Annotated in this window: 218 protein-coding genes and 2 tRNA genes (2 of these 220 running past the window's edge); 143 read left to right on the top strand and 77 right to left on the bottom strand. The window is 66.2% G+C overall.

Annotated elements, in window-relative coordinates:
* Positions 1-660: the 3' portion of a lipid A biosynthesis acyltransferase gene (locus tag ACAM55_RS19425; protein WP_369653107.1), read on the top strand. It extends 225 nt beyond the left edge of the window; 660 of the gene's 885 nt are visible here — the last part of the coding sequence; its start codon lies beyond the left edge, outside the window; its stop codon occupies positions 658-660.
* A 19-nt stretch (positions 661-679) separates the two neighbouring features.
* On the opposite strand, the gene ACAM55_RS19420 is transcribed toward ACAM55_RS19425, so the two are convergent.
* Together ACAM55_RS19420 and yihA are read right to left on the bottom strand one after the other, a co-directional pair.
* A complete protein-coding gene (locus tag ACAM55_RS19420; protein ID WP_369653106.1) occupies positions 680-1,591 on the bottom strand; it encodes an alpha/beta fold hydrolase in 912 nt (303 codons plus the stop codon).
* Between the two features lie 79 nt (positions 1,592-1,670).
* Complete coding sequence (yihA, locus tag ACAM55_RS19415) at positions 1,671-2,420, bottom strand: ribosome biogenesis GTP-binding protein YihA/YsxC (protein ID WP_369653105.1); 750 nt, start codon at positions 2,418-2,420, stop codon at positions 1,671-1,673.
* Positions 2,421-2,490: 70 nt separating this feature from the next.
* Here yihA and ACAM55_RS19410 point away from each other — a divergent pair, with 70 nt between their 5' ends.
* The 5 genes from ACAM55_RS19410 (at position 2,491) to ACAM55_RS19390 (ending at position 8,577) form a co-directional block, all read left to right on the top strand.
* The gene (locus tag ACAM55_RS19410; RefSeq protein WP_369653104.1) at positions 2,491-3,159 is read left to right on the top strand and encodes a cytochrome c; all 669 of its coding nucleotides are present in this window, start codon (positions 2,491-2,493) and stop codon (positions 3,157-3,159) included.
* A gap of 123 nt (positions 3,160-3,282) precedes the next feature.
* Positions 3,283-5,451, top strand: coding sequence for a cytochrome c biogenesis protein ResB (locus ACAM55_RS19405; RefSeq protein ID WP_369653103.1), 2,169 nt, complete (start codon positions 3,283-3,285; stop codon positions 5,449-5,451).
* Positions 5,448-6,764: a c-type cytochrome biogenesis protein CcsB gene (gene ccsB / locus ACAM55_RS19400; protein ID WP_369653102.1), complete on the top strand. Its 1,317-nt coding sequence runs from the start codon at positions 5,448-5,450 to the stop codon at positions 6,762-6,764. The genes ACAM55_RS19405 and ccsB overlap by 4 nt, the downstream gene beginning before the upstream one ends.
* A gap of 117 nt (positions 6,765-6,881) precedes the next feature.
* Positions 6,882-7,892 (top strand): protein-methionine-sulfoxide reductase catalytic subunit MsrP, encoded by a 1,011-nt coding sequence (msrP, locus tag ACAM55_RS19395; RefSeq protein WP_369653101.1) that lies wholly within the window; start codon positions 6,882-6,884, stop codon positions 7,890-7,892.
* 28 nt (positions 7,893-7,920) lie between these two features.
* On the top strand, positions 7,921-8,577 hold the full coding sequence (locus ACAM55_RS19390) for a sulfite oxidase heme-binding subunit YedZ (protein WP_369653100.1): 657 nt from the start codon (positions 7,921-7,923) through the stop codon (positions 8,575-8,577).
* Positions 8,578-8,587: 10 nt separating this feature from the next.
* On the opposite strand, the gene lysA is transcribed toward ACAM55_RS19390, so the two are convergent.
* Complete coding sequence (lysA, locus tag ACAM55_RS19385) at positions 8,588-9,865, bottom strand: diaminopimelate decarboxylase (RefSeq protein ID WP_369653099.1); 1,278 nt, start codon at positions 9,863-9,865, stop codon at positions 8,588-8,590.
* Positions 9,862-10,122 (bottom strand): lipoprotein, encoded by a 261-nt coding sequence (locus ACAM55_RS19380; RefSeq protein ID WP_369653098.1) that lies wholly within the window; start codon positions 10,120-10,122, stop codon positions 9,862-9,864. Before ACAM55_RS19380 ends, lysA begins: the two co-directional genes overlap by 4 nt.
* A 36-nt stretch (positions 10,123-10,158) precedes the next feature.
* Between ACAM55_RS19380 and cyaY the strand changes: the two genes are divergently transcribed.
* The gene (cyaY, locus tag ACAM55_RS19375; RefSeq protein WP_369653097.1) at positions 10,159-10,491 is read left to right on the top strand and encodes an iron donor protein CyaY; all 333 of its coding nucleotides are present in this window, start codon (positions 10,159-10,161) and stop codon (positions 10,489-10,491) included.
* A gap of 10 nt (positions 10,492-10,501) precedes the next feature.
* Here the strand turns inward: cyaY and ACAM55_RS19370 are convergent, their stop codons facing one another.
* A complete protein-coding gene (locus ACAM55_RS19370) occupies positions 10,502-12,910 on the bottom strand; it encodes a penicillin-binding protein 1A (protein ID WP_369653096.1) in 2,409 nt (802 codons plus the stop codon).
* Positions 12,911-13,148: 238 nt separating this feature from the next.
* Between ACAM55_RS19370 and ACAM55_RS19365 the strand changes: the two genes are divergently transcribed.
* The 32 genes from ACAM55_RS19365 (at position 13,149) to hisA (ending at position 45,171) form a co-directional block, all read left to right on the top strand.
* Positions 13,149-14,228, top strand: a complete 1,080-nt coding sequence (locus ACAM55_RS19365; RefSeq protein ID WP_093019897.1) for a pilus assembly protein PilM — start codon at positions 13,149-13,151, stop codon at positions 14,226-14,228.
* Positions 14,225-14,845 carry a PilN domain-containing protein gene (locus ACAM55_RS19360; RefSeq protein WP_369653095.1) on the top strand — a complete coding sequence of 207 codons (621 nt, stop codon included), beginning with the start codon at positions 14,225-14,227 and terminating at the stop codon, positions 14,843-14,845. Before ACAM55_RS19365 ends, ACAM55_RS19360 begins: the two co-directional genes overlap by 4 nt.
* 7 nt (positions 14,846-14,852) lie before the next feature.
* Positions 14,853-15,533 carry a type 4a pilus biogenesis protein PilO gene (locus tag ACAM55_RS19355; protein WP_369653094.1) on the top strand — a complete coding sequence of 227 codons (681 nt, stop codon included), beginning with the start codon at positions 14,853-14,855 and terminating at the stop codon, positions 15,531-15,533.
* The gene (locus tag ACAM55_RS19350; RefSeq protein WP_093019903.1) at positions 15,530-16,075 is read left to right on the top strand and encodes a pilus assembly protein PilP; all 546 of its coding nucleotides are present in this window, start codon (positions 15,530-15,532) and stop codon (positions 16,073-16,075) included. The genes ACAM55_RS19355 and ACAM55_RS19350 overlap by 4 nt, the downstream gene beginning before the upstream one ends.
* Positions 16,072-18,216 carry a type IV pilus secretin PilQ gene (gene pilQ / locus ACAM55_RS19345; protein ID WP_369653093.1) on the top strand — a complete coding sequence of 715 codons (2,145 nt, stop codon included), beginning with the start codon at positions 16,072-16,074 and terminating at the stop codon, positions 18,214-18,216. Before ACAM55_RS19350 ends, pilQ begins: the two co-directional genes overlap by 4 nt.
* Before the next feature lie 23 nt (positions 18,217-18,239).
* Positions 18,240-18,788 (top strand): shikimate kinase, encoded by a 549-nt coding sequence (locus ACAM55_RS19340; protein ID WP_369653092.1) that lies wholly within the window; start codon positions 18,240-18,242, stop codon positions 18,786-18,788.
* Between the two features lie 33 nt (positions 18,789-18,821).
* Complete coding sequence (gene aroB, locus ACAM55_RS19335) at positions 18,822-19,934, top strand: 3-dehydroquinate synthase (RefSeq protein WP_369653091.1); 1,113 nt, start codon at positions 18,822-18,824, stop codon at positions 19,932-19,934.
* A gap of 22 nt (positions 19,935-19,956) precedes the next feature.
* On the top strand, positions 19,957-21,087 hold the full coding sequence (locus tag ACAM55_RS19330) for a deoxyguanosinetriphosphate triphosphohydrolase (protein ID WP_369653090.1): 1,131 nt from the start codon (positions 19,957-19,959) through the stop codon (positions 21,085-21,087).
* 58 nt (positions 21,088-21,145) lie between these two features.
* Complete coding sequence (locus tag ACAM55_RS19325) at positions 21,146-22,411, top strand: CynX/NimT family MFS transporter (RefSeq protein WP_369653089.1); 1,266 nt, start codon at positions 21,146-21,148, stop codon at positions 22,409-22,411.
* Positions 22,408-22,983, top strand: coding sequence for a DUF1415 domain-containing protein (locus ACAM55_RS19320; RefSeq protein WP_369653088.1), 576 nt, complete (start codon positions 22,408-22,410; stop codon positions 22,981-22,983). Before ACAM55_RS19325 ends, ACAM55_RS19320 begins: the two co-directional genes overlap by 4 nt.
* Positions 22,980-23,861: an SAM-dependent methyltransferase gene (locus tag ACAM55_RS19315; protein WP_369653087.1), complete on the top strand. Its 882-nt coding sequence runs from the start codon at positions 22,980-22,982 to the stop codon at positions 23,859-23,861. The genes ACAM55_RS19320 and ACAM55_RS19315 overlap by 4 nt, the downstream gene beginning before the upstream one ends.
* A 33-nt stretch (positions 23,862-23,894) precedes the next feature.
* A complete protein-coding gene (locus tag ACAM55_RS19310; RefSeq protein WP_369653086.1) occupies positions 23,895-24,590 on the top strand; it encodes a transposase in 696 nt (231 codons plus the stop codon).
* 183 nt (positions 24,591-24,773) lie between these two features.
* Entirely contained in the window at positions 24,774-29,540 is a 4,767-nt protein-coding gene (locus ACAM55_RS19305) for a glutamate synthase-related protein (RefSeq protein WP_369653085.1), read from the top strand.
* Between the two features lie 37 nt (positions 29,541-29,577).
* Positions 29,578-31,056, top strand: a complete 1,479-nt coding sequence (locus ACAM55_RS19300) for a glutamate synthase subunit beta (protein ID WP_369653084.1) — start codon at positions 29,578-29,580, stop codon at positions 31,054-31,056.
* A gap of 191 nt (positions 31,057-31,247) precedes the next feature.
* Positions 31,248-32,105 (top strand): ABC transporter ATP-binding protein, encoded by an 858-nt coding sequence (locus tag ACAM55_RS19295; protein ID WP_369653083.1) that lies wholly within the window; start codon positions 31,248-31,250, stop codon positions 32,103-32,105.
* An 82-nt stretch (positions 32,106-32,187) separates the two neighbouring features.
* The gene (mlaE, locus tag ACAM55_RS19290) at positions 32,188-32,970 is read left to right on the top strand and encodes a lipid asymmetry maintenance ABC transporter permease subunit MlaE (protein ID WP_369653082.1); all 783 of its coding nucleotides are present in this window, start codon (positions 32,188-32,190) and stop codon (positions 32,968-32,970) included.
* A 37-nt stretch (positions 32,971-33,007) separates the two neighbouring features.
* Positions 33,008-33,505 (top strand): outer membrane lipid asymmetry maintenance protein MlaD, encoded by a 498-nt coding sequence (mlaD, locus tag ACAM55_RS19285; RefSeq protein ID WP_369653081.1) that lies wholly within the window; start codon positions 33,008-33,010, stop codon positions 33,503-33,505.
* On the top strand, positions 33,502-34,248 hold the full coding sequence (locus ACAM55_RS19280; protein ID WP_369653080.1) for a VacJ family lipoprotein: 747 nt from the start codon (positions 33,502-33,504) through the stop codon (positions 34,246-34,248). Before mlaD ends, ACAM55_RS19280 begins: the two co-directional genes overlap by 4 nt.
* Before the next feature lie 178 nt (positions 34,249-34,426).
* Complete coding sequence (locus ACAM55_RS19275; protein ID WP_369653079.1) at positions 34,427-35,086, top strand: phospholipid-binding protein MlaC; 660 nt, start codon at positions 34,427-34,429, stop codon at positions 35,084-35,086.
* Between the two features lie 4 nt (positions 35,087-35,090).
* Entirely contained in the window at positions 35,091-35,363 is a 273-nt protein-coding gene (locus ACAM55_RS19270; RefSeq protein ID WP_093019937.1) for a lipid asymmetry maintenance protein MlaB, read from the top strand.
* Positions 35,364-35,449: 86 nt separating this feature from the next.
* Complete coding sequence (locus tag ACAM55_RS19265; RefSeq protein ID WP_369653078.1) at positions 35,450-36,397, top strand: ABC transporter ATP-binding protein; 948 nt, start codon at positions 35,450-35,452, stop codon at positions 36,395-36,397.
* The gene (locus ACAM55_RS19260; RefSeq protein WP_369653077.1) at positions 36,394-37,158 is read left to right on the top strand and encodes an ABC transporter permease; all 765 of its coding nucleotides are present in this window, start codon (positions 36,394-36,396) and stop codon (positions 37,156-37,158) included. The genes ACAM55_RS19265 and ACAM55_RS19260 overlap by 4 nt, the downstream gene beginning before the upstream one ends.
* Positions 37,159-37,176: 18 nt before the next feature.
* A complete protein-coding gene (locus tag ACAM55_RS19255; protein ID WP_369653076.1) occupies positions 37,177-37,422 on the top strand; it encodes a BolA family protein in 246 nt (81 codons plus the stop codon).
* A 42-nt stretch (positions 37,423-37,464) separates the two neighbouring features.
* Complete coding sequence (gene murA, locus ACAM55_RS19250) at positions 37,465-38,754, top strand: UDP-N-acetylglucosamine 1-carboxyvinyltransferase (RefSeq protein WP_369653075.1); 1,290 nt, start codon at positions 37,465-37,467, stop codon at positions 38,752-38,754.
* A complete protein-coding gene (gene hisG / locus ACAM55_RS19245; protein WP_369653074.1) occupies positions 38,751-39,401 on the top strand; it encodes an ATP phosphoribosyltransferase in 651 nt (216 codons plus the stop codon). The genes murA and hisG overlap by 4 nt, the downstream gene beginning before the upstream one ends.
* Positions 39,402-39,419: 18 nt before the next feature.
* Positions 39,420-40,742: a histidinol dehydrogenase gene (gene hisD, locus ACAM55_RS19240; protein ID WP_369653073.1), complete on the top strand. Its 1,323-nt coding sequence runs from the start codon at positions 39,420-39,422 to the stop codon at positions 40,740-40,742.
* Between the two features lie 37 nt (positions 40,743-40,779).
* Positions 40,780-41,604 carry a hypothetical protein gene (locus tag ACAM55_RS19235; RefSeq protein WP_369653072.1) on the top strand — a complete coding sequence of 275 codons (825 nt, stop codon included), beginning with the start codon at positions 40,780-40,782 and terminating at the stop codon, positions 41,602-41,604.
* Between the two features lie 4 nt (positions 41,605-41,608).
* The gene (locus ACAM55_RS19230; RefSeq protein ID WP_369653071.1) at positions 41,609-41,983 is read left to right on the top strand and encodes a hypothetical protein; all 375 of its coding nucleotides are present in this window, start codon (positions 41,609-41,611) and stop codon (positions 41,981-41,983) included.
* Complete coding sequence (hisC, locus tag ACAM55_RS19225) at positions 41,980-43,068, top strand: histidinol-phosphate transaminase (RefSeq protein ID WP_369653070.1); 1,089 nt, start codon at positions 41,980-41,982, stop codon at positions 43,066-43,068. Before ACAM55_RS19230 ends, hisC begins: the two co-directional genes overlap by 4 nt.
* A complete protein-coding gene (hisB, locus tag ACAM55_RS19220) occupies positions 43,065-43,688 on the top strand; it encodes an imidazoleglycerol-phosphate dehydratase HisB (RefSeq protein WP_369653069.1) in 624 nt (207 codons plus the stop codon). The genes hisC and hisB overlap by 4 nt, the downstream gene beginning before the upstream one ends.
* Before the next feature lie 19 nt (positions 43,689-43,707).
* Entirely contained in the window at positions 43,708-44,364 is a 657-nt protein-coding gene (hisH, locus tag ACAM55_RS19215) for an imidazole glycerol phosphate synthase subunit HisH (RefSeq protein ID WP_369653068.1), read from the top strand.
* A 63-nt stretch (positions 44,365-44,427) separates the two neighbouring features.
* Positions 44,428-45,171, top strand: a complete 744-nt coding sequence (gene hisA / locus ACAM55_RS19210) for a 1-(5-phosphoribosyl)-5-[(5-phosphoribosylamino)methylideneamino]imidazole-4-carboxamide isomerase (RefSeq protein ID WP_369653067.1) — start codon at positions 44,428-44,430, stop codon at positions 45,169-45,171.
* A 22-nt stretch (positions 45,172-45,193) separates the two neighbouring features.
* Here hisA and ACAM55_RS19205 read toward each other — a convergent pair whose 3' ends face one another.
* A complete protein-coding gene (locus tag ACAM55_RS19205; protein WP_369653066.1) occupies positions 45,194-46,117 on the bottom strand; it encodes an amino acid ABC transporter substrate-binding protein in 924 nt (307 codons plus the stop codon).
* A gap of 8 nt (positions 46,118-46,125) precedes the next feature.
* Complete coding sequence (locus tag ACAM55_RS19200) at positions 46,126-47,433, bottom strand: dicarboxylate/amino acid:cation symporter (RefSeq protein ID WP_369653065.1); 1,308 nt, start codon at positions 47,431-47,433, stop codon at positions 46,126-46,128.
* A 189-nt stretch (positions 47,434-47,622) separates the two neighbouring features.
* On the opposite strand from ACAM55_RS19200, the gene ACAM55_RS19195 reads away from it, so the two are divergent.
* The 9 genes from ACAM55_RS19195 (at position 47,623) to tatC (ending at position 52,492) form a co-directional block, all read left to right on the top strand.
* Positions 47,623-48,459 (top strand): D-hexose-6-phosphate mutarotase, encoded by an 837-nt coding sequence (locus ACAM55_RS19195; RefSeq protein WP_369653064.1) that lies wholly within the window; start codon positions 47,623-47,625, stop codon positions 48,457-48,459.
* 27 nt (positions 48,460-48,486) lie between these two features.
* The gene (hisF, locus tag ACAM55_RS19190) at positions 48,487-49,272 is read left to right on the top strand and encodes an imidazole glycerol phosphate synthase subunit HisF (RefSeq protein ID WP_369653063.1); all 786 of its coding nucleotides are present in this window, start codon (positions 48,487-48,489) and stop codon (positions 49,270-49,272) included.
* A 31-nt stretch (positions 49,273-49,303) separates the two neighbouring features.
* Positions 49,304-49,693, top strand: coding sequence for a phosphoribosyl-AMP cyclohydrolase (gene hisI / locus ACAM55_RS19185; protein ID WP_369653062.1), 390 nt, complete (start codon positions 49,304-49,306; stop codon positions 49,691-49,693).
* On the top strand, positions 49,690-50,070 hold the full coding sequence (locus ACAM55_RS19180; protein WP_369653061.1) for a phosphoribosyl-ATP diphosphatase: 381 nt from the start codon (positions 49,690-49,692) through the stop codon (positions 50,068-50,070). The genes hisI and ACAM55_RS19180 overlap by 4 nt, the downstream gene beginning before the upstream one ends.
* 11 nt (positions 50,071-50,081) lie before the next feature.
* Positions 50,082-50,471, top strand: coding sequence for a DUF4870 family protein (locus ACAM55_RS19175; protein WP_369653060.1), 390 nt, complete (start codon positions 50,082-50,084; stop codon positions 50,469-50,471).
* Positions 50,461-50,820, top strand: a complete 360-nt coding sequence (locus ACAM55_RS19170) for a histidine triad nucleotide-binding protein (protein ID WP_369653059.1) — start codon at positions 50,461-50,463, stop codon at positions 50,818-50,820. Before ACAM55_RS19175 ends, ACAM55_RS19170 begins: the two co-directional genes overlap by 11 nt.
* 62 nt (positions 50,821-50,882) lie before the next feature.
* Positions 50,883-51,131, top strand: a complete 249-nt coding sequence (tatA, locus tag ACAM55_RS19165; RefSeq protein WP_047783588.1) for a Sec-independent protein translocase subunit TatA — start codon at positions 50,883-50,885, stop codon at positions 51,129-51,131.
* Between the two features lie 13 nt (positions 51,132-51,144).
* A complete protein-coding gene (tatB, locus tag ACAM55_RS19160; protein ID WP_307638773.1) occupies positions 51,145-51,603 on the top strand; it encodes a Sec-independent protein translocase protein TatB in 459 nt (152 codons plus the stop codon).
* 79 nt (positions 51,604-51,682) lie between these two features.
* Complete coding sequence (gene tatC / locus ACAM55_RS19155) at positions 51,683-52,492, top strand: twin-arginine translocase subunit TatC (RefSeq protein ID WP_369653058.1); 810 nt, start codon at positions 51,683-51,685, stop codon at positions 52,490-52,492.
* 4 nt (positions 52,493-52,496) lie between these two features.
* On the opposite strand, the gene ACAM55_RS19150 is transcribed toward tatC, so the two are convergent.
* Positions 52,497-53,657, bottom strand: coding sequence for a Do family serine endopeptidase (locus tag ACAM55_RS19150; protein ID WP_369653057.1), 1,161 nt, complete (start codon positions 53,655-53,657; stop codon positions 52,497-52,499).
* A 282-nt stretch (positions 53,658-53,939) separates the two neighbouring features.
* Here ACAM55_RS19150 and ACAM55_RS19145 point away from each other — a divergent pair, with 282 nt between their 5' ends.
* The 3 genes from ACAM55_RS19145 to pdxA are packed head-to-tail and all read left to right on the top strand — an operon-like array spanning position 53,940 to position 57,114.
* Positions 53,940-55,283, top strand: a complete 1,344-nt coding sequence (locus tag ACAM55_RS19145) for an MFS transporter (RefSeq protein WP_369653056.1) — start codon at positions 53,940-53,942, stop codon at positions 55,281-55,283.
* Positions 55,280-56,053, top strand: a complete 774-nt coding sequence (locus ACAM55_RS19140; protein ID WP_369653055.1) for a Nif3-like dinuclear metal center hexameric protein — start codon at positions 55,280-55,282, stop codon at positions 56,051-56,053. Before ACAM55_RS19145 ends, ACAM55_RS19140 begins: the two co-directional genes overlap by 4 nt.
* The gene (gene pdxA / locus ACAM55_RS19135) at positions 56,050-57,114 is read left to right on the top strand and encodes a 4-hydroxythreonine-4-phosphate dehydrogenase PdxA (RefSeq protein WP_369653054.1); all 1,065 of its coding nucleotides are present in this window, start codon (positions 56,050-56,052) and stop codon (positions 57,112-57,114) included. The genes ACAM55_RS19140 and pdxA overlap by 4 nt, the downstream gene beginning before the upstream one ends.
* A 10-nt stretch (positions 57,115-57,124) precedes the next feature.
* Here the strand turns inward: pdxA and mscL are convergent, their stop codons facing one another.
* Positions 57,125-57,556 (bottom strand): large conductance mechanosensitive channel protein MscL, encoded by a 432-nt coding sequence (gene mscL / locus ACAM55_RS19130; RefSeq protein ID WP_369653053.1) that lies wholly within the window; start codon positions 57,554-57,556, stop codon positions 57,125-57,127.
* Positions 57,557-57,741: 185 nt separating this feature from the next.
* Between mscL and ACAM55_RS19125 the strand changes: the two genes are divergently transcribed.
* The 9 genes from ACAM55_RS19125 to ACAM55_RS19085 all read left to right on the top strand — a co-directional run bounded on the left by ACAM55_RS19125 (position 57,742) and on the right by ACAM55_RS19085 (position 68,472).
* Positions 57,742-58,386: a phosphatase PAP2 family protein gene (locus ACAM55_RS19125; RefSeq protein ID WP_369653052.1), complete on the top strand. Its 645-nt coding sequence runs from the start codon at positions 57,742-57,744 to the stop codon at positions 58,384-58,386.
* Between the two features lie 418 nt (positions 58,387-58,804).
* A complete protein-coding gene (locus ACAM55_RS19120) occupies positions 58,805-59,968 on the top strand; it encodes a polysaccharide biosynthesis/export family protein (protein WP_369653051.1) in 1,164 nt (387 codons plus the stop codon).
* Positions 59,965-60,420 carry a low molecular weight protein-tyrosine-phosphatase gene (locus tag ACAM55_RS19115; protein WP_369653050.1) on the top strand — a complete coding sequence of 152 codons (456 nt, stop codon included), beginning with the start codon at positions 59,965-59,967 and terminating at the stop codon, positions 60,418-60,420. Before ACAM55_RS19120 ends, ACAM55_RS19115 begins: the two co-directional genes overlap by 4 nt.
* The gene (locus ACAM55_RS19110) at positions 60,417-62,669 is read left to right on the top strand and encodes a polysaccharide biosynthesis tyrosine autokinase (RefSeq protein ID WP_369653049.1); all 2,253 of its coding nucleotides are present in this window, start codon (positions 60,417-60,419) and stop codon (positions 62,667-62,669) included. Before ACAM55_RS19115 ends, ACAM55_RS19110 begins: the two co-directional genes overlap by 4 nt.
* A gap of 341 nt (positions 62,670-63,010) precedes the next feature.
* Complete coding sequence (locus tag ACAM55_RS19105; protein ID WP_369653048.1) at positions 63,011-63,724, top strand: sugar transferase; 714 nt, start codon at positions 63,011-63,013, stop codon at positions 63,722-63,724.
* A gap of 13 nt (positions 63,725-63,737) precedes the next feature.
* Complete coding sequence (locus ACAM55_RS19100; RefSeq protein WP_369653047.1) at positions 63,738-64,886, top strand: polysaccharide pyruvyl transferase family protein; 1,149 nt, start codon at positions 63,738-63,740, stop codon at positions 64,884-64,886.
* A gap of 11 nt (positions 64,887-64,897) precedes the next feature.
* Positions 64,898-65,965 carry a glycosyltransferase gene (locus ACAM55_RS19095; RefSeq protein ID WP_369653046.1) on the top strand — a complete coding sequence of 356 codons (1,068 nt, stop codon included), beginning with the start codon at positions 64,898-64,900 and terminating at the stop codon, positions 65,963-65,965.
* Positions 65,965-67,242 (top strand): hypothetical protein, encoded by a 1,278-nt coding sequence (locus ACAM55_RS19090; RefSeq protein ID WP_369653045.1) that lies wholly within the window; start codon positions 65,965-65,967, stop codon positions 67,240-67,242. The genes ACAM55_RS19095 and ACAM55_RS19090 overlap by 1 nt, the downstream gene beginning before the upstream one ends.
* A 3-nt stretch (positions 67,243-67,245) precedes the next feature.
* Positions 67,246-68,472 carry a lipopolysaccharide biosynthesis protein gene (locus ACAM55_RS19085; protein ID WP_369653044.1) on the top strand — a complete coding sequence of 409 codons (1,227 nt, stop codon included), beginning with the start codon at positions 67,246-67,248 and terminating at the stop codon, positions 68,470-68,472.
* 67 nt (positions 68,473-68,539) lie between these two features.
* On the opposite strand, the gene ACAM55_RS19080 is transcribed toward ACAM55_RS19085, so the two are convergent.
* The 3 genes from ACAM55_RS19080 to ACAM55_RS19070 all read right to left on the bottom strand — a co-directional run bounded on the left by ACAM55_RS19080 (position 68,540) and on the right by ACAM55_RS19070 (position 72,686).
* On the bottom strand, positions 68,540-71,632 hold the full coding sequence (locus ACAM55_RS19080) for a YjbH domain-containing protein (protein ID WP_369653043.1): 3,093 nt from the start codon (positions 71,630-71,632) through the stop codon (positions 68,540-68,542).
* Positions 71,629-72,249, bottom strand: coding sequence for a YjbF family lipoprotein (locus ACAM55_RS19075; protein ID WP_369653042.1), 621 nt, complete (start codon positions 72,247-72,249; stop codon positions 71,629-71,631). Before ACAM55_RS19075 ends, ACAM55_RS19080 begins: the two co-directional genes overlap by 4 nt.
* A gap of 134 nt (positions 72,250-72,383) precedes the next feature.
* The gene (locus tag ACAM55_RS19070) at positions 72,384-72,686 is read right to left on the bottom strand and encodes a hypothetical protein (protein WP_093020004.1); all 303 of its coding nucleotides are present in this window, start codon (positions 72,684-72,686) and stop codon (positions 72,384-72,386) included.
* A gap of 282 nt (positions 72,687-72,968) precedes the next feature.
* Here ACAM55_RS19070 and petA point away from each other — a divergent pair, with 282 nt between their 5' ends.
* The 6 genes from petA (at position 72,969) to ACAM55_RS19040 (ending at position 77,416) form a co-directional block, all read left to right on the top strand.
* Entirely contained in the window at positions 72,969-73,586 is a 618-nt protein-coding gene (gene petA, locus ACAM55_RS19065) for a ubiquinol-cytochrome c reductase iron-sulfur subunit (protein WP_369653041.1), read from the top strand.
* Positions 73,587-73,600: 14 nt separating this feature from the next.
* Complete coding sequence (locus ACAM55_RS19060) at positions 73,601-75,037, top strand: cytochrome bc complex cytochrome b subunit (RefSeq protein ID WP_369653040.1); 1,437 nt, start codon at positions 73,601-73,603, stop codon at positions 75,035-75,037.
* Between the two features lie 29 nt (positions 75,038-75,066).
* Positions 75,067-75,840: a cytochrome c1 gene (locus ACAM55_RS19055; protein WP_369653039.1), complete on the top strand. Its 774-nt coding sequence runs from the start codon at positions 75,067-75,069 to the stop codon at positions 75,838-75,840.
* A 95-nt stretch (positions 75,841-75,935) separates the two neighbouring features.
* Positions 75,936-76,547: a glutathione S-transferase N-terminal domain-containing protein gene (locus tag ACAM55_RS19050; RefSeq protein WP_028260168.1), complete on the top strand. Its 612-nt coding sequence runs from the start codon at positions 75,936-75,938 to the stop codon at positions 76,545-76,547.
* A gap of 140 nt (positions 76,548-76,687) precedes the next feature.
* Entirely contained in the window at positions 76,688-77,272 is a 585-nt protein-coding gene (locus ACAM55_RS19045; protein WP_369653038.1) for a ClpXP protease specificity-enhancing factor, read from the top strand.
* Between the two features lie 68 nt (positions 77,273-77,340).
* A tRNA-Thr gene (locus ACAM55_RS19040) sits at positions 77,341-77,416 on the top strand.
* A 15-nt stretch (positions 77,417-77,431) separates the two neighbouring features.
* On the opposite strand, the gene ACAM55_RS19035 is transcribed toward ACAM55_RS19040, so the two are convergent.
* Positions 77,432-77,830, bottom strand: coding sequence for a hypothetical protein (locus ACAM55_RS19035; protein ID WP_369653037.1), 399 nt, complete (start codon positions 77,828-77,830; stop codon positions 77,432-77,434).
* Positions 77,831-77,985: 155 nt separating this feature from the next.
* On the opposite strand from ACAM55_RS19035, the gene ACAM55_RS19030 reads away from it, so the two are divergent.
* Entirely contained in the window at positions 77,986-78,810 is an 825-nt protein-coding gene (locus ACAM55_RS19030; protein WP_369653036.1) for a YoaK family protein, read from the top strand.
* Positions 78,811-78,834: 24 nt separating this feature from the next.
* On the opposite strand, the gene ACAM55_RS19025 is transcribed toward ACAM55_RS19030, so the two are convergent.
* Positions 78,835-79,848 carry an SDR family oxidoreductase gene (locus ACAM55_RS19025; RefSeq protein WP_369653035.1) on the bottom strand — a complete coding sequence of 338 codons (1,014 nt, stop codon included), beginning with the start codon at positions 79,846-79,848 and terminating at the stop codon, positions 78,835-78,837.
* Here ACAM55_RS19025 and ACAM55_RS19020 point away from each other — a divergent pair.
* Complete coding sequence (locus ACAM55_RS19020) at positions 79,835-80,632, top strand: DUF1003 domain-containing protein (RefSeq protein WP_369653034.1); 798 nt, start codon at positions 79,835-79,837, stop codon at positions 80,630-80,632. The genes ACAM55_RS19025 and ACAM55_RS19020 overlap by 14 nt on opposite strands.
* 13 nt (positions 80,633-80,645) lie before the next feature.
* Here the strand turns inward: ACAM55_RS19020 and recJ are convergent, their stop codons facing one another.
* Both recJ and ACAM55_RS19010 read right to left on the bottom strand, forming a co-directional pair.
* Positions 80,646-82,370 (bottom strand): single-stranded-DNA-specific exonuclease RecJ, encoded by a 1,725-nt coding sequence (recJ, locus tag ACAM55_RS19015; protein WP_369653033.1) that lies wholly within the window; start codon positions 82,368-82,370, stop codon positions 80,646-80,648.
* Positions 82,367-83,335, bottom strand: a complete 969-nt coding sequence (locus ACAM55_RS19010; protein ID WP_369653032.1) for a hypothetical protein — start codon at positions 83,333-83,335, stop codon at positions 82,367-82,369. The genes recJ and ACAM55_RS19010 overlap by 4 nt, the downstream gene beginning before the upstream one ends.
* Before the next feature lie 134 nt (positions 83,336-83,469).
* Between ACAM55_RS19010 and ACAM55_RS19005 the strand changes: the two genes are divergently transcribed.
* The 3 genes from ACAM55_RS19005 to ACAM55_RS18995 all read left to right on the top strand — a co-directional run bounded on the left by ACAM55_RS19005 (position 83,470) and on the right by ACAM55_RS18995 (position 86,114).
* Positions 83,470-84,726 carry a lipoprotein-releasing ABC transporter permease subunit gene (locus ACAM55_RS19005; RefSeq protein WP_369653031.1) on the top strand — a complete coding sequence of 419 codons (1,257 nt, stop codon included), beginning with the start codon at positions 83,470-83,472 and terminating at the stop codon, positions 84,724-84,726.
* Positions 84,719-85,426, top strand: coding sequence for a lipoprotein-releasing ABC transporter ATP-binding protein LolD (gene lolD, locus ACAM55_RS19000; protein ID WP_369653030.1), 708 nt, complete (start codon positions 84,719-84,721; stop codon positions 85,424-85,426). The genes ACAM55_RS19005 and lolD overlap by 8 nt, the downstream gene beginning before the upstream one ends.
* 94 nt (positions 85,427-85,520) lie before the next feature.
* Positions 85,521-86,114 carry an ATP-dependent Clp protease proteolytic subunit gene (locus ACAM55_RS18995; protein ID WP_369653029.1) on the top strand — a complete coding sequence of 198 codons (594 nt, stop codon included), beginning with the start codon at positions 85,521-85,523 and terminating at the stop codon, positions 86,112-86,114.
* 1 nt (position 86,115) lies between these two features.
* On the opposite strand, the gene ACAM55_RS18990 is transcribed toward ACAM55_RS18995, so the two are convergent.
* Positions 86,116-86,502 (bottom strand): RidA family protein, encoded by a 387-nt coding sequence (locus ACAM55_RS18990; RefSeq protein WP_369653028.1) that lies wholly within the window; start codon positions 86,500-86,502, stop codon positions 86,116-86,118.
* A 174-nt stretch (positions 86,503-86,676) separates the two neighbouring features.
* Between ACAM55_RS18990 and ACAM55_RS18985 the strand changes: the two genes are divergently transcribed.
* The 9 genes from ACAM55_RS18985 to ACAM55_RS18945 all read left to right on the top strand — a co-directional run bounded on the left by ACAM55_RS18985 (position 86,677) and on the right by ACAM55_RS18945 (position 96,595).
* On the top strand, positions 86,677-88,266 hold the full coding sequence (locus tag ACAM55_RS18985) for an ABC transporter substrate-binding protein (protein ID WP_369653027.1): 1,590 nt from the start codon (positions 86,677-86,679) through the stop codon (positions 88,264-88,266).
* A gap of 30 nt (positions 88,267-88,296) precedes the next feature.
* Positions 88,297-89,238: an ABC transporter permease gene (locus ACAM55_RS18980; RefSeq protein ID WP_369653026.1), complete on the top strand. Its 942-nt coding sequence runs from the start codon at positions 88,297-88,299 to the stop codon at positions 89,236-89,238.
* 6 nt (positions 89,239-89,244) lie between these two features.
* On the top strand, positions 89,245-90,084 hold the full coding sequence (locus tag ACAM55_RS18975; RefSeq protein ID WP_319441075.1) for an ABC transporter permease: 840 nt from the start codon (positions 89,245-89,247) through the stop codon (positions 90,082-90,084).
* On the top strand, positions 90,084-91,121 hold the full coding sequence (locus ACAM55_RS18970; protein WP_369653025.1) for an ABC transporter ATP-binding protein: 1,038 nt from the start codon (positions 90,084-90,086) through the stop codon (positions 91,119-91,121). Before ACAM55_RS18975 ends, ACAM55_RS18970 begins: the two co-directional genes overlap by 1 nt.
* Before the next feature lie 139 nt (positions 91,122-91,260).
* The gene (locus ACAM55_RS18965; protein ID WP_369653024.1) at positions 91,261-92,238 is read left to right on the top strand and encodes an ABC transporter ATP-binding protein; all 978 of its coding nucleotides are present in this window, start codon (positions 91,261-91,263) and stop codon (positions 92,236-92,238) included.
* 2 nt (positions 92,239-92,240) lie between these two features.
* On the top strand, positions 92,241-93,554 hold the full coding sequence (locus tag ACAM55_RS18960; RefSeq protein WP_369656426.1) for an amino acid deaminase: 1,314 nt from the start codon (positions 92,241-92,243) through the stop codon (positions 93,552-93,554).
* Between the two features lie 10 nt (positions 93,555-93,564).
* On the top strand, positions 93,565-94,476 hold the full coding sequence (locus ACAM55_RS18955) for a MurR/RpiR family transcriptional regulator (RefSeq protein WP_369653023.1): 912 nt from the start codon (positions 93,565-93,567) through the stop codon (positions 94,474-94,476).
* A complete protein-coding gene (locus ACAM55_RS18950; RefSeq protein ID WP_369653022.1) occupies positions 94,473-95,948 on the top strand; it encodes an amidohydrolase family protein in 1,476 nt (491 codons plus the stop codon). Before ACAM55_RS18955 ends, ACAM55_RS18950 begins: the two co-directional genes overlap by 4 nt.
* A gap of 38 nt (positions 95,949-95,986) precedes the next feature.
* Positions 95,987-96,595, top strand: a complete 609-nt coding sequence (locus ACAM55_RS18945) for a flavin reductase family protein (protein ID WP_369653021.1) — start codon at positions 95,987-95,989, stop codon at positions 96,593-96,595.
* A 29-nt stretch (positions 96,596-96,624) separates the two neighbouring features.
* Here the strand turns inward: ACAM55_RS18945 and ACAM55_RS18940 are convergent, their stop codons facing one another.
* The 15 genes from ACAM55_RS18940 to ACAM55_RS18870 form a co-directional block, all read right to left on the bottom strand.
* Positions 96,625-97,428 (bottom strand): lysostaphin resistance A-like protein, encoded by an 804-nt coding sequence (locus tag ACAM55_RS18940; RefSeq protein ID WP_369653020.1) that lies wholly within the window; start codon positions 97,426-97,428, stop codon positions 96,625-96,627.
* 93 nt (positions 97,429-97,521) lie between these two features.
* Positions 97,522-98,082, bottom strand: a complete 561-nt coding sequence (locus ACAM55_RS18935) for an isoprenylcysteine carboxylmethyltransferase family protein (protein WP_369653019.1) — start codon at positions 98,080-98,082, stop codon at positions 97,522-97,524.
* Positions 98,083-98,112: 30 nt separating this feature from the next.
* On the bottom strand, positions 98,113-100,167 hold the full coding sequence (paaZ, locus tag ACAM55_RS18930) for a phenylacetic acid degradation bifunctional protein PaaZ (RefSeq protein ID WP_369653018.1): 2,055 nt from the start codon (positions 100,165-100,167) through the stop codon (positions 98,113-98,115).
* Between the two features lie 109 nt (positions 100,168-100,276).
* Positions 100,277-101,008: an ABC transporter ATP-binding protein gene (locus ACAM55_RS18925; RefSeq protein WP_369653017.1), complete on the bottom strand. Its 732-nt coding sequence runs from the start codon at positions 101,006-101,008 to the stop codon at positions 100,277-100,279.
* Positions 101,005-102,909, bottom strand: coding sequence for an ATP-binding cassette domain-containing protein (locus ACAM55_RS18920; protein WP_369653016.1), 1,905 nt, complete (start codon positions 102,907-102,909; stop codon positions 101,005-101,007). The genes ACAM55_RS18925 and ACAM55_RS18920 overlap by 4 nt, the downstream gene beginning before the upstream one ends.
* Positions 102,906-103,934, bottom strand: coding sequence for a branched-chain amino acid ABC transporter permease (locus ACAM55_RS18915; protein WP_369653015.1), 1,029 nt, complete (start codon positions 103,932-103,934; stop codon positions 102,906-102,908). Before ACAM55_RS18915 ends, ACAM55_RS18920 begins: the two co-directional genes overlap by 4 nt.
* 109 nt (positions 103,935-104,043) lie before the next feature.
* Positions 104,044-105,189, bottom strand: a complete 1,146-nt coding sequence (locus ACAM55_RS18910; protein ID WP_369653014.1) for an ABC transporter substrate-binding protein — start codon at positions 105,187-105,189, stop codon at positions 104,044-104,046.
* A 36-nt stretch (positions 105,190-105,225) separates the two neighbouring features.
* Complete coding sequence (paaE, locus tag ACAM55_RS18905) at positions 105,226-106,320, bottom strand: 1,2-phenylacetyl-CoA epoxidase subunit PaaE (RefSeq protein WP_369653013.1); 1,095 nt, start codon at positions 106,318-106,320, stop codon at positions 105,226-105,228.
* Between the two features lie 3 nt (positions 106,321-106,323).
* The gene (gene paaD / locus ACAM55_RS18900) at positions 106,324-106,854 is read right to left on the bottom strand and encodes a 1,2-phenylacetyl-CoA epoxidase subunit PaaD (RefSeq protein WP_369653012.1); all 531 of its coding nucleotides are present in this window, start codon (positions 106,852-106,854) and stop codon (positions 106,324-106,326) included.
* On the bottom strand, positions 106,848-107,630 hold the full coding sequence (gene paaC / locus ACAM55_RS18895; RefSeq protein WP_369653011.1) for a 1,2-phenylacetyl-CoA epoxidase subunit PaaC: 783 nt from the start codon (positions 107,628-107,630) through the stop codon (positions 106,848-106,850). Before paaC ends, paaD begins: the two co-directional genes overlap by 7 nt.
* 10 nt (positions 107,631-107,640) lie before the next feature.
* Positions 107,641-107,937, bottom strand: a complete 297-nt coding sequence (gene paaB, locus ACAM55_RS18890) for a 1,2-phenylacetyl-CoA epoxidase subunit PaaB (protein ID WP_369653010.1) — start codon at positions 107,935-107,937, stop codon at positions 107,641-107,643.
* Positions 107,934-108,947, bottom strand: coding sequence for a 1,2-phenylacetyl-CoA epoxidase subunit PaaA (gene paaA, locus ACAM55_RS18885; RefSeq protein ID WP_369653009.1), 1,014 nt, complete (start codon positions 108,945-108,947; stop codon positions 107,934-107,936). The genes paaB and paaA overlap by 4 nt, the downstream gene beginning before the upstream one ends.
* A gap of 40 nt (positions 108,948-108,987) precedes the next feature.
* The gene (gene paaK, locus ACAM55_RS18880; protein WP_369653008.1) at positions 108,988-110,304 is read right to left on the bottom strand and encodes a phenylacetate--CoA ligase PaaK; all 1,317 of its coding nucleotides are present in this window, start codon (positions 110,302-110,304) and stop codon (positions 108,988-108,990) included.
* 12 nt (positions 110,305-110,316) lie between these two features.
* On the bottom strand, positions 110,317-110,760 hold the full coding sequence (gene paaI, locus ACAM55_RS18875) for a hydroxyphenylacetyl-CoA thioesterase PaaI (RefSeq protein ID WP_369653007.1): 444 nt from the start codon (positions 110,758-110,760) through the stop codon (positions 110,317-110,319).
* A 3-nt stretch (positions 110,761-110,763) separates the two neighbouring features.
* Entirely contained in the window at positions 110,764-111,567 is an 804-nt protein-coding gene (locus tag ACAM55_RS18870) for an enoyl-CoA hydratase-related protein (RefSeq protein ID WP_369653006.1), read from the bottom strand.
* Positions 111,568-111,716: 149 nt separating this feature from the next.
* Between ACAM55_RS18870 and ACAM55_RS18865 the strand changes: the two genes are divergently transcribed.
* Together ACAM55_RS18865 and ACAM55_RS18860 are read left to right on the top strand one after the other, a co-directional pair.
* A complete protein-coding gene (locus tag ACAM55_RS18865) occupies positions 111,717-112,319 on the top strand; it encodes a phenylacetic acid degradation protein PaaY (RefSeq protein WP_369653005.1) in 603 nt (200 codons plus the stop codon).
* A gap of 65 nt (positions 112,320-112,384) precedes the next feature.
* Positions 112,385-113,044 carry a TetR/AcrR family transcriptional regulator gene (locus tag ACAM55_RS18860; protein WP_369653004.1) on the top strand — a complete coding sequence of 220 codons (660 nt, stop codon included), beginning with the start codon at positions 112,385-112,387 and terminating at the stop codon, positions 113,042-113,044.
* On the opposite strand, the gene ACAM55_RS18855 is transcribed toward ACAM55_RS18860, so the two are convergent.
* The 4 genes from ACAM55_RS18855 to ACAM55_RS18840 all read right to left on the bottom strand — a co-directional run bounded on the left by ACAM55_RS18855 (position 113,028) and on the right by ACAM55_RS18840 (position 117,124).
* Positions 113,028-114,065, bottom strand: coding sequence for a VWA domain-containing protein (locus ACAM55_RS18855; RefSeq protein WP_369653003.1), 1,038 nt, complete (start codon positions 114,063-114,065; stop codon positions 113,028-113,030). The genes ACAM55_RS18860 and ACAM55_RS18855 overlap by 17 nt on opposite strands.
* A complete protein-coding gene (locus tag ACAM55_RS18850; protein ID WP_369653002.1) occupies positions 114,062-115,051 on the bottom strand; it encodes a DUF58 domain-containing protein in 990 nt (329 codons plus the stop codon). Before ACAM55_RS18850 ends, ACAM55_RS18855 begins: the two co-directional genes overlap by 4 nt.
* Positions 115,032-116,045, bottom strand: a complete 1,014-nt coding sequence (locus ACAM55_RS18845) for an AAA family ATPase (RefSeq protein ID WP_369653001.1) — start codon at positions 116,043-116,045, stop codon at positions 115,032-115,034. The genes ACAM55_RS18850 and ACAM55_RS18845 overlap by 20 nt, the downstream gene beginning before the upstream one ends.
* Positions 116,046-116,107: 62 nt before the next feature.
* Positions 116,108-117,124 (bottom strand): S1C family serine protease, encoded by a 1,017-nt coding sequence (locus ACAM55_RS18840; RefSeq protein WP_369653000.1) that lies wholly within the window; start codon positions 117,122-117,124, stop codon positions 116,108-116,110.
* 91 nt (positions 117,125-117,215) lie between these two features.
* On the opposite strand from ACAM55_RS18840, the gene ACAM55_RS18835 reads away from it, so the two are divergent.
* The 7 genes from ACAM55_RS18835 (at position 117,216) to ACAM55_RS18805 (ending at position 123,914) form a co-directional block, all read left to right on the top strand.
* Positions 117,216-118,076 carry a TatD family hydrolase gene (locus ACAM55_RS18835; RefSeq protein ID WP_369652999.1) on the top strand — a complete coding sequence of 287 codons (861 nt, stop codon included), beginning with the start codon at positions 117,216-117,218 and terminating at the stop codon, positions 118,074-118,076.
* A gap of 130 nt (positions 118,077-118,206) precedes the next feature.
* Positions 118,207-118,599 (top strand): hypothetical protein, encoded by a 393-nt coding sequence (locus ACAM55_RS18830; protein WP_369652998.1) that lies wholly within the window; start codon positions 118,207-118,209, stop codon positions 118,597-118,599.
* A 77-nt stretch (positions 118,600-118,676) separates the two neighbouring features.
* Positions 118,677-119,204: a DNA-deoxyinosine glycosylase gene (locus ACAM55_RS18825; protein WP_369652997.1), complete on the top strand. Its 528-nt coding sequence runs from the start codon at positions 118,677-118,679 to the stop codon at positions 119,202-119,204.
* Complete coding sequence (locus ACAM55_RS18820) at positions 119,204-119,986, top strand: spermidine synthase (RefSeq protein ID WP_369652996.1); 783 nt, start codon at positions 119,204-119,206, stop codon at positions 119,984-119,986. Before ACAM55_RS18825 ends, ACAM55_RS18820 begins: the two co-directional genes overlap by 1 nt.
* The gene (locus tag ACAM55_RS18815) at positions 119,983-121,779 is read left to right on the top strand and encodes a GspE/PulE family protein (protein ID WP_369652995.1); all 1,797 of its coding nucleotides are present in this window, start codon (positions 119,983-119,985) and stop codon (positions 121,777-121,779) included. The genes ACAM55_RS18820 and ACAM55_RS18815 overlap by 4 nt, the downstream gene beginning before the upstream one ends.
* A 119-nt stretch (positions 121,780-121,898) precedes the next feature.
* The gene (locus ACAM55_RS18810) at positions 121,899-122,387 is read left to right on the top strand and encodes a tripartite tricarboxylate transporter TctB family protein (protein WP_369652994.1); all 489 of its coding nucleotides are present in this window, start codon (positions 121,899-121,901) and stop codon (positions 122,385-122,387) included.
* A gap of 12 nt (positions 122,388-122,399) precedes the next feature.
* Positions 122,400-123,914 carry a tripartite tricarboxylate transporter permease gene (locus ACAM55_RS18805; RefSeq protein ID WP_369652993.1) on the top strand — a complete coding sequence of 505 codons (1,515 nt, stop codon included), beginning with the start codon at positions 122,400-122,402 and terminating at the stop codon, positions 123,912-123,914.
* 52 nt (positions 123,915-123,966) lie between these two features.
* Here the strand turns inward: ACAM55_RS18805 and ACAM55_RS18800 are convergent, their stop codons facing one another.
* The gene (locus ACAM55_RS18800; RefSeq protein ID WP_369652992.1) at positions 123,967-124,893 is read right to left on the bottom strand and encodes a LysR family transcriptional regulator; all 927 of its coding nucleotides are present in this window, start codon (positions 124,891-124,893) and stop codon (positions 123,967-123,969) included.
* Between the two features lie 94 nt (positions 124,894-124,987).
* On the opposite strand from ACAM55_RS18800, the gene ACAM55_RS18795 reads away from it, so the two are divergent.
* Genes ACAM55_RS18795 through ACAM55_RS18780 form a run of 4 tightly spaced genes read left to right on the top strand, consistent with a single transcriptional unit; the run spans position 124,988 to position 129,379 of the window.
* Positions 124,988-125,962 carry a Bug family tripartite tricarboxylate transporter substrate binding protein gene (locus ACAM55_RS18795; RefSeq protein WP_369652991.1) on the top strand — a complete coding sequence of 325 codons (975 nt, stop codon included), beginning with the start codon at positions 124,988-124,990 and terminating at the stop codon, positions 125,960-125,962.
* 12 nt (positions 125,963-125,974) lie between these two features.
* Positions 125,975-127,588, top strand: a complete 1,614-nt coding sequence (locus ACAM55_RS18790) for a gamma-glutamyltransferase family protein (RefSeq protein WP_369652990.1) — start codon at positions 125,975-125,977, stop codon at positions 127,586-127,588.
* Between the two features lie 21 nt (positions 127,589-127,609).
* Positions 127,610-128,557, top strand: a complete 948-nt coding sequence (locus ACAM55_RS18785; RefSeq protein ID WP_369652989.1) for a DMT family transporter — start codon at positions 127,610-127,612, stop codon at positions 128,555-128,557.
* 27 nt (positions 128,558-128,584) lie between these two features.
* Entirely contained in the window at positions 128,585-129,379 is a 795-nt protein-coding gene (locus tag ACAM55_RS18780) for an SDR family oxidoreductase (RefSeq protein ID WP_369652988.1), read from the top strand.
* Between the two features lie 116 nt (positions 129,380-129,495).
* On the opposite strand, the gene ACAM55_RS18775 is transcribed toward ACAM55_RS18780, so the two are convergent.
* Positions 129,496-130,395, bottom strand: a complete 900-nt coding sequence (locus ACAM55_RS18775) for a DMT family transporter (RefSeq protein ID WP_369652987.1) — start codon at positions 130,393-130,395, stop codon at positions 129,496-129,498.
* A gap of 103 nt (positions 130,396-130,498) precedes the next feature.
* Between ACAM55_RS18775 and ACAM55_RS18770 the strand changes: the two genes are divergently transcribed.
* Together ACAM55_RS18770 and ACAM55_RS18765 are read left to right on the top strand one after the other, a co-directional pair.
* Positions 130,499-131,482: a quinone oxidoreductase gene (locus ACAM55_RS18770; RefSeq protein ID WP_369656425.1), complete on the top strand. Its 984-nt coding sequence runs from the start codon at positions 130,499-130,501 to the stop codon at positions 131,480-131,482.
* A gap of 123 nt (positions 131,483-131,605) precedes the next feature.
* Positions 131,606-132,013: a response regulator transcription factor gene (locus ACAM55_RS18765; RefSeq protein ID WP_369652986.1), complete on the top strand. Its 408-nt coding sequence runs from the start codon at positions 131,606-131,608 to the stop codon at positions 132,011-132,013.
* A gap of 43 nt (positions 132,014-132,056) precedes the next feature.
* On the opposite strand, the gene ACAM55_RS18760 is transcribed toward ACAM55_RS18765, so the two are convergent.
* The 10 genes from ACAM55_RS18760 to ACAM55_RS18715 form a co-directional block, all read right to left on the bottom strand.
* Complete coding sequence (locus ACAM55_RS18760) at positions 132,057-133,718, bottom strand: Na/Pi cotransporter family protein (RefSeq protein WP_369652985.1); 1,662 nt, start codon at positions 133,716-133,718, stop codon at positions 132,057-132,059.
* Positions 133,719-133,782: 64 nt separating this feature from the next.
* Complete coding sequence (locus ACAM55_RS18755; protein WP_369652984.1) at positions 133,783-134,637, bottom strand: phosphodiesterase; 855 nt, start codon at positions 134,635-134,637, stop codon at positions 133,783-133,785.
* Positions 134,634-135,695: an ABC transporter ATP-binding protein gene (locus ACAM55_RS18750; protein WP_369652983.1), complete on the bottom strand. Its 1,062-nt coding sequence runs from the start codon at positions 135,693-135,695 to the stop codon at positions 134,634-134,636. The genes ACAM55_RS18755 and ACAM55_RS18750 overlap by 4 nt, the downstream gene beginning before the upstream one ends.
* Positions 135,685-136,485, bottom strand: a complete 801-nt coding sequence (locus ACAM55_RS18745; RefSeq protein ID WP_369652982.1) for an ABC transporter permease — start codon at positions 136,483-136,485, stop codon at positions 135,685-135,687. Before ACAM55_RS18745 ends, ACAM55_RS18750 begins: the two co-directional genes overlap by 11 nt.
* A gap of 12 nt (positions 136,486-136,497) precedes the next feature.
* Complete coding sequence (locus ACAM55_RS18740) at positions 136,498-137,325, bottom strand: ABC transporter permease (protein ID WP_369652981.1); 828 nt, start codon at positions 137,323-137,325, stop codon at positions 136,498-136,500.
* Between the two features lie 10 nt (positions 137,326-137,335).
* On the bottom strand, positions 137,336-138,328 hold the full coding sequence (locus tag ACAM55_RS18735) for an ABC transporter substrate-binding protein (RefSeq protein ID WP_369656424.1): 993 nt from the start codon (positions 138,326-138,328) through the stop codon (positions 137,336-137,338).
* A gap of 76 nt (positions 138,329-138,404) precedes the next feature.
* On the bottom strand, positions 138,405-139,403 hold the full coding sequence (locus ACAM55_RS18730; protein WP_369652980.1) for a LacI family DNA-binding transcriptional regulator: 999 nt from the start codon (positions 139,401-139,403) through the stop codon (positions 138,405-138,407).
* A gap of 168 nt (positions 139,404-139,571) precedes the next feature.
* Complete coding sequence (gene lspA / locus ACAM55_RS18725) at positions 139,572-140,084, bottom strand: signal peptidase II (RefSeq protein ID WP_369652979.1); 513 nt, start codon at positions 140,082-140,084, stop codon at positions 139,572-139,574.
* Positions 140,084-142,933, bottom strand: a complete 2,850-nt coding sequence (gene ileS / locus ACAM55_RS18720) for an isoleucine--tRNA ligase (RefSeq protein WP_369652978.1) — start codon at positions 142,931-142,933, stop codon at positions 140,084-140,086. Before ileS ends, lspA begins: the two co-directional genes overlap by 1 nt.
* Positions 142,934-143,054: 121 nt before the next feature.
* Positions 143,055-144,092 carry a bifunctional riboflavin kinase/FAD synthetase gene (locus ACAM55_RS18715; RefSeq protein WP_369652977.1) on the bottom strand — a complete coding sequence of 346 codons (1,038 nt, stop codon included), beginning with the start codon at positions 144,090-144,092 and terminating at the stop codon, positions 143,055-143,057.
* 166 nt (positions 144,093-144,258) lie between these two features.
* Between ACAM55_RS18715 and ACAM55_RS18710 the strand changes: the two genes are divergently transcribed.
* The gene (locus tag ACAM55_RS18710; protein WP_258504542.1) at positions 144,259-144,819 is read left to right on the top strand and encodes an HNH endonuclease; all 561 of its coding nucleotides are present in this window, start codon (positions 144,259-144,261) and stop codon (positions 144,817-144,819) included.
* A gap of 113 nt (positions 144,820-144,932) precedes the next feature.
* Here the strand turns inward: ACAM55_RS18710 and ACAM55_RS18705 are convergent, their stop codons facing one another.
* From ACAM55_RS18705 to ACAM55_RS18690, 4 genes are all read right to left on the bottom strand, one after another.
* The gene (locus tag ACAM55_RS18705; RefSeq protein WP_369652976.1) at positions 144,933-145,721 is read right to left on the bottom strand and encodes an enoyl-CoA hydratase; all 789 of its coding nucleotides are present in this window, start codon (positions 145,719-145,721) and stop codon (positions 144,933-144,935) included.
* Between the two features lie 11 nt (positions 145,722-145,732).
* Complete coding sequence (locus ACAM55_RS18700; protein ID WP_369652975.1) at positions 145,733-147,085, bottom strand: alpha/beta fold hydrolase; 1,353 nt, start codon at positions 147,083-147,085, stop codon at positions 145,733-145,735.
* Between the two features lie 82 nt (positions 147,086-147,167).
* The gene (locus ACAM55_RS18695; protein WP_369652974.1) at positions 147,168-148,283 is read right to left on the bottom strand and encodes an acyl-CoA dehydrogenase family protein; all 1,116 of its coding nucleotides are present in this window, start codon (positions 148,281-148,283) and stop codon (positions 147,168-147,170) included.
* Between the two features lie 12 nt (positions 148,284-148,295).
* Positions 148,296-149,477, bottom strand: coding sequence for an acyl-CoA dehydrogenase family protein (locus tag ACAM55_RS18690; RefSeq protein WP_369652973.1), 1,182 nt, complete (start codon positions 149,475-149,477; stop codon positions 148,296-148,298).
* A gap of 173 nt (positions 149,478-149,650) precedes the next feature.
* Here ACAM55_RS18690 and purN point away from each other — a divergent pair, with 173 nt between their 5' ends.
* Both purN and ACAM55_RS18680 read left to right on the top strand, forming a co-directional pair.
* Entirely contained in the window at positions 149,651-150,247 is a 597-nt protein-coding gene (gene purN / locus ACAM55_RS18685) for a phosphoribosylglycinamide formyltransferase (protein ID WP_369652972.1), read from the top strand.
* 35 nt (positions 150,248-150,282) lie between these two features.
* Positions 150,283-150,609 (top strand): I78 family peptidase inhibitor, encoded by a 327-nt coding sequence (locus ACAM55_RS18680; RefSeq protein WP_369652971.1) that lies wholly within the window; start codon positions 150,283-150,285, stop codon positions 150,607-150,609.
* A 38-nt stretch (positions 150,610-150,647) separates the two neighbouring features.
* Here ACAM55_RS18680 and ACAM55_RS18675 read toward each other — a convergent pair whose 3' ends face one another.
* Positions 150,648-150,881, bottom strand: coding sequence for a DUF1653 domain-containing protein (locus tag ACAM55_RS18675; protein ID WP_369652970.1), 234 nt, complete (start codon positions 150,879-150,881; stop codon positions 150,648-150,650).
* A 46-nt stretch (positions 150,882-150,927) separates the two neighbouring features.
* On the opposite strand from ACAM55_RS18675, the gene ACAM55_RS18670 reads away from it, so the two are divergent.
* The 3 genes from ACAM55_RS18670 to ACAM55_RS18660 all read left to right on the top strand — a co-directional run bounded on the left by ACAM55_RS18670 (position 150,928) and on the right by ACAM55_RS18660 (position 155,429).
* Positions 150,928-152,781 (top strand): M48 family metalloprotease, encoded by a 1,854-nt coding sequence (locus tag ACAM55_RS18670; RefSeq protein WP_369652969.1) that lies wholly within the window; start codon positions 150,928-150,930, stop codon positions 152,779-152,781.
* A gap of 28 nt (positions 152,782-152,809) precedes the next feature.
* A complete protein-coding gene (locus ACAM55_RS18665; protein ID WP_369652968.1) occupies positions 152,810-154,081 on the top strand; it encodes an RsmB/NOP family class I SAM-dependent RNA methyltransferase in 1,272 nt (423 codons plus the stop codon).
* A gap of 133 nt (positions 154,082-154,214) precedes the next feature.
* Entirely contained in the window at positions 154,215-155,429 is a 1,215-nt protein-coding gene (locus ACAM55_RS18660; protein WP_369652967.1) for a fatty acid desaturase, read from the top strand.
* Positions 155,430-155,630: 201 nt separating this feature from the next.
* On the opposite strand, the gene rpmG is transcribed toward ACAM55_RS18660, so the two are convergent.
* From rpmG to trxB, 3 genes are all read right to left on the bottom strand, one after another.
* Positions 155,631-155,804 (bottom strand): 50S ribosomal protein L33, encoded by a 174-nt coding sequence (gene rpmG, locus ACAM55_RS18655; protein ID WP_007830291.1) that lies wholly within the window; start codon positions 155,802-155,804, stop codon positions 155,631-155,633.
* Positions 155,805-155,815: 11 nt separating this feature from the next.
* A complete protein-coding gene (gene rpmB, locus ACAM55_RS18650) occupies positions 155,816-156,049 on the bottom strand; it encodes a 50S ribosomal protein L28 (RefSeq protein ID WP_007830293.1) in 234 nt (77 codons plus the stop codon).
* A gap of 171 nt (positions 156,050-156,220) precedes the next feature.
* A complete protein-coding gene (gene trxB, locus ACAM55_RS18645) occupies positions 156,221-157,180 on the bottom strand; it encodes a thioredoxin-disulfide reductase (RefSeq protein WP_369652966.1) in 960 nt (319 codons plus the stop codon).
* 185 nt (positions 157,181-157,365) lie between these two features.
* Between trxB and ACAM55_RS18640 the strand changes: the two genes are divergently transcribed.
* The 8 genes from ACAM55_RS18640 (at position 157,366) to ACAM55_RS18605 (ending at position 166,600) form a co-directional block, all read left to right on the top strand.
* Positions 157,366-158,040, top strand: a complete 675-nt coding sequence (locus ACAM55_RS18640) for a Crp/Fnr family transcriptional regulator (RefSeq protein WP_093020152.1) — start codon at positions 157,366-157,368, stop codon at positions 158,038-158,040.
* A 90-nt stretch (positions 158,041-158,130) separates the two neighbouring features.
* Positions 158,131-160,533 carry a DNA translocase FtsK gene (locus ACAM55_RS18635; RefSeq protein WP_369652965.1) on the top strand — a complete coding sequence of 801 codons (2,403 nt, stop codon included), beginning with the start codon at positions 158,131-158,133 and terminating at the stop codon, positions 160,531-160,533.
* Positions 160,534-160,684: 151 nt separating this feature from the next.
* Positions 160,685-161,317, top strand: a complete 633-nt coding sequence (gene lolA / locus ACAM55_RS18630; protein ID WP_369652964.1) for an outer membrane lipoprotein chaperone LolA — start codon at positions 160,685-160,687, stop codon at positions 161,315-161,317.
* A gap of 20 nt (positions 161,318-161,337) precedes the next feature.
* The gene (locus ACAM55_RS18625) at positions 161,338-162,630 is read left to right on the top strand and encodes a replication-associated recombination protein A (protein WP_369652963.1); all 1,293 of its coding nucleotides are present in this window, start codon (positions 161,338-161,340) and stop codon (positions 162,628-162,630) included.
* A gap of 238 nt (positions 162,631-162,868) precedes the next feature.
* Positions 162,869-163,798 (top strand): branched-chain amino acid ABC transporter permease, encoded by a 930-nt coding sequence (locus ACAM55_RS18620; RefSeq protein WP_055803923.1) that lies wholly within the window; start codon positions 162,869-162,871, stop codon positions 163,796-163,798.
* Between the two features lie 13 nt (positions 163,799-163,811).
* Complete coding sequence (locus ACAM55_RS18615) at positions 163,812-165,008, top strand: ABC transporter ATP-binding protein (RefSeq protein WP_369652962.1); 1,197 nt, start codon at positions 163,812-163,814, stop codon at positions 165,006-165,008.
* A 19-nt stretch (positions 165,009-165,027) separates the two neighbouring features.
* Entirely contained in the window at positions 165,028-165,801 is a 774-nt protein-coding gene (locus ACAM55_RS18610; protein ID WP_369652961.1) for an ABC transporter ATP-binding protein, read from the top strand.
* A gap of 91 nt (positions 165,802-165,892) precedes the next feature.
* Complete coding sequence (locus tag ACAM55_RS18605) at positions 165,893-166,600, top strand: ABC transporter ATP-binding protein (protein WP_369656423.1); 708 nt, start codon at positions 165,893-165,895, stop codon at positions 166,598-166,600.
* A gap of 10 nt (positions 166,601-166,610) precedes the next feature.
* On the opposite strand, the gene ACAM55_RS18600 is transcribed toward ACAM55_RS18605, so the two are convergent.
* Complete coding sequence (locus ACAM55_RS18600) at positions 166,611-167,585, bottom strand: Bug family tripartite tricarboxylate transporter substrate binding protein (protein ID WP_369652960.1); 975 nt, start codon at positions 167,583-167,585, stop codon at positions 166,611-166,613.
* A 37-nt stretch (positions 167,586-167,622) separates the two neighbouring features.
* Complete coding sequence (locus ACAM55_RS18595; RefSeq protein WP_369652959.1) at positions 167,623-168,687, bottom strand: CDP-6-deoxy-delta-3,4-glucoseen reductase; 1,065 nt, start codon at positions 168,685-168,687, stop codon at positions 167,623-167,625.
* 65 nt (positions 168,688-168,752) lie between these two features.
* Between ACAM55_RS18595 and ACAM55_RS18590 the strand changes: the two genes are divergently transcribed.
* Positions 168,753-169,685 (top strand): SDR family oxidoreductase, encoded by a 933-nt coding sequence (locus tag ACAM55_RS18590; RefSeq protein WP_369652958.1) that lies wholly within the window; start codon positions 168,753-168,755, stop codon positions 169,683-169,685.
* Positions 169,686-169,734: 49 nt separating this feature from the next.
* Here ACAM55_RS18590 and ACAM55_RS18585 read toward each other — a convergent pair.
* Positions 169,735-169,819, bottom strand: a tRNA-Leu gene (locus tag ACAM55_RS18585).
* A 130-nt stretch (positions 169,820-169,949) separates the two neighbouring features.
* On the opposite strand from ACAM55_RS18585, the gene cysM reads away from it, so the two are divergent.
* From cysM to ACAM55_RS18570, 3 genes are read left to right on the top strand one after another with little or no spacing between them, the layout of a single operon-like run.
* Complete coding sequence (gene cysM / locus ACAM55_RS18580; RefSeq protein WP_369652957.1) at positions 169,950-170,852, top strand: cysteine synthase CysM; 903 nt, start codon at positions 169,950-169,952, stop codon at positions 170,850-170,852.
* 15 nt (positions 170,853-170,867) lie between these two features.
* Positions 170,868-171,446: an NUDIX domain-containing protein gene (locus ACAM55_RS18575; protein ID WP_369652956.1), complete on the top strand. Its 579-nt coding sequence runs from the start codon at positions 170,868-170,870 to the stop codon at positions 171,444-171,446.
* On the top strand, positions 171,436-171,663 hold the full coding sequence (locus ACAM55_RS18570) for a sulfurtransferase TusA family protein (RefSeq protein WP_055803945.1): 228 nt from the start codon (positions 171,436-171,438) through the stop codon (positions 171,661-171,663). Before ACAM55_RS18575 ends, ACAM55_RS18570 begins: the two co-directional genes overlap by 11 nt.
* A 35-nt stretch (positions 171,664-171,698) precedes the next feature.
* On the opposite strand, the gene galU is transcribed toward ACAM55_RS18570, so the two are convergent.
* Together galU and ACAM55_RS18560 are read right to left on the bottom strand one after the other, a co-directional pair.
* Complete coding sequence (gene galU, locus ACAM55_RS18565) at positions 171,699-172,589, bottom strand: UTP--glucose-1-phosphate uridylyltransferase GalU (protein WP_369652955.1); 891 nt, start codon at positions 172,587-172,589, stop codon at positions 171,699-171,701.
* 111 nt (positions 172,590-172,700) lie between these two features.
* Positions 172,701-175,598 (bottom strand): valine--tRNA ligase, encoded by a 2,898-nt coding sequence (locus ACAM55_RS18560; RefSeq protein ID WP_369652954.1) that lies wholly within the window; start codon positions 175,596-175,598, stop codon positions 172,701-172,703.
* Positions 175,599-175,715: 117 nt separating this feature from the next.
* On the opposite strand from ACAM55_RS18560, the gene yaaA reads away from it, so the two are divergent.
* The 6 genes from yaaA to ACAM55_RS18530 all read left to right on the top strand — a co-directional run bounded on the left by yaaA (position 175,716) and on the right by ACAM55_RS18530 (position 181,127).
* Positions 175,716-176,498: a peroxide stress protein YaaA gene (gene yaaA / locus ACAM55_RS18555; RefSeq protein WP_369652953.1), complete on the top strand. Its 783-nt coding sequence runs from the start codon at positions 175,716-175,718 to the stop codon at positions 176,496-176,498.
* A gap of 1 nt (position 176,499) precedes the next feature.
* Positions 176,500-177,339: a 2OG-Fe(II) oxygenase gene (locus ACAM55_RS18550; RefSeq protein ID WP_369652952.1), complete on the top strand. Its 840-nt coding sequence runs from the start codon at positions 176,500-176,502 to the stop codon at positions 177,337-177,339.
* Positions 177,340-177,352: 13 nt separating this feature from the next.
* Positions 177,353-178,252 carry an alpha/beta fold hydrolase gene (locus tag ACAM55_RS18545; protein WP_369652951.1) on the top strand — a complete coding sequence of 300 codons (900 nt, stop codon included), beginning with the start codon at positions 177,353-177,355 and terminating at the stop codon, positions 178,250-178,252.
* The gene (gene queF / locus ACAM55_RS18540) at positions 178,249-179,124 is read left to right on the top strand and encodes an NADPH-dependent 7-cyano-7-deazaguanine reductase QueF (RefSeq protein ID WP_369652950.1); all 876 of its coding nucleotides are present in this window, start codon (positions 178,249-178,251) and stop codon (positions 179,122-179,124) included. The genes ACAM55_RS18545 and queF overlap by 4 nt, the downstream gene beginning before the upstream one ends.
* Positions 179,125-179,237: 113 nt before the next feature.
* Entirely contained in the window at positions 179,238-180,143 is a 906-nt protein-coding gene (locus ACAM55_RS18535) for an SDR family oxidoreductase (protein WP_369652949.1), read from the top strand.
* Positions 180,144-180,236: 93 nt separating this feature from the next.
* Positions 180,237-181,127, top strand: coding sequence for a LysR substrate-binding domain-containing protein (locus tag ACAM55_RS18530; protein WP_369652948.1), 891 nt, complete (start codon positions 180,237-180,239; stop codon positions 181,125-181,127).
* 21 nt (positions 181,128-181,148) lie between these two features.
* Here the strand turns inward: ACAM55_RS18530 and ACAM55_RS18525 are convergent, their stop codons facing one another.
* From ACAM55_RS18525 to ACAM55_RS18515, 3 genes are read right to left on the bottom strand one after another with little or no spacing between them, the layout of a single operon-like run.
* The gene (locus tag ACAM55_RS18525) at positions 181,149-182,510 is read right to left on the bottom strand and encodes an MmgE/PrpD family protein (protein ID WP_369652947.1); all 1,362 of its coding nucleotides are present in this window, start codon (positions 182,508-182,510) and stop codon (positions 181,149-181,151) included.
* Positions 182,511-182,524: 14 nt separating this feature from the next.
* The gene (locus tag ACAM55_RS18520; RefSeq protein ID WP_369652946.1) at positions 182,525-183,688 is read right to left on the bottom strand and encodes an acyl-CoA dehydrogenase family protein; all 1,164 of its coding nucleotides are present in this window, start codon (positions 183,686-183,688) and stop codon (positions 182,525-182,527) included.
* 6 nt (positions 183,689-183,694) lie between these two features.
* Positions 183,695-184,480: a citryl-CoA lyase gene (locus ACAM55_RS18515; RefSeq protein WP_369652945.1), complete on the bottom strand. Its 786-nt coding sequence runs from the start codon at positions 184,478-184,480 to the stop codon at positions 183,695-183,697.
* A 106-nt stretch (positions 184,481-184,586) separates the two neighbouring features.
* Here ACAM55_RS18515 and ACAM55_RS18510 point away from each other — a divergent pair, with 106 nt between their 5' ends.
* The 5 genes from ACAM55_RS18510 (at position 184,587) to ACAM55_RS18490 (ending at position 190,647) form a co-directional block, all read left to right on the top strand.
* A complete protein-coding gene (locus ACAM55_RS18510) occupies positions 184,587-186,914 on the top strand; it encodes an acyl-CoA dehydrogenase (protein WP_369652944.1) in 2,328 nt (775 codons plus the stop codon).
* A gap of 44 nt (positions 186,915-186,958) precedes the next feature.
* A complete protein-coding gene (locus ACAM55_RS18505; RefSeq protein ID WP_369652943.1) occupies positions 186,959-187,948 on the top strand; it encodes a Bug family tripartite tricarboxylate transporter substrate binding protein in 990 nt (329 codons plus the stop codon).
* Between the two features lie 3 nt (positions 187,949-187,951).
* Positions 187,952-189,448 (top strand): class I adenylate-forming enzyme family protein, encoded by a 1,497-nt coding sequence (locus ACAM55_RS18500; RefSeq protein WP_369652942.1) that lies wholly within the window; start codon positions 187,952-187,954, stop codon positions 189,446-189,448.
* A 113-nt stretch (positions 189,449-189,561) separates the two neighbouring features.
* Positions 189,562-189,741, top strand: coding sequence for a DUF3606 domain-containing protein (locus ACAM55_RS18495; RefSeq protein WP_369652941.1), 180 nt, complete (start codon positions 189,562-189,564; stop codon positions 189,739-189,741).
* 228 nt (positions 189,742-189,969) lie between these two features.
* On the top strand, positions 189,970-190,647 hold the full coding sequence (locus ACAM55_RS18490) for a hypothetical protein (protein WP_369652940.1): 678 nt from the start codon (positions 189,970-189,972) through the stop codon (positions 190,645-190,647).
* Here ACAM55_RS18490 and ACAM55_RS18485 read toward each other — a convergent pair.
* Positions 190,593-191,852, bottom strand: coding sequence for a DNA topoisomerase IB (locus tag ACAM55_RS18485; RefSeq protein ID WP_369652939.1), 1,260 nt, complete (start codon positions 191,850-191,852; stop codon positions 190,593-190,595). The genes ACAM55_RS18490 and ACAM55_RS18485 overlap by 55 nt on opposite strands.
* A gap of 119 nt (positions 191,853-191,971) precedes the next feature.
* On the opposite strand from ACAM55_RS18485, the gene ACAM55_RS18480 reads away from it, so the two are divergent.
* Positions 191,972-193,030, top strand: coding sequence for a purine nucleoside permease (locus ACAM55_RS18480; protein WP_369652938.1), 1,059 nt, complete (start codon positions 191,972-191,974; stop codon positions 193,028-193,030).
* Positions 193,031-193,036: 6 nt separating this feature from the next.
* On the opposite strand, the gene ACAM55_RS18475 is transcribed toward ACAM55_RS18480, so the two are convergent.
* Positions 193,037-193,726 carry a TIGR02117 family protein gene (locus ACAM55_RS18475; protein ID WP_369652937.1) on the bottom strand — a complete coding sequence of 230 codons (690 nt, stop codon included), beginning with the start codon at positions 193,724-193,726 and terminating at the stop codon, positions 193,037-193,039.
* A gap of 7 nt (positions 193,727-193,733) precedes the next feature.
* The gene (locus ACAM55_RS18470; RefSeq protein ID WP_369652936.1) at positions 193,734-194,984 is read right to left on the bottom strand and encodes a DNA polymerase IV; all 1,251 of its coding nucleotides are present in this window, start codon (positions 194,982-194,984) and stop codon (positions 193,734-193,736) included.
* Positions 194,985-195,092: 108 nt separating this feature from the next.
* On the opposite strand from ACAM55_RS18470, the gene ACAM55_RS18465 reads away from it, so the two are divergent.
* Complete coding sequence (locus tag ACAM55_RS18465; RefSeq protein WP_369652935.1) at positions 195,093-195,938, top strand: RNase A-like domain-containing protein; 846 nt, start codon at positions 195,093-195,095, stop codon at positions 195,936-195,938.
* A gap of 19 nt (positions 195,939-195,957) precedes the next feature.
* A complete protein-coding gene (locus ACAM55_RS18460; RefSeq protein ID WP_369652934.1) occupies positions 195,958-196,236 on the top strand; it encodes a contact-dependent growth inhibition system immunity protein in 279 nt (92 codons plus the stop codon).
* A gap of 46 nt (positions 196,237-196,282) precedes the next feature.
* On the opposite strand, the gene ACAM55_RS18455 is transcribed toward ACAM55_RS18460, so the two are convergent.
* On the bottom strand, positions 196,283-196,453 hold the full coding sequence (locus ACAM55_RS18455) for a hypothetical protein (protein ID WP_369652933.1): 171 nt from the start codon (positions 196,451-196,453) through the stop codon (positions 196,283-196,285).
* A gap of 108 nt (positions 196,454-196,561) precedes the next feature.
* Between ACAM55_RS18455 and ACAM55_RS18450 the strand changes: the two genes are divergently transcribed.
* Positions 196,562-197,125 (top strand): putative glycolipid-binding domain-containing protein, encoded by a 564-nt coding sequence (locus tag ACAM55_RS18450; RefSeq protein WP_369652932.1) that lies wholly within the window; start codon positions 196,562-196,564, stop codon positions 197,123-197,125.
* 4 nt (positions 197,126-197,129) lie between these two features.
* Here ACAM55_RS18450 and ACAM55_RS18445 read toward each other — a convergent pair whose 3' ends face one another.
* Both ACAM55_RS18445 and ACAM55_RS18440 read right to left on the bottom strand, forming a co-directional pair.
* On the bottom strand, positions 197,130-198,131 hold the full coding sequence (locus ACAM55_RS18445; protein WP_369652931.1) for a Bug family tripartite tricarboxylate transporter substrate binding protein: 1,002 nt from the start codon (positions 198,129-198,131) through the stop codon (positions 197,130-197,132).
* Positions 198,132-198,153: 22 nt separating this feature from the next.
* Positions 198,154-199,074 (bottom strand): LysR family transcriptional regulator, encoded by a 921-nt coding sequence (locus ACAM55_RS18440; RefSeq protein ID WP_369652930.1) that lies wholly within the window; start codon positions 199,072-199,074, stop codon positions 198,154-198,156.
* A gap of 145 nt (positions 199,075-199,219) precedes the next feature.
* Between ACAM55_RS18440 and ACAM55_RS18435 the strand changes: the two genes are divergently transcribed.
* Genes ACAM55_RS18435 through ACAM55_RS18425 form a run of 3 tightly spaced genes read left to right on the top strand, consistent with a single transcriptional unit; the run spans position 199,220 to position 204,294 of the window.
* Positions 199,220-201,949, top strand: coding sequence for a tannase/feruloyl esterase family alpha/beta hydrolase (locus tag ACAM55_RS18435; RefSeq protein WP_369652929.1), 2,730 nt, complete (start codon positions 199,220-199,222; stop codon positions 201,947-201,949).
* The gene (locus tag ACAM55_RS18430; RefSeq protein WP_369652928.1) at positions 201,946-203,292 is read left to right on the top strand and encodes an alpha/beta hydrolase family protein; all 1,347 of its coding nucleotides are present in this window, start codon (positions 201,946-201,948) and stop codon (positions 203,290-203,292) included. Before ACAM55_RS18435 ends, ACAM55_RS18430 begins: the two co-directional genes overlap by 4 nt.
* Positions 203,293-203,319: 27 nt before the next feature.
* A complete protein-coding gene (locus ACAM55_RS18425; RefSeq protein WP_369652927.1) occupies positions 203,320-204,294 on the top strand; it encodes a tripartite tricarboxylate transporter substrate-binding protein in 975 nt (324 codons plus the stop codon).
* A gap of 21 nt (positions 204,295-204,315) precedes the next feature.
* Here the strand turns inward: ACAM55_RS18425 and ACAM55_RS18420 are convergent, their stop codons facing one another.
* From ACAM55_RS18420 to ACAM55_RS18410, 3 genes are all read right to left on the bottom strand, one after another.
* The gene (locus tag ACAM55_RS18420; RefSeq protein WP_369652926.1) at positions 204,316-205,473 is read right to left on the bottom strand and encodes an L-lactate dehydrogenase; all 1,158 of its coding nucleotides are present in this window, start codon (positions 205,471-205,473) and stop codon (positions 204,316-204,318) included.
* Between the two features lie 144 nt (positions 205,474-205,617).
* Positions 205,618-206,502, bottom strand: a complete 885-nt coding sequence (locus ACAM55_RS18415) for a LysR substrate-binding domain-containing protein (RefSeq protein ID WP_369652925.1) — start codon at positions 206,500-206,502, stop codon at positions 205,618-205,620.
* 20 nt (positions 206,503-206,522) lie between these two features.
* Positions 206,523-207,125 carry a TetR/AcrR family transcriptional regulator gene (locus tag ACAM55_RS18410; RefSeq protein ID WP_369652924.1) on the bottom strand — a complete coding sequence of 201 codons (603 nt, stop codon included), beginning with the start codon at positions 207,123-207,125 and terminating at the stop codon, positions 206,523-206,525.
* Between the two features lie 97 nt (positions 207,126-207,222).
* Between ACAM55_RS18410 and ACAM55_RS18405 the strand changes: the two genes are divergently transcribed.
* From ACAM55_RS18405 to cynS, 7 genes are all read left to right on the top strand, one after another.
* Positions 207,223-207,645: a DUF1348 family protein gene (locus ACAM55_RS18405; protein ID WP_369652923.1), complete on the top strand. Its 423-nt coding sequence runs from the start codon at positions 207,223-207,225 to the stop codon at positions 207,643-207,645.
* Positions 207,646-207,690: 45 nt separating this feature from the next.
* On the top strand, positions 207,691-208,872 hold the full coding sequence (locus ACAM55_RS18400; protein ID WP_369652922.1) for a PAS domain S-box protein: 1,182 nt from the start codon (positions 207,691-207,693) through the stop codon (positions 208,870-208,872).
* Between the two features lie 10 nt (positions 208,873-208,882).
* Positions 208,883-209,551: a response regulator gene (locus tag ACAM55_RS18395; protein WP_369652921.1), complete on the top strand. Its 669-nt coding sequence runs from the start codon at positions 208,883-208,885 to the stop codon at positions 209,549-209,551.
* 147 nt (positions 209,552-209,698) lie between these two features.
* Positions 209,699-211,057: a CmpA/NrtA family ABC transporter substrate-binding protein gene (locus ACAM55_RS18390; RefSeq protein ID WP_369652920.1), complete on the top strand. Its 1,359-nt coding sequence runs from the start codon at positions 209,699-209,701 to the stop codon at positions 211,055-211,057.
* A 6-nt stretch (positions 211,058-211,063) separates the two neighbouring features.
* Positions 211,064-211,924 (top strand): nitrate ABC transporter permease, encoded by an 861-nt coding sequence (gene ntrB / locus ACAM55_RS18385; RefSeq protein WP_369652919.1) that lies wholly within the window; start codon positions 211,064-211,066, stop codon positions 211,922-211,924.
* A gap of 22 nt (positions 211,925-211,946) precedes the next feature.
* A complete protein-coding gene (locus tag ACAM55_RS18380) occupies positions 211,947-212,774 on the top strand; it encodes an ABC transporter ATP-binding protein (RefSeq protein ID WP_369652918.1) in 828 nt (275 codons plus the stop codon).
* 44 nt (positions 212,775-212,818) lie between these two features.
* On the top strand, positions 212,819-213,262 hold the full coding sequence (gene cynS, locus ACAM55_RS18375) for a cyanase (protein WP_093018895.1): 444 nt from the start codon (positions 212,819-212,821) through the stop codon (positions 213,260-213,262).
* A gap of 9 nt (positions 213,263-213,271) precedes the next feature.
* Here the strand turns inward: cynS and ACAM55_RS18370 are convergent, their stop codons facing one another.
* Positions 213,272-214,021 (bottom strand): SDR family oxidoreductase, encoded by a 750-nt coding sequence (locus tag ACAM55_RS18370; RefSeq protein ID WP_369652917.1) that lies wholly within the window; start codon positions 214,019-214,021, stop codon positions 213,272-213,274.
* 209 nt (positions 214,022-214,230) lie between these two features.
* On the opposite strand from ACAM55_RS18370, the gene ACAM55_RS18365 reads away from it, so the two are divergent.
* Positions 214,231-214,749, top strand: a complete 519-nt coding sequence (locus ACAM55_RS18365; protein WP_369652916.1) for a DUF4329 domain-containing protein — start codon at positions 214,231-214,233, stop codon at positions 214,747-214,749.
* 27 nt (positions 214,750-214,776) lie between these two features.
* Here the strand turns inward: ACAM55_RS18365 and ACAM55_RS18360 are convergent, their stop codons facing one another.
* Positions 214,777-215,367, bottom strand: coding sequence for an NADPH-dependent FMN reductase (locus ACAM55_RS18360; RefSeq protein ID WP_369652915.1), 591 nt, complete (start codon positions 215,365-215,367; stop codon positions 214,777-214,779).
* Between the two features lie 117 nt (positions 215,368-215,484).
* Between ACAM55_RS18360 and ACAM55_RS18355 the strand changes: the two genes are divergently transcribed.
* Positions 215,485-216,279, top strand: a complete 795-nt coding sequence (locus tag ACAM55_RS18355; protein ID WP_369652914.1) for a hypothetical protein — start codon at positions 215,485-215,487, stop codon at positions 216,277-216,279.
* A 44-nt stretch (positions 216,280-216,323) separates the two neighbouring features.
* On the opposite strand, the gene ACAM55_RS18350 is transcribed toward ACAM55_RS18355, so the two are convergent.
* A complete protein-coding gene (locus tag ACAM55_RS18350) occupies positions 216,324-217,604 on the bottom strand; it encodes a CynX/NimT family MFS transporter (protein WP_369652913.1) in 1,281 nt (426 codons plus the stop codon).
* Positions 217,601-218,290, bottom strand: coding sequence for a FadR/GntR family transcriptional regulator (locus ACAM55_RS18345; RefSeq protein WP_369652912.1), 690 nt, complete (start codon positions 218,288-218,290; stop codon positions 217,601-217,603). The genes ACAM55_RS18350 and ACAM55_RS18345 overlap by 4 nt, the downstream gene beginning before the upstream one ends.
* A 369-nt stretch (positions 218,291-218,659) precedes the next feature.
* Here ACAM55_RS18345 and ACAM55_RS18340 point away from each other — a divergent pair, with 369 nt between their 5' ends.
* From ACAM55_RS18340 to ACAM55_RS18330, 3 genes are all read left to right on the top strand, one after another.
* A complete protein-coding gene (locus ACAM55_RS18340) occupies positions 218,660-219,553 on the top strand; it encodes a LysR family transcriptional regulator (protein WP_369652911.1) in 894 nt (297 codons plus the stop codon).
* A 458-nt stretch (positions 219,554-220,011) separates the two neighbouring features.
* Positions 220,012-220,605 (top strand): hypothetical protein, encoded by a 594-nt coding sequence (locus ACAM55_RS18335; RefSeq protein WP_369652910.1) that lies wholly within the window; start codon positions 220,012-220,014, stop codon positions 220,603-220,605.
* A gap of 137 nt (positions 220,606-220,742) precedes the next feature.
* On the top strand, positions 220,743-223,102 hold the 5' portion of the coding sequence (locus tag ACAM55_RS18330; RefSeq protein ID WP_369652909.1) for a beta strand repeat-containing protein. It continues 544 nt past the right edge of the window; the window shows 2,360 of its 2,904 coding nt (coding positions 1-2,360); it begins with the start codon at positions 220,743-220,745; its stop codon lies off the right edge, out of view.

Genomic DNA, 223,102 nt, shown 5'->3' with positions numbered 1-223,102 from the left:
TGGCTGGACCGCAGCTGGCTCTGGCATGCGCCCGAAAAGGTGGTGGCCAGCCGGCTCAAGGTGGTGGGCGCGGCCCAGGAGATCGACGAGATCGCCAATGGCGACGAGCCGATGATCCTGTTCGCGCCGCATTTCTATGGCCTCGATGCCGCGGCCACGGCATTGACCATGCACACCCCGCGGCCCTCGGCCACCATCTACACGACCCAGCGCGATCCGATGGTCGACGAGTGGATTCGCGAAGGCCGCACGCGCTTCGGCAACGTGGCGGCGCTCAATCGCGTCGACGGCATCAAGCCGGTGCTCGGAGGCCTGCGCAAGGGTGGCCTCCTGTACCTGCTGCCGGACATGGACTTTGGCCGCGACCAGACCATCTTCGTGCCGTTCTATGGCGTGCAGGCCGCGACCGTGCCCTCGCTGTCGCGCTTTGCGCGGCTGGGCAAGGCCAAGGTGGTGCCGGTGGTCTCCAAGCTCACCCCGGAGGGCTACCAGATCGAAGTGCTGCCGGCCTGGCGGAACTTTCCGACGGACGACGTCGAGGCCGACACGGCGCTCATGAACCAGCGGCTGCAGGGCTACATCGACACCATGCCCTCCCAGTACTACTGGGTGCATCGCCGCTTCAAGACGCGTCCCGAAGGCGAGCCGCCCATCTACTGAGGCGGCCGGGGAGGGCGTCTCAGTTCCGCTGCAGGAAGCCTTCGATTTCGCGCGCGACGAGCTGCGGCTGCTCGTGCACGATCCAGTGGGTGGCGTTGGGCACCTTCTTGACCTCGAGCCGGGGTACGTACTCTTCCAGGCCTTCGAGCAGGCCGGGCAGCAGCGCGGCATCGTCGAGCGCCCAGAAGACGAAGGTGGGAACGTTCACGGTGAGCCGTTCGTGCGGCAGCACCGGAATGCCCTCGATGCCCTGGCCCGGCAACGGCGGCTTCATCGGCGTGACGCGATAGAGATTGCAGGCGCCCGTGAGGCCCGCACTCCAGACTTCGCGGTACTGCTGCTTCACGTCTTCCGTGAGCCAGCCGAAACCGTCGGGCCCGGCCTTCATCAAGGTGAAGAAGGGCCACATGCGCTTGAAGTCGTCGGCCGAGAGCAGGGCCTCGGCATCGGGCCTGGCGAGAAAGTTCATGTAGGCGCTGGCTTGCTGCTGCGCCGGGCTGTTGCGCAGTTCGCGCGTGAAGGTGCCGGGGTGCGGCGAATTGATGATCACCAGCCGGCCGACCTGCTCCGGAAAGGCGTTGGCATAGCCCCAGGCAAAGGCGCCGCCCCAGTCGTGTGCCACCAGCGCGGCCATGGTGCCGCTTTCGTTTTCGGTGGCCGCCAGCTGCTGGATGTCCTGGATCAGCAGGTGCGCCTTGTACGCGGCCACTTCGGTCGGCGCGCTCGATTTCTCGAAGCCGCGCAGGTTGGGCGCGACGCAGCGGTAGCCGCCGTGCTCGGGGTCGGCAAAGTATTCGAGCAGCTCGTCCCAGATGAAAGCGGCCTCCGGGAAGCCATGCAGGAACACCATCAGCTGCCGGCCGGGCGTGCCGGTTGCGCGGCAGCTCAGTGTGGTTCCGTTGGGCAGGCTGCGCTGGAACGTCTCGATCATGCTTTTGTCTCCTTCAACTTCCGTTGCTATTGTTTTGATAGTGGATCACGCAGATGAAACGGCGGCGAGCCGGTTTTCCCTAGGTGTCTTCCGGAGCCGCCGGTTCCGCCGCCTCTGCTTCTGCTTTCGTGTCTCCGGGTGGATGCGCCCAGCGCCACAGCAACTCGGCGGCTTCCCCCACGCCCTGCTTCTTGAGGGCGGAAAACAGTTTGACCTCGCCGCCGCCGGCCTGCAGTCGCGTAATGGACAGCACCTTGGCGCCTTCGCTGCGGGTGAGCTTGTCGGACTTGGTCAGGAGCACGAGGAACTTGAGCCCCTGCTCCACGCGCGGGCGGATCACGTCGAGCAGGATCTCGTCTAGCTCGGTGAGGCCGTGGCGGGGGTCGCACATCAGCACCACGCCCCGGAGGTTTTCGCGCGTCATCAGGTAGTTGCCCATGACCCGCTGCCAGCGCAGCTTGGCTTCCCTGGGAACTGCGGCATAGCCGTAGCCGGGCAGGTCGGCCAGCACGGCGTCGTCGGCCTTCTGCTTGCCGACGCCGAACAGGTTGATGTGCTGGGTGCGGCCGGGCGTCTTGGAGGCGAAGGCCAGGCGTGTCTGCTGGGTGAGCGTGTTGATTGCGGTCGACTTGCCTGCGTTCGAACGGCCGACGAAGGCGATCTCGGGCAAATCGAGCGGGGGCAGATGTTCCAGTTGCGGGGCACTGGTCAGGAAGTGTGCGGTGTGCATCCAGCCGAGCGCCGCGCGCTCGCGCTCGGCGACAAGAGGGTCCACGGCAGGGGTCGCGCGGGAAGGGGGAGCAGCGTGCTTGCGCGACGGGGAGGTCATCAATGAGCTTTCGGAACGGGCTGCCATTGTAGAATCGCGGGGTTTTGCGCCAATAAATCGAGCCCCCGATATGAAGTTGTTTGCCAATTTTCTGCTTGCAGCCCTCATGGGTGTCGCAGCCAGCGCGAGCCTTGCGGCTGACGATCATGCCGCCGCACCGGCTGCTGCACCCGCGGCGGCCAAGCCGGCCAAGCCCGATCCCGCCAAGGGCGACGCGGTGTTCAATTCGGCCGCCCAGGCCTGCGCTTCCTGCCACAACGCAGACGGCAACTCGGCCATTGCGGCAAACCCCAAGCTGGCGCAGCAACACCCCGAATACATCCTCAAGCAGCTTCAAGACTTCAAGTCCGGCAAGCGCAAGAGCCCCATCATGCAGCCCATGGCCGCCAAGCTGTCCGACGAGGACATGCGCAACATCGCCTGGTTCGTGGGCTCCAAGAAGGTCAAGACCGGCTTCTCCAAGGAGAAGGACCTGGTGGTGCTGGGCGAAAAGATCTACCGCGGCGGCATTGCCGATCGCCAGATCCCGGCCTGCGCCGGCTGCCACAGCCCCAACGGCGCCGGCATGCCCGCGCAATACCCGCGCCTGGGCGGCCAGCACGCCGAGTACACGGTGGCGCAGCTCACGGCTTTCCGAGACAATGTTCGGCTGAACAGCGCGCCCATGACCGGCGTTGCGGCCAAGCTCAACGACCGCGAAATCAAGGCTGTCGCAGACTACATCGCCGGCCTGCGCTGACACTGCCGCGCACGCCCTTCGGCGTGAACTAACCGCCGATAAAAAACCCAAACAAAGGGCGGGCCGATCCAGCTGGATGGCCCGCCCTTTTGCTTTTCACCTGTTCCCTTTATTCACCGCCCGATGTCCGTCTCCACCCATGGCCTTCGCGTCCATCGCGGCCCGCAAGCGCTTCGCGCCGCGGTGGAGCTGTTTTCGTCGATGCGGTTCGCGATTGCGCTGCTCACCGTCATCTGCATCGCATCCATCATCGGCACCGTGCTCAAGCAGCACGAGTCGATCAACAACTACATCAACCAGTTCGGTCCATTCTGGGCCGAGCTGTTCCGCGCGGCCAAGCTCGATTCGGTCTACAGCGCATGGTGGTTCCTGCTGATCCTGCTGTTCCTGGTGATCAGCACCTCGCTGTGCATTGCGCGCAACACGCCGCGCATCTTCGTGGACCTGAAGACCTTCAAGGAAGGGATTCGCGCGCAGAGCCTCAAGGCCTTTGGCCAGCGCGCCGAAAACCGTCTCGACGAGGCGCCCGCCGCTGCGGCCAACCGCATCGGCCAGCTGCTGGTCAGCGGCGGCTGGAAGGTCAAGCTCCAGCAACGCGAAGCCGCGGACGGGCAGGCCGACGCCGGCTGGATGGTTGCCGCGCGCGCGGGCGGCGCCCACAAGCTCGGCTACATCGCCGCCCACAGCGCGATCGTGCTCGTGTGCATCGGCGGCCTGCTCGACGGCGACCTGGTGGTGCGCGCCCAGACCTGGTTCAACGGCAAGAGCGTGTTCACGGGCGGCGGCATGATTGCCGACGTGCCGCCCCAGCACCGGCTGTCGCCCCGAAACCCGACCTTCCGCGGCAACATCCTGGTGCCCGAGGGCGCACAGGGCAGCGTGGCCATCCTGCAGCAATCCGACGGCGTGCTGCTGCAGGAACTGCCGTTCTCGATCGAGCTCAAGAAGTTCATCGTCGACTACTACTCGACCGGCATGCCCAAGCTCTTTGCGAGCGAGGTGGTGCTGCATGACCGCGAGACCGGCGCCCAGGTGCCGGCGCGCATCGAGGTCAATCACCCGGCCAGCTACAAGGGCGTGGAAATCTACCAATCGAGCTTCGACGACGGCGGCTCCAAGGTGAAGCTCAAGGCGGTGCCGATGGCGGCCGCTGCCAAGCCCTTCGAGGTCGAGGGCGTCATCGGCGGGCCGAGCACTGAAATTACCAACGGCTCGGAAAAGCTCACGCTCGAATATGCCGCGCTGCGGGTGATCAACGTCGAGAATTTTGCCGACGGCGGCGCCATGGGCAGCGGCGCCGACGTGCGCAAGGTCGACCTGCGCCACGACATCGAATCGCGCCTGGGCGCCGCCAACAAGACCAGCAAGCCGAAGGTGCTGCGCAACATCGGCCCGAGCATCGGCTACAAGCTGCGCGATGCGGCGGGCCAGGCGCGCGAGTATCAAAACTACATGGTGCCGGTCGACACCGGCGACGGCCAGCCGGTCTTCCTGCTCGGCATGCGCGAGAAGCCCGAGGAGCCGTTCCGCTACCTGCGCGTGCCGGCCGACGACCAGGGCTCCATGGACAGCTTCGTGCGCATGCGCACCGCGCTGGCCGATGCCGATACGCGCACCCGGGCCGTCGAACGCTACATCGCCAAGGCCGTGGACCCGAAGCGGCCCGAAATGGCCGAGCAATTGCGCGTGTCGGCAGCGCGTGCACTGGCCTTGTTTGCCGGCAGCGAGCGCGCCAAGGTCGATGCCACCACCAAGGGCGGCTGGCAGGCCATTGCGGAGTTCATGGAAGCCAACGTGCCCGAAACCGAGCGCGAACGTGCCGGCGCAGTGCTGGTGCGCATCCTGAACGACGTGCTGTTCGAAGTGCTCAACCTGAGCCGCGAGGGTGCCGGCCTGGCGGCATTGCCGAGCGACCAGAAATCGCAGGCTTTCCTGACCCAGGCGGTGCTGGCCATCAGCGACGCGTACTTCTACCCCGCGCCGGTCGCCATGATGATGACCGATTTCACCCAGGTGCAGGCCAGCGTGTTCCAGGTGGCGCGCGCGCCCGGCAAGAATGTGGTCTATCTGGGCTGCCTGTTGCTGATCGTCGGTATTTTTGCCATGCTGTACGTGCGCGAACGCCGGCTCTGGGTGTGGCTCACACCCCATGGCGCGGGCTCCGGAGACAACACCACTGCCGCCACGATGGCTTTCTCGGTCAACCGCAAGACCATGGACAGCGATCGCGAGTTCGAGCACCTCAAGCACAAGCTGCTTGCCTTGAAGAAAGAAGGACAGGCGTCACCATGAACACCACCACCCTCACGCTCCACGAAAGCTGGTTTTCGCGCCGCAACCTTTTCGACTGGGTGTTTGCGGCACTGGTGCTGGCAGGCGGCCTTTTTGCCTTTGCACGGTATGCGGGCTCGATGGACTACTACGAGAAGCCCATCCTTGCCGCCGCCATGATCTCGGTCATTGCCATCGGCTGGTTCTGGCGTCCGCTGCGGGTGCTGGCCATCGTGGTGGCCGTGGCCTCGCTGCTGGCCATCAGTTCCTACCAGGGCGACCTGGCGCGCGCCGACACGGTGTTCTGGCTCAAGTATTTCCTGTCGAGCCAGTCGGCCATCCTCTGGATGAGCGTGCTGTTCTTCATGAGCACGCTGTTCTACTGGTTCGGTTTCTTCGGCGGCAAGCAGGGCGACGCCTTCGACCTGATCGGCTCCCGCCTGGCCTGGGCCGCCATCGCCATGGCGCTGACCGGCACCATGGTGCGCTGGTACGAGAGCCATCTGCTGGGGCCGGACATCGGCCACATCCCGGTCAGCAACCTGTACGAAGTGTTCGTGCTGTTCTGCTGGCTCACGACGGCCTTCTACCTGTACTTCGAATCGCGCTACGGCACGCGCACGCTCGGCGCATTCGTCATGCTGGTGGTGAGCGCGGCGGTCGGCTTCCTGCTCTGGTACACGCTGGTGCGCAACGCGCACGAGATCCAGCCACTGGTGCCCGCGCTGCAGAGCTGGTGGATGAAGCTTCACGTGCCCGCCAACTTCATCGGCTACGGCACCTTCGCGCTCGCGGCCATGGTGGCCTTTGCCTACCTCATCAAGGAGCAGGCGCAAGAGACGCGCTGGTACAAGCTCACGCCGATCTGGCTCCTGGGCGTGGCGCTGTGCTTCGTGCCCGTGGCGTTCCGCCAGCGCGTGCAGGAGGCCGGCGGCAGCTACTGGGTGATCTATGCGGGTATTTCCGCGCTCATCGCCGCGGGCATCCTGCTCGGCCGCAAACGCATTGCCGCAAGGCTGCCCGCCAACGACGTGCTCGACGACGTGATGTACAAGTCGATCACCGTCGGTTTCGCGTTCTTCACCATTGCCACCGTGCTCGGCGCCCTGTGGGCGGCCGATGCCTGGGGCGGCTACTGGAGCTGGGACCCGAAGGAAACCTGGGCCCTGATCGTCTGGCTCAACTACGCGGCCTGGCTGCACATGCGGCTGGTCAAGGGCCTGCGCGGCACGGTGGCCGCATGGTGGGCGCTGGGCGGCCTGGCCGTGACCACCTTTGCGTTCCTGGGCGTGAACATGTTCCTGAGCGGGCTGCACAGCTACGGCACGTTGTAGCGTGGGCGGCCGGTTTTCCGCGAAGAATTGAAACCACGCGCCGCGAATGCGCGTAACCGAATCAGGGGATTCCACGAACTACCCTGAGCACAACGATTCACGCGAAAGGCCACCACCATGTCGTTCCAATCCCGCCCGCAGGGTCGCAACAGCGGTTTCATTCATCCGCTCTCGAGCGAGATCACGCCGCGCGCCGTCTACGAAGGCCGGCGAGACCTGCTGAAGCTGATGGCCGGCGGTGCGGCGGGCGCCGCGCTCGCGAGCTTTGCCGGGCGCGAGGCCTTCGCCCAGGCGACGGGCCCGCACAAGCTGGCGCTGCTTCCGGGCGCCAAGTCCGCCGTGCCGGGCGCGCAAACCATGGAAAAGCTCACCGAGTACAAGGATGCGACGAGCTACAACAACTTCTACGAATTCGGCACCGACAAGGGCGATCCGGTCAAGAACGCCGGCACGCTCAAGACCCGCCCGTGGACCGTCGAAGTCGAAGGCCTGGTCAAGAAGCCCGGCAAGTACGGCATCGAAGACCTGCTGAAGCTCAGTGCGCAGGAAGAGCGCATCTACCGCCTGCGCTGCGTCGAGGGCTGGTCCATGGTCATTCCGTGGGTGGGTTACTCGCTGGCCGAGCTCATCAAGAAGGTCGAGCCGCAGGGCAACGCCAAGTACGTGGAATTCGTGACCCTGGCCGATCCCAAGACCATGCCCTTCGTGGGCTCGCGCGTGCTCGATTGGCCGTACACCGAAGGCCTGCGCATGGACGAGGCCATGCATCCGCTCACGCTGCTGGCTTTCGGCATGTATGGCGAAGTGCTGCCCAACCAGAACGGCGCGCCGGTGCGCATCGTGGTGCCCTGGAAATACGGTTTCAAGTCGGCCAAGTCGATCGTGAAGATCCGCTTCGTCGAAAAGGAACCGGGCACGGCCTGGAACAAGGCCGCGGCCCAGGAATACGGCTTCTATTCGAACGTCAATCCGAACGTCGACCATCCGCGCTGGAGCCAGGCGACCGAGCGCCGCATCGGCGATGGCGGCGGACTTTTCGCCAAGCGCAACAAGACGCTGATGTTCAACGGCTACGAAGCCCAGGTCGGCCAGCTCTATGCGGGCATGGACCTGAAGAAGAACTACTGAGCCGGCCCCGCCGTCCGGCCTTTGCCCCATGAACAAGCTGCTCATGCACCCGGCGGCCAAGCCGGTGATCTTTATGCTGTGCCTGCTGCCGTTTGCCCGGCTCACCTACGGTGCGTTCACGGACGGGCTGGGCGCGAATCCGGCCGAGTTCCTGATTCGCGCCACCGGCGACTGGACCCTGCGCTTCATCTGCATCGTGCTGGCCGTGACGCCGCTGCGCGTGATGGCCAAGGCCAATGCGCTCGCGCGCCTTCGCCGCATGCTGGGACTGTTCGCGTATTTCTACGTGGTGGTGCACCTGCTGTGCTACAGCTGGTTCGACATGGGCTTCGAATGGGGCGACATTGCCAAGGACATCGCCAAGCGGCCGTTCATCCTGGTGGGGTTCTCGGCCTTCGTGCTGCTGACGCCGCTGGCCGCCACCTCGTTCAATCGCGCCATCAAGGCACTGGGTGCCAGGCGATGGCAGATGCTGCACAAGCTGGTCTACCTGATTTCCGGCCTTGGGCTGCTGCACTTCTTCTGGATGCGCGCCGGCAAGAACAACTTCGCCGAGGTGTTCGTCTACGCCGCGATCGTCGCGGTGCTGCTCGGGTGGCGGGTGTGGAACTACGCGAGCAAGCGCAAGCCGAAGCCGTCCGCTGGTGTGCGCGGCAACGAGAAGTCGCTGCGCAGCACCGGCTGACCGGCGCGGATCAGCCCTCGATCCGCTCGCTGCGCAACTGGTCTTCCATCGTCTCGCGGCGACGGATCAGCGTGGCGCGCTGGCCGCTCACCAGCACTTCGGCGGCCCGGCCGCGCGTGTTGTAGTTGCTGGCCATGCTCATGCAATAGGCGCCCGCCGACAACACGGCCAGCAGGTCGCCGGCGACCACATTGAGCGCACGGTCGCGGCCGATCCAGTCGCCGCTTTCGCAGACCGGGCCGACCACGTCGTAGGTCGTGGCATTGCCGGCACGGATTCGCAGCGGCACGATCTTCTGGAACGCCTGGTACATCGCGGGCCGGGGCAGGTCGTTCATTGCCGCGTCGACGATGCAGAAATTCTTGTCTTCGCCGGGCTTGGTGTAGAGCACCTCGGTCACGCACACGCCCGCGTTGCCGACCAGCGAACGGCCGGGCTCGATGACGAGCTTGCGCTGCCCGAAGCCGCGCGCATCGAGCCGTGCGAGCAGCTGATGCCAGAGCGCATCGGCCTTGGGCGGCGCTTCGCCGTTGTAGTCGATGCCCAGGCCGCCGCCGAAGTCCAGATGGTGAATGGGCACACCGGCCGCTTCGATGGCCTCGACCAGGTCGAGCACGCGGTCGCAGGCGTCCAGGTACGGCGAGGCCTCGGTGATCTGCGAGCCGATGTGGCAATCGATGCCGACCACCTCGAGTCCCGGCAGCTTCGCAGCGTGGCGATAGGCCTCGACCGCGCGGTCGTGGGCAATGCCGAACTTGTTGCCCTTGAGGCCGGTCGAGATGTAGGGGTGCGTCTTGGGATCGACGTTCGGATTGATGCGGATGCTGATGGGCGCGCGGCGCCCTTCGGCCAGCGCCACCTCGTTGAGCACGTCGAGTTCGGCTTCGCTCTCGACGTTGAAGCAGGCGATGCCGGCCGACAGCGCCTGCCGCATTTCGGCGCGGGTCTTGCCCACGCCCGAGAAGATGATCTTCGCCGGATCGGCGCCCACCGCCAGCACGCGTGCCAGTTCGCCGCCCGACACGATGTCGAAGCCGCAGCCGGCCTCGGCAAACACGCGCAGCACGCCCAGTGATGAATTTGCCTTCATCGCGTAGCAGATGAGGGCGTCGCGGCCCTCGAATCCGCGCTGATAGGCGGCCAGCGCGTCCAGCATCCATTGCTTCGAATAAACGAACAGGGGTGTGCCGTGTTCGCGCGCCAGCGCATCCAGGCGGAGGCCCTCGACGTGGAGCGAGTCGTCGCGGTGCGCGACATGCGGATGTCCGGGGAGAGAAGCGTTCGTCATTGCTTGGGCGCTCCGCTGCCGGTGGCGCCGCCGGCGGCCGGCGCCGGTGCGCTGCTGGCCGCAGCTGGCTTGGGCGCTGCGTCGGCGTCGGAGGTGGCGCGTGGCCCGCCCGGCGTGAGCAGCTGCGGCAGGGTGGCGCGCTGGGCGGCTGCCGGATCGGTTGGAAGAAAAAGCGGCCCGCGCTGACCGCAAGCAGCCAAACCGCCCGCTGCGGCAGCGAGGCAGACCATGAGCGCAGCGCGGCGGGGAGCGCTCACTAGAATTTGACGAACATTCAACATAGCGAAATTGTAATGACCGACTCCGAATACATGGACCGTGCCGAAGCCGCACTCGCCGCCATCGAGCGTGGCTGCGACCGCATCAACGACGCGACCGACGCCGATATCGACAACCAGCGCGTGGGCGGGATGATCACGATTTCATTCAAGAACGGCAGCCAGCTGATCGTGAATCTGCAGAAGCCCCTGCAGGAGATATGGCTTGCCGCGCGCTCCGGTGGGTATCACTACCGGTACGACGGCAAGGCCTGGGTCGACACCAAGACGGGTGAAGAATTCTTTGGCAACCTGTCGCGCGAAGCGAGCTTGCAGGCCGGGCAGTCGCTGGAATTTGCGGCCGCCTGAACCGCGGGCTTCAATTCCTGAACAGGTCGAGGATGCGATTGCGTTCTTCCGGCGGCGGGGGCGGACTCACCGGAACCCCGCTCAGAGACTCCGCAGGCGGCGTGGCGGCGCTGTCCACGCCCAGGCTGGCAACACCGCGGCCCGGCGCGTAGTCGTCGTAGTACCACTCGCCACCCACGCTCACGATGCCCGGCGGAGGCGTGGCCGACAGCTCGGTCACGGGCACGCCCTTGATCGCCGTCTCCATGTAGTTGATCCAGATCGGCAAGCTCAGGCCGCCGCCGGTCTCGCGGTCACCCAGGTTGCGCGGCGTGTCGTAGCCGATCCACGAGATGGCCGTCATGGTGGGCTGGAAGCCGGCGAACCAGGCGTCCAGCGAGTCGTTGGTGGTGCCGGTCTTGCCGTAGAGGTCGGTTCGCTTCAGCATGGCCTGCGCCTTGGCCGCGGTGCCGGCGCGCGTCACGGATTGCAGCAGCGTGTCCATGATGAATGCATTGCGCTGGGGAATGGCGCGGATCGTCTCGTTGAGCAGCGGCGGCTGCTTGTCGACCAAGACCTTGTCCTTGTGGTCGGTGATGCGGGTCACGAGGTACGGATTGACGCGATAGCCGCCGTTGGCGAACACCGAATAGCCCACGGCCATCTGCATCGGCGTGACCGAGCCGGCACCCAGCGCCATCGGCAGGTAGGCGGGGTGCTTGTCCTTGTCGAAGCCGAAGTTGGTGATCCAGTCTTGCGCGTAACGCGTGCCGATCGATTGCAGGATGCGGATCGACACCAGGTTCTTCGATTTCATCAGCGCGGTGCGCATCGACATCGGGCCGTCGTAGCCACCGCCATAGTTCTTGGGCTCCCAGGGCTGGCCGCCGGTGGTGCCGGCATCGAAGAAGAGGGGGCCGTCGTTGATGACCGTGGACGGCGTGAAGCCCTTTTCGAGCGCCGCCGAGTAGATGAAGGGCTTGAAGCTCGACCCCGGCTGGCGCCAGGCCTGCGTGACGTGGTTGAACTTGTTCTTGCCGAAATCGAAGCCGCCCACCAGGGCCTTGATGGCGCCATCGCGCGGGTCCATGGCGACAAACGCGCCTTCCACCTCGGGCAGCTGGGTGATTTCCCAGGTGTTCTTGGGAGTCTTGACCACGCGGATCACCGCACCGCGGCGGATCTTGATGTTGGGCGGCGCCTTGTCGGACAGGCCGGACTGGGCGGGCTTGAGGCCGTCGCCCGTGATCTGCACCGGGTCGCCATTGCCGCGCACGGCCGTGATTTCCTTGGCGTTGGCCTTGAGCACCACGGCGGCCATCACGTCGCCGTTGTCGGGATGGTCGGTCAGTGCGTCGTCCACCGCTTCGTCGAGTTCCTTGGGATCGTTGGGCAGGTCGACGAACTTCTCGGGACCACGGTAGATCTGGCGCCGCTCGTAATCCATGATGCCCCTGCGCAGCGCCTTGTACGCGGCGGCCTGGTCGGCGGCCACCAGCGAGGTGTAGACCTTGAGCCCGCGGGTGTAGGTGCTGTCGCCGTATTGCGCGTACATCAGCTGGCGCACGGTTTCGGCCACGTACTCGGCGTGCAACCGGTTCGGGTCGGCTGCGTCGCGCAGATGCAATTCTTCCTTCTTGGCCTCGGCAGCCTGCTCGGCGGTGATGAAGCCCGCGTCCTGCATGCGGTCGATCACGTAGAACTGGCGTCCGCGCGCGCGCTGCGGATTGTTGACCGGGTTGTTTGCACCCGGTGCCTTCGGGAGGCCCGCCAGCATCGCTGCCTGCGCAATGGAAAGTTCTTGCAGCGGCTTGCCGAAATACGCCTCGGAGGCGGCGGCAAAGCCATAGGCGCGATTGCCCAGGTAGATCTGGTTCAGGTAGATCTCGAAGATCTGGTCCTTGGTGAGCAGGTGCTCCAGCTTGAAGGTGAGCAGCACCTCGTAGATCTTGCGGGTCAGTGTTTTCTCGGAGCTCAGGTACACGTTGCGCGCCACCTGCATGGTGATGGTCGACGCGCCCTGGCTCTTCACGCGGTTCATGTTGGCCAGGCCCGCGCGCACCATGCCCTTGTAGTCGACACCACCATGGTCATAGAAGCGGGTGTCTTCAGCGGCCAACACCGCTTCCTTCACGAGCTTGGGGATTGCCGCGATCGGGGTTAGATTGCGGCGCTCTTCGCCGAATTCTCCAATCAGGATGCCCTCGGCGGAGAACACCCGCAGCGGCAGCTTCGGACGATAGTCCGACAGTTCCGAGATGTCAGGAAGATTGGGGTAGGCAACGGCGAGGGCAACCGCGATGACGCACAGGACCGCCAAAACGCTGGCTGCGACGATGCCGAATCCCCACACTGTGAAACGCAGCAGCCATTTCAGCCAGGCTGGTCGTGCGGGTGGAGGGGTCTTGGCTGGCCCTTTGGGGCGTGAAGTTTCTTGCATGTGGGCCCGGAGAGTCACCGCACATTATAAAAAGCCGCCCTCTTGCCGGGAGCCGAACTTAGGTGCATCGTTGCGCGCTAAACCAAAAGTTACTGAATGTGGCTTCAACGTCAGCTTTTGACAACGTTCCCCAGGTTTGCCGGCTCGGGTTGCTTGGTTGCCGCTACGCGTGCTGCTAGCATGCAACCGAACGCACTTTTTTCCAATAGTTACAAATGCAGGGGTAAAGGGACCTAACTTGGCTGCTTTCGGATCATTGTTTCGCCGTCAGAACGCTCCCATGCTCGGCTTGGACGTCAGCTCGTCCAGCGTCAAGCTGGTCGAGCTCGGCCGAGAAGCCAGCGGCAAGCTGGTTCTGGAGCGCTGCGCGATCGAACCCCTGGAACGGGGCTGGATCACTGACGGCAACGTCGAGAAGTTCGACGAAGTGGCCGAAGCCGTTCGCCGGGTGGTGCGCAAGAGCGGCACCCGCACGCGCAACGTCGCGCTCGCGCTGCCCCCTTCGGCTGTCATTACCAAGAAGATCATTCTTCCTGGTGGCATGAGCGAGCAGGAACTCGAAATCCAGGTCGAGTCCGAAGCCAATCAATACATTCCCTTTTCGCTCGACGAAGTCAGCCTCGACTTTTGCGTGACCGGACAGAGCACGGCCTCCGCCGGCGATGTCGAAGTGCTGATTGCCGCGTCGCGCAAGGAAAAGGTCCAGGATCGCGAAGGCCTGGCCGAAGCGGCCGGCTTGAAGGCGGTGATCCTCGACGTCGAGTCCTATGCCTCCCGCCTCGCGACCGCTCGCCTGATCGAGCAACTGCCGGGCAAGGGCGTCGATGCCGTCGTGGCGCTTTTCGAAGTGGGCGCCTTCACCACCAGCATGCAGGTGCTGCGCAACCAGGAGGTGCTGTACGACCGCGACCAGGCCTTCGGCGGCGCCCAGTTGACCCAGCTGATCGTGCGCCAGTATGGTTTTTCCGCCGAAGAGGCCGAAGCCAAGAAGCGCAGCGGTGATTTGCCCGACGACTACGGTTCGGGCGTTTTGAAGCCTTTCGTGGAAAGCATCGCGCAGGAAATCGCCCGCGCGCTGCAGTTCTTCTTCACCAGCACGCCTCACAACCGCGTGGACTACGTGCTGCTTGCCGGCGGATCGGCTTCGCTGCCCAGCCTGACCAGCGCCGTCACGCGCCAGACCTCGTTCGCCTGTTCGCTCGTGAACCCGTTCGATGGCATGGAACTGAGCTCCAACATCCGCGAGAAGAAGGTCCGGCGCGAGGCGCCTTCCTATCTGACTTCCTGCGGTCTGGCCATGCGGAGGTTCGTGCAGTGATTCTCATCAATCTGCTTCCGCACCGCGAGGCCGCGCGAAAGCGGCGTCGCGAGGCCTTCTACGGCACGCTCGGCGCAGCCGCGGTCCTGGGTGTCCTGGTCGCCGGCCTGGCCTTTCTCTGGTTCGAGGCGCAAATCTCGGCCCAGCAAGCCAAGAACACTTTCCTGAAGACCGAGATCACCAAGCTCGACGCCGAAATCAAGGAGATCTCGACGCTGCAGCAGGAAATTGCAGCATTGCGCGCACGCCAGCAGGCGGTCGAAGATCTTCAGGGCGACCGCAACCTGCCGGTGCATCTGCTCAACGAGCTGGTCCGCCAGCTGCCCGACGGTGTCTATCTCACCAGCATGAAGCAGGACAACCAGACCGTCACGCTGCAGGGCATGGCGCAGTCGAACGAGCGCGTGTCGGAGCTGCTGCGCAACCTGGGCAACAACAGCCCCTGGCTGGTCAAGCCCGAGCTGGTCGAAATTACTTCTGCGACGGTGAGCCTGAGCCAGCGCGATCAGCGCCGGGTGGCGAACTTCACGATGCGCATCGGCCTGAAGCGGCCGACCGACGCGCAGAAGGCCGCGGCCGACAAGGCGCTGGCCGCAGCGGCGCAAGTCAAGGGGTAGACGGATCATGGCAAGCAATCGCCCCTCCCAAAAAATCGACGTCGCCGCGGCACTGCGCGGCTTCGGCGACCAGTTTCGCAACCTGAACGCGAACGACCCGGCCAGTTGGCCGCCGGTGCCACGCTATGTCCTGTGCCTGGCGGTGACTGCGCTGGTGCTGGTCGCACTGTGGTTCGTGTGGCTGACCAATTCGAACGACGAGCTCGAGAGCGAGCGCGGCAAGGAAGTCACGCTCCGGGCCGACTACCAGAAGAAGGTGGCCTTGGCCGCCAATCTCGACCTGTTGAAGAAGCAGCGCGAACAGGTGCAGCAGTACGTGACGCTGCTCGAAAAGCAGCTCCCCAGCAAGGCGGAAATGGATGCCTTGCTGTCCGACATCAACCAGGCGGGCCTCGGGCGCAGCCTGCAGTTCGAACTGTTCCGCCCGGGACAGGTTTCGGTGAAGGACTACTACGCCGAACTGCCGATTGCCGTGCGCGTGACCGGCCGGTACCACGACATCGGCTCCTTTGCAGCCGACATTGCGAGCCTGTCGCGCATCGTGACGCTGAACAACCTCACGATCGCTCCGCAAAAAGACAAGGAAGGCACCCTGACGATGGATGCCACGGCCCGTACCTACCGCTATCTCGATGACGAGGAGCGGGCGGCCCAGAAACGCGCCGCGGCGCCAAAGGCTAAGAAATGAGGACGACCGCCAAACTCCTGTGGCTGGTCATGGCAGCCCTGGGCCTGAGCGCCTGCGCCGATTCGGAGCAGGAAGACCTGCGCCGCTGGATGGTGGAGCAGCGCGCCCAGGTGAAGCCCAACGTGCCGCCCATCACCGAGCCCAAGAAATTCACGCCCCAGGCCTACACCGAAGGGGCGGCGTTCGAGCCGTTCAACCTGCTGAAGCTGACCCAGGCGCTGCGCCGGGATTCGAACCAGCCCAGCACGTCCGAACTGATCGCCCCTGAACTGGTGCGCCGCAAGGAGGCGCTCGAAGCTTTCCCGCTCGACTCGATGGCCATGGTGGGCAGCATGAACCGAAACGGCCAGCCGGTGGCGCTGGTTCGGGTCGACAAGCTGCTCTACAAGGTGCGGGTCGGCGAGTACCTGGGGCTCAACTACGGGCGCATCACCCGTATCAACGAAACCGAAGTCGCCTTGCGTGAAATCGTGCAAGACGCCGCCGGTGAATGGATCGAACGCGTGGCGACATTGCAGCTGCAAGAGAGTGCGAAGAAATGAATCACAAAAAATCAACGATGGCACAGCGGCTGCGAGCCGCCGGGCTGGGTCTCTTGGCATTTGGCGCGTTCGCGATTGCCCATGCGCAAAACGCCATCGAAGCGGTGACCAGTTCGACGCAATCCGGCGCCGAGGTGATCCGCATCGACCTCGCACAGCCGCTCACGGCCGTGCCGACCGGTTTTGCCGTTCAGACGCCGGCGCGCATCGCGCTTGATTTCCCCGGCGTGACGAACGCCATCGGCCGCTCCGCCATCGAGGTGAACCAGGGCAACCTGCGTTCCGTCAACGTGGTCCAGGCCGGCGAGCGCAGCCGCGTGGTGCTGAACCTCAAGCAGGCAACCGCTTACAAGGCCGAGATCCAGGGCAAGTCGCTGCTGGTGATTCTCGAGCCCGTGGCCGGCACGGCGCTGGCGTCGTCCACGCCCACCGTGTTTGCGGAAAACCGCAACCGCGACACCCTGCCGCTGCGCGATGTCGACTTCCGCCTGGGCACGGACAACACCGGCCGCGTGATCGTCGATCTGCCGAACAACCAGGTGGGCGTCGATGTGCGCCAGCAGGGCAAGAACCTCGTCGTGGAGTTCACCAAGTCGACCCTGCCGGAAGGGCTTCGCCGCCGCCTCGACGTGGCCGATTTCAATACGCCGGTGCAGCTGATCACCTCGCAGCAGTCGGGCGACCGCGTGCGCATGACGATCGAGGCCAAGGGCGACTGGGAGCACAGCGCCTACCAGAGCGAGAACCAGTTCGTGGTCGAAGTCCGCGCCCGCAAGGTGGACCCGTCCAAGCTGACCCAAGGCGTTGGATACAACGGCGAGAAGCTCTCGCTGAACTTCCAGAACATCGAGATCCGTTCGCTGCTCCAGGTGATCGCCGACTTCACGAACTTCAACATCGTGACCTCCGACTCGGTCACCGGCTCGCTGACGCTGCGGCTGAAGGACGTGCCCTGGGATCAGGCGCTCGACATCATCATGCAGGCGAAGAACCTGGGCATGCGCAAGAACGGCAGCGTGCTGTGGATTGCGCCCAAGGATGAAATCAACGCCAAGGAAAAGCTCGATTTCGAGGCCAAGGCCGCGATCGAGAACCTGGAGCCGGTGCGCACCCAGTCGTTCCAGCTCAACTACACCAAGGCGATTGCGATTGCACAAGGCCTGACCGGAACCGGCGCCTCGTCGGGCGGCGGTGGCGGCTCCGGCACCACCACGCGCATCCTGAGCCCGCGCGGCAGCGTGATTGCGGAGTCGCGCACCAACCAGCTGTTCGTGTCGGATATCCCGTCGCGCCTGGCACAAGTGGCCGAATTGATCCAGAAGCTCGACATTCCGGTTCGCCAGGTGCTGATCGAAGCCCGGATCGTGGAAGCCTCCGACACCTTCGGCAAGTCGCTCGGCGTGCGGCTGGGCGGCGGCATTGCCGGCGAGCGCTTCGCCTCGTCCTCGGGGAACCGGGCCTTTGCCAACCTGGGCATGATGCCCACGGTGACCTCGGGTACCAACGGCAACACCGCCACCACCACCTGGACCAACTCCAACTTCATTAACCTGCCGTCGGGCGATGCCGGTGGTACTGGTAACTCTCCAGGCACGTTCGCGATCTCGCTCTTCAATTCGAGCTTCTCGCGCATGCTGAACCTCGAAATCTCGGCGCTGGAAGCCGACGGCAAGGGCAAGCTGGTGTCCAGCCCGCGCGTCATCACGGCCGACCAGACGAAGGCGCTGATCGAGCAGGGCGAAGAAATTCCCTACCAGCAGGCCACGTCGAGCGGTGCCACGTCGATTTCCTTCCGCAAGGCGGTCCTGAAGCTCGAAGTCACGCCGCAAATCACGCCCGAAGGCAACATCATCCTCACGCTGGACGTGAGCAAGGATGCCCGCGGCGTCAATACTTCGGCAGGTCCGGCCATCAACACCAAGCACGTGCAGACAGAAGTGCTGGTCGAGAACGGCGGCACGGTCGTCATCGGTGGTATCTTCGAACTCACCGAAACCAATGACGAATCGCGCGTGCCGGTGCTGGGTGAAGTGCCCTACCTGGGTGCACTGTTCCGCAAGCGCGAACGCGTTGCCAACAAGACCGAAATGCTCGTCTTTATCACTCCGAAGATGATTACCGACCGCAACGCCGCGCGCTGACGCGCGGGCGTAGCAGCCACCGCGTGGCGATCGCACTCGTCGGGTTGCCCGGCGCCGGAAAATCCGCAGTGGGCCGGCGCCTGGGCGTGCGCCTGGACCTTCCGTTCGTCGATACCGACCATGTCATCGAGCAGCGCATTGGCTGCTCGATCCGCGATTACTTCGACCGCGAAGGCGAAACGGCCTTCCGTGACCTCGAAGAGACCGTCATCGCCGACCTGGCCGCCCACGCCAACGGCGTGCTGGCCACGGGCGGCGGCGCGGTCCTGCGGGAGGCCAATCGCAAGCAGCTGCGGGATCACTTCCACGTGATCTACCTGCGATCCTCCCCCGAAGACCTGTTCCGGCGCCTGCGCCACGACGTCAAGCGGCCCCTTCTGCAGGTGGCCGATCCGCTCGGGCGGTTGCGCGAGTTGCACGACGCGCGCGATCCGCTCTATCGCGAGACCGCGCACGATGTGGTCGACACCGGGCGCCCGACGATCGCCATGCTGGTGAACATCATCGTGATGCAGCTCGAGCTTGCCGGCATCGTCGCGCCGGGATCCCGGCCGGAAGAGCCCACGGGCTGAGCTGGCCCGGCCGCAGCGCCTAAACTCGCTGCCATGTCATTGCCCGCACCCTCCGCACCGCCCGAACGCGTCGACATCCAGCTCGGCGAGCGCAGCTATCCCATCCTCATCGGCGCCGGCCTGCTGGACGATCCCCAAAGCTTTGCCGCGGTGCCCGCGGCCGCCAGCGCGCTGATCGTCAGCAACACCACGGTGGCGCCGCTCTACGCGAGGGCCTTGCGCACCGCGCTGGCCGGGCGCTTCCGTACGGTGCACATGCTCGAGTTGCCCGACGGCGAAGTGCACAAGAACCTGCAGACCCTCAACCTGATCTTCGATGCCCTGCTGGGCCACGGCAGCGACCGCAAGACGGTGCTTTTCGCGCTGGGCGGAGGCGTGGTGGGCGACATGACCGGCTTTGCAGCCGCCAGCTACATGCGCGGCGTGCCTTTCGTGCAGGTGCCGACCACGCTGCTGGCGCAGGTCGATTCGTCGGTGGGCGGCAAGACGGCCATCAATCACCCGCTCGGCAAGAACATGATCGGCGCGTTCTACCAGCCGCAGCTCGTGGTGTGCGACCTGGGCACGCTGCAGACCCTGCCGCCGCGGGAATTGAGCGCGGGCCTGGCCGAAGTCATCAAGTACGGCCCGATCCACGACATGGCGTTCTTCGACTGGATCGAGGCGAATGTCGATGCGCTGGTGGCCCGCGACCCGGCCGCGCTGGCCTACGCGGTCAAGCGCAGCTGCGAGATCAAGGCGCTGGTCGTGGGGCAGGACGAGCGCGAGACCGGACTGCGCGCCATCCTCAATTTCGGCCATACCTTCGGCCACGCGATCGAATCGGGCCTCGGCTACGGCGAATGGCTGCACGGCGAAGCGGTCGGCTGCGGCATGGTGATGGCGGCGCATCTGTCGCAGCGGCTCGGCGGCGTCGACGCGGCGTTTGTCCAGCGGCTCACGCGGCTGATCGAGCGGGCCGGCCTGCCGATCGTTGGCCCGGCGCTGGGCGCCGACCGGTATCTCGAATTGATGCGGGTCGACAAGAAATCCGAAGCCGGCGAGATCCGCTTCGTGGTGATCGACAAGCCGGGCTCGGCCGCGGTCAGCAGCGCGCCCGATGCGCTCGTGCGCGAAGTGCTCGCGCAGTGCTGCCGCGCGGAATGAGCGCAGCGCCAAGGGTGCAGCAATGAACCTCGCGGCCTATGCCTGCCACCCTGCGCGGTCGCGCGGGAGGCGGCATGCCGAGCCGCCGGCGCCCACGCGCGATGCCTTCCAGCGCGACCGCGACCGCATCGTGCATTCCACGGCGTTCCGGCGGCTGGTCTACAAGACCCAGGTTTTCCTGAACCACGAGGGCGACCTGTTCCGTACGCGGCTCACGCATTCGCTCGAGGTGGCGCAGCTGGGGCGCTCCATCGCGCGGGCCTTGCGGATCAACGAAGACCTGGTCGAGGCCATTGCCCTCGCGCACGATCTCGGCCATACGCCGTTCGGCCACGCCGGACAAGACACGCTCAACGCCTGCATGGAAGGCCAGGGCGGCTTCGAGCACAACCTGCAGAGCCTGCGCGTGGTCGACGCCCTGGAGCTGCGCTACCCGCAATTCGACGGGCTGAATCTGAGCTTCGAGACCCGCGAGGGCATCCTCAAGCATTGCTCGCGCGCGAATGCGGAACGCCTGGAAGCCGCCGAACCCGACGGTGTGGCCCGGCGCTTTCTGGACCGCACGCAGCCGGGGCTCGAAGCGCAGCTTTGCAACCTGGCCGACGCCATCGCCTACAACGCGCACGACATCGACGATGGCGTGCGCTCGGGGCTCATCAGCGTGGAGCAACTCGGCGAGGTGGAGCTGTTCGAGCGCTACCGCCGCGAGGCGCTGGCCGAATATCCGCATCTGGAAGGGCGGCGCGTGCTCTACGAGACGATCCGCCGCATGCTGAGCGCCCAGGTCTACGACGTGATCGACGCCACCCGCGCGGCGATCGAAACGGCGAAGCCGGCCGATGCGGACGGCGTGCGGAACTCGCCGCCGCTCGTCGCGTTCAGCGACACCATGCAGGCGCAGTCCAACGCGCTCAAGGGCTTTTTGTTCCGCAACCTCTATCGGCATCCGCAGGTGAGGCAGACCACCGAGCAGGCGCAGCAAGTGGTACGGGAGCTGTTCGAGGCCTACCTCGAACGCCCCGCCGAGATGCCCGGCTCCTATGCCGAGCGCCGCGACCGGCACCGTGCCGTGGCCGACTACATCGCCGGCATGACCGACCGTTTTGCCATGCGCGAGCACGAAAGGCTGACAGGCCGCCGGGGCATTGCATGAGCACCCGTCCGGCCGTTCCGAAGAGGGCTCCCACCGCAGCCCATCAGGAGGTACTCCAATGAGCGCGACGGCCGTGGTTTCGGCGCGCGTTCCCGCTGCTGCTTTCGCGGTGGTGCTGGGCGGCGTCAGCGCGGCGCTGCACCTGGGCAAGCTGCCGCCGGCCGTGCCGGCGCTGCAGGCTTCGCTCGGCATCGGTCTTGTCGAGGCGGGTTTTCTGCTCTCGCTGGTGCAGGTGGCGAGCATGACGCTGGGGCTCGCGGCCGGGCTGGCAGCCGACACCATCGGCTTGCGCCGCAGCATGCTGGCGGGGCTCCTGGTGTTGACGGTGGCCAGCCTGCTCGGCGGCGGCGTAGGCGCCGGCCTTTTCGGCAGTGCGCATGCGGTGCAGTGGCTGCTCATCTTGCGTGCCGTCGAAGGCATCGGCTTTCTCCTGGCGGTCATGCCGGGACCGGGGCTGATCCGCGCATTGACTCCGTCGGGCGCCGACAAGGCGGCGCTGGGCGTGTGGGGCGCGTACATGCCGCTGGGTGTGGCGCTTGCGCTGCTGCTGGGGCCGGCCTTGATCGCCTGGGGCGGATGGGGCGACTGGTGGTGGGCGCTGTCCGCCGTTTCGGCGGCCGCGGCGCTTTGGCTGTGGCTGGCTGTGCCCGCAGACGGGCTTCGTTCGCATGCGGCAAGCAGGGGCGTGCCGAGCGGATGGTCGTCGCGCCTGCGCGCCACCGTCGGCGCGCGCGCACCCTGGATGGTGGCGTCGAGCTTTGCGGTGTATTCGGCGCAGTGGATGGCCGTGATCGGTTTCCTGCCAGCCATCTATGCCGGCGCGGGCGTGCCGGCCGGCTGGAACGCGGTGCTCACCGCCATCGCGGCCGCGATGAACATTGTCGGCAACCTCGCGGGCGGCCGCTGGCTGCAGCGCGGCGTTGCGCCGGAGCGCCTGCTGCAATGGGGCTTCCTGGCGATGGCGATGGGCGGCGTGGCCGCCTTCGCGCAGGTAGGGCAGGGGGCCGACGCAATCGGCCTGTCACCGGCGCTGCGCTATGCCGCGGTCTGTGCCTTTTCGCTGGGCGGGGGCATGGTGCCCGCCACCCTGTTCCTGCTCGGGGTTCGCCTGGCGCCGGGGCCCACCACCGTTTCCACGACGGTCGGGCTCATGCAGCAGGCCTCTTCGCTGGGGCAATTCCTGGCGCCGCCCGCGGTCGCGTGGGTGGCTCACCGTGTCGGCGGTTGGCACTGGACGTGGGCGGCCACGCTGGCATGCTCACTGGCCGGAATGGCCATTGCGCGGCGCCTCGGGCGAATACGCCTGGCGGCGGAGGTGGCATGACCGGCGCGGCGACAATCGACGCCATTCAGGCCGAAGCCGATACGCGGCGCTGGCTCGAGCGCGCGGTGATCGGACTCAACCTGTGCCCGTTCGCGAAGGCGGTGCATGTGAAGGCGCAGATTCACTATGCCGTGTACCTGCCTGCCGACGACGCCGCGCTGATCGACGCGCTGCTGGCGCAGGCCGATGAACTCGCCGCGCTCGATGCCTCCGTGCGCGACACCACCTTGCTGATAGCACCCAACACCTTGGCGGATTTTCTGGACTTCAACGATTTCACGGCGCGCGCCGAACGCAAGCTCGCCCGCGCGGGCTTCGACGGCGTGTTCCAGCTCGCGAGCTTTCATCCGCACTTTCAGTTTGCGGGAACGGCGAGCGACGACATCACGAACGCGACCAACCGCGCGCCGTACCCCACGCTGCACCTGCTGCGCGAAGACAGCGTGAGCCGCGCGGTCGAGGCGTTTCCCGAGGCCGAAGCCATCTTCGAACGCAACATCGAAACGCTTGAAGCGCTGGGCCCCGCTGGCTGGGCCGCACTCGACGTCGGCCCCGGGAGTGCCCGGTCATGAATGCACAAGCGACCAAGGCCGTGAAGACCGCCAAGGCCTCCAAGGCCGAGGCCGAGCTGGCGGAGGTCCTGCGTCCGGGGCAGTCCGTCGAGTTGCTCAAGGAACTGCACATCCTCACGCGCGAGGGCCGTCTCAACCAGGACTCGCGGCGCAAGCTCAAGCAGGTCTACCACCTGTTCCAGTTCATCGAGCAATTGCTGCGCGAGCTGCCCGGTGGCGGCGCGGACGCCACGCTGGCCGACCATGGCGCGGGCAAGTCGTACCTCGGCTTCATCATCTACGACCTGTTCTTCCGGGCTCGCCAGGGCGGCCACGTCTACGGCATCGAAACGCGAAGCGAACTGGTCGAGAAGTCGCGGGCATTGGCACGGCAGCTCGGCTTCGAGCGCATGTCGTTCCTGAACCTCACGGTGGCCGAATCGGCTCAGGCGAGCGAGCTGCCGGAGCGGATCGACGTGGTCACCGCGCTGCATGCCTGCGACACCGCAACCGACGACGCCATTGCCTTCGGGCTCGCGAAGAAGGCGCGCTGCATGGTGCTGGTGCCCTGCTGCCAGGCCGAGGTGGCGGCGTGCCTGCGCGAAACCAAGGCGTTGGCCCTTTCGCGAACGCCGTTGGCCGAGCTTTGGCGCCATCCGCTGCACACCCGCGAGATCGGCAGCCAGCTTACCAACGTGCTGCGCTGCCTCTATCTCGAAGCCAATGGCTACAGCGTCACCGTCACCGAACTGGTGGGCTGGGAGCACAGCATGAAGAACGAGCTGATCCTGGCGCGCCACACCGGGCAGCGCAAAGCCGCCGCCGCGACACGGCTCGGCGAGCTCCTGTCGCAATTCGGACTCGATGCCTTGGGCGATACGCGGTTTCGCCTGTCCTGAAAACTGCAAGAGCGCGCTCGTTCGATTGACGCCATGGCCCGCCTGCCCCGCCTCACGCTCGCCGACATGCCGCACCACGTGATCCAGCGCGGCAACAACCGCCAGGTGATCTTTGTCGATCGCGCGGACCACGAGCGGCTGCTCAGCCTGCTGGCGGACGCGGCGACGCGCTTCGGCGTGGCTGTGCATGCTTACGTGCTGATGGACAACCACTTCCATTTGCTGGCAACGCCCAGCACCACCACCGGGCTGCCGCAGTTCATGCAGTCGGTGGGGCGCAGCTATGTGCGCTACTTCAACGACCGCCACGGCCGCAGCGGCACCCTGTGGGAGGGGCGCTACAGATCGACGCTGATCCAGACCGACCGCTATCTGCTGACCTGCATGGCGTACATCGATCTCAACCCCGTGCGGGCCGGCCTGGTATCCGACGCGCGCGACTTTCCGTGGTCCAGCCACGGGCACTACGCGGGGCTGCGGCACGACAAGCTGCTGACACCGCATCCGCTGTACTGGGAGCTCGGCAATACGCCCTTCGCCCGCGAAGCGGCGTATGCGGAGCTGGTGCGCGCTGGCGTGCGGCCCGCCGACCAGGGCACCCTGACCGAGGCTACTTTGCGGGGATGGGCGGCTGGCGATGCAAATTTTCTCGCGTCGCTTCAAAAATCCACCGAACGCCGCGTGGCCAAGACCAAGGCCGGGCGTCCGCCGTCGGCTCCCCGTTCCTGATCTGATTCGTCCCTTTCTCGGGTTGGTGCTCGGGGTTTCGCTACTTTTTTTGATATGTCCCTAATTTAATTCTGACTAGAAAACTCGGGATTTAATCAGAATCTGACCCCAAATAAAGTGTTTGGCATTCTTTGTGCATCGCAATATCCTTCTCATCCCTGCGAAAAACTGAAGGAGTGCGCCATGACGACGGCTGCCGAGATCGAACATCTCCAACAACACGGTCTGTATTCCGGTGCCGACGAGCACGATGCCTGCGGCGTCGGCTTCGTGGCGCACATCAAGGGCGAGAAGAGCCATGCCATCGTGCTGCAGGGCCTCAAGATCCTCGAAAACCTGGACCACCGCGGCGCAGTGGGCGCTGACAAGCTGATGGGCGACGGCGCGGGCATCCTGATCCAGCTGCCCGACCACTTGTACCGCGAAGAAATGGCCAAGCAGGGCGTCACGCTGCCGCCGCCCGGCGAATACGGCGTGGGCATGATCTTCCTGCCCAAGGAGCACGCCTCGCGCGAAGCCTGCGAGCAGGAGATGGAACGCGCCATCAAGGCCGAAGGCCAGGTGCTGCTGGGCTGGCGCGACGTGCCGGTGAACCGCGACATGCCGATGTCGCCCACCGTGCGCGCCAAGGAGCCGCTGCTGCGCCAGGTGTTCATCGGCCGCGGCAACGACGTCATCGTGCAGGACGCGCTGGAGCGCAAGCTCTACGTGATCCGCAAGACCGCCAGCGCCAACATCCAGCGCCTGAAGCTCAAGCACAGCAAGGAATACTACGTTCCGAGCATGTCGAGCCGCACCGTGGTCTACAAGGGCCTGCTGCTCGCCGACCAGGTCGGCACCTACTACCTCGACCTGCAAGACAAGCGCTGCATCTCGGCCCTCGGCCTTGTGCACCAGCGCTTCTCGACCAACACTTTTCCCGAGTGGCCGCTGGCCCACCCGTACCGCTATGTCGCCCACAACGGCGAAATCAACACGGTCAAGGGCAACTACAACTGGATGAAGGCGCGCGAGGGCGTGATGTCCTCGCCCGTGCTGGGCGCCGACCTGCAGAAGCTGTATCCGATCAGCTTTGCTGGCCAGTCCGACACCGCCACCTTCGACAACTGCCTGGAGCTGCTGACGATGGCCGGCTATCCCATCAGCCAGGCCGTGATGATGATGATTCCCGAGCCCTGGGAACAGCACGCCACCATGGATCCGCGCCGCCGCGCGTTCTATGAATACCATGCCGCCATGCTCGAGCCGTGGGACGGCCCGGCCTCCATCGTGTTCACCGACGGCCGCCAGATCGGCGCCACGCTCGACCGCAACGGCCTGCGCCCATCGCGCTACTGCGTCACCGACGACGACCTGGTCATCATGGCGTCGGAATCGGGCGTGCTGCCCGTGCCCGAGCAGAAGATCGTTCGCAAGTGGCGCCTGCAGCCCGGCAAGATGTTCCTGATCGACCTGGAGCAGGGCCGCATGATCGACGACGAGGAGGTCAAGGCCACCCTCGCCAACAGCAAGCCCTACAAGCAGTGGATCGAGAACCTGCGCATCAAGCTCGACAGCGTCAAGGCTGAGCCGGCCGCATCGACGATCAAGGCGCCCGTGAGCCAGGTGGCGCTGCTCGACCGCCAGCAGGCTTTCGGCTACACGCAGGAAGACATCAAGTTCCTGATGAGCCCGATGGCGCAGGCCGGCGAAGAGGGCATCGGCTCCATGGGCAACGACAGCCCGCTGGCCGTGCTCTCGAACAAGAACAAGCCGCTCTACAACTACTTCAAGCAGCTGTTCGCGCAAGTGACCAACCCGCCGATCGACCCGATCCGCGAGGCGATCGTGATGTCGCTGGTGTCCTTCATCGGCCCCAAGCCCAACCTGCTCGACATCAACCAGGTCAACCCGCCGATGCGGCTCGAAGTGAGCCAGCCGATCCTCGACTTTGCCGACATGGCGAAGCTGCGCGACATCGGCAAGTACACGCAGGGCAAGTTCAAGAGCTACGCGCTCGACATCACCTACCCGCTCGCCTGGGGCGACGAAGGCGTCGAGGCCAAGCTCGCCTCGCTGTGCGCCGAAGCCGTGGACGCGATCAAGGGCGGCCACAACATCCTGATCGTGAGCGACCGCGGCGTGAGCCCCACGCAGGTCGCGATTCCCGCCGTGCTGGCGCTCTCGGCCGTGCACCAGTACCTGGTGCGTGAAGGCCTGCGCACCACGGCCGGCCTGGTGGTGGAAACCGGCTCGGCGCGCGAGGTGCATCACTTCGGCGTGCTGGCCGGCTACGGCGCCGAAGCCGTGCACCCCTACCTCGCGATGGAAACGCTGGCGGCCATGCATGCCGACCTGCCGGGCGACATGAGCGCGGAGAAGGCGGTCTACAACTACGTCAAGGCCATCGGCAAGGGCCTGTCGAAGATCATGTCGAAGATGGGTGTCAGCACCTACATGAGCTATTGCGGCGCCCAGCTGTTCGAAGCCATCGGCCTCAACACCGAGACGGTGAACAAGTACTTCACCGGCACCGCCAGCCGCGTCGAGGGCATCGGCGTGTTCGAGATTGCCGAGGAAGCCATCCGCATGCACAAGGCGGCCTTCGGCGACGACCCGATCCTCTCCAACATGCTCGACGCCGGCGGTGAATACGCATGGCGCACGCGTGGCGAAGAGCACATGTGGACGCCCGACGCCATCGCCAAGCTGCAGCACAGCACGCGTTCCAACAACTGGAACACGTACAAGGAATACGCGCAGCTCATCAACGACCAGAACCGCCGCCACCTCACGCTGCGCGGCCTGTTCGAGTTCAAGATCGATCCCGCGAAGGCCATCCCGGTCGACGAGGTCGAGCCCGCGGCCGAGATCGTCAAGCGCTTCGCCACCGGCGCGATGTCGCTCGGCTCGATCAGCACCGAGGCGCACTCCACGCTCGCCATTGCCATGAACCGCATCGGCGGCAAGAGCAACACGGGCGAGGGCGGCGAAGACCCCGCGCGCTACCGCAACGAGCTCAAGGGCATTCCGATCAAGCAGGGCGACACGCTCAAGAGCGTGATCGGTGCGGCCAACGTCGAAGTCGACCTGCCGCTCAAGGACGGCGACTCGCTGCGTTCGCGCATCAAGCAGGTGGCTTCGGGCCGCTTCGGCGTCACGGCCGAATACCTGCATTCGGCCGACCAGATCCAGATCAAGATGGCCCAGGGCGCCAAGCCGGGCGAGGGCGGCCAGCTGCCCGGCGGCAAGGTCACCGAGTACATCGGCAAGCAGCGCTATGCGGTGCCGGGCGTGGGCCTGATCTCGCCGCCGCCGCACCACGACATCTATTCCATCGAAGACCTGGCGCAGCTGATTCACGACCTGAAGAACGCCGCGCCGCACGCCAGCATCAGCGTCAAGCTGGTGAGCGAAATCGGCGTGGGCACCATCGCGGCCGGCGTGGCCAAGTGCAAGAGCGACCACGTGGTGATCGCGGGCCATGACGGCGGCACGGGCGCATCGCCCTGGTCGTCCATCAAGCATGCGGGCAGCCCGTGGGAGATCGGCCTGGCCGAAACGCAGCAGACGCTGGTGCTCAACCGCCTGCGCAGCCGCATCCGCGTGCAGGCCGACGGCCAGATGAAGACCGGCCGCGACGTCGCCATCGGCGCGCTGCTGGGCGCCGACGAATTCGGCTTTGCCACCGCGCCGCTGGTGGTCGAAGGCTGCATCATGATGCGCAAGTGCCACCTCAATACCTGCCCGGTGGGCGTGGCGACGCAAGACCCGATCCTGCGCAAGAAGTTCTCAGGCAAGCCCGAGCACGTCGTCAACTACTTCTTCTTCGTGGCAGAAGAAGTGCGCCAGATCATGGCCCAGCTCGGCATCCGCAAGTTCGACGACCTCATCGGCCGCGCCGACCTGCTCGACATGCGCAAGGGCATCGAGCACTGGAAGGCTTCGGGCCTGGACTTCAGCCGCCTGTTCGCGCTGCCCATCGTGCCGGCCGACGTGCCGCGCTACCACGTCGAGAACCAGGACCATGGGCTCGAGCGTGCGCTCGACGTCAAGCTCATCGAGAAGTCGCGTCCGGCCATCGAGCGAGGCGAGAAGGTGCAGTTCATCGAAGTGGCACGCAACGTCAATCGTTCGGTGGGTGCCATGCTCTCGGGTGCGCTGACCAAGGCGCATCCGCAGGGCCTGCCCGACGATTCGATCCGCATCCAGCTCGAAGGCACGGGCGGCCAGTCGTTCGGCGCCTTCCTGGCGCGCGGCATCACGCTCTACCTGATCGGCGATGCCAACGACTACACCGGCAAGGGCCTTTCGGGCGGTCGTGTGGTGGTGCGCCCGAGCCTCGACTTCCGCGGAGAAGCCGCGCGCAACACCATCGTCGGCAATACGGCGCTGTACGGTGCGACCACTGGTGAGGCGTATCTCTGCGGCGTGGCCGGCGAACGCTTCGCGGTGCGCCTGTCGGGTGCCACGGCCGTCATCGAAGGCACCGGCGACCACGGCTGCGAATACATGACCGGCGGCACGGTCGCGGTGCTAGGCAAGACGGGCCGCAACTTTGCGGCCGGCATGAGTGGCGGCGTGGCTTTCGTCTACGACGAAGACGGCCAGTTCGCCACGCGCTGCAATCTCTCGATGGTGTCGCTCGACAAGGTGCTGACCTCCGCCGAGCAGCTGGCCAGCATGCATCGCAAGATCTGGCACGGCGGCGAAACCGACGAGGCCCAGCTCAAGAAGCTGCTCGAAGAGCACCACCGCTGGACCGGCAGCAAGCGCGCGCGCGAGCTGCTCGACAACTGGGCCGTGTCGCGCACCAAGTTCGTCAAGGTGTTCCCGAACGAATACAAGCGGGCGCTCGCGGAACTGCACGACCGCAAGGTCGAACTCACGAGCAGCGGCAACAACGCGCACGTCGGCCTGGAGCCGCACGCGCTGGCTGCGGCACCGCAAGCCACGCCGGCCGCGGCCTGAAGCCGACGACGACACAGAGAACAAAGGAAAGCACGCGATGGGAAAGATCACCGGCTTCATGGAGCATGAGCGTATCGAAGAGGGCTACAAGCCCGTCGGCGAGCGCGTCAAGCACTACAAGGAATTCGTTGTCGGCCTGACGGTCGAGCAGGCCAAGGTGCAGGGCGCACGCTGCATGGATTGCGGCACGCCGTTCTGCAACAGCGGCTGCCCGGTCAACAACATCATTCCGGACTTCAACGACCTCGTGTACCGCAACGACTGGCAGAACGCCTTCGCGGTGCTCGACTCGACCAACAACTTCCCGGAATTCACCGGCCGCATCTGCCCCGCGCCCTGCGAAGCGGCCTGCGTGCTCAACGTGAACGACGACCCGGTCGGCATCAAGTCGCTGGAACACGCGATCATCGACCGCGCCTGGGACGAAGGCTGGGTGGCGCCGCGCGTTGCCAAGCACAAGACCGGCAAGAAGGTGGCCGTGGTGGGTTCGGGCCCGGCCGGCATGGCCGCGGCACAGCAACTCGCGCGTGCCGGCCACGACGTGACGCTGTTCGAGAAGAACGACCGCATCGGCGGCCTGCTGCGCTACGGCATCCCCGACTTCAAGATGGAGAAGACGCACATCGACCGCCGCGTCGAACAGATGAAGGCCGAGGGCGTCACCTTCCGCACTGGCGTGATCGTCGGTGCCGCGAAAGACCCGCTGGGCAAGGGCTCCAAGGTGACCAATCTCGCCAAGGAAACCGTCACGCCCGAGCAATTGGACAAGGAGTTCGATGCCGTGCTGCTCACGGGCGGCGCCGAGCAGTCGCGCGACCTGCCGGTGCCGGGGCGCGACCTCGACGGCATCCACTTCGCCATGGAGTTCCTGCCGCAGCAGAACCGCGTCAATGCGGGCGACAAGGTCAAGGGCCAACTGCGCGCGGACGGCAAGCACGTCATCGTGATCGGCGGCGGCGACACGGGCTCCGACTGCGTGGGCACCAGCAACCGCCATGGCGCGGTCAGCGTCACGCAGTTCGAACTGATGCCGCAGCCACCCGAAGAAGAAAACCGTCCGCTGACCTGGCCCTACTGGCCGATCAAGCTGCGCACCAGCTCCAGCCATGAGGAAGGCTGCGAGCGCGAGTTCGCCATCTCCACCAAGGAGTTCATCGGCGAAAAGGGCAAGGTCACGGGCCTCAAGACCGTCCGCGTGGAGTGGAAGGACGGCAAGATGCAGGAAGTGGCCGGCAGCGAGCAGATCCTCAAGGCCGACCTCGTGCTGCTGGCCATGGGCTTCGTGAGCCCCGTGGCTTCCGTGCTCGAGGCTTTCGGTGTCGAGAAGGACGCACGCGGCAACGCCAAGGCCACGGTCGACTTCATCGGCGGCTACGTTACCAATGTGCCCAAGGTGTTTGCAGCGGGTGACATTCGTCGCGGTCAGTCGCTGGTGGTCTGGGCGATTCGCGAGGGGCGCCAGGCTGCGCGCTCGGTGGACGAGTTCCTGATGGGGTTCAGCGACCTGCCTCGTTGATGCACGCGAATCGCCCTTCGGGCGTTTCCATGGCGTGCAGCCGGCCGGCTGCACGGCGCGAGGGCCGCCAGGCTGCGCGCTCGGTGGATGAATTCTTGATGGGTTTTCGCGACTTACCTCGCTGAATTTTGTTTCAGTTTGGCGGAGGCCCCCCACGGCCCCGCTATCATTCGCGGAAACCGCATGCCGGGATGCCTGAGAGGGCGCCCGGCTTTTTTATTGAGATGGACCCAGCCGCACTGCCACACCCTTTTGTAGAGTTCCGCGACGTCTCGTTCGGCTACGGCGCGCGCGCGATCCTCGACCGGGTGTCGTTTGCCGTCCCGCGCGGCAAGGTCACTGCGTTGATGGGCGCCTCGGGCGGCGGCAAGACCACCGTGCTGCGGCTTGTCGGCGGGCAGCAGCGGGCGCAGCGCGGCGAGGTTCTTTTCGACGGCCGGGATGTCGGCAAACTCGACGCCGCCGGCCTGTATCTGGCGCGGCGCCGCATGGGCATGCTGTTCCAGTTCGGTGCCTTGTTCACCGACATGAGCGTGTTCGACAACGTCGCCTTTCCGCTGCGCGAGCACACGCAGCTCTCGGAAGCGCTGGTGCGGGACATCGTACTCATGAAGCTCGACGCCGTAGGTTTGCGCGGCGCGCGCGGCCTGATGCCCAGCGAAGTCTCGGGCGGCATGGCGCGGCGCGTGGCCTTGGCACGCGCCATTGCACTGGACCCCGACCTCGTCATGTACGACGAGCCGTTTGCCGGCCTGGACCCGATTTCCCTGGGCACGGCGGCACGGCTGATTCGCCAGCTGAACGACACGCTCGGGCTGACCAGCATCGTGGTGTCGCACGACCTGGAAGAAACCTTCCACATCGCCGACCACGTCATCATCCTGGCCAACGGCGGCATTGCCGCGCAGGGCACGCCCGATGAAGTGCGCGAAAGCGCCGATCCGCTGGTCCACCAGTTCGTCAATGCCCTGCCCGACGGGCCGGTGCACTTTCACTACCCCGTCGCCGGCATCGAAGAAGATTTCGGCAATGAAGGAGGGCGGTCATGAGCGCAGCGCTGGTCCGCCCCGAGCAAGCGAAGGCCCCCTCGGGGGGCGGCGAGGACATCGAGTGCCAAGCGTGGGGGCAGGCATGAGCTGGTGGAAGCCCGCCGATGCCGGTTTTGCCGTGCGCAGCAAGCTCGCCGACCTGGGCTCTGGCGCCAGGCTGTTCCTGCGCCTGCTGATACAGGGGGCACAAAGCTTGCGTCGCTTTGGACTGGTACGCGATCAGATCCATTTCCTGGGCAACTACTCGCTCGCCATCATCGCGGTGTCGGGGCTTTTCGTCGGTTTCGTGCTGGGCCTGCAGATGTACTACGCGCTGCAGCGCTACGGTTCGTCCGAGGCGTTGGGCCTGCTGGTCGCCTTGAGTCTGGTGCGTGAGCTCGGGCCGGTCGTGGCCGCCTTGCTCTTCACGGGGCGCGCTGGCACGTCCCTGACGGCGGAAATCGGACTCATGAAGGCCGGCGAGCAGCTCAGTGCCATGGAGATGATGGCGGTCGACCCGGTGCAGCGCATTCTTGCGCCGCGCTTCTGGGCCGGCGTGATCACCATGCCGCTGCTGGCGGCGGTGTTCAGCGCCATCGGCATCATGGGCGGCTACGTGGTCGGGGTGCTGATGCTGGGTGTGGACCCGGGTGCGTTCTGGGGCCAGATGCAGGGCGGTGTCGACGTGTGGCGCGATGTCGGCAACGGCGTGGTCAAGAGCATCGTGTTCGGTTTCACCGTGAGCTTCATCGCGCTGCTGCAGGGCTACGAGGCCCAGCCGACGCCCGAGGGAGTGTCGCGTGCCACCACGCGCACCGTGGTGATGGCGTCGCTCTCGGTGCTCGGGCTCGACTTCCTGTTGACCGCCATGATGTTCAGTATTTGAAGGAGCTCCGCTCCAATCGTTCTAGAGAGTGCAAACCATGCAACGTTCCAATAGCGACATCTGGGTCGGCCTGTTCGTCCTGATCGGCGGCGCGGCGCTGCTGTTCCTCGCGCTGCAGTCGGCCAACCTGCTGAGCCTGAACTTCCAGAAGACCTACAACGTCACCGCGCGCTTCGACAATATCGGCGGACTCAAGCCGCAAACCGCGGTCAAAAGCGCCGGCGTAGTGGTCGGACGTGTGGAATCCATCTCGTTTGACGACAAGTCATTTCAGGCCCGCGTCACGCTTGCATTGCAAAACCGTTACAGTTTTCCCAAGGACAGCTCGCTCAAGATCTTGACCAGTGGCTTGCTCGGCGAGCAGTACATCGGGATCGAGCCGGGCGCCGAGGAGAAGAATTTGCAAGCCGGCGACACCGTCACCGCGACCCAATCGGCCGTGGTGCTGGAAAACCTGATCAGCCAGTTCCTCTACAGCAAGGCAGCCGAAGGAAGCAGTACGCCTTCGACGCCAGGAACAGCCAACAAGAAATGAAAACAAGCCTTTTTTCGTCCATTGCTATCAAGAAAGTAGCAAACTCCGCCCGCATAGTGGGTGCTGCAGCCACTTTTGCGCTGCTTGCAGGTTGCGCGAGCGGCCCCCACGCCAATCCGGCCGACCCGTTCGAGCCCTTCAACCGCGGCGTCACGCGCTTCAACGACACGGTCGACGAAGCGGTGCTGGTGCCCGTGGCCACCGCGTACGTGCGCGTGCTGCCCTCCATGGTGCGCACCGGCGTAAGCAATTTCTTCGGCAACCTGGGCGACGTCTGGAGCTTTGCCAACAGCGTGGCCCAGCTCAAGCTGCAGAACAGTGCCGAGACCTTCATGCGGGTCAACGTGAACACCTTCTTCGGGCTGGGCGGCCTGCTCGACGTGGCCACCGAGGCCGGCATCGATCGCCACGAAGAAGATTTCGGCCAGACCCTGGGCCGCTGGGGCGTGGGCGCCGGCCCGTACGTCGTGCTGCCCATTTTTGGGCCGTCGACCCTGCGCGACACCGCTGCATTGCCGGTCGACCGTGCCGGCGGCGTGGTCTCGAACATGAACGACGTGGCCTGGCGCAATTCGCTGTCGTTCCTGGAAGCTGTCGATACACGCGCGAAGTACCTGCGCGCCGGCCGCCTGCTCGACGACGCGGCGCTCGACAAATACACCTTCACGCGCGATGCCTTCTTGCAGCACCGCCGCAACGACGTCTACGACGGCAATCCGCCTGACGACGAAGGCGGCAAGTAAAGGGCGAAAGAGCGGGTGGTGGCGGCCGGACGAAAGGCTTTTGCTTGCATCCCGTTTCAAGGCTTCACCTGCGCTTCAGGAACCCGGTCGGCGTGGAGCCCGTCGAACACGTTCTTTCCAGGAGCCGCGTCGATCCATCGCGTGTCTCTGCCGATTTCAAAAATTTAAGGGAATTGCCATGAACAACAATATCTTGCAACGACGCAGCTTTGGCCGCCTGGTACTGGCCAGCGCACTCCTTTTCGGCGCTGCCACCGCTTTCGTGCGCCCGGCCCTCGCGGCCGACGAAGCGCCTGACGCGCTGGTGAAGCGCCTGTCGACCGATGTGCTCGAAACCATCAAGGCCGACACCACCATCAAGTCAGGCGACGTCAGCAAGATCATGGTGCTGGTCGACAGCAAGATCATGCCCAACGTCAACTTCCAGCGCATGACGGCTTCCGCCGTGGGCCCGGCATGGCGCCAGGCCACGCCCGAGCAGCAAAAGAGGCTGCAGGAAGAATTCAAGACCCTGCTGGTGCGCACCTATGCCGGCGCGCTCGACCAGGTGAGCGACCAGACCGTCTCGGTCCGTCCGTTCCGCGGTTCGCCCGAGGACACCGAAGTGCTGGTGCGCACGGAGGTCAAGGGCCGCGGCGATCCGGTCCAACTCGATTACCGCCTCGAGAAGACGCCCGGCCAGGGCGGCGGCTGGAAGGTCTACAACCTCAATGTGCTGGGCGTCTGGCTGGTCGATACCTACCGCACGCAGTTCGCGCAGGAAATCAACGCCCGCGGCATCGACGGCCTGATTGCCGCGCTGGCCGCGCGCAACAAGGGCAACAACGGCAAGAGCTGATGCCATGCTGGTGCTGCCGACGAAACTCACCCACGACGATGCCCCGGCCTGCATGCGCATGCTGCAGCAGGGGCTGAAGGGGCAGACCGACACCTCCACCGTGGTGGACGCCAGCGCCCTGACGCAGTTCGACTCCTCGGCGCTGGCGGTGCTGCTGGAGTGCCGGCGCGAATCGAGCGCGCTCGGCCGCGGCTTTGCCGTGAAGGGGCTTTCCCCTCGGCTGCGCGAGCTTGCCGCCCTGTACGGCATCGCTGGCCTCTTGCCGGCCGCACCCTGAGCGGGCGGCCCCGGCGGGCGCCGCGTCAGGGCATCCCGGCGCCGCCCAGCGGCTTGTAACGCTGGCCCGTAAAATCGCCGGCTCCCATGCCCGCGATCTCATTCCAATCGGTCTCCAAGACCTACCCTCCCTCCAGACAGCAGCGGGCCCAAGGCAAGCAGGGCCTGCGCGCCGTCGACGAGGTCAGCTTCCAGATCGAGCCGGGCGAGTTCTTCGGCTTGCTGGGTCCCAATGGCGCGGGCAAGACCACGCTCATCAGCATGCTGGCAGGCCTGTCCCGTCCCACGGCCGGCGCGATCAGCGTCCACGGCTTCGACGTGCAGCGCGACTATGCCGAGGCCCGGCGCCAGCTCGGCATCGTGCCGCAGGAGCTGGTGTTCGACCCCTTCTTCAATGTGCGCGAATCGCTGCGCATCCAGTCGGGCTACTTCGGCATCAAGAACAACGAGGCCTGGATCGACGAGCTGCTGCAAAGCCTCGGCCTGGCCGACAAGGCCACGGCCAACATGCGCCAGTTGTCGGGCGGCATGAAGCGCCGCGTGCTCGTGGCGCAGGCGCTGGTCCACAAGCCGCCGGTCATCGTGCTCGACGAGCCGACCGCCGGGGTCGACGTCGAACTGCGCCAGACGCTCTGGCAGTTCGTCGCCAGGCTCAACAAGCAGGGCAGCACCGTGCTGCTCACCACCCACTACCTCGAAGAGGCCGAGGCGCTGTGCAGCCGCATCGCAATGCTCAAGCAGGGCCGCGTGATCGCGCTGGACCGCACCAGCGAACTGCTGAAATCGGCCACCAGCAACGTGTTGCGCTTCAAGACCGACGCCATGCTGCCGTGGGCCATTGCCCAGCATGCGCGCATCACCGGGCGCATCGTGCAGTTGCCGGCGCAGAACGCCCATGAAGTCGAACAATTGCTGGCCGCGATCCGCGAAGCCGGCGTCGCCGTGGAAGACGTGGAAATGCGCAAGGCCGATCTGGAAGACGTGTTCATCGACCTGATGGCGGGTGAGCAGACTCCTTTGGAGGTGGCGCGATGATGGCCGTTACTGGGTGGCGCGCGCTGCTCTACAAGGAAACGCTGCGCTTCTGGAAGGTCGGTTTCCAGACCGTCGGCGCGCCGGTGCTCACCGCGCTGCTCTACCTGATGGTGTTCGGCCACGTGCTCGAAGACCACGTGAAGGTGTACGGCACGGTTGGCTACACCGCCTTTCTGGTGCCGGGCCTGGTGATGATGAGCGTGCTGCAGAACGCCTTTGCCAACAGCTCTTCGTCGATCATCCAGAGCAAGATCATGGGCAACCTGGTGTTCGTGCTGCTGACGCCGCTGTCGCACTGGGGCTGGTTCTTCGCCTATGTCGGCTCGTCGGTCATTCGCGGGCTGGTCGTGGGGCTCGGCGTGTTCCTGGTCACCATGTTCTTTGCGATGCCGAGCTTCGTTGCGCCGCTCTGGATTCTCGTGTTCGCGCTGCTGGGCTCCGCAATGCTGGGCACGCTGGGGCTCATCGCGGGCCTCTGGGCCGAGAAATTCGACCAGATGGCGGTGTTCCAGAACTTCCTGATCATGCCCATGACCTTTCTCTCGGGCGTTTTCTATTCGATCGGTTCGCTGCCCCCGTTCTGGCAGGGCGTGAGCCACCTGAACCCCTTCTTCTACATGATCGACGGCTTCCGCTACGGCTTCTTCGGCGTGAGCGACGCCTCGCCCTGGCTCAGCCTGGGCATCGTCGGCGCCGCCTGGCTGGCCGTGAGCGCCATCGCCGTCCACTTGCTGAGAATCGGCTACAAAATCAGAGGCTGAAAGGCCCTTTCAATTCCCATGACCGCCGAAGAACTCCAGGCCTTGATCCAGTCCCACCTCCCATGCGAGCACATCTCGCTGGAGGGCGACGGCCGACACTGGTACGCCACCATCGTCTCGGCCGAATTCGAGGGCAAACGCGCCATTCAGCGCCACCAGCGGGTCTACGCCACCCTGGGTGCGAAAATGCATACCGACGAGGTGCATGCGCTCTCGATGAAAACCTACACGCCGGCCGAATGGGCGGCGATCGACGACAAGTAAGTAACTGGCGGCCGGAGCGGCCCTAAATTCGCTGGATTCCTGATGGACAAACTTCTGATTCGCGGCGGGCGCCAGCTTCGCGGCGAGGTACTCATTTCCGGCGCCAAGAACGCAGCCCTGCCGGAGCTGTGCGCCGCGCTGCTCACCGACCAGCCCGTGACGCTGCACAACGTCCCCCGCCTGCAGGACGTGTCGACCATGCTCAAGCTGGTGCGCAACATGGGCGTGACCGCCGAGCGCGACCACAACGGCACGGTGCAACTCAACGCCGGCGACCTCAACAACCCCGAGGCGCCCTACGAACTGGTGAAGACCATGCGCGCCTCGGTGCTGGCGCTGGGCCCGCTGCTGGCGCGCTTCGGCCACGCCAAGGTGTCGCTGCCGGGCGGCTGCGCCATCGGCTCGCGGCCGGTCGACCAGCACATCAAGGGCCTGCAGGCCATGGGGGCCGAGATCGTGGTGGAGCACGGCTACATGATCGCCAGCTTGCCGGCGGGCCGCACCCGGCTGAAGGGCGCGCGCATCCTGACCGACATGGTCACCGTCACGGGCACCGAGAACTTCTTGATGGCCGCCACGCTGGCCGAGGGCGAGACGCTGCTCGAAAACGCCGCGCAGGAGCCCGAGATCGTCGACCTGGCCGAAATGCTGATCCGCATGGGCGCGAAGATCGAAGGCCACGGCACCAGCCACATCCGCGTGCAGGGCGTCGAGAAATTGCACGGCTGCGAGCACGCCGTGGTGGCCGACCGCATCGAGGCCGGCACCTTCCTCTGCGCTGTTGCGGCCACGGGCGGCGACGTGTTCCTGCGCCACGCCCGCGCCGACCACATGGACGCGGTGATCGACAAGCTGCGCGACGCCGGCTGCACGGTCGCCCCTGAAGCAGGCGGCGTGCGCATCACCTCCAAGGCCCCGGCTTGCGAACACCTGAAGGCGCAGAGCTTCAGCACCACCGAATACCCCGGCTTCCCGACCGACATGCAGGCCCAGTTCATGGCCCTGAACGTGATCGCGCGCGGCGCCTCGATGGTGACCGAAACCATCTTCGAGAACCGCTTCATGCACGTGAACGAGATGGTGCGCCTGGGTGCCACGATCCACGTCGAAGGCAAGGTGGCGATGGTCGAGGGCGTGCAGCAGTTGTCCGGCGCCACCGTGATGGCCACCGACCTGCGCGCCTCGGCCAGCCTCGTCATCGCCGGGCTCGTGGCCGAAGGCGAGACGCTGGTCGACCGCATCTACCACCTGGACCGCGGCTACGACCGCATGGAAGCCAAGCTGCGCGGCCTCGGGGCCGACATCGAGCGCGTGGCCGGAGCCGCCGCATGATCACGCTTGCTCTGTCCAAAGGCCGCATCTTCGAAGAGACGATGCCCCTGCTGGCCGCCGCCGGCATCGAGGTCACCGAAGACCCCGAAAAATCGCGCAAGCTGATTCTCGCGACCACACGCCCCGATGTGCGCGTGGTGCTGGTGCGCGCCTCCGACGTGCCCACCTATGTGCAATATGGCGGAGCCGATCTCGGCGTGACCGGCTTCGACGTGCTGCTCGAGCACGGCAACCAGGGCCTGTACCAGCCGCTCGATCTGCGCATTGCGGCCTGCCGCCTCAGCGTGGCGGTGCGCGCAGATTACGACTACGCCTCGGCCGTGAAGCAGGGTTCGCGCCTCAGGGTCGCGACCAAGTACGTGGGCCTGGCGCGCGAGTTCTTCGCGAGCAAGGGCGTGCACGTCGACCTGATCAAGCTCTACGGCAGCATGGAGCTCGCACCGCTCACAGGCCTGGCCGACGCCATCGTCGATCTGGTCTCGACCGGCAACACGCTCAGGGCCAATCACCTGGTCGAGGTGGAGCGGATCATGGACATCAGCGCACGCCTCGTGGTCAACCAGGCCGCGCTCAAGCTCAAGCGCGAGCCGATCCGCCACATCATCGATGCCTTCGCCTCCGCCATTCCCGCGGCAGCCACGCCCTGAGTTTTTCACCGCAGCGCCATGACCCTGAAAGCAGCACCCGTCCGTCTCTCCACGGCTTCCGCCGGCTTCGACGCTGATTTCAAGGCGCGGCTGCATTGGTCCGCCGACGCGGACGCGGCGATCGAGAAGGTGGTGGCCGACATCCTGGCCGATGTGCAGAAGCGCGGTGACGCGGCGGTGCTGGAATACACCCATCGCTTCGATCAGTTGGGCGCCGCCACCTTGCCCGAGCTCGAACTCACGCAGGCCGAGCTGAAGGCCGCGTTCGATTCGCTGCCCGCCGCGCAGCGCGATGCGCTCGAATCTGCGGCCCGCCGCGTGCGCAGCTACCACGAGGCCCAGAAGAAGGCGAGCGGCGAGAGCTGGAGCTACCGCGATGCCGACGGCACGCTGCTCGGCCAGAAAGTCACGCCGCTCGACCGTGTCGGCATCTATGTGCCGGGCGGCAAGGCGGCCTATCCGTCGAGCGTGCTGATGAACGCGATTCCGGCACACGTTGCGGGCGTCGGCGAAATCATCATGGTCGTGCCCACGCCGAAAGGCGAGAAGAACCCGCTCGTGCTCGCTGCCGCCTACGTGGCCGGCGTGACGCGCGGCTTCACCATCGGCGGCGCGCAGGCCGTGGCCGCGCTGGCCTACGGCACCGCCACCATCCCCGCGGTGGACAAGATCACCGGCCCCGGTAACGCCTATGTCGCGGCCGCCAAGCGCCGCGTGTTCGGCACCGTCGGCATCGACATGATCGCGGGCCCGAGCGAAATCCTCGTCCTGGCCGACGGCACCACGCCGCCCGATTGGGTGGCGATGGACCTGTTCAGCCAGGCCGAGCACGACGAGCTTGCGCAGAGCATTCTGCTGTGCCCCGACGCGGCCTATATCGATCGCGTGCAGGCCGAAATCGACCGCCTGCTTCCCACCATGCCGCGCGCCGAAATCATCGCGGCCTCGCTCAATGGCCGCGGCGCGTTGATCCACACCGGGAGCATGGAAGAGGCCTGTGAGATCAGCAACCGCATCGCGCCCGAGCACCTCGAGGTCAGCAGCAGCGAGCCGCAGCGATGGGAGCCGCTGCTGCGGCATGCCGGCGCAATCTTTCTTGGCGCCTTCACCAGCGAGAGCCTGGGCGACTACTGCGCGGGCCCGAACCACGTGCTGCCGACCAGCGGCACGGCGCGCTTCTCGAGCCCGCTGGGTGTCTATGACTTCCAGAAGCGTTCGAGCCTGATCGAAGTGAGCGAAGCCGGCGCGCAGGTGCTGGGCCCCATCGCGGTGACGCTGGCCGAAGGCGAAGGCTTGCAGGCGCATGCCGAAGCGGCACGAATGCGACTGCATAAGATCTGAGACTCTACAAAAACCGCTTCGGGGAGGAGCCAGCCAGATGATTCAACATCGGTACAGGTCGCGTTTTTTCAGATTCGCCGCAGGCCTCGTTGCAGGCGCAGCCTTGCTCGCGGCCTGCAGCCAGATGCCGCAGGCGCCGCGCAACGAGTCGGCCGCCTTGTCCGCAACGCCCAGCGCCGCCGCCGCGCCCGCACCGGCACAGCTCGGCACCCAGTGGGGCGAGGGCATCGAGTCGAAGACCCGCACGGTCGTCGCCAGGCGGCTGTCCGCGCAGCCTGACGAAGTGGCCTTGCTGGGCTATAACGACGCGGCCAGCGTGCGCCGCGACGCGGGCCACAACCCCGAGCGCCGGCTCAACCTGCTGCTGGCCCAGGGCGACGTCGAATGGTCGGTGCTCGACGAGAACGACCGCCCGCTGCCGATGCAGCGCGCGCGCCGCAGCTCGGACATCTTCCGCCTCGCCGGCATCGAAGGTTCGCGCTACACGCTGCGCTTTCGCAATCTCAGCGACCGCGGCTACGAGGTGATTGCCACCGTCGACGGCCTCGACGTGCTGAGTGGCAAGCCCGGCAGCCTGCGCAATGGAGGCTATGTGCTGCGTCCCCAGCAGGTGCTCGACATCGAAGGCTTCCGCAAGAGCCAGAACGAGGTCGCGGCCTTCCGCTTCGCCGCACCGGGCCGTGCCTATGCGGCGAACACCGAAGCCGGCGACGTGCGCAACATCGGCGTGATCGGCGCCGCATTGTTCGAGCTCGAGCAGCCCGAGGCGCCGCGCCGCCCGCGCCGCGACGCCGCGTCCCCGCAGCCCAATGCTTTCCCGGCCGACGGCTCGTACGCGCCGCCGCCGCGCTATCGCAAGTGACGCCATGAGCCGTGCTGCCCTCCTGCTGCTGCTACCGCGCCTGCCGGTGCTGTTGCTCGCACTGGCGGCCGGTGCCGGTGCGCAGGCCATGAGCATCCGCGAACTGCGCATGCTCGAAGCCAACGAAAAGGATGGCAAGGCGTACGCGAGCTACTATCTCGTCGGCGTGCTCGAGGGCTTGCGCGAAGGCGTGGAAGCCTCGCAGCGCAACGGCCAGAAGCCGGTCTTCTGCATCGAAGGCCGACGTCTCGAGCCATCGATGGCTCGCTCCCTCTATCAAGCCGAGCTGACGCGCAACGCCGACACCTATGAAGCCGACATGCCGGTGCAACTGGTCATGTCCGGCGCCCTTAAAAACAGCTTCCGCTGCACCCGATGACTACTTCCTCCACCGTCCGCCCGATCGATCGCATCCGCTCCGACGTGCAGTCCATGCATGCCTATGCGGTGCAGGACGCACGCGGCTTCGTCAAGCTCGACGCCATGGAGAACCCGTTCGGCCTGCCGCCCGCGTTGCAGGTCGAGCTTGGCGCCCGGCTCGGCGCGCTGGCGCTCAACCGCTATCCGGGCGAGCGCGGCGGCGATCTGCAGCGCGCGCTGGCGGCGCACGCGCACATGCCCGAAGGCTTTGGGCTGATGCTGGGCAACGGCTCCGACGAGCTGATCTCGCTGCTGGCCATTGCCTGCGACGTGCCTGGCGCCACGGTGCTCGCGCCCGTGCCCGGTTTCGTGATGTACGCCATGAGCGCACGGCTGCAGGGCCTGCGTTTTGTTGGCGTGCCGCTTACGGCTGATTTCGAACTCGACGAAGCCGCCATGCTCGCCGCCATCGCGCGCGAGAAACCGGCCATCGTGTACCTCGCCTATCCGAACAATCCCACCGCCAACCTCTGGGACGACGCCGCCATCGAGAAGATCGTGCGGGCCCAGGGCGAGCAGGGCGGCCTGGTGGTGATCGACGAGGCCTACCAGCCCTTCGCCGCCAAGAGCTATATCGACCGCATCGCGCGGCACGGGCATGTACTCCTGATGCGCACGCTCAGCAAGCTCGGCCTGGCCGGCATCCGCCTTGGCTATCTCATGGGCCCGGCCGCGCTGATCGCCGAGATCGACAAGGTGCGCCCGCCCTACAACGTCAGCGCGCTCAACTGCGAGTGCGCGCTCTTCGCGCTCGAGCACGCCGAGGTGTTCGAGGCCCAGGCAAGGCAGATCCGCGAGGAGCGGCATCGCCTCATGATGGGCCTGGGGCGCCTTTCGGGCGTCAAGGTGTGGCCGAGCGACGCCAACATGATCCTCGTGCGCGTGCCCGATGCCGCCAAGACCTTCGAGGGTATGAAGACCCGCGGCATACTGGTGAAGAACGTTTCTAAAATGCACGAACTGCTGGCAAATTGCCTGCGCCTCACCGTCGGAACGGCCGACGAGAATGCGCGGATGCTCGCGGCACTCGAAGCCTCACTATGACCACCCCCCAAACAGCCGACACGGGCACCACCGCGCGCACCGCATCGGTCACTCGCAACACCGCCGAAACGAAGATCACCGTCAGCGTCAACCTCGACGGCACGGGCAAGGCCAAGCTCTCCACCGGCATCGGCTTTTTCGACCACATGCTCGACCAGATCGCCCGCCACGGGCTGATCGATCTGGAGATCGATTGCAAGGGTGACCTGCACATCGACGGCCACCACACCGTGGAAGACGTGGGCATCACGCTCGGCCAGGCGGTTGCCAAGGCTGTGGGCGACAAGAAGGGCATCCGCCGCTATGGGCATGCCTACGTGCCGCTCGACGAGGCGCTGAGCCGCGTCGTCATCGATTTCTCGGGCCGACCGGGCCTGGAGATGCACGTGCCGTTCACGAGCGGCATGATCGGCACCTTCGACAGCCAGCTCACCTACGAATTCTTCCAGGGCTTCGCCAACCACGCGTTCGTCACGCTGCACATCGACAACCTCAAGGGCGTCAATGCGCACCACCAGTGCGAAACGGTGTTCAAGGCTTTTGCGCGCGCGCTGCGCGGCGCGCTCGAACTCGACCCACGCTCCGTCGGCGTCATTCCCTCGACCAAGGGTTCGCTCTGAATTCCTCCAGCGAACAGCTATGAAATCTGTAGCAAATACCGTCGCGGTCGTCGACTACGGCATGGGCAATCTCCGCTCCGTCTCGCAGGCCGTGCAGCACGCGGCCGACCAGGTGGGCGTGCAGGTCTTCGTCACCTCCGACCCCGAGGTGGTCCGCAAGGCCACGCGCGTGGTGCTGCCGGGGCAGGGCGCCATGCCCGACTGCATGCGCGAACTGCGCGACTCCGGCTTGCAGGAATCGGTGCTCGAAGCCGCGGCGAACAAGCCGCTCTTCGGCGTGTGCGTGGGCATGCAGATGCTGCTGTCGCGCAGCGACGAAGGGCCGACCGACGGCCTGGGCCTCATCCCGGGTGAAGTCGTCAAGTTCGAACTGGCCGGCCGGCTGCAGCCCGATGGCAGCCGCTTCAAGGTGCCCCAGATGGGTTGGAACCAGGTGCGCCAGGCCCAGCCGCATGCCGTGTGGGCGGGCGTGCCGGACATGAGCTATTTCTATTTCGTTCACAGCTTCTATGCGCGGCCGGCCGACGCCCGGCACAGCGTGGGCGAAGCAGATTACGGCGCGAGCTTTACCGCAGCCATCGCACGCGATAACATTTTTGCCACCCAGTTCCACCCGGAGAAGAGTGCGGACCATGGGTTGCAGCTCTACCGAAATTTCCTCCACTGGAATCCCTGACCTTATTTTTTCGCCCGGGCCGAACCCTCCTCAGCCCGGTTCCCGCACTCTCGCGTCACTTCCATGCTCCTCATTCCCGCCATTGATCTCAAAGACGGCCACTGCGTTCGCCTCAAACAGGGCGACATGGACCAGTCCACCATCTTCAGCGAAGACCCCGCCGCCATGGCCCGCAAGTGGGTCGAGGCGGGCGCGCGGCGGCTGCATCTGGTCGATCTGAATGGCGCATTCGCCGGCAAGCCGCAAAACCACGCGGCCATCAAGGCGATCCTGCGCGAGGTCGGGGACGACATTCCCGTGCAGCTGGGCGGCGGCATCCGCGACCTCGACACCATCGAGCGCTACATCGACGACGGCCTGCGCTACGTGATCATCGGCACCGCCGCGGTCAAGAACCCCGGCTTCCTGAAGGACGCCTGCGTCGCCTTCGGCGGCCACATCATCGTGGGCCTCGACGCCAGGGACGGCAAGGTGGCCACCGATGGCTGGAGCAAGCTCACGGGCCACGAAGTGGCCGACCTGGGCAAGAAGTTCGAGGACTACGGCGTCGAATCGATCATCTACACCGACATCGGCCGCGACGGCATGCTGTCGGGCATCAACATCGATGCCACCGTCAAGCTCGCGCAGGCGCTGACCATTCCGGTCATCGCCTCGGGCGGCCTGTCGAACATGGCCGATATCGACCAGCTTTGCGCCGTCGAGCCCGAAGGCGTCGAAGGCGTGATCTGCGGCCGCGCCATCTATTCGGGCGACCTCGATTTCGCCGCCGCGCAGGCCCGCGCGGACGAACTCGCCGGCGTCTGAGGCTTTCCTCGGGGGAAAAGGCCTATTCGGCCGCCTTCACCGCCATCGTCTGGATGATCGCTTCCAGCTGCGCGCTCATCGGCAGGTTGATGCTCTCTCCCGTGGGCAGCTTGCGCAGGAACCAGCGCTTGTACTGGCGCTCGATCTCGCCGTCCTCGGCCAGCACCTGGAAGGTGTCGTTGATCACCTTGCGAAGCTGTGCATCCCCCTTGCGGTACATGATCCCGTAGGGGTCGTAGGAGAGATAGTCGCCGACCACTTCGTACTCGGCCTTGGCGGCGTCCCGCGCGATCAGGCCGTAGAGCAGCACGTCGTCGGTGGCGAAGGCGTCGGCCTGGCCGCTCTTCACGAGCCCGAAGGAATCGGCGTGGTCGCGCGACACCAGCAGGTTGATGCCGAGCTTGAACTTCTGCGAAAGCTCGCGCAGCGTCTTCTCGTTGGTCGTGCCGGCGGTCACCGCCACCCGCTTGCCGGCCAGGTCGCGAAATGACTTGATCGGCGACCCTTTTTTCACCAGCACCTTGGTGCCCGAGACGAAGATCGTGGGCGAAAAACTCACGCGCTTCTGCCGCTCGAGATTGTTGGTGGTCGAGCCGCATTCGAGATCGACCGCGCCGCTCTCGACCGCATCGATGCGCGAATCGGAAGTCACGGGCGACCACTTGATCGCGAGGCTCTTGTTCACCGCGTCTTCGATGGCCGTGACCAGCGCGCGGCAGAGTTCGATCGAATAGCCGATGGGTTCCTTGCGCGCGTTGAGAAAGGAAAACGGCACCGACGATTCGCGGTAGCCGATGGTGATGGCGCCGGTTTCCCGTACCTTGGCGAGGGTGCCGGTCAATGTCTCGGGGGCCTGCGGCTGTGCCCGCGCAGGCACGGCGGAAACAAGCGCGGCGGCTGCCAGCAGGCCGGCCAGGAAAACCGACAGCGTGGCCTTGGGCGTCATGCAGGGCCTCACGCGTGCGCCGGATGGGCGAGGGTGGCCGCGGCCTCGGCGTCCAGCGCCTTGGCATTGACCGCCGCGTCGCCTTCGGAGAGCAGCTCACCCTCCCACTTGGCAACCACGGCCGTGGCGATGGAGTTGCCCACCGCATTGGTGGCCGAGCGGCCCATGTCCAGGAAGGTGTCGACGCCCAGGATCAGCAGCAGGCCGGCCTCGGGAATGTCGAAGTGGTTGAGCGTGGCGGCAATCACCACCAGCGACGCCCTCGGCACGCCGGCCATGCCCTTGGAGGTGAGCATCAGGATCAGCAGCATCGTGATCTGCGTGCTGAGCGGCATGTGGATGTTGTAGGCCTGCGCGATGAACAGCACGGCAAAGGTGCAGTACATCATCGAGCCGTCGAGGTTGAACGAGTAGCCCATCGGCATCACGAAGCTCGAGATCTTGCGCTTCACGCCGAAGCGGTCGAGCGCCTGCAGGATCTTCGGGTACGCCGCTTCGGAGCTGGCGGTGGCAAACGAAAGCAGGAAGGCTTCCTTGATGAGCACCAGCAGCTTGAACACCCGCGGTCCCAAAAACGAAAAGCCCGCGAAGATCAGTACGCCCCACAGCACGAAGAGGCCCAGGTAGAAGTCGCCCATGAAAACGGCGAACTTGAGCAGGATGCCCAGGCCGTTCACTGCGACCGTGGCAGCCATGGCGGCCATCACCGCAAGCGGCGCCAGCTTCATCACGTAGCCGGTGATCTTGAGCATGGCGTGCGAGAGCTCGTCGATGGCGGCCACCAGCGTCTTGGCCTTGTCGCCGAGCGAGGCGAGCGCCACGCCGAAGAACATCGAGAACACCACGATCTGCAGGATCTCGTTGTTGGCCATGGCCTCGGCAAAAGACTTGGGCACCATGTGGCTCACGAAGTCCTTGAGCGTGAACTTCGCGGTGGCCAGGTTGGCCGAAGAGCCGATGTCCGGCAGCGGAAGCCCGAGGTTCTCGCCGGGCTTCAGGAGGTTGGCCATCACGAGGCCGATGACCAGCGAAATCAGCGAAGCGGTAAAGAACCAGCCGAGCGACTTGCCGAACACGCGGCCCACCGATTTGGCATCGCCCATGTGCGCGATGCCCACCACCAGGGTGGAGAACACCAGCGGGCCGATCAGCATCTTGATGAGACGCAGGAACACGTCCGAAATGATCGACACGTAGCCCGCGATCTGCGCCGCGGCCTTCTTGTCGGGAAAGCTCGTGAAGATCATGTAGCCGACAAGAATGCCGAGCACCATGGCAATCAGGATCCAGGCCGCGGCGGGCAGTTTCTTTCTCATGTTTGTCCCTTTGACGTATGTGTGGTTCCGGGGCGCGGGCGCATCGGCCGGCAGCCTCTTCTTGTGCGGCAGGCGAAGGGTATCCAAGAAGGTCCCTTGCGTGCAACCGGCCCGGGCGCATCGGCGATGAAACCTTAAGTGTCCAATGCCAATTCCGTGCCACGGGATTTCGCTGCCTACAATTCTCCGATGGATATCAGCTCGATCGAGTTTTGCGGGCAGCCCGCGCTTCGTGCCACCGGGGCCGACGGCAGTGCGTTCATCGTGTCGCTGCACGGGGCGCAGCTGCTTTCATGGACCACGGCCGACAGGGTGGAACGCCTCTATCTGAGCCCGCGCGCGGTGTTCGACGGGCAGGCCGCAATCCGCGGCGGCGTGCCGATTTGCTGCCCCCAGTTCAACCAGCGCGGCATGCTGCCCAAGCATGGATTCATGCGCAATCTGCCTTGGGAAAACCGGGGCGTCGACGCCGCTTCGGGCGAACTGGTCTTGCGGCTGCGCGACAACCCGGCCACCCGCAAGCTCTGGCCGCACTCTTTCGAGGCGCGCCTTCAGATCGGCATGGGCCCGGGGCGGCTGCGCACCACGCTGGCGCTGCTCAATATCGACCATGCGCCCTTCAGCTTTGCCGCGGCGCTGCACACCTATCTGCGCGTCGACGATATTGCCCAGGTGCGGCTGGAAGGCCTCCAGGGGGCCAACCGCTGGGATTCTCTGCGCGACGACCGCCACGTGGAGACGGCGCCGGCGCTGCGCTTCGATGCCGAGTTCGACAGCGTCTATGCCGCTCCCGCCAAGCCGATGCGCCTGGTGCAGCCGAGCGGCACGCTCGAGATCGCGCAAAGTGCGAGCTGCAGCGAAACCGTGGTGTGGAACCCCGGCGCGGTGCTCGGTGCGAAACTCGCCGACATGCCCGAAGATGGGTATCGGCACATGCTGTGCGTCGAGGCCGCGCGCATCGACGAGCAGGTGCTGCTCCTGCCCGGGGCGCAATGGCAGGGCTGGCAGCAGCTGCGCGTTCTCTGAATGAACTTTTCCTTACGACCGACGACCATGCTCGCAAAACGCATCATTCCCTGTCTCGACGTCACCGGCGGCCGCGTCGTCAAGGGCGTCAATTTTCTCGAGCTGAGAGATGCCGGCGACCCGGTCGAAATTGCGGCCCGTTACAACGCGCAGGGCGCCGACGAGCTCACTTTTCTCGACATCACGGCCACCAGCGACGGACGCGACCTGATCCTGCCGATCATCGAGGCGGTGGCGTCGCAGGTCTTCATTCCGTTGACGGTGGGCGGGGGCGTGCGCACCGTGGCCGACGTGCGCCGGCTGCTCAATGCCGGCGCCGACAAGACCAGCTTCAACTCCGCGGCCATCGCCGATCCGCAGGTGATCAACGACGCATCGCAGAAATACGGTTCGCAATGCATCGTGGTGGCCATCGACGCCAAGCGTCGCAGCCCCGAAGAAGCCGCCACGCGCGGCGCAGGGTGGGACGTGTACAGCCATGGCGGCCGCAAGAACACCGGCCTGGACGCCGTCGAATGGGCGACCGAGATGGTGCGCCGCGGCGCCGGTGAAATCCTGCTCACGAGCATGGACCGCGACGGCACCAAGAGCGGCTTCGACCTGGAGCTCACCCGCGCGGTAAGCGATGCCGTCAACGTGCCGGTGATCGCCTCGGGCGGCGTCGGCTGCCTCGACGACCTGGCCGACGGCATCCAGATGGGCGGCGCCGATGCGGTGCTGGCCGCCAGCATCTTCCACTACGGCGAACACACGGTCGGCGAGGCGAAAGCCCGCATGGCCGCGCGGGGAATTCCGGTGCGAATCGACTCCTGAGGGGTCTTTGGCTATCCCCGACAATATCGCGATGAATTGGCTCGATGAAGTGAAGTGGGACGCGAACGGCCTGGTGCCCGTGATCGCGCAGGAGCAGGGCAGCAACGACGTCCTGATGTTTGCCTGGATGAACCGCGAGGCGCTCGAAAAGACCGCCGAGCTGGGCCGCGCCGTGTATTTCAGCCGCTCGCGCAGCAAGCTCTGGTTCAAGGGCGAGGAATCGGGCCACGTGCAGACGGTGCACGAGATCCGCCTCGACTGCGACAACGACGTCGTGCTGCTCAAGGTCACCCAGCTCGGCCACGAGCCCGGCATTGCGTGCCACACCGGCCGCCACAGCTGCTTTTTCAGCAAATACGAGAACGGCCAATGGACCGCCGTCGAGCCGGTCTTGAAAGACCCGGAGTCGATCTACAAATGACGGCCACAGTGAACACCTCGGATGCCCTTGCACGCCTTGCCGCGGTCATCGAAAGCCGCCTGCCCGCGCGCGGCGGCGACCCCGAAAAAAGCTATGTGGCACGCCTGCTGCAAAAGGGTCCCGATGCCTTCCTCAAGAAAATCGGCGAGGAAGCCACCGAGGTGGTGATGGCCGCCAAGGACGCCGACCATGGCGGCGACCGCACGAAAATAGTGAACGAAGTGGCCGATCTGTGGTTCCACACCATGGTGGCGCTCGCCCACTACGGCTTCTCGCCCGGCGAGGTGATCGCGGAGCTCGAGCGCCGCGAGGGCACCAGCGGCATCGAGGAAAAAGCCCTGCGCAAGGCGCAGGCCCGCGAGGCATCCAACGATTGAAAGGACGTCCAATGGCCAACGACATCGTGAACGTGGAACCCGACGACTCCCTCAAGACCTGGGGCTGGGTCAGCTACATCCTGCACCTGATCGTTGCCATCGGCGCCGTCCTGCCCGGAGCACAGGCCTCGGTGGTCCTTTTGCTGGTCGCCCTGGTGATCGACTTCGTCAAGCGCGACGACGCCGCCGGGACCTGGCAGGCCACGCACTTCAGCTGGCGCATCCGGTCGGTGCTGTGGGCCGGCCTGCTGTACATAGTCACCTCGTGGCTCTGGCTGCTGTTTTTCGTGCCGGGCTGGATTGCCTGGAGCCTGATCTCGCTGTGGTTTCTCTATCGGATCGTGAAGGGCATGATCCGCATGAATGACCACCGCCCCATGGAACCCAAAGATGTCATCTGATCCGAACTGCGTCTTCTGCAAAATCATCGAAGGCAAGATCCCCTCGCGCAAGGTCTACGAAGACGACGAACTGTTCGGTTTTCACGACATCGCACCCTGGGCCCCGGTGCATTTCATGCTGGTGCCCAAGCGGCACATCGCCTCCATGGCGCAGCTCACCCCCGAGGACGCCGCGCTGATGGGCAAGATCATGACGCTGGCTCCCAAGCTCGCGCTGGAGCAGGGCTGCAGGCCCTATCCTGAAGGCGGATACCGTGTGCTGGTCAACACCGGCGCCGAAGGCGGACAGGAAGTTCACCATCTCCATGTCCATGTCATGGGCGGTCCCCGGCCCTGGCTTCGTGGCTGAACATTAGGCCAAACTGTCACATTCCGCCCGACTAAAATCGGACACATTCTTAGGAGTCTTCCATGGGTTCATTTTCAATCTGGCACTGGCTGATCGTGCTGCTCGTCGTGGTCATGATCTTCGGCACCAAGAAGCTGCGGAACATGGGTTCCGACCTTGGTGGCGCCGTGAAGGGCTTCAAGGACGGCATGAAGGACGGCAGCACCACCGATGCGCCCGCCGCTTCGTCGGCCCCTGCCGCCCAGGTGACCGGCCAACCGGCCAACAGCGACAAGTCGGCGATCGACGTCGAAGCGCGTCAGAAGTCCTGAGCGCGGGTCATAAGTGCTCGACCTTGGCATTGAGAAGCTGGCGCTGATCGGCGTCGTGGCGTTGATCGTGATCGGACCGGAAAAGCTGCCCCGCGTGGCACGCACGGTCGGTACCCTGCTGGGCAAGGCGCAGCGCTACGTGAACGACGTCAAGGCCGAAGTCAATCGCTCGATGGAGCTGGACGAACTGCGCAAGATGAAGAGCACCGTGGAGGATGCGGCGCGCGACGTCGAGCACAGCATCCAGACCGGCGCGAGCGATCTCGAGAAACAGTTTTCCGGCTCGGGCGAAACGCTTTCGGCCCTGGCCGAACCCGAGCCCTCGGTGCCGGAGTACCGGCATCCCCGCAAGAACTGGCGCCTGAAGCAGGGCGCCACCCCGCAGTGGTACAAGGCGCGCAACGGCGTGCGCACCAAGGCATTGTCGGGTGCCGCGCGGGTTGCGCGTTTCCGCCCCCACAAGATCAACTAGCGGCTTTCCCACTCCTCGCGTTCCTCGTGCGCCGCACGCCGGCCGAAGCCACGCTTTCTCCTGCTCCTTTTCCCTCCCAATGGCCGATTCCGACAACAAGAACAAAGACGCAGAAGACGAGTTGGCGGGCACCGAACAACCGTTCGTGCAGCATCTGGTCGAACTGCGCGACCGGTTGCTCTACTGTGTCTATGGCCTGGTGATCGCGGGCGTGCTGCTGGCCATCTGGCCCGGCCCGGGGGGCTTGATCGACCTGATCGCAATGCCCATCCGCGCGCACATGCCACCGGACGCCAAGCTCATCGCCATTGGCGTGTTCTCGCCGTTCTTCGTGCCGCTCAAGGTGCTCATGATGACGGCCGTGCTGCTGGCGCTGCCCTGGCTGATGTACCAGGCCTGGATGTTCATTGCGCCGGGGCTCTACAGCCACGAAAAGCGCTTTGCGCTGCCGCTGATCTTCTTCGGCAGCCTGCTGGCCTACGCAGGCATCGCCTTCGTGCAGTTCTTCGTGCTGGACAAGATGTTCAGCTTCATCCAGAAGTTCACGCCGGCCGCGGTGGCGGCCACGCCCGACATCTCCTCGTACGTCGAGGCCATTCTCTCGCTCTACATCGCGTTCGGCGTCGCCTTCCAGGTGCCCATCGTCGTGATGCTGCTGGTGCGCTTCGAAATGGTGACCATCGAGAAGCTGAAGTCCTTCCGCGGGTATTTCATCGTGGTGGCTTTCGTGGTGGCCGCGGTGCTCACGCCGCCCGACGTGGTGTCGCAGCTCGCGCTGGCAGTGCCGATGTGCCTGCTCTACGAGGTGGGCATCATCGGCGCCCGCTATTTCGCGCAGGGCGGCAAGAAGCCGGAAGAAGAAGGCGCCGATTCCTCCGCGTCTTCCTGACCGGTCATTCCTGCTGGCTGGGGATCTGCCGCGCCGGGCTCTTGGGCCTCAGGCCCGGCGTCACGTCCAGCTCCATCTTGTCGGTGCCGCGCTGCAGCGCGAAACGCGCAGTGCTGCCCGGCTTCAGGCCGGCCACGGCGGTCAGCAGGGCCTGCACGTTGTCGGTCTTCTTGTCGCCCACCGAGGTGATCACGTCGCCCGGTCGGATGCCGGCCTTGGCTGCGGGGCCGTTCTGCAGCACGCCGGTGATGATGACGCCGGCATTCGCCTTCACGCCGAAGGTCTCGGCCAGTTCCGGCGAGAGTTCATTCGGCTCTACGCCGATCCATCCGCGGCGCACCTGGCCCTCTTTCACGATGCTTTCGAGCACGATCTTGGCCATGGAAACCGGAATCGCGAAGCCGATGCCCATGCTGCCGCCCGAGCGGGAGTAAATGGCCGTATTGATGCCTTGCAGGTTGCCATTGACGTCGATCAGCGCGCCGCCCGAATTGCCGGGGTTGATGGCCGCGTCGGTCTGGATGAAGTTCTCGAAATTGTTGATGCCGAGCTGGTTGCGCCCCAGCGCCGAGACGATGCCGCTGGTGACCGTCTGGCCCACGCCGAAGGGGTTGCCGATGGCCAGCACCTGGTCGCCCACCTGGAGCTCGTCCGAGTTGCCCAGCACGATCGCGGGCAGCTTGTCCATTTCGATCTTGAGCACGGCCAGGTCGGTGTCCGGATCGGTCCCGATCACCTTGCCGCGCGTGTGGCGGCTGTCGTTGAGCGTCACCTCGATTTCGTCCGCGCCTTCGACCACGTGGTTGTTGGTGAGCACGTAGCCTTCGGCGCTCACGATCACGCCGCTGCCCAGGCCGACCTGGGGCTGGTCGCCCTGGTCGCCGAAGAAGAACCGGAACCACGGGTCGTTGCTGCGCGGATGACGCTGTGCGGCCTTGCTGGTGTTGATGCTCACCACCGCCGGCGACGCTTTCTTGGCCGCCGCGCTCAGGCTGCCGGCGACCGGCACGGACGAGGCGCCGGCCGGTGCCTCGACGATCGACACCACGCCGCCCAACGAGGTGGCGCGCCGGTTGATCCATTCGGGCTTGAGAGTCGCGACGACGAAGTAGGCCGCCAGGAGGACGGTCACGGCTTGGGCAAAGAGCAGCCAGGTGCGTTTCATGAAACTTTGAGTGAACGGGAAGGACGCGCCGCCCACGCGGCGCCACGGCCCATTGTCCCTCAACCCCAAATTCCATAAACCGCGCGACGCGGTCGAGATTGGCGAAGGATGCCAGCGCCAATAAGGGATAACCCTTAGTATTGCCGGGCGAGCCCACACGGCTCCGAGCTCCGGCCTTCCGCATTGCCTATCCGGCTCACGCGGCCAGGTGTTTCGCCGGCGCGCTGCCTTCCGCATCGATCCTTCTGCGGCCGGCGTGCGGCAACGACCTTCCTGCCAGCCATGACTTCTCACGCAATCTCCCCGGACGGCGACCAGCCGGCGCCGGCCCGCACGCTCGACGCGCGCGACTACAAGACACTGGGCCTCTCCGCGCTCGGCGGAACGCTGGAGTTCTACGACTTCGTCATCTATGTGTTCTTCGCCACGGTGCTGGGCGCGCTTTTCTTTCCCGCCGACATGCCCGACTGGCTGCGGCAGCTCCAGACTTTCGGCATCTTTGCCGCCGGCTACCTGGCCCGGCCGGTGGGTGGCATCGTCATCGCGCATTTCGGCGACCTGCTCGGGCGCAAGCGCATGTTCACGCTGTCGATCTTCCTGATGGCGGCACCCACGCTGGTCATCGGCCTCTTGCCCACCTACGCCAGCATCGGCATTGCGGCGCCGCTGTTGCTGCTGGCCATGCGCGTGCTGCAGGGCGCGGCCATCGGCGGCGAAATGCCCGGTGCGTGGGTGTTCGTCGGCGAGCACGTGCCGGCGCAGCGCTATGGTTTCGGCATCGGGGCGCTGACCTCGGGCATCACCGGCGGCATCCTGCTGGGATCGCTCGTGGCCGTGGCCATCAACCGCCACTATTCGCCGGCGGAGGTGAGCGGTTTTGCCTGGCGCATTCCCTTCGTGCTGGGCGGCGTGTTCGGCCTCGTCTCGGTGTACCTGCGCCGGTTCCTGCACGAGACCCCGGTCTTCAGGGAGCTGGCGGGCCGCAAGGCCGTGGCGCGCGAGCTGCCGCTGCGCACCGTGCTGCGCGAGCACCGCGCGGCCAGCGTCTACGTGGCGCTGCTGACCTGGGTGCTGTCGGCCGCCATCGTGGTGGTGGTGCTGTACACGCCCACCTACCTGCAGAAGGTGCACCACATTCCGGCGGCGCTGGCGCTGGAAGCCAATGCCCTCGCCACGCTGACCCTGACCATCGGCTGCGTGCTGGTCGGCTGGGCCAGCGACCGCATCGGCACGCGCGCGGTGATGCTCATCGGCTGGGGCGGGCTGTTCGCGACGGCCTACCTCTTCTACACGGGCCTGCCCGGCACGCCGGCCACGCTGTTCTGGCACTACGGCCTGGTGGGCTTGTTCGTGGGCACCATCGCCACGGTGCCTATCGCCGGCGTGCGCGCGTTCCCGGCGCCGGTGCGCTTCACCGGGCTCTCGTTCGCCTACAACATGTCGTATGCCGTGTTCGGCGGCCTGACGCCGGTGATCCTCACGGTCTGGCTGCAGCACGACACGATGGCGCCGGCGCATTACGTCGCCGTGCTGGCGGGGCTGGGATTCCTGCTGGCGCTGTGGCCACTCGCGGCACGCGGCCATGCCATGCGCAACGCAGATGGGAGCGCGACAATGTCGCGATGAGCACCACCCGCCATGAATTGCTGCATGCCTTCGACCTGCTTCTTGCGCCCTCGCGCTTCAAGGATTACGGACCGAACGGCCTGCAGGTCGAGGGCCGCACCGTGGTGCGGAAGATCGTCTCCGGCGTTACCGCGAGCCGCGCGCTGATCGAAGCCGCCATTCATGCCGAGGCCGACGCCATCTTTGTCCACCATGGCCTGTTCTGGCGCGGCCAGGACGGCTGCGTCACCGGCTGGATGAAGCAGCGCCTGGGCTTGCTGCTGGGCGACGACGTCAACCTGTTCGCGTATCACCTGCCGCTCGATGCGCACCCCGAACTGGGCAACAACGCGCAGCTCGGGCTCCAACTCGGGTTGCTGGCGCATGCCGGGTCGACCGGGCGCTTCGGCGACCAGGAACTCGGCTTTCTTGGCGCGCGCGACAACGGAGAAAGCTTTGCCAGTGCCAAGGAGCTGGCCGCCCACGCGGAAAAGGTTCTGAAGCGGCCCGTCACCCTCGTGGACACGGCGCATCGTCCCATCAGGAACATAGCGTGGTGCACCGGCGGTGCCCAAGGCTACTTCGAGGCCGCCATTGCCGCCGGTGCCGATGCCTTCATCACCGGGGAGATCTCAGAGCCGCAGGTGCACTACGCCCGCGAGATGGGGGTCGCCTTCTTGGCCTGCGGGCACCATGCCACCGAGCGCTATGGTGCGCAGGCGGTGGCCGGGCACGTGGCGGCGCAACTCGGGCTGAAGCACGAGTTCATCGACATCGACAATCCTGCATGACTGGCCAGGCTCTCAACGCTCCGATCGCCCCCATCGCCATCACGCTCGGCGATCCCGCAGGCATCGGGCCGGAAATCATTGCCAAGGCCTTCCATCAGGCGCCCGACGCAACCCGCGGCGCTTTCGTGGCGGGCGACGTGGCCACGATGCGCCGTGCATCGCAAGCCTTGGCGCTGCCCGGACGACCCGCTTGGCCGGTGGCCGAAATCGAGCAGATCGCCGAAGCGGCCGCCGTGCCGCCGGGCTGCGTCCCCGTGCTGCAGGTGGTGGCGCCACCCGGAAACATCGTGCCCGGCCGGATCAGCGACGAAGCCGGCCGCGTGGCTGGCCATTGCGTGGTCTGGGCCGCGCGGGCCGCCTTGAAGGGCGAGATCGCCGCCATCGTGACCGCGCCGCTTCACAAGGAGGCGCTGGCTGCGGCGGGTTTTCCGTATCCCGGCCATACCGAACTGCTGCAGGCCGAGGCCGCCGCGCATGCGGGCCTCGCGGTGGACGGCATGCCGGTGCGCATGATGCTGGCCAACGACGAATTGCGCACCGTGCTGGTGAGCATCCATATGTCGCTGCGCGACGCAATCACCGCGGTGAGCTTCGACAGCGTGCTGGAGACGCTGCGCATCAGCCACCGTGCCTTGCTCCGCGTGCTCGGACGGGCGCCGCGCATCGGCGTGGCCGGCCTCAATCCGCATGCGGGCGAGGGCGGGCTGTTCGGTTCCGAAGAGCGCGACATCATTGCGCCGGCCATCGAGGCTGCGCGCGCCGAGGGCATCGACGCCGATGGACCCCACGCACCAGACACCGTCTTCATGCGCGCGCGAGACAAGGCCGGGGTGCCGGGCAGCGGCGAATTCGACGTGGTGATCGCGATGTATCACGACCAGGGCCTGATCCCGGTCAAGTACCTCGGCGTGGAAAAGGGGGTGAACGTGACGCTGGGCCTGCCGCTGGTGCGCACCAGCCCCGATCACGGCACCGCGTTCGACATTGCAGGCACCGGCCGCGCCGATGCGTCGAGCCTCGTCGAGGCCCTGCGCATGGCCAGAAAGCTGGCGGGCGGCTGAGAAGAGGCGTTCAGGGCCGCTTCAGGCTGTCGCGGATCTCGCGCAGCAGGGCGATGTCCTCAGGCGGCGCCACCGGTGCCGCGGGAGCGTCCGCCTGGTGTTTGCGCAGCTTGTTGATCTGCTTGACCATCATGAAGATGATGAAGGCCAGGATGAAGAAGTTGACCGCGATGGTGATGAAGTTGCCATAGGCGAGTACCGCAACGCCAGCCTTCTTGAGATCGGCCAGATTGCTCGGCACGCCGGCCGGCACGCTGCCCAGCACCAGGTAGAGATTCGAGAAATCGAGCTTGCCGAACACCAGGCCGACGATCGGCATGATGATGTCAGTCACCAGGGAGTCGACGATCTTCCCGAAGGCCGCACCAATGATCACGCCTACTGCGAGATCGACCACGTTGCCCTTGACGGCAAATTCCTTGAACTCGCTGAAGATGCTCATGATCAATATGCTCCGGGGCCTTGGTGTTGAAGTGCCGCCAGTATGCCTGCGGAATCCGCCACTTTGAACCGTAATGCCCTTGACGGGTAATGCAAAAGATTTCTTTTCTTCGATGATCTGCTTTAATGGAGCCTGATCAATCGACGCCGGCGCACCAATAAAGGCGCGCAACCCTTTTCAAATAGATGAATAGTTTCTGGTTAATTGCCACCGGATTCGGTGACAGCGGTTTCCTGTTGCCTGCCGCATTTGGCGTTGCAATCTGGCTCGCAATCGTCCGGGGCACACGCCCGGCTGCGGTGCATTGGGTGCTGCTATTTGGCGGTTGTGGCCTTGTCGTGATGCTTTCCAAGCTCGCTTTCATGGGCTGGGGAATTGGCAGCACCCGCTTTGATTTCACTGGTTTCAGCGGGCATACCGCATTGGCGACCAGCCTCTGGCCGGTCATTTTCTGGCTCGTGGCGCTGCGCGGCGCACCATTCGTGCGCATGGCTGCCGCAATATCGGGATGGGTATGCGCCGTCTTCATCGGCGTGTCGAGACTGGCGCTCGAAGTTCACTCGACGGCCGAAGTCGTCGCGGGCGCCGCCCTCGGGACCCTGGTGAGCGCAAGCTTTCTGAGACTGCAGTGGCATCGGCACCTGCGGGTGCGAACACCTCGATGGCTCGCGCTGGGCTTGGCATTGCCGCTATTGTTTTTGATAGTGGGGCGGCCTGCACCGACACAGTACGTGCTGGAGAGGCTGGCGGTCTGGATGGCGGGCATCGAGCGTCCGTTCACGCGCGCCGACCTGCTGCAGGCCCGCGAGCCGGCCCGCGGCCCGGTCTGAGCACACAACTGTTTACAAAAGAGCAAAGCTTTTCGCAAAGCCGATCGGGCGCGGCTTTTGTAGTTTCAGCGCCACAATTCCCCGATTTGAGCTGTCAATTAATAGTTCACATCTTCAAATCGCACGGCATCGCCTCGTCTGCGCAATCAAAGCCTTCGCTCCCAATGAAAGAGGGGGTTCGGATATTGATTTTTAAGATAACCCTAAAGACTTCGGGGTTTATCCGCAAATAGACACATTTTTTGCACCTATTGCACGGAAAGTGGGCGCCGCGGCCGCAGCGACAATTCGGCTCAGCCCGTCTGCCGTTCATGCGCAGGCTTGCTTTGACGAACCGTGACAAAAAGGCTCGGCCCAAATACCGACTGGGCTCGGGCCTTGCATATGAAATCGCGGTTGCCGAAAACCAATTTGTGCAATGGGGATCAATTTGACACGCTTCGTGTACCCGATGGGGTGGGGTTTTGCCCTAATGGGCGCGTTATTGCTGCAGGGCTGCGCACCGGGCTTCAGTTCTGTGGCTGCCTATGAGGCAGACCAGAGCCTGCCGCCGGAGTTCCAGTACCTGCCGGCCGATGGCGCGCCGGACGGAGTCATCACCTCCATTTCGCCCGCGCTCATCCGTGCAATGGCAGAGGCGCAGCCGGCCTCCGTTTCGCCGGAAGTGAAGTCACTCTTCGGCGAGGCGCCGGTCTACACCATCGGACCCAGCGACGTGGTGGGCGTGATCGTCTACGACCATCCGGAGCTGCTGCCCAACGCGGGCGCGGTGATCACGCAGCAGGCCGACCCGACCGGCATCAGCGTGGCACCCGGCTTCATCGTCGGTGCGGACGGGCAGATCACCTTTCCCTATATCGGCCGCGTCAAGCTCCAGGGCCTGACCGAAATCGAGGCCTCCGACCTGATCGCGCGCCGCATTGCCGCGTACATCAAGGATCCGCAGGTGACGGTGCGCATCCAGTCCTTCAGAAGCCGGCGCGCTTTCGTCGAAGGCGAAGTGCGCACGCCCGGGCTGCAGATCTTCACCGACGTGCCGATGACGCTCGCAGAGGCCATCAGCCGCGCCGGCGGCATCACCGCCAACGGGGACCGCTCGTTCGTGACGCTCACGCGCGGCGACAAGACCACGCTCATCAACCTGCCCAACCTCCAGGAATTGGGGGCCGACGCCAGCCGCATTCCGCTGCGCAATGGCGACATGATCCAGGTGCGGCACCGCGACGAGAGCAAAGTGTTCGTGATGGGCGAAATCGCGCGGCCCTCGGCGCTGCTCATGCACAACGGACGGCTCACCCTCAACGAGGCGCTTGGCGAGGCAGGCGGCCCCAACCTGAATTCGGCCCATACGGGCCAGATCTACGTCATCCGCAACAACGGCAGGGGCTTGCCGGCCATCTTTCACCTGAACGCCAAGAATCCGGCGGCACTCGCCCTGGCCGAGCGCTTTCCGCTGCAGCCGCGAGACGTGGTCTACATCGATTCCGTGCCGCTCGTCACCTGGAACCGCCTGGCCAGCCTGATCCTGCCGGCCGCCCAGGTCATCAATGCCGGCGACGAAGTCTGGAGCCGCCACAGATGAAATCGATCCTGACAGTCTGCATCGGCAACATCTGCCGAAGCCCGATGGCCGAAGGCATCCTGGCCGCGGGCCTGCCGCACCTCCGGGTGGCGTCCGCCGGAACCGGCGCCCTCGTGGGCAAGCCCGCCGATGCCACGGCGCAGAAGCTCATGCAGGCGCGCGGCATCGACATCTCGGGCCACGTCGCGCAGCAGGTCAGCCAGATGCTGTGCCGGCAGGCCGACCTGATCCTGGTCATGGACATGGCCCAGCGCCGCTACCTCGAGTCGACCTACCCCTTCGTGCGCGGCAAGGTCTTTCGCATTGCCGAGGCCGCCAAGCAGGACGTGCCCGATCCCTACCAGGAGGACGAGGCGGCCTTCGCGCATGCCCTGTCGCTCATCGATGTGGGCGCCGGAACGTGGATCGACCGCATTCTGAAAATTACGAAACCTGAGCAGCAACCGACATGAACGCAACCCAGCAAGCCGCCCTGCCGATGCCAGCGCTGGAAGAGGAGGGCGACAAGTTCAGCCTCGTCGAGTACCTGGACATCCTGATCGACAACCGCTGGCTCATTGCCGTCGTGGTTGGCGTGATGCTTTTGCTGGGCGTGGCCTACGCCTTCTTCGGCAAGCCCATGTACGAAACCAACGTGGCCGTGCAGGTCGAGGACTCGGGCAATTCGGCAGGCAGCTTCCTGGGCGATGCCGCATCGTCGCTGCTGAGCGTGAAGACGCCGGCCGCGGGTGAAATCGAAATCATCAAGTCGCGCGCCATCCTCGGCCAGGCGGTGGAGAACACCAAGCTGTACATCAGCGCCGTGCCCCGCTATGCGCCCGTCGTGGGCAGCTGGCTTGCACGGCGTGCCACCGATCTGTCGGATCCCGGCTTCATGGGCCTTTCGGGCTACGTCACCGGGGCCGAGAAGATCATGGTTCCCCAGTTCGACGTGCCGGCGGATTTCGAGGCGAAGCCATTCACGCTGACCCTGGGGCCGGACAGCCGCTACGAGCTTGCCAACCCCGAGCTCAAGGCCCCGCTCAAGGGCACGGTGGGAACTCCGTTGCTCGCCAACCTGCCGAGCGGCAATCTGCGGCTGCTGGTGAGTTCGATCAGTGCCAAGCCCGGCGCGCAGTTCCAGCTCGCCCGCTATTCGAAGCAACTGACGCTCCTGACGCTGCAGGACAACCTCAAGGTCGTCGAGAAAGGCAAGCAGTCGGGCGTGCTCGACGTGGGCTGGAAGAGCCCGAGTCCTGAAAAGCTGACGCAGCTACTCAACGAAATCGGGCGCCTCTATGTGCGCCAGAACATCGAGCGCAAGGCGGCCGAGGCCGAAAAGACACTGGGCTTCCTCGACACGGCTCTGCCCCAGTTCAAGAAGCAGCTCGAACAGTCCGAGGACCTCTACAACCGCTACAGAAACGAGAACGGCACGGTCAGCCTGGACGACGAGGCCAAGAACGCCTTGACCCAGACGGTCGACCTGCAGTCCAAGTTGCTCGAGGCGCAGCAGAAGCGTCGCGAACTCTCTGCACGCTTCACCGACCTGCATCCCGCCATCCAGACGCTGGATACGCAGATCTCGGCCTGGAAGGGCGAAATCGCCTCGGTCGACTCGCGCATCCGGAAAATGCCGCTGCTGCAGCAGAACACCGTGCAGATGCAGCGCGACATCAAGGTCAACACCGACCTCTACGTGTCGCTCCTCAACAGCTCGCTGCAGATGCGGCTGGCCAAGGAAGGCAAGGTCGGCAACGTGCGCCTGCTCGACGAAGCCATCGTTCCCGAAGAACCCGTGTGGCCGAAGCGGCCGCTGATCATCGCCGTGGCGCTGCTCCTGGGGCTGATGGCCGGTGCCGCTGCGGCGATTGCCAGGAACGCGCTCTTCGGCGGCATCCGCAATCCGAGCGAGATCGAAATGCACACGGGACTCAACGTCTACAGCAGCATTCCACTGAGCTCCGCCCAGCGGACCATCGACAAGAACATCGAAAGCAGGGCGCCAGGCACGCACATCCTCGCGCTCCAGCATTCCGAGGACCCCGCGGTGGAAAGCTTGCGCAGCCTGCGGACCGCGCTGCAGTTCGCCATGCTGGAAGCTGCCAACAATCGCCTGCTCATTTCGGGTGCGACACCGGGGGTCGGGAAAACTTTTGTTTCCGTGAATTTCGCGGCGATCACCGCCGCGTCAGGAAAAAAGGTTCTTTTGATCGACGCCGATTTGCGCAAGGGCCGGGTTAATCAATTTTTCTCCATGTCGCGATCGTCCGGTCTGTCGGAATTGATTGCCGGCACGCTGAGCTACGAAAAAGCCGTTCGCCCCTCGGTCCTGCCCAATCTGGACGTCATCACGACCGGGATGCTTCCGCCCAATCCCGCGGAATTGCTGCTGAGCGATTCCTTCACCCAGATCCTGGAAAAACTGTCGCCGGATTACGACCTTGTGATTATCGACACCGCGCCGGTGCTCGTGGCTGCCGATACCGCTTCGGTGGCGCCGCTGGCGGGTTCTCTTCTCCTCGTCGCGCGGGCGGAAAAGACCCAACTCGGCGAATTGAACGAGAGCGTCAGGAGGTTGGCGCACGCAGGCTGCACCGCCAATGGCGTAATTTTGAATGCTATGGACTTATCCCGCAGACACGCCGGAAGCAGCAGCTATAAATACGGCGGTTACCGTTACACACATTATAAATATAAAAACAACAGGGATACCACCTAGTCCATAGGCGGTTTCTGAGAAAATTCAGTGAAATCGTGATAATTATCTCGTGATGCACTAATTCGGTGCTGCCGATTAAATGCTAATAAAAAAGGCCTACGACCAAATGCGTCATTCTTTTGTATTAGATATTTCAATCGCTCGGCCAGCGCGCTGATTTCCGCGCTGCAACCTTCAAGGCTCCATATTGCAAAGCCATTTTGGGCTTGGCATAGAGCCGACACGTGTCACTGAACCCGAAAGGGGCAAGCGCTTGCTTGTAAGACGAAAGGTGCTCCTGCAATGAGAGTTCTCAAACTACAAATCCGCTTTCGTTACAAATGTGGAAACGGGGCGTACGTATGACCAATTTCTCTCGCGAGGAGTCGATGGCGCCTCTGGGCGAAGAGGCGGGCGGCGGAATTGCGGATGAACTGGCATGGATCAAGGTTCGTCATCCGGCCATGCTGCGTGCCGGAAAAAGGGCAGTCGATATCACCGCGTCCCTGTTCTTCTTCTGCGCCTTCGGTTGGCTCTACGTGCTGATCGCCATCGGTGTATTCATCAGTTCCGGCGCACCGGTCTTGTATTCGCAGCCGCGCTTCGGGCGAGGCGGGAGGGTGTTCAAGTTCTACAAGTTCCGCTCCATGCTGCCGAACTCGGCCCAGATCCTCGAGGAGCACCTCAGGAACGATCCCGTGGCACGCCAGCAGTGGGACGACTATCAGAAGCTCGAGAACGACCCGCGCATCACCCGCTTCGGCAAGTTCATCCGCAAGACCAGCCTGGACGAACTGCCGCAGTTCTGGAATGTGCTCGTGGGCGACATGAGCCTGGTCGGGCCACGGCCCTGCATGCTCGACCAGAAGAGCCTGTATGGCGCGGACTGGTCGTTCTATTGCGCGGTGCGCCCCGGAATCACCGGCCTGTGGCAGGTCAGCGGCCGCAACCAGCTCAGCTACAAGAAGCGCGTGGCACTGGATGTCACTTACGTGGAGACGCTCTCCGTCGGCGGGGACATCGGCATCTTCATCAGAACCATCTGGGTGGTGGCCGTCGGCCACGGTTCACGGTGAAACCGGGTCAACGATGAAAAAGATCCTGATCTGCGCGGTGCCCTTCAGCGACAACCTCGGTGACGGGGTCATTGCCGCATCCCTGGCCCATATTGCCGGCCTGAAGTATCCGAAAGCCAGCGTCGAATTTCTGGACATTGCCGGCCGGGTCGGCTTCCAGGAAGAAAACCTGCGGGGCGGCGGCGCATTCGAGGTTTTTGCAAGGCTGCCGTCGCTGCTGCGGTCGCTGATTGTTTTCTTGTATTGCCTCAAGGGCTATTTTCTTGTTTGGCGAAAAAACTGGAAGGCCGCGGTCAGCGACGCCGAACTGGTGGTCATCGGCGGCGGGCAACTCTTCTGCGATGTGGCGCTCAATTTTCCGGCCAAGCTGTTTCTTTTGAGCAGGCTGCTGCGCGGCAAGCGCGTGGTGGTCGTGTCGGTGGGCGTCACGGCCAAATGGTCATTCTGGGGCCGCTACCTCGTCAAGCGCTTCATCAAGAATGCAAGACCGGTTTTCTACGCGACGCGCGACAAGGAATCGGCGCACAACCTGCACACTCACTTCCGAATTCCAAGAGGCAGCATACGGGTCGTTCCCGATCCCGCGCTTGTTTGCGCCGACGCGTTCTCGGAAGAGCTCTCGCCTGAAAAGAACTGGGATATCGGAATTTGCGTCAGCAGCCTCGATGCCCTGGTCATGAACTCCGAATACTCGAATTCCAATTCCACGGAGTCCGCGAGGTTTTTTTCGACGCTTGCCGAATCATTGCAGGCCCAAGGAAAGCGGGTGCTTTATTTCACCAATGGCGCGTCCGAAGACAACAAGGTATTGAGCGAGATTTCTTCGGGAGCGGGGGCCGTGAAATCGGGCTTTTTCGTTCCCCGGCATCCCGATGAACTCGTTTCACTGATCAGCGCCTGTTCCTGCATTGTTGCCCATCGGCTCCATGCAAACATCGTTGCCTACAGCTTGAACATTCCATCCATAGGAATGAACTGGGACAAAAAGGTTGAATCGTTCTTCGAATTGACGAAGCGGAAGCGCTACCTCTTCGATTTGTCGCCCCGCGTCGAAAAACTCGAGGCTTCGGTGCTGAGCGTGTTGAGCGAAAAGACCCCGGACCGGCAAACACTGGATTTGCTGAGAGGCGAAGTGGTTGCCGGAGTTCATGCCTTGATCTGATGGAGCGGGCCATGAAAATATTGCACATTGCCGAAACACTCAAGGGCGGGCTGGAAACCTATCTTCGGATGGTCTCCGGTTTCCAGCAAAACTCTCCGGTGATCAGCCAGGCGAAGTTCATTCTTCCCGGGCCCGTGGACTGGCTGAACTCGCAGGATACCCACGTGGTTCCCACGGCGCGCAGTCCGTTGGCCCTTGCGACGTACGCCGCCGAAGTCCGCAAGATCATCCGCAGGGAACGCCCCGCGGTGCTTCATCTGCACAGCTCGATCGCGGGCGGAGTCGTTCGGGCCATGGCGCTGCTCGGCCAGGTGCCGCAAGAGACAAAAATCGTCTATTGCTCTCATGGATGGGCGTTCGACCAGATCGGGCCTTCGTACAAGAAGTCGATCTATCGGTGGATCGAATGGCTGCTTTCGTACTGGAGCGACGCCATCATCTGCATCAGCCACCATGAGTTGCGGATTGCGGAAAAGTTTGGCATCAAGCGCTGCACGTGCATTCCGAACGGCATCACCCCAGCGGCGGCCACCCAGGAACAGGCTGCCCTTCCCAAGGCGTCGCCGCACCCCAGAAGAATCTTGTTCGTGGGCCGGCTGGACCGGCAAAAAGGCATCGATGCACTGCTCGAGTCCTATGCGCGGGTGCGGCCCGACTTCAAGCTGATCGTCGTGGGTGGCGCCGTTCGAAACGATCTTTCTCTCGCCCATTCCGAAGACATAGAGTTCAAGGGATGGCTCGAAAAGGACGAGCTCGACGCCGCCTACAGGTCTTGCGACGCGATCATCGTTCCCTCGAGATGGGAGGGCTTCGGCCTTGTCGCGGTCGAAGCCATGGCGCGGAGCAAGCCGGTGTTTGCATCGGCGGTGGGCGGCCTCGTCGATATCGTCGAAGACACCCGGAGCGGGCGGCTGTTTCCGCTCGCTCGGCTGGACGAAATGCTGCGCGAAATCGACCAGATTTCCGACCAAGACATGGTGCGGATGGGGCGGGCCGGGCGGGAGATTTTCGAAAAGAAATACACCGCCGACCGGATGAACTCCGCCATCGTCGATTTGTACAAGGAGTCGGTACTCTGATGAAGTTTTCTTCCCTTGTTCCCGTCCCGGAGCGCCTCTTCGGCCTCTTCAGGCTGTTCTGCGCTTCGGCGGCCGTTGCTGCCTTTTCGTGCGCGGCCCAGGCCCGGGGGATCAGCGAGCTGAGCACCGATTACCCGACGGCGCTGAGCGTGCAGATCGACCCGAGCGACATTTCGGACGAAGACCTGAACGAAATCAGGGCGGCGGGATTCGAGTTCGTCCGATTCGGCGTGCGGCCGCCGCTGAAGAGCGTCAACCCCGCTCAGATCGACTACTCGAAACTGATCCGACGCGTGCGCAATGCGAGGCTCGACGCCATCGTGACGCTGTTCGGAGGCAGGGAGATCTGGGGCCACGAACCAGCGGACCTCGGCGGCGGCCAAAGGGAAAAGCTGTTCGCGAACTTCGCCGCTGAATTCATGAACGCGCACACCGCTGATGTGGCGGTGTGGGAACTGTGGAACGAGCCCGACTACAAGACCTTTCTGAACCCGGCGCTTTTCTCGAGCTTCGAAACCGCGACCGCGGAGTTTTGCAGCAGCATCGCGCAACTGAAGAACCCGCCGAAGATCGTCATGGGGTTCGGCTTTGCGAAGCTTCCTTTCAACCAGGGGCAAGTTCCGCCGCAGCTCGAAAATGCCTTTGTGTCGGGGGCCAAGGCCAATTGCCTGACGGACATATCGATCCACCCTTACCGTTCGATTCCGGAAACGGCCATTGCCGACTACGGAAAGCTGCGCGCCCAGCTGGACCAGCTGCAGCTCGGCAAGGTCGGCATCGTTGCCTCCGAATGGGGCTACGCGTCGTACCTGCCGGTGCGGGACCGCAACACCCAGGCTTCGCTGATCCTGCGTGAATACCTTACCAACGTGGCCGCCGGCATCAAGCTGCTGAACCTCTACGCCTGGCGGGACCGGGGAACGTCCGTCATTTCGAGAGAAGACAACTTCGGACTCAAGTCGAAGGCCGGCGAGAAGAAGGAGGCGTTTTCGAGCCTGACCGAATTCCTCAAGATCGCCCGGACTTCGAGGAAGGTTTCGTACGACAGCAACGGGAGCCTGAACAAGCTGGTGCTGAGCCGCGGAACGACCTTGCTGCACGTGGTGTGGACGCAAAACTCCGAGCAGAACGTCCTGATTCCCGCAGCCAAGGGAAAGAAGTGCACGCGGGTCGATTTCTTCCCGCAGGTGCGCCACGGGAGCTGCGGCAATCCGGTGGAGGGCGGCGTTGCCGCCAAGGCCTCGAGCTATCCGGTCCTGTTCTCCGTTGCGGACTAGGGGATGGCGTCCGGGATTCGAAAACGCCTCGGAGGTCCGATCTATGCCGTTGCAGACCAATGCATCTATAGCGCGAGCCAGCTGCTGCTGAGCTTTGCGCTCGCACGGGCGTTGTCGCCCTCGGATTTCGGTATTGCGTCGGCGTTCCTGGCGATCGTCAGTTTCCAGTACATCCTGCATACCGCGGTGGTTCACGAGCCGCTGCTGATCAAGCGCCATTACGCCAATCGGTCCGCCGCCTGGTGGAGTTGGGCGCTCGTGCTTGCCGTCTCGTTGGCCGGTTTCCTGGTCTGGCAGTTCACGAGCTTCCCGGGGCCGCTGCGCTGGGCGGGCGTGGCGCTCATCGTGGGCTACGAAATATTCTGGATCTCCCGCAGCGTCTTGCTGGTGGGGCGTCGATACCTGGTTCTCTGCATCTCAGGTGTCTTGATCAGCATCGGATACGTGGCGGTCCTGATCGGGTTGAAGCCTGCCACGTGGACGCAGGCGCTGCTGTGGATCGCCGTGATCCAGCTGCCTTTTGCCATCTTGATTGCGAGAACCCTGAAAAGCGTGATCGCGCCGCTGCCCGCACCCGCCGATGCCGAGGCGCTCAGTGTGAAGGAAGCCGCCAGCTATGGTTGGAAGGCCAGCCTTTCGCAGCTCATGAGCTGGATCATGACGGGAGGTGCGATCTTGCTGCTGGGGTCCTCGGCAGATTCTGTACAAGGCGGCCTGCTGAAGATCTACATCACGTTCTTGCTGCCCATGCAGTACGTGCTGCTCGCGCTGGGCTACTACATCTTGCCGAAGCTGGCGGCCAGCTGGAACTCCGAGGGCCGAAGGGACGCTTTCCGTCTCTTCATCAAGTTCGTGATATTCGGCTTCATGGTGGCCGAGATCGGTGGCGTGCTGCTGGGCCTGCTCGGGCCCTACCTGGTGGTTCTGGCGTTCGGCAAGAACTACGGCGGCATGGATTTTTCGCCGTTCTTCTACGCGCCCGCGATCTTCGGCCTCACGATGTGCCTCCGGACGGGTTTCAGGGCGGCTGCGCGGCCCGGGGCTCTGCTGTGGTGCTCGATTTTCGGCGCGTTGGTCTTCGCGGCGTGCATGCTCTTGGCCAAGCCGCCCATCTCTTACATCCAGACCATCAACGCCATGACGCTTGGCTTTGCCTGCATGGCGGCCATGATGATCGGCTGGCTGTTCGTCATCATGCGCGGCCCCGGTGTCGCCGCGCAGGCTCGCTGACCGTTCTTCCAGGGCTTGCGATCGGGTGAGCATTGCGCCCGGGCAACCGGGCGCCAACGCCCACCGATCACCGTGGGCGTTCGAAGTTCAGGATGTTGTCACCCGCCTTCGGGCTGCCGCTGTCGGGCGGCTCGAACTTGTAGGCGCTCGGGTCGCGCGCGGAAGTCATTTCGTAGAGCGGGTGGATCCGTGCCAGTCGCGCACCGCCATCGCGCACCAGCGGCGCCCACGCGAAGTTGGCGGTGAACTTGTTCGAGCGCGGCAGCAGTGCGTCGAAGGGGATGGAAAGATAGATGCCCTTGTCGAAGCTGCCTTCGCCGAACTGCCTGGCCGACACATTGGTCTTGGTGACGTAAGCGCCCAGCACCACGCCGTTGTCGAAACGGCGGCTGATGTCGATGGTGACTCCCCGATCGCCTGCCAGGTACTGGCCCGCGCTGACCTTGGCCAGGACGCCGTTCCAGCCGGTGTCCCAGTAGAGGGTCGCGTGGCCGGTGTTGACCTTGTAGTCGCGCAGGCCGAAGTCCTGTTCGAAGTCGCGTTGCCGCACATGGTTGAAGTCGACGCCAATCGCCATCCGGCTGCGCCACGGGCGATAGAGCCATTCCCCGCCGACGCCCGCATACATGCTTTCGAGCGCGCCGCCGTAGACGCTGTAGTACTGGTTGTCCGTCAACCGGCCGACGTGGGTCAGCTGAAGCACTGGCATGGTCAGCCGCTTCGAGGTGACGAACTCGCGCTGATAGGTTCGCACGCGGGGCAGGTTGCTGGGCGCCGTGTACGTGAATTTGTCGAAGTTGTCGACGAGGCGCAGGTTCAGCGCGCCGTTGACCCAGGTGCTGGGTGTGAAGCGGTATTCCGCAACCGCCTGCACGCCGACCTGGAAAAGCACGAAGGAGTTGGGGCCGCCGAGAATCTGGCCGAGGCTCGGCGTGAGGCCGATGCTGAACTTCTGCACCGGCCGCTCCCATGGCGCCAGCGCCTTGTCGTCCACGGACGCGGCATCCTTGGCTGCAACCGAAGCGCCGGCGCCGCCGCCCTTCACAACGTTGAGGGCCGGCGCGTCGGCGCCGAGCGGCGGGGGCGCATAGTCGCGCTGGGTCGCTGCCCGAACTTCACTGGGCGCCTGCGCCTGGTAGTGCGCTGTCACCCATTCGTTCCGGTCGACCACTTGCGCGTGCAACGCCAGGCCTCGTTCCGAGTAGTGCAGAACAAAATTCCTGATCGAAGCGGGCGCATCGCGATGCAGCACGGCAATGATCTGTTCGACGCGGGCACTCCGATAGACCGTGGCGCTTTCGGTGATCCACACGTGCAGCATCGGGCCTTGCGGCGCAATGCGCTGAACGGTCCAATCGGTGCGGCTTTCGATATCGGCCGCGGTCGCCGCCCAACCCGGCGACGTGGCGGGGGGCGTCGGCGAAAAGCGCGGCGCCGGGGGATCCGCCGTCTTGGGCATCTGCATCGTCGCGAGGTTGGTCTGCAGCGTGAGGCCGACCATCACCTTGTTTCCGCGCTCGAAGCCGGCCGAGAACGTCACGCCGGGGGCATAGCGGTACTCCAGGCCGATATTGAAGGGCGAGCGCTGCGGCTGGTTGTTGTTGAGTGGCTCGTTCTTGTAGTCGTTGCCTTCGTACTCGAGCTTGAGCGTCAACGGGTCCCAGGGCGTGCGCCATTGCACGCCGCCAAAGAGCGCGGCGGGTCCGCGAAAGAGCCGGCCGAAGTTGGCGCCGCCCCATGTGGTCTCGCTGACGCGGGTCTTGAAACGGCTGCTCAGCGCGTTGAACGGATTGCCGATGTTTCCGCTGCTTCCCATGTAGCCCCAGCCGATGCCGAGGCTGAAATCCAGGTCGCCGTGGCGCTTGCTCGCCACCAGGTACTCGGATGAAAAGAGACCGGTGCCACCGATGTCCCGAAAGCCGAGGGCCACTTCGGGAAGGTAGGCCGACTCTTTCCACAGCCGCGCCTTGAGGTCGATGCTCTTGTCCTTGTAGCCCTGGTTGCTGAGGCCGATGCCGTAGATCCGGTTGCTGATGGACGTGTAGCGGAAACCCGCTTCCAGCCAGTCCAGCGGTTGGAACATCACGTTCAGCCGCGTGTAGGGCGAAACGTGCGTGAGGGATGTGCGCATGTCCCCCGCCTGGCCCATGCGGGCCGTGGGTGTCTGCAGCAAGCCGGTTTCGCCCCAGTCATTGCCGCTGGACTGCAGCGCGCGGTACTGCGGCGCCGCCTCGGGGCGGACCGATATGGCGGTTGGCGCGAAGGCACCGCCCGGTGCCGGTGCCACAGGGGCGGGCGGGACCTCGGCCGAGGGTGCGGCTGCGGCTTCTGCCGAAGCGGCAACGGGTGCTGCCGCCACGGGCGTTGCCGAAATCGTGTTGCCGCCTTGCGGCGACGGCCCTTGCGTGGCCAGGAACTTGATCAAGCCCTCGGAAATCGCGTTCAGGTCATCCATGCCGCGAGGCGCTGCCCAGACCCATGCACCGGGTGCCGGCTCGTCGGAGGGATGTGCGTTCCATCCCGCCACGCCCACACGGGCGATGCGGCCGTCGGGCTGCGCGACCCAGGCCCAGTCATGCTTGCCCCCGGGATCGCAGGCCGCCACGTAGTCCCATGCCGCGCGCCCCGGTTCGTGGACGACCTGGCAGAGCTGCCCGTCGGGCTGCACGACCGAAATCGTCTTCAGGACGGGCGCTGGCGCGACGAGTTGCTGGCCGGCCTTCAGCACCGGGTCTTCTTCCGGATGCGCCTCGAGCCAGCGCGGGTCGACGATGCCGAGCGCGACGCGGCCGGTCACGGGCAGGCCCTGCAGCCATTTGATCAGCTGCTGGCGCTGGCCCCGTAGTTCCGGGCGCGCGCGCCGGGTGGCGGCGTCGAGCCGCAGCAGCAGCTGGTTCTTCAGAAACTGCTGCGCCAGGCGCTCCTGAGGGATGCGCCACGCCAGCCCGGGAGCCGCGGTTTCGGCTGGCTGGCGCAGCAGCCAGGCGCTCAGCCGCTCGCCGGGACGGATGTCGGCGTCGTTGGCCGGGGTCTTGTTGTCGCCGGGGCTGCTGCCGAGAGGCTGGGCCCCGGCCGCGCAGCTCGCCGCCAGTGCGCAGGCCACCGCAGCGCGAAGGGGCCAGGGGTGTCTGCCAAAGCCACGGGGAAGCAAACTGCTCATGTACCAGCGCTCGCCGCTGCGACGGGTGCTGGGGGGGAAGGCGTCCACTGCTCGAAGCTCATACACAGGTCATTGGAAATACATTGCTCGGAATAAACGACCCGGGGCGTGCCGCCCGCCTGCGAAACGCCAAAGCGCGCGGGAGGCAAAGAGGCGCTCGAAGGGCGCGAAACGCTGCGCTCCTCGTACCAGCGCAGGGACGCAGCGGCCGTACCGGCCACGGCGGCTTGCTGCGGTGCGGCAATGGGCGTCTGCACGATGTCGTCGCGAATGCCGAAACGGTAGCCCGGCATCACGTCGCGCTCGCGCTGATAGGTCTGGGGCTGCGATGCGTTCGCAGCGTCGGCCCACGCCGGCAGCCTGGAAAAGCGCACCTCGCGCCAGTCGGTGGTGAGGCCGGTCGTTCCCACGAGGCGTCCGTCGAGCAGCCTGACGACTTCGCCGGCATTGCTGTACCAGACCTCGACGGCGCCTTCAGGGCGCTTGTCGATGTAGCCGAGAACCATATAGACCGTCTGGCTGCCGACGACTACGCGCAGGTAACGGTAATTCGGATTGAAAGTGGGCTCGGGCGCCGCGGCGCCCGAGCCATAAATATGCCGCGCCGTGGCCAGCATGGCCGAAGATCCGGAAGAACAGCCGCCAACGCCCAAAAGAAATGCTGACAAAAGACAGCATTCAATAAGTCGCGTGGCGAGACCAACGCGCGGAGCGTTCAGCGAATGCCCTCCCGGCAGGAGGGCCCGCACGATTAATTCGTGCCGGTCGTGCCCGTGCCGCCGGTACCGCTCGTGCCGCCCGTACCGCTACCGCCGCCGCTGTTGCCGCCATTGCCACTGCCGATGGCAGCTGCCAACCCGACGCTGGCTGCGATGCCGCCGGCCTGCCCGGCCGTGATGCGGCCGGACGCGGAATTGGCTGCACCCGTGGCGCTGGCGGGCTGCGGGCCGGGCGTTTGAACGGGCGGTGGATTTTGGGGTGGGTTTTGAGCCAGCGCCGAAGAAATACCCAAGGCGGCAATAAAGGCAGCGGAAACCAATGACTTAATTTTCATGGCGGATATCCTCGTAATTAGCAATTGACAGTTGGGTCAAGATTAGCAGCTGGCGAAGTGTGCCGCAACTAAGTTAGCCTTTTTTACAATCGATGTGCGTGCAATTCCTTGTGTCCAAATGTCTTGCAAATCCGAATTAATTCATTGTTCTTAATTGGTGTTTGCAGGGGGCCGAGACGGGCATTCGCACACGCTCGGACCGGCGCCGTTGAATATGCGCGCAACAGCCCGCTACAATCGCCGGTTGACCCTGCTCCAGCGAAGAAGACTTAGAGGATCCCCATGAGTGACATGACCTCCGGCTCCCCCCGGATCGACACAAGCAAGCGGACGTGGTTGATCGCATCCAGCTGTGCCGGCGTAGCGGGAGGCGTGGCCACCGCGATTCCCTTTGTGAGTACGTTCCAGCCTTCCGAGAAGGCCAAAGCCGCAGGCGCTGCGGTCGAGGTGGACATCGCAGGCCTCAAGGTCGGCGAGAAGATCACCGTCGAATGGCGCGGCAAGCCGGTGTGGATCCTCAAGCGCACGCCCGAGCAGGTTACCGAACTCGCCAAGCTGGACGGCCAGCTCGCGGATCCGCTCTCCAAGCGTCACCCCGACGAATTCACGCCCAAGTACGCGCAGAACGGGCACCGCTCGATCAAGCCCGACGTGCTGGTCGTGGTCGGCATCTGCACCCACCTCGGCTGCTCGCCGATCGACCGCTTCCAGGCCGGCCCGCAGCCCTCGCTGCCGAACGACTGGGAAGGCGGCTTCCTGTGCCCTTGCCACGGTTCCACGTTCGATCTGGCCGGCCGTGTCTTCAAGAACAAGCCCGCGCCCGACAACCTGCCTGTGCCCCCGCACATGTACCTGTCGGACACCAAGCTCCTGATCGGTGAAGACTCCAAGAAGGCCTGAGGCAGAAGAAGAACATGGCTGAATTCCACGAAATTTCCCCCAATGCGCCCACGGGCGAAAAGCTGCTCAACTGGGTCGACAACCGCTTCCCGCTGACCAAGCTCTGGAACGACCAGTGGGGCAAGTACTACGCGCCGAAGAACTTCAACTTCTGGTACATCTTCGGCTCGCTCGCGATGCTGGTCCTGGTGATCCAGATCGTGACCGGCATCTTCCTCGTGATGCACTACAAGCCCGATGCCAACCAGGCGTTCGCTTCGGTCGAGTACATCATGCGCGACGTGCCGTGGGGATGGCTCATCCGCTACATCCACTCGACGGGCGCCTCGGCGTTCTTCATCGTGGTGTACCTGCACATGTTCCGCGGCCTCATGTACGGCAGCTACCGCAAGCCCCGCGAGCTGATCTGGGTCTTCGGCTGCGCGATCTTCCTGTGCCTGATGGCCGAGGCCTTCATGGGTTACCTGCTGCCCTGGGGCCAGATGAGCTACTGGGGCGCCCAGGTGATCGTGAACCTGTTCGCCGCCATTCCCTTCGTGGGCCCTGACCTTGCGCTGCTGATCCGCGGCGACTACGTGGTGAGCGACGCCACGCTGAACCGCTTCTTCAGCTTCCACGTCATTGCCGTGCCGCTGGTGCTGCTCGGCTTGGTGGTGGCCCACCTGATCGCGTTGCACGAAGTGGGCTCCAACAACCCCGACGGCATCGAGATCAAGGCCAAGCGCGGCCCCGACGGCCATCCGCTCGACGGCATTCCTTCGCACCCGTATTACACGGTGCACGACATCTTCGGCGTGGTGGTGTTCCTCACCATCTTCTCGGCCGTGATCTTCTTCGCGCCGGAAGCGGGCGGGTACTTCCTCGAGTACAACAACTTCATTCCGGCCGATTCGCTCAAGACGCCGAACCACATCGCGCCGGTCTGGTACTTCACGCCGTTCTATTCGATGCTGCGTGCAACCACCGACGACATGGTCAACGTGTTCGCACTGATCATCGCCCTGGCCGCCGTGCTGAACTTCGTCAAGGGCAAGTCGAGCACGGCACTGAAGATTGCGCTCGTCGTGGTGGCGGCCGTGGCGATCTTCCTGCTCAAGGCCTTCGACGCCAAGTTCTGGGGCGTGCTCGTGATGGGCGGCTCGGTCATCATCCTGTTCTTCCTTCCATGGCTGGACAAGAGCGAGGTCAAGTCGATCCGCTACCGGCCGAGCTGGCACAAGTATGTCTACGGCGTCTTCGTGTTCTTCTTCCTGATCCTGGGCTACCTGGGTATCCAGGCGCCTGGCGTCTGGGGCAACCTGGTCATCGGTTCGTTCGTGCTGGACATCGCGCAGACCATTTCGCAGATCGGCACGCTTTTCTACTTCGGTTTCTTCCTGCTCATGCCGTGGTGGAGCAGCAAGGGCGAGTTCAAGACCGTGCCCGACCGCGTGACCTTCGCCGCCCACTGAAAAGCCCAAGAGAGCTTGAGAGAAACACGATGAAGAAAAGCATTTCTGGCTGGCTCGCGGTTGTGGGCCTGGCATTGGGCCTGACCTTCTCCGCAGCCGCATCGGCCGAGTCCGGCGGCCTGGCGTGGGACAAGGCGCCCAACAAGACCACCGACGTGGCCTCGCTGCAGAACGGCGCCAAGCTGTTCGTCAACTACTGCCTGAACTGCCATTCGGCAGCCTTCATGCGCTACAACCGCCTGCAGGACATCGGCATCACCGAGCAGCAGATCAAGGACAACCTTCTGTTCGCGACCGACAAGGTTGGCGAGACCATGAAGGCCAACATCGACGCGCGCCAGGCCAAGGAATGGTTCGGCACGACCCCGCCCGACCTGACGCTGGTGGCACGTTCGCGCGCCGGCCACGGCGGTACCGGTGCCGACTACCTGTACACCTACCTGCGCACCTACTACCGCGACGACACCAAGGCCACCGGCTGGAACAACCTCGTGTTCCCGAGCGTCGCCATGCCCAATCCGCTGTGGGAACTGCAAGGCGAACGCCGTCCGGTCTACACCAAGATCGTTCAGCATGGCCACGAGACCGAAGTGTTCAAGGGTTGGGAGCAAGTCACCCCCGGCACCATGACGCCGCTGCAGTTCGACACGGCGGTCGGCGACCTGGTGAGCTACCTGCAATGGATGGCCGAACCGGCGCAGAACACGCGCATCCGCATCGGCGTGTGGGTGCTGCTGTTCCTGCTCATGTCGTTGGTTTTCGTGTGGCGACTGAACGCCTCGTACTGGAAAGACGTCAAGTAGTTCCGTCCACGCCGACCGGGCGCTGTGCGCGCCCGGTCCCACAGAGTGGGTTGCCAACGCGACCCACTCTTTTTGATTTTTAGGAGTCTCTCGCCATGATGGTCTTGTATTCAGGAACGACCTGCCCCTTTTCCCACCGCTGCCGCTTCGTGTTGTTCGAGAAGGGCATGGACTTCGAAATCCGCGACGTCGATCTCTACAACAAGCCCGAAGACATCGGCGTGATGAACCCGTACGGCCAGGTGCCGATCCTGGTCGAGCGCGACCTGATCCTGTACGAATCGAACATCATCAACGAGTACATCGACGAGCGCTTCCCGCATCCGCAGCTGATGCCCGGCGACCCGGTCGATCGCGCGCGCGTACGCCTGTTCCTGCTCAATTTCGAGAAGGAACTGTTCGTGCACGTGGCCACGCTGGAGAACCGCACGGCCAAGGGCAACGAGAAGGCGCTCGAAAAGGCCCGCGCGCACATCCGTGACCGCCTGACGCAGCTCGCTCCTGTGTTCCTCAAGAACAAGTACATGCTGGGCGACAACTTCTCGATGCTCGACGTGGCCATTGCGCCGCTGCTCTGGCGCCTGGACTACTACGGCATCGACCTCAGCAAGAATGCGGCACCGCTGCTGAAGTACGCCGAGCGCATCTTCTCGCGCCCCGCGTACATCGAAGCGCTCACCCCCTCTGAAAAGGTCATGCGCAAGTAAATAGGCTCTCCCCCAGGCTTCGCGCACTTCGTGTCGCTTCTCCAACCCCCTCGCCGGGGGCAACACCAGCGGCCCGGCAAAGCCGGTTCCGCGGTGTTCTGCGAAGAGTCCGAAGCTGGCGATTGCACGGTAGAAAATTCATGATCAACGCGCTCGAGTCGTCCTCCACCCGCCCGTACCTCATCCGGGCGCTGTACGAATGGTGCACCGACAACGGGTTCACGCCCTATGTCGCGGTGCAGGTCGACGACACCGTCCAGGTGCCGCGCGAGTACGTGAAAAACGGCGAGATCGTGCTGAACATCAGCTTCGACGCGACCAGTTCGCTCAAGCTCGGCAACGATTTCATCGAGTTCAAGGCCCGCTTTGCGGGCAGTGCGCGCGAAATCGTCGTGCCCGTGGGCCGGGTGATTGCCATCTACGCGCGCGAGAACGGCCAGGGCATGGCGTTTCCGGCGCCCGTACCCACCGGCAGCAATGCCGATGGCAGCGCTGGCGCCGCATCCCCGGCTGGCGGTGCGCCGGCAGCCCAGGGGCCTGCCCGCATGCCGCTGCGCGACGCGTCGCGCGGCAGCGAGGGCGATGCCGGCAAGATCGTTCACCTCGTGACGGACGATGCGGCCGATGGCGGCAACGACATCGGCTCGCCCATCGATCCCGACGATGAGCCGCCCCGTCCACCGGCCGGAGGCGGCAGCCGGCCGTCGCTCAAGCGCGTGAAATAGGGCAACAGCAGGACGGACCGGGGGGGGCGGCCTCTGCCGCACCGCTAAAATCCGACAAGACAATTCGTGCCGCTTTAGCTCAGTTGGTAGAGCACCCGCCTTGTAAGCGGAAGGTCGTCAGTTCGATTCCGACAAGCGGCACCATCTCCCCACTGGGGATCAGCAACGGCCTTTCTTGGCCTGTCCCGGTGGGCAGTGGTATCCGCCGCCGCCATGGCCTTCGCGCTCGGCGTGGTGCGGTTGCTCCGCGCGCCGCCAGTTGCCTTCCATCCATCGCCAGCCACCGTCTGCCTGGACCCAGCGGCCTGGTGCGTACGCGTAGTCGGGCCGTGCCGCCTGCCAGTAGCCGGAGCGCCAGACGTAGGCGCGTTCGTTCCATTGCCAGTGGCCCGGCACCCAGACCTGGCCCGACCGCGGCCCCGGCATGGGCTCATAGCGGGGCGCGGGAGGTGCGACCTGGATCAGGCCGGGCACATTGATATTGACCGAGACCTGTGCCGCAGCGGGCAGGGCACACGCGGCGAGCGCGGTGGCTATCAGGAGAGCTGAGACTTTCATTTGAAACCCTTGAAGATGAGAACACGCATGTACAACGCGGGCCGGCGGAAAGTGTAATCAGAACATTCCTCAGGGCCTTGGGAAGCCAAACCGTGGTTGGTCGCGGCCGCGGCCGCTTCATCAGGTGCTAGAGTCCGAACGCACGCTGCACGCCGATGCGCCGACTACGCTTCCTGACCCACCGCCACCGCGCCCCCTCCACGAACCGGGTGCTCGGCCTGCTGCTGGCCTTCAATGCCGGCGCGGTGAACGCGGGGGGCTTCCTGGTGCTGCACATGTACACCTCGCACATGACGGGCTTCGCGTCGCAGTTTGCGGACGGGCTGGTGCTTGGCAACGCGAAGCTTCTGCTGAACGCGCTGGGCGCCATCATCGCATTCGTGTCGGGCGCGGCCGTCTGCGCAATCCTGGTGAACTGGGGCCGCCAGCATCGCTTGCGCAGCGTCTACGCGGTGCCGCTGCTGCTCGAGGCGGCACTCATGTTTCCGTTCGGCCTCATGGGCGCCATCACGCTGACCTGGTCGACGCCATTCGCCGTGCCGCTGACCGTGCTGCTGCTCTCGTTCATCATGGGCCTGCAGAACGCGGTCGGCTCCAAGACCTCCGGAGGCAGTGTCCGCACCACGCACATGACGGGCAACATCACCGACGTGGGCATGGAACTGGGCAAGCTGATCTACTGGAACAGGCATGCCACGCCGGCGCATGCCATGGTTCGGCACGACCGTCGCAGGATGCGGATGGCGGGAGGCTTGATCGGCATGTTCGTGCTGGGCGGCATCGTCGGCGCGCTCGGCTTCAGCTATATCGGCTTCGTGTGCGTGGTGCCGCTCGCGGCGTTGCTGCTCGCCATTTCGATACCGCCGCTCATGCGGGACCTGCCGCGCTCCAGGACGCTGCAGAAGCTTCTTGTCATCGTCGGTGTGAAGATGCCTGCCAGGCACCCGCCCGCGCATGCAGATTCGTCACCCGAAAGCTGAAGGCTTCCCCGGCCACTTGCGGCCTCAGATCGCGCCCACGGTGCCCGTGATCGGCAGAACGATGCCGGTGATGTAGCTGGCGCAGCTCGGTGCGGCAAGGAACACATAGGCGGGGGACAGCTCCTCCGGTTGCGCCGGCCGCTGCAGGTCGGTCTTCTTTCCGAAGTCCTTCACTTTTTCGGGTGGGCTGTCCGCAGGATTCAAGGGGGTCCACACCGGCCCCGGCGCCACCGCGTTCACGCGGATTCCCTTGGGCAGCAGGTTGCTCGCCAGCGACTTGGTGAACGCGTGGATGGCGCCCTTGGTGGTCGAGTAGTCGAGCAGGTGGCCGCTTCCTTCCAGGCCCGTGACCGATCCGGTATTGATGATCGACGCACCCTGGCGCAGGTGCGGCACCGCGGCGCGCGCCATCTGGAAGTAGCCGAAGACATTGGTCCTGAGCGTGAGTTCGAAGCGCTCGTCCGTGATGTCCTCGATCGATGCCGCGTGCAGCTGGAACGCCGCGTTGTTCACCAGGATGTCGAGCTTACCGAAGGCCTCGAGCGTCTTGTCGATCGACTCGCGGCAGAACGCCGGGTCGCCGACATCGCCCTTGATCATGAGGCAGCGCGCGCCCTCGTGCTCGACATGGCGCCGCGTTTCCTCCGCGTCCTCGTCTTCTTCCAGGTAGACGATGGCCACGTCGGCGCCTTCACGTGCGTAGAGAACCGCCACGGCACGGCCGATGCCGGAATCACCGCCCGTCACCAGCGCCGTCATGCCTTCGAGCTTACCGCTGCCCTTGTAGTCCGGCGCCTCGAACCGGGGGCGCAGCGCCATCTCCGCTTCCAGGCCCGGCTTGCTCAGGTGCTGCGCCGGCATGGGATTGACCGGCTGGGACCGCGGCGCCGCCTGTGCCGGCTGGCTGGGCTTCTTGGCGGCGGGCTTCGCGCGGTCCTTCGCGTCCTGTGCCTTCTGAACAGCTCGCTGCCGGGAGGCCGTGTGGGCTGCTCCTCGGGACTTGGCAGATTTCGCGGGTGAAGCGGTGGTCGATTTCATGGTGCGTGGACTCCTGCATGTGAGCGACCACCGTAAAACTCCGGCGCTCGGCCTGCGTAGGAATCCGTCCCGATTGCGCGCCCGCCGTGTCGCGCGATTTCCGCTTCGCTTGCAAAGGGTGACGACGCACGCCTACGCACCGGCCATTGCGGCTTGCGCATGGTTATGGCTTCCCGACTCTGGAGCACGGGCGATGCAGCCTGAAAAGGAAACGAAGGAATCCGGCAACAACCGCGGCAGCAACGGCAAGGCACACCGGCCGGGCCGCCACAAGCACCCCTCGCTCCAGGCATTGACGCACCGGAACATCGAGTCGATTCTGGAGTTGGAAGAAGAAAACCGGCGCGCCAAGCCGCTGCTCTACAGGCTGGTGTCCCGCATATCGCGCTACTGCGGAACCGTGGCCTTCCTGTGGTGGAACCTCGCCTTCTTTGCCGCATGGATCCTGCTCAACCAGTTTGTCTGGCGCATCGATCCCTATCCCTTCACCTTCCTGCTCTTTCTGGTCTCCATCGAGGCCATCGCGCTGGCGATCATGATCCTGATCAGCCAGAACATGTCAGCCGAAGAAAGCGAGCGCCGGCACCACCTGGACCTGCAGATCAACCTGCTGAACGAGCGCGAGATGACCGCATTGCTGCGCCTCGCCACCCGCATGGCGGAAAAGATGGAAGTGCCGCCGGAGTCGCATAGCGAGGTCAAGGCGCTGGCCGAGCGCACCGACCCCGGCAAGGTGCTGCACCAGATCGTGGAGGCCGAGGCCTCGCACGAGGAGCGCCGCTGAAATACCCGCGCCGCTAGGGCAGCTCGGCGCCTTCGACCAGGAAGCGCACGCGCCGCACGCCCTGCCATTCGTCGGCATCGAGCCGGAAGGCCAGCTTCACGCGCGCGGGCAGCGGATCGGTATGGCCGAACCAGATGCCGTCGACCGGCTGCCCCTGGTGCCGCAGCTTGAGCGCCAGGTGCTTCTCGCCCACCAGGCGCTGCGACACCACCTCCACTTCCTCGCTGAAGGTGGGCGGGGCGAAACCCTGGCCCCACACCTCGCGGTGCAGCGTGTCCACCAGGTCGATGCGCATGTACTCGCGGGCCAGCGGTCCGTCGGTGTCGAGGCGGCGCGTCAGGGTGGCCGCGTCGAGCCACTCGTGTGCCACTTGGGCCAGCGCCTGCTCGAACACCTCGAACTTCTCGCGCGCGACGGTGCAGCCGGCTGCCATCGCGTGGCCGCCGAAGCGCAGCAGCACGCCCGGGTGGCGCTTGGCCACCAGGTCGAGCGCGTCGCGCAGGTGAAAGCCCGGAATCGAGCGGCCGGAACCCTTGAGTTCGTGCGCCTTGCCTGGCGCACCGCTTGCGGCGAACACGAAGGCCGGGCGATGAAAGCGGTCCTTGATGCGCGAGGCCACGATGCCGACCACGCCCTCGTGAAAGTCGGCATCGAACACGCTGATGGCGGCCGGCGGCGCCTCGCCACCATCGGCGGTGGGGCCGAACAGCGATTCGGCCAGCAGCAGCGCCTGGTCGCGCATGCCGCCCTCGATGTCGCGCCGCTCGCGGTTGATGCCGTCGAGCATGCGCGCCAGTTCGTCGGCGCGTCCGGCATCGTCGGTCAGCAGGCATTCGATGCCCAGCGTCATGTCGGCCAGCCGTCCGGCCGCGTTGATGCGCGGGCCCAGCGCAAAGCCGAAGTCGAAGGTGGTGGCCACCGCGGCATTGCGTCCCGCGGCCTTGAACAGCGCCGCAATGCCCGCCGGCAGCGCGCCGGCGCGAATGCGGCGCAGGCCCTGCGCAACGAGCCGGCGGTTGTTGGCGTCGAGCTTCACCACGTCGGCCACGGTGCCCAGCGCCACCAGCGGGAGGAGCACGTCCAGCTTGGGCTGCGTGGCCGCGGTGAAGAGGCCGCGCGCGCGCAGTTCGGAGCGCAGCGCCAGCAGTACGTAGAACATCACGCCCACGCCGGCAATGCTCTTGCTCTCGAAGCCGCAGCCGGGCTGGTTGGGATTCACCAGCACGTCGGCGGCCGGCAGTTCGGGGCCGGGCAGGTGATGATCGGTCACCAGCACCTGCAGGCCGCGCGCCTTGGCGGCGGCCACGCCCTCGACGCTGGCAATGCCGTTGTCGACGGTGATCAGCATGCTGGCGCCGCTGTCCGCCACGCGCTCGGCGATGGGCGGCGTGAGGCCGTAGCCGTCGACCACGCGGTCGGGCACCAGGTAGCCCACGTTTTTTGCGCCGAGCAGGCGCAGGCCGCGCACGGCGACGGCGCAGGCGGTGGCACCGTCGCAGTCGTAGTCGGCCACGATGCACAGGCGCTTGTCGATTGCCATTGCATCGGCCAGCAGCACCGCCGCTTCGCGCGCGCCGTGCAGCGTGTCGGGCGGCAGCAGGCGCGCCAGGCCGTCGTCGAGCTCGTCCTTGGCAAGCACGCCGCGCGCTGCGAAGAGGCGCGCCAACAGGGGATGCACGCCGGCCTGCTCGAGCGCCCAGACGGTGCGGGGCGGAATCTCCCTGGCGATGATCTTCATAGCGCCTCCAGCACGCTGGGGGCGCGCGGCCGGTCGAACAGGCTTCGAGCCCAGCCCACCAGTCCGCGCTGCTGCACCGCGTAGCGCTGCGCCGCGCGGTCGCCGCACAGCGTGAGCGTGACGTCGGCACCGGCGGTGTAGTCGGCCAGCAGGCTGGCGATGGTGCCTGCATCGAGCGCCTGCCAGGCTTCGGCCCAGCCCGGGCCGTCGTCGCGCAGCGCGGCCACGCGCAGCGCTTCGCTCACGGTGGGCGGCGCGGTATCGGCCGGAGGAATGCCTGCCTGCAGCGCGCCGGTGCCGCTGAGCCAGAAAGAATTGATCGGCGGCACGCCGCGGGCGGCGCGGTCGTCGTTCACGCGCTGGGTATAGAGCAGCATCTGCATTTCGTTCTGGAGCCGGCGCAGCGGCCGCGCCGCTTCGGCCAGGGGCGACCATTGCGAAATCGGGTGGCCCACCGCGCGGTCGATGGAAGCCGTGGCCAGGCCGTCGAAGATGCGCGCGCGCGCCAGCCAGCGGCCGGGCGTGGCGGAGGGGTGCAGGGCAATGCCGTCTTCCTCGAAGAAGGGGTGGGCGGCGGCCAGCAGTGCGGCGGATTCGGCCGCGTCGATCTCGATCGCGGCCGGATCGCCCAGCACCACGTCGTCGATGCCCACCTGCCAGTTGCACAGCGAGACCAGGCCCCAGCCTTCCTTGTCGCCGGGTTCGGCGATGGTGGACTGCATGGCTTCCAGCGCGGCCCAGGGAATGCAGCCGTCGGGCGCCGAGATGCCCAGCGCCCTGGCGAGCGCCCGTTCGTGGGGCGGTGAGCGCGTGCTTTCGTCCTGCGTATCGGTCTCCACGAGCGAGAGCCGCGAGAGCAGGGCCTCGAGATTGGGCAGCCGGAGCGAAGGCAATGCCGCGCGGCATGCCGGGGAACCGCGGCCGGCAAAGGGGATCAACAGATGACGTGGGAGAGGCTCGGCCATTTCCCTATTGTCCGGGATGCTAGGATGAAACGCCCCCCGAAGCGCCTTCGGCGCCTCCCCCCACTGGGGGGCGCACCCGGCGGCCCGGCAAAGCCGGATCCGTGGGTGCACCTGGCTGGGCTCAAACTGAAAATATGCGACTTCCTTATGAACTGCAGCTCGGCTGGCGCTATACCCGCGCAGGCCGGGCGACGCGGCGCAATGGCTTCATCTCCTTCATCTCCGGCGTGTCGATGCTCGGCATCGCATTGGGAGTGGCGGCGCTGATCATCGTGCTCAGCGTGATGAACGGCTTCCAGAAAGAGGTGCGCGACCGCATGCTCGGCGTGGTGTCGCACATCGAGATCATTTCGCGCGACGGGCAAGCACTGCCCGACATCGACGCCATCACGGCGGCCGCACGCAAGAACCCCGAGGTGATCGGCGCGGCGCCCTTCATTGCCACCCAGGCGCTCATCGCGCGCGGCGAGGACATGAAAGGCACGTTGGTGCGCGGCATCGTGCCCAAGCTCGAACCCGAGGTGACCGACATCGACACCACGGCGCAAAAGGGCACGCTCGACAAGCTGGTGCCGGGCCAGTTCGGCATCGTGCTCGGCGGCGAGCTGGCGCGCTCGCTGTTCGTGCAGCCGGGCGACCAGGTCACGCTGGTGGCGCCGGGTGGGCAGGTCACGCCCGCCGGCGTGGTACCGCGGCTCAAGCAATTCACTGTGGTGGGCACCTTCGATTCGGGCCACTACGAATACGATTCCGCGCTGGCCATGATCCACGAGGAAGATGCCCAGCGCGTGTTCCGGCTCGACGGGCCCTCCGGCATCCGCATCAAGCTCAAGGACCTGAACGAGGCGCGCGAGGTGGCCGACCAGATGGCCGTCACGCTGCCGGGCCAGTTCCTGATTCGCGACTGGACGCGCCAGAACAAGACCTGGTTCGCGGCCGTGCAGGTCGAAAAACGCATGATGTTCATCATCCTCACGCTCATCGTGGCGGTGGCCGCCTTCAACCTGGTGTCCACGCTGGTCATGACCGTGACCGACAAGCGCGCGGACATCGCCATCCTGCGCACGCTGGGCAGTTCGCCCCGCAGCATCATGGGCATCTTCGTGGTGCAGGGGGCGATGGTCGGCGTGATCGGCACCGTGGCCGGGCTGCTGCTGGGGCTGGGCATTGCCTACAACATCGACGTGATCGTGCCCGCGCTCGAGCGGCTCTTTCACGCCAGCTTTCTGCCCAAGGACATCTACCTGATCAGCAAGATGCCGAGCGATCCGCAGCGCAGCGACATCATGCCGATTGCCATCATTTCCCTGGTCCTTGCTTTCCTTGCCACGCTGTACCCCAGCTGGCGCGCCAGCCGCGTCAACCCCGCCGAGGCCCTGCGCTATGAGTGAACAACAAACTACCGCCACGCCGGGCAATGGCGTGGTGCTGAAGGCGCGCGGCCTCACCAAGCGTTTTCACGAAGGGCGCATCGACCTCACCGTGCTGCACGGTGTCGACCTGGATGTGCGCGCTGGCGAAACGCTGGCCATCGTCGGCGCCTCGGGCTCCGGCAAGAGCACGCTGCTGCACCTGATGGGCGGGCTCGACGGGCCCACCGCCGGCAGGGTCGAGCTGCTCGGCAAGGACATCGCGCATGCCGACGCGGCCGAGCAGGGCCGGCTGCGCAACCAGCACCTGGGCTTCGTCTACCAGTTTCACCACCTGCTGCCCGAATTCAGCGCGCTCGACAACGTGGCGATGCCGCTCAAGATCCGGCGCATGGAACCCGCGCAGGCGGCGGCCGCGGCCACGAAGATCCTCGAGAGCGTGGGCCTGGGCGAGCGCCTGCACCACCGTCCCGCCGAGCTCTCGGGCGGCGAGCGCCAGCGCGTGGCCATTGCGCGTGCGCTGGTCACGCAGCCGGCCTGTGTGCTGGCCGACGAGCCCACGGGCAACCTCGACCGCAACACGGCCGACACCGTGTTTGCGCTGATGATCGAACTCGCGCACAAGCATCGCACGGCCTTCGTGATGGTCACGCACGACCAGGAGCTCGCCAAGCGCTGCGACCGCGTGCTCCAGCTGGTGGCGGGGCGGCTCGCTGGCTGAGTTGCCGATGCCGCTTGCCACGGTGCATGCAATGTCGCGAAACTGTCCGCCTGTCCGGCAAGATGCCGTTCAATCACAGGAGCGCTTCTTCATCATGGAAACCGACGACGACACCCTACCCGCGGCCACTGCCGAGCCGCGCAATTCCTACCTGGAAGAGAAGGCCTTCAAGTCGCGCACGCTGCTGATTTTCGGCAGCATCACCGACGCAGTGGCCGCCGACGTGACGCGCCGGCTCATCGCGCTGGATGCCGACAGCCCCGAAAAACCGATCGACATTCTCGTGAGCTCGCCCGGCGGCCACCTGGAGTCGGGCGATGCCATCCACGACATCGTGCGTTTCATCAGCGCACCGGTGAACATGATCGGCACCGGCTGGGTGGGCAGCGCCGCCACGCACCTCTACCTGGCGGCACCCCGCGAGCGGCGCGTGTGCCTGCCCAACACGCGCTTCCTGATTCACCAGCCCAGCGGCGGCGCGGGCGGGCAGGCGACCGACATCGCGATCCAGGCGCAGGAAATCATCAAGGCCCGTCAGCGCATCGCGCACGAGATCGCGCGCGAAACCGGCAAGCCGATCGACGTGGTGCTGGCCGACATCGAGCGCGACCGCTGGCTCTCGGCCGCGGAGGCGGTCGAGTACGGCCTGGTCTCGCGCATCATCCAGCGCAAGACCGAGCTGCTGTAGTCTATTTGGGCTTGTAGGCCACCACGTCGATCTCGACCTTCGCATCGACCATGAGCCGCGCCTCGGTGGTCGAGCGCGCCGGCTTGTTTTCACCGAAGTAGCTCATGTAGATGCGGTTGAAGGCACCAAAGTCGCGCGCGTCCTGCAGCCAGACGGTGCTCTTGCAGACGTCGTCGAGCGTGGCGCCGGCCAGCGCCAGCACCTTTTTCAGGTTCTCCATCACCTGGCGCGTCTGCGCCTCGATGCCGCCCACCACGATCTCGCCCTCGGAATTGGCGGGCACCTGGCCCGACACGTAGATGAAATCGCCGGCGCGCACGGCCGGGGAGAAGGGGCGGGCCTGGCGGTCAGAGGCAACGGGCGGGGCGCCGAGGTATTCGAGAGGCATTGGAGAACTCCTGAAGTGAAGAACAAAGAAGAAAAGCGAACTGCAAGTATCGATCCAATCTGAAATTCAATTTCATAAAAACCCTAAAACAAGGGTTAACACGGATGATTTGGCATGGATAGTGCTTCAAAGTGCGGGCCGAAGAGAAAATTTCTTTCACAAACCGCCTGCCCCATGAAGGAGTTCCCCATGTTCCACGCCGGTCTTGTCCAGCGCCTGCCGAAGCTGTCGAAGCGCAGCCTGCTGGGCGCTTCCCTGCTCGCAATGCTGTGTGCCGCGCTGCCTCAACAGCAAGCGCATGCCCAGGGGCCGCGCAACTTCGCCACGCTGGCGATGGTGGCCGAACCGCAGACGCTGGACCCGATGGCCTCCACGGCCGACCTCGTCGGAACCATCATGCAGCACGTGTACGAGACGCTCTACACTTTCGACGCCAAGTGGAACGTGGTGCCGATGCTGGCCGAGAGCAGCCCCAAGATCTCCGCCGACGGCAAGAGCTACGCCATCACCCTGCGCAAGGGCGTGATGCTGCACAACGGGCGCGAACTCAATGCCGACGACGTGGTGGCCAGCCTGCAGCGCTGGATGGACCAGTCGCCGCGCGGCAAGGCCGTCGGCAAGGAAATCGAGAGCCTCAAGGCCAAGGGCCCGCTGGGCGTGGAGATCGTGCTCAAGGCGCCGTATGCGCCGCTGCTTTCCCAGTTGGCGCTGCCCAGCGGCATGGCCGCCATCATGGCCAAGGATTCCATCGCTTCGCCGCTGAAGGAGTTCGTCGGCACCGGCCCCTACAAGTTCAAGGAGCGCCGCCCCGACCAGTTCGTGCTGCTCACGCGCTTCGACAAGTACGCAGCGCGCAAGGAACCGGCAAGCGGCTATGGCGGAAAGCGTGAAGCGGCCATCGAGGAGCTGCGCTTCGTGCCGGTGCCCAATGCCAGCACGCGCGTCGAAGGCGCCCTGGCCGGCCAGTACGACTTTGCCGACCTGCTGCCGGTCGAGGCCCTGCCGCGGCTCGAGAAGTCCGGCGGCAAGACGGTGCCGATCATGACGCCGTCGTTCGGTTTCCCGTACCTCGTGCTCAACACCAAGGAAGGCGTGGCCGCCAACCAGGCCCTGCGCCAGGCCATCCAGTCCGCGCTCGGCGAAGGCGAGATGCTCGCTGCCGGTTTCGGCGACACGCGCTTCTTCGTGGCCGAAGGCAACCACTTTCCCAAGGGCTCGCCGTTCTATTCGACCGCCGGCGCCACGCTCTACAACGAGCGCAACGCGTCCAAGGCCAGGGAGGCCGCGGCCAAGGCCGGCTACAAGGGCGAGCCGATCCGCGTGCTCACCAGCCGCCAGTACGACTTCCACTACAACATGTCGCTCCTGATGGCCGAGCAGCTCAAGCGCGCCGGCTTCAAGGTCGACCTGAACGTGGTCGACTGGGCCACGCTGGTGCAGCGCCGCAACGACCCCAAGCTCTGGGACATCTACGTCACCCACTCGGGCCAGTTCCCCGAGCCGATGCTCTCGCCGCCGCAGCTGGGCGACGGCGCGCCCGGCTGGTGGGATTCGCCCGCCAAGAAGTCGGCGCTGCAGGCCTTCAATGTCGAGAGCGATCCGGCCAAGCGCGGCGCGCTGTGGGGCAAGGTGCAGCAGGTGGTCTACGAAGAAGTGCCGTACATCAACGTCGGCAAGTTCAACGGCCTCTCGGCCAAGAGCCCGGCGCTGGACAACTACCAGCCCGCGACCTGGCCGTTCTTCTGGAACGCAAGGATCAAGTAAATCCCGCGGGCGCCACGGAGCCAACCACACATGTTTCGCTATCTCGCTTCCCGCGCCGCCGGCATGCTCGTCGTGCTCGCCATCGTGGCCGTGCTGGTCTTCGTGCTCACGCGCGCCGCATCGGGCGATCCGGTCTCGGTGCTGCTGGGCGACCAGGCCACCGCGGCCGACATCGCCCGTGTGCAGAAGGAATACGGCCTGGACAAGCCGCTGCCCGTGCAGTTCGGCTACTGGCTGCGCGAAGTGCTGCAGGGCAACCTCGGCACCTCGATCTTCCTGCAGCGGCCGGTCACCCAGGCGCTGTGGGAGCGCGCGGAACCCACCACGCTGCTCGCGCTGATGGCCGTGGCCATCGCAGCGCTGATCGGCGTGCCCTGCGGCATCGTCTCGGCGGTGTTCCGCGGTCGCCTGGTCGACCAGCTCTTCACCGGCATCGCGATGCTCGGCGCCAGCATCCCGAGCTTCTGGCTCGGCATCGTGCTGATCCAGATCTTCGCGGTGTCGTTCGGGTGGTTCCCGGTCTCGGGCTATGGCGCGCCCGATGCACCGTTGACCGAGCGTCTGCATTCGCTGGTGCTGCCGGCCACGGTGCTGGGCCTCTTGAACTCCGCGCTCATCATCCGCTTCACGCGCGCCTCGATGCTCGACGTGCTCGGCGAAGACTACGTGCGCACCGCGCGCTCCAAGGGCCTGAGCGAAAGCAAGGTGGTGCTCAAGCACGCGCTGCGCAATGCGCTGGTGCCCATCGTCACGGTGATCGGCCTCACGGTCGCGCTGATGATCGGCGGCGCCGTCATCACCGAGACCGTGTTCGGCCTGCCGGGTGTCGGCAATCTTGTCGTGAGCGCGGTGCTGCGGCGCGACTACCCAGTCATTCAGGGCGCACTGCTCGTGATTGCGGCGATCTACGTTCTCATCAATTTTTCGATCGACCTGCTGTACGCCGTCGTCGATCCGCGCGTGAAGGTTTGAGAAAAAATGCAGATGCCCCGAATGCTCCGCCAGCTGATGCACCGCCGCATCGTGATGGTCTCCGCGCTGGTGCTGCTGGTCATTGCAGTGCTCGCCATCGGCGCGCCGCTGTTCGCCTCCATCGACCCCAACGACACGGCCGTGCTGCAACGCCTCAAAGGGCCGAGCGCCGAACACCTGCTGGGCACCGACGAGCTCGGCCGCGACATGTATTCGCGCATCGTGCACGGTGCGCGCTATTCGCTGGCCATTGCCGCGCTCACCGCCCTCGGCGCGGTGGTCGCGGGCACGGTGCTGGGCCTGATGGCGGGCTTCTTCCGCCGGCTCGACGCGCCGCTGATGCGCGTGGTCGACGCGATGATGTCCTTCCCCGACATCCTCCTGGCCATTGCGCTGGTGGCGATCCTCGGGCCCTCGCTCATCAACACCGTGCTGGCGCTGGTGCTGGTGTACACGCCGCGCGTGGCACGAGTGGTGCGGGCCTCGACGCTGGTGGTGCGCGAGCTGCTGTTCGTGGAAGCCGTGCGCGCGCTGGGCGTGCGTACTTCGCGCATCCTGTGGCGCCACATATTGCCAAACCTGATGTCGCCCATCCTCGTGCAGGTTTCCTTCATCTTCGCCTACGCGATCCTGGCCGAAGCGGGGCTCTCGTTCCTCGGTGTCGGCGTCCCGCCCGAGATCCCGACCTGGGGCACCATGGTCGCGGGCAGCCAGCAGTACGCGCACCAGGCCTTCTGGGTAGTGCTGTTCCCGGGGCTCGCGATCATCTTCACCGCGCTGTCGCTGCAGCTGCTGGGCGACGGCGTGCGCGACCTGCTCGACCCCAAACTGAAGAAGACGCTGTGATGACAAATGCCACGAACACACCGCGTCTTCAGGTCAGCAACCTGAGCACCAGCTTCCCCACCGAGGACGGGCTGATCCGTTCGGTGGCCGACGTGAGCTTTTCGATCCAACCCGGCAAGACCACCGCGCTGGTCGGCGAGTCGGGCTCGGGCAAGTCGGTCACCAGCCTCACGCTGATGCGCCTCTTGCCCAAGACCGCGAATGCACAGGTCAGCGGCCAGGCCTCTTTCGTGACCCGCGAAGGCAAGCCGCTCGACCTGTTGCAGATCGGCGAGCGCGAGATGCGCAGCCTGCGCGGCAACCAGCTGTCGATGATCTTCCAGGAACCGATGACCAGCCTGAACCCGGTCTTCACCATCGGCGAGCAGATTGCCGAGAGCGTGCGGCTGCACAAGGGGCTGGACCGCAAGGCCGCCATGGCCCATGCGCTGCGCATGCTGGAGCTGGTCGAGATTCCGGCCGCGGCGCAGCGCATCCATGAGTATCCGCACCAGCTTTCGGGCGGCATGCGCCAGCGCGTGATGATTGCGCTGGCCATGGCCTGCGACCCGACACTCTTGATTGCCGACGAGCCCACCACCGCGCTCGACGTGACCATCCAGGCGCAGATTCTCGAACTCATGCGCCGGCTGCAGTCCGAGACCGGCATGAGTATTCTCTTCATCACCCACAACCTGGGCGTGGTCGCGCACCATGCGGACGACGTGGTGGTGCTCTATGCGGGCCGCGTGGTCGAGAGCGCGCCCGTACGGCCGCTGTTCGCGCAGCCCGAGCATCCATACACGCAGGGCCTGCTGGCCTGCCTGCCGGGCAAGGCGCGCCTGCCGGGGCAGCCCAAGCCCAAGCGGCTGTTCGCGATTCGCGGCCAGGTGTCGAGCCCGCTCGCACCGCCGCCCGGCTGCGCCTTCGAGCCGCGCTGTGACCTCGCCATTGCGGGTTGCAGCGCGGCGATCCCGCCGCTGATCGATATCCGGGAGGACCGCCAGGCACGCTGCATTCGCGTGCAACCGGACGCAACATTCGCGAGGGTGGCATGACTGGCGAAGTGCCTCTGTCTTGCCCCCTCTCCCGCATGCGGGAGAGGGCTGGGGTGAGGGTGCCTCCCGGGGCCCTCGCGCGAACCCTCATCCCCCGCCTTCTCCCGCTCGCGGGAGAAGGAGCCAATACAACATCCCCATGACCACCGCTGCTCCTCTCATCGAAGTCCGCGGACTGAAAAAATACTTCGGCAGCAGCGACCGCCCGGTGCGCGCGGTCGACGATGTGTCGTTCGCCATCCAGCCCGGCGAAACACTGGGCCTCGTGGGCGAATCGGGTTCCGGCAAGAGCACCATCGGCCGCACCGTGCTGCGCCTGGTCGAACGCACCGAGGGCCAGGTGCTCTACCGCGGCGACGACATCGGCGCGCTCTCGGGCGAGCGCATGCGCAAGCTGCGCAGCAAGCTGCAGATCATTTTCCAGGACCCGTATGCGAGCCTGAACCCGAAGATGCGCATCAGCGCGATCCTCGGCGAGGCGCTCTCCACGCACGGCCTGCACAAAGGTGCCGCGGCACGGGACAAACGCATTGCCGAGCTGCTCGAAACCGTGGGCCTGCGTGCCGAGCATGCAAGCCGCTTTCCGCACGAGTTCTCGGGCGGCCAGCGCCAGCGCATCGGGGTGGCGCGTGCGCTCGCGGTCGAGCCCGAGTTCATCGTGGCCGACGAACCGCTGTCGGCGCTCGACGTGTCGATCCAGTCGCAGGTCATCAACCTCCTGGCCGACCTGCGCGAGCGGCTCGGCCTCACCATGCTCTTCATCTCGCACGACCTCGACGTGGTCGAGTATCTGTGCGACCGCGTGGTGGTGCTGTACCTCGGCAAGGTGATGGAGGTGGCCGAGACCGACGCGCTGTTCGCGCGGCCTTCTCACCCCTACACCCAGGCGCTGCTGGCCGCGAGCCCGAAGCCCGATCCGACGCTTGCCACCGAGCGCATTGCGCTCAAGGGCGACATTCCCAGCCCGATCTCGCCGCCCTCGGGTTGCGTGTTCCGCACCCGCTGCCCGCACGCCATCGAGGCCTGCGCGCAGACGGTGCCGACGCTCGACGAGATTTCTCCCGGACACTACAGCGCTTGTATCCGCAAGGAACTGCTCTCTCAAATTGCCGCATGACCATGACCGACACCACCGCTGCCGCCGCCGACAAGGAATTCAACGACCCGCTGCTGGGCAGCAACTTCAAGGGTTACCCGCGCACCCAGCCGCCGCGCCGCCGCAGCGAGGTGGGCGCCGCGGGGTGGAACGTGCTGGCCGGCGACCTGCCGCTGCCGCTGGCCGTGCTCAAGCGCGAGGCGCTCGAGCACAATCTGGCCTGGATGCAGTCGCGCGTGCGCGAATGGGGCATCGACCTCGCGCCGCACGGCAAGACCACCATGTCGCCGCAGCTCTTCCAGCGCCAGCTCGATGCCGGCGCCTGGGGCCTGACCTTCGCCACGGTGACGCAGCTCGCCGTGGGCGTGGCGGCCGGCGCGCGCCGCACGCTCATCGCCAACCAGGTCGTCAGCGACGAAGACCTGGCGGGCATCCAGCTGCTGCTGCAGGCGCATGCCGATCTGCGCGTGGTGTTCCTGGTCGACTCGCTCGCGCAGCTCGCGCTGATCGAAGACTGGTCGAAGCGCCATCCCGAGAGCGTGCCCTTCGAGGTGATGCTCGAAATCGGCGTCGAGGGCGCGCGCACCGGCTGCCGCACGCATGAAGAGGCGGTGGCGCTCGCCACGTGCTTGCGCGCCAGCGACGCGGTCAAGCTGGTTGGCATCGAGACGTATGAAGGGCAGGGCGCTACCGGCGCCAGCGAACCCGACACCGCCTACGCCAACACGCTGATGGACCGCGTGGAAGCCATCGCGCGCCACTGCGACGTGCGGCAGCTGTTCGAGACCGACGAGGTGCTGGTCTCGGCAGGCGGTTCGGCTATCTTCGACCTGGTGGCCGGCCGCCTGAAGCCTGCCCTGGGCTCGCCGGTGCGCGGCCTGCTGCGCTCGGGATGCTATGTCACGCACGACCATGGCTTCTACAAGCGCATGGTGAGCGCGGTGCACGAGCGCCTGGGCTGCGCTTGCGGCGAGAGCCTGCGCCCCGCGATGGAAGTGTGGGCCACGGTGCAGTCGCGGCCCGAGCCCGGCCTGGCCATCCTGGCCGTGGGCAAGCGCGACATCTCATTCGACCTTTCGATGCCGGTGCCCATCGCGCGCGCCGCACGCGGCATGCTCGAAGCAGAGGCCGTGCCCGACGGCTGGAAGATCACCGCCCTCAACGACCAGCACGCCTACCTGCGCTGGGATGCCGACGAAGAGGCGCAGGCCCCGGTGGTCGGCGACCGCGTCGGCCTCGGCATTTCGCACCCCTGCACCACCTTCGACAAATGGCACTGGATGCCGGTGGTCGAAGAGAACTACCGCGTGAGCGACGCCGTCGCCATGCATTTCTGAACCCGCACCGATGACCCCCTCCCTGCTTCAGAAGATCGCAGAACTCCGCAGCAGCGCGCCCGCCACGCGGCGCGCGATTCTCGACCTGATCCTCGAAGACCCCGACCGCGCGCTCGAAGAGAGTTTCGAGCAACTGGCCGAGCGCTCGCGCAGCTCGGTGCCCACCATCATGCGCACCTGCCGCGACCTGGGCTTTGCGGGGCTGCGCGAATTCAAGCTCGCGCTTGCGCAGGAGCTGGCGCTCGGCGGCTCGCCCTTGCACCGGCGCGTGAACATCGAGGACGCGGCCGACGAGGTCGTCGGCAAGATCGCGCGCAGCGCCGCGGCCTCGGTTTCGGGCGTGCGCGGACAGCTCGACATGCAGGTGCTCGAAGGGGCAGTGGCCGCCATCGCGGCCGCGCCTCACGTGGACCTGTATGGCGCGGGCGCCACGTCCTGGTTCATGGCCAACGACCTGCAGGCGCGGCTCTTCAGGCTGGGCCTCTCGGCCAATGCCTGGGCCGACTATCACCTGCAGCAGGTGGCGGGCGCGGCGCAACGTCCGGGTGGCGTGGTCATTGCCATCTCGCACGTGGGCGGCATGCCCTCGCTGCTCGATGCCGTGGACATCGCGCGCGGACAGGGTGCCAAGGTCGTCGCGCTCACGCGGCCAGGCACCGCGCTGGCAGCCAAGGCCGACTTCCTGCTGGGTCTTTCGGTGCCCGACGATGCCGTGATGCACGTGGGCATCGACGCCTACCTGACGCACCTCACCGCCATCGAAATTCTGACGGTGCTGGTGGCCCAGCGCCGCGGCGAACCCGCGGTGCAGCGCCTGCAGCGCGCACGCGAGGCCTTTCAGCGCCATGGCATCGACGCCTCCACGCACCCGCTGCAAAGCTGGGACGGCGGCGGCATCAACACCGGAGGCCGTGCATCGTGAGCGACGCCAAAGCCATCTTGCTCGAAGCCGGCCTCGTGGTCGATGGTTCGGGCGGACCCTCATGGCCCGGCGACGTGCTGCTGCAGGGCGACCGCATCCTGGCCCTCGGCGAAGGGCTGCGCGAGCGGTTGCCCCAAGGGCTCGTGCTGGCCGATATCGACATCGTCGATTGCCGCACCAAGGTGATTGCCCCCGGCTTCATCGACGCGCACACGCACGACGACGCCATCGTGCTGCGCGACCCGCTGTGCCTGCCCAAGGTGTCGCAAGGCATCACCACGGTAGTGACGGGCAACTGCGGCATTTCGCTCGCGCCTTACCGCACGCCGCAGTCCAGGCCGCCGCTCACGCTGCTGGGCGTGGAGTCGTTCAGGCACGCCACCATGGCCGAGTACCGCGCGGCCGTCGATGCGGCGCAGCCCGCGCTCAACGTGGCGGCGCTGGTGGGCCACACCACCTTGCGCTTCGCGGCCATGGAGGCGCTCGACCGGCCCGCGAGCGGCGACGAGCTCGCGCGCATGGCGGCGCTGCTGGACAGCTGCATGGCCGAAGGCGCGCATGGCCTGTCGTCGGGGCTGTTCTATGAAGAAGCATTTGCAGCCCCGGCCGAAGAAGTGACCGCGCTCGCGCGCATCGTGGCGAAGCATGGCGGCATCTACGCCACGCACCTGCGCAGCGAAATGCAGCAGATCATCGAGGCGCTGCACGAAGCGGGCGATACGGCCTTCAGCGCCGGCGTGCCGCTCGTCATCTCGCACCACAAGTGCGCCGGCCCCGCCAACTGGGGCCGCACGAAGGAAACGCTGCCGCTGATCGAGGCGCTTGCCGAGCGGCAGAAGATCTCGATGGACGTGTACCCCTACGTGGCCGGTTCCACGGTGCTGCGCGAAGACCTGGTCGACGGCGTCATCGACGTGCTGCTGACCTGGTCCGATCCGCACCCGGAAATGACAGGACGCCTGATCTCCGACATCGCCCGCGAGTGGTGCACCACCGAGCAGGAGGCCTGCCTGCGCCTGAAGCCCGGTGGCGCTTGCTACTTCCAGATGCAGGAAGAAGACGTGGAGCGCGTCATCGCGCACCCGCTCACCATGATCGGCAGCGACGGCCTGCCGCACGACCGCCATCCGCACCCGCGCCTGTGGGGGGCTTTCCCGCGCGTGTTCGCGCGCTACTGGCGCCAGCGCCGTCTGTTCACGCTCGAGCAGGCTGTGCACAAGATGACCGGCATGACCGCGCGGAACCTGCGCATTTCCGACCGCGGCCTGCTGCGCGCGGGCGCCATGGCCGACGTGGTGGTGTTCGACCCCGAGACCATTGCCGACACCGCCACCTACGACAAGCCGCACGGCGTGAGCCTGGGCGTGGAGCGGGTGTTCGTGAACGGCGTGCTGGCCTATCGCGGCGGGCAAGGCGAGGGAGCCAGCGTGCTCGCGCGAGCTGGCCGCATGCTGACGCGCGCCGGCGCGTAGCCGGCGCAGTGCCGGCGCGCGCCGGTACGATGCGGTGCATGAACGCCATTCACCGAAAGCCCGTTCCGCTCGCCAAGGCCTACCGCCTGCTCAATCACGGCCCCACCGTTCTCGTGAGCGCCGCGCACGGCGGCCAGCGCAACATCATGGCCGCAGCCTGGGCCATGCCGCTGGACTTCGATCCGCCCAAGGTGGCGGTGGTGCTCGACAAAAGCACCTGGACGCGCACGCTGCTGGAAGGCGCGGGCACCTTCGCACTGCAGGTGCCCACGCGCGCGCAGCTCGACCTGACCGAGGCGCTGGGCAACAGCTCGGGCCGCGAGATCGTCGAGAAAGAAGGGCACGACAAGTTCGCGGCCTACGGCCTGCAGACCTTCGCGGGCGTGGCGACCGATGCGCCGCTGCTGGAAGATTGCGCGGCCTGGCTCGAATGCCGCCTCTTGCCCGAGCCGCCGATCCAGCAGCGCTACGACCTGTTTCTCGGCGAAGTGATCGCGGCGCAGGCCGATTCGCGGGTGTTCTCCGAGGGCCGCTGGCACTTCCAGGGCCACGACGATCTGCGCACGCTGCACCATGTGGCGGGCGGGCATTTCATCGTCGATGGCGAGGCCGTCGATGCGCGGCCGCTGCCGCCCGTGCAACCCTAGGTTTCTTTCGGGGGCCGGTCCCGGGCCGGTCAGGGGACAGGCCTGCGTGCCACCGGTACCACGAGCATGCGGCGCAATGCCAGCACGCCGCACGCACCGGCCAGCAAGACCAGCAGCAAGGCCCACGCCGCGTCCGCGGTCGAGGCGGATTCCGGCCAGTCGCCGATGAAGATCGTGCCGCTGTTGTAGGCCGCATGCAGCGCGATGCACGGAATGAGCGAACGGGTGCGCTCATAGAGCCAGCCAAGCACCGTGCCCATCACCAGGCCCACGACGAACTGGTAGATGTTCAGGTGCGCGGCGCCGAAGAGCAGCGCCGAGCCCAGGACGGCCTGCCACCGCGAGTAGCGCTGCAGAAAGCCCCGCAGCACGATGCCGCGGAACAGCATTTCTTCCAGCAGCGGGGCCATGAGGCACACTGCCAGCGTGGCAGCGACGCTGCCGTCGGCCATGCGGCTGAACATCGACTCCTCCCAGGCCGAGAGCGGCGCGATGAACACCAGCAGGTTGAGCACGGCCGTCATCACCACCATCAGCCCCGGCACGAGCAGCAGCACCGGCGGCACCACCAGCATCAGGGTGGCCCGCGCCGAGGCGGGCGACTCGTGAAAGAGCTCGCCGTAGGTGAGCTTCTGGTAGTGCATGACCACGGCGAATACGCAGCCGTTGCCCAGCACCGCGGACAGCACGCCGAGCTGCATGCCGTTCAGGCCCAGCCAACGGTTGGCGTCGCGCAGCGCAATGCCAATGACGAATTCGCAGAGAAACACCGCCAGGAACAGCAGCGCGGCCTGCGTGGCAGAGGGAAAAGCCGTGCTTTTCGGGGAAGGCATGGGGGTCTTCGGGCGCCGAGGGGAGAAGCGCATATTACCGTTGAGCGCCCCCGGTCGGCTCGCGGCGGCACTTCGCCACCGCACGAGCGCTCGCTACAGCACGAACGGAATGAAGCGCCGGGTACCGCGCATGTACTCGCGGTAGGCGTCGCCAAAATGGGCGATGCACTCCTGCTCGTCGCGCAGCGCCGTCAGGAACAGCAGCACCGTGGCGGCCAGCACCAGGGCCAGCGTGAGCCAGGTGAATTGCTTCAGGAAGGCGCCCCAGGCCAGCAGCATCAGCGCCGTGTACATGGGGTGTCGGATGTAGCGGAAGGCACCGGTGCTGACGATGGACGAGGTTTTTTCGAAACCGTAGAGCGCCGGGTCGTCGTTGCGCGCCTCGGTCGGTTTGCCCTGCGCCTTGAGCAGCTTCACCGCGTGGATCGGCAGCCAGATCGACAGCGCGAGGAACACGCAGGAAAGCAGCTGGGTGAACGACAGCGGATCCAGATGCCACACCGGCAGGTTCACGATGATCAGCACCAGCATGCATTCCCACGCGAAGAACCGGTAGAAGCCGTGCGAGCCCGGCCGGCGGAGCGGGCCGCGCGAGACGTACAAAAGCGCCGCGGTGCCCGCCACAAAAAGGAAGATCTGGAACCAGAGAAGCATGGCGGCCGAATTTACACGGGCCGCCCGGCTTCAGCCAGGGATGGATGGCTTCTTGGAAACAAGGGTCAGGATATCGTAGCTCGCGACGAGCTCGCCGTCCTGGTTGGTCACCTCCACGTCCCATGCCACCACGCCCTGGCCGTGGCCGCTCGGGTCCTTCTTGTTGCGGTCCGTCTTGCGCTTGCAGGTCAGCCGCGCCCGGATGGTATCGCCGATGCCCACGGGCTTGACGAAGCGCAGCGTATCGAGGCCGTAGTTGGCCAGCACCGGGCCCGGGGCGGGCGAGACGAACAGGCCGGCCGCGGCCGACAGCACGAAGTAGCCATGCGCGATGCGCTTGCCGAAAGGCGACTCCTTCGCCGCCACCTCGTCGAAATGCATGTAGAAATAATCGCCCGAGATGCCGCCGAAGGCCACGATGTCGGCCTCGCCGACGGTGCGGCGGTGCGTGAGCAGCGAGTCGCCGATCCGCAAGTCTTCGAAGTAACGGCGGAACGGATGCACCTCGCTCTCGCGCACGGCCGCGCCGCGCACGTGCTCCCCGGTAATGGCGGCCAGCATGGTGGGCGAGCCCTGCACCGCGGCGCGCTGCAAATAGTGCTTCACGGCACGCAGGCCGCCAAGCTCTTCGCCGCCGCCCGCACGGCCCGGGCCGCCGTGCTTGAGTTGCGGCAGCGGCGAGCCGTGGCCGGTCGATTCGGCGGCGGCCTCGCGGTCGAGCACCAGCAGGCGGCCATGCCATGCGGCGGCCACGGGAATGGCCCGGGCTGCAATGGCCGGGTCGCGCGTGACCAGCGTGCCGACCAGGCTGCCGCGGCCGCGTGCCGCGAGTGCGAGCGCTTCGTCGATGCCGTCATAAGGCATGAGCGTGCTGACCGGGCCGAAGGCTTCGACGTCGTGCGCGGCATCGTGCTCGAGCGGCTTGCGGCTCAGCAGCAGCGTGGGCGCGAAGAAAGCACCTTCGGCGACACCGTCGCCCACCGGCGAGAAGCCGTCGCGTTCGCCGTGGACCAGCTCGGCCCCCTGCAGCAGTGTGGCCACGCGCTCGGCCACGTCGGCCTTCTGCGCGTGCGAGGCGAGGGCGCCCATGCGCACTTCTTCGCGCGACGGGTCGCCGATGACGGTCTTGGCGAGCCGCGCCCGCAGGCGCTCGGCCACCGCGTCGAGGTGGTGGCGCGGCACGATGGCGCGGCGGATGGCGGTGCACTTCTGGCCCGCCTTGACGGTCATCTCGCGTGCCACCTCCTTCACGAAGAGATCGAACTCCTCGTCGTCGGGCGTCACGTCGGGCGCCAGGATCGCGCAGTTGAGCGAGTCGGCCTCGGCATTGAACGGGATCGACTTGCGCACCAGGTTCGGATGCACGCGCAGCCTGGCCGCGGTGTCGGCCGAGCCGGTGAAGGTGACCATGTCGGTGCCTTCGAGCCGGTCGAGCAGGTCGCCGGTGCTGCCGACGACGAGCTGCAGGCTGCCTTCGGGAAGGATGCCCGACTGCACGATGAGCCGCACCAGCGCTTCGGTGAGGTAGCTGGTGGCCGTGGCCGGCTTGCCGATGCAGGGCATGCCGGCGAGAAAACTGGGCGCGAACTTCTCGAGCAGGCCCCACACCGGGAAGTTGAATGCGTTGATGTGCACCGCCACGCCGCCGCGCGGCACCAGGATGTGCGTGCCCGCGAAGCCGCCCTTCTTGCCCAGCGGGAAGGCCGGGCCCTCGTGCACCAGGTTGCCCGAAGGCAGCTCGTTGGTGCCGATGCCGGCGTAGGCGCTCAGCGTGCCGGCACCGCCCTCGATGTCGATCCAGCTGTCGGCGCGGGTCGCGCCCGTGTGGGCAGAGATGGTGTAGAGCGTTTCCTTGTTGGCGGCGAGGTACTTGGCCAGCGCCTTCAGGCGCTCCGATCGTTGCTGGAAGTCGAGCGCCATCAGCGCGGGCAGGCCGACACGGCGCGCATGGTCGAGCGCCTCGGCGAAGTCGATGGCTTCGGCATGCGTGCTGGCCACGGCTTGCCCGTTGATGGCGCTGCGCAGTTGCTGCGCGCTTTCCTTGCCGATCCAGCGGCCGGCGATGTAGCTTTGAAGGGTGGTCATGAGGGTGTCCTTTCGCTGTCTTGGTATGGCTTCTTCCCCTTTCGGGGGAAGGCTGGGATGGGGTCCCCCACCCCGACCCTCCCCCGGAAGGGGAGGGAGAAAATCCGGGTCATTCCTTCTTTCCGATGCCCAGGTAGGTATCGATGATCCGCTGGTCGTGCATCAGTTCGCGCGCGTTGCCATCGAGCGCCACGGCGCCCATTTCGAGCACGTAGGCGCGGTCTGCCACCTGCAGCGCGGCGCGCGCGTTCTGCTCCACGAGCAGCACCGACACGCCATGGCTGCGCAACTGCGAGACCACGCGCAGCACTTCGCGCACCACCAGCGGTGCCAGGCCGAGCGAAGGTTCGTCGAGCATCAAGAGCCGCGGACGCGCCATCAGCGCGCGTCCGATGGCGAGCATCTGGCGCTCGCCGCCCGAAAGCGTCGAGGCCAGCTGCGGGCGCCGTTCGCGCAAACGCGGAAAGATCTCGAACACTTCGTCCATGCGCGCGCGCTGGTCGCGATGGCCCTTGCGCCACTGGTAGAAGCCGCCGAGCAGCAGGTTGTCTTCGACCGACATGTCGCCGAACAGCTCGCGCCGCTCGGGCACCAGCGCCACGCCGCGCGCCACCATGGTTTCGACGCCCGGGCGTGCGATGCGCTCGCCATGCAGCGCGAGGCTGCCGGTGGAGGGCAGCAGGCCCATCGCCGCGCACAGCAGCGTGGTCTTGCCGGCGCCGTTGGGGCCGATGACGGTGACGATCTCGCCTTCGTTCACATGCAGCCGCACGCTGTGCACCGCCTCGACGGTGCGGTAGGCGACGCAGAAGCCGTCGAGCTGGAGAATGGGCATGCTCATCTTGCGTCTTCCAGCAGTTCGTCGTCCGCGCCGCCCAGGTAGGCCTCGAGCACGCGCGGGTTGGCCTGCACTTCGGCCGGCGTTCCGGTCGCGATGACGGTGCCGAATTCGAGCACCGTGATGCGGTCGGCAAGGTTCATCACAAATTCCATGTCGTGTTCCACCACCAGGATGCCGAGGCCTTCGGCACGCAGCTGACTCAGCAGCACGGAGAGCGCACGCTTCTCCAGATGCCGGAGGCCCGCGGCGGGCTCGTCGAGCAGCAGCACCGAGGGCTGGCCGGCAAGGGCGCGCGCAATCTCGACCACGCGCTGCTGGCCCAGCGAGAGCGATGCGGCCGGCGTGCCGGCATGCGCGCCGAGGCCGCAGCGTTCGATCTGGCGGCGGGCTTCGGCCATCAGTGCGGCTTCCTCGGCACGGTCCAGCCGAAGCATCGCGGCAAGCCAGCCACGCTTCGCGCGCAGGTGAGCGCCCAGCGCCACGTTCTCGACCACGCTGCGCTGGCCGAGCAGGCGCACGTGCTGGAAGGTGCGCCCGAGGCCGAGCGCGGCGAAGACGCGCGAAGGCTTTGCTTTCATTGCCTGGCCCGCAAGCCGCACTTCGCCGGCGCTCGGGTCGTCCACTCCGGAGATCATGTTGAAGAAGGTGCTCTTGCCCGCGCCGTTCGGCCCGATCAGCGCGTGGATCTCGCCGGCCTTCAGCGTCATCGAGATGTCGTTGTTGGCCACCAGCCCGCCGAAGCGCTTGCTGACGCTGGTGGCCTGCAGCAAGACCTCGCCCTTGGCGGGCAGGTTGCGCTGTGCGAGCTGCGCGGTGGAGGCGGCAGGCCGCGCGGCATCGGTGGCGGCAACGGCATGCGGGCGCACCCAGCGGCCCGCGATGCGCGCCAGCGTGGGCCACAGGCCGTCCGCAAAACGCTGCAGCACGAACAGCATGAGCAGGCCGAACACGATCACTTCGAAGTTTCCGCTGCTGCCGAGCAGCGAAGGCAGCACGTCCTGCAGCTTCTCCTTCAGCAGCGTGATGAGCGCGGCGCCCAATACCGCGCCCCACAGATGACCCGCACCGCCGACCACCGCCATGAACAGCAGCTCGATGCCGATGTTCAGGTTGAAGGGCGTGGGGTTCACGAAGCGCTGCAGGTGCGCGTAGAGCCAGCCCGACACGGCCGCCAGCAGGGCCGCGAGCACGAAGAGCTTCACTCGGTGCCGGGCTGTATCCACGCCCATCGATTCGGCCATCAGCCGGCCGCCCTTCAGCGCGCGAATGGCGCGGCCCTCGCGCGAGTCGAGCAGGTTGTGCAGGGCCCAGAGCGCGAGCAGCAGCACGGCCCAGATCACGACACCGAGCGCGCGCGGCGTGGCCAGCGAAAAGCCTGCGATCACGAGCGGTGGCACGCCGGTGATGCCGGTCTGCCCGCCGAGGAAATCCATGTTGCCGAACAGGTAATACAGGCTCAGGCCCCAGGCGATCGTGCACAGCGGCAGGTAGTGGCCCTGCAGCTTGAGCGTGACTGCGCCCAGCGCCCATGCGAGCGCGAAGGTCAGCACCAGGCCGAGCAGCAGCCCGGCCCACGGCAGAAGCCCGGGCCCGACGAAGCCGCCCATCCACGCCGCCGCGGTAGGCGACGTGCAGATCCATGCGGTGGCGTAGGAGCCCATGCCGACGAAAGCGGCCTGGCCGAAGGAGGTCATGCCGCCGACGCCGGTCAGCATGACCAGGCCGGCCGCGACCAGCGCGTAGAGCCCGATGTTGCTGAGCACCGACACCGTGAACTCGGGCAGGAAGCCCCAGGCCAGCGCCATCAGGGCGACGAGCACCAGCGTGAGCTGGCGCGGCGTGGCCAGCGGCTTGCCCGCAGGAGGCAGGTGGGCGGCGATGGGATTCGACGGCGCGCTCATTCCTCGTCCTCCACATGGCGGCTGTGCAGCGAGCGCCACCACAGCACCGGGATGATCAGCGTGAAGACCAGCACCTCCTTGAACGGACTGGCCCAGAACGAAGCAAAGGCCTCGAGCTGCCCGACCAGCAGTGCGCCCGCCAGCGCCAGCGGATAGCTCGCGAGCCCGCCCACGATGGCGGCGACGAAACCTTTCAGGCCGATCAGGAAGCCGGTGTCGTAATACACCGTGGTGAGCGGCGCGATCAACAGGCCCGAGACCGCGCCGATGAGCGCCGCGAGCGCGAAGCTCAGGTCGCCCGAGAGTTCGGTGGGAATGCCCGACAGCCGCGCGCCCACGCGGTTGATGGCCGTGGCGCGCAGCGCCTTGCCGACCATCGAGCGGCCGAAGAAAAGGAACATCGCAATCACCAGCAGCAGCGTGATGCCGACGACCACCAGCGACTGCCCGCCGACCGGAATGCCGCTGATGTCGAAACGCTCTTCCGAGAATGCGGTGGTGCGGTAGCCCTCGGCGCCGAAGAAGAGCAGGCCCAGCCCCACCAGCACGCCGTGCAGCGCCACCGAGACGATCAGCAGCATCAGCACGCTGGCATCGGCCAGCGGCCGGTAGGCGAGGCGATAGAGCAACGGGCCGAGCGGCGCGATCAGCACCAGCGTGGTGACTGCCTGGGTCGCCATCGAGGTCGGCTTGAGCCCGAGCACGAGCGCGCAGGCCAGCGCCGGCAGCGCCACGCACCAGGTGAGCGCAGAGCCCCAGTCCACCACCGCGCCGCGCTTCCAGCGCCAGGCTTCCACCACCAGCACCATGGCCGCGAGCGCGACCAGCAGCCACAGCGTGGCCGGCACGCGGCCGGTCTGCAGCATGGCCATCGACAGCGCGCCGAAGGCGACGAACTCGCCCTGGGGAATGAAGATGACGCGCGTGACGGAGAACACCAGCACCAAGGCGAGCGCCATCAATCCATAGACGGCACCGTTCACGATGCCGTCCTGCCCCAGAAGCAGGGCGATCTGCAGATCCATAGAAAAACCTTCGGGCCTTGCCCGTGTGTCGAATCCGTGTCCGGCGCCTGTGTTTTCAGCCGGGCGTTGTGTTGCTCCTTCCCCCCGGAAGGGGAGGGCGCGGGACCGTTCAGGGCTGGTATTTCCAGGCGCCGTTCTCGATCTTCACCATGACACGGGCACGCTGGTCCAAGCCCAGATGGTCGTTGGCCGTCATGTTGAACACGCCGTGAGCGCCTGACACATCCTTGACCTGCTCCAGCGCATCGCGCAGCGCGGCGCGGAATTCGGGCGTGCCGGGCTGCGCCTTCTTGAGCGCGACCGGCACGGCCGACGTCATCAAGAGGCCCGCGTCCCAGGCGTGTGCGCCAAAGGTCGACACCGTGTTCTTGCCGTTCGCGCCCTCGTAGGCGGTGACGTAGGCCAGGGCCGATTTCTTCACCGGATGGCTGGCCGGCAGCTGCTCGGCCACCAGCACGGGCCCGGCCGGCAGGAAGGTGCCGTCCACGTCCTTGCCGCCAACGCGAAGGAAGTCGGCATTGGCCACGCCGTGGGTCTGGTACATCTTGCCGGCGTAGCCGCGCTCCTTCAGCGTCTTCTGCGGCAGTGCGGCCGGGGTGCCCGAACCCGCGACCAGCACCGCATCGGCCTTGGCGGCCATGATCTTCAGGGCCTGGCCGGTCACCGAGGTGTCGGTGCGCGCATAGCGTTCGTTGGCGACGATCTTGAGCTTCTTCAGTTCCGCCGCCTTGGCGAATTCCTGCGACCAGCCTTCGCCATACGCATCGGAGAAGCCGATGAAGGCCACCGTCTTCACGCCGTTCGCGGCCATGTGCTCGGCAATGGCGAGAGACATCATGATGTCGTTCTGCGGCGTCTTGAAGACCCATTGCTTCTTGGCGTCCATCGGCTCGACGATGCGGGCCGAGGCGGCGATCGAAATCATCGGCGTCTTGGCTTCGCTCGCCACGTCGATCATCGCGAGCGAGTTGGGCGTGGTGGTCGAGCCCAGCACGATGTCGACCTTGTTCTCGGCGATGAGCTTGCGCGTGTTGGCCACGGCTGCCGTGGTGTCGGAGGCGTCGTCGAGCACGATGTAGTTGATCTTCTGTCCGGCGATGGTCTTGGGCATCAGCGCGATGGTGTTCTTCTCGGGAATGCCGAGCGAGGCGGCCGGACCGGTGGCCGAGAGCGTCACGCCGACATTGATGTCGGCCCATGCGGCAACGGCGGTGGCGCACAGCGCCGCGATCAGCAAGGGCTTGAAGAATTTCATTTTGGTTTGTCTCCGGTTGAAAAATCGTTATGGGGGTCAGCGCTCGTCGAAGGACAGGATCACGCGTTCGGTGAGGGGGTGCGCCTGGCAGGTCAGCACGAAGCCTGCGGCTACTTCATTCTTGTCGAGCGCAAAGTTTCTTTCCATGCGGACTTCCCCCTCCACGAGCTTGGCGCGGCAGGTGCCGCACACGCCGGAGGTGCAAGAGAAGGGCACTTCGAGCCCGGCCGCGGAAGCCGCATCGAGGATGCTCGGCTGCCCTTCGGTGAAAGTGATCTCGCGCTGCAGGCCATCGCGCACGATGGTGATGCGCGCCTGCTTGGCGTCGCCGGGCAGGGCCTCGTGCACCACCGCGCCGACCTCGCCGGTCAATGCGGCAGAAGGCAAGGCAACGCCGAAGCGCTCGATGTGAATGCGCTCTTCGGGCACGCCCGCGGCGAGCAGCGCCGCCTCGGCTTCGTCGTTCATCTGAAACGGGCCGCAGATGTAGACATGGTCGATGCTTGCGGCCGGCACCAGCGTGTTGAGGAACTCGCCGATCTTCTCGCGGTTCATCACGCCGAAGCCCAGCGGCGAATCGGTGTGCTCGTCGGAGAACACGTGCTGCAGCTCGAGGCGCGTCATGTAGCGGTTCTTCAGGTCCTCGATCTCTTCCTTGAACATCGTGGACTGCAACTGGCGGTTGCCGTAGATCAGCGTGAAGCGGCTCCTGGGTTCGCGCGCCAGCACGGTCTTCATGATCGACAGGATCGGCGTGATGCCGCTGCCGCCCGCGATGCCGACGTGATGGCGTGCGGCAGCCGGCTCGATCGGCACGAAGAAGCGGCCTTGGGGCGCCATCACCTGCACCGTGTCGCCGGGCCGAAGGTGCGCGTTGATCCAGTTGGAGAACACGCCGTCCCGCACCTTGCGCACGCCCACGCGCAGCTCCCCGTCGTCCAGGCCGGCGCAGATCGAGTACGAGCGGCGCAGATCCTGCCCGTCGATGTCGCGGCGCAATGTGAGGTACTGGCCCTGCGTGAAGCCGAAGACTTCACGAAGCTCGGGCGGCACCTCGAACGAGACGACGACGGCCTCCGGGGTGTCGGGCTCGACAGCCTTCACGCGCAGTGGGTGGAAGAGGGTGCTCATCGCCTAGATCGGTTTGAAATGTTCGAAGGGTTCGCGGCAGGCCATGCAGCGGTAGAGCGCCTTGCATGCGGTGGAGCCGAAGGCGGACAGGCGCTCTGTGCGTTCGCTCGCGCAGCGCGGGCAGGCAATGCGTTCGCCGCCGGCGATGCGGCCGAAGAGGCGGATGGGCATCGCGGTGCCGGCGGCCGCTTCGGGGGTGAGGTGGGCGGGCGGCGCGATGCCGTAGGCCTTGAGCTTGGCGCGGCCTTCTTCGCTGATCCAGTCGCTGCTCCAGGCCGGCGCGCGGCGCAAGGTGGCGCGTGCGCGGCCAAGGCCGGCGCTCCCGATGGCGGCGAGCACGTCGTGCTCGATGGCTTCCGTCGCGGGGCAGCCCGAGTAGGTGGGCGTGAGCACGATCTCCAGCCCGTCGTCATGTTCGATCACCTCGCGCACGATGCCCAAGTCGCAGACCGACACGGCCGGCACCTCCGGATCGAGCACGGTGTGCAGCACGGCCCACGCCGCGTCGACGCGTGATGCGACCGCGTTCACCACACACCCCCGGGGTAAGAGCGCTGCAGGTGCTGCATCTCGGCCAGGATGTAGCCCATGTGTTCGGTGTGAACGCCCTGCTTGCCGGTGCTGCGGAAGGCGGTTTCCTTCGGCATCTCGAGCTCGGCGGCGTCGAGCACCAGTTGCATCTCGGCGAACCAGGGCTCGCGCAGCTCGCTCCACGCGGGGCCGAGGCCTGTTGCGCTGGCTTCTGCATCGACTGCATCGCCTTCGAACAGTTCGGGCACGTAGAGCCAGAGCTGTTTCAGCGCACGCTCGGTGCGGCGGCGCGATTCGTCGGTGCCGTCGCCGAGCCGCGCCACCCAGTCGCCCGAGTGCTGCTGGTGGTAGCGCGCTTCCTTCAAGGCCTTGCCGGCGATGGCGGCCACCTCGGCATCGCTCGATGCTGCGAGGCGTTGCCACAGCAGCTTGAGCAGCGTGGCGACCATGGTGTTGCGCACCACGGCAAAGGCGAAGTCGCCGCGCGGCAGCTCGACCAGCGTGAGGTTGAAGTAGTCGCGCTCGTCGCGCAGGTAGGCGAGCTGGTCTTCGTCGTGCTCGCGGCCAGCGCCTTCGAGCTTGCCGGCGTGCGTGAGCAGTGCGCGCGCCTGTCCGACGAGGTCGAGCGCGATGTTGGTCATCGCAATGTCTTCTTCCAGCACGGGTGCGTGGCCGCACCATTCGCCGAGGCGCTGCGCGAGCACCAGGCAGGTGTCGCCTATGCGCAGCAGGTATTGCACGGCGGGCGTGCGGTTCAGTTCGATGGATGCTTGTTGCATGGCGTGCCGCTCACATGTGATCCACGGACTTGGGCAACGAATAGAACGTCGGATGGCGATACACCTTGTCCTCCGCAGGATCGAAGAACATGTCCTTGTCGCGCGGGTCGCTGGCCACGATCTGGTCCGAGCGCACCACCCAGATGCTGCTGCCTTCCTGGCGGCGCGTGTACACGTCGCGCGCCATCTGGATCGCCATCTTCGGATCGGCCGCATGCAGGCTGCCGCAATGCTTGTGGTCGAGCCCGGCCTTGCTGCGGACGAACACTTCCCAGAGCGGCCATTCCTGTTTCGTATCGGTGGTCATGCGGCTTCCTTCGTCTGTTGCTTGTTCGCGTGGGCCATGGCGGCCTCGCGTACCCACGCGCCTTCTTCCCATGCGTCGACGCGGGCTTGCAGGCGCTCGCGGTTGCAGGGGCCGTCGCCACCGATCACGCGCCAGAACTCGCTCCAGTCGATCGCGCCGAAGTCGTGCGCCTGGCGCTCTTCATTCCATTTCAGGTCGGGGTCGGGCAAGGTCACGCCGAGGATGCGCGCCTGCTCGACGGCGGCGTCGATGAATTTCTGGCGCAGCTCGTCGTTGCTGAAGCGCTTGATGCCCCAGCGCATCGACTGCGCCGAGTTGGGCGACTGGTCGTCGGGCGGGCCGAACATCATGATCGAGGGCCACCACCAGCGGTTGACTGCGTCCTGCACCATTGCCTTCTGCGCCTCGGTGCCGTGGGTCATCATGGTCAGCAGCGCTTCATAACCCTGGCGCTGGTGAAAGCTCTCCTCGCGGCAGATGCGGATCATGGCGCGCGCATACGGCGCATACGAGCAGCGGCAGATCGGCACCTGGTTCATGATGGCCGCGCCGTCCACCAGCCAGCCGATGGTGCCCATGTCGGCCCAGGTCAGCGTGGGGTAGTTGAAGATCGAGCTGTACTTGGCCTTGCCGGTGTGCAGCGCGTCGAACATCTGGTCGCGCGAAGTGCCGAGCGTCTCGGCGGCGGCATACAGGTAGAGCCCGTGGCCGCCTTCGTCCTGCACCTTCGCCAGCAGGATGGCCTTGCGCTTGAGCGTGGGCGCGCGGCCGATCCAGTTGCCTTCGGGCAGCATGCCGACGATCTCGGAATGCGCGTGCTGGCTGATCTGCCGCACCAGCGTCTTGCGGTAGTGCTCGGGCATCCAGTCTTTCGCTTCGATGAAATCGCCGGCGTCGATGTGGGCGTCGAAACGCTCCTCGAGCCGCATTTCCTCGGCCGAGCGCACGGCTTTCTTCTTGCCGTCGTCGCCTGCGTCCTTGCCCGTGGTGTCCATGGCCTGGGTGTACATGTGCGTGTCCTTTGCAAAGAGGGTTTGAAACCGCGCCCGCTCAGCGCGGACGCGTGTCGATCACGCGGCGGGCCTTGCCGGTCTGTGTGCGTTCGATGGAATCGGGGTCGAACACGTGCACCCTGGTCGAGATGCCGACCAGCGTCTTCACGCGTTCCTGCACCCATGCGGCGATGGCCTTGCGTTCGGCTTCGTCGATGGCGGCGTTGCGGTGGTCGAGCTCGCAGTGCACCTCGACCTCGTCGAGCAGGCCGTCGCGGCGCACATGCACCTGGTAGATGCCCGACAGGCGCTCGTGCGCGAGCACGATTTCTTCCACCTGCGTGGGAAAGACATTGACGCCGCGGATGATCATCATGTCGTCGCTGCGCCCGACGATCTTGCCCATGCGCCTGAAGGCGCGCGAGGTGGGCGGCAAGAGGCGCGTGAGGTCGCGCGTGCGATAGCGCACGATGGGCATGGCCTCCTTGCTGAGCGAGGTGAAGACCAGTTCGCCTTCTTCGCCGTCGGCCTTCGGCTCGCCGGTGTCGGGGTCGATGATCTCGGGGTAGAAATGGTCTTCCCAGATCACCGGGCCGTCCTTGCTCTCGACGCATTCGCTGGCCACGCCCGGGCCCATCACTTCGGAGAGGCCGTAGATGTCGACCGCATCGATGCCGGCCTTGCCTTCGATGTCGCGGCGCATGGCTTCGGTCCACGGCTCGGCGCCGAAGATGCCGATCTTGAGCGAACTGTCTTTCGCATCGAGGCCCTGGCGCTCGAACTGCTCGATGATCACCTGCATGTAGCTGGGCGTGACCATGATGATGTCGGGCTTGAAGTCTTGTATCAGCTGGACCTGCTTCTCGGTCTGGCCACCCGACATCGGAACGACCGTGCAGCCCGCGCGCTCGGCGCCGTAATGCGCGCCGAGGCCGCCGGTGAAAAGGCCGTAGCCATAGGCCACGTGGATCATGTCGCCCGCGCGGCCGCCCGCGGCGCGGATGGAGCGCGCGACGAGGTCGGCCCAGGTGTCGATGTCCTTCAGCGTGTAGCCGACCACGGTCGGCTTGCCGGTGGTGCCCGACGACGCATGGATGCGCGCCACCTGCGTGCGCGGCACGGCGAACATGCCGAAGGGATAGTTGTCGCGCAGATCGCTCTTCACCGTGAACGGAAACTTCGACAGGTCGGCAAGCGACTTCAGGTCTTCCGGATGCACGCCCTTGGCATCGAAGGCCTTGCGGTAGTGCGGCACGTTGTCGTAGGCGCGCTGCAGCGTGGCGCGCAGGCGCCGGATCTGCAGCGCGGTGATTTCGTCGCGGCTCGCGGTTTCGATGGGCTCGAGCTCGCCGGGCGCGGGGTGTCTGGCTGTCATGGTCTTGTCTCCTCAGGCGGCAACGGCGGGGCGGCCCTTGGCGGTGTAGGAGCGGCCGCGAAACATCGCGATGCGTTCGCCGCGCTGGTTGGTTATTTCGGCGTCGTACACGCCGGTGCGGCCGGCTTTCGAAACCTCGAAGCAGCGCGCGGTGAGCACGTCGCCTTCGCGCGCCGGTGCAATGAAGTCGATCGAGAAGCCCGAGGCCACCGTGAGCTCGTCGTACGAATTGCAGGCGAAGGCAAAGGTGGAATCGGCCAGCGTGGCCATGAAGCCGCCGTGGCAGATGGCGTGGCCGTTGAGCATGTCGGTGCGCACGCGCATCTCGAGCGTGGCCTGGCCGGGTCCGACCTCGACGATGCGCATGCCGAGGCCCTTGCTCGCGTTGTCGTTCGCGAACATGCCGTCGCGGACGTACTCCGCGGTTTGCTGGGGTGAGCGGGTCGTGTCCGTCATGGCCTAGCGGTCCTTGAACATCGGCGCGCGCTTGGCGCGGAAGGCCTCGACGCCTTCGCGGTAGTCGTTGGCGTTGCCCATCTCGCGCTGGATGCGGGCTTCTTCGGCGAGCGCGGCATCGAGGTTCATGTCCTGGGCGGCGGCCATGGCCTGGCGCGTGGCGACAAGGGCGCGCGTCGGCATGCCGGCCAGCTTCAGCGCGAGCGCGGCGGCCGTCTCGGCCAGTGCCGCGTCGTCCACGCATTGCCAGATCAGGCCGATGCGCGCGGCTTCCTCGGCCGGCAGCTTGTCGCCCAGCATCGCGATGCCCAGCGCGCGCGCCGAGCCCACGAGACGCGGCAGCAGCCAGGTGCCGCCGGTGTCGGGCACGAGCCCGATCTTGGTGAAGGCCTGGATGAAGCTGGCCGAACGCGCGGCCACCACCAGGTCGCAACACAGCGCGATGTTGGCGCCCGCTCCTGCGGCGACACCATTGACGGCTGCGATCACGGGCGCCGGCATCGAGCGCAGGCGCGCCACCAGCGGGGCGTAGTAAGTGGAAATGACGTGGCCCAGGTCCTTGGGCGCGGCACCAGGCGTGGGGTCGGGCGCGACCGATGAGTCGGCCAGGTCCTGCCCGGCGCAGAAGCCACGGCCGGAGCCCGTGAGCACGAGGCAGCGCACGCTCGCGTCCTGCGCGGCGAGGTTCAGCGCAGCCATCAACTCGGCATGCAGTTCGGTCGTGAAGCTGTTGAGCGCAGAAGGGCGGTTGAGGCTCAACGTGCGGACAGGGCCGGTATCGCTGGCGAGAACTAAAGGTTCTGGCATGGGCTTGTCTCTCATCCTTGAAATGGGGTGAATCGGCCCGCAAACACTATTGACCGACCGGACGGTAGATTTTAAGATCGTCCTCCATGGCAGCACAAGCGGGTTGCGTCAGGGCAAACCCTGAGCCCGCATCCAAGGAGACCGACACAATGCCCAGCTACTCCATCGACGGCGTGATTCCCGTCGTCGACCCGACGGCCTACGTGCACCCGAGCGCTGTCCTGATAGGCGACGTGATCGTCGGCCCCGGCTGTTATGTGGGCCCCTGCGCCAGCCTGCGCGGCGACTTCGGCCGCATCGTGCTGGAAGAGGGCTCCAACGTGCAGGACCATTGCTGCATCCACGGCTTTCCCGACCAGGACACAGTGGTCGAGGTCAATGGCCACATCGGTCACGGCGCGATCCTGCACAGCTGCATCGTGCGGCGCGACGCGCTGGTGGGCATGAACGCAGTGGTGATGGACGAGGCCGAGATCGGCGAGCAGGCCATCGTCGCGGCCTGCGCCTTCGTGCCGGCCGGCATGAAGGTGCCGGCGCGCTCATTGGTGGCCGGCATTCCGGCCAAGGTGAAGAAGATGCTGAGCGACGAGGAAATTGCCTGGAAGCTCGAAGGCACGCAGACCTACCAGGCGCTGACCGTGCGCAGCCTGGCGAGCCTGCACGAGGTGGCGCCGCTGGCGCAGATGGAGCCGGGCCGTCCGCGCCTGCCCGCCACGGACGTGCGCTCGCTGATTGCGACCCGGCGCGGTTAGCCGGCGCGCTTCATGCAAGATCGAGGGTTGCCCGCAACCGCCTATCAAGGAAGAAAGAGGACCCGATGCCGCGTGGAAGATCCGCCACCTACGACGACCAGCGTGAACTGATCCTCTCGCAGGCGGCCCAGCTGTTCGCGCGCCGCGGCTATCCGGCCACCTCCATGAACCAGGTGGCCGAGGCCTGCAATCTCTCGAAGGCCACGCTCTACCACTACTACAGGGACAAGAGCAGCCTTCTGATCAGCATTGCCGAGACCCACGTCTCGCGGCTGGCCGCGCTGGTGGCCGAGGAAGAGGCCTCGACGCACACCGACGAAGAGCGGCTGCGCCGCTTCATCTACCGCATCGTCGAGGAATATGCGGGCGCGCAGGACGCGCACCGCGTGCTGACCGACGACGTGCGTTTTCTGGAAGAAGCCGACCGCGAGCGCGTGCTCGACCAGGAACGGCAGGTGGTGGCGGGCTTTGCGCGCGCGGTGTCCGCCTTGCGCCCCGGCGCTCCGAGCGACGACCTCGCGAAGCCGCTGACCATGCTGCTGTTCGGCATGATCAACTGGATGTTCACGTGGATGAAGCCCGGGGGCCGGCTCGACCATGCGTCGATTGCGCCGATCGTGGCCGACCTGTTCCTGGGCGGCATCGGCGCCGTCAAGTCGCCTGCGCCCCGCGCCGATTCTGCGCCGACGGCCAACCGGCCGGACGCGGTCAAAGAATCCGGTTGAACCAGAGCAGCGACAGCCCCGCCGACAGCAGCGTAAGAATGGCCGCGCCGAGCGCGAAGAGCGCAGAGATCTCGGTTTCCTTCTTTTCCACCGTGAGCCGCGAGCTCAGCGTTTCGTACACCTTCTTCAGGTCGGCGGCGGTGCCGGCGTAGAAGTATTCGGCCTGCGTCTTGTTGGCCACGGCCTTGAGCGTTTCCTCGTCGAGCCGCACGCGCATCGACCAGCCTTCGAAACCGATGGTCTCGCCGTCGACCGTGCCCACGCCCACCGTGTAGATGCGCACGCCGCGGTCCGCCGCGGCCTTGGCCGCGTCGAGCGGATCGACGCCGGTGGTGCGCTGGCCGTCGGTCAGCATGATGATGGCGGCCGAGGTGTAGGAGCCCGGCGCCACGGGGGTGAATTCCTTGGCCTGCTTCTCGGTCTGGTCGATGGGCGTGCCGCGCTGGCGGCTGGGTGCGCTGAACTGCGAGACGTCGATGCCCGCGTCGGGGAACAGGGTGGCGAGCGACACCACGATCGCATTGCCCGTGGCCGTGGCGCGCTGCAGCTGGAAGCTGTCGATGGCGGTGATCAGGTCGTCGTGGTTGGTGGTGGGCAACTGCGCCACCTGCGCGCTGCCCGCGAAGGCGACGATGCCCACTTTCACGTGTCGCGGCAGGTCCTTGATGAAGGTCTTGGCCGCTTCCTGGGCCGCGACCAGGCGGTTGGGCAGCACGTCGGCCGCGCGCATGCTTCCGGAAACGTCCATCGCGAGGATGATGGTCTGCTGGTTCGAAGGCAGCATCACCACGGCCATCGGCCGCGCGGCCGCCACCAGCATGGCGGCCATGGCCAGCAGGAACAGGAAGGGCGGGATGTGCCGCCGTATGCTCTGGCCGGCGCCCATGGCCTCGCGCACGATCGACAAGCTCGCATAGCGCACCGCCAGCTTTTTCTTGCGGCGGATCAGCCAGATGTAGAGCAACACCAGGAGCGGCAACGCCGCCAGCAACCAAAGGAATTGAGGCCAGAGAAAAGTCATGCTGCCACCGCCTTCACTCCGCTGATGCCGATGCGCGTGCGGCGCTTGCGCATGTCGGCAAAACGAACGATGGCTTCCACCAGGTCGTCGCTGGTCGAAAGCTCGAGCGCGTCGACGCCCGCCCTTGCGAGTGAAGCGCGCAGCGTTGCTTCGCGCTCGGCCGCCAGGCGCGCAAAGCGCTTGCGAAAGCCCGCATCATGGGTGTCGACCCAGAGCTGCTCGCCGGTTTCGGCATCGCGCAGCGGCACCAGGCCGAGGTCGGGCAGATCGAGTTCGAGCGGATCGAACAGGCGCACGGCAATGACCTCATGCCGCTGCACCAGCTGGCCGAGTGGGCGTTCCCAGCCGGGCTCGCTCAGAAAATCGGACACCACGAAGACGGTGGAGCGGCGCGGCATCAGCATGCCGGCGGACTTCAGCAGGTCGGCCAGCCGCGTCATGCCTTTTTGCGTGGGCGCGGCCTCGAACCTGTCGGCGCGGCGCTCCATGGCATGCAGCAGGTGCAGCACATGCCGGCGGCCGCTGCGTGGCGGGATCACGGCTTCAAGGTCGGTGCCGTACACCAGCGCACCGACCCGGTTGCCATGGCGCGTGAGCAGGCGCGCGAGCACGCCGACGAATCCGGCCGAGATTTCGCGCTTGGCCCTCTGGCCGGATCCGAAATCGACCGACCGGCTCAGGTCGAGCACGAACCACGCGGACATCTCGCGGTCTTCGGTGAAGACACGCACGTGGGGCGTCTGCAGCCGCGCGGTCACGTTCCAGTCGATGTGGCGCACGTCGTCGTTGTGCTGGTATTCGCGCAGGTCGGCCAGATCGAGCCCGGTGCCGCGCATCAGCGTGCGGTAGTCGCCCTGCAGCAGGCCGTCCAGGCGGCGGATCACCGTCCATTCGAGCCGGCGCAGCGCGCGGTCCGCCCCGCCGGCTTCAGCAACGAGCCGTTCGTCGTTCGCGGCCGCGGGGGCCTTACGCCACCAGCTTTTCATGTTCGAGCGGTTTGGGAGGAGCGGGGACGGCTTTCATGATCTTCTCGATCAGGCTGTCGGGCGTGAGCCCTTCGGACAAGCCTTCGTAGGAAAGCGTCACGCGATGGCGCAGCACGTCGGGCACCAGCGCCGTCATGTCTTCGGGCAGGGCATAGCTGCGGCCGCGCAGCAGTGCGAGCGCGCGTGCGCCTTCGGTGAGGCTGATGCTCGCGCGCGGGCTGGCGCCGAAGGTGATGAAGCGGCGCATGTCCTTCAGGCCGTGCTTGTCGGGCGTGCGCGTGGCGGAGACCAGCTTCACGGCGTACTGGATGAGCGAAGGGTCGACGTACACGCGCCGCGCCTCGGCCTGCAGCTCTGCGAGCTGTTCGGTGGTTGCGACCGGGCTGGCGCCCACTTGCGGGCCGATCACGCGCTGGACGATGACGAACTCTTCCTCGTCGCTCGGGTAGTCGACCAGCACCTTCATCATGAAGCGGTCGACCTGTGCCTCGGGCAGGGGATAGGTACCCTCGGTCTCGATGGGGTTCTGCGTGGCCATGACCAGAAAGGGCCGCGGCACCCGGTGCGTCTCGCCGGCAATGGTGACCTGGCGCTCCTGCATCACCTCGAGCAGCGCGCTCTGCACCTTGGCCGGTGCGCGGTTGATTTCGTCGGCCAGCAGCAGGTTGGCGAACACCGGGCCGAGCGAGGTGCTGAACTCGCCGGTCTTCTGGTTGTAGATGCGCGTACCGACCAGGTCGGCCGGCACCAGGTCGGGCGTGAACTGGATGCGCTTGAACTGGCCGCGAACGGTGTCGGCCAGCGTCTTGACGGTGAGCGTTTTCGCGAGGCCCGGCACGCCTTCGACCAGCAGGTGGCCGCCCGCGAGCATGGCGACCATCACGCGCTCAAGGAAGCGGTCCTGGCCCACCACCACCCGCTTGACCTCGTAGAGGATCTGCTCCATCAGCTCGGCCGTGGCGGAAGACGTGGAAAAGGGGGTCTCGGTGCTCATGCGATGGTCTCTCTGGATGAATGAACGATCGAAAGCTGGGGCGTGGTGCGGGGCCTGTGGGTCTAGAACGGCGGCGACCCGGCGGCCGAGGCCGCGTTTTCAATCGGCACTGCAAATCCGATGCCAATGAAGGTGCGCTGCTGTGTCGGATTGAGGATGGCGGTGACGATGCCGAGCACCTCGCCGTCCATGTTGATCAGCGGTCCGCCCGAATTGCCGGGGTTGGCCGCCGCATCGAACTGGATCAGGTTGCCAAGCTCCTGCTTGCCCTCGGGCGAGCGGAACGAGCGCTTCAGGCCCGAGACCACGCCGGCCGATACCGACGGCCCGATGCCGAACGGAAAGCCGACGGCGGCCACCTGGTCGCCGGGTTGCAGATCGGCGGTCGAGCGCATCACCGCGGGAATGAGGTCATCTGGAATCTTCTGGGCCTGCAGCACCGCGAGGTCGTTCTCGGGCTGCACGCCGGTGATGGTGGCCACCGCTTCGAGCCCGTCGGCGAACGTCACCTTGATGGTCTCGGCGCCTGCCACCACATGCAGGTTGGTGAGGATCACGCCCTTGTCGACGATGACCACCCCGGTGCCCACGCCGCGCTCGACTTCACCCGGCGGCGCGTCCGCTTCGGGCAGCTTGCCCTTGGCCAGATTGCGGCCGCGCTTCTGGATCTTGGCCTCGGGCGTGGCTTTCTCTGTGCCGTAGCCGACCACGCGTACGACGGAGGGCCGCACGATTTCGGCAGCCTTCGCGGCCGGGGAGGGCAGCGTGTGGGTCTGCAGCGTGCGCAGCACGGCCGCATCGATGTCCTTTTGCGTCAGCGCCTTGGCGCCGTGCCGGGGCCACCAGGTGGCGCCGCCGGCAGCGAGCGCGGCGCTGAGGACCACCACGAACGCAAAACTGCGACGGCCCGGCTGCCAGCCGGCCTTGGCGGGTTTTGCAGAAGGGGGGGAGTCGGGAGAACCGGGCGGCGCGCCGTTGCCTGCGGCCTCGGGCGATGGCACGGCAACCTGGCCGGCCGTGGAGTCGGCCGCTTGCGGCTGCGTGCCGGGCGAACGGCTGTACAAAGCGGGCCTGCGCATCGGGACACCTCCGGCAAGGGATGACGGGTGATCAGGGAGTCACAGTAGCACGCTTTCTTCTGCCTTGCATCCCTTCGGGCATCATCTCGCCATGGCTGCATTCGTCGATACCCACTGCCACCTCGATGCGCCCGAATTCGGTGCAGAGATGCCGGTCATCCGCGCACGGGCCGCCGGACGGGGCGTGGCACTGTGTGTCATTCCTGCCGTGGCCGTCTTCAACTTTGCCACGGTGCGCGAACTCGCGCGGATGCAGGGCGATGCGTACGCACTCGGCATCCACCCGCTGTGCACCGGCAATGCGCAAGAGTCCGACCTGGAAACACTGGACGCCGAACTCGCCGCGCGCCGGGGCGATCCCCGGCTGGTCGCGGTCGGCGAGATCGGGCTGGACTACTTCGTGGAGGGGCTGGACAGCGACAAGCAAGAGCACTTTTTTCACACTCAGTTGCAACTCGCGCGCAAATACGATTTGCCGGTGCTCATCCACGTGCGTCGCTCGGTCGACAAGGTGCTCAAGCATCTGCGGCAGACCTCGGCAGGACGGCCCTGGCGGGGCATTGCCCATGCATTCAACGGTAGCGAACAGCAGGCCAAGGCCTGCATCGACATCGGCCTGAAGCTGGGCTTCGGCGGCGCCGTGACCTTCGAGCGCGCGTTGCAGCTGCAGCGGCTGGCCGCCACGTTGCCGCTCGAATCGATCGTGATGGAAACCGATGCGCCCGACATCCAGCCCCACTGGATCTACCGCACGCAGGCACAACGCGCAGCCGGCGAACCGCAGGGCCGCAACGAACCCGGCGAACTGCCGCGGATCGCCGAAGTGGTGGCGACATTGCGCGGCATCGGAGTCGACGAATTGGCCCGGGCCACCACCCAGAACGCCGTCGAAGCCCTGCCTCGGCTCGAAAGTCTTCTCGCATTGTCGGAAGCCAGGCCGCACCGCGCGTAGGCCGATGTCCCGTCTTGCGCTTGCGCAAGCGAGGCCCGCATTTTTGCTGTCATCCTTGATGTTCGAAGTGGCGTTGCTTGTTCAGTGGCAACTCCGTCACTCCAACACTTCATCCAAAAGGAGTCTTCACATGAGCAGATCTTTCATTCGCACCGTGCCTGTTGTCCTCGCCCTCGCGCTTGCCTCCATCGGCGTTTCCGCCGTGGCGCAAACCGCGGCGCCCGCAACTGCCGAACCCACCACGACTGAAAAGGTGAAGGAAGCCGGCAAGGACGCGGTCGATGCGACCAAGAGCACGACCAAGAAGGCCGTGAACGCCACCGAGCGCGGCACCAAGAAGGCCTGGAACGCGACCAAGCGCACCACCAAGAAGGCCACCACCGCCACCAAGAAGGTGGCCGTGAAGACCGGCGACGCCGTTGAAACCGCTGGCCACAAGACGGCCGACGGCATGCGCAGCACCGGCAAGGCCATCGGCGAGAAGATCCCCGGCACCGCAGAGAACGAAGCCGCCAAGAAGTAAGTTGGCTTCGGCCTCGACGAAAGAACCCGCTTCGGCGGGTTTTTTCATGGGCGGCGACAGTGCCAAGATACCGCCCCATGAATTCACCTGTCGCACCCGACACCGCCAGCGCGGTGCTCACGGGCCTCGCACCCGTCGTCTCGCCCGCGACCGTCGTGCTGATCCTCGGCAGCTTCCCGGGCGTCCGGTCGCTCGAGCAGCAGCAGTACTATGCGCATCCGCAAAATCAGTTCTGGAAAATCTTGCAAGCCGTTTGGCCCCACCACCCGCTCCCGATGGGCGCGGACAGCTACCCCCAAAAGAAAAAATGGCTGCTCGACCGCGGCCTGGGCGTGTGGGACGTGTACGCCGCCTGCGAGCGCGAGGGCAGCCTCGACTCCGCCATTCGCGCGCCCGTGGCCAACGACATCGCGGGGCTGCACCTGCCCCGGCTGGCTGCCATTGCGCACAACGGCGGCGAGAGCTTCAAGCATGCGCGCCACACGCGCACCCTGGGCGTGCCGGTCTACCAGCTGCCTTCCACCAGCCCCGCCAACGCGTCGTGGAGCTTCGAGCGCAAGCTCGCAGCCTGGCGCGAGGTCTTTGTCGCCCACCACCTTCTTTGATGGCCACGAGCAAAACTCCCGTTCTCCCCGAAGTCAATTTTTCCGACTGGGGCGACATCCGCTACCTGCATCTCGGCACCGAATGGGTCCAGGGCTCCATGAAGCTCGATGCGCCTTTCGAAATCGAGCTCGAATACGTCCAGCGCATGATGGCCTGGCTGCTGTTCGGCGACCCCAAGAGCGTGGCAAACCGCCATGCGATGCAGCTCGGCCTCGGCGCCGCCACGCTCACCAAGTTCTGCCGCAAGACCCTGCGCATGCGCACCACCGCGGTGGAACTGAATCCGCAGGTGGTGTCGGCCTGCCGCGGCTGGTTCAAATTGCCGGCCGACGACCCGAAGCTGCGCGTGGTCATTGCCGATGCGGCGCTCGAGATCCGCAAACCCGAATGGCATGGCACGGTCGACGCCCTGCAGGTCGACCTGTACGACCACGAAGCGGCCGCGCCGGTGCTCGACAGCGAAGATTTCTACGCCGATTGCCGTGCGTTGCTCACTGAAGACGGCTGCATGACGGTCAATCTTTTCGGCCGCTCGTCGAGCTACGAGCGCAGCCTGGAGAAAATCGCCGGCGCATTCGGGGCCGATGCGGTCTGGGCCTTCAAGCCGACGCGCGAAGGCAACACGGTGGTGCTGGCACAGCGCACGCCGAGCCGCCCGAAGCGCGAAGCCCTTGCCGAGCGTGCCCAAACGATCCAGACTCGATGGGCCTTGCCCGCGCCGAAATGGCTGCGTGTCTTCAAACCGCTGAATCCCACTCTCACCCGACCGTCCGGCCCATGAGCGCTGTTCCCGCTGTTCCCGCCCCCGCCTCGAAGGCTGCCCGACACGAAGGCCCGCTCGACCTGCGCCGCCTGATCGAATGGCTCGCCACCGACGGCGTGATCTCGCCAGTGGAAGCCAAGCGCACCATCGCGCGCTGCGCCCAGGCCGAGAGCCGGCAGGCGCCCCTGGTGCGGCTGGCCAACGTGGCCATGACGCGCGAAAGCGACGGCAAGCCGCTCGATCTCGAAATGCTCACGCAGTGGCTTTCCGGTCGCGCGGGGTTGGCCTACCTGCGCATCGACCCGCTGAAGGTCGACGTGGGCAAGGTGGCCGACACCATGAGCGCGGCCTATGCCGAGCGCCACAAGGTGCTGCCGGTGCAGGTGCTGCCCAATGAGGTCGTAGTGGCCACGGCCGAACCCTTCCTGACCGACTGGATCGCCGAAGTGGAGCGCCAGTCGCGCCGCACGGTGCGCCGCGTGGTGGCCAACCCGACCGACATCCAGCGCTATACGGCCGAGTTCTTTGCGCTCGCCAAGTCGGTGCGTGCCGCGCAGAAAGCCGGCGGCAACACCGGCGGCGCGAGCTTCGAACAGCTGGTGGAACTGGGCAAGAGCACCAAGCAGCTGGACGCCAACGACCAGAGCGTGGTGCAGGTGGTCGACTGGCTCTGGCAATACGCCTTCGACCAGCGCGCGAGCGACATCCACCTGGAGCCGCGCCGCGAGCAGGGCGTGATCCGCTTCCGTATCGACGGCATCCTGCACCCGGCCTACCAGATGCCGATGGGCGTGATGAACGCGATGGTGTCGCGCATCAAGCTGCTGGGCCGCATGGACGTGGTCGAGAAGCGCCGCCCGCTCGACGGCCGCATCAAGACCCGCAACATGCGCGGCGACGAGGTCGAGATGCGCCTGTCCACCTTGCCCACCGCATTCGGCGAGAAGATGGTGATGCGGATCTTCGATCCCGACACGGCCGTGAAGGACCTCGACGCGCTCGGTTTCGCGCAGCACGACGCGCATCGTTGGGAGCAGCTCGTCACGCGACCGAATGGCATCATCCTGGTGACGGGCCCCACGGGTTCGGGCAAGACCACCACGCTGTACTCCACGCTCAAGCGCGTGGCGACCGAAGAAGTCAACGTGAGCACGGTCGAAGACCCGATCGAAATGATCGAGCCCTCGTTCAACCAGACGCAGGTGCAGCCGCAGCTCGACTTCGGCTTTACCGAAGGCCTGCGCGCGCTGATGCGGCAGGACCCCGACATCATCATGGTCGGCGAAATCCGCGACCTGGCCACGGCCGAGATGGCGGTGCAGGCCGCGCTCACCGGCCACCTGGTGTTCAGCACGCTGCACACCAACGACGCGCCCAGCGCCATCACGCGCATGATGGAACTGGGCGTGCCCTCGTACCTCATCAATGCCGTGATGCTCGGCGTGCTGGCCCAGCGGCTGGTGCGCACGCTGTGCCCCAACTGCAAGCAGCCCGATGACACGGTCACGCGCGAGAAGCTCGAGACCATCGTCAAGCCATGGCAGATCACCGGCTCGGTGCGCGCCTACAAGCCCGTGGGCTGCGTCGATTGCCGCATGACCGGCTACATGGGGCGCATGGGCCTGTACGAACTGCTGAGCATCAGCGAAGACTTCAAGGCCCAGGTCACCAAGGAGCCGAACCTCGCAGGGCTGCGCCGGCAAGCCGTGATCGACGGCATGCGGCCGCTGCGCCTGGCGGGCGCGTTGCGCGTGGCCGAAGGCGTCACCACCATCGAGGAAGTGCTGAGCGCGACCCCCCCGCTCGAGTGAGGGCCCCTGGCCCGAGCCCTGGGGGTTATCCCTAGCCTTTCGGTTAGTGGAATCCACATCGGGCTGACCACCAGCTGACTCGACAATCTCGCATCGAAATTTGTTCGAGGAGACTGTTCGTGAAAATCAAGAGTCAGAAAGACTTTTTCTCGGGCCTGATGTTTACGGTCGTAGGAACGGCGTTCGCATGGGGCGCCACCACCTACAGCGTAGGCAGCGGCGCCCGCATGGGGCCGGGTTATTTCCCGTTGATGCTGGGCATCCTGATGGCCGTCATCGGCCTGGGGATCATGTTCAGCGGCCTGACCGTTGAAACCGCCGACGGCGAAAAGATCGGCAAGTGGGCCTGGAAGCAGGTGGTGTTCATCCTGGGTGCCAACCTCGCATTCGGCATCTTGCTGGGCGGCCTGCCAAGCATCGGCGTGCCAGCCATGGGAATGATCATCGCGATCTACGCGCTCGTGATCATCTCGAGCCTCGCGGGCCACGAGTTCAAGCTGCCAAGCGTGCTGATCCTGGCCACCGTGCTGGCCATCGGCAGCTATGTGGCCTTCATCTGGGCGCTCAAGCTGCAGATCCAGGTCTGGCCGACCTTCATCACCGGTTGAGAAAGCGCGCAAATGGAATTGTTTGAACACCTCTCGATGGGTTTTGGCGTTGCCTTTACCTTCACCAACCTGCTGTACTGCCTGGTCGGCTGCATTTTGGGCACACTGATCGGCGTGCTGCCGGGCATCGGCCCGGTCGCGACCATCGCGATGCTGCTGCCGGCCACGTATGCGCTGCCGCCCGTGTCGGCGCTGATCATGCTGGCCGGCATCTACTACGGCGCGCAGTACGGCGGCTCGACCACCGCGATCCTGGTGAACCTGCCGGGCGAATCGTCCTCGGTGGTGACCGTGATCGACGGCTACCAGATGGCGCGCAAGGGCCGCGCAGGCCCCGCGCTGGCCGCGGCGGGCCTGGGCTCGTTCTTCGCGGGCTGCGTGGGCACGCTGATCCTGGCGGCCTTTGCACCGCCGCTGACCGAGCTGGCCTTCAAGTTCGGCCCGGCCGAGTATTTCTCGCTGATGATCCTGGGCCTGATCGGTGCCGTGGTGCTGGCCTCGGGCTCGCTGCTCAAGGCCATCGGAATGATCGTGCTGGGCCTCCTGATGGGCCTGGTCGGCACCGACGTGAACTCCGGCGTGGCGCGCTACAGCTTCGACATTCCGGAACTGACCGACGGCATCGGCTTCGTGGCCATTGCCATGGGCGTGTTCGGCTACGGCGAAATCATTGCCAACCTCTCGCGCCCCGATGACGAGCGCGAAGTGTTCACTGCCAAGGTTTCGGGCCTGTTTCCGACCAAGGAAGACTTCAAGCGCATGATCCCCGCCGTGCTGCGTGGCACGGCGCTGGGTTCGGCGCTCGGCATCCTGCCCGGTGGCGGCGCGCTGCTGGCGGCTTTTGCGGCCTACACGATCGAGAAGAAGACCAAGCTGCAGCCGGGCGAAGTGCCCTTCGGCAAGGGCAACATCCGCGGCGTGGCGGCTCCCGAGTCGGCCAACAACGCCGGCGCGCAGACCTCCTTCATCCCGTTGCTGACGCTGGGCATTCCGCCCAACGCCGTGATGGCGCTGATGGTGGGCGCGATGACCATCCACAACATCCAGCCGGGCCCGCAGGTGATGACCAGCAACCCCGAGCTGTTCTGGGGCCTGATCGCCTCGATGTGGCTGGGCAATGCGATGCTGATCATCCTGAACCTGCCGCTGATCGGCATGTGGATCAAGCTCTTGTCGGTGCCCTACAAGTTCCTGTTCCCGGCCATCGTGCTGTTCTGCGCCATCGGTGTGTACTCGACCAACAACAACACCTTCGACATCTGGATGGTGGGCATCTTCGGCCTGGTGGGCTACACCTTCTTCAAGCTGGGTTGCGAGCCCGCGCCGCTGCTGCTGGGCTTCATCCTCGGGCCGATGATGGAAGAGAACCTGCGCCGCTCGCTGCTGCTGTCGCGTGGCGACTGGAGCGTGTTCGTCACGCGCCCGATCTCCGCCAGCCTGCTGGCTGCCGCACTGCTGCTGCTGGTGATCGTGCTGCTGCCTGCCGTGAAATCGAAGCGCGAAGAAGCCTTCGTCGAGGTTGACTAGGCGCGCCAAGCAATAGTGAACAAAACGGCGCCTTCGGGCGCCGTTTCTTTTTTCAGGGCCTGGCGGCTCTTGGCGGTTTCATGTGCTGCCTTGCCATCGCGAGGAAAGCCATCGCCGCCGGGCTGAGGGGATGCTTGGCCAGGCGGATGGCGACCACCGGGTACTCGAGGATCGGACGCGTCACGGCCACGGCGCGCAGGTTGCCCGGCATCAACACCTCCACGTAGCGCGGCAAGAGCGCCACGCCTGCACCCGCCTGGATGAGCCCGAACGCCGTCGACAGCATCGACACGTGGTGCACCACGCGTGGATAGACGTTGGCCATGCTGGAGAGCTGGCGGCTGACGGCGCGCCACACATTGGCGTCGGGGTTGACGTGGATGAAGGGCAGCGCCTCCAGGTGCTTCGCATCGACCACCACGCGCTGCGCCAGCGGATGGTCGTCGCGCACGAACAGGGCCATGCGTTCGGAAAAGAGAGGCTCGGTTGCCAATTCCGAGTGCTTCTGCCCGATGTCGGAACCAAAGCCCAGGTCGGCTTCCTGCGAGAGGATGCGCGAGATCATCTGCTCCGCGGTGCTGTCGAGCAGCGTGGTGGCGAGCGTCGGGTGCTTCTGCGAAAAGCGGCCGAGCACCGGCGGCAGCAGGGCGCCCGCCGTGAGGTGGCCCACCGCCAGCACCACCCGCCCTTCGCGCAACTGCGACTGCGAACGGCAGGCGTCCACGGATTCATCGATGAGCCGCAGCGCACGCACAGCCGTCTCGACCATCACCTGGCCCGCGCTCGTCAAGCGGATGCGGCGGCCCCGCACCACCAGCGGCTGCCCGAGCTCTTCTTCCATGCGCTTGACGAGGTGGCTGATGGCGGGCTGGGTCAGCTGCAGGGTTTCCGCCGCGAGCGTGAAGCTGCCCGATTCGGCAACGGCCGCCAGCGCCCGCAGTTGCTGCAGCGAGATCTCTTCCGAGGCGTTTCTTGTCATAAACAGCGCTCATAGTTGAATAAGCGGAATTATCTGGCTTGATGCCCGGCGGCTGCATAGCATGCAAGCTTTCCATCGGGCCAGAATTCAGACCATGAAACGAATCCAGTTCCTTCAAGGGGTTGCCGTTGCTCTCTGCGTGGCCGCATCGACGGCCAGCCTGGCCCAGGGCTACCCGAACAAGCCGGTGCGGCTCATCGTGCCGTTCCCGGCTGCCGGCGCCACGGATCTTTTTGCGCGCACCCTCGGGCAGAAGATGAGCGAAAAGCTGGGCACCACGCTGATCGTCGACAACAAGCCGGGCGCGGGCGGTGCGATCGGGTCCGACATGGCCGCCAAGGCGCCGCCCGACGGCTACACGCTGCTGCTGGCCACCACCAGCACGCATTCGATCGGCCCCGCCATCACCAGCAAGCTGCCTTACGACACGGTGCGCGACTTCTCGCCCATTGCGCACGTGGGCGACGCGCCGAGCATCATGCTGGTGCCGGTCGACTCGCCCGCCAAGACCGTGCGCGAATGGATCGCCTACGCACAGAAGAACCCCGGCAAGCTCAACTACGCGTCGAGCGGCAACGGCACCATCGTGCAGCTCACCGCCGAGCTCTTCAAGGCGCAGGCCGGCGTGTTCGTGACGCACATTCCCTACAAGGGCACGGCGCTTGCCATTCCCGACCTGATCAGTGGCAAGGTCGATGTGCTCTTCGATTCGCTGCCCACCGGCATGCCGCACGTGCGCGATGGGCGGCTGCGCGCGCTTGGCGTGACCACGCTGAAGCGCAGCCCGCTCGCGCCCGAACTGCCTCCGATCGCCGATACGCTGCCCGGTTTCGAGTCCAACACCTGGTTCGGCTTCTATGGCCCGAAGGGATTGCCGCCGGACATCGTGGCGCGCGTCAACAAGGCCGCCAACGAGGCGCTGGCCGATCCCGAAGTGAGAGAAAAGCTCTCGCGCCTGGGCATCGAACCCGCGGCCGCCGGCACGCCCGAGCAGTTCGCGAAGATGGTGGCCGCGGACGCCGCCAAATGGAAAAAAATCATCGTCGAGCGCAAGATCAGCAACGAATAGCGAGCCACCCCAATGAACTTCGACTTCAACAATCCCTACCTTTCCACCCGCATTCCGATCTTTGCGCGCAACGTGGTGTCGACCTCGCACCCGCTCGCCTCGCAGGCGGGGCTGCGCATGCTGCAGCAAGGCGGCAACGCCGTCGATGCGGCCATTGCCACGGCGGCCGTCATGACGCTGGTCGAGCCCGTGAGCAACGGCCTTGGCAGCGATGCCTTCTGCATCCTGTGGGATGGCAAGGAACTGCATGGCCTCAACGCCTCGGGTCCTGCACCCAAGGCCTGGACGCCCGAATACTTCAGGGCCAAGTACGGCGCCGATACCGCCACGCCGCCCATGCGCGGCATCGATTCGGTGACCGTGCCAGGCGCGGTGCGCGGCTGGGTGGCGCTCTCCGATCGCTTCGGCAAGCTGCCTTTCGCCGACCTGCTGGCGCCGGCCATCGACATCGCCGAGCGCGGTTACCTGGTACCGCCGGTGGTGCAGCAGAAATGGGCGGCGGCCACGCCGGTGCTCGAATCGGTGGCGGGCTTCGCGCGGACGTTCATGCCCTGGGGCCGTGCGCCCGAGGTCGGCGAGCTGTTCCGCTTCACGGCCGCGGCGCGCGCGCTCAAGGCCATTGCCCGCACCAAGGGCGAGGCCTACTACAGCGGCGAGATTGCCGAAGCGCTGGCCAGGTTTTCGACGGAGCAGGGCGGCTCGCTCACGGTGGCCGACCTCTCGGCCTACCAGCCCGAATGGGTCAAGCCGATCTCGCGCGACTACCGCGGCCACACGCTGCACGAGATTCCGCCCAACGGGCAGGGCATTGCGGCGCTGATCGCGCTCGGCATTCTCGAGAAATTCGACATCGCGTCGCTGCCGGTCGACTCCGTCGCCTCGCAGCATTTGCAGATCGAGGCGATGAAGCTCGCCTTCGCCGACGTGTACCGCTACGTCTCGGAGCCATCGTCGATGACGGTGACCCCGGCGCAAATGCTCGATGACGCTTACCTCGCATCGCGTGCGAAACTCATCGACGTGAAAAAGGCACAGGACTTCAAGGCCGGAAACCCCGTGAAGGGCGGCACCATCTACCTCACGGCCGCCGACGAGAGCGGCATGATGGTGAGCTTCATCCAGAGCAACTACATGGGTTTCGGCTCGGGCTGCGTGGAACCCGAGTTCGGCATCAGCCTGCAGAACCGCGGTCACGGCTTCAGCCTCAAGGCCGAGAGCCCGAACGTGGTGGCACCAGGCAAGCGGCCCTTCCACACCATCATTCCGGCCTTCCTCACGAAGGACGGCCAGCCCGTGATGAGCTTCGGCGTGATGGGCGGCAACATGCAGCCGCAAGGGCACATGCAGACGCTGGTGCGCATGCTCGACTACAAGCAGAACCCGCAGGCCGCCTGCGATGCGCCGCGCTGGCGCTTCAACGCGGGGCTCGAGATCAACGTCGAGGCTGCGATGAACCCGAACACCGTGCAAGGCCTGCGCGAGCTCGGCCACCATCTCGATGTGATCGACGACTCCTACCAGGACTTCGGCGCCGGCCAGTTCATCTGGCGCGCGGGCGATCCGTCGGTGGAAGGCTACGTTGCCGCCAGCGATCCGCGCCGCGATGGCGTGGCTGCAGGCTTTTGAAGGCTACGCGATGATCGAGGGATGACCAAGTCCGCCGTACAGACCGGCTTTCCCTCTTCTGCAAGCGGCGCAAGGAGCATTGCGCCCGGCCTCGTCCTTGCCTCGCTGGGTGCGGTCGCATTCAGCGGCAAGGCCATCATCGTCAAGCTGGCCTACCGGTACGGCGTGGATGCGATCACGCTGATCATGCTGCGCATGCTGTTCGCGCTGCCCCTGTTCGCGCTCATGGCGTGGTGGGCCGGCCGCGGCAAGCCTGCGCTCACCTTCCGTGACTGGCTCGGCGTCGTCGGGCTCGGCTTCTCGGGCTATTACCTTGCGAGCTTTCTCGACTTTGCGGGGCTCGCCTACATCTCGGCCAGCTTCGAGCGGCTGATCCTTTATCTCAACCCCACGCTGGTGCTTCTGTTCGGCTGGCTCCTGTACCGGCGCCGCGCCACGCGGCCGCAGGTGCTGGGCATGATCGTGAGCTATGCCGGCGTGCTGCTGGTGTTCGGGCACGAGCTCTGGATCGGCAGCGGCGGCAAGGGCGGCGGGGCCGCAGCCTGGGGTGCGTTCCTGGTGTTCCTGAGCGCCGTGAGCTATGCGGGCTACCTCGTCTACAGCGGCGAGTTCGTCAAGCGCCTGGGGTCGCTGCGGCTCGTGGGCCTGGCCACCACCGTGGCCTGCGTGCTGTGCATCCTGCAGTTCGTGCTCGCGCGGCCGATGAGCGTTGCCATGCAGGTGGCGCCCGAGGTCATCTGGCTCTCGGTGCTCAACGCCACGCTGTGCACGGCAGTGCCTGTCCTGATGGTCATGATGGCCATCGAGCGCATCGGCCCCGCCATGGCCGCGCAAACCGGCATGATCGGGCCCTTGTCGACCATCCTCATGGGCGTGGTCATACTCGGCGAGCCGTTCACCGGGTGGATCGCGGCCGGCACGGTGCTCGTGATCGCGGGCATCTTCGTTTTCACACGCACGGGGCGCTAGCGTCCCTGCAGATCAGGAGCAACAAACATGGATCTGGGCATTGCAGGCAAGACCGCGCTGGTGTGCGGCGCGAGCAAGGGACTCGGCTACGGCTGCGCCGAAGCGCTGGTGCGCGAAGGCGTCAACGTGGTCATCGTGGCGCGAGGCGCCGAGGCACTCGAGGCGGCGGCGAAGAAGCTGGCTGCTGCGGCCGCCGGTTCGCCAACGCCGTTCGTCAAGCACGTGGCCGCCGACATCACCACCGAAGCCGGCCGCGCCGCGGTGTTCGCACTGGGCCATGACTTCGACATCGTCGTCACCAACGCCGGCGGCCCGCCACCGGGCGATTTCCGCAACTGGGACCGCGAGGCCTGGATCAAGGCCGTCGACGCCAACATGCTGACCCCCATCGAACTCATCAAGGCCACGGTCGACGGCATGGCCAAGCGCGGCTTCGGGCGCATCGTCAACATCACGTCCAGCTCGGTGAAGTCGCCGATCGACATTCTTGGGCTCTCGAACGGCGCGCGCAGCGGCCTGACCGGCTTCGTGGCCGGCGTGGCGCGCACGCCCATTGCGGCGCAGGGCGTGACCATCAACAACCTGCTGCCCGGCTCCTTCGACACCGACCGCCTCAAGGGCACGATGGCCGGTACGGCGCAGAAGTCGGGCCAGGATTTCGACACCGTGTGGGAAGCCCGCAAGAAGAACATTCCCGCCAGGCGCTTCGGCACGCCGGCCGAGTTCGGCGCCATCTGCGCCTTTCTCTGCAGCATGCAGGCCGGCTACATGACCGGGCAGAACATTTTGGCCGACGGCGGCGCCTACCCGGGCACGTATTGAGCTCGCCCTCAGGCTTCGCGCACTTCGTGTCGCTTCTCCCACCCCCTGCCGGGGGCAACGCCAGCGGCCCGGCAAAGCCGGTTCCGCGGTGTCCGCTTGAAGGGGGCGTTGTTCAATCAGCGCCGTGACGACACCACGATCCCGCCCACGATCAGCGCGAATGCCGCGCCGTGGTACCAGTGCGGCGGCTCGCGCAGGAAGGCCGCGGACAACAGCGCGGCGAACAGCGGCGTGAGGTTCATGAAGAAGCTCGCGGCCTGCGGCCCGGCATGCTGCACGCCGCTGCCCCAGCAGCGGTAGGCCAGCACCGCGGGGCCGATGCCGATGAACGCCAGCGCCGCGAACAACGGCCAGCCGGGCACGATGCGGGCGTCGGCCAGCGTCCATTCGCCGGCTGCGAACACGCCCGACCACGCGAGGCCGAACACCAGCTGTGCCATCAGGAATGCGGCCCAGTCCTGCCGCACGGCCTGCGGCTCGCGCGTGCGCGCCAGCATCCAGCTGTAGAACGCCCAGGCGATGGTGCCCAGGATCATGTAGAGGTCGCCCGGCACCAGCCGCAGCGCAAGCAGCTGCCGCCAATCGCCGCGGCTCAGCACCAGCAGCACGCCCAGCATCGAGAGCAGCGAGCCGCCGATCTCGCGTGCGCTGACGCGGGCACCGAAGAAGATGGCACCCGTTGCGAGCATCCACAGCGGCAGGCTGGAGCCCACCAGCGTGACGTTGATCGGCGTGGAGGTCTGCAGTGCCAGGTATTGAAACGCGTTGTAGCAGCCGATGCCTAGCAGCCCCAGGACGGCGTAGCGCTTCCAGTGCGCCCACAAGGGGCTGGTCGGCCGCACCACCGGCCATGCGAGCGGCAGCAGCAGCGCGAACGCAATGACCCAGCGCACGAAATTCAGCGTGAGCGGCGAGACCAGGTCGCGCACCAGCCGGCCGACCACGGCATTGCCGGCCCACAGCAGCGGCGGCACGGTGAGCAGGAAGACGGTGGAAGGCGTGAGGCGCTGCTGCATGGGCGCCGACTCTACCGGGCATTGCCCTCTGCCGCCGCGGCAAGGCCAAACGTGGCACGATGCGCTTCTTCTTTTTTCCGCGTGCCTGGAGACTGCAAAGATGATGAGCAAAGCCGTCCGTATCGACCGCCATGGCGGTCCCGAAGAACTGAAGATCGTCGACGTGGAAGTCGGCGAGCCCGGCCCGGGCGAAATACGCATCCGCCACAAGGCCGTGGGCCTGAATTTCATCGACACCTACCAGCGCAGCGGGCTCTACCCCTTCCAGCTGCCGCTGCAGCTGGGCATGGAAGCCTCGGGCGTGGTCGAGGCCGTGGGCGAAGGCGTGGCGCACCTCAAGGCCGGCGACCGCGCCGCCTATGCGAGCCAGCCGCCCGGCGCCTACAGCGAGCTGCGCGTGATGCCGGCCAAGACCGTGTGCAAGCTGCCCGACGCCATCTCCTTCGAGACCGGCGCGGCCATGATGCTCAAGGGCCTGACGACGCAATATCTGCTGAAGAAGACGCTGCCGGTGGAAGGCTTGCAGCCCGGCGACTTCATCCTGTTCCATGCGGCGGCCGGCGGCGTCGGCCTGATTGCGTGCCAGTGGGCCAAGGCGCTCGGCCTGCAGCTGATCGGCACCGCGGGCAGCGATGCCAAGTGCAGGCTCGCACTCGAATACGGCGCGGCGCATGCCATCAACTACAGCACCGAGAACTTCGCGGCCCGCGTGAAAGAGATCACCGGCGGCAAGGGCGTGAAGGTGGCGTACGACTCGGTGGGCAAGGACACCTGGGAAGGCTCCATCGACTGCCTGCGCCCGTTCGGCCTCTTGGCGGTGTTCGGCAACGGCTCGGGCCCGGTGCCGCCGATCAGCCTGGGAACGCTGGCTTCGAAGGGTTCCCTCTATGTGACGCGGCCGACGCTGTTCACGCACATTGCCACGCGCGAAAGCACGCAGGCGATGGCTGACGACCTGTTCGCGGTGGTGCAGAGCGGCGCGGTGAAGATCCCGATCGACCAACGCTATGCATTGGCCGACGTGCAGCAGGCGCACCGCGACCTGGAAGCGCGCAAGACCACCGGCTGCACCATCCTCACGCTCTGAGGCAGAGCACGGCTGGCGCGCCGGCGGCGGGCCAGCCGTGTCCTACCCGTGGTGGGGTGTCATGCCTTCGTCTTGCGAAGAGCGCACTTTGTAGCCTTCAAAAAAGTTGGGAAGGCCAGCGCCATGGACACCGTCAGAACCTTCATCGTCGAGGACAACCCCGCCATCCGCGAGGCCCTGGCCGGCACGTTGCGCGAAGTGGCCCGTGTCGATCCCGTGGGCCAGGCGGAATCGGAACTCGAGGGCATACGCTGGCTGACCGGCAACCCGTCACAATGGGATTTGGCCATCGTGGACCTGTTCCTGAAGGACGGCACGGGCTTCAGCGTGCTCGAAGCCTGCCGCAACCGCGAGCCGACGCAGAAGATGGTGGTGCTCAGCAACCACCTGACGCCCGAGACTCGCCGCAAATGCGCGCGGCTGGGCGCCGATGCGGTGTTCGACAAGGCCACCGAGATCGACGACCTGATCGACTTCTGCCTGCGCCGCCGGCAAGAGCAGTTCACGGCTTCGTCGCCTTCGACGCACTGATGGGGAGCGCACGGCGCGGGCTGCCCGTGGCCATGGGAGCGAATCAGCCCTCGATCTTGCCCAGCCGCGATTCACGCAGCCGGCTCGGCGCCAGCGCACCCGCCGTCTCCAGGATGGGATAGGCAATGGAGCAGATGTGTGAATTGATCCTCTTCAGGTCGCTGATCAGGTCGATGTGCAGCGAGCTGGTCTCGATGCTCAGCGTGGTGCGGTCGGAGAGCCGGTCGAGGTGGGTGGTGGCATAGGCCCGCTCGAGGTCGCGGAAGCGCGCCTTTTCCTGCAGCAGCTTCTGCGCATCGCGCACATTGCCGTTCAGAAAGACACTCATGCTCAGCCGCAGGTTGGCCACCAGCCGCCCGTGCAGTTCGACGATTTCGGCCATGCCGGCTTCGGAGAAATTGCGCTGCGGCTTGATCTTCTTGTCCTCGATGTCGATGATCACGCGCTCGATGATGTCGCCGATCTGCTCCATGTTGATGGTGAAGCTGATGATGTCGGTCCAGCGCCGGCTTTCTTCCTCGCCCAGCGCCTCGCGAGAGATGCGCGTCATGTAGTACTTGATGGCCGAGTAGAGCTCGTCCACCGTGTCGTCGAGCTGCCGCAGCTCCTGCGCCAGGCGCAGGTCGTTGTGGCGGATCACGTCGAGCGTGCCGATGAGCATGGTCTCCACCACGTCGGCCTGGTGCAGCGCCTCGCGCGCCGCGTTCGAGATGGCGAGCGAAGGCGTCGAGAGCGCCGACGGATCGAGGTGGTGCGGCCGCATGGAAGTGGCCGGCTGCTGCGGCACCGGCAGCATCTTCGTGACCAGCTTGGCCACCCACTGCGTGAGGCCGATGAAACCCACGCTGATGACCACGTTGAACGCCAGGTGGAACAGCACCACGCCGTGGGTCGCATTCGGCACGTGCGGCTGCACATAGCGCAGCCAGAGCCCGACGAACGGCGTGACGATGGCGACCCCCAGCGCCTTGAAAAGCAGGTTGCCCACCGTGACCTGCCGCACCGACACGGCCGACTTGGCCGTGGTCAGCACCGCCAGCAGGCCGCTGCCGAGGTTGGCGCCGAGCACGAGCCCGAGCGCGACGTCCAGCGGCACCACGTTGGAACTGGCCATGGCCGCCACCAGCAGCACGACGGCCAGGCTCGAGTACGCCACGATCGCCAGCGCGGCGCCGATGGTGATTTCGAGCAGCACGTCGCTGGTGAGCGAGGCCAGCAAGGCACGCATGGCCGGCGCGGAGAACAGGGGTTCGGTGGCTTCCACCACCAGCTGCAGCGCCAGCAGCATCAGCCCCAGGCCGATGAGCACCCGTCCCACCCGGCCCGCCATGCTGGCCGAGCGCGAAATGAACAGCACCACGCCCACGAAGATGAACATCGGCGAAAGCCAGGACAGGTCGGCCGAGAACAGCACCGCAATGAGGGCCGTGCCCACATCGGCCCCCCGCATCACCGCCAGCGCCGCCGGGAGCGTGACCAGCCCCTGCCCCACGAAGGACGAGGTCATGAGCGAGGTGGCGGTGCTCGACTGCACCAGGGCCGTGACGCCGATGCCCGAAAGCGCGGCCGTGAAGCGGTTGCGCATGCTCTGCACCAGGATCTTGCGCAGGTTGGCCCCGAACACGCGCAGCACGCCCGTGCGCACGAGGTGCGTGCCCCACACCAGCAATGCAACGGCGGCCAGCAGGTTCAGGAGGTGCTTCATGGGGAATGTTTTCTGTCCTTTTCGTTTCGGTTCGTTTCCGGCCCCATTTTCCACATGTAGGGGCTCAGTCGATCAATGTGCCGTTGTCATGGAATGGAAAAGGGCCTTCGAATGTGCCGGAAGCCGCTAAATGGGTCACCAGCCGCCCGCTGCGGGCAGACCAGGCGTGGACCCTGAAGCCGGGCGGTTCCAGCGCCCACGCCGAGGGTGCGTCAGGCGACAGGTCCAGGCAGACCTGGTGCGCCGGCGCGGGCGAGGTCGATGCGATGGTGCCGCCGAAGCGCACGTCGATGGCGCGGTGCAGGTGCCCGCAGATCACGCGTTCGACGTTGCCGTGCCGCGCGACCAGCGCTTCCAATGCCTCGGCGCCCTGCAGCAGGCCGATCTCGTCCATGTGGCCGATCAGCGTCTGGAAAGGCGGGTGGTGCATGGCGATGACGACGGGCTCGCCGCGGCAGGCGTCGAGCTGTTGTTCGAGCCAGCCCAGGCGCTCGTCGCACAGGGTGCCGTGGCTCTCGCCCGTCACGCAGGTGTCCAGCGTGAGCAGGCGCAGCGCACCCACGCGCACCGAATACTGCACGAAGCCGGCCGTGCCCACGCCCGGCGCCAGGTAGGTGTGGCCGGGAAAGCTGCGGCGCAACTGGTCGCGGTCGTCATGGTTCCCGGGCATCAGGTAGACCGGCATGGTCAGCGGTGCCAAGAGGCGCGCCAGGTGCTCGTATTCGGCGGCGCGGCCGAAGTCGCTCAGGTCGCCCGTGATGACGACGGCGTCGGGGTGCTGCGGCAGCCGGAGCACCGATTGCACCGCGCGCTCCAGGTAGGGCGCCGTGTCGATGCGGCCATAGGCCAGGCGGCCCGGCTCGCGGATGTGCAGGTCGGTCAGCTGGACCAGGAAAGTGGTGTCTTCTGTCGTCGTCATACGCTGGTCTCCTGCGACGTCATCAGGCGATCGGGCTGGATGCGCAGTCCCACAGGATCGCCGGGGCCGAAAGGCGTGTCGCGCCCCACATCGGCCACCAGCAGGGGCTGGTCCCGCAGGCGCAGTTGCAGCTGCACGCGGTCGCCGAGGAAGGTGCGGCGTTCGACCGTGGCCGCGCCCCAGTCCGGCCGCGGCGCGCTCACTTCGACGTCTTCGGGTCGGACCAGGAGCATGGCATGGCTCTGCCAGGCAGGTGGGCAAGGCAGGGAGCTACCGCCGAGTCGGACAACGCCTTGCGCGATGGCATCGGCCTCGCGTTCCAGCCGGTTGACCCGGCCCAGGAACTCCGCCACGAAGGGATGCGCCGGCGCACGGTACAGCTCTTCGCCGCGGCCGATCTGCACGATGCGCCCGGCGCTCATCACCGCCAGGCGGTCGGCAATGGCCAGTGCCTCCTGCTGGTCGTGCGTGACGTGGATGGCCGTGATGTGCAGCCGGCGCAGCAGCTCGGCAAGCTCGTCGCGCAGCGATTCCTTGAGCTTGGCATCGAGCGCGGCCAGCGGCTCGTCGAGCAGCAGCACGCGTGGGCGCACCGCCACGGCGCGCGCCAGCGCCACGCGCTGCCGCTGGCCGCCCGAAAGCTCGGCAGGGCGCTTGTTTTCGAGGCCACCCAGGCGCGTGAGGTCGACCAGCTCGCCCACGGCGCGTTTTTCTTCTTCCGGCGCCACGCCGCGGATGCGCAGGCCATAGCCGATGTTGGCCGCCACCGTCATCTGCGGAAAAAGCGCGTAGCTCTGGAACACCATGCCCACGCCGCGGTGCTCCACCGGCCGCTCGGTCACGTCCTGGCCGCCGAACACGATGCGGCTGCCTTCGTCGGGTGCTTCGAGCCCCGCGATCAGCCGCAGCAGCGTCGTCTTGCCGCAGCCCGATGGGCCGAGCAGTGCAAGCACCTCGCCGGCCTCCACGTGCAGGTCGGTCGGCTGCAGGCCGCGCGTGCCGTCGGCGTAGGTCTTGGCGCAGCGCGAGATGTCGATGGGAATGCGTTCAAGTTCCATGGCGTTTTTGCATCAGGTTGGCAAGGTACTGCAGGCCCCACAGCACCGGAAGAATGACCGCGAAAAAGACCAGCGTGTAGGCCGAACCGATCTCGATGCGCATCGAAGCGTAGCTATCGGCCAGGCCCACGGGCAAGGTGCGCGTGAGCGGCGTGTGCAGCATCCAGGTGAGGTTGAACTCGCCCACCGAAAGCGTGAACACCATCAGGCTGCCGGCCACGATGGCCGGGAAAACCGCGGGCACCAGGATGCCCATGAAGCGTTGGCGGAAGTTCGCGCCCAGCGAGCGGGCAGCCTCCTCGAGCGCGAGCAGATCGTCGCGCTGGAGCGCCGAACTCACCGTGCGAACCATGAACGGCAGCGTGAACACCATGTGGCCCACGAGAATGAAGGCGAAGCTCTGGCGGAAAGCCGTGAGCTGGCCGTAGGCGAGGATCAGCGCCAGCGCGGTCGCGAGGCCCGGCACCGCAACCGGCAGCGTCAACAACTCTTCGAAGATGTGCGCGGCCCGCGTGCGGCTGCGCGCCAGCGCGTAGGCGCAGGGCACGCCCAGCAGCACGGTGCCGATCACGCAGGCGAGCGCCAGTGCGAGCGACCAGCCGACGGTGCCGCCGTAGTTCTCCCACACCTCGCCGAGCCAGCGCAGCGTGAGTCCGCTCTTCAGGCCTGCGCTGTAGTTGTTGACCAGGCCCGCCATCACCGACAGCAGCATCGGCGCGATCATGAAGAGGCTCACCAGCACGGTCACGGCCAGCAGGAAGGGCGCCTTGGGTTGCACGTTCTTTCGCATGAAGCGTTTCCTTCAGCGGGCGACCGGGTTGGCCCCGAAGCGTCGCGCCGCGAACAGCACCAGCCAGGTCACGAGGCCCAGCGCAATCGACAGCGACGCGGCGAGCGCGAAGTTGGCGTAGTTGGTGAACTCGTTGTAGATGGTGATCGGGATCACCTCGAACTTGCTGGCCAGCGTAAAGGCGGTGCCGAACGCCCCCATCGAGGTGGCGAACAGGATCGCGCCGCAGGCGAGCGTGGTGGGCGCGAGCTCTGGCATCCACACGTCGCGCGCCACGCGCAGGCGCGAGGCGCCGAGCGAGCGCGCGGCTTCTTCGAGCTGCACGTTCATGGCCTCGGCCGCTGCCGCGTAGGTGGCGATGGCGCGCGGCAGCGAGAAGTACAGGTAGGCCAGGAACAGTCCGAGCAGGCCATACGCAAAGGTGATGCGCTCGCCGAACAGGCTGTCGCCGATGTCGGCCACCAGCCCTTGCCGTCCACCGAGCAGGATCACGAAGAAGCCGATGATCACGCCCGGAAAGGACAGCGGCAGCGTGAGCAGCGACAGCAGCATGCGCCTGCCCGTGAAGGCATGGCGCGCAAGATAGATGCCCACGGCGGCACCGAGCACCAGCGTGGCGAGCGTCACGCCCACCGACAGCGCCACGGTGTTGGCCATGCTCTGCAGGTAGCTAGAGTCGGTCAGCACCGCGAAGTAGGTGCCCCAGCCCTTGGTCGCCGGAAGCGTGAGCAGGCGCACCACGGGCAGCAGCCAGAAGGCCGCGAAGAAAGCGGCTGCGGGTGCCGCGCAGGCGAGCAGTCGCCAGCGTGGGTTCCAGGCATTGGCTGACGACGGTTTCATCGCACGCGCTTCAGCGCACTTCCTTCAGATAGCGGTCGGAGAACGCGCGCTGCGCCTCGGCCATGCGGGCGTAGTCGACGCTCTTGGCGCGCGCGTATTCGCTGGCCGGCAGGAACTGCGCCTCGATGTCCTTCGGCATTGCGCCCGCGCGCACCGGCCGCAGGTAGGCCTTGGCCCAGATCGCCTGGCCTTCGTCGGACAGCACGAAGTCGAGCACCTTCTTGCCTTCGGCTGCATGCGGCGCCTTGGCGACGAGGCTCATCACGTAGGGCACCGCCAGCGTGCCTTCGCTCGGAATGACGAAAGCGACGTTGGCCTTGTCCTTGTACTTGGCACGGTAGGCGTTGAAGTCGTAGTCGAGCAGGATCGCGATCTCGCCCGACAGCACGCGCGCGTAGGAGGTCTGCTTGGGCACGATGGGCTCGTTCTTCTGCAGTGCCTTGAAGTAGTCGATGGCCGGGCCGAAGTTGTCGAGCGTGCCGCCGCGCGCCTCGTTCACTGCCACCGCGCCGACATAGCCGACAAAGGCCGAGGCGGGGTCGAGATAGCCGATGAGGCCCTTGTACTCGGGCTTGAGCAGGTCGGCCCACGACTTCGGAATCGGCTTGCCCTTGAGCGCATCGACATTGACCATGAAGCCGAGCGTGCCGGAGTGGATGGTGAACCAGTTGCCGGCCGGGTCCTTCATGCCGTCGGGAATGTCTTTCCACGCGGCCGGCTTGTAGGGCTCGACCACGCCTTCTTTCTGCGCCTGCACCGCGAAGGTCACGCCCAGGTAGGTGACGTCGGCCACGGGGCTGGCTTTTTCGGCCACGAGCTGCGCGAGCGACTGGCCCGAGTTCTTGTTGTCGGCCGGCACGGTGACGCCGGTCCTGGCCTTGATGGCCTTGAGCTGCGTGCCCCAGTCGGCCCACTCGGTGGGGCAGTTGTAGCAGATGGCGGTCTGGGCCATGGCCGTGCTGCCGGCGGCGAGCGTGGCTGCGAGGAGGCCCAGGCGGGCCATGCGGGAAAAGCGGAAGGACTGGAAGGACAACATCATGGAAGAACTCCTTGGTTTGATGTGGCGGAAAACGAAAGGGTCAGGTTGCGGCGGCCGCGCACGATTCGCCGTCGCGGAAGAAACAGGGCAGCAGCAGGCTCGAGTCGGCCTGCAGCGCGGCACCGCCGGCCATCGCCTGGACCAGCAGCTCGACGCTGCGGCGGCCGATGTCGCTGTTGGGCTGCGCGATGGTGGTGAGCGCCGGCGTGAGGTCTTCGCCGAGCGCAATGCCGTCGAAGCCGACCACGCTGAGATCGCCCGGTACGTCGAGGCCGCTCAAGTGCGCGGCCCGGATGCTGCGGATGGCGAGCAGGTCGTTCGAGCAGACCAGCGCGGTCGGCCGGTCCCCGGCTTGCAGCAACTGCGCGAGCATGTGGCCTGCGCTTTCGACAAACGGCACTTCGATGAGCAGAGGCGCGTCGAGCCCTGCGTCGGCCATGCCTTTTTGATAGCCGCGATAGCGTTGCTGCGCTCGGTCGGATGCCGCGAGCGTGCCGCTGACCATCGCGATGCGGCGATGGCCGAGCAGCACCAGCCGCGCCACCGCATCGGCCACGGCCGCCTCGCCATCGACGGTCACGCAAGGATGATCGGGATGCCGGTTGTAGGCCAACACATAAGGCGTGCCGGCGCTGCGCAGCCGGGCGAGCGCGGCCGAAGTGGAAGGGTTGGACACCACGAGGATCAGCCCGTCGACATTGCCGGCCAGAAGCAGGTGGACCGCGCGTTCCTCTTCGGCGAGCTGGTAGCCAGTGGTGATGGGAATGATCGCGTAGCCGCCGGCGATGGCTGCGCCCGCGATGCCCTGAAGGCACTCGGCAAAGGTCGGATTCAGCAGCGTAGGAAGCACGACGCCCAATGCGCGGCTGCGCTGGGTGCGCAAGGTGCGCGCGCTGGCATTCGGCACGTAGTCGAGTTCGCGTGCCACGCGCTCCACCAGCTCACGCGTGGCGCGAGTCACCTTGTCCGGGAAATTGAAGGCCCGCGACACGGTGGCCACGGAAACTCCGGCTTTGGCTGCAACGGCTTGGATGCTCATCGTGCGGTGTCATGTAATCGATTACATTTCACCGCGGCAGTATGACCCCGCTATGACAGCCTATGAAAGTGGGGAGAAACCCTCGCGCGTGTTGGAGGCACGTCTTGCTCCCTCTCCCTCCGGGAGAGGGCTGGGGTGAGGGCCGACGGCCTCTAACGGACGACGAACCTACTTCCCGCGGCGAACCCGCCGGATCTCGTCCAGGATCAAGCAAATGGCCCCGAGCGTGATCGCGCTATCGGCCGCATTGAACGCCGGGAAGTACCAGTTGCCGGCGTGGAAGCTGAGGAAGTCCACCACGTAGCCGTGCATCATCCGGTCGATCACGTTGCCGATCGCACCGCCCAGGATGCAGGCCATCGAGAACGAAAACAGCTTCTGCCCCGCGTGCGACTTCAGCATCCAGACGATGAACACCGCAGCCGCCACGCCGATGGCCGTGAAGAACCAGCGCTGCCATCCCGAATGGTCGGCGAGGAACGAGAACGCGGCGCCCGTGTTGTGCGCGCGGACCACGTTGAAGAAGCTCGTCACGTAGGTCGCGTCACCGAGCTTGTAGTAGCCCAGGATCAGCGTCTTGGTGAACTGGTCGATGATCAGGACGATCGCCGCCAGCCCGAGCCATGGCCAGATGCTGCCGCTGCGGGAACGCGATGCCGACATGGTGCGTGCGGCCGCCATCAGGCAAAGCTCCGCGGCTCGCCGGCGCCGAACAGATTGCTGGTGCAACGCCCGCAGATCGTCGGATGCGCGGGGTCGTGGCCCACGTCCTCGCGGTAGTGCCAGCAGCGGTCGCACTTCTGCGCCGTGCTCGGCGTCACCACGGTAGACAGGGCCTCGCCCGCCGCCAGTTCGATGGCCGAGGCGATGAAGACGAACTTCAGGTCGTCGCCGAGCGTGCCCAGCAGCGCAAGGTCGTCCGCCGGTGCGCTGAGTTGCAGGTTGGCCTGCAGCGACGAGCCGACCTTGCCTTCGGCGCGCACCGCCTCGATGTCCTTGTTCACCACGTCGCGGATCTCGCGCAGGCGGCTCCACTTGGCGAGCAGCGCTTCATCGGGCGCCGCGAATTCGCTGTACGTCTGCGCGAAGATCGACTCGCCTGGCTTGGCCGTGCTCACGAACTTCCACGCCTCTTCGGCCGTGAAGCTCAGGAACGGCGCCATCCAGCGCAGCATGGCTTGCGAGATGTGCCAGAGCGCCGTCTGCGCGCTGCGGCGCGCGGGCGAGCCCGGCGCCGTCGTGTAGAGGCGGTCCTTCAGGATGTCCAGGTAGAAACCGCCCAGGTCTTCCGAGCAGTAGATCTGCAGCTTGGCCACCACCGGATGGAACTCGTACACCTTGTAGTGCGCGAGGATCTCGGCCTGGAACTGCGACGCGCGCGCGAGTGCATAGCGGTCGATCTCGAACAGCTCATCGAGCGGCACCGCATCCTTCGCGATGTCGAAGTCGCTGGTGTTCGCGAGCAGGAAGCGCAGCGTGTTGCGGATGCGGCGGTACGAGTCGACCACGCGCGCCAGGATCTTGTCGTCGCCCGCGATGTCGCCCGAATAGTCGCTCGCAGCCACCCAGAGGCGGATGATTTCCGCGCCCAGCTTGCTGCTGATCTCCTGCGGGTCGATGCCGTTCTTGAGCGACTTGCTCATCTTGATGCCCTTGGCATCCACCGTGAAGCCGTGCGTGAGCAGGCCCCGGTACGGCGCGCGGTCTTCCAGCGCGCAGGCGATCAAGAGCGACGAGTGGAACCAGCCGCGATGCTGGTCGTGGCCTTCGAGGTACAGGTCGGCTTCAGGGCCCGTCTCGTGATGCCCGTTGGGGTGCGTGCCGCGCAGCACGTGATAGAAGGTCGAGCCCGAGTCGAACCACACCTCGAGGATGTCGGTGCTCTTGGTGTAGTGCGGCGCGTCTTCGGCACCCAGAATTTCTTCGGCCGTGACGCGGCTCCAGGCCTCGATGCCGCCCTTCTCGACGATGTCGGCGGCCTGGTCGAGGATTTCCATCGTGCGCGGATGCAGCTCGCCCGAGTCCTTGTGCAGGAAGAACGGGATCGGCACGCCCCAGCTGCGCTGGCGCGAGATGCACCAGTCGGGCCGGTTGGCGATCATGTCGTGCAGCCGTGCCTTGCCGTTCTCTGGATAGAAGCTGGTTTCTTCGATGGCTTCGAGCGCGGTCTGGCGCAGCGACTTGGGCGCCTTGTCCTTGGTGAACACGCCTTCGCCTTCGTCCATGCGGATGAACCACTGCGCCGCGGCGCGGTAGATCACCGGCGTCTTGTGGCGCCAGCAGTGCGGGTAGCTGTGGGTGATGGTCTCGGTGGTGAGCAGCCGATTGGCATCGCGCAGCGCCGAGATGATGACCGGCACCGCCTTCCAGATGTTCTGCCCGCCGAAAAGCGGGAAGTCGAGCGCGTAGCTGCCGTTGCCCTGCACCGGATTCAGGATGTCGTCGTAGGCCACGCCATGGGCGATGCAGGAGTTGAAGTCGTCCACGCCGTAGGCGGGCGAGGAGTGGACCAGGCCGGTGCCGTCGGTGGCGGTGGCGTAGTCGGCCAGGTACACCGGGGACAGGCGCTTGTAGCCGGCGTCGACGTCGTACAGCGGATGCTCGAACTCCAGGCCGCCGAGCTTCTCGCCCTTGACCGTGGCCAGCACCTTGCCGTCGAGCGCATAGCGCGTCATGCACATCTCGACCAGCGAGTTGGCGAGGATCAAGAGGCCACGCTCGGTGTCGACCAGCGAGTACTCGATCTCCGGATTCAGGTTGATCGCCTGGTTGGCCGGGATGGTCCACGCGGTGGTGGTCCAGATCACGGCGAAGATGTCGCCGAGGATCGTGTGGTCGGTCTCGAAGGCCTTGAGCACCTTCTCGCGCTCGTGGGCCTTGAAGGCCACGTCGAGGGTCTGGCTCTTCTTGTCGGCGTATTCGATTTCGAACTCGGCCAGTGAGGAGCCGCAGTCGAAGCACCAGTACACCGGCTTCAGGCCGCGATAGACGAAGCCGCGCTCGATCACGCGCTTGAACGCACGCAGTTCGCCGGCTTCGTTCGCAAAATCCATCGTCTTGTAGGGATGGTCCCATTCGCCCAGCACACCCAGGCGCTGGAAGTCGAGCATCTGCTGCGCGATCTGTTCCGTGGCGTAGGCGCGGCTCTTGGCCTGCATCTCGTCGCGGCTCAGGTTGCGGCCGTACTGCTTTTCGATGGCGTTCTCGATCGGCAGGCCGTGGCAATCCCAGCCGGGCACGTAGAGCGCGTCATAGCCTTCGAGCTGGCGCGCCTTGGCGATCATGTCCTTCAGGATCTTGTTCACCGCGTGGCCCATGTGGATCTGGCCGTTGGCGTAGGGCGGGCCGTCGTGCAGGATGAACTTGGGCGCGCCGTGGCGGGCGTCGCGCAGGCGGTGGTAGCGGCCTTCGTCGTTCCATTCCTTCACCCAGCCCGGTTCGCGCTTGGGCAGGTCGCCGCGCATCGGGAAGGGGGTGTCGGGCAGGTTCAGCGTGGAACGGTAGTCGGTGGTGGAAGCAGCGTCAGACATGTTGGGGTGCGAAACAGAGGGGCTTCGACAGGCTCAGCCCGAACTGCATTGAGCGGTCGGTGCGGAAGAAAAGCCGTTCGCCCTGAGCTTGTCGAAGGGCGGCAGCACGGTGCGTGCAGGGCTAAATTCGGTCGCGCGTGGTCTGGCGATGGGTTTCGGCGTGGGTCGATGCAAAGAACGCGCGCGCGTCGCGCCCATCCTTCGCGATGCCCGCAGTCAGGGCCTCGAGGCTGGTGTAGCGCAATTCGTCGTGCAGTTTGTGCAGGAGTTCCACGCGGACGATTTTACCGTAGGCCCCTTCGGCTCCCAGATGCGAGGGCCACTCCAGGCAATGCGTCTCCAGCAACACCCGGCCCGCGTTGACGTCGTTGGCGTCCAGCGAGGGGCGCACGCCGAGGTTGGCCACGCCGGGCAGCGGCTGCTCGGCCAGGCCGTGCACCAGCACCGCGAAGATGCCGCTGGCGGCCGGCTTCCAGTGCTTGAAGCGCATGTTGAGGGTGCGAAACCCGTCGTCCTTGCCGGGGGCCGAGGCGCCCAGCGCGCGGCCGAGCTTGCGGCCATGGACCACGTGGCCCGAGATCGTGTAGGGCCGGCCGAGCAGATGCTGGGCGTCGGCCATGCGGCCCTCGGCCAGCGCATCGCGCACGGCCGAGCTGGAAACGCGCAGGCCGTGGACCTCGTAGCTGTTCATGCGCGCCACGTCGAAGCCGTGCATGTCGCCGGCCGCGTCGAGCATGGCGTAGTCGCCGGCGCGCTTGGCGCCAAAACGGAAGTCGTCGCCCACCAGCACGTAGCGCGCGCCCAGCCCGTCGATCAGCACGTTCTGGATGAATTGCTCGGGCGACTGGGAGGCCAGCCGGCCGTCGAAGGGCAGCACGATGGTCTGTGCCACGCCGCAGGCCGCGAGCTCGGTCAGCTTGTCGCGCAGCGTGCCGATGCGCGCCGGCGCCAGGTCGGGTTTCTTGGTGACGGCGGCGAAATAATCGCGCGGGTGCGGCTCGAACGTGAGCACGCTGCTCGGCAGCCCACGATGGCGCGCCTCGGTCTGCAGCAGCGCGAGCATGGCCTGGTGGCCACGGTGCACGCCGTCGAAATTGCCAATGGTGAGGGCGCAGGCCGGAGCCACGCCCGGGTGCCGGAAGCCGCGGAAAACCTGCATCGCTGAATATCTTTTTGATAGCGCCTCTCGCCCGTCGATTGGGCGAATCAGGCCGTTTTGTCACAAAGCCGGTATATTGTGACTCAGTGCGTCGCTTTAAGTGGTCTCCGGCGCGCTCCGTGTCCCTGGTCTTTCCGTGATTCTTCCCTTTTTGAGGAGGCGTGTGGTGAAGGTCTTGAAGCTGTCGGCCCAAGGGCTGCCCCAGTCATGGATATCGCTCGAACAGGCGGTCATCCACTATGCAGCGGACGAAGTCCGCTGGGAGGTGGGCGCGCAGGTGGCTGTGTTCCGTGGCGGCCACAACGCCATCACGGGCGAACAATCGCAGATTGCGATCAACAGCATCATCGGCACCAAGGGCGTGCCGCGCATCAATCCCTTCACCCAGCGTCCTGGGCTCACCAACAGCAAGCTCTTTGCGCGCGACCGCAATGTCTGCGCCTACTGCGGCGGGCATTTCCACGAAGACGAGCTCACTCGCGAGCACATCATTCCGTTCGCCCAGAAGGGCATCGACACCTGGATGAACGTGGTCACGGCCTGCAAGCCTTGCAACCACCGCAAGAGCAGCCGCACGCCCGAGCAGGCGAACATGCCGCTCCTGTACGCGCCCTATGTGCCCAGCCTCTGGGAAGATTTCATTTTGCGAAACCGCCGCATCCTGGCGGACCAGATGGAATTCCTGATGGCGCACCTGCCGCAGAGCTCGCGGCTGCACGACACGTGACGCCCCCCGAAGCGGCTCACTTCGTGTAGCCGCCTCCCCCCACTGGGGGGCGCACCCGGCGGCCGGGCGGAGCCCGTTCCGCGGGTGCACTGGCGAGGGGCCGACTTTCGGCGTCAGCGGTTCCAGGCTGGGGGGCGCTTCTCGATGAAAGCCTGAACGCCTTCGAGTGCGCTCTCGTCCATCATGTTGCAGGCCATGGTCTGGCTGGCGTCGGCCAGCGCGGCTTCGATCCCTGTTTCGAGTTGGCGGTAGAAGAGGGCCTTGCCGAGCGCGAGCGCCTTGCGCGGCTTGGCAACGATGCTGGCGACCAGCGCTTCGACGGCGGCGTCGAGTTCGCCGGACGGTGCCACCCGGTTGATCAAACCCTTCTCGCGGGCTTCCTGCGCGCTGATGAACTCACCCGTCACGAGCATCTCGAAAGCCTCCTTGCGGCCGAGGTTGCGCGACAGCGTGACGCTCGGCGTGGCGCAGAACAGCCCCACATTCACGCCGCTGACCGCAAAGCGCGCCTCGCTCGAGGCCACCGCCAGGTCGCACACCGCAACCAGCTGGCATCCCGCGGCCGTCGCGATGCCGTGCACGCGCGCAATCACGGGCACGGGAAGGCGCTGGATCGACAGCATCATGGCGCCGCAGCGTTCGAAGAGCCTCTGGTAGTAGCCGAGCGAAGGATCCGCCCGCATTTCCTTCAGGTCGTGGCCCGCGCAGAAGGCCTTTCCCGCTGCTGCGATGACGACCGCGCGCACGCTCTCGTCCGCCGCGATGTCTGCGATCGCTTGCTCGAGCGCGGCGAGCATGCCCTCCGAGAGCGCGTTGAACGAGGCCGCGCGGTTCAGCGTCAGCATGACCACGCCGCGCGCATCGCGCGCCTTCAGCACAAAAGGGGAGGCCGCATCGTTCATGGCCGTTGCCCTCAGTAAGTCAGCTCCAGCACCGTCAGGTGCTGCTGCGCGGCAGGCCAGGTCAGGCCCGTGATGCGCTCGCCGTTGAATTCACCGGTCACCGCGCGCTGGGGCTCCGCGGCGGCAATGCGCAACCTGGAGCTCGACACGCCTGAACCCTTGGGCGGCACGCCGGTCGGCGGGCTCTGGCCGTCGAAACGCATGGTGTCGCGCTGCGCGTCGAAATATCCGCGAGGGCGCGTGAAGACGACGACCGCCTGGGCATTGGCATCGGCAGGCGCGAGGCGCTCGGGGCGCAGGTTCACCGCACCGCTGCTGCGCGGAAACGCGCTGCGGTAGATGTGGGTAATGCCATAGCCCGGCGCGTTGAGAACGAACTCGTAGGACGTGTCCCCGCGCGCGCTGAAAGGCCCCCATCGGCCGTCCGCGCCGATGCTCTTGCTGTGCACGGCATTGCCGCGACGTGCACCCGTGGCGGGGTCGACGGCATAGACAGAGACCTGGCCGCCGTTCAGCGACAGGTTTTCGGCACCGATCGCGCGGCCATCGAGCACGACGTTCGTTTCGGCCGCGATCACCGTGCTGCGCGGCGGCTCGCCCGTCAGGAATTGCCATGTCGCCGCGAAGGCGGCAGGGGAGAACGAGGTCTCGCGGTGATCGACGCGCGGCAGCACGACATTGGTTGCGCCTTTGAGCGCAGGCCCGTCGAAGCCGATGTTCGTCGGCTGGCCGGGTACGCCGATCCACAGTCCGTCGGGCTGCGCGTACTTGTCGTTGTTGTCGGAGCGCAGCGTGAGCCATTTCACACCCGGTGTGACCTCGTCGCCGTTCGGCCCCTTTGGCGCATTGAGCTGCTGCATGAAACCAGAGAGCCCCGAGAACTCGTTGTTTTCGCGAAAGCCCTTCACGAGCCAGATGCCATGCGCCGGATTGCCGCCCAGCACCACGTGGCTCACCGCATCCGCGCCGCCGCCGTTCTGCACGTAGTTGCGGATGGTGTTGCCGCCGCGCGAGTTGCCGATCAGCACCACCTTGCTGGCGCCCGTGGCCTTCAGCACCTTGTCGACCTCGGCCTTCAGGAAGACGGCCGAATCGGTCGTCGAGCTGCGGCCCGGCTGTGCCACGGCATCGTCGTCGCGCGCCAGCGGGTAGGGCTGGTCGACCGCAAAGAGCCGGTCGCGCGGCCAGCCGTTCGACTCGAAGCGCCAGATCGTCGTCTGCCAGAGCGCCGCCGAATCGCCGTTGCCGTGCATGAAGACGATCGGCGGGCGTTCGGTGTACGAGGGCGAGGGAGTTGTGGCGCAGGCGGTCAGCATGGCGGTCGATGCGAGCCCGAGGGCAAGAAGGGTGCGGCGTGATGTCATGTTTTGTTCCTGGCTGGGGTTCCAAGTAAAACGCCCGCCGGCGCAAAGCGGGCGGGCGTTGGATGCTATGGGAAAAGCATCGTCAGGCGAAGACGCCGGCGGTGTCCTGCATGCGGGCCGACACTTCGCCCAGGTGGTGCAGGGTGTCTCCGAAGGTCATTTCGAGCTGCGTGAGCTTGCGGAAGTAGTGGCTGCCGATGTATTCGTCCGTCACACCGATGCCGCCGTGCAGCTGCACCGAATTTGCGGCGACATAGCGCATCGACACGCCCAGCTGGTACTTGGCGCGCGACAGGGCCTGGCGCCGCTCCTCGGCCGGCGCATTGAGCTTGAGCGTGGCGTAGTAGCTCATCGAGCGTGCGAGCTCGAGCTGCATCTTCATGTCCGCCACGCGATGGCGCAGTGCCTGGAAGGTGGAGATGGTCACGCCGAACTGCTTGCGCTGGTTCATGTAGTCGACCGTCAGGGCGAGCGTCTTGTCCATCACGCCGACCGCTTCGGCGCAGGTGGCCGCAATGCCGACGTCGACCGCGTACTCGAGTGCCGCCAGCCCGTCGGTGGTGATCAGCGCGGCGTCTGCCTTGTCGAACACCACCTCGGCCGCACGGCTGCCGTCCTGCGTGCCGTAGCCGCGAGCCTCGACACCGCTGGCGCTGCGCTCGACCAGGAAGAGGGCGATCTTGCCGTCGGCCTGCGCGGGCACGATGTAGGCATCGGCTTCGTCGCCCACGGGCACCACGCTCTTGGTGCCGCTCAGCGACCAGCCATCGCCGGCCTTCACGGCCCTGGCTTCGCACACGTCGAGCCGGTAGCGCGCCTTGCGCTCCTGGTAGGCCAGCGCCACGATCGCCTGGCCGCCGGCGATGCGCGGCAGCCAGTTGTCCTTGATGTCTTCGCCGGCATAGCCGCTGAGCACCGCGCCGGCGATCAGCGTCTGCGCGAAGGGTTCCAGCACGATGCCGCGGCCCAGTTCTTCCATCACGACCATGCCCGCCACGGGGCCCATGCCCAGGCCGCCATCGTCCTCGCCGATGTAGAGGCCGCCCAGGCCGAGTTCGGCCAGATCGTCCCAGGCCTCGCGCGAGAACCCGCCATTGGCCTCGATGCCGCGGCGGCGTTCGAAGTCATAGCCCTTGTCTACCCACTTGCGAACGGCGTCGCGCAGTTGTTCCTGATCGTCCGAGAAATTGAAATCCATGTTCTTGTCTCCTCAGCCGAGAACGGTCTGCGCAACGATGTTGCGTTGCACTTCGTTCGAGCCGCCGTAGATGGTGGTCTTGCGCATGTTGAAGAAGGTCGACGCGAGCGGCGCAAGGGCCGGATTGCCGCCGGGGAAGTCGCCTTGCCAGCCGGCTTCCATCGCTTCGCGGATGAGAGGCAGGGAATACGCGCCGCCGGCCAGCATCATCAGTTCGCTGTAGCGCTGCTGGATCTCGCTGCCGCGGATCTTGAGCAGGCCCGCGACGTCGAGCGAGTTCTTGCCCGAGGTGGCGGCCGAGAGCACGCGCAGCACCATCATCTCGAGCGCCACGATGTCGACCTCGAGCTTGGCGATCTCGTCCCGGAAGCGCGAGTCGTCGTAAACGCCTTCGCTCTTCGCGATGCGCTTCAGGCGTTCCAGCTCGCGCTTGGCGCGGTTCACGTCGGCGATGTTGGTGCGCTCATGCGAGAGCAGGTGCTTGGCGTAGGTCCAGCCCTTGTTCTCTTCGCCGATCAGGTTCTCGGCCGGCACTTCGACGTTGTCGAAGAACACCTCGTTCACTTCATGACCGCCGTCCAGCAGCTTGATGGGCCGCACCGTGACGCCGGGCGACTTCATGTCGAGCAGCAGAAAGCTGATGCCGGTCTGGGGCTTGCCCTCGTTGCTGGTGCGCACGAGGTTGAACATCCAGTCGCCGTACTGGCCGAGCGTGGTCCAGGTCTTCTGGCCGTTGACGATGTACTTGTCGCCCTTGCGCTCGGCCTTGGTCTTGACCGAGGCGAGGTCGGAGCCGGAGCCCGGTTCGCTGTAGCCCTGGCTCCACCAGACTTCGCCGCTGGCGATGCCGGGAAGAAAACGCTTCTGCTGCTCGGCATTGCCGAAAGCCATGATCACCGGCGCGACCATCACCGGGCCGAACGGAATGATGCGCGGCGCGCCGGCAAGGGCGGTTTCTTCCTCGAACAGGTGGCGCTGGATGGCGGTCCAGCCGGGGCCGCCGAATTCCGTCGGCCAGCCGTAGCCCAGCCAGCCCTTCTTGCCGAGGATCTTGGCCCAGCCTTGCAGATCGTCGCGCGTCAGTTCGAGCGCGTTGTGCACCTTGTGCGAAATCTCCTTGGGAAGGTTGTCCTTGACCCATGCGCGAATTTCTTCGCGGAACTTCTGTTCTTCGGGCGTGAAGCTCAAATCCATGCGTGCCTCGCTGTGTTGATCGGTCCACCGCCATCGCGGCGAAAAGCGGCTTGTCTCCGGGACTCCGAGTTTTAGCACGGTCGTGCTGTGAAACGGTGTCCGCGCGGCGACAAGCTTGCCGGCCGGGCCGTTTTCCGGCGCGCGAGGCGGAGCACAGATAATCCCGGCCTCCCATGAAGAACATCGTGATCCTGATCTCCGGCGGCGGCTCCAACATGGCGGCCATCGTGCGCGCCGCCGAGCGCGACCGCTGGTCCGAGCGCTTCGGCGCGCGCATTGCCGCCGTCGTCAGCAACAAGGCCGAAGCGGGAGGGCTTGCGCTCGCCAAAACGCACGGCATCGAAACCGCCGTGGTCCCGCACAGGGACTATCCGAGCCGCGAGGCCTTCGACGAGGCGCTGGCGAAGGTCGTCGATGCGCATTCGCCCGCCCTGGTGGTACTGGCGGGCTTCATGCGCATCCTGACGCCCGCCTTCGTCGGCCGTTATTCAGGCCGGCTGGTCAATATCCATCCTTCGCTGCTGCCCGCCTTTCCGGGGCTGAACACGCACCAGCGGGCCATCGACGCCGGCTGCAAGGTGGCGGGCGTCACGGTGCACCAGGTGACCACCGAACTCGACCACGGCCCCATCCTGGCGCAGGCGGTGGTGCCGGTGCTGCCGGACGACACCGCGGCCACACTGGCCGGCCGGGTGCTCGCGCAGGAGCATCAGTTGTATCCGCGCGCCATTGCGGAATGGCTTGCCGATACATCAAGTCACATACGTTAAATTTGTTTATATTCGCGGGTTTTCGGGAGCACTCATTGAAAACCCAATCGCTACTGTGCGCGGTCGCCAGCGCCGTTCTGCTGGCGGCTTGCGCCGCGCCAGCCTCCACACCCACCTCTGCACCTGCTTCCGCATCCGCCGCGGCAGCCGAGCCGGTTTACCAGTGCAATGCGGATGGCGCACGGTTCGCTGTCGGACAGCCGTTGTCGCCGCAGCTCGAAGCCGCCGCCCGCGTGCGCGCCGGCGCGGGCACGGTGCGCGCCCTGAAGCCCGGCGAAGCGGTCACGATGGAACTCAACGGCGGGCGCCTCAACCTCGACGTGGATGCGCGCGGCCGGGTGACGGACGTTCGCTGCGGCTGAAACCTGCCGCAGCTCTTGCTGTTCGAACACGCGGCCGTCTAAACCGGGGCAAAGCGCAATTGGCGAATTCCCTCGATCTCCACGGTTTCGTTGAACATCGCGGCAGGGCGAACCCAGAGCCCCTGGGCGCCATAAAGGGCACGGTAGAGGGTCATCGGTTCGAGCGTCTCGCTATGGCGCACGGTGCCCAGCACCTCGTATTCGCCGCCCTTGTAGTGGCGATAGCGGCCGGGAGGCGTCTCTGTCAGGGGTGGCAGGTCGTTGTCATTCACGGCGTTGCTTCTTTCAAACTGTGGTGTCCGGTTGGAGGAAAGACGGATGGATCGCGCTGATTTTGTTCACCTCGTCCGACTGAGCGAGCATGCCAGCGCCGACGACAGTGCGCGCTACCGGCGCAGCGTCGCGGCGTTTGCCGCGCTCGGCTATGCCTGGGTGATGGCCTGCCTGGCGCTGTCGATCGGCATCATCGCCTGGGTGGCACTGGCCGCCGGGCGCGGGCGATTCGGTTTCTCGCGCGGCTGGCTGCTGCTGTTTGCCTTGGGCCTTCTCTGGGCCACGCTGCGCGCCTTGTGGGTGCGATTGGACGAACCCGATGGCCGCGAGCTTTCCCGCGAGGATGCGCCGGCGCTGTTCGAGGCACTCGACCGCATCCGCAAGAAGATCAAGGGGCCGCCGGTCCATCGCGTCTACCTGGACGACGAGTTCAACGCCAGCATCCGGCAGGTGCCGCGCTTCGGCCTGTTTGGCGGAGCGGTCAATTCCCTCTCCATCGGCTTGCCGCTCTTGATGATGCTGGACCGGCGGCGGCTGCTGTCGGTGCTCGCGCACGAGTACGGACACTTGCGCGGCAACCACGGCAAGCTCAGTGCCTGGATCTACCGCACGCGGCTGTCGTGGCTCAAGCTGGACGCCAGCCTGCAACGCGACGAAGGCGTGATGGCGCTGGTGTCGCAGGCCTTTTTCCGCTGGTACTTTCCGCGCTTTGCGGCCCGGACCTTCGCGCTTGCCCGGCAAGACGAGTACGAAGCCGACCGCATTTCCGGTCGGCTGCTGGGCACGCCCGTGGCCGCGGCCGCGCTGACGGAAATAGCCATCAAGGGCAACTGGTACGCCAATGAATTCTGGGCATCGCACTGGGCACGTGCCGAACGCGAGCCCCAGCCGCCCGGTCCCTTCAAGGCACTGCGGGAGCTTGCCGGTACGCCACCCAGCAACGAATTCGCGCGCCAGGCCCTGCGCGAGGCCATGCGGCGCGTCAGCGACCTCGACGACACGCACCCTGTCTTGCGTGACCGGCTCGAGGCGCTTGGCCAGAAGGCTGTGGTGCCGCCATGGTCCACCGAGCCGGCGCTGAGCATGCTGGCCGACAGCGCGAAGTGGATCCAGCATTTCGACAATCAATGGCGCCGCGCCCATGCCAGCGACTGGAAGCAGCACCATGCGCACAGGGCGCGTATTCGCGAACGCATCGAACTTCTTGCCGCGCGGGGCGAGCGCAACACGCCCGACGAAATGGTCGAGTGGGCCGATTCCGAACGCCGGCTCGATCCGGCGGCGCCAGTGCGCGAGCGCTATGAACGCGTGCTGCGGGTTGCCCCCGAACATCCCGGTGCCTTGCGGGGGGTGGCCCAGATGCTGCCCACGCGAGACCGCGACGCACGCCTGGCGGTGCTCGACCGCCTGCACGGCTCCAGCGCGGCCAGCCGCTGGTGGGCTGCGAAAAACGCCGTGGCGGCGCTCGAGGATCCCGATGCAGGGGCGCACGACGAGGAAGCCCTGAAGCTGTGGCGCGGCCGGCTCAAGGAGGCGGAAGAAGCCGAGGCGCGTGCCTGGGAGGAGATCACCGAAACGCCGTTCTTCAGCCAGATCGTCCGGCATGACCTGAGCGACCATGAGTTGGGCGAACTGCGGGCCGACCTGTCGCGGTGCCTCCCGATCTCGAGGGCCTGGCTGGTGCGCAAGACCTTGCGCGAGTTTCCGTGGCGCCGGGCCTACATCGTGTTCGTAGACCTGCCCGGCATGGACGATGACGAGCGCTGGCAGCTTTGCCGGCACCTCGAGCAGACCCTGAGCCTGCCGGGGGCGGCGCTGGTTCTCTGGGCCGGTTATTCGCCGACGCTGGAGGAGATTGAACGGCAGGCTTTCGGGACGATCTGGACGCGCACGGCGTAGGGAGCCGCCCGGCTGAGACAATCGGGGCATGCACCCCAAAGCCCTGTTGGAGGCCACCGCCGATCTGGTCGGCCTTGTCCTGAAATTCGATCACCCGGCCGACCAGGTCGTTTCGCGCTTTTTCCGCGATCACCGCGAGTTCGGCCCGCGCGAGCGAGCCACGCTTGCCGAGACCGTCTATACCGTGCTGCGCAAGAAGCTCCTGTTCGACCATCTCTCGCCTTCGGGCACCGGTTCGAAAGAGCGCCGCATGGCGATCCTGGGCTTTTACGGCCCGCGCGATTTTTTGAAGAGCGCTCTCAACGACACCGAAAAGCGCTGGCTCGACAACTGCGATGCCGTCAAGCCGGAAGATCTGCTGGAGCGCCACCGCCACAACCTGCCCGAATGGCTGGTCACGCCGCTCAAGGCCCAACTGGGCGACGGTTTCTGGCCGTTGGTCGAGAGTCTGCAGCAGCCCGCTCCGCTCGACCTCCGGGTCAATGCACTGACCGACAAGCGGGCAGAAGTGAAGGCGGAGCTTGCCAAGGCCGCTATCAAATCTGAAGCAACCCCGTTTTCGCCCTGGGGCTTGCGCATCGAGGGCAAGCCGGCGCTGACCAAGCTGGATGCATTTGCGCGCGGCGCAGTCGAGGTACAGGACGAGGGCTCCCAGCTGCTCGCGCTGCTGCTGGACGCCAAGCGTGGCGAAATGGTGGTCGATTTTTGCGCCGGCGCGGGCGGCAAGACGCTGGCGATTGGCGCCACCATGCGCAATACCGGCCGGCTCTATGCCTTCGACACCTCGGCGCACCGGCTCGATGCGCTCAAGCCGCGGCTCGCGCGCAGCAAGCTCTCCAACGTCCATCCGGCTGCCATCGCGCACGAGCGCGACGATCGCATCAAGCGCCTCGCCGGCAAGATCGATCGGGTGCTGGTCGACGCGCCCTGCTCGGGCCTGGGGACGCTGCGCCGCAATCCGGACCTCAAATGGCGCCAGTCGCCCAAATCGGTCGAGGAGCTGACGGTCAAGCAAGCCGCCATCCTGCAAAGCGCGGCGCGCTTGCTGAAATCCGGCGGTCGTCTGATTTATGCCACGTGCAGTGTGCTGCCGGAAGAAAACGAGGCCATTGCCGAGGCTTTCAGCGCCGCCAACCCGGATTTCGTGCCGCAGGACGCGGCGGAACTGCTGCAGGGCCTCAAGGTGGAGGGGTTCGAGAAGCTCTGCGCCGGCGGGCCGGACGGTCGCCGTTATCTGCGGCTCTGGCCCCACCGCCACGCGACGGACGGCTTCTTTGCGGCGGTGTGGAACCGCAAATAGGCGCGGCACTCCAAACTAGGGTAAATCTGCGCTTTTATGGAAGGACAAAAGGCCTCATTTTGGCCTTGCCCCCTTAAAATCGCAGGTTAACTGAAAGGTTGCACCTTCGTGTGGCCATGGAGCACTTAATTCAATGTTGATTCCTGACTCTGCCGTTTTGAGCGCGGCCATCGACTGGCTCGGACACGGCTTGTGGGACCTCACATGGTGGCAAGTCGTGCTGTACACGCTCGTCACCACGCACATCACGATCGCCGCGGTCACGATTTTCCTGCACCGCACGCAGACGCACCGGGCCATGGATCTGGGCCCGATCCCTTCGCACTTCTTCCGTTTCTGGCTGTGGCTCGGCACCGGCATGGTGACCAAGGAATGGGTGGCCATTCACCGCAAGCACCACGCCAAGTGCGAAACCGAAGACGACCCGCACAGCCCGCAGGTCAAAGGCATCGACGAGGTCCTGTGGCGCGGCGCCGAGCTGTATCGCGCCGAGTCGAAGAACAAGGAAACGATGGATCGCTACGGCCACGGCACGCCCGATGACTGGCTCGAACGCAACCTGTACACGCGCTACAGCTGGCAAGGCGTCGGCCTGATGCTGGTCATCAACCTGGCGCTGTTCGGCGGGCTTGGCCTGACGGTCTGGGCCGTGCAGATGCTCTGGATTCCCATCACGGCGGCCGGCATCATCAATGGCATCGGCCACTACTGGGGCTATCGCAACTTCGAGGCGCCGGACGCCAGCCGCAATGTCTCGCCCTGGGGCCTGATCATCGGTGGCGAAGAGCTGCACAACAACCACCACACGTATCCCACCTCGGCCAAGTTCTCGGTCAAGAAATACGAATTCGACATCGGCTGGGTCTATATCCAGATGATGCAGAAGATTGGCTGGGCCAAGGTCAAGAAGGTGCCGCCGAAGATGCAGATGGGCGACATCCAGCCCGTGGCCAACGAGAAGACGCTCGAGGCCGTCATTGCCAACCGCTATGAAGTCATGGCCGGCTATGCGCGCGAAATGCGCCGTGTCACCAAGGCGGAGCTGGTTGCGCTCAAGACCAAGGGCGGCGACATCTCGGTGCTCAAGGCAGCCAAGAACTGGCTGCACCGCGACGACGACAAGGTGCCGGCATCGGCCCGCACGCACCTCGTGCAGGCGCGCGCCGCCCATCCGGTCATCGACAAGATGGTGACGATGCGCGAAGAACTGCGCCAGCTGTGGCTCAACACTTCGCAGTCGCGCGAGCAACTGGCGGCCGATCTGGCGGCCTGGTGCCATCGTGCGGAAGCCAGCGGCATTGCCGGCCTGCGCGAATTCTCGACCCGCCTGCGCGCAGCACGGGCCTGAGAGACTTTCAAGAATCGAGCCTCGGGGCTCCCCTGAAAAGCCGGCCTGCGGGCCGGTTTTTTTATGCCCGTGCTTTTCCTGTTCCGAGGCTGGGAAATAGAAGGATCAGCAGGATGGAGGAGAAGAGGATTGGCAGGCAACAAAAAACCCCCGCCGGGCAAGCCTGGCGGGGGGTTTTTGTTTTGGGAAACCAGCGCTGAATTACTTCAGCTTGATTTCCTTGTATTCGACGTGCTTGCGCGCCTTGGGGTCGAACTTCATGATCGACATCTTTTCAGGCATCGTCTTCTTGTTCTTGCTGGTCGTGTAGAAGTGGCCGGTACCCGCGGTGGATTCCAGCTTGATCTTTTCGCGTCCGCCTTTGCTCGTTGCCATGATTCAGCTCCTTAAGCTTGGCCGCGTGCGCGCAGGTCTGCGAGCACGGCGTCGATGCCGTTCTTGTCGATCAGGCGCAGTGCAGCGCTCGAAACACGCAGGCGAACCCAGCGGTTTTCGGTCTCGACCCAGAAACGGCGATATTGCAGGTTCGGCAGGAACCGGCGCTTGGTTTTGTTGTTGGCGTGGGAAACGTTGTTTCCGACCATCGGGCCTTTGCCCGTTACGTCGCATACGCGTGCCATGAGGACACTCTTTCTTGAACAGCTGGCACCGGCGCAACCGTGAAGATTGCAGGTGTTTTGCAGCTTGACCTCGCCAGAAACGGGTGGCGGTACCCCGGCTTGCCGAAGCCACGAGAGTGGCGCTATTTCGGCAAAGCCTCGGATTATAGCCCTTTTGGCCGCAGCCTGGTTCTAGAGCGTGCCGTCCTGCTCGAGGAAGCGCTGGGCGTCCAGCGCGGCCATGCAGCCGGTGCCCGCGCTCGTGATGGCCTGGCGGTACACGTTGTCCTGCACGTCGCCGGCGGCGAACACGCCCGGAATGCTGGTCATCGTGGCGAAGCCCTGCAGGCCGGAGCGAGTGAGGATGTAGTTGTCCTTCATCTCAAGCTGGCCCTGGAAGATGTCGGTGTTGGGGTGGTGGCCGATGGCGATGAAGCAGCCCTTGAGGTCGATCTGCTCGGTCTCGCCGTTCTGCGTGCTCTTGATCCGGATGCCCGTCACGCCCGTGTCGTCGCCCAGCACCTGGTCGAGTTCCCTGTGGAGCTTCAGCACGATCTTGCCTTCGGCGACCTTTTCGTGGAGCTTGTCGATCAGGATGGGCTCGGCGCGGAACTTGTCCCGGCGATGGACCAGCGTGACCTTGTTCGCGATGTTGGCGAGATACAGTGCTTCCTCGACGGCCGTGTTGCCGCCGCCGATCACGCACACCTCTTGCTCGCGGTAGAAGAAGCCATCGCAGGTTGCGCAGGCCGAAACGCCGCGGCCCATGAACTTCTGTTCGGAATCGAGGCCCAGGTATTTGGCGGAAGCGCCCGTGGCAATGATGAGCGAATCGCAGGTGTAGGTACCGCTGTCGCCGGTCAGCGTGAAGGGGCGCTTGCCAAGGTCGACCTTGTTGATATGGTCGAAAACGATCTGTGTCTTGAAGCGCTCGGCGTGTTCGAGAAAGCGCTGCATCAGCTCCGGGCCCTGGACGCCGTGAACATCGGCCGGCCAATTGTCAACTTCTGTTGTCGTCATCAATTGGCCGCCTTGAGCAATGCCGGTGATGAGCAAGGGTTGCAGATTTGCGCGCGCCGCATAAACAGCAGCGGTATAGCCGGCCGGGCCGGAGCCGAGGATCAAAACCTTGGCGTGTTGGGGAGCGGACATGATTGGAAAGCCTAGTATTTGCGCTGCGTCAGCGTGTACATTTTCAGGGTGGTAGCCGTTATATATGGAGTATCACCGCCCGGTTCAACGCCGGGTGCACGGTGTTTTCAATGCGCGCGATTGTAGTAATCCATCGAAAACCGAAGGTGGGGAGGGCTTGCACGTGCGGTATCAGGGATTGATAAATGTCGATGCTTTCCAATCTTGAGCTGTTGCGGCGCGTTCCGTTGTTCGCTTCGCTGACATCCTCGCAATCAGCAAGCATTGCGGATGCGATCATCAAAAAGCGCTTCAAGCGAGCGGAAGTCATTGTCGAGCAAGGCAAGAAATCCAACGCCCTCTACATCATCCTGACCGGGCGGGCGCGCGTCACGAGCGCCGACACCCGCGGCCGCGAAGTGATCCTTGCCACGCTGCACACTGGCGACTACATCGGCGAGATGAGCCTGATCGACGACGAGCCGCATTCGGCCACGGTGCGCACCGAGATCCAGTGCGACGTGCTCATGCTGGGGCGCGACGCGTTCGCACGCTGCCTCCCCGAAAACTCCTCGATGGCCTACAACATCATGCGCGGGCTCGTGCAGCGCCTGCGCCATGCCGACCGCAAGATCGAGTCGCTGGCGCTGATGGACGTCTATGGGCGCGTGGCGCGTTCGCTGCTCGAGTTCGCCATCGACGATGGTGCGGGCAATTTCAAGGTGCGCGACAAGATATCGCGCCAGGATCTCGCGAAAATGGTGGGTGCTTCGCGCGAGATGGTGAGCCGCGTGATGAAGGATCTCGAGGAGCGCGGATTCGTCCAGTCCCAGGACGACGGCTCCATGATCGTCAAGGAACGGCTCCTGTCTTTGACTTGAGCCGTCGGGGCGGGCGCTTCCAGTGGCCGCCTTTTGTTGTAGTGTTCAGGCCTCCAGCCGCCACTTCGAAGGCTGGATGCCGTGTTTTTCATGACCTATTCGCTCAATACGCTTCAATCTTCTTCCGCCGCCGAGGGGCAACCGGTGCGTATGCGCGCCATGCGCTTTGCCCACGAAATCACGCTGATCGCGGGATTTGCGGGGCTGCTGTTCTGGTTGCTGGCCATGCTGAGCTTCACGCCTTCGGACGCAGCGTGGTCCACCTCCGGTACCGGGGGCGAAATCAAGAACTGGGGCGGTCGCATCGGCGCCTGGCTGGCCGACGGCAGCTACTTCCTGGCCGGTTATTCGGTGTGGTGGTGCCTTGCGGCGGGCCTGCGTGCGTGGCTCTCCTCGCTCGCCAACTGGCTGCGCGGCGGCGAGCCTGCGCCTGCCGAGCAACCGGTGCGCGGCCGTTTCAACCGCAGTCGACTGGCGTTCTGGTTCGGCCTCGTCCTGCTGTTGTGCGCGAGCGCCGTGCTCGAGTGGTCGCGGCTGTACCGGCTCGAATCCCATCTGCCGGGCTCTGGCGGCGGCGCGCTGGGCTACCTGGTCGGCCCCGCAAGCGTGCGCTGGATGGGCTTTACCGGCTCGGCACTGTTCGCTATTGCCGCCGGGGTGATCGGCTCGGCGCTGGTGTTCCGTTTCTCGTGGACCCAGATTGCCGAGCGCATCGGCGCGCGGGCCTATTCGCTGTTCGAGTCGCGCCGCGAAAAGCGCGAGATGGCCGCCGACATCGCCTTGGGCAAGCAAGCCGCACGCGAACGCGCCGAGGCCGAGGAACCGCCGTTCTCGCATGATGCCGCTGGCGGCACCGAGCCGACGGGCCTCGACGGCGATGAAGAGTTGCGCATCGAGCCACGACCCAGGCGCCGGGCGCCGTCGCCGCCGGTGCAGATCGAGCCCGCGATGACCGAGGTGCCCAGGAGCGATCGCGTCGTCAAGGAGCGCCAGAAGCCACTCTTCAAGGAACTGCCGGACAGCAAGCTGCCGCAAGTCGACCTGCTCGACGCCGCACAGGTGCGACAGGAAACGGTGTCGGCCGACACGCTCGAGATGACCTCGCGCATGATCGAGAAAAAGCTCAAGGACTTCGGTGTCGAGGTGCGCGTGGTGCTGGCCTCGCCGGGCCCGGTGATCACGCGCTACGAAATCGAGCCGGCCACCGGCGTCAAGGGCTCGCAGATCGTCGGACTGGCCAAAGACCTTGCACGCTCGCTCTCGCTGGTGTCGATCCGCGTGGTGGAAACCATTCCGGGCAAGAACTACATGGCGCTCGAGTTGCCGAACGCCAAGCGCCAATCCATCAAGCTCAGCGAAATTCTCGGTTCGCAGGTCTACAACGAGGGCAAGTCGTTCCTGACGATGGGCCTCGGCAAGGACATCATCGGCAACCCTGTGGTGGCCGACCTCGCGAAGATGCCGCACGTGCTGGTGGCCGGTACCACCGGTTCAGGCAAGTCGGTCGGCATCAACGCAATGATTCTTTCGCTGCTCTACAAGGCCGAGGCACGCGACGTTCGCCTGCTCATGATCGACCCGAAGATGCTCGAAATGTCGGTCTACGAAGGCATTCCGCACCTGCTGGCGCCCGTGGTCACCGACATGCGCCAGGCCGCGCACGGCCTCAACTGGTGCGTGGCCGAGATGGAGCGCCGCTACAAGCTCATGAGCAAGCTGGGCGTGCGCAACCTGGCCGGCTACAACACCAAGATCGACGAAGCCAAGGCGCGCGAGGAGTTCATCTACAACCCCTTCAGCCTCACGCCCGACGATCCCGAGCCGCTCAAGCGCGAGCCGCACATCGTGGTGGTGATCGACGAGCTGGCCGACCTGATGATGGTGGTCGGCAAAAAGATCGAAGAACTCATTGCCCGTCTCGCGCAGAAGGCGCGCGCCGCCGGCATCCACCTGATCCTTGCCACGCAGCGGCCCAGCGTCGACGTGATCACGGGCCTCATCAAGGCCAACATTCCCACGCGTATTGCGTTCCAGGTGTCGAGCAAGATCGACAGCCGCACCATCCTCGACCAGATGGGCGCCGAAGCGCTGCTCGGCATGGGCGACATGCTCTACATGCCGAGCGGCACCGGCTTGCCGATTCGCGTGCACGGCGCGTTCGTGAGCGACGAGGAAGTGCACCGCGTGGTGGCGTACCTCAAGAGCCAGGGCGAGCCCGACTACATCGAAGGCGTGCTCGAAGGCGGCACGGTCGACGGCGACGGCGACATGCTGGGCGAGGGCGGCGACGCCGAGAAAGACCCGATGTACGACCAGGCGGTCGAGGTGGTGCTCAAGAACCGCAAGGCCAGTATTTCGCTCGTGCAGCGCCACCTCAAGATCGGCTACAACCGCGCGGCGCGGCTGGTCGAAGACATGGAGAAGGCAGGCCTCGTGAGTGCCATGAGCGGCAGCGGCCAGCGCGAGATCCTGGTGCCGGCGCGCGCCGAATAAGCGGCGAGAACCCACCGTCCCGGACGTTACGCGCTGACAAGCTCGTTGCAAAAGCTGCGCTAGCGTTGCAAAACTTCATCAAGCCCCGCACATGGCGCAACGCGCCGCGGGGTATGGTCACGTCAACGGCATCGCTTGCTGAGGAATCAAAATGAAAATGCGCCATTGGCTGTTGATCGGCCTTCTCTGTTCCGCCAACGCCTGGGCCGGCGGCCTCGAAAGCCTCGAGACCTTCGTGAAGACGGTCAAATCGGGCCGCGCGGAATTCACCCAGACCGTGACCGCACCGCCGCGTGAAGGGCAGCCGGGCCGCACCAAGACATCGACCGGCACCTTCGAATTCCAGCGTCCGGGCAAATTCAAGTTCGACTACCAGAAGCCGTTTGCCCAGAGCATCGTGGCCGACGGCAAGACGCTCTGGCTGTACGACGCCGACCTGAACCAGGTCACGCAGCGTGCCCAGTCGCAGGCATTGGGCTCGACGCCTGCCGCGCTGATTGCCGCGGCACCCGACCTGCGCGCGCTGCAGGCCGACTTCACGCTCGAAGCCGCGCCCGAGCGCGACGGGCTCCAGTGGGTCAAGGCCACACCCAAGAACAAGGACGGCCAATTGCAGAATGTGCAGGTCGGCTTCCAGGGCGATGCGCTGGCCGCGCTCGAGATTCTCGACAGCTTCGGCCAGCGCTCGATGCTCAAGTTCAGCAAGGTCGAAGTGAATCCGGCGCTCCCTGCCAACGTGTTCGAGTTCAAGGCGCCCGCCGGCGCCGACGTCATCAAGCAATAGCAGCAACTCGACAGGCAGGCTTGGCCAACAGTTCGCATCAACCCCTTGCCGAACGCCTGCGTCCGAAGACGCTCGGCGAGGTCATTGGCCAGCAGCACCTGCTGGGGCCGGGCATGCCGCTGCGCATCGCCTTCGAGTCGGGCCAGCCGCACTCGTGCATTCTCTGGGGGCCGCCGGGCACTGGCAAGACGACCATCGCGCGGCTGATGGCCGATGCCTTCGACGCGCAGTTTCTCAGCATCAGCGCCGTGCTCGGCGGCGTGAAGGACATCCGCGAGGCCGTGGAGCGCGCCACGGCCGCACGGGACGGCCTGGAACAGCAGCGCACCATCGTCTTCGTCGACGAGGTGCACCGGTTCAACAAGAGCCAGCAGGATGCATTCCTGCCGCACGTCGAATCGGGTCTGTTCACCTTCATCGGCGCCACCACCGAGAACCCTTCGTTCGAGGTCAACTCGGCCTTGCTTTCGCGCGCGGCGGTGTACGTGCTGCAGCCGCTCACGGAGGGCGATCTGAAGCAGATCGTCGCCAAGGCTCAGGCCATCCAGGCGGTTCCCGCCATCGAAGGCACGGCCATCGACCGGCTCGTCGCCTACGCCGACGGCGACGCGCGGCGCCTGCTCAACACGCTCGAGACACTGGCCGTGGCGGCCCGTGCCGAGAAGCTCGACAACATCGCCGACGAATGGCTGCTGCGCGTGCTCGGCGAGCGCATGCGGCGCTACGACAAGGGCGGCGAGCAGTTCTACGACACTATCAGCGCCTTGCACAAATCCGTGCGCGGCAGCGACCCCGACGCCGCGCTCTACTGGTTCGTGCGCATGCTCGATGGCGGCGCCGATCCGCGCTACATGGCACGCCGGCTGGTGCGCATGGCCAGCGAAGACATCGGTCTGGCCGATCCGCGCGCGCTTCGGCTGGCGCTCGACGCGGCCGAGGTCTATGAACGGCTCGGCACGCCAGAGGGCGAACTCGCGCTGGCCGAGTGCGTCGTCTACCTGGCCATTGCTCCCAAGTCGAACGCCGTCTACACCGCCTACAACGCAGTGCGTGCCCTCATCAAGAAGGACAGCACGCGCCCCGTGCCGATGCACCTGCGCAATGCACCGACCAAGCTCATGAAGGACCTCGACTACGGCAAGGGCTACCGGTATGCGCACGACGAGGAAGGCGGCTTTGCGGCCGGAGAGCGCTACCTGCCGGAGGGTCTCGAAGGGCAGGTCTTCTACCAGCCCGTCGAACGCGGACTCGAAATCCGCATCGCAGAAAAGCTGCGCGAACTCCGCCGGCTCAACACCCAACGCGAAGGGTGATACGTCTTTTCACAGTGCGGGCACGCCCTGCATGACTTCACTCGCATACAGCATGGCGTGAGCGGGTAAACCCCGGTGAAGGCGCACCAAATCGGCGCTGGTGGGTGCTTACAATCCCGCCCACAAATCAGCCAGCGACACATGTTGGCTGGTTTTTTGCTTATCAAGCCAAGGTGCCAAACCGGTGCCACGGTGGGTGAATGGCACCCCGCAACGGTGCAATAAATAGGAACGCGTTATGGAAATTTTGCTGCAGCAGATCATCAACGGTCTGGTCCTGGGCAGCATGTATGCCTTGATAGCCTTGGGCTACACCATGGTGTACGGCATCATCAACCTGATCAACTTTGCGCACGGCGAGGTACTGATGGTGGGGGCACTCACGAGCTGGACCATCATCGGCCTCATGAAGGAATCGATGCCCGGCACGCCCGGCTGGTTGATCCTCATCATCGCGTTGATCATTGCCTGCGTGGTGGCCGCCACGCTCAACTTCGTGATCGAGAAAGTCGCCTACCGGCCGCTTCGCAACAGCCCCAAGCTCGCGCCGCTCATCACGGCCATCGGCATGTCGATCCTGCTGCAGACGCTGGCCATGATCATCTGGAAGCCGACCAACAAGGCCTATCCCAACCTGCTGTCGACCACGCCCATCGAGGTGGGCGGCGCGGTGATCTCGCCCACGCAGGTCATGATCCTGAGCGTCACGGCCTTTTCGCTCGTGGTGCTGATGTGGCTGGTCAATTACACCAAGCTCGGCCGCGCGATGCGCGCGACCGCCGAGAACCCGCGGGTCGCGGCGCTCATGGGCATCCGGCCCGACATGGTCATCTCGGCCACCTTCATCATCGGTGCCGTGCTCGCGGCCATCGCAGGCGTCATGTACGCCTCCAACTACGGCATCGCACAGCACGCGATGGGCTTCCTGCCCGGCCTCAAGGCCTTCACCGCGGCGGTGTTCGGCGGCATCGGCAACCTGGCCGGCGCTGTGGTCGGCGGCATCCTGCTCGGGCTGATCGAAGCCATCGGCTCCGGCTACATCGGTTCGCTGACCGGCGGCGTGCTCGGCAGCAACTACAGCGACATCTTCGCGTTCATCGTGTTGATCGTCATGCTCACGCTGCGGCCCTCGGGCCTGCTCGGCGAGCGCGTGGCGGATCGGGCCTGAGGAGCAGAACACCATGAAGAACAGCAAGAACCTCGCTCTCTACGTTCTCGGCGTCGTCGCCGTGCTCGCCCTGCCGATCTTCCTGCAGAGCCAGGGCAACGCCTGGGTGCGCATCGCCGACATCGCATTGCTCTACGTGATGCTCTCGCTCGGCCTGAACATCGTCGTCGGCTACGCCGGCCTGCTCGACCTGGGCTATGTGGCCTTCTTCGCGATCGGGGCCTACCTGTTCGCGCTGATGGGCTCGTCGCACCTGTCCGAAACCTTTCCGTGGTTCAAGGCCATGTTCCCGAACGGGCTGCACACCTCGCTGCTGATCGTGGTGCCGCTGGCGCTGGTGGTGGCCGGCTGCCTCGGCGTGCTGCTCGGTGCGCCCACGCTCAAGCTGCGCGGCGACTACCTGGCCATCGTGACGCTCGGCTTCGGCGAAATCATCCGGGTGTTCCTGAACAACCTCGACCAGCCGATCAACATCACCAACGGGCCCAAGGGCATCACTGCCATCGACTCCATCAAGTTCTGGGGGCTCGACCTCGGCAAGGCATGGAAGTTCGACGGCTTCACGATCTCGTCGGTCACGCTCTACTACTACCTGTTCCTTGCGCTGGTGGTCGCGACCATCATCATCTCGCACCGCCTGCAGATGTCGCGCATCGGGCGCGCCTGGATGGCCATCCGCGAAGACGAGATCGCGGCCAAGGCCATGGGCATCAACACCCGCAACATGAAGCTCCTGGCCTTCGGCATGGGTGCCAGTTTCGGCGGCGTGTCGGGCGCGATGTTTGCGGCCTTCCAGGGCTTCGTCTCGCCCGAGTCGTTCAGCCTCATGGAGTCGGTGATGATCGTCGCCATGGTGGTGCTGGGCGGCATCGGCCACCTGCCGGGCGTGATCCTGGGCGCCGTGCTGCTGGCGGCATTGCCGGAGGTGCTGCGCTACGTGGCCGGTCCGCTGCAGGCCATGACCGACGGCCGCCTCGATGCGTCCATCCTGCGCCAGCTCTTCATCGCGCTGGCCATGATCGTCATCATGCTGGTGCGTCCGCGTGGCCTCTGGCCTTCGCCGGAGCACGGCAAGACATTGCAGCGCAAGGGGGCCGCCACCGGCGCACCGGTTGCACCCGGTTCGCTCCAGACCCATGCGCCGGGCATCGAGACGCCGGCCGACGAACTGCCGGGTGCAGCGTCGCGTCCCATGTCGATCAATCCGTGAGCCGAAGGAAGCCATCAACATGACGACAGACACCATCCTCGACGTCCGCGGAATTTCCAAGCGCTTCGGCGGCCTGCAAGCCCTTTCCGACGTCGGCATCACCATCAAGCGCGGCCAGGTCTATGGCCTGATCGGCCCCAACGGCGCCGGCAAGACCACCTTCTTCAACGTGATCACCGGGCTCTACACGCCCGACAGCGGTAGCTTCGAGCTCGCCGGCAAGCCCTACCAGCCGACGGCCGTGCATGAAGTGGCCAAGGCCGGCATCGCGCGCACCTTCCAGAACATCCGCCTGTTCTCCGAAATGACGGCGCTCGAGAACGTCATGGTGGGGCGCCACATCCGCACCCATTCGGGCGTGTTCGGCGCCATGCTGCGCACCAGTTCGTTCAAGGCCGAGGAAAAGGCCATTGCCGAGCGCGCGCAGGAACTGCTCGACTACGTGGGCATCGGCAAGTTCGCCGACTACAAGGCGCGCACGCTGTCGTACGGCGACCAGCGCCGGCTCGAAATTGCGCGCGCACTGGCCACCGACCCGCAACTCATTGCGCTCGACGAGCCCGCGGCCGGCATGAACACGACCGAGAAGGTGCTGCTGCGCGAGCTGATCGACCGCATCCGCAAGGACGACCGGACCATTCTCATCATCGAACACGACGTCAAGCTCATCATGGGCCTGTGCGATCGCGTCACCGTGCTCGACTACGGCAAGCAGATTGCCGAAGGCACGCCGTACGACGTGCAGAAGAACGAGAAGGTGATCGAGGCCTACCTCGGCACCGGAGGACACTGAAATGACCACGACGACGATGACGAGCGCAGAAGAAACAACAGCAACGGCAACTGCAACCCCGCCGAAGACCGCGGCCAATGCGACCGGCAAGATGCTGCTCAAGGTGAGCGGACTGAAGGTCGGCTACGGCGGCATCCAGGCCGTGAAGGGCGTGGACTTCGAGGTTCACGAAGGCGAACTGGTGTCGCTCATCGGCTCCAACGGCGCCGGCAAGACCACCACCATGAAGGCGATCACCGGCACGCTGCCGGCCGGCGCGGGCAGCATCGAATTCCTGGGCCGCAACATCAAGGGCCGCGGTGCATGGGACCTGGTGGGCGAGGGCCTCGTGATGGTGCCCGAAGGGCGCGGCGTCTTCACGCGCATGACCATCACCGAGAACCTGCAGATCGGCGCCTACATCCGTAAGGACAAGGCCGAGATCGCAAGCGACATGGAGCGCGTGTTCGTGACCTTCCCTCGCCTGCGCGAGCGCAAGGACCAGCTTGCGGGCACCATGTCGGGCGGCGAACAGCAGATGCTGGCCATGGGCCGTGCGCTCATGGCACGCCCCAAGGTGCTGCTGCTGGACGAGCCCACCATGGGCCTTTCGCCCATCATGTGCGACAAGATCTTCGAGGTGGTGCAGACCGTCGCCTCGCAAGGCGTGACCATCCTGCTGGTGGAGCAGAACGCCAACCGCGCACTGCAGCTGGCCGACCGCGGCTACGTGATGGAGTCCGGGCTCATCACGATGACCGGCGACGCCAAGGAACTGCTGCGCGACCCGCGCGTGCGGGCCGCGTACCTCGGCGAGTGATCCTCGAGGGTTAGTCGACCCTGGCGCCGGTCGCCTTCACGACGGCTTCGTACTTGGAGAGCTCGCTCTTCATGAACGCGCCGAACTGTTCGGGCGAACTGGCCACGGGCTCGGCCAGCAGCGTGGCAAAACGGGTCTTCGTTTCCGGGGCATTCAGTGCCGCGACGAAGGCCTGGTTCAGCTTCACGACCACGTCGTGCGGCGTGCCGGCAGGTGCCACCAGTCCCCACCAGGTGTCGATCGAAAAACCCTTGAGCGTGTCTGCCACCGGCGGCACTTCGGGCATGGCGCTGCTGCGCTGCAAGGTCGTGACGGCAATGGCCTTGAGCTTGCCCGAGCGGATGTTGGGCGCCGCGGTGGCAAGGTTGTCGAAGTTGAAATCGACCTGGCCCGAGAGCAGGGCCAGTTGCGCCGGATTGCCGCCGTTGTACGGAATGTGCAGCGCGAAGATGCCGGCCTGCTTCTTGAACAGCTCGCCCGCAAGGTGCCCGGCGCTGCCGTTGCCGCCGCTTCCGTAGTTGAGCTTGGCCGGGTTGGCCTTGGCGTAGCGGACCAGGTCGGCCACGGTGTCGATCTTCAGGCGCTGCGCCGTCTCGGCATTCATCACCAGCACGTTCGGCACGCGCACCATCTGCGTGATGGGCGCGAAGTCGCTTGCCGCGTTGAACGGCATCTTGCTGTAGAGCCACGGGTTCACCGCATGGGTGGCGGTGGCCGCGATGCCGATGGTGAGGCCGTCGGGCGCGGCCTTGGCGACGATGTCCGCGCCGATATTGCCGCCCGCGCCGGGCTTGTTGTCGATGATGACCGGGCCCAGGGTGTCCTTCACGCGTTCGGCCAGCATGCGGGCGGTAACGTCGATGGGGCCGCCCGCGGCGTAGGGCACCACGAGGCGGATCGGGCGTTGCTGCTGGGCCGCGGCCTGGCCGGTGGCAATGAGCGTGGCACTGGCGAGCAGTGCAAGAAGGAAGTGTCTCGTTTTCATTTTTTCGTTCTGTGTCCCGCGGGAATCGGATCGGAGATCAGGGAAGCGCTTTGTCGGCCTCGGTGGTGAATGCGTCGGCAAAGAACTCGTCTTCGGGCAGGCCGGCCAGCGCCACGTAGTCGTGCTTGGCCGAGTCGACCACGATCGGCGCGCCGCAGGCGTACACCTGGTGGCCGGAAAGGTCGGCAAAGTCTTCCAGCACCGCGCGGTGCACGAAGCCCGTGCGGCCGGTCCAGTTGTCTTCGGGCGTGGCATTGGAAACGACCGGCACATAGCGCAGGTTCGGCATCTCCTTCAGCTGCTCGCGCATCCAGCCGTCCATATACAGGTCTTCGGGCCGGCGACCGCCCCAGTAGACTGTGGCGGGCCGGTCGATGCGCTTGAACTTCATGTGCTCGAGCAGCGCCTTGATCGGTGCAAAGCCGGTGCCGGAGGCCAGGAAGATCATCGGCTTGGCGGAGTCCTCGCGCAGGAAGAAGCTGCCGTAGGGGCCCTCGATGCGTAGGATTTCCTTTTCCTTCATCACGCCGAACACATGGTCGGTGAACTTGCCGCCCGGCAGGTGCCGCAGGTGCAGTTCGATACCTGTGCCCGGCTCGCCCAGCGTGTGCGGCGCATTCGCCATCGAGTAGCTGCGACGCGCGCCGTCGCGCAGGATGAATTCCACGTACTGGCCCGCGTGGAACTGCAGCGGCTCGCCGGCCGGCAACTGAAGGCGCAGCTTCATCACGTCGTGCGACAGCCGCGTGAGCGCCAGCACCCGCACCGGCATCTTTCGGATCGGCAAGGCGCCGGCCTCGGTCACCTGGCGCGACTCGAGCACCACGTCGCTCTTTGCGTGGGCGCAGCAGGTCAGCACGAAGCCCGCCATCTGCTCTTCGGCGCTCAGTGCCTTGCTCTGGTGCGGGCCGAGCTCGACCTCGCCAGAGAGCTTCTTGCATTTGCAGGAGCCGCAGGCGCCGTCCTTGCAGCCATAGGGAAGGCCAATGCCCTGCCGGATGCCGGCCGCGAGAATGGTTTCGTCGCCATGCACCACGAAGTGACGCCCGCTGGGCTCGACGGTGATGGAAAAGCCCGCGTCATGCGGCGCTGCAACAGTCATCGGTATTCTTCGGCTTCTTTCAGCCTGGAGCAGAAAAGAGAAAAAAAGGGAAAGGAACCCGGATTTTGCCTTCAATCAATAGCCCTTCCGGCGCGCTGCCGGCCCGCTTCCGCCGCGAACGCCTGCTGATCGTCGGCTGCGGCGACGTCGGCCAGCGTGTGGCGCGCGACCTGCGGGGCCGCATGCAACTGGTAGCACTCACTTCGTCGAGCGACCGGGTGCCGGTCCTGCGGGAAGCCGGCATCCGCCCGCTCGTGGGCAACCTCGACGATCCGGCCACGCTGCGGCGGCTGGCCGGCGTGGCCAACCGCGTGCTGCACCTCGCCCCGCCGGCACGCGACGGCGGCGCCTCGTGGTGGCGCGACCAGCGCACCACCGCATTGGCACGCGCGCTGCGGCTGCGCTCCACGCCGCTGGCGCTCGTCTATGGCTCCACCAGCGGCGTCTACGGCGACTGCGGCGGCGCGCGGGTGAGCGAGACGCGGGCCGTGCGGCCCGACACGCCCCGCGCCCATCGCCGCGTGGATGCCGAGCGCGCGGTGCGCTGGTTCGGCCGCAGCGCGGGCGTGCGCGCGAGCATCCTGCGCATTCCGGGCATTTATGCGCCAGACCGGGAAGGCGGCACGCCGCGCCAGCGGCTTGCGCGCGGCACGCCCGTGCTGCGGCGCGAGGACGACGTGTTCACCAGCCACATCCATGCCGACGACCTTGCGCGCGCCTGCGTGGCGGCGCTGTTCCGCGGGCGGCCGCAGCGCATCGTGCATGCCTCGGACGACACCGAGCTGCGCATGGGCGACTACATCGACCTGGCGGCCGACCTCTACGGCATGCCGCGCCCGCCGCGCGTGGCGCGCGACGAAGCCCAGCGCCAACTGCCGCTGCAGCTGCTGAGTTTCATGGGTGAATCGCGCCGGCTCGACAACACGCGGCTCAAGCGCGAGTTGCGCGTGCGGCTCGCGCACCCGACGGTCCACACGGGGCTGCGCGAAGAAGGCTGAGGGCACGCCGCGCAGCTGCGGGTGCTCGAGGCAAAAAGAGGGGGAGGAGTGGTGCCCGGGGCCGGAATCGAACCGGCACACCTTTCGGTGGGGGATTTTGAGTCCCCTGCGTCTACCAATTTCACCACCCGGGCAGGGTTCTGAACGAAGCCCAAAATTATGGCACAGTGGCAACATGAATTGCCCCCACGCTCATCACTTCGTGTATTCGCTGCCCCCCGAGGGGGCGCTCAACGTCCTTTGGGCGGCCATGCGGACGTCGCCATGAATTATCCGACGATCGAAGATGCCATCGGCAAGACCCCCCTGGTGGCACTGCAACGCATCGATGCGGCCGAAAATGCCAGGCGCGGTAACGTGATCCTCGGCAAGCTGGAAGGCAACAATCCCGCGGGTTCGGTGAAAGACCGTCCCGCGCTCTCGATGATCAAGCGCGCCGAGGAGCGCGGCGAAATCAAGCCCGGCGACACGCTGATCGAAGCCACCTCGGGCAACACCGGCATCGCGCTTGCAATGGCCGCGGCCATCAAGGGATACCGCATGGTGCTGATCATGCCGGAGGACCTGTCCGTCGAGCGCGCCCAGACCATGAAGGCCTTCGGCGCCGAGCTGGTGCTCACGCCCAAGAGCGGCGGCATGGAATACGCGCGCGACCTCGCCGAACAGATGGTGGCGCAGGGCAAGGGCCGCGTGCTCGACCAGTTCGCCAACCCCGACAACCCGCGCATCCACTACGAAACCACTGGCCCCGAGATCTGGACCGACACCAAGGGCAAGATCACGCATTTCGTGAGCGCCATGGGCACCACCGGCACCATCACCGGCGTTTCGCGCTTCCTGAAGGAAAAGAACCCCGCGGTGCGCATCATCGGCGCGCAGCCGGCCGAGGGCTCGCGCATTCCGGGCATTCGCAAATGGCCGGCCGAATACCTGCCCAAGATCTACGATGCGAGCCGCGTCGATGAAGAAATCAGCGTGAGCCAGGACAACGCCGAAGAAATGTGCCGGCGCCTCGCGCGCGAAGAGGGCATCTTCGGCGGCATCTCCGCGGCCGGCGCGCTCTGGGTGGCGCTCGAGGTTGCGAAGACGGTGGAGAACGCCACCATCGTGTTCGTCGTGTGCGACCGCGGCGACCGCTATCTGTCGACCGGCGTGTTCCCCGCCTGATAGAGCCACAACCCCATGCCCCATCCCAAGTTCTGCCAGGCCTGCGCCACGCCCCTCGAATGGATCGCGCTGATGGAAGACGGCGGTCCCAAGGAGCGCCTGCGCTGCCCGTCCTGCGGCCACACGCACTGGAACAACCCCACGCCCGTGCTCGCGGCCATCGTCGAGTACCGCGGCCAGGTGCTGCTGGCACGCAATGCGGCCTGGCCCGCCAAGATGTATGCGCTGATCACCGGCTTCATGGAGGCCGGCGAAACGCCCGAGGAAGGCATTGCGCGTGAGGTCAAGGAAGAAACCAACCTCGACGTGAGCGCGGCCAAGATCGTCGGCGCGTACGACTTCCAGCGCATGAACCAGATCATCATCGCGTACCACGTGGTGGCCGATGGCGAGGTCAAGCTTTCGCCCGAGCTGGTGGACTATCGCCTGTACGACCTGCCCGACCTCAAGTGCTGGCCCGCAGGCACCGGCTATGCATTGGCCGACTGGCTGCGCACCCGGGGCCATGAGCCCGTGTTCTTCACCGCAGCCGAGAACGAAGACCGCCGCCGCGGGCTCAATCTGCCGCCCGAGGAGCCCAAGCATGGAAGTTGATCGCGAAATCGACACGCGCGGGTTGAATTGCCCGCTGCCCATTCTCAAGGCGAAGAAGTCGCTCAACGACATGGCGAGCGGACAACTGCTCAAGGTAGTGTCGACCGACCCGGGCTCGGTGCGCGATTTCCAGGCCTTTGCGCGCCAGACCGGCAACGAGCTGGTCGAACAGCAGACGATCGGCAGCGACTTCATCCATGTCTTGAAGAGGCGCTGACCAGAAAAGAAAAGGGCCCCGGCGGGGCCCTTTTTTCAGAGTTCCAGGCTCTTGAGGTATTCGCGGAACTGCGCGCCCACTTCGGGATGCGCCAGTGCAAGCTCCACTGTGGCTTGCAGAAAGCCTTCCTTGCTGCCGCAGTCGTAGCGAATGCCCTTGTAGGCATAGGCGTAGACGGATTCCTTCTTCATCAGCGCCGCGATGCCGTCGGTGAGCTGGATCTCGCCGCCTGCGCCCTTGGGCTGGTTGCGGATCTCATCGAACACGCCGGGCGTGAGGATGTAGCGGCCCGCCACGCCGAGCCGGGAGGGCGCTTTGTCTGGCGAAGGCTTCTCGACCATGCGATCGACCTTCACGAGATCGTCGCCAATGGATTCGCCTGCCACGATGCCGTAGCGCTTCACATGCTCGAGCGGCACTTCCTGCACCGCGAGCACTGAAGCACCGAGCTTGCCGAAGGCGGCTGCCATCTGCGCGAGCACAGGTTCACCGCCCACGGGGCCGACCATCAGGTCGTCGGCCAGCAGCACGGCGAAAGGCTCGTTGCCCACCAGGTGTTCGGCGCACAGCACCGCATGGCCCAGCCCCAGCATGCGCGGCTGGCGCACGTAGGAGCAGGTCATGTCGTCGGGCATGACCGAGCGCGCGATGTTGAGCAGTTCGAGCTTGCCGCTGGCCTCGAGCTGGCTCTCGAGTTCGTAGGCGGTGTCGTAGTGATCTTCGATGGCACGTTTGTTTCGGCCCGTTACGAAAATCATGTCGCGAATGCCTGCCGCGTAGGCTTCCTCAACCGCGTACTGGATGAGTGGCTTGTCGACAACCGGCAGCATTTCCTTTGGCTGCGCCTTGGTGGCGGGCAGAAAGCGGGTGCCGAAACCTGCAACAGGAAATACGGCCTTGCGGATGCGTGTCGAGGGAATGGGCATGGACAATTTGGGCGTCTGTTCGTTCAGTTGAAGAAGAAGGTTTTACAAGTCGAGAAACGGTACCGAAATACCGTCTTTTGCCATGCTAAACCCTGCCCCGATCCATGTGTGTCAGCCAAGGCGCACAAGCTGATCGCGAAGACGTTCCAGCGTTGCACTGAAATCGCTCAGGCGTTTGCGCTCCTGTTCGATGACAGCCGGTGGTGCCTTAGCTACAAAGGCTTCATTGCCGAGCTTGCCGTTCACTTTGAGGATCTCGCCTTCGATGCGAGCAATTTCCTTGCCTATGCGCGCACGCTCGGCCGCCTTGTCGATTTCCATGTGCAGGCACAGCCGTGCCGTGCCCACCACGGCCACGGGCGCCGCTTCGGCCGCTGCCGACCATGAGGCCTCGTCGTCGAAGACCTTCACTTCCTTGAGCTTGGCCAGCGCCTGCAGCACCGGTGCCGCATCGCGCAGGAACGCCGCGCCCTCGGCATCGTCGGCCACCGCATAGAGCGGCAGGCGCACCGCAGGCGACACGTTCATTTCGCCGCGCAGCGTGCGGCAGGCATCGACCAGCGCCTTCAGGCGCGCCACATGCGCTTCGGCTGCTTCGTCGATCTTTTCGGGCTGGCTCTTCGGATAGGCCGCCACCATGATCGATTCGCCCTCGCGTCCCGCGACGGGCGCCACCTTCTGCCAGAGTTCTTCCGTGATGAACGGAATCACCGGATGCGCAAGACGCAGCAGTGCCTCGAGCGTGCGGATCAGCGTGCGGCGCGTGGCGCGCTTTTGCGAATCGTCACCGGTCTGGATCTGCACCTTCGCGATCTCGAGGTACCAGTCGCAGAACTCGTCCCAGGCAAACTGGTAGATGGCGTTGGCCACGTTGTCGAGCCGGTATTCCTCGAAGCCCTTGGCCACTTCGGCCTCGACGCGCTGCAGCTGGGAGGCGATCCAGAAGTCGGCACGGCTGAACTTCAGGTAGCCATGGGCTGGTCCGCCGACCGCGCACTCTTCCTTGGTGTGCTCGCGCAGGCCGCAGTCCTGCCCTTCGCAATTCATCAGCACGAAGCGCGTGGCGTTCCAGAGCTTGTTGCAGAAGTTGCGGTAACCCTCGCAGCGCTTGCTGTCGAAGTTGATGCTGCGGCCGAGCGAGGCCAGCGACGCGAACGTGAAACGCAGCGCATCGGCACCAAAGGCCGGAATGCCTTCGGGAAATTCCTTCTGCGTGTTCTTGCGCACCGCGGGTGCGGTTTCGGGCTTGCGCAGGCCCTGCGTGCGCTTGTCGAGCAGCTCGGGCAATGCGATGCCGTCGATCAGGTCGACCGGGTCCAGCACGTTGCCTTCCGACTTGCTCATCTTCTTGCCCTGCGCATCGCGCACCAGGCCGTGGATGTACACGTCCTTGAACGGCACCTTGCCGGTGAAGTGCTTGGTCATCATGATCATCCGGGCGACCCAGAAGAAGATGATGTCGTAGCCCGTCACGAGGACCGTGGAGGGCAGGTACAGCGCGAGGTCCTGCGTCTTCTCGGGCCAGCCGAGCGAGGAGAAGGGCACCAGCGCCGACGAATACCAGGTGTCGAGCACGTCTTCGTCGCGGCGCAGCTTCTTGCCCGGCGCCTTGGCCTTCGCCTCGGCCTCGTCGTGCGCCACATACACGTTGCCTTCGTCGTCGTACCAGGCCGGGATCTGGTGGCCCCACCAGAGCTGGCGCGAGATGGTCCAGTCCTGGATGTTCTCCATCCAGTGGTTGTAGGTGTTGACCCAGTTCTCGGGCACGAAGCGCACCTCGCCGGTCTTCACCACGTCGATGGCCTTCTGCGCGATCGATTGGCCGTCGGCACCCGGCCGCGTCATGGCCACGTACCACTGGTCGGTAAGCATCGGCTCGACGATGGCGCCCGAGCGCGCGCAGCGCGGCACCATCAGCTTGTGCTTCTTCACCTCGACGAGCAGGCCGAGCGCTTCGAGGTCGGCCACGATGGCCTTGCGCGCCACGAAGCGGTCCAGCCCGCGGTATTTCTCGGGCGCGTTGTCGTCGATGGTGGCGTCGAGCGTGAGGATGCCGATCACCTCGAGCTTGTGGCGCTGGCCGACGGCGTAGTCGTTGTAGTCGTGCGCAGGCGTCACCTTGACCACGCCGGTGCCGAACTCCTTGTCGACGTAGTCGTCCGCAATGATGGGGATCAACCGGTCCACCAGCGGCAGCTTCACGCGCTGGCCGATCAGGTGCCTGTAGCGCTCGTCTTCGGGGTGAACCATCACGGCCGTGTCGCCGAGCATGGTTTCGGGCCGCGTGGTGGCCACGGTCAGCGTGCCGCTGCCGTCTTCAAGCGGATAGGCGATGTGCCAGAGCGAGCCGTCTTCCTCTTCGCTTTCCACTTCGAGGTCGCTCACCGAGGTCTTGAGCACTGGGTCCCAGTTGCCCAGGCGCTTGCCGCGGTAGATCAGGCCTTCCTCGTAGAGCGCGACAAAGGTTTGCGTCACGACCTTCGACAGGTCGTCGTCCATCGTGAAGTATTCGCGGCTCCAGTCGACCGTGTCACCCATGCGGCGCATCTGGCCGGTGATGGTGTTGCCGCTCTTTTCCTTCCATTCCCACACCTTGGCGACGAAGTTCTTGCGTGCCTCGGCCGGCGTCGGGCCCATGTCGTGGCGGCTGATCTTCTGTTCCTGCAGCTGGCGCTCCACGACGATCTGGGTGGCGATGCCCGCATGGTCGGTGCCCGGCACCCACAGCGTGTTGTCGCCCTTCATGCGGTGGTAGCGCGCGAGGCTGTCCATGATGGTCTGGTTGAATGCATGGCCCATGTGCAGCGTGCCCGTCACGTTGGGCGGCGGCAGCTGGATCGCGAACGAGTCGGCACCTTCCCTGGGCTGCTGGGTGCCGCGGAAGCCGGCCTTGGCGTAGCCGCGCTTTTCCCACTCCGGGCCCCAGTGCGCCTCGATGGCGGCGGGTTCGAACGATTTGGACAGGCTGTCCAGACCAGGTTGGGCGGAAGGGGTGGTGGATTCGCTCATGGAAGATGCAAGGAGATGCAGAACGGCGCCTTCGGGGGAGCCGTGGAGACAAGGGTGGGATAGCCAGCGATTTTACCGGGGCGGCCCCGGGGCAGCCCCACCCCACATAATTCCGGGATGCTCTTCTTGCTTTCCCCTGCGAAGTCGCTCGACTACGACACCCCCGTTCCCGCCGAAATCCCCGCCACCCAACCCCATTTCGAATCCCCGCGCGGCCCTTCGGTCGAACTGATCAAGCTGCTGCGCGAGAAGTCGCCGCAGCAGATTTCGGAGCTGATGCACCTGTCGGACAAGCTCTCCGCCCTCAACGTGGCGCGCTACCAGGCCTGGGCCGGCAAGAGCACGCCGAAAAATGCCCGCCAGGCGGCCTTTGCATTCGACGGCGACGTGTACGGCGGCCTCGATGCCCGCTCGCTCACGCCCACCCAACTGGCCTGGGCGCAGGAGCACCTGTGCATCCTGAGCGGGCTCTACGGCCTGCTGCGTCCGCTGGACCTGCTGCAGCCCTACCGGCTCGAGATGGGCACGCCGCTTGCCAATCGCCATGGCAAGGACCTGTATGCCTTCTGGGGCCCGCGCATTGCGGAACACCTCAACGAGCGCCTGGCGGCAGACCGCACGCCTGTCGTGGTCAATGTCGCCTCGCAGGAATATTTCAAGTCGGTGGACCTGAAGACGCTCAAGGCCCGCGTGGTCGAATGCGTGTTCGAGGAGTGGAAGGGCGACAAGTACAAGATCGTGAGCTTCTACGCCAAGCGCGCCCGCGGCCTGCTCGCGCGCTGGGCGGTGCTGCACAAGGCGGCCACGCCCAAGGCGCTGGAAAAATTCGATCTCGAGGGTTATGGTTTCGACGCCAAGGTGTCTAGCGCCGAAAGGCTGGTGTTCAGAAGGAAGACTTGATATGTCACAGGCGATCAGTCCCGAGCTGAGGGAATGGCTGGTGTCGCAGCTCGCGGCGGGGCATTCGGTGCCCGCGCTGCGCGCGTCGATGCGCGCAGCCGGCTGGCAGGACTCCGCTACCGATCTCGCGCTGGCTCAGCTCGAGGCCGGATTTCCCCATGTGGAAGTGGCCAAGCCGCCGCGCACCCACATGCCCGGCCCCGACCTCGAAGGCGCGCCGCTGTACATCGATGCGGGCGACCGCCGCGTGCAGGTGCTGCACACCATGCGGCATCCGCGCGTGGTGGTGTTCGGCAACCTGCTGTCGCCCGAGGAATGCGAAGGCCTGATTGCCGCGGCGCGGGTGCGGCTGGCGCGTTCGCTCACGGTCGAAACCCGCACCGGCGGCGAAGTGCTGAACGTCGACCGCACCAGCGAAGGCATGTTCTTCGAGCGCGGCGAGAACGACATCGTCGCGCGCCTGGAGCAGCGCATTGCCGCATTGCTGCGCTGGCCGGTGGAATTCGGCGAAGGCCTGCAGATCCTGCGCTATGCGCCCGGCGCGCAGTACCGTCCGCACTACGACTATTTCGATCCGGGCGAGCCCGGCACGCCCACCATCCTCAAGCGCGGCGGCCAGCGCGTGGCCACGCTCGTGATGTACCTGCAGGAGCCCGAGCAGGGCGGTGCCACCACCTTCCCCGACGTAGGCCTGGAAGTCGCGCCCGTGCGCGGCACCGGCGTGTTCTTCAGTTACGACGAGCCCGACCCCGCCACCCGCACGCTGCATGGCGGCGCGCCCGTGCTGGCGGGCGAGAAGTGGGTTGCCACCAAGTGGCTGCGCGAGCGCGAATTCAAATAGCCGCAAGGAACCGATGAAAGTCACCGCCAACGGGCTGCAGATCGAAGTCGACGACACCGGCGGCGAGGGACGGCCCGTCGTCCTGCTCATCATGGGCTTGGGCATGCAGCTGGTCGCATGGCCGAACGGCTTCGTGCGGCAACTGGTCGACGCGGGCTTTCGCGTGGTGCGCCACGACAACCGCGACATCGGCCTGAGCCAGGGCTTCGACCATGCCGGTACCGGCAACATCGTCTGGGAAACCGTTCGCCACCGCCTCGGGCTGAAGGTGCGCTCGGCCTACACCCTGCAGGACATGACGCAGGACTCGATCGGCGTGCTCGACGCGCTGGGCATCGCCAGGGCCCATATCGTCGGGGCCTCCATGGGCGGCATGATCGCCCAGCGCCTTGCCGCCAGTGCGCCGCAGCGCGTTGCCAGCCTCGTGAGCATCATGAGTTCGAGCGGCGCGCGCGGCCTGCCCGGTCCGCGCCGCGAGGTGACGGCCATGCTCATGCGCAGGCCCCTGGGCCGCAGCGAGGCCGAGCTCGTTGCGCACAGCATCAGGCTCCTGCGCCTGATCCAGAGCCCGGCGTATCCACAGACCGACGAAGAACTGGCCGAACGCCTCACCTTCAGCATGCGCCGTTCGTACCGTCCCGCCGGCCTGATGCGGCAGATGCTGGCCATCGGCGCCGATGACGATCGCCCGCAGATCCTGCCGCGCATCCAGAGCCCGACGCTGGTGCTGCACGGCGAAGCCGACGCCCTCGTGCCCATTGCCTGCGGCAAGGATTCGGCGGAGCGCATTCCGGGCGCGACGTTCATCGGCATTCCCGGCATGGGCCACGACCTGCCGCCCCAGGTCTGCACCATCCTCGCCAACCACATCGCTCCGTTCGCGCACGCCGCGGACGCCAAGGACAAGCCATGAGCCTCGACAATCACCCCGACAACCCGAACACCCCCGAGCAGTCGCAGCTGGGCCGTGCCTCGGCCTACGCCGACAAGTACGACGCCTCGCTGCTGTTTCCGATTTCGCGCGCCACCCAGCGTGAGGCCATGGGCATCACCGGCGGTGCATTGCCTTTCTTTGGTGCCGATCTCTGGACCGCCTTCGAGGTGAGCTGGCTCAACCTGCGCGGCAAGCCGCAGCTGGCCATCGCGCACTTCACCATTCCCTGCGAAACGCCCAACATCATCGAGAGCAAGTCGTTCAAGCTGTACCTCAACAGCTTCAACAGCACTGCTTTCGCGAGCCTCGATGCCGTGCGCGAGCGCCTGCGCGCCGACCTGTCCGAAGCGCTCTGGCGCGGCAGCGACCAGTCTGCCGGCATCGGCGTGAAGCTGCTGGCGCCCGACATGTTCGACCGCGAGCCGGTGCACGAACTCGACGGCCTCGACCTCGACCGGCTCGACATCGAGTGCACCCACTACCAGCCCGCGCCCGAGCTGCTGTCGAGCGACACCACCCAGCCGCCGGTGAACGAAACGCTCACCAGCCGCCTGCTCAAGAGCAATTGCCTGGTCACCGGCCAACCCGACTGGGGCAGCGTGCAGATCCGCTATAGCGGCCCGGCCATCGAGCAGGCCGGCCTCCTGGCGTACATCGTGAGCTTTCGCAACCACAACGAGTTTCACGAGCCCTGCGTCGAGCGCATGTTCACCGACATCTGGCGCCAGTGCCAGCCCAACAAGCTCGCCGTGTATGCACGCTACACACGGCGAGGCGGGCTCGACATCAACCCGTTCCGCACCAGCTGGCCGCAGGCGCTGCCGCCAAACATCCGCACCGCGCGGCAATAAAGACGGCGGGCGCTGCCGAAGCCCCTCTTCGGAAATCAGAAACTCGCAGTCCCGGCCCTGTGGCATTCTGGATCTGCCCGTGAATCGCGGGCGGATTTCCGGAGCAGGCACACATGGTTGAAGGAAAAGCGGTCGTCGTTACCGGCGCGGGCGGCGGCATCGGGCGCGACATCGCGCTGGCCATGGCCAGCCACGGCGCCCGGGTGGTGGTGAACGACATCGGCGCCGCGCTCGACGGCGCGGGCGGCTGCGCCGGCCCGGCGCAGCAGGTGGCCGACGAGATCCGCGCCGCGGGCGGCCAGGCCGTGCCCAACACCGACAGCGTGGCCGATGCAGCCAGTGCGGCGCGCATCATCGAATGCGCGGTCGAGAGCTTCGGCCGCATCGATGCCGTGGTCAACAACGCCGGCATCCTGCGCGACCGCTTCTTCCACAAGATGTCGGTCGACGAGTGGGACGCCGTGCTCAAGGTGCATCTCTACGGCGCCTACTACGTGAGCCGCGCGGCCGCGACGCACTTCAAGGAGCAGAACTCGGGCGCTCTGGTGCACATGACCTCGACCTCGGGCCTCATCGGCAACTACGGCCAGGCCAACTATGCGGCGGCCAAGCTCGGCATCGTGGCGCTCTCGAAGTCGATTGCGCTGGACATGCTCAAGTTCAACGTGCGCTCCAACTGCATCGCGCCCTTCGCGTGGAGCCGCATGATCGGCGCCATTCCCACCGACACCGACGAGCAGCGCGCCCGTGTCGACAAGATCAAGCAGATGACGCCTGCCAAGGTCGCGCCGCTCGCCGTGTACCTTGCGAGCGATGCGGCCAGCGCGGTCAACGGCCAGGTCTTCTCGGTGCGCAACAACGAGATCTCGCTCCTCAGCCAGCCGCGGCCGGTGCGCTCCATCCACCGCTCCGAAGGCTGGACCCCGCAGAGCATTGCCGAGCACGCCATGCCCGCCATGCGCGCGAGCTTCTATCCGCTGGACCGTTCGGCGGACGTGTTCAGCTGGGATCCCGTCTGAGGCCAGGCAGCTGAGGTCAAACCCTGAGAAAGGCGCAGACAACGCCATTCGCCGGACAATGCACGCTCCCTTTCTTTCTGGCGCGCTTGTCCGGTGAACCTGCACTTCGATCTGTTCGACCTGAAACTGTTCGTCTACGTGGCGGAGGCGCGCAGCCTCACGCGCGGCGCCGAAAAAGCCTGCATCTCGCTGGCGGCCGCGTCCACCCGCATCAAGCAGATGGAAGAGGCAGTGGGCGGCAAGCTCTTGCACCGCAGCGCGCAGGGCGTGAGCCTCACGGCGGCGGGGCAGGCGGTGCTCTACCACGCCAAGCGCGTGATGCAGCAGATGGAGCACCTGCGCTGCGACATGCAGGACTTCGGCAAGGGCATCAAGGGCCATGTGCGCGTGTTCGCCAACACCACCTCGATCACCGAATACCTGCCGCAGAAGCTGGCCGGCTTTCTCACCCAGCATCCGGCCGTGCAGGTGGACCTGCGTGAATACCTGAGCGAGGAAATCGTGCGCGCCGTGGCCGATGGCGAGGCCGACATCGGCATCCTGGCCGGCGACGTTCACACCGGCGAGTTCGATGCGCGCCCCTTCGGCCGCAACCAGCTCGTGCTGGTGGTGCCCGTCACCCACCACCTTGCGGGCGCGCCCTCGGTGGCCTTTGCCGACACGCTCGACGAGCAGCACGTGGGCCTGCACCACGGCAGCGCCATCCACCGCTTTCTGCAGCGCCGTGCCGAACTGGCCGGCCGCGGCTTCAACCCGCGCATCCAGGTCAGCAGCTTCGAGGCGATCTGCCTGATGATCGAGGCGGGCGTGGGCGTGGGCGTGCTGCCGGCCTCATCGGCGCAGCGGCTGTCGATGGCGATGCGCATCTCGACCGTCGCACTCAGCGATGCATGGGCCGAGCGCGAACTCAAGCTCATCGCGCGCAGCCGCGAGCAGCTGCCGGCCTCGGCGCGCGAGCTGTTCGACCACCTCATCGCGCCTTAGCTGGCGCTTGCTGCGCGGTCTTCAGGGCAGCCAGCGCTCGAGGCGCGGTGCGTCGGCCAGTTGCCAGATGCGCTGGCACAACGCCTTGGCCTCCTCGGCCGTGGCGCCTTCGCCGTAGTGCGCCAGGCGCTGCATCTTGTCCTCGATCTCGGCGCGGCTCAGGGTGTTGCCCGGGTCGCCCTTGGGTTCGTCGACGCGGCCTTGCAGCGTGCGGCCATCGCGCGTCTGCACGCTCACCTTGCCGATCCAGCGCGCGGGATAGGCCGCGTCGACCTCGGTGTCCAGTTCCATCCTCACCCTGTCGCGGAACGCGGCCACCTCGGGCGCGAGAAAGTCGCGGTCGAACTCGCCCAACCCGGCGCGCCCGTGCACCGCGATCAGGCCCAGCACCGTGCCCATCGAGAACTTGCCCTGGTGCACGGTGGCCGGCACCGTGACGCGGCCCAGCACGTCGATGGCGCCCTGGTGCACGTGCGCGGTCACGCGGGCCACGTCGCCTTGCGCGAGCTGGTGCTCGCTCATCACCTGCAGCAGCGCGTCGGCCGCGGGATGCGTGTGGCGGCAGGAGGCGTGGTACTTGAACGAGGTTTCGGCCAGTGCCCAGCGCGTGCCGAGGCGGTCGGTGAGCCGTGCCGGATCGGCATCGCTCGACATGCCCACGCCGAGCCCCTGCGCGCCTTCGAGCACTTTCGCCGCGCCCGTGAAGCCGTCCTGCGCCAGGTAGGCCGACATCAGTCCGCTCGCGGCCGCATGCGCGCAGTGCAACTGCTTGGAATCGGCCGCGTCGCGCAGGAACTCCCACACACCGGCCGACTGCGTGCCGGCCGAACCGAAGGCGTGCAGCATCTGTTGCGGCGTGAGCTTCAACAGGCAGCCCACGGCAGCGGCGGCGGCCAGCGTGCCCGCCGTTGCGGTGGTGTGGAAGGTCTTGTAGTGCGAGCGTCCGAGGAACTCGCCCACGCGGATACCGACCTCGTAGCCCGCCACCACCGCCGTCAGCAGCTGCGCTCCGCTGGCCCCGATGCTCTGCGCCACGGCCAGTGCGGGCGCGATGACCACGGCCGCGGGGTGGAACACCGAGCCGTTGTGCACGTCGTCCTGCTCCACGTAGTGCGAGGCCGCCGCATTGACCAGTGCGGCGAACACCGGCGAACTGGTGCGGCGCGAAACGAGTATTTCACTCGGCCCATCGGCGGGCCCCATCATCTGCGCGAAGCGCTCGATGCTGCGCACCGGCCGCGCCGTGCGCGCGGCGAGCACCGAGCCCAGCCAGTCGAGCATCAGGTCTTCGGTGCGGCGCAGCACGGGGGCGGGAATGTCCGCGAACTTCAGTTCGGCAGCGAAGGTGGCCAGCACCTGGCTCGGATGGTTCGAAACGGTCATGAGGTGCGGCCCCTTCAGAACGAACGCGGTAGGCCGAGCATGTGTTCGGCGACGTAGCTCAGGATGAGATTGGTCGAGATCGGTGCCACCTGGTAGAGACGCGTCTCGCGGAACTTGCGCTCGATGTCGTATTCGCACGCAAAGCCGAAGCCGCCATGGAACTGCAGGCACGCATTGGCCGCCTCCCAGCTCGCCTTGGCCGCGAGGTATTTCGCCATGTTGGCCTGCGCGCCGCAGGGCTCGCGCGCATCGAACAGGCGGCAGGCCTCATAGCGCATGAGGTTGGCGGCCTCGATCTCGATGAAGGCCTCGGCAATCGGAAACTGCACGCCCTGGTTCTGCCCGATGGGCCGGCCGAACACCACGCGCTCCTTGGTGTAGGCCGTCACCTTGTCGATGAACCAGTAGCCATCGCCGATGCACTCCGCCGCGATCAGCGTGCGCTCGGCGTTCAGTCCGTCGAGGATGTACTTGAAGCCCTGGCCTTCCACGCCGATCAGGTTCTCCGCGGGAATCTCGAGATCCTCGAAGAACAGCTCGTTGGTCTCGTGGTTCACCATGTTGAGAATGGGCCGCACCGCCATTCCCTTGCCGATGGCTTCCCGCAGGTCGACGATGAAGATCGACATGCCCTCGGACTTCTTCTTGACGTCCGCGAGCGGCGTGGTGCGCGCCAGCAGGATCATCAGGTCCGAATGCTGGATGCGCGAGATCCACACCTTCTGCCCGTTGATGACATAGCGGTCGCCCTTCTTCACGGCCGTGGTCTTGATCTTGGTGGTGTCGGTGCCGGTGCTGGGCTCGGTCACGCCCATCGACTGCAGGCGCAGTTCGCCGGTGGCGATGCGCGGCAGGTAGTTGCGCTTCTGCGCCTCGCTGCCGTGGCGCAGCAGCGTGCCCATGTTGTACATCTGGCCGTGGCAGGCGCCGGAGTTGCCGCCAGAGCGGTTGATCTCTTCCATGATCACCGAGGCCTCGGTGAGCCCGAGGCCGGAGCCGCCGTATTCCTGCGGAATGAGCGCGGCCATCCAGCCGGCCTGGGTGAGTGCATCGACGAACTCGGCGGGGTAGCCGCGGGCCTCGTCGATCTTGCGGAAGTATTCGTTCGGGAACTGCGCGCACAGGTCGCGCACGGCGTCGCGAATGTCGGGAAAGCGGGTGTCGTTGTGGCTGTTCATGAGTGCTCAATCCTGGCGCGGACCACCGGCTTCTTTCTCTGCACGTTGCCAGATCTCGATGGCCATCGGGTCGTCGATCTCCTCGAGGATGTGGCCCACGAGCGCGATGGCGCGCGCCATCACGCCGAAGCCGCGAATGATCTTCCAGGGAAAGCCGAACTCCGCGGCAATCGCGCCGATGGCGCCCGTCGCATTGATGGGCAGCGACTTGCCCGACACGCGTTCGGCCTCCTGCTGCACCGCCTGCATCAGCGCCACGTAGTGCCCCGAGAGGCCGTTCTCCTCGGCGATCTGGAACAGGCGCGGCGTGCGCGGGTCGATGGGTTTGTGCAGCGGATGACCGAGGCCCGGCACGATCTGCTTGCGCGCGCGGTGGCCGGCGACGATCTCCTGCGCCATGTCGGCGAGCGGCCGCGACGGTTTCTCGCCAAAGGGAATGGCCTCGTAGAGCATCTTCGCCGCGCCTTCGGTGCTGCCCACGAACACCGTGCCCAGCCCGCACAGGCCGGCGGCCACCGCGGCCTGCAGCGCCTCGGGCGCGCCCGCATAGGTCAGGCGCGCGGCCAGCGCGCTCGGCGTGATGCCGTGCTCGACCAGCGTGACGACGATGGCGTTGAAGGTGACCGATTCCTGCGGCGTCGGGATGCGGCCGGTGAGCTCCAGGAAGGCCATGTCGCCGAGGTTCAGGTGGCCGAGGATTTCGGAGGGCAGGTCGCGCCCGCGCACTGTGATCCTGTCGGGCGTGCTGTGGCCGAGTTCCGTGTGAAGGGATTTCTTGATCTTTGTGGTCATGCGCCGAATCTATGCCGCTCTCGCGCGAGCCGGGTCTGTGATTGCGAAACCCTCCCTTCGGCAAATGCAAATGCCGCGCCGTGGTGTGTTCTGTCACGCTGCGGCGATGGACATCGATTCACTCTTGGCAATGCGCGAAGCCGCGCTCGACTACTTTGTTCGCAGCCGTTCGATCCAGCGGCGGCGCGAGCGCACGGAGCGGCCCGACGCCGACGAGACGCAGGGCTGGAGCGCCATCGCCGAGTTGGGGTGGACCGGCATGCTGGCACCCGAATCCGCGGGCGGCCTTGGCCTGGAGCTGGCGGGTGCCGCGCACATCCTCCGGGCCGCGGGCGAGCACGTCGCGCCCGAGCCGCTGCTGGCGGTGGCCGGCCTCAGCGCGCTGCTGCTAGCGCGGCTCGGCACACCGGGCGCGCACGCGCTGCTGGTGGAACTCGTGGCGGGCCGCAGCCTGCCGGCACTGGCCTGGCAGGAGAGCGCGGGCGACCTGAGCGCGGTGCCCCTGGCCTGCGGCTGCGAGCCGCGCGCGGGGCACGCTGGCGGCGTGCTGCTGCAGGGCGAAAAGCTCATGGTGCTGCCCGGCGCGGCGGCCAGCGGCTGGCTGGTCTCGGCGCGTGGCAGCGACGACGCCGTGCTGCTGTGGGTTCCGCGCTGCACAGAAGGCGTGAGCGAAACGCTGGTGCCGCTGGTGGATGGCGGCCAGGCCGCGAACCTGCGCTTCGAGCAGGTGGCGCTGCCGGCGGATTCTGTGCTGGCCGAGGGCCCGGCTGCGCAGGACGCATTGCGCCATGCGCTCGCGGCCGGCCAGATACTGCAAGCGGCCGAGCTGCTGGGCGTGGGGCAGGCCATGCTCGCCCAGACGCTGGCCTACCTGCGCACCCGTTCGCAGTTCGGCAAGCCCATCGGCAGCTTCCAGGCGCTGCAGCACCGCTGCGTGGACATGTTCATACATCTCGAAGTGGCGCAGGCCGCGCTCGACGAGGTGTTGGCACTGTCGAGCCAGGCGCTATCCGCCGAGCGGCTCGAAGCCGAAGCCAGCCGCGTCAATGCCCGCTGCACCGCCGCGGCGCTGCAGGCCTCGCGCACGGCGGTGCAATTGCATGGCGCCATCGGCTACACGCAGGAGTGCGACCTGAGCCTGTACTACAAGCGCACGCTGTGCCTTGCGGCGTGGCTTGGCAATGTCGCAGCGCACCAGCGCCGCCATGCCGCGCTGGCTGATGGCGCGCAAGCGCGGCCGACCACCTGCGCGTGGGAGGGCGAGTTTCCGCGCAGCGCCGACTGGGCCGCGATGCCCGAAGCCGAGTTCCGGCGCATGGTGCGCGCCTTTGTGCAGCAGCGCTATCCGCAGCAGCTGCGCTACCTCTCGCACCGCGCGCGCTGGAGCGAGATCCGCGAGTGGTATCTCACGCTGTCGGGGCAAGGCTGGATCGCGCCGGCCTGGCCCCAGGCGCATGGCGGCATGGGGCTGCCGGCCGACAAGCTCATCGCATGGATCGAGGAGCTCGAGCAGTACGGTGTTGCGCGCGCGCCGGACCAGGGCATCGTGATGATCGGGCCGCTCTTGATCCAGCACGGCACGCCCGAGCAGCAGCACCGCTTCTTGCCGCGCATCCTGAGCGGCGAGCATGTGTGGTGCCAGGGCTATTCGGAGCCCAACGCGGGCTCCGACCTGGCCGGGCTGCGAACCGAGGCCGTGGCCGGGCGCGATGCCGAGGGCGATCACTTCATCGTCAACGGCCAGAAGATCTGGACCACGCTCGCGCAGGACGCCAACCACATCTTCATGCTCGTGCGCACCGACAAGGCCGCGCGCAAGCAGGAGGGCATCAGCTTCCTGCTGTGCGACCTGCGCACATCGGGCATCACGGTGCGGCCTATCCACACGCTCGCGGGCGAGCCCGAGTTCTGCGAGGTGTTCTTCGACAACGTGCGCGTCCCGGCCGAGAACCTGGTGGGCAAGCTGCACGGCGGATGGACGATCGCCAAGGCGCTGCTGGGTTTCGAGCGCATCTTTCTCGGCAGTCCCAAGCAGTCGCAGTACGCGCTGGGCCAGCTTGCGCGGCTGGCACAGGCGCGGCGCCTCTTTGCCGACCCGGTGTTCGCACAGCGCTTTGCCGCACTGCGGCTCGACGTGCTCGACCTGTCGGCGGCGTACACGGGCTTTGCGGACATCGTGCGCGCGGGCAAGCCGCTGCCGGCTTCGGTGTCGCTGCTGAAGATCTGGGCCAGCGAAACCTACCACCGCATTGGCGCACTGCTGGTCGAAGCGGGCGAAGAGCAGGGCGCGGTGGCGGGCGACCAGGTGCTCGACGGGCAGAGCTTCAACCTGCTGTCCCCGCTCATCGGCTCGACGGCCGCAATGATCTACGGCGGCACCAACGAGATCCAGCGCAACATCCTCGCGCGGCAGGTCCTGGACCTGCCCGCCTGAACGATGCGCGCTGCCGAAGAAATACACAACAGGAGACAACGTTCATGCAATCGATCGACTTCACGCGCCGCCATGCCCTGGCCGCGCTGGCAGGCAGCGCACTGGTGGCGGCGCTGCCATCGCGCGCCGTGGCCCAGCAACAGCAGCTGCCACTTCTCATCAAGCTCGTGGTCGGCTATTCCGCGGGCGGCCCGGTGGACGGCGCCGCACGGCTGCTCGCGCCGGCTCTCGGCCAGGAGCTCGGCACGCAGGTCATCGTGGACAACCGCCCCGGCGCCAGCGGCTCGGTGGGCGGCGATGCGGTCGCCAAGGCCGCGCCCGACGGCGCGCTGCTTTTCTTCGGCGCGAGCCCGACGATCACCATCAATCCGAACGTCCAGCGCAAGATGCCCTTCGATCCGATGAAGGACCTGGTGCCCATCGCACCGCTGGTCGACTACACCAACGTGCTCGTGGTCAACAAGGAGCTGCCCGTCCACAGCGTGGCCGAACTGCTGGCCTATGCGAAGGCGCGGCCAGGCAAGGTGTTCTATGGCTCGGCCGGCATCGGCGCGTCGAACCACCTGAGTGGCGCGCTGCTCGAGAAGATGACCGGCGTGCAGCTGACGCACGTGCCGTACAAGGGCAGCGCCCCCGCATTGGCCGATGTGATGGGCGGCACCGTGACCATGATGTTCGACATCATCGCCACCTCGCGCCCGTTCATCCAGTCGGGCAAGCTGCGCGCACTGGCCGTCACCTCGCGCCAGCGCAACCGCATGCTGCCGGAGGTGCCGACCATGATCGAGTCGGGCGTGGCCGGCTACGACGTGGGCGGCTGGTTCGGCCTCTACGGCCCAGCGCGCATGGACCCGGCGCTGGTCGCGCGCATCAACGCCGCCGCGCACAAGGCGCTGGCGCGCGAGGACATTGCCAATCGCCTGCGCGAGCAGGGCTACGAGGTCTGGAGCGGCGGCGCGGACCTGCTTGCGGCCAAGGGCCAGGCCGATCGGAAGCTCTGGGCCACGGCGTCCAAGGGCATCGAGGCGGAATAGCCGATGGCCACCCCGCGAATCCACGAACTGCTCGAGGCGCGTGCGTCACGCGCGCCCGAAGCGGCCTTTCTGTTCGAGCCGGCGGGCGCCGTGTCGTACGCACAGCTGCAGGCCATGGCCGAAGCGGCCACGCAAGACCTGCTGGCCGCCGGTGTGCGGCCGACCGACCGCGTGCTGCTGGTGGCCGAGAACTGTGCCGCGCACATCGCGCTGCTCATGGCCTGCAGCCGCGTCGGCGCATGGTCCTGCGGCGTCAACGCGCGCATGTCGCCCGGCGAGATCGCCGCCATCGCCGAGCGCGCCGACGCGCGGCTGTGCTACTTCACCACCGCCGCCTCCGACGCGGCGTGCCAGCATGCCCGCAGCGCCGGCGCGGTGCCGTCGGCGCTGCCCGGGGCGATGCGCTCGGCCGTGCGCGCCGAGGCCCGGGCGGAGACCGACCCCGCGCTGGCGGACACGGCCGCGATCATCTTCACGTCGGGCACTTCGGGCACGCCGAAGGGCGTGATGGTGTCGCACTGCGGCCTGCTGCATTTCGGGCGCGTGTCGGCTCGCACTCGCTCGCTGGGCGAACGCGACCGGGTCTACGCCTTCCTGCCGATGACGCACATCTTCGGCATTGGCACGGTGCTCATGGCCGCGCTCACCGGAGGCGCCGCGCTGGTGCTGCGCGCGAGCTTCTCGCCGGCCGACACGCTGCACGCGCTGGCGCACGAAGAGGTGTCGAACCTGCTCGGGCCGCCCACGATGTATGCGCGCCTTTTGGCCCATGTCGAGGCGGAGCACATCGTGCCGCGCTTTCCGGCGCTTCGCTATGTGTACACCGGGTCGGCGCCGCTCGACCTGGGGCTCAAGCAACGCGTGGAGGCGCTGTTCGGCCAGCCGCTGCACTATGGCTACGGCCTGTCGGAGTACGCGGGTTCGGTGTTCCTCACACGCGTGGAAGCACCGCGCGCGGACACGGCGGCGGGCTACGTCGTCGAGGGCGGAGAAGCCCGCATCGTGGGCCCCGGCGGCAACGATCTCGCACAGGGCGAAACGGGCGAGATCTGGCTGCGCGGACCTGGCCTCATGCTGGGCTACTTCCGCGATGCCGCGGTCACCGCGCAGGTCATGCGTCCGGGCGGCTGGTATGCGAGCGGTGACCTCGGGCGCTTCGATGCAGACGGTGCGCTGTTCGTGGTCGGGCGGCTCAAGGAGATGATCATCCGGTCGGGCTTCAACGTGTACCCTGCGGAGATAGAGACGGTGATCGGACGCTTTGGCGGCGTGCATCTTTGCGCGGTGGTGGGTGTGCCCGAGGCCGACGGCAACGAGCAGATCGTCGCGTTCCTCGAGATGAAGCCCGGCGCGGTGCTGGACGAGCCGGCGTTGCGCGCCTACCTGGCGGAGCATCTGTCGCCGTACAAGCGGCCCACGCGCGTCGAGACCGTCGTCGCCATGCCCACCACGGCCAACGGCAAGGTGCTCAAGCGGGAACTGCAGGCACGCTGCCGCTAGCTCGCGCTGGTTTCGGACATTTCCTGCAAGGAGCCGCGCCGCCGTCCGCCAGTGCCGCGCGGGAGGAGCGCGCATCCTTCGTGCATCGATACAGGAGACACAGGAAGCACGCCATGGCAGACGATCCGAGCAAGCGCGGCCCGCAGGACCGGACCCGCATCAATGTCAACGAGCCGCACGAGGTGCGCTACTGGACCCAGACGCTGGGCGTGACCGAGGCGCAGCTGCGCTCGGCCGTCGCGGCCGCGGGTGTCGAAGTGAAAGACGTGCGGATCTATCTCGGCAAACCCTGACCAGGATCGCGGCTATTTCGCGAATCTGCAGCCCTGGGCGATCCCGGCATTCCAATACGTAGGCACGCTCCTACACCCGGCCGCGGAGGGGGGGCCGATACTTCTTGCATCTCCCCGCTTCAGGACGCGAAAAGTGAACGTGCCCATTGCCGACCCCCGACCCGCAGGCCGCGACCTTCTGCAGGCCTGCCCATCCAGCAAGGCGAACCCTTCGTCTCCCGCCGCGCAATGAAAGCCTCACCCGGAGCCCGCAGCTGGATTGCCGCTGGCGTGCGCCACGAACTGCTGACCCGCGCCTTGCCGGCCTTGCGGCATGACATGGCCGCGCCGGTATCGGTGATACGCATGGCACTGCTCATGCTCAAGCGCCAGGTGAGCGCGCCATCCATTGATGCGACCGCCTGCGAGGAACGCGTCGCGCTCATCGACAACCAGGTGTCCGAGTTGGTGGAAGGCATTCGCTCGCTGCGCGACTGGGAGTTGGCCACGGTGGACGACGGCATCACGCGCAGCGCGCTGGTGGCGCAGTGCGTGAGCCTGATGCGGGCCGCCTTCGACATGCACGGGGTGGCGCTCGATGTCGACCCCGCGCTCGAACCGCAGGTGCACGAACCTCGCCGGCCGCAGGGGGCCGCGCTGCGCTATCTGTTCCTGGGCGGGCTCGGCTATCTGCACGATGGCGCGTCCGATGCCGGTGCGATCCGCATCGAGGCCGACGGTGACGATGCGCTCCGGTTGAGCGCCTTGCCGCGCGAGTCCAGCGGCGTCAGCCCGGTGCTCGACGCGCACCGCGCACCGCGCGCGCTGGCCATCGATGCGATCGCGCTGCAAAGCCTGGCCGAAGACCTGGGTTACGCCGTGGCGCTGGAGCGCGACAGCGTGCGGTTCCCGCTCGCAACGGGCTGAAGACTCGGCGCTCCGTTTCGCCTCCCGGGCGGCGCGGCCTTGGCGCCGGCCCTGCGCGTCTTGCCAAGTTCACGAAGTTCACGCGCCTGGGTTTGCCTGTGCATCCGCAAGAAGGCGAGCAGCCGCTGTTCCGCGGCGTGGAGCCCGCGCGTCTTGCGGGCTGCGGTGCGGGCCGTCATCTTTCGCAGCACCTCCGACGAGGCGTCTTCGCCATCGCCCGCGAGCGCGCTGCCCAGGGCCAGCACGGCCGGGTGTACATAGGCCTTCTTGCACACGGCGGGGGTGTTGCCGAGCTGCCTGGCCACCGCGGACAGGATCTCCTTGGCGCTGTAGCAGCTGCTGTCGGCGGCGGCACGGTCCGGCTCGCAGGCCAGCCGCGTGAGCTCCAATGCCTGCACCGTGCCATGCCAGGTCCGGAAGTCCTTCGCGGTGAAGCGCTCGCCGGGCGAGGCTTCGGCGATGTAGTCATTCACGTCGGTGGACGACACGCCGCGGAGCTGCCCGTCTTCTTCCTGGTACTGGAACAGCGCCTGGCCGGGCAGTTGCTGGCACTGGCGCACCACCTTCGCGACGCGCGGATCGTCGAGCAGGGCCTCGTGCATCACGCCGCTCTTGCCCCGAAAGCGCAGCCGCAGCGCCGCCCCGCGCACCGCCGCGTGCCGGTTGCGCAGCGTGGTCAGGCCGTAGGAGCCGTTGCTGCTCGCATACTCCTCGTTTCCCACGCGCAGCAGCGTGGTGTCGAGCAGCCGCACCAGCGCTGCCAGCACTTGCTGGCGCCCCGGCACCGCCGTGGCCGCGCCTTCCTGCAGGTCGCGCGCCACGCGGGCACGGATGCGCGGCAGCGCGAGCCCGAAGGCTTCGAGTCGCTCGAACTTGGTCTCGTCCTTGAAAAGCCGCCAGTCGGCGTGGTAGCGGTATTGCTTGCGCCCCCGGGCATCGATACCGGTGGCCTGGAGGTGGCCGTTGGGCAGCGGGCAGATCCAGACCTGGGTGTAGGCCGGCGGAATCGCCAGCATGCGGATGCGCGAGAGCTCGTCCGTGTCGCGCACCCAGCGGCCCTCCGCGTCGCGGTAGCGAAAGCGGTCGCCCTGCTTCAGGCGCCGGATGCCCGGCATGTCCGGATTCACATAGACCAGGCCATTGGCGATCGGGGTCGGCTTCGAAGGCGGCGAGTTCGGTGAAGGCGGGGTGGAGCGAGCCGGCATGGGGTTTGCGTGGTGACGGTACTCAGAGCTTGTGCCTGCACCGACAATCGCCGCCTGTAGGACGCCGCAATCGCCGCTGGTGCGATGGAGGCTCTTTGTTCTTCCTGGAGTCAAGAGAAATGATGTTTTCCCATGGGCGGTTCCCGTCCTTCTGCGCGCGCTGGCTCGCGGCTTGCGGCATTGCGCTGCTTGCCACGGCCTGCGCTTCGACGCCTCCGCCGGCGCCGGCTGCGCGCACCGCCGCCGCCGCGCCAGTCAAGGTGAAGGTCTTCGTTGCGGCCATGTTCGAAATCGGCCAGAACACCGGCGACCGGGCCGGCGAGTTCCAGCACTGGTACGAGCGCTACTGGAAGGGCGCAGCGCCAATGGCCGTGCCCGGCGCGCTGCAGCCGGTGTACTGCAACACCGACGGCGTGTGCGGCGCGGTGCTCGGCATGGGCAAGGTCAACTCGTCGTCGTCGATGCAGGCCATCCTGCTGAATCCGCAGTTCGACTTCTCGCAGGCCTACTACGTGATCTCCGGCGTGGCCGGCACGCCGCCCGCGCGCGGCACCATCGGCGAAGTGAGCTGGGCCACCTGGCTCGTCGACTACGACCTCGGCCACCGCTGGGCACCCGAGGAAAACAAGCCCGGCGAACCCACCTTCATGCCGCGCAAGGGCTACGAGGAATACCGCCGCTTCAAGCTCAACCCCGACCTCGTGGGCTGGGCCACGAAGCTCTCGGCCGACACGCCGCTGAAAGATTCGGACGGCGCGCGCAAATACCGCCTGCGCTACCCCGATGCCGCCGCGCGGCGCGCGCCCTTCGTGGGCACCGGCACTCACATGACCGGCGACACCTTCTTCCACGGCCCCGGCATGTCGAAGCAGGCGCAGTACATCGCAAAGCTCTATGGTGCCGACGACTACGTGATCACCGAAATGGAAGCCGCCGCCATCACCCTCGTGATCAAGCGCACCCACGGCACCGACCGCGTGATGAGCCTGCGCGGCGCCGTCAACTTCGACCAGGGCAACCCGAAGGAAAGTACGCTGCAGCACCTGGATCCGGCTCCGGGCGAGACCGCCGGCGGCTTTGCCGAGACGGTGGAGAACATCGCGCTGGTGGGCACGCGCGTGGTCGACCACATCGTGGCCAACTGGCCCCTGTGGCAGGCGGGCGTGCCCAAGCCCTGAGAGAGTTCAGGGCCGCACCGGCTGCAGGTGCCAGGTCACGTTGAAGTCGAACGGCGTCCAGCGGCTCACCGTGACGCCCGCGCGCCGCAGCCCGCGGCCGGTCCAGGTGTTGCAGGTCTCGAAGAGGTGGTAGCCGCCTTCGGCTTCATAGAAGGCGTCGTCGTTGCCGTAGTGCGCGCCCGCAATGGGCATCGCGCGGCCCGAGGGCAGCGTGGCGCGCACGTAGTCCACGAGCTGCGTGTATTGCGCCTGCGAGAGCGGCAGCTGGTAGGCGCCGTGCCGCAGCTGCGCGCGACGCAGGTAGGTCACGTGCAGCAGCGCCCGGTTGCCGCCCGACAGCGCACCCAAGGCGCGCGCGGCCGTCAGGTCGGCCCAGGTGGGCGTGTGCAGGTAGAACTCGCGGTCGCCCCAGCCGATGGCGATGAATTCCGCATCGGACGGCACGGCCTTGAAATGCGCGAACGGAAAGAGCTGCCGCCAGTCGATGGCCTCCGAGCGGATCGGGAACACCAGATCGGTGTGCAGGCCGTTGCTCAGCACCCAGGCCTCCACGGCGGCTGCCTCCGCGGATGCTTTCGCCGAGGGCTTTGCACTGGCCGGCCAGAAGACCATCACGCAAGCCACGGCCACATACAGGCCTACCGCCACCGTGAACCCCAGCAGCGTGAATGCCAGACGCCGGAGCCAGCGCTTCATCACGGCTTCAGAAGAGCGACGCCGTGGTCGAAGCCGACTCCACTGGTGCGCGGGAGGCCGGGCCGCTAGCTGAATGTGCCAGCGCCTCGGGGCTTCCCGCCTTTGCGAGCGCACCCACGCGCACGCCCAGGAGCCGCAGCGGCCGCTCGAGCGGCACGCGCTTCAGGCACAGTCCGCCGATCTGGCGGATCGTCTTGCCGTCGGCAGTGTGGCGGTCGATGGTCTGGTCGCGCGTCGCGATCTTGAAATCGTCATAGCGCAGCTTGATGCCGATGGTCTTGCCCACATAGCCCTTGCGCTGCAGGTCTTCGGCCAGCTTCTCGCACAGGTGGGTGAAGATGGCGCCGAGCTCGGCGCGGTCGCGCACCGCATGCAGGTCGCGGTCGAAGGTGGTTTCGCGGCTCATCGACACGGGCTCGCTTTCGGTCACCACCGGCCGGTCGTCGCGGCCCCAGGCCACCTCGTGCATCCACGCGCCCGTGGACTTGCCGAAATTCTGGATCAACCAGCCGCGGTCGCGCGCCGCGAGCTCGCCCACGGTCTGGATGCCGAAGCGCTTGAGCTTCTCGTCGGCCTTGGGCCCGATGCCGTTCACCTTGCGGCAGGGCAGCGGCCAGATGCGCGTCTGCAGGTCGTCCTCGTAGACCACCGAGATGCCGTTGGGCTTGTTGAACTCGCTCGCCATCTTGGCGATGAGCTTGTTGGGCGCCACACCGATCGAGCAGGTGAGGCCGGTGGCGTCGAAGATGGCCTTCTGGATCAGCCGCGCCAGCGAGCGCCCGCCTTCGCGCTGGCCGCCCGGCACGTCGGTGAAGTCGATGTACACCTCGTCCACGCCGCGGTCTTCCATCAGCGGTGCGATCTCCCTGATCATCTGCTTGAAGGCGCGCGAATATTTGCGGATCTCGTCGAAATCCACCGGCAGGATGATGGCCTGCGGGCAGAGCTTGGCGGCCTTCATGAGCCCCATGGCCGAGCCCACGCCGAACTGCCGCGCCGGGTAGGTGGCGGTGGTGATCACGCCGCGGCCCACGTAGTCTCTCAGGCGCGGAAAGGTGTCGAGCGGAATGTCGGCCAGCGTGCCGCCTTCGGGCACATGGCGGATCGCCTCGTCCACGCTGCGCCGCCCGCCGCCGATCACCACCGGCAAGCCCTTGAGCTGCGGGTAGCGAAGCAGCTCGACCGACGCGAAGAAGGCGTCCATGTCGAGGTGGGCGATGCGGCGGATCGGAGGCTTGGTCACGGGCTGGGAACTCACGGCCCCGATTGTCTCGCGGCCGGGCCGTGTCCGCCCGCCGGACGGCCGCGTGCAAGAATGCGGCCGATTGCAGGCTGGCCCTCCGATGACATGGGAAAGGGAAATGGCATGGATGACGAAATCGAAGGTTTGAGCGTCGCACTGACGCCGGTACAGATGGCCGCTGTGCTGGGCGGGCAGGACGTGCCCGAATCCGCGAGCCTGAGCAACCGGCTCTGGGGGACCGTCGGGCTGGTGGGCGGGGTGGTCGAACTGGTCGGCGCCGGCGTGCTCTGCCTGGCGCCCGAGCCCACCATGGTGACCAAGGCCGGCTGCGTGGTGCTGGGCGTGCACGGCTACGATACCTTGGCAACCTCGAGCCGCCAGGTCTGGACCGGCACCCCGCAGCGCACGGCGACCGCGGTCACTGCCAGCTCGGCGGCCGAGGCGCTGGGCGCCTCGCGCGAAACGGCCGACGGCATCGGGCTTGCGGTGGATGTGGCGGTTCCATTGGCAGTGGCCTCCGGGCTGGTCGCCGCACGTGTGATCGCGGTGCGCGCCAGCAGGTTTCGCCTGGAGCCGGTCGACCTGCTGCGGCATGAAGGGCCGCTGAACACCAAGATCGGCGGCCACACGATCCGCGAGCATGTCGGCAAGACCGAGGCCCAACTCTTCGCGCGCTTTCCTTTGAAGAAGACCCTTCAGGCGTCCTCTTCCTTTACGGACCTGCAGACGGCCGAGGCCGCAATCAGTGCCACGGTGCGTGCCAACGCCAGAGCCATCAAAGCTTGGTCGCGCTCGGCGGCTGTGGGCTCCAAGCCCAAGGCGTTCTATCACGACGTAGGCAGCGTGGTGGGCATTGGCGTGCAGCGGGGCAGTACCACCGTCAGCCAGCTGAGCAACGTGCGTGTGGTTCTGAACATGAAGAGCTACAACGGAATGCCGTACTACATACTGACGGCGCACCCCATCTGAAACCAGCTGTCGAACCGCCATGAAGCGCTACGAACTCATCCAGAACCTCACCGAGGTCTACTTCAGCCAGGATTACGAGTATTTCGGCGAGACCGGCGCTGAAATCATGGCGGAATACCGGAAGGCGTGCACTCCTGCCGAACTCGAGGCATTGCGCGCCGAGATCGTCGATTTCATGCGCTCGCACCCGGACCTGGAAACGGACTTCCCGCGCTGCTTCGGGCGCGAAGCCCGGCCGGAAGACTTCGGATCCACCGAACGCGAATTCCTGGAAAACGTGCTTGCCGCATTGAAATAGCAAGGGCGCTCCATCCGACTACCTCGGTGCGCGGCGCTGGCAATTTTCAGCGCTGATCGAGTGCCCTGGCCGGTTGCACCTCGCCGCCAGGCCACACATCCGATCCAAGTTCTTTCGCCAGATAGGTCACGAGCTTCGCGGTGCGCTCGCGCAGCGGGGCAATGTGGGCCTGCAGACCGGCCCGGGGCAGCGCAACGGCGGCGAACCACGGTTCCACTTGCACACTCCTCTGAATGGCCTCTACGGCGGAGGCGAATCTTCTTCACGATGCGGTGCATTGTGACAAGGCTTGCCTGTTGCTCTGGCTCGGGCCATCATCCGAACCATGCAAACCGTCGCTTCCATCCTGTGGCGCAGGCTCGATGCACCGGGCCACGACGCCTGCCGGCTCGAGCGCAACGCGACCGCGTGGCAGCTCGACGGCGCGGCCGTGTTCCGGCTCGAAGACCACCGCATCGCGCAGCTGCACTACCGCGTGCGCTGCGACCTGCACTGGCACACGCAGTGGGGCACCGTGCGCGGGTGGCTCGGTGGCAGCGCCATCGACCTGTCCATTGCCCGCGATGCACGCGGCCACTGGAAGCTCAACGACGAGGTGGTGCCCGACCTGTCGCACTGCGTGGACCTCGACCTGGGCTTCACGCCCGCCACCAACCTGCTGCAGCTGCGCCGGCTCAACCTCGCGAAGGGCGAGGGCGCCGATGCGCCGGCCGCCTGGGTCGACCTGGACGGCGGGGACGTGCTCAGCGAATTGAAGCAGCACTACGAACGGACCGCGGACGACGCGTACGCCTACGAGGCCAGGCGCTTCGACTATGCGGCGACGCTGCGCGTGACGGAGGACGGCTTCGTGCGCGACTATCGGGGCCTTTGGATCGCCGAGGCGTAGCGCCTCAGTCGAACTGCGATCGATCCCCCGCCACCAGTTCGCGGTTGCGTCGCCGGTCGATGGCAATCTCCCGTGCGAAGTCTTCGCTGCTGCCGCCGGCCGGGATGTTGTGGGCATCGCGCAGGCGAGTGCGCAGCGGTTCGCTGCGCAGCAGGCGGTTGATCTCCGCATTGAGGCGCTGCACCACGGCGGCGGGCGTGCGCGCCGGCGCGAAGATGCCGAAGAGCGAATCGCGGTTGGCCTTCTCGAAGCCCAGTTCCGCGAGCGTGGGCACCCAGGGCAGCGCCTCGATGCGGGCGGGCGCGCCCACGGCCAGCGCGCGCAAGCGGCCGCTTTCGATGTACTGCAGCTGCTGCGCCGCAACGTTGGTCGACAGCAGCTCGAACTGCCCGCTCAGCGCATCGTTGAGCTGGGGGCCGCCGCCCTGATACGGAATGTGCGTGATGTCGGTGCGGCTTTGCATGCGCACCTGCGCAAGCACCATGTGGCCGACGGTGGCCACGCCCGAGGTGGCCCAGCGCATGGCGCCCGGCTGGCTGCGCGCCATGGCGACGAGGTCGTCGAAGCTGCGGCCCGTGAAGGCGGGCGTGCCGACCACCAGCACCGGCGTTCGCATGACGCTGGCCACGGGCGCGAAGCCGCGCAACGCGTCGTAGGGCACGCGCGCGAGCAGCGGATGCAGCGTGAGCGGGCTGATGGCCGAGAAGGCGAGGGTGCAGCCGTCGGGCGCCGAACGCGCGAGCGCATCCATGCCGACGCTGCCGCCCGCGCCGGCGCGGTTTTCGATCAGCACCGGCACGCCCAGCGCCTGCGAAAGCGGCTCTGCCAGCGCGCGCGCCATGCCGTCGCTCACGCCGCCGGGCGGATACACGACGATCAAGCGGACCGGGCGATTCGGCCAGGGCGGCGCGGCGGCGCGCAGCAGGCACGGAGCCGCCGCGCACGAGGCGGCGAGCACCGCGCCCAGGTGGCGCACGAAGCTGCGGCGCTGGAGCAACGGGCTCACTGGTGCACCCTTGGCGCTGTGCTCATGACCGCGGGTTCTCGCTCGCGAGCCGGCGCAGCAGCGCGGCAAAGTGCCGGGCGGGCAGGTTGTCTTCCTCGGCGCGCGACACCAGAGTGAGCGGCGCATCGAGCTGGCCGCCATCGGCCAGTCGCGCATAGGCGATGGCATGTGCGTGCACGCCGGTCATCGAGGCCGGCACCACCGAGAGGCCGACACCCGCGGCCACGAGGTTCAGGTTGGTCATCATGCGATCGACTTCGGCCACCACGCGCGGGCGCAGGCCCTTGGCGTGGCACAGCGCGAGCAGCTCGGCATAGAGGCCGGGCGCACCGGGACGCCGCACGAGGATGATGCCTTCCTCGCATAGCTTGGACAGAGGCAGCGGTCGCGAGCCCTTGCCGCGCGCGAGGGCAAACCGATGGTCGCTGGGCATGGCCACCAGCACCGGTTCGCGCAGCAGCGTTTCGAACACCAGGCCTTCGGGCCGCGCCACCGGCACCCGCAGCAGCCCGCAGTGCAGGCGGCCGGCGGCCAGCGCCTCGGTGAGTTCGGCGGCGTTGTCTTCGCGCAGCTGCAGCTCCACGCCCGGGTGCGCGCGGCGAAAGGCGCGCAGGGCCTCGGGCATGAATCGATGCGCCGCCGCCGAACTCGTGAAGCCCACCGCCAGGGTGCCGGCCTGCCCCTCGGCCACGCGCGCCATGCGCTGCTTCATGGCCTCCATGTCGTGCAGCATGCGCAGCGCCTCCACCTGGAACAGCCGGCCCGCGTCGGTGAGCGCCACGCCGCGCGGATGCCGCCTGAACAGCAGCACGCCCAGCTCGCGTTCGAGGGCCTTGATCTGCTGGCTCAGCGGCGGCTGCTGGATGCCCAGCTGCTCTGCGGCGCGCGTCATGTGGCCGGTCTCGGCCACGGCCGCGAAGTAGCGGAGCGCTCTGATATCCATATTTTTTTCGTATTGAAAGTGCCTTGTTATTTTATTTGACCTTAAGTCACCCGTGCGCCTATCGTCCGGCCGCCTGTTCAAGAAAAGCGGCCCACCGAGGTCGCACGCCGGAGACACATTCATGCGCGTACCGCGCCCCTCATCGATGATTCAAGCTGCCTTTCGCTCCTGCCGCTCGCTCGGCCCCGCGATCGGCATTTCCCTCGTCCTGGCCGCGTGCGGCGGGGGAGGAGGAGCAGGCACTGGCGCCAGCTTCTTCTTCCCGACCCAGACCACGACACCGCCCGCCGCCGCCAATCCGCCCGACGCCGATCCACCGGACAACCCACCGCCACCGCCTGTGGCACCCGTGCTCTCGTGCGCGGAACTGGCCGGCAAGAGCCTGCCTGCCTCGCAGATCGGCCTTCCCACGCAGGGCGCCACCGTCACCAGCGCCACGCCCGTGGCCGCGGGCGACGCCGGCAACCTGATGGGCGACTACTGCCGCGTGCGCGGCACCATCCAGCCGGTCGATCCCAATTCGCAGTCGATCAACTTCGCGCTCAACCTGCCCGAGAAGTGGAACCAGAAGACCATCCACTTCGGCGGCGGCGGCTTCGACGGCGTGCTCATCGACGGCACCGAGAGCATCCGCTTCGGCCCGGCCGGCAAGCCCGCGCCGCTGGCGCTCGGCTACGCCACCTATGGCGACGATTCGGGCCACCAGGCGAGCAGCATCACCGACGGCCGGTTTGCGGCCAACGACGAGCAGCTGGCCAACTACGGCGGCCTGTCGCTCAAGAAAACCCGCGACGTGGCGCAGGCGCTGGTGCTCGCACGCTACGGCATCAAGCCGAAGAAGGCCTACTTCCTGGGCACCTCCACCGGCGGGCGCGACGCGCTCGGTTACGTGCAGCGCTGGCCGCTCGACTACGACGGCATCGTTGCCAACGAGCCCGCGCTCAACTACACCGGCACGCGGCTGTCGAACGTGGCGGTGGGCCGCGCGCTCTACAACAACGGCGGCGCGGGCTGGATGAACGTGGCCAAGACGCTGCTGGTGCAGAAGGCCGCCATGCAGGCCTGCGACAAGCTCGACGGCGCGGCCGACAACATCGTGAGCAACGTGGAAAGCTGCCGGCAGCTCAATGCGCCCATCCTCGCATCGCTGCGCTGCAGCGGCGGCGTGGATGCGGGCGACACCTGCCTGTCCGACGCGCAGATTGCCACCGTGCGCACCATCGAGTCGCCGCTCGAGTTCACGAGCTATGCGCTCGCCAATGGCGTGCGCCGCGCGGGCGGCTACAACCTGCTCGAAGGGGCGCTCGTGGCCGGGCCGTACACCACCCGTGACCTCGGCACGCGCAAGGTGCCGGCCAATCCGGCCACCTCGGCCGATGCCAACATGTACGTCACGGGCGACCAGTGGGTGAAGCACTTCGTCACGCGCATCGACAGCTTCGACACGCTCGGCTTCGATCCGCTGGACCCGGCCGGCTACGCGGCCCGCGTCACGGAGGTGTCGATGCTCACCGATGCGACCAACCCGAACCTCGCACCGTTCTTCGCGCATGGCGGCCGCATCATCATGCTGCACGGCCTGGCCGACGAGGTGATCAGCCCCAACTCCACCATCGACTATTACCGGCAGCTCGTCGCCACGCTGGGCCAGGCCGCGGTGGACGAGAGCGTGCGCTTCTACACCGTGCCCGGCATGGGCCATGGCACCGGTGTGTTCATTCCCAACTGGGATTCGCTCGCGGCGCTCGAAGGCTGGGTGGAAGGCGGCCTGGCGCCCGCCACCGGCGTGGCGGTGGATGCCGTGGCCGGCACCTATGGCCGCACGCGCCCGCTGTGCCGGTTCCCTGCGTGGCCCAAGTACCGCGGCAGCGGCAGCCTGGACGCGGCGGTCAACTACAGTTGCGTGACCGAGGTCGGCGACCCGCTTGCCTGCCCGAACCTGCCGGTTGCCGTCACCAGCTACAAGGGCGGCAACAGCTTCGGCGAGGAGCTCCGCGTGCAGATCGATCCGGCCACCATGGCCTACACCGTGACCATCGACGCCAGCCTGCAGCGCACGGCCGGCACGCAGCGCACCGGCTCGCTGGTGGCGCAGGGCAGCTGCAGTTACGCGAGTGCGGAGAGCGGGGCGGTCTTCAGCTTCGCGCCGGGCGGCGTGCTGCTGGGCGGGGTGAACGCGCCGAGCGGCGGCGGTTTCGCGCCACTGCTCGCATTCCAGAACACCTTCGACAACTCGGCGACGCCCACGGTGTTCAATCCGGTGGCGAACATCTTCAATGCCGTGGGTGTGCAGCAGGGCACGATTGGCACGGTGGCGCATGCGTCGTCGGTGCGGCTGCGCAATGCCGGCACTTTCCAGTACTGCCGCGATCCGGTCACGGGCAGCTTCATGACCTACGACGCCGCGTGCACGCAGACCGAGAAGGGCTACATCAGCTACAACACGACCCGCGGCGCCTTCGACCTGCGCACCACTCTGCCTACGGGCGGCGCCGTCACCACCGGCGGCACGCTCACCGGCTCGATGGTGATCGGGCTGGTCAATGGTGCGGCAGTGCCGCTGCACCTGGTGCGCGAGTCGGCGGCCAGTGCGGGCCTGCGCATGCTCGCGATGCAGCAGAGCCTGGCGCCGGGCGCGGCCGACGGCAGCTATGCCATGGCCAGCGTGAAGGGCGAGAGCCGCGAGGCGACAGTCTCGGGAGGCAGCTTCAACCTCGGCGGCGCGGCCGCAGCCCTCAGCTACGACACACCGGTGCTCGGCGTGGCACAGGCCGATGCGGGCCGGCCGGGCAATTTCATCTTCAACAGCGGCGTCCTCGGTTTCATTTCCACGGCAGGAGCGAACGCGGCGCTGGAACTCGGGGTACGCCATTGAAAAAACCACTGTCCACTCTGGCCGCATTCGCACTGCTCGGCATGGCGCCGATGCCGTTCGCGCACGCGGCGCCTGCAGCACCCAAGCCCGCGGCCTGCCCGGCGCCCGTGCCCGAGGCCGCGCGCTGCTACACCGGCGAAGACGGCACGGGCGCCTTCTACTGGATCGCGATTCCGAAGGATTGGAACCGCGTGCTCGTGATGCACGCCCATGGCGGCCCCGAGACCGGTCCGCCCAAGCTGGCGCGCGGCGAGGAAGACCTGAAGCGCTGGGCCGTCACCGTGAAGGCCGGCTACGCATGGGCCGGCTCCACCTACCGGCGCGGTGGCTATGGCGTGACCATGGCCGCCGAGGACACCGAGCGCCTGCGCCGCATCTTCGTGCAGCGCTTCGGTCCACCGCGCCGCACGCTGCTGCATGGCCAGAGCTACGGCGCGGGCGTGGCCGCAAAGGCCGCCGAACTCTATGCGCCGGCGGGCGATGCGAAGAGCCCGTACGACGGCCTGCTGCTCACCAGCGGCGTGCTCGGCGGCGGCAACAGTGCCTACGATTTCCGGCTCGACTTGCGCGTGGTCTACCAGTACGTATGCCGCAACCATCCGAAGCCCGACGAGCCGCAATACCCGTTGTGGCAAGGCCTGCCCATGGATTCGAAGCTCACGCGCGCTGAGCTGGCTGCACGCGTCAAGGAGTGCGCCGGTGTCGGTGTGCCCGCGGCGCAGCGCACGCCCGAGCAGGCCGCGCGCCTCAAGACCATCCTGTCGGTGGTCAAGATCCAGGAGCGCTCGCTGCAGGGCCACCTGAACTGGGCCACCTGGCTGTTCCAGGACCTGGTGCAGAAGCGCCTGGGCGGACGCAATCCCTTCGGCAACATCGGCGTGTTCTATCAGGGCTCGGCGGACGATGCGGCGCTCAACGCCGGCGTTGCACGCTATGCGGCCGATCCGCAGGCCAAGGGCGCACTCGCCGCCGACAGCCAGCCCACCGGCCGCACCGCGCTGCCCACCGTGGCCCTGCACGCCATCGACGACCCCACGGCTTTCGTCGAACTCGAGAACGCCTACCGGCGCATTCGCGATGCCGCGGGCACGGGCGGCACGCTGGTGCAGAGCTTCAGCGCCGAGCGCGAGCACAGCTACCTGAGCGACACGGAATACCCTGCGCTCTTCGACGCCTTGATGGACTGGATCGACAAGGGCGAGAAGCCCACGCCCGCGAGCCTTGCGCAACGCTGCGCGGCGCTGGTGCCGCGCTACGACACCGACGGCAAGAACGGCTGCCACATCAAGCCCGAGTGGCAGCCTCCCGCGCTCGAAACCCGCGTGCCCGCGCGGGTCCCCTGATTTTTTCTTTCACTCGATGGAGACCCCATGAAAAAAATGTTCGCCCTTGCGGCGATCGTCCTGGCCGCCGGTGCGCATGCGCAGGACTTTCCCGTCGGCAAGCCCGTGACCATCGTCGTGCCCTTTGCCGCCGGTGGCCCCACCGACCGCGTGGCGCGGGACCTCGCCGAAGCATTGCGCAAGCCCCTGGGCGGCGCGAGCGTGATCATCGACAACGTGCCCGGCGCCGGCAGTTCCATCGGTGCGGCCAAGGTGGCGCGCGCCACGCCCGACGGCTACACGCTGCTGCTGAACCACATCGCAATGGCCACCGTGCCGACGCTGGTGCGCAACGTGCCCTTCAAGGTCGAGAGCGACTTCGAATACCTCGGCATCGTCAACGACGTGCCCATGACGCTGATCGCCAAGCCGAGCATTCCGGCCAACAACTACGCGGAGCTTGCCGGCTGGATTGCCGCCAACAAGGGCAGGATCAACATCGGCAACGCGGGCATCGGCTCGGCCTCGCACCTGTGCGGGCTGCTCTACCAGAGCGCCACCAGGACCGAGATGACGCCCGTTCCCTACAAGGGCACGGCGCCGGCCATCACCGACCTCATCGGCGGGCAGATCGACCTCCTGTGCGACCAGACCACCAACACCTCACCGCAGATCGAGGCGAAGAAGGTCAAGGCCTATGCGGTCACCACGCCCAGGCGTCTCGCCATGCCGCTGCTGAAAGACCTGCCCACGCTGGACGAAGCCGGCCTGAAGAACTTCCAGGTCACCATCTGGCACGGCCTGTACGCGCCCAGGGGCACGCCGGCAGTGGTGCTGAAGAAGCTCAGCGATGCGCTGAAGACGGCGCTCAAGGACCCCGATTTCATCAAGCGCGAGGAAGCGCTGGGCGCCGTGGTGGCCACCGATGGCCGCATCGAACCCGAGGGCCACAAAAGGTTCGTGGCCGCCGAGATCGCCAAGTGGAGCCCGATCATCAAGGCCGCGGGCGTCTACGCGGACTGACGATATGTGCGTCTGAGGGGCCTAGAAGGTGCCCGGCAGCAGGATGCTCGAATCCACGTTCTCGATGTCGGTGCGGCCGCAGAAGGCCATGGTGATGTCGAGTTCCTTGTGGATGATCTGCAGCGCGCGCGTCACCCCGGCCTGGCCGTAGGCACCCAGGCCGTACAGAAAGCTGCGGCCGATGAGCGTGCCGCGGGCGCCGAGCGCGCGGGCCTTGAGCACGTCCTGCCCGCTGCGGATGCCGCCGTCCATCCACACCTCGATCTCGCGGCCCACGGCATCGACGATGGCGGGCAGCGCCGCGATGGAAGAGGGCGCACCGTCGAGCTGGCGGCCGCCATGGTTGGAGACGATGAGCGCGTCGGCGCCGCTGGACACTGCAAGGCGCGCATCTTCCACGTCCATGATGCCCTTGAGGATCAGCTTGCCGCCCCAGCGCTTCTTGATCCATTCCACGTCGGCCCAGCTCAGTGCCGGGTCGAACTGCTCGGCCGTCCACGACGACAGCGACGACAGGTCTTTCACACCCTTGGCATGGCCCGCGATGTTGCCGAAGGTGCGGCGCTTGGTGCCCAGCATGCCCATGCACCAGTGCGGCTTGGTCGCCAGGTTGATCATGTTGGCAATGGTTGGCTTGGGCGGCGTCGAGAGGCCGTTCTTGATGTCCTTGTGGCGCTGCCCGAGGATCTGCAGGTCGAGCGTGAGCTGCAGCGCCGACACGTTCGCGGCGCGCGCGCGCTCGATCAGCCGCTCGATGAAGTCGCGGTCCTTCATCACATAGAGCTGAAACCAGAACGGATGCCGGCCGGTGTGCTCGGCAATGTCCTCGAGCGAGCAGATGCTCATGGTCGACAGGGTGAACGGAATGCCGAAGGCCTTGGCCGCGCGCGCGCCCAGGATTTCGCCGTCTGCGTGCTGCATGCCGGTGAGACCGGTGGGCGCAATGGCCACCGGCATGGCCACGTCCTGGCCGATCATGGTGGAGCGCGTGGTGCGGCCCTCCATGTTCACGGCCACGCGCTGGCGCAGCTTGATCTTCTGGAAGTCGCTCTCGTTGGCGCGGTAGGTGCTCTCGGTCCACGCGCCGGAGTCGGCGTAGTCGTAGAACATCTTCGGCACGCGCCGCTTGGCGACCACCCGCAGGTCTTCGATGCAGGTGATCTTGGAAAGGTCTGGCACGAGGCGGTCTCCTGTGGGGTCTTCGGTCGTTCGCTTTTTGCGAAGGCCCGCCATTATGGGCAGGCCCCGCGGCGGCCCGAGTGTGATGCGCGCGGCCGCGGGCGAGCTGAAAATTACCCGGTCCGCAACTGAAAAGAATTCAGTTCAGTCGCGCAGTGCCTGGCGCAGCCATTCGGCGAAGGTCGCGCATTCCCAGCGCTCCATGGCACCCGGCCGCCAGCAGATGAAGTAGGCGTTGGGCGAGGGCACACTGCGCGGCGAAAGCCGCACAAGGCGGCCGCTGTCGAGCCATGCGCTCCCCAGCTTCAGGTGCATGAGCACCACGCCGAAGTCTTCGGCGGCCGCATCGAGGGCCAGGCCCAGGTCGTTGAACTGGTGGCCCGTGGCCGGCTCGGGCAGGCCGATGCCAGAGGCCTTGAACCAGGTGCGCCAGGCTTCCAGCGGCGTGCGCAGCAACTGGGCGCGCGAGATTTCCGCATCCGTGGAAAAGCCGCCGAACGGGCCGTGGCGCTCCAGGTAGGCCGGGCTGCACACCGGCGAGACCTCGTCGGCCAGCAACTGGAAGAACTCCCGGTCGTGAAAGGGCCCGGTGCCGAAGCGCAGCTCGATGTCGGCCTCTTCGGCCGTCATGTTGCGCACCGGCGTGGTCACCTGCAGCATCAGTTCGATGTTCGGATAGGCATCGCGAAACACGGCCAGCCGGGGCAGCAGCATCTGGCGCGAGAAGGTGGGCGTCACGGCCACGCGCAGCCGCCGCACCTGCGATGCGGGCTCTCGCCCAGGCACCTGCTGCAACGCCGCAATGGCTTCGCGCACGCGGGCAAGGTAGGCCACGCCATCGGCGCTCAGGCTGAAGTCGTTGCCCACGAAGAACTTGAGTTCGAGCAGCGTTTCGAGCTGGCGGATGCGGTGGCTCACGGCACTGGGCGTCACGCTGAGTTCCTCTGCCGCGAGGTTCACGCTGCGCAGCCGTGCCACGGCCTCGAAGGCCTGCAGGCCCTGGGTCGAGGGGAGTCGCGTTGAAGCCATGTGTCGTTCCGGGCTGGATCTTATCGGGGCGCTGCGGGGTGCGACGCGACCGCCAGTGCCTGGAGAAGGCGTCGCAAGTCGTCGATGGCTTCGCGAGCCAGGGCCGCGTCGCCCATCTGCGCCTTGACGATGGCGCCGTCCACACCCAGCGCAGCGGCCTGCGCAAGCGCCATGCGCGAGGGTGAATCCGCGGGCAGCAGTCCTGCGATGACTTCCACCATTTCGCGCTTGTGTTCGCGCGCGCGCTGCGCCGCGCCTTCCACGCTGCTGCCCACTTCGGCCACCGAGTTGATGAAGGCGCAGCCGCGAAACACCGGGTCGGCGAACCATTCGGCCATCACGTCGGCGAGCAGAAGCAAGGCACCGGCATCGCCGATGCGCTCGTGCGCGCCGCGGCGTCCCAGTGCATCGACGAACCAGGCCATCCACCGCGCGTGGCGGTGGTCGAGGAATTCGCGCACCAGGTCGTCCTTCGACGGGAAGTGCCGGTAGAAGGTGACCTTGGTCACGCCCGATTCGGCGATGACGCGGTCGATGCCTGTGGCACGGATGCCGTCGGCATAGAAGAGGTCGTGCGCCGTGTGCAGGATGCGCTCGCGTGCGGGCAGTGCAGAGATGTCCATGGCGCTATTGTATGCATGTAGACAGGTCTGTCTACATGTGGCACACTGCGGGCCTGTACCAGCCCTTTCATCCACTTCACTTCAACGAAAGACGCTCATGGAATCCCGTCCGCCACTGCCTCCCTTTACGCTTGAAAGCGCCACGAAGAAAGTCCAGGCCGCCGAAGACGCCTGGAACACGCGCGACCCGGTTCGCGTGAGCCTGGCCTACACGCCCGATACCGAGTGGCGCAACCGCGCCGACTTTGTCAACGGCCGCGAGCAGGTGGTCGAATTTCTCACCCGCAAGTGGGAGCGCGAGCACGACTACCGCCTGAAGAAGCAGCTCTGGGCCTTCATGGACAACCGCATTGCGGTGCGCTTCGAATACGAATGGCATGATGCGGCGGGACAGTGGTTTCGAAGCCACGGCAACGAGAACTGGGAGTTCGCCGAGAACGGGTTGATGCAAAAGCGCTTTGCGAGCATCAACGACCAGCCCATTGCCGAATCCGACCGCAAGTTCCGCTGGGAGCGCTGACCGGCCTGTCCTTCTTCAGGAACGTTTGTTGCTTGCTTTTGGTGCATGGAAACGCCCGTACTGAACCCTACCGCCAGCCACCCGCTGTGGCAGCACCAATTGGGGCTGCTGCTGGAGTCCACCGGCGAGGGCATCTTCGGCGTCGACCTCGACGGGCACTGCATGTTCATCAACCGGGCCGGGGCAGAGATGCTGGGCCACGAGGCGCGCAACGTGATCGGCAGCAACATGCACGAGCTCACGCACCACTCGCACCCGGATGGCTCGCACTACGCCGACACGGACTGTCCCATCTTCAATGCCTTTCGCCGCGGCCTGCCGTGCCGCATCGACACCGAGGTGTTCTGGCGCCGCGACGGCAGCGCCTTCGCGGTGGAGTATTCGAGCCACCCCATCATGGACGGCGCGCAGGTGCGCGGCGGCGTCATCACCTTCGTCGACATCACCGAACGCCGCCGCCAGGCCGAGGCGCTGCAGCAGGCCAAGGACGAGCTCGGCCTGCGCGTGCAGGAGCGCACACGCGAACTCAGCGATGCGCTGGTGCAGTTGCGCGAGCTCTCGGCCTGGCTCGACAAGGTGCGCGAAGACGAGCGCACGCGCATCGCACGCGAGGTGCACGACGAGCTCGGCAGCTTGCTGGTGGCGCTCAAGATGGACGTCAACTGGATCGGCAAGCGCCTGGGCGAGCAGCAGGAGCGCGCACCCGATGCCGCGCAGGCCATGCGCGACCAGATGCGCGGCAAGTGCGGCAACATGAGCCAGCTGATCGAGCGCGCGGTCGACAACGTGGGTCGCATCATCACCGACCTGCGTCCCAGCATCCTCGACCACCAGGGCCTGTGGGCCGCACTCGAATGGCAGGCGCACGAGTTCGTGCAGTCGGCCGAACTGGCGCTGCAATGGCACTTCGACGTGCCGGCCGGCGTGGAACTCCCCGAGCCCGCGGCCATTGCGGTGTTTCGGATCTTCCAGGAAATGCTCAGCAACGTCGGGCGCCATGCGAAGGCGCGCAGCCTCGAAATCCGCATCGGCGTGGAACAAGGGCAACTGAACATCAGCGTGCGCGACGACGGCGTTGGGGCACCGGCAGGGGCCTTCGAAGCGGCCACCTCCTACGGCGTGCTCGGCATGCGGGAGCGTGCGCGTCACTTCGGCGGGCGCATCGACATCCACAGCCAGGTGGGCGAGGGCAGCACCTTCCGCCTGCAACTGCCGCTGCCGGTGTAGGCTTGGCGGCATGAACGAGATCCGCGTGCTCATCGGCGACGACCACCGCATCGTGCGCGAGGGCCTGAAGCAGATGCTGGGCGATCTTTCCAACGGACTGCCCTCGATGGCCGTTCGCGCGGAAGCGCAGACCGGCCCCGAGGTGCTGGCGGCCGTGCAGGAACTCGGCGGGCCCGAAGGCCTGGACGTGGTGCTGCTCGACATCGCGCTGCCGGGGCGCGACGGCCTCGACGTATTGCAGGCCCTGCGCAAAGACTGGCCCACGCTGCCGGTGCTGATGCTCAGCACCTACCCCGAGAAGCAGTACGCGGTGCGCTGCATCAAGCTTGGCGCCTCGGGCTACCTGAACAAGAGCGCCGATGCCGACGACATGGTGAGTGCCGTGCGCAAGGTGGCGGCGGGCGGTCTTTATGTATCGGCGGCCACGGCGGAAGCGCTGGCGGCCGCGGTGGGCCGCAACGTGGGGCAGGGCCCCGAACAGCTCTCGCATCGCGAGCACCAGGTGTACCGGCTGCTCAGCGCCGGGCACAGCGTGAGCGAAATTGGTGCGCAGCTGGGCCTGGCGCCCAACACGGTCAGCACTTACCGCGCCCGCATCCTCGAAAAGACCGGCACCAAGAACGACGTGGAGCTCGCGCTGTATGCCGAGCGCCACGGCAAAGCGGCCCCCGCGGCCTGAAAACGAAGCCGGCGGGCACCGCCTTGTAGTGCCAGCCCTACAAGGCCTCGACAAGCGCGGCACGATCTGCGGTCGGCAAGCCTTTGGGCCTCGCTTTCGGCCCGGGCCTTGCATCGTGCAAGCATCTTTTCACCGAGGTGCACCATCATGTCCAGCCCATCCGATTCGACCGCCTGCGATCTCTACGATGCCGACCGGCCACTGAACATGCGATGCGCCTGCGGCCGCAACCACGGCCGCGGCGTTGACATCGACGTCAGCCCCGACGACAAGCTCGAGGCCAGCCTGATGAAGGCGCTGTTTCCGATCGACAGCGTGCGCCGCAACTTCCTGCGCGCCGTGGGTGCCAACACCGCGCGCGCCGCCATTGCTTCCGTGCTGCCGCTGGGTGCGCTGCAGGCCATGGCGCAAGACAAGGCGCCGCTCGAAAAGACCAACCTCAAGATCGGTTTCATTCCGATCACCTGCGCCACGCCGCTGATCATGGCGCACCCGCTGGGCTTCTATCAGAAGCAGGGGCTCAACGTCGAAGTGGTCAAGACCGCGGGGTGGGCACTCATCCGCGACAAGATGCTCAACAAGGAATACGACGCCACGCATTTCCTGTCGCCCATGCCGTTGGCCATTTCGATGGGGGCCGGCTCCAACCAGGTGCCGATGAATGTCGCCACCATCCAGAACACCAACGGCCAGGCGATCACGCTGGCCAACAAGCACAAGGACAAGCGCGACCCGAAGATGTGGAAGGGCATGAAGTTTGCCGTGCCTTTCGAGTACAGCATGCACAACTTCCTGCTGCGCTACTACGTGGCCGAGGCGGGCCTGAACCCCGACACCGACATCCAGATTCGCGTGGTGCCGCCGCCCGAGATGGTGGCCAACCTGCGTGCCGGCAACATCGACGGCTACCTCGGCCCCGACCCGTTCAACCAGCGCGCCGTGTTCGAGGAGATCGGCTTCCTGCACCTGCTCACCCGCGACCTCTGGGATGGCCACCCGTGCTGCGCCTTCGGCAGCTCGACCGAATTCATCCAGAAGAACCCCAACACCTTCGCGGCGCTGGTGCGCTCGGTGCTCACCGCCTCGGCGATGGCGCGCGACCCGAAGAACCGCGAACTGATCGCGAAGGTGATCGCACCGGCGCAGTACCTGAACCAGCCCGAGACCGTGATCAGCCAGGTGCTGACCGGCAAGTTCGCCGACGGGCTCGGCAACATCCGGACGGTGCCCAACCGCGCCGACTTCGATCCGATTCCCTGGCAGTCGATGGCGGTGTGGATGCTCACGCAGATGAAGCGCTGGGGCTACGTGAAGGGCGACGTCGACTACAAGCAGATCGCGGAGAAGGTGTTCCTGCTGACCGATGCCAGGAAGCAGATGAAGGCGCTGGGCCAGCCGGTGCCCGAGGGTGCGTACCCCAAGTTCACGATCATGGGCAAGGTGTTCGATCCCGCGAAGCCGGACGACTACGTCAAGAGCTTCGCGATCAGCAAGCTGGCGGCCTGATACGCCATGCGAAAGAACCTCACGCTCAAGGCGGCGCTGCTGTCGGTGCTGCTGCTCGGCCTGGTGCTCGCCGTGTGGCAGCTCGCAACCCTGCCGGCCGCTGGCACCGCGGCCGCTGCCGGCATGACCGCCGAGCAGATCGAATACCAGAAGATGCTCGGCAAGGACCCGGGCCAGGTGAAGAGCTCGGGCTTTCCATCGCCGGGCGAGATGGGCCGGACGGCCTGGCGGCACCTGTCCGATCCGTTCTACGACAACGGGCCGAACGACAAGGGCATCGCGATCCAGCTCGCCCATTCGCTCGGCCGCGTGGCGCTGGGCTTCCTGCTGGCCTGCGCGGTCGCGGTGCCGCTGGGCTTCGTCATCGGCATGTCGCCGTTGCTGCACAAGGCCTTCGATCCCTTCATCCAGGTGCTCAAGCCGATCTCGCCGCTGGCGTGGATGCCGCTCGCGCTCTACACCATCAAGGATTCTTCGGTCAGCGGCATCTTCGTGATCTTCATCTGCTCGGTGTGGCCGATGCTGCTCAACACCGCCTTCGGCGTGGCCTCGGTCAAGCGCGAATGGCTCAACGTGGCCAGCACGCTCGAAGTGAAGCCGCTGCGCCGCGCGTTCCGCGTGATATTGCCGGCGGCCGCGCCTACCATCCTCACGGGCATGCGCATCAGCATGAGCATCGCGTGGCTCGTCATCGTGGCGGCCGAGATGCTGGTGGGCGGCACCGGCATCGGCTACTTCGTGTGGAACGAATGGAACAACCTCTCGCTCACCAACGTGATCTTCGCGATCCTGGTGATCGGCGTCGTCGGCATGCTGCTCGACCAGGCCTTTGCCGGGCTGCAGAGAAGGGTCACCTATGTGGAGTGATCGATCGGCACAAGGCGCCCTCATGACATCTGTTCCCGCCCCTCTGCCCGCCGCCGGCGGCTTCCTGCGCATCGAGCGGCTGGCCAAGGCCTTCGCGCCCGCGCGGCCGGTGTTCGCGGACGTGTCGTTCACGCTCGACCGCGGCGAGTTCGTCTGCATCATCGGCCACTCGGGCTGCGGCAAGACCACCATCCTCAACGTGCTGGCCGGCCTCGACCAGGCGAGCGCGGGCCATGTGTTCATGGACGGCCGCGAGGTGGCCGGCCCGAGCCTGGAACGCGGGGTGGTGTTCCAGAGCCATGCGCTGATGCCCTGGCTCACGGTGCGCAGGAACATCGCGTTCGCGGTGGTCTCGCGCTGGCCCGACTGGTCGGCCGCGCAGGTCAACACGCAGGTGGAACGCTTCGTGGCCATGGTGGGCCTGCAGGCGGCCATCGACAAGAAGCCTTCGCAGCTTTCGGGTGGCATGAAGCAGCGCGTGGGCATAGCGCGCGCCTTTGCCATCCAGCCCAAGATGCTGCTGCTCGACGAGCCCTTTGGTGCGCTCGATGCGCTGACGCGCGGCACCATCCAGGACGAGCTCATGGCCATCGTGCGCCGGACGCAGCAGACCGTTTTCATGATCACGCACGACGTGGACGAAGCCATTCTTCTGGCCGACCGCATCCTGCTGATGACCAACGGCGCCGACCTGTCCGGCGGCGGCTGGCGGCCCGGCAACATCGCCGAGACCGTGGTCAACCCGCTGCCGCGCGAGCGCACGCGCGCTTCGCTGCACCACCTGGACGGCTACTACGCGCTGCGCAACCACATCGTCGATTTTCTCGTCACGCGCGCCAAGGCGTCGTGACTCTTACTTACTTCACTCGTCCAACTCAATCAGGAGCAAACCGCATGAACCGCAACGACGTTACCGAGAAGATCATTACCGTGAAGGTGTCCAAGGGCATCCAGTGGGCCGACGTGGCCAGGAAAGTGGGCCTCTCGAAAGAGTGGACCACCGCCGCATGCCTCGGCCAGATGACGCTCGACGACAAGCAGGCGAAGATCATCGGCAAGATCTTCGGCCTGACCGTGGAGGAGCAGAAGTGGCTCCAGGTGGTGCCCTACAAGGGTTCGCTGCCCACGCCCGTGCCGACCGATCCGCTCATCTACCGCTGGTACGAGGTGGTGAGCGTGTATGGCACCACCATCAAGGAACTGATCCACGAAGAATTCGGCGACGGCATCATGAGTGCCATCGATTTCAGCATGGACATCCAGCGCCAGGCCGACCCCAAGGGCGACCGCGTCAACGTGGTGCTCTCGGGCAAATTCCTGCCTTACAAGACCTACTGACGCAGCCCCTCAGAACGCGTGCTCGGCCGGCCGCGGGCGCCATGCCGCGCGCCGCGGCGCCGAGATGCTGCCGCCCTCGATGGCGCCGGCAATCGAGCGGGCCACGGCCTCCACCGGCACCGCGATGCGCCGCCGCGTGACCATGCGCTCGAACGAGCTGCAGGCCGCGATGCGATCGGCCAGCGTGCGGTCGACCTCGCTCACGTCGGGGCGCACCACCGTCACGCGCACGCGGCCCGCATGCTCTTGCCGCAGCCCCTCCGAAATGGCGTCGACCGCGTACTGCGTGCCGCAATACACCGCCGAATTTGGCGACACGCCGTGGGCAGGCACCGGCGCCACGTTGACGATATGGCCCCAGCCCTGCTCCTGCATCGTCGGCAGCACCGCCGCAATGCCCAGCAACACGCCGCGCAGGTTCACGTCGATCATCAGTTCCCACTCGTCGACCTTGCGCGTCCACAGCGGCGAGAGCGGCATCACGCCCGCGGCGTTCACCAGCACGTCGATGCGGTCGTGCGCCTCGAGTGCGAACTCGGCAAACGCCTCCACGTCGGGCCGGCAGGTGACGTCGAGCCGCTGGAAGCTCGCCGTTCCGCCGGCGGCCGTGATGTCGTTGGCCAGTGCCTCGAGCCGTTCGGTGCGGCGCGCGCCGAGCACCACCTTGGCGCCGCGCCGCGCCAAAAGCCGCGCGGCCGCCTCGCCGATGCCACCGCTTGCGCCCGTGATGAGGACGACTTTTTCCTGGATTGCGCTCATGAGAAACTCCTCGTGCGGGTTGGTGTGAACCATGGCGCAACGCTGCGCCGGGCATGGAGAGAAGTCTCGCGCGGAAGGGGCTTCGGGCGTTATCCGGATCGAACAAGGTTCTTGCCTGATCCTGCAGACGTGGGCCCCCGGCGGCCGGCCGGGTGTCATACGCTTTCTGGCAGATGGCCGCGCGCAGGCGCAGCCGCGACACTCCGGGCATGGATACCGCACCGCCCCCATTCCCCTTCGAAATCCAACCCTTCGACACGCCGACCGAAGCCGCGCGCGCGGCGCTGGAAGCCGTGCTCATCGAGTCCATCGAACGGCGCAAGGAGTTCGGCGGCATGATCTGCCAGTGGGGCAGCAAATACTTCGCCATGCCCGCACGCGAGGGAGACACCAACACTGTCGACGTGGGCCACCGCGGCGGCAACAAGGGGTGCCCCGAAGGCACCAGCGCCGTGGCTTACTACCACACGCACCCCGCGGTCAAAGGCGCCGGCTTCAAGATGGAGCCCAACAAGTTTTCACCGGAAGACCGGGGCGTGGCGGACGATTTCGGAATCGACGCCTACGTCGGCAGCGTGTCGGGCCTGTTCCTCAAATACGACCACAGGACGAAGAAGACCGCGGTCGCGGGGCCGAGGCTGAAGAACTGCAGAGATGAAATGATCCTGCGCGATCCACCGAAGGTCACGCCCAGATCGAGGACGCGTGCACGGCTGCACGCCGCGTAGCCGCAACCGGAAATCCGCTGCCGCCGGTCAGTAGGGCGGTGCCTTGCGCGCCCGCTGCGTGCGCGCGGCCTCGGTCCACCAGGCCAGGTCATCGGCGAAGCGCCCGAACGAGCGCTCGAGCGATTCACCAGCGCCGCCCGTGGGCTTGCCGTCCGTATCCAGCGTCTGCGAAATGGGGCCGACGGCCAGCGTGCTCGATATGACGACCATTCCCATCTCGGACAGGATCGAATGCCACAAGGTACCCGAGCGCACGCCGGAAAAACGCCCTGCCGAATAGCTGGCCACAGCGGCGGGACGCCAGAACCATTCCTCGAGGAAGTGGTCGGTCAGGTTCTTCAAGCCGGGCTGCGGGCCCCAGTTGTATTCGCCGATCACGAAGACGAAGGCGTCGGCGCCGCGTATCTTCTGCGCCAGCATTTCCATTGCCGCGGGTGCGGCACCCTGGGGGTACTCCTTGTACATGCGGTCGAGCATCGGCAGGCCGACAGCCTGGGCGTCGATCAGCTCGGCCTCGGCGCCGCGCGCGTTGAGGCCTGCCACCACGTAGTCCGCCAGGCGAATGCCCATGCGGTCCGATCGGTACGAGCCATAGAACACCAGGATCTTGTCAGCCATCTTCGCTCCGTTCGAGAGGCCGGGGCGGCCACTCAGCGAAGGCTACAACATCGAGGCCATCCCTCGGCGGCATTTGGTAGCAGCTTCTTCCAGGCAGGCTGGCTACCATTCCCGACCATGAAAAAGCCGCCTCCAGCCCTTTGCACCGTTGCCCCGATGCTCGCCCTGCTGCTGGCCGGCCAGGTCTTTGCTGCACCCGCCGCACAGCCGTTGGACGTGGTCAGGAAGCCGGAGTCCGTGGACCCCGAATGGCGCGCCCGCCTGTGTGCGCTGCTGCCGCAGCCTTGCGATCCGCAGTCGCTGGGCTTGTACCGGCCGCGTGGCGCCGCGGTGGGCGACTATGCGGTGTTGTCGGACGAACCGCTGGCCGTGGCGATGGTGCGCTTCAAGCGCAGCGCAGATTCGAGAAGCTGGCAGCTGGCCCGCCTGCATGACTTCAGCAGCCATGCCGCCGCGTTGAAGAAAGACGGCACCGGCATGCCCGAGGCGCGCGTTTCGCTTGCACCGGCCCTCTATCCACTGGGAGAAGGGCAATGGGCCGTGGCCGTGCTCCAGACGGTGTCGGAGATGTACTCGGGCGGCGGCGCCTCGTTCACCAAGGCCGCCTTTGTTCCGCTCGACGAGAGCAAGGCCGCGTACGAAGACATTCCTTTTTCCTGCTCGAAGATGGTCCGTGCCTGCTTCAGCGAAAAGGAATACAAGCAGTCGAAGCATTGCCACGACGAGAGCAGCGGCAGCCTGCGCATTGCCTATGGCGAACCTGCCAGGCCAGACGAGCCCTACAACTGGCAATTCACGTGGCTGCAAAGCGAATGGCCGGCGCACGCGCCCGCGACCGCCGCGACCACCACACGGCTGCACTTCGCCGCCAGGACCACCGAGCGTGCGGGGTTCTGCGGCGGTCCGCAGTAGCGGCCGGGCCGCTTTGCCTGGCGCGGCGCGCTTCAGTATCTTCTTCAGTGCCGCGCAACCGTGACCGCGCCCACGTGCATGGTGCGTCCCGCGCCGATGCCCGCCAGCACCAGCGCGATGCCCAGCCCGATGAAGAGCCATGACGACGCGCGGAAGCTGCCGGTCCAGCCGTGCAGCAGGCCGGCCATCAACGGGCCGCAGGCCGCCACGACATAACCCACACCCTGCGCCATGCCCGAGAGGTGCGCCGCCACGTGCGAATCGGGCGAGCGCAGCACGATCAGCGTGAGCGCCAGCGCAAAGGTGCCGCCCTGCGAAATGCCCAGCAGCACGGCCCACAACCACACGCCGCCGAGCGGCGCGAACAGCATGGCCAGCATGGCGGCCACGGTGAGCGCGGCCAGCACCACCGCCAGGCCGCGCTGGTTGCGCAGCTTCACCGCCACGGCCGGAACCACGAGGCAGGTCACCACCTGCGTCATGACCGACAGCGACACCACGTAGCCGGCGGTCTCGCCGCCGAGCCCGCGTTCGCGCAGGATGGGCGCGAGCCAGCCCATCACGATGTACGCCAGGGCCGATTGCAGCCCCATGAAGAACGTGACCTGCCATGCCAGCCGATCGCGCCACAGCCCGCGCACGGTGAAGCCCGATTCGCTGGCCACCGGCCTGAGGGGCAGGGCCTGCGGCGCCCAGATCAGCGTGACGAGCAAGGCCGGCGCCGCCCACATCGCAAGCGCATAGGTCCAGCTCCCGCCGAGCGCATGTTCGAGCGGCACCGTGAGGCCCGCGGCACTGGCCGCACCGCCGCATACCGCCATGGTGTAGAGGCCCATCATCAGCGCCGCCTGTCTGGCGAAGTCGCGCTTCACGAGGCCGGAGAGCAGCACGTTCGACACCGCGATGCCGCTGCCCGCGATGGCCGAGGCCAGGAACAGCAGCGGGATGTTGCCCGTGCCCCGCAACATTGTGCCCACCAGGATGAGCACCATGCAGGCGAGCAGCGTGCGCTCGGTGCCGAAGCGCCGGCCAAGGCCCGGCGCCAGCGGCGCGAACACACCCAGGCAGACGATGGGCAGCGTGGTCAGCAGGCTTGCGGCCGTGGCGGAGAGGCCGGTGGCCGCAATGATCTCGGGCAGCACCACCGACAGGCTCGCGAACACCGGCCGCAGGTTGAAGGCGATCAGCACCACGCTCGCGCCCAGCAGGATGCGCCGGGCCAGGCTGCCCGCGGGCGTGGCGCGCGGCGCGGGCACGCTGTCGGCCTCGGCATCGATCAACAGTTCGTCGGCCGCGCGGCCCGCCCCGAACGGCACTGCGCTCATCGGACGGGCTCCGCATCCTGCGCCAGCGCGTCGATCATGGGCGACATGAAAGCACGCACCGCCTCCGCGGCGCGGTCGGGGTCGCGGCTCGCAATGGCTTCGACGATGGCGATGTGCACGGCCGTGTCGGGTTCCGGCAGGCCGGTGTCCATCGTGCTCGCAATGGTTTCCTTGATGTAGCCGGCGATGAAGCGGCAGGTCTCGGCCAGCGCGAGGTTGCCGGAGATGTCGACGATGGCCAGGTGAAAGGCCAGGTCGCGCTGGATGAAGCTCGCGCCGCCGTCCTTTGCGTCGGGCACGCCGCGCCTTTCGAGCAGGGTTCTCAGGTTGCGCAGATCCTTGGCGGTGTGGCGCAGCGCGGCCAGCCGCGCGGCCTCGACCTCGAGCGCGCGCCGAACCTCGAACTGGTCCCGCAGGCTCGCGCGCCGCATCTTCTGCAAGCTGAGCGACGGGTCGAAGCCGGAGCGCACGTAGGTGCCGGAGCCCTGCCGCACCTCCAGCAGGCCGCGCGAGACCAGCGTCTTGACCGCTTCCCGCACGGTGCCGCGGCTCACGCCGAGCAACTGGGCCAGCTGCGGTTCGATGGGAATGCGCGACCCGACCGTCCACCGGCCGGCCGCGATCTCGGCGCGGATGCTGTTGGCGGCGCTGTCGGCCAGGGAGGTGCGGGGAGCTTGGAGGAGCATATGAATAAGAAAGGCCTAATTCATTGAATCATTTGATGAATTTTCGCGCAGATGGATTGTCGCAGTCGGTGGCAGGGGCTTGGGCCCGGGCGCAGGGATGGGAGGTCCAGCTGGTGCGGTCGCTTTTCAGCCGCAGACACCGAGGCTTGTGCAAGTGCGATTTACACAATTGCCGCCAAACAGTGAACTATTCCCGGATCGGCAAAGCCTTGTTTGCAAAGGTTAACAAATGTTGATTTATCGTTCGAAAATGATACTAAAGGCCGCTGCGCTTATTGCGTGAGGGCTTCATTTGCGCAGCGGCGCGGCCGCCCAAAACGCCGATGCGAGCGTTCATTAAGAAAACAAACAGGGTTCCCGGAAGTCGAAATGAAGGATTTTTCTTTGTCGGATGTCCGGCTTTTCACCAAAGCCGCCCAGCTCGGAGGACTGACTCCGGCAGCCGATGTGCTGAACGTGCCCAAGGCGTCCGCGTCGCGCCAGCTCCAGCGGCTGGAAGCGACGGTCGGACACATGCTGCTGCATCGCGGCTCCACGCGTTTCGCGCTCACGGAGGAGGGCCGGGAGTTTCTGGTCGCGGCCCAGCATGTGCTGACGATCCTCGATGACGTCATGCTGAACCTGTCCTCCGGTAGCGGTACGGTGGGCGGGCGGCTGCGCGTGGCGGTCCCTCACTACTACGGCAGGGAGCTGCTTGGGGCGCATCTGCCCGATTTCATGGCCGCCCATCCGCAGCTCGAAGTCGTGGTCGAAACGGGCAATGACAGGGCCGACCTGTTTCGCGACGAAGCCGATGTGGCCATCCGGCGCGGACGGGAAGGCTGCGACGAGATGGTGGCGCGCCATCTGAAGAACGAACCGATGGTGCTGTGCGCCGCCCCCGATTACCTTGCAGCGCACCCCGCCCTCGAGGGCGTGCCCGATTTGGCGTCGCATGCCTTCCTGGTCACCGAGGGCGAGGGACGCAAAAAGGAAATCAGTCTTTCGACCGCGGGCAAGATCCACCGGGTGCGTGCGGGCAGCGTATTCCGATCGGACGATCTGGAATTGATCGTGAAATTGACAATAGCCGCCAAAGGTATCGGGCTGGTCCCTCTGGCGATCGCCCAATCGCACATCGACAGCGGACTTCTGGTTCCCGTGCTGCCGGCGATCAAATTGAAGCCGCAGGAAATCAATCTTGTCTATTTGCCGTCGCGCCGCAACTCTCCAAAGATCAAGGTTTTTGTCGATTACGTCTTGAATATTTTCAAGTTTTCTTGATACGGCAAGGACGATCGGCTCGCAACCGCCGAGCCAAAAAATGGGCGTTTTTCCCATTTTTCTTTTGCGTTCCATCGAACGCCGTGTGAGGGCTTCGTGTCCGCTCGCATGTGTTGCCGAAGGGAAAAGCATGATCCCGCGGCCTCCGGTTGTCGAAAACGGAACTGTTGTTTCGAATGGACAGTTGTCGGTTTCGATTGATACCAAAGTATCAGTTTTGGTCTACACTTCGTAACCAAAAACAGATAATTGTTAATAGTTGATCCGACTGACCGCGACAGAGAAATCGCAGCAGTCCAGCGGGCAGTGCCTCAGCGATGCAAATCGAAAAGGCGCTGATCGCTCATCCAAATGCCGGCGCTTGCAATGCCGGCAATTCCTCCCCGCGGCCCGAGCCGCTTATTTCATGTCGGCATGAGCCGGGGTGAACTCCTGTGTGTCTTGAATCTGGAGCAACCATGTTTATTAAAAAACTGACTCAAATCCTGAATTGCCGCCTTTCCGGCCTGGGCGCCAGCGCGTTCCTGCTGGCCGGGCTGACCGGTTTCGCCGGCGCTGCCGCGGCCCAGTCCGCACCCGCCGCCGCCGAGGCCGCCCAGAAGAAGGCCGTTGCCGTCGTCCTCACCCAGTCCAAGGTAGTGAAGGACGCGCAGGGCAAGGAACAGCTGGTGGACGCCAGCTCGGTCAAGCCCGGCGACATCGTCGAGTACAGGGCCACCTACACCAACAACACCGGCAAGCCGGTCACCGGCCTGGTGGCGGATCTTCCGATTCCCGAAGGCCTGGAATACCAGCCGCGCAGCGCCAAGCCGGGCGCGGGCCTGGTGCAGGCGGCGACCAAGGAGGCCGTGTTCGGCCCCGAGCCGCTGATGCGCAAAGCCGCTGGCAACAAGACGGAGCCGGTGCCCTATGCCGACTACCGGTCGCTGCGCTGGACGCTGGGCCAGCTGCCCGCCAACGGCAGCACCGCCGTGAGCGCGCGCGCCAAGGTCGAGGTGGTCGTGCCGCCGCCCGCTGTGGCGGTGCAGGCCGCGTCCGGCGCTGCGCGCTGATCCGGCGCTTCGCCCCGTCCACCCGTGCCATCCGATTTCTTTCGAGTGCAACCCGGCCGCCGCGTTTTCGAGCAACGAATCACGGCTGCCGGTTTTTTTCTGTTCCTGACCTTTTTTGACAACCGAGGAGAAACCACGTGATTTCCACCCTGCCAACCCGGCGCAGCATCGGCTTCAGGCCGTCTGCGTCGTGGGCCGGCGCCGCAGCCTTGACGCTGGGCTTCCTGTTCGGAAGTTCGACCGCACTGGCCGCTGCACCACCAGCCAATACCGTCATCGGTAACCAGGCTTCAGCCACTTACTCCGACGCTGCCGGCACTACCCAGCTGGCCACGTCCAACCTGGTCCAGACCACGGTTCAGCAGGTTGGGTCGTTCACGCTCGACTCGGTCAACCAGGTCACGACGACCGTCGTCAACACCAAGATCGGCGCGGCGGGCTCCATCGTCTACGCACCGCACACGCTGACCAACACCGGCAACGGCACCGACACCTTCACGCTGACGGTCGACGCCGACACCGACAAGTTCTCCAAGGTCGAGGTCTATCCCGACGCCAACGGCGACGGCGTGCCCGACGGCACCACCCCGCTGTGCACGGCTGCAGCCGCGGGCGTTTGCAGCGTGCCCGCGCAGAGCGTGGCCGGCAACAACGGCGTGTTCCGCTTCGTCGTGGCCTACACGATCCCCGGCACGGCCAGCAGCGCCACCGGCGCTTTCGACACGGCGACCATCACCGCCACCCCGGGCACCCCGGCGCTGTACACGGCACCGAACACCTCGGCGGCCGACAAGGACGAGATCAAGCTGACGACGGCGGCGGCGTTCAACGTCAGCAAGTCGATCGGCGTTCCGTCCGTGGCCGGTCCGGGCAATGCCGCCTGGCCGACCGCGACCAACGGCGGTCCGCGCTCGACTTCGGCAAGCTGCGCTACGACCTGGTCGGCCGGCCTCGCTTCCAGCGCGACCTGCCAATACACGGTCTACACGCTCACCTTCAACAACACGGGCGGCGCCGCAGGCAAGTTTGCGATGTCCGACACGCTGCCCAGCGGCATGACCTACGTCGCGGGTTCCGCGGTGTGGAGCAGCGCCCCCGGCACGGCACTGGGCGACGGCGCAGCCGGCGATCCGGCTGGCATCGACTTCCAGGTGACCGGCAACACGCTGAACACCGTGGTCGCCTCGCTGGGCCAGAACGTGACGCAGACCGTGAGCTTCGTGGTGCTGGTGAACAGCACCGCCGCGATCGGCACGTCCACCACCACCAACGTGGGCCAGTTCAACCCCGCGGATTCGCCCACGGCCACTGCAGCGGCCATCGGCACGCTCGGCTCGAGCACCAACCCGTCGGCCTATACGGTCGTGGCGAGTTACAGCATCGCGGTGGGTACCAACCCGTCGACCGCTGCCACCGCTGTCGACACCACGCCCGGCACGCCCAACGGCACCGCAGCCGACCTGACCACGCGTCCTTCCGTCGTGGCCGGCGGCAGCGTCAAGTTCGCGCAGTCCGTGTTCAACGCGGGCACCGGCACCGACACCGTGAACCTCACGATCGCGGCAGGCACCTTCCCTGCAGGCACGACCTTCGTGCTGTTCGCGGCCGATGGCGTCACGCCGCTGCTGGACACCACCGGCGACGGCGTGCCCGACACCGGCCCGATCGCAGCTGGCGGCAGCGTCAACATCGTGGTGCAGGCCAACGTCCCATCCGCCACGGCGGTGGGCGCCGGTCCGTTCTCGGCCACGGTGACGGGTCGCTCTGCGGGCGACACGACCAAGATCGACGCCACGCGCGACACGGTGACCATCGTTGTCGGTTCGCTGGTCGACCTGACCAACACCGCGGCAGGCACGGGCACCGGCTCGGTGGCTGACGGCGACCTGGGCCCCGGCCCGAGCCCGCAGCCCACCACGACCAACTCGACGGCCGCCGGCACCGGCACCGTGTTCGCGCTGTTCGTCAAGAACAACGACTCGGTCAACAATACCTACAACCTGGCGGCCAGCCAGTCGACCAGCTTCCCCGGCACCCTGCCGACCGGCTGGACGGTGAAGTTCGTGGCCTCGGGCGGCACTTGCGCATCGGCAGCGATCACCAGCGTGGCCGTCAATGCCGGCGCACAAGGGCAGGTCGCTGCCTGCGTGACGCCGCCTGCCACGCAGTCGCCCGTCACCGCACAGAAGGTCTACTTCCAGGTGCAGTCCACCGCCGTCGCTTCGACCGGTGTGATCGTGTCCGACACGAAGACCGACGCCGTGACCGTCACCGCTGCACAGACGCTGAGCGCCACGCTCACGCCGAACAACAGCGGCCAGCTCGCACCGGGCGGCACCGTGGTGTATCCGCACACGCTGACCAACACCGGCAACCAGAGCTGCGGTGCGTACACGCTGACGGCCACCGTGCCGGCGGCCGACGCCGCACTCGGCTGGACCACCGCGATCTACCTGGACGTCAACGGTGATGGCCAGATCGACGCGGGCGACACGCT

Source organism: Variovorax sp. V213, assembly GCF_041154455.1.
Lineage (GTDB): Bacteria > Pseudomonadota > Gammaproteobacteria > Burkholderiales > Burkholderiaceae_C > Variovorax.
This window is presented reverse-complemented; position numbering and strand designations above follow the sequence as displayed.

Bases quoted from the DNA above. Each gene is read 5' to 3' on its own strand.
- ACAM55_RS18535 (WP_369652949.1), top strand. From the start codon at position 179,238: ATGGTTGAAGGAAAAGCGGTCGTCGTTACCGGCGCGGGCGGCGGCATC.
- ACAM55_RS19300 (WP_369653084.1), top strand. From the start codon at position 29,578: ATGGGAAAGATCACCGGCTTCATGGAGCATGAGCGTATCGAAGAGGGC.
- ACAM55_RS18770 (WP_369656425.1), top strand. From the start codon at position 130,499: ATGAGCAAAGCCGTCCGTATCGACCGCCATGGCGGTCCCGAAGAACTG.
- ACAM55_RS19150 (WP_369653057.1), bottom strand. From the start codon at position 53,657: ATGAAACGCACCTGGCTGCTCTTTGCCCAAGCCGTGACCGTCCTCCTG.
- tatA (WP_047783588.1), top strand. From the start codon at position 50,883: ATGGGTTCATTTTCAATCTGGCACTGGCTGATCGTGCTGCTCGTCGTG.
- ACAM55_RS18790 (WP_369652990.1), top strand. From the start codon at position 125,975: ATGAACTTCGACTTCAACAATCCCTACCTTTCCACCCGCATTCCGATC.
- ACAM55_RS18400 (WP_369652922.1), top strand. From the start codon at position 207,691: ATGGAAACGCCCGTACTGAACCCTACCGCCAGCCACCCGCTGTGGCAG.
- pdxA (WP_369653054.1), top strand. From the start codon at position 56,050: ATGACTGGCCAGGCTCTCAACGCTCCGATCGCCCCCATCGCCATCACG.
- paaA (WP_369653009.1), bottom strand. From the start codon at position 108,947: ATGTACACCCAGGCCATGGACACCACGGGCAAGGACGCAGGCGACGAC.
- ACAM55_RS19055 (WP_369653039.1), top strand. From the start codon at position 75,067: ATGAAGAAAAGCATTTCTGGCTGGCTCGCGGTTGTGGGCCTGGCATTG.
- ACAM55_RS18705 (WP_369652976.1), bottom strand. From the start codon at position 145,721: ATGAACGATGCGGCCTCCCCTTTTGTGCTGAAGGCGCGCGATGCGCGC.
- ACAM55_RS18945 (WP_369653021.1), top strand. From the start codon at position 95,987: ATGAACGCCATTCACCGAAAGCCCGTTCCGCTCGCCAAGGCCTACCGC.
- lolD (WP_369653030.1), top strand. From the start codon at position 84,719: ATGAGTGAACAACAAACTACCGCCACGCCGGGCAATGGCGTGGTGCTG.
- ACAM55_RS18545 (WP_369652951.1), top strand. From the start codon at position 177,353: ATGAAAGTCACCGCCAACGGGCTGCAGATCGAAGTCGACGACACCGGC.
- ACAM55_RS18865 (WP_369653005.1), top strand. From the start codon at position 111,717: ATGCCCAGCTACTCCATCGACGGCGTGATTCCCGTCGTCGACCCGACG.
- ACAM55_RS19050 (WP_028260168.1), top strand. From the start codon at position 75,936: ATGATGGTCTTGTATTCAGGAACGACCTGCCCCTTTTCCCACCGCTGC.
- ACAM55_RS19370 (WP_369653096.1), bottom strand. From the start codon at position 12,910: ATGCAAGAAACTTCACGCCCCAAAGGGCCAGCCAAGACCCCTCCACCC.
- ACAM55_RS18870 (WP_369653006.1), bottom strand. From the start codon at position 111,567: ATGCCAGAACCTTTAGTTCTCGCCAGCGATACCGGCCCTGTCCGCACG.
- ACAM55_RS18345 (WP_369652912.1), bottom strand. From the start codon at position 218,290: ATGCTCCTCCAAGCTCCCCGCACCTCCCTGGCCGACAGCGCCGCCAAC.
- ACAM55_RS19035 (WP_369653037.1), bottom strand. From the start codon at position 77,830: ATGAAAGTCTCAGCTCTCCTGATAGCCACCGCGCTCGCCGCGTGTGCC.
- lspA (WP_369652979.1), bottom strand. From the start codon at position 140,084: ATGGCGGCCGCACGCACCATGTCGGCATCGCGTTCCCGCAGCGGCAGC.
- ACAM55_RS19075 (WP_369653042.1), bottom strand. From the start codon at position 72,249: ATGCTGGCCACGGCGCGGCATATTTATGGCTCGGGCGCCGCGGCGCCC.
- yihA (WP_369653105.1), bottom strand. From the start codon at position 2,420: ATGACCTCCCCGTCGCGCAAGCACGCTGCTCCCCCTTCCCGCGCGACC.
- ACAM55_RS18425 (WP_369652927.1), top strand. From the start codon at position 203,320: ATGAAAAAAATGTTCGCCCTTGCGGCGATCGTCCTGGCCGCCGGTGCG.
- ACAM55_RS18505 (WP_369652943.1), top strand. From the start codon at position 186,959: ATGCAATCGATCGACTTCACGCGCCGCCATGCCCTGGCCGCGCTGGCA.
- msrP (WP_369653101.1), top strand. From the start codon at position 6,882: ATGTCGTTCCAATCCCGCCCGCAGGGTCGCAACAGCGGTTTCATTCAT.
- rpmB (WP_007830293.1), bottom strand. From the start codon at position 156,049: ATGGCACGCGTATGCGACGTAACGGGCAAAGGCCCGATGGTCGGAAAC.
- ACAM55_RS18480 (WP_369652938.1), top strand. From the start codon at position 191,972: ATGATGTTTTCCCATGGGCGGTTCCCGTCCTTCTGCGCGCGCTGGCTC.
- ACAM55_RS19095 (WP_369653046.1), top strand. From the start codon at position 64,898: ATGAAAATATTGCACATTGCCGAAACACTCAAGGGCGGGCTGGAAACC.
- ACAM55_RS19230 (WP_369653071.1), top strand. From the start codon at position 41,609: ATGAGCCGTGCTGCCCTCCTGCTGCTGCTACCGCGCCTGCCGGTGCTG.
- ACAM55_RS18475 (WP_369652937.1), bottom strand. From the start codon at position 193,726: ATGAAGCGCTGGCTCCGGCGTCTGGCATTCACGCTGCTGGGGTTCACG.
- ACAM55_RS19235 (WP_369653072.1), top strand. From the start codon at position 40,780: ATGATTCAACATCGGTACAGGTCGCGTTTTTTCAGATTCGCCGCAGGC.
- paaE (WP_369653013.1), bottom strand. From the start codon at position 106,320: ATGAGCACCCTCTTCCACCCACTGCGCGTGAAGGCTGTCGAGCCCGAC.
- ACAM55_RS19310 (WP_369653086.1), top strand. From the start codon at position 23,895: ATGGCCCGCCTGCCCCGCCTCACGCTCGCCGACATGCCGCACCACGTG.
- hisD (WP_369653073.1), top strand. From the start codon at position 39,420: ATGACCCTGAAAGCAGCACCCGTCCGTCTCTCCACGGCTTCCGCCGGC.
- ACAM55_RS19115 (WP_369653050.1), top strand. From the start codon at position 59,965: ATGAAATCGATCCTGACAGTCTGCATCGGCAACATCTGCCGAAGCCCG.
- ACAM55_RS18415 (WP_369652925.1), bottom strand. From the start codon at position 206,502: ATGGCTTCAACGCGACTCCCCTCGACCCAGGGCCTGCAGGCCTTCGAG.
- ACAM55_RS18985 (WP_369653027.1), top strand. From the start codon at position 86,677: ATGAAGGAGTTCCCCATGTTCCACGCCGGTCTTGTCCAGCGCCTGCCG.
- ACAM55_RS19275 (WP_369653079.1), top strand. From the start codon at position 34,427: ATGAACAACAATATCTTGCAACGACGCAGCTTTGGCCGCCTGGTACTG.
- ACAM55_RS18980 (WP_369653026.1), top strand. From the start codon at position 88,297: ATGTTTCGCTATCTCGCTTCCCGCGCCGCCGGCATGCTCGTCGTGCTC.
- lysA (WP_369653099.1), bottom strand. From the start codon at position 9,865: ATGACGAACGCTTCTCTCCCCGGACATCCGCATGTCGCGCACCGCGAC.
- ACAM55_RS19045 (WP_369653038.1), top strand. From the start codon at position 76,688: ATGATCAACGCGCTCGAGTCGTCCTCCACCCGCCCGTACCTCATCCGG.
- ACAM55_RS19330 (WP_369653090.1), top strand. From the start codon at position 19,957: ATGAACCTCGCGGCCTATGCCTGCCACCCTGCGCGGTCGCGCGGGAGG.
- ACAM55_RS18755 (WP_369652984.1), bottom strand. From the start codon at position 134,637: ATGACGACGACAGAAGACACCACTTTCCTGGTCCAGCTGACCGACCTG.
- ACAM55_RS18570 (WP_055803945.1), top strand. From the start codon at position 171,436: ATGGAAGTTGATCGCGAAATCGACACGCGCGGGTTGAATTGCCCGCTG.
- ACAM55_RS18615 (WP_369652962.1), top strand. From the start codon at position 163,812: ATGAAGAACAGCAAGAACCTCGCTCTCTACGTTCTCGGCGTCGTCGCC.
- ACAM55_RS18715 (WP_369652977.1), bottom strand. From the start codon at position 144,092: ATGCAGGTTTTCCGCGGCTTCCGGCACCCGGGCGTGGCTCCGGCCTGC.
- ACAM55_RS18665 (WP_369652968.1), top strand. From the start codon at position 152,810: ATGCACCCCAAAGCCCTGTTGGAGGCCACCGCCGATCTGGTCGGCCTT.
- queF (WP_369652950.1), top strand. From the start codon at position 178,249: ATGAGCCTCGACAATCACCCCGACAACCCGAACACCCCCGAGCAGTCG.
- ACAM55_RS18820 (WP_369652996.1), top strand. From the start codon at position 119,204: ATGGCCACGAGCAAAACTCCCGTTCTCCCCGAAGTCAATTTTTCCGAC.
- ACAM55_RS19120 (WP_369653051.1), top strand. From the start codon at position 58,805: ATGGGGATCAATTTGACACGCTTCGTGTACCCGATGGGGTGGGGTTTT.
- ccsB (WP_369653102.1), top strand. From the start codon at position 5,448: ATGAACACCACCACCCTCACGCTCCACGAAAGCTGGTTTTCGCGCCGC.
- ACAM55_RS18410 (WP_369652924.1), bottom strand. From the start codon at position 207,125: ATGGACATCTCTGCACTGCCCGCACGCGAGCGCATCCTGCACACGGCG.
- ACAM55_RS18965 (WP_369653024.1), top strand. From the start codon at position 91,261: ATGACCACCGCTGCTCCTCTCATCGAAGTCCGCGGACTGAAAAAATAC.
- ACAM55_RS18860 (WP_369653004.1), top strand. From the start codon at position 112,385: ATGCCGCGTGGAAGATCCGCCACCTACGACGACCAGCGTGAACTGATC.
- ACAM55_RS18990 (WP_369653028.1), bottom strand. From the start codon at position 86,502: ATGCCTCTCGAATACCTCGGCGCCCCGCCCGTTGCCTCTGACCGCCAG.
- ACAM55_RS18460 (WP_369652934.1), top strand. From the start codon at position 195,958: ATGAAGCGCTACGAACTCATCCAGAACCTCACCGAGGTCTACTTCAGC.
- ACAM55_RS18605 (WP_369656423.1), top strand. From the start codon at position 165,893: ATGCTGCTCAAGGTGAGCGGACTGAAGGTCGGCTACGGCGGCATCCAG.
- hisB (WP_369653069.1), top strand. From the start codon at position 43,065: ATGACCACCCCCCAAACAGCCGACACGGGCACCACCGCGCGCACCGCA.
- ACAM55_RS19125 (WP_369653052.1), top strand. From the start codon at position 57,742: ATGAATAGTTTCTGGTTAATTGCCACCGGATTCGGTGACAGCGGTTTC.
- ACAM55_RS18560 (WP_369652954.1), bottom strand. From the start codon at position 175,598: ATGAGCGAATCCACCACCCCTTCCGCCCAACCTGGTCTGGACAGCCTG.
- ACAM55_RS19355 (WP_369653094.1), top strand. From the start codon at position 14,853: ATGGCAAGCAATCGCCCCTCCCAAAAAATCGACGTCGCCGCGGCACTG.
- ACAM55_RS19170 (WP_369653059.1), top strand. From the start codon at position 50,461: ATGTCATCTGATCCGAACTGCGTCTTCTGCAAAATCATCGAAGGCAAG.
- ACAM55_RS18550 (WP_369652952.1), top strand. From the start codon at position 176,500: ATGTCACAGGCGATCAGTCCCGAGCTGAGGGAATGGCTGGTGTCGCAG.
- ACAM55_RS18840 (WP_369653000.1), bottom strand. From the start codon at position 117,124: ATGCGCAGGCCCGCTTTGTACAGCCGTTCGCCCGGCACGCAGCCGCAA.
- ACAM55_RS18335 (WP_369652910.1), top strand. From the start codon at position 220,012: ATGTTTATTAAAAAACTGACTCAAATCCTGAATTGCCGCCTTTCCGGC.
- ACAM55_RS18850 (WP_369653002.1), bottom strand. From the start codon at position 115,051: ATGAAAAGCTGGTGGCGTAAGGCCCCCGCGGCCGCGAACGACGAACGG.
- ACAM55_RS18360 (WP_369652915.1), bottom strand. From the start codon at position 215,367: ATGGCTGACAAGATCCTGGTGTTCTATGGCTCGTACCGATCGGACCGC.
- ACAM55_RS19295 (WP_369653083.1), top strand. From the start codon at position 31,248: ATGCCTGAGAGGGCGCCCGGCTTTTTTATTGAGATGGACCCAGCCGCA.
- ACAM55_RS18515 (WP_369652945.1), bottom strand. From the start codon at position 184,480: ATGACCACAAAGATCAAGAAATCCCTTCACACGGAACTCGGCCACAGC.
- paaZ (WP_369653018.1), bottom strand. From the start codon at position 100,167: ATGACCACCCTTCAAAGCTACATCGCCGGCCGCTGGATCGGCAAGGAA.
- ACAM55_RS18800 (WP_369652992.1), bottom strand. From the start codon at position 124,893: ATGACAAGAAACGCCTCGGAAGAGATCTCGCTGCAGCAACTGCGGGCG.
- ACAM55_RS18935 (WP_369653019.1), bottom strand. From the start codon at position 98,082: ATGCTTCTCTGGTTCCAGATCTTCCTTTTTGTGGCGGGCACCGCGGCG.
- ACAM55_RS18670 (WP_369652969.1), top strand. From the start codon at position 150,928: ATGGATCGCGCTGATTTTGTTCACCTCGTCCGACTGAGCGAGCATGCC.
- hisC (WP_369653070.1), top strand. From the start codon at position 41,980: ATGACTACTTCCTCCACCGTCCGCCCGATCGATCGCATCCGCTCCGAC.
- ACAM55_RS18620 (WP_055803923.1), top strand. From the start codon at position 162,869: ATGGAAATTTTGCTGCAGCAGATCATCAACGGTCTGGTCCTGGGCAGC.
- ACAM55_RS18915 (WP_369653015.1), bottom strand. From the start codon at position 103,934: ATGGATCTGCAGATCGCCCTGCTTCTGGGGCAGGACGGCATCGTGAAC.
- ACAM55_RS19110 (WP_369653049.1), top strand. From the start codon at position 60,417: ATGAACGCAACCCAGCAAGCCGCCCTGCCGATGCCAGCGCTGGAAGAG.
- ACAM55_RS19195 (WP_369653064.1), top strand. From the start codon at position 47,623: ATGGATATCAGCTCGATCGAGTTTTGCGGGCAGCCCGCGCTTCGTGCC.
- ACAM55_RS18855 (WP_369653003.1), bottom strand. From the start codon at position 114,065: ATGACTTTTCTCTGGCCTCAATTCCTTTGGTTGCTGGCGGCGTTGCCG.
- ACAM55_RS19260 (WP_369653077.1), top strand. From the start codon at position 36,394: ATGATGGCCGTTACTGGGTGGCGCGCGCTGCTCTACAAGGAAACGCTG.
- ACAM55_RS18370 (WP_369652917.1), bottom strand. From the start codon at position 214,021: ATGAGCGCAATCCAGGAAAAAGTCGTCCTCATCACGGGCGCAAGCGGT.
- ileS (WP_369652978.1), bottom strand. From the start codon at position 142,933: ATGTCTGACGCTGCTTCCACCACCGACTACCGTTCCACGCTGAACCTG.
- pilQ (WP_369653093.1), top strand. From the start codon at position 16,072: ATGAATCACAAAAAATCAACGATGGCACAGCGGCTGCGAGCCGCCGGG.
- ACAM55_RS18600 (WP_369652960.1), bottom strand. From the start codon at position 167,585: ATGAAAACGAGACACTTCCTTCTTGCACTGCTCGCCAGTGCCACGCTC.
- ACAM55_RS18435 (WP_369652929.1), top strand. From the start codon at position 199,220: ATGATTCAAGCTGCCTTTCGCTCCTGCCGCTCGCTCGGCCCCGCGATC.
- ACAM55_RS18920 (WP_369653016.1), bottom strand. From the start codon at position 102,909: ATGAGCGCGCCGTCGAATCCCATCGCCGCCCACCTGCCTCCTGCGGGC.
- ACAM55_RS18765 (WP_369652986.1), top strand. From the start codon at position 131,606: ATGGACACCGTCAGAACCTTCATCGTCGAGGACAACCCCGCCATCCGC.
- paaB (WP_369653010.1), bottom strand. From the start codon at position 107,937: ATGACCACCGATACGAAACAGGAATGGCCGCTCTGGGAAGTGTTCGTC.
- cysM (WP_369652957.1), top strand. From the start codon at position 169,950: ATGAATTATCCGACGATCGAAGATGCCATCGGCAAGACCCCCCTGGTG.
- ACAM55_RS19270 (WP_093019937.1), top strand. From the start codon at position 35,091: ATGCTGGTGCTGCCGACGAAACTCACCCACGACGATGCCCCGGCCTGC.
- ACAM55_RS19100 (WP_369653047.1), top strand. From the start codon at position 63,738: ATGAAAAAGATCCTGATCTGCGCGGTGCCCTTCAGCGACAACCTCGGT.
- purN (WP_369652972.1), top strand. From the start codon at position 149,651: ATGAAGAACATCGTGATCCTGATCTCCGGCGGCGGCTCCAACATGGCG.
- galU (WP_369652955.1), bottom strand. From the start codon at position 172,589: ATGCCCATTCCCTCGACACGCATCCGCAAGGCCGTATTTCCTGTTGCA.
- ACAM55_RS18750 (WP_369652983.1), bottom strand. From the start codon at position 135,695: ATGGAACTTGAACGCATTCCCATCGACATCTCGCGCTGCGCCAAGACC.
- ACAM55_RS18815 (WP_369652995.1), top strand. From the start codon at position 119,983: ATGAGCGCTGTTCCCGCTGTTCCCGCCCCCGCCTCGAAGGCTGCCCGA.
- cynS (WP_093018895.1), top strand. From the start codon at position 212,819: ATGAACCGCAACGACGTTACCGAGAAGATCATTACCGTGAAGGTGTCC.
- ACAM55_RS18495 (WP_369652941.1), top strand. From the start codon at position 189,562: ATGGCAGACGATCCGAGCAAGCGCGGCCCGCAGGACCGGACCCGCATC.
- lolA (WP_369652964.1), top strand. From the start codon at position 160,685: ATGAAAATGCGCCATTGGCTGTTGATCGGCCTTCTCTGTTCCGCCAAC.
- ntrB (WP_369652919.1), top strand. From the start codon at position 211,064: ATGCGAAAGAACCTCACGCTCAAGGCGGCGCTGCTGTCGGTGCTGCTG.
- ACAM55_RS18940 (WP_369653020.1), bottom strand. From the start codon at position 97,428: ATGCCTTCCCCGAAAAGCACGGCTTTTCCCTCTGCCACGCAGGCCGCG.
- petA (WP_369653041.1), top strand. From the start codon at position 72,969: ATGAGTGACATGACCTCCGGCTCCCCCCGGATCGACACAAGCAAGCGG.
- hisA (WP_369653067.1), top strand. From the start codon at position 44,428: ATGCTCCTCATTCCCGCCATTGATCTCAAAGACGGCCACTGCGTTCGC.
- ACAM55_RS18745 (WP_369652982.1), bottom strand. From the start codon at position 136,485: ATGCGAAAGAACGTGCAACCCAAGGCGCCCTTCCTGCTGGCCGTGACC.
- ACAM55_RS18510 (WP_369652944.1), top strand. From the start codon at position 184,587: ATGGACATCGATTCACTCTTGGCAATGCGCGAAGCCGCGCTCGACTAC.
- recJ (WP_369653033.1), bottom strand. From the start codon at position 82,370: ATGAAGATCATCGCCAGGGAGATTCCGCCCCGCACCGTCTGGGCGCTC.
- ACAM55_RS18805 (WP_369652993.1), top strand. From the start codon at position 122,400: ATGGAATTGTTTGAACACCTCTCGATGGGTTTTGGCGTTGCCTTTACC.
- ACAM55_RS18525 (WP_369652947.1), bottom strand. From the start codon at position 182,510: ATGACCGTTTCGAACCATCCGAGCCAGGTGCTGGCCACCTTCGCTGCC.
- ACAM55_RS18690 (WP_369652973.1), bottom strand. From the start codon at position 149,477: ATGGATTTGAGCTTCACGCCCGAAGAACAGAAGTTCCGCGAAGAAATT.
- ACAM55_RS18640 (WP_093020152.1), top strand. From the start codon at position 157,366: ATGTCGATGCTTTCCAATCTTGAGCTGTTGCGGCGCGTTCCGTTGTTC.
- ACAM55_RS18795 (WP_369652991.1), top strand. From the start codon at position 124,988: ATGAAACGAATCCAGTTCCTTCAAGGGGTTGCCGTTGCTCTCTGCGTG.
- ACAM55_RS18575 (WP_369652956.1), top strand. From the start codon at position 170,868: ATGCCCCATCCCAAGTTCTGCCAGGCCTGCGCCACGCCCCTCGAATGG.
- ACAM55_RS18380 (WP_369652918.1), top strand. From the start codon at position 211,947: ATGACATCTGTTCCCGCCCCTCTGCCCGCCGCCGGCGGCTTCCTGCGC.
- ACAM55_RS19315 (WP_369653087.1), top strand. From the start codon at position 22,980: ATGAATGCACAAGCGACCAAGGCCGTGAAGACCGCCAAGGCCTCCAAG.
- ACAM55_RS19205 (WP_369653066.1), bottom strand. From the start codon at position 46,117: ATGACGCCCAAGGCCACGCTGTCGGTTTTCCTGGCCGGCCTGCTGGCA.
- ACAM55_RS18785 (WP_369652989.1), top strand. From the start codon at position 127,610: ATGACCAAGTCCGCCGTACAGACCGGCTTTCCCTCTTCTGCAAGCGGC.
- ACAM55_RS18735 (WP_369656424.1), bottom strand. From the start codon at position 138,328: ATGGCCCGCCTGGGCCTCCTCGCAGCCACGCTCGCCGCCGGCAGCACG.
- ACAM55_RS18975 (WP_319441075.1), top strand. From the start codon at position 89,245: ATGCAGATGCCCCGAATGCTCCGCCAGCTGATGCACCGCCGCATCGTG.
- hisH (WP_369653068.1), top strand. From the start codon at position 43,708: ATGAAATCTGTAGCAAATACCGTCGCGGTCGTCGACTACGGCATGGGC.
- ACAM55_RS18995 (WP_369653029.1), top strand. From the start codon at position 85,521: ATGGAAACCGACGACGACACCCTACCCGCGGCCACTGCCGAGCCGCGC.
- ACAM55_RS19010 (WP_369653032.1), bottom strand. From the start codon at position 83,335: ATGGCCGAGCCTCTCCCACGTCATCTGTTGATCCCCTTTGCCGGCCGC.
- mlaD (WP_369653081.1), top strand. From the start codon at position 33,008: ATGCAACGTTCCAATAGCGACATCTGGGTCGGCCTGTTCGTCCTGATC.
- ACAM55_RS19405 (WP_369653103.1), top strand. From the start codon at position 3,283: ATGTCCGTCTCCACCCATGGCCTTCGCGTCCATCGCGGCCCGCAAGCG.
- ACAM55_RS18830 (WP_369652998.1), top strand. From the start codon at position 118,207: ATGAGCAGATCTTTCATTCGCACCGTGCCTGTTGTCCTCGCCCTCGCG.
- tatC (WP_369653058.1), top strand. From the start codon at position 51,683: ATGGCCGATTCCGACAACAAGAACAAAGACGCAGAAGACGAGTTGGCG.
- ACAM55_RS18440 (WP_369652930.1), bottom strand. From the start codon at position 199,074: ATGGATATCAGAGCGCTCCGCTACTTCGCGGCCGTGGCCGAGACCGGC.
- ACAM55_RS18695 (WP_369652974.1), bottom strand. From the start codon at position 148,283: ATGGATTTCAATTTCTCGGACGATCAGGAACAACTGCGCGACGCCGTT.
- ACAM55_RS19080 (WP_369653043.1), bottom strand. From the start codon at position 71,632: ATGAGCAGTTTGCTTCCCCGTGGCTTTGGCAGACACCCCTGGCCCCTT.
- ACAM55_RS19105 (WP_369653048.1), top strand. From the start codon at position 63,011: ATGACCAATTTCTCTCGCGAGGAGTCGATGGCGCCTCTGGGCGAAGAG.
- ACAM55_RS18395 (WP_369652921.1), top strand. From the start codon at position 208,883: ATGAACGAGATCCGCGTGCTCATCGGCGACGACCACCGCATCGTGCGC.
- ACAM55_RS19325 (WP_369653089.1), top strand. From the start codon at position 21,146: ATGAGCGCGACGGCCGTGGTTTCGGCGCGCGTTCCCGCTGCTGCTTTC.
- trxB (WP_369652966.1), bottom strand. From the start codon at position 157,180: ATGTCCGCTCCCCAACACGCCAAGGTTTTGATCCTCGGCTCCGGCCCG.
- ACAM55_RS19350 (WP_093019903.1), top strand. From the start codon at position 15,530: ATGAGGACGACCGCCAAACTCCTGTGGCTGGTCATGGCAGCCCTGGGC.
- ACAM55_RS18405 (WP_369652923.1), top strand. From the start codon at position 207,223: ATGGAATCCCGTCCGCCACTGCCTCCCTTTACGCTTGAAAGCGCCACG.
- ACAM55_RS18835 (WP_369652999.1), top strand. From the start codon at position 117,216: ATGGCTGCATTCGTCGATACCCACTGCCACCTCGATGCGCCCGAATTC.
- ACAM55_RS18465 (WP_369652935.1), top strand. From the start codon at position 195,093: ATGGATGACGAAATCGAAGGTTTGAGCGTCGCACTGACGCCGGTACAG.
- ACAM55_RS18500 (WP_369652942.1), top strand. From the start codon at position 187,952: ATGGCCACCCCGCGAATCCACGAACTGCTCGAGGCGCGTGCGTCACGC.
- ACAM55_RS19070 (WP_093020004.1), bottom strand. From the start codon at position 72,686: ATGAAAATTAAGTCATTGGTTTCCGCTGCCTTTATTGCCGCCTTGGGT.
- ACAM55_RS19390 (WP_369653100.1), top strand. From the start codon at position 7,921: ATGAACAAGCTGCTCATGCACCCGGCGGCCAAGCCGGTGATCTTTATG.
- ACAM55_RS19180 (WP_369653061.1), top strand. From the start codon at position 49,690: ATGACGGCCACAGTGAACACCTCGGATGCCCTTGCACGCCTTGCCGCG.
- ACAM55_RS18700 (WP_369652975.1), bottom strand. From the start codon at position 147,085: ATGACATCACGCCGCACCCTTCTTGCCCTCGGGCTCGCATCGACCGCC.
- mscL (WP_369653053.1), bottom strand. From the start codon at position 57,556: ATGAGCATCTTCAGCGAGTTCAAGGAATTTGCCGTCAAGGGCAACGTG.
- paaC (WP_369653011.1), bottom strand. From the start codon at position 107,630: ATGCAACAAGCATCCATCGAACTGAACCGCACGCCCGCCGTGCAATAC.
- ACAM55_RS19410 (WP_369653104.1), top strand. From the start codon at position 2,491: ATGAAGTTGTTTGCCAATTTTCTGCTTGCAGCCCTCATGGGTGTCGCA.
- yaaA (WP_369652953.1), top strand. From the start codon at position 175,716: ATGCTCTTCTTGCTTTCCCCTGCGAAGTCGCTCGACTACGACACCCCC.
- paaI (WP_369653007.1), bottom strand. From the start codon at position 110,760: ATGACGGACACGACCCGCTCACCCCAGCAAACCGCGGAGTACGTCCGC.
- ACAM55_RS18450 (WP_369652932.1), top strand. From the start codon at position 196,562: ATGCAAACCGTCGCTTCCATCCTGTGGCGCAGGCTCGATGCACCGGGC.
- ACAM55_RS18610 (WP_369652961.1), top strand. From the start codon at position 165,028: ATGACGACAGACACCATCCTCGACGTCCGCGGAATTTCCAAGCGCTTC.
- hisF (WP_369653063.1), top strand. From the start codon at position 48,487: ATGCTCGCAAAACGCATCATTCCCTGTCTCGACGTCACCGGCGGCCGC.
- ACAM55_RS19145 (WP_369653056.1), top strand. From the start codon at position 53,940: ATGACTTCTCACGCAATCTCCCCGGACGGCGACCAGCCGGCGCCGGCC.
- ACAM55_RS18660 (WP_369652967.1), top strand. From the start codon at position 154,215: ATGTTGATTCCTGACTCTGCCGTTTTGAGCGCGGCCATCGACTGGCTC.
- ACAM55_RS18595 (WP_369652959.1), bottom strand. From the start codon at position 168,687: ATGACTGTTGCAGCGCCGCATGACGCGGGCTTTTCCATCACCGTCGAG.
- ACAM55_RS19085 (WP_369653044.1), top strand. From the start codon at position 67,246: ATGGCGTCCGGGATTCGAAAACGCCTCGGAGGTCCGATCTATGCCGTT.
- ACAM55_RS18390 (WP_369652920.1), top strand. From the start codon at position 209,699: ATGTCCAGCCCATCCGATTCGACCGCCTGCGATCTCTACGATGCCGAC.
- ACAM55_RS19265 (WP_369653078.1), top strand. From the start codon at position 35,450: ATGCCCGCGATCTCATTCCAATCGGTCTCCAAGACCTACCCTCCCTCC.
- ACAM55_RS18970 (WP_369653025.1), top strand. From the start codon at position 90,084: ATGACAAATGCCACGAACACACCGCGTCTTCAGGTCAGCAACCTGAGC.
- murA (WP_369653075.1), top strand. From the start codon at position 37,465: ATGGACAAACTTCTGATTCGCGGCGGGCGCCAGCTTCGCGGCGAGGTA.
- ACAM55_RS18485 (WP_369652939.1), bottom strand. From the start codon at position 191,852: ATGCCGGCTCGCTCCACCCCGCCTTCACCGAACTCGCCGCCTTCGAAG.
- aroB (WP_369653091.1), top strand. From the start codon at position 18,822: ATGTCATTGCCCGCACCCTCCGCACCGCCCGAACGCGTCGACATCCAG.
- ACAM55_RS18780 (WP_369652988.1), top strand. From the start codon at position 128,585: ATGGATCTGGGCATTGCAGGCAAGACCGCGCTGGTGTGCGGCGCGAGC.
- ACAM55_RS19140 (WP_369653055.1), top strand. From the start codon at position 55,280: ATGAGCACCACCCGCCATGAATTGCTGCATGCCTTCGACCTGCTTCTT.
- ACAM55_RS19280 (WP_369653080.1), top strand. From the start codon at position 33,502: ATGAAAACAAGCCTTTTTTCGTCCATTGCTATCAAGAAAGTAGCAAAC.
- rpmG (WP_007830291.1), bottom strand. From the start codon at position 155,804: ATGGCAACGAGCAAAGGCGGACGCGAAAAGATCAAGCTGGAATCCACC.
- ACAM55_RS18635 (WP_369652965.1), top strand. From the start codon at position 158,131: ATGACCTATTCGCTCAATACGCTTCAATCTTCTTCCGCCGCCGAGGGG.
- ACAM55_RS18355 (WP_369652914.1), top strand. From the start codon at position 215,485: ATGAAAAAGCCGCCTCCAGCCCTTTGCACCGTTGCCCCGATGCTCGCC.
- ACAM55_RS18740 (WP_369652981.1), bottom strand. From the start codon at position 137,325: ATGAAACCGTCGTCAGCCAATGCCTGGAACCCACGCTGGCGACTGCTC.
- ACAM55_RS18845 (WP_369653001.1), bottom strand. From the start codon at position 116,045: ATGAGCACCGAGACCCCCTTTTCCACGTCTTCCGCCACGGCCGAGCTG.
- ACAM55_RS18760 (WP_369652985.1), bottom strand. From the start codon at position 133,718: ATGAAGCACCTCCTGAACCTGCTGGCCGCCGTTGCATTGCTGGTGTGG.
- ACAM55_RS18955 (WP_369653023.1), top strand. From the start codon at position 93,565: ATGACCCCCTCCCTGCTTCAGAAGATCGCAGAACTCCGCAGCAGCGCG.
- ACAM55_RS18960 (WP_369656426.1), top strand. From the start codon at position 92,241: ATGACCGACACCACCGCTGCCGCCGCCGACAAGGAATTCAACGACCCG.
- ACAM55_RS19305 (WP_369653085.1), top strand. From the start codon at position 24,774: ATGACGACGGCTGCCGAGATCGAACATCTCCAACAACACGGTCTGTAT.
- ACAM55_RS18730 (WP_369652980.1), bottom strand. From the start codon at position 139,403: ATGAGCATCCAAGCCGTTGCAGCCAAAGCCGGAGTTTCCGTGGCCACC.
- ACAM55_RS19420 (WP_369653106.1), bottom strand. From the start codon at position 1,591: ATGATCGAGACGTTCCAGCGCAGCCTGCCCAACGGAACCACACTGAGC.
- ACAM55_RS18365 (WP_369652916.1), top strand. From the start codon at position 214,231: ATGGATACCGCACCGCCCCCATTCCCCTTCGAAATCCAACCCTTCGAC.
- ACAM55_RS19005 (WP_369653031.1), top strand. From the start codon at position 83,470: ATGCGACTTCCTTATGAACTGCAGCTCGGCTGGCGCTATACCCGCGCA.
- hisG (WP_369653074.1), top strand. From the start codon at position 38,751: ATGATCACGCTTGCTCTGTCCAAAGGCCGCATCTTCGAAGAGACGATG.
- hisI (WP_369653062.1), top strand. From the start codon at position 49,304: ATGAATTGGCTCGATGAAGTGAAGTGGGACGCGAACGGCCTGGTGCCC.
- ACAM55_RS18925 (WP_369653017.1), bottom strand. From the start codon at position 101,008: ATGAGCATGCCCATTCTCCAGCTCGACGGCTTCTGCGTCGCCTACCGC.
- ACAM55_RS19025 (WP_369653035.1), bottom strand. From the start codon at position 79,848: ATGAAATCGACCACCGCTTCACCCGCGAAATCTGCCAAGTCCCGAGGA.
- ACAM55_RS18490 (WP_369652940.1), top strand. From the start codon at position 189,970: ATGAAAGCCTCACCCGGAGCCCGCAGCTGGATTGCCGCTGGCGTGCGC.
- ACAM55_RS18520 (WP_369652946.1), bottom strand. From the start codon at position 183,688: ATGAACAGCCACAACGACACCCGCTTTCCCGACATTCGCGACGCCGTG.
- ACAM55_RS19060 (WP_369653040.1), top strand. From the start codon at position 73,601: ATGGCTGAATTCCACGAAATTTCCCCCAATGCGCCCACGGGCGAAAAG.
- cyaY (WP_369653097.1), top strand. From the start codon at position 10,159: ATGACCGACTCCGAATACATGGACCGTGCCGAAGCCGCACTCGCCGCC.
- ACAM55_RS19255 (WP_369653076.1), top strand. From the start codon at position 37,177: ATGACCGCCGAAGAACTCCAGGCCTTGATCCAGTCCCACCTCCCATGC.
- ACAM55_RS18350 (WP_369652913.1), bottom strand. From the start codon at position 217,604: ATGAGCGCAGTGCCGTTCGGGGCGGGCCGCGCGGCCGACGAACTGTTG.
- ACAM55_RS19320 (WP_369653088.1), top strand. From the start codon at position 22,408: ATGACCGGCGCGGCGACAATCGACGCCATTCAGGCCGAAGCCGATACG.
- mlaE (WP_369653082.1), top strand. From the start codon at position 32,188: ATGAGCTGGTGGAAGCCCGCCGATGCCGGTTTTGCCGTGCGCAGCAAG.
- ACAM55_RS19090 (WP_369653045.1), top strand. From the start codon at position 65,965: ATGAAGTTTTCTTCCCTTGTTCCCGTCCCGGAGCGCCTCTTCGGCCTC.
- ACAM55_RS18775 (WP_369652987.1), bottom strand. From the start codon at position 130,395: ATGCAGCAGCGCCTCACGCCTTCCACCGTCTTCCTGCTCACCGTGCCG.
- ACAM55_RS19175 (WP_369653060.1), top strand. From the start codon at position 50,082: ATGGCCAACGACATCGTGAACGTGGAACCCGACGACTCCCTCAAGACC.
- ACAM55_RS18340 (WP_369652911.1), top strand. From the start codon at position 218,660: ATGAAGGATTTTTCTTTGTCGGATGTCCGGCTTTTCACCAAAGCCGCC.
- ACAM55_RS18910 (WP_369653014.1), bottom strand. From the start codon at position 105,189: ATGAAATTCTTCAAGCCCTTGCTGATCGCGGCGCTGTGCGCCACCGCC.
- ACAM55_RS18825 (WP_369652997.1), top strand. From the start codon at position 118,677: ATGAATTCACCTGTCGCACCCGACACCGCCAGCGCGGTGCTCACGGGC.
- ACAM55_RS19200 (WP_369653065.1), bottom strand. From the start codon at position 47,433: ATGAGAAAGAAACTGCCCGCCGCGGCCTGGATCCTGATTGCCATGGTG.
- ACAM55_RS19030 (WP_369653036.1), top strand. From the start codon at position 77,986: ATGCGCCGACTACGCTTCCTGACCCACCGCCACCGCGCCCCCTCCACG.
- paaK (WP_369653008.1), bottom strand. From the start codon at position 110,304: ATGACAGCCAGACACCCCGCGCCCGGCGAGCTCGAGCCCATCGAAACC.